160 protein-coding genes and 2 pseudogenes (1 of these 162 cut by a window edge) are annotated in these 230686 nt (G+C 46.5%); 41 read left to right on the top strand and 121 right to left on the bottom strand.

All coding sequences use genetic code 11. From position 1 onward, the window contains the following. The 10 genes from J2Z66_RS11735 to J2Z66_RS11690 form a co-directional block, all read right to left on the bottom strand. On the bottom strand, positions 1 to 1108 hold the 5' portion of the coding sequence (locus J2Z66_RS11735; RefSeq protein ID WP_209971585.1) for a family 10 glycosylhydrolase. The gene continues 113 nt to the left of window position 1, outside the view; only the first 1108 of its 1221 coding nucleotides appear in the window; it begins with the start codon at positions 1106 to 1108; its stop codon lies beyond the left edge, outside the window. Positions 1109 to 1194: 86 nt separating this feature from the next. Further along, entirely contained in the window at positions 1195 to 2955 is a 1761-nt protein-coding gene (locus tag J2Z66_RS11730; protein WP_209971584.1) for an extracellular solute-binding protein, read from the bottom strand. A gap of 73 nt (positions 2956 to 3028) precedes the next feature. Further along, positions 3029 to 3925, bottom strand: coding sequence for a carbohydrate ABC transporter permease (locus J2Z66_RS42585; protein ID WP_209971583.1), 897 nt, complete (start codon positions 3923 to 3925; stop codon positions 3029 to 3031). 18 nt (positions 3926 to 3943) lie between these two features. Continuing rightward, positions 3944 to 4894 (bottom strand): ABC transporter permease, encoded by a 951-nt coding sequence (locus J2Z66_RS11720; RefSeq protein ID WP_245375469.1) that lies wholly within the window; start codon positions 4892 to 4894, stop codon positions 3944 to 3946. A 247-nt stretch (positions 4895 to 5141) separates the two neighbouring features. Further along, entirely contained in the window at positions 5142 to 5324 is a 183-nt protein-coding gene (locus J2Z66_RS11715; protein ID WP_209971582.1) for a hypothetical protein, read from the bottom strand. Positions 5325 to 5537: 213 nt separating this feature from the next. Beyond that, positions 5538 to 6656 (bottom strand): sialidase family protein, encoded by a 1119-nt coding sequence (locus J2Z66_RS11710; RefSeq protein ID WP_209971581.1) that lies wholly within the window; start codon positions 6654 to 6656, stop codon positions 5538 to 5540. Positions 6657 to 6736: 80 nt separating this feature from the next. Then, positions 6737 to 7723, bottom strand: a complete 987-nt coding sequence (locus J2Z66_RS11705) for a Gfo/Idh/MocA family protein (protein WP_209971580.1) — start codon at positions 7721 to 7723, stop codon at positions 6737 to 6739. Next, positions 7720 to 8568: a sugar phosphate isomerase/epimerase family protein gene (locus J2Z66_RS11700; protein ID WP_209971579.1), complete on the bottom strand. Its 849-nt coding sequence runs from the start codon at positions 8566 to 8568 to the stop codon at positions 7720 to 7722. The genes J2Z66_RS11705 and J2Z66_RS11700 overlap by 4 nt, the downstream gene beginning before the upstream one ends. Positions 8569 to 8983: 415 nt before the next feature. Continuing rightward, positions 8984 to 9247, bottom strand: a complete 264-nt coding sequence (locus tag J2Z66_RS11695) for a hypothetical protein (protein ID WP_209971578.1) — start codon at positions 9245 to 9247, stop codon at positions 8984 to 8986. A gap of 481 nt (positions 9248 to 9728) precedes the next feature. After that, a complete protein-coding gene (locus J2Z66_RS11690) occupies positions 9729 to 10775 on the bottom strand; it encodes a peptidylprolyl isomerase (RefSeq protein WP_209971577.1) in 1047 nt (348 codons plus the stop codon). Positions 10776 to 11172: 397 nt separating this feature from the next. On the opposite strand from J2Z66_RS11690, the gene J2Z66_RS11685 reads away from it, so the two are divergent. The 5 genes from J2Z66_RS11685 (at position 11173) to J2Z66_RS43780 (ending at position 18875) form a co-directional block, all read left to right on the top strand. Next, a complete protein-coding gene (locus J2Z66_RS11685) occupies positions 11173 to 14037 on the top strand; it encodes a cohesin domain-containing protein (RefSeq protein WP_209971576.1) in 2865 nt (954 codons plus the stop codon). Positions 14038 to 14104: 67 nt separating this feature from the next. Next, complete coding sequence (locus J2Z66_RS11680; RefSeq protein WP_209971575.1) at positions 14105 to 15139, top strand: S-layer homology domain-containing protein; 1035 nt, start codon at positions 14105 to 14107, stop codon at positions 15137 to 15139. A gap of 74 nt (positions 15140 to 15213) precedes the next feature. After that, positions 15214 to 17526 (top strand): alpha-L-rhamnosidase-related protein, encoded by a 2313-nt coding sequence (locus J2Z66_RS11675; RefSeq protein ID WP_209971574.1) that lies wholly within the window; start codon positions 15214 to 15216, stop codon positions 17524 to 17526. Between the two features lie 161 nt (positions 17527 to 17687). Further along, entirely contained in the window at positions 17688 to 17990 is a 303-nt protein-coding gene (locus J2Z66_RS42580) for a Gfo/Idh/MocA family protein (RefSeq protein WP_245375468.1), read from the top strand. A 393-nt stretch (positions 17991 to 18383) separates the two neighbouring features. After that, positions 18384 to 18875, top strand: a complete 492-nt coding sequence (locus tag J2Z66_RS43780) for an IolE/MocC family protein (RefSeq protein ID WP_312894504.1) — start codon at positions 18384 to 18386, stop codon at positions 18873 to 18875. Here the strand turns inward: J2Z66_RS43780 and J2Z66_RS11665 are convergent, their stop codons facing one another. The 5 genes from J2Z66_RS11665 to J2Z66_RS11645 all read right to left on the bottom strand — a co-directional run bounded on the left by J2Z66_RS11665 (position 18876) and on the right by J2Z66_RS11645 (position 28059). After that, on the bottom strand, positions 18876 to 21653 hold the full coding sequence (locus J2Z66_RS11665; protein ID WP_209971573.1) for a sensor histidine kinase: 2778 nt from the start codon (positions 21651 to 21653) through the stop codon (positions 18876 to 18878). It abuts the gene before it with no gap. Between the two features lie 34 nt (positions 21654 to 21687). Continuing rightward, positions 21688 to 23289, bottom strand: coding sequence for a response regulator (locus J2Z66_RS11660; protein ID WP_209971572.1), 1602 nt, complete (start codon positions 23287 to 23289; stop codon positions 21688 to 21690). Positions 23290 to 23461: 172 nt separating this feature from the next. Continuing rightward, entirely contained in the window at positions 23462 to 24880 is a 1419-nt protein-coding gene (locus J2Z66_RS11655) for an L-fucose/L-arabinose isomerase family protein (protein WP_209971571.1), read from the bottom strand. A 225-nt stretch (positions 24881 to 25105) separates the two neighbouring features. Then, on the bottom strand, positions 25106 to 25954 hold the full coding sequence (locus J2Z66_RS11650; RefSeq protein WP_209971570.1) for a class I fructose-bisphosphate aldolase: 849 nt from the start codon (positions 25952 to 25954) through the stop codon (positions 25106 to 25108). Between the two features lie 941 nt (positions 25955 to 26895). Next, entirely contained in the window at positions 26896 to 28059 is a 1164-nt protein-coding gene (locus J2Z66_RS11645) for a citrate synthase/methylcitrate synthase (RefSeq protein ID WP_209971569.1), read from the bottom strand. Between the two features lie 339 nt (positions 28060 to 28398). Here J2Z66_RS11645 and J2Z66_RS11640 point away from each other — a divergent pair, with 339 nt between their 5' ends. From J2Z66_RS11640 to J2Z66_RS11625, 4 genes and pseudogenes are all read left to right on the top strand, one after another. Further along, positions 28399 to 29007, top strand: a complete 609-nt coding sequence (locus tag J2Z66_RS11640) for a TetR/AcrR family transcriptional regulator (protein WP_209971568.1) — start codon at positions 28399 to 28401, stop codon at positions 29005 to 29007. Between the two features lie 4 nt (positions 29008 to 29011). Then, entirely contained in the window at positions 29012 to 29293 is a 282-nt protein-coding gene (locus J2Z66_RS11635) for a hypothetical protein (RefSeq protein ID WP_209971567.1), read from the top strand. Continuing rightward, on the top strand, positions 29283 to 30671 hold the full coding sequence (locus tag J2Z66_RS11630) for an MATE family efflux transporter (protein WP_209971566.1): 1389 nt from the start codon (positions 29283 to 29285) through the stop codon (positions 30669 to 30671). The genes J2Z66_RS11635 and J2Z66_RS11630 overlap by 11 nt, the downstream gene beginning before the upstream one ends. A gap of 8 nt (positions 30672 to 30679) precedes the next feature. Beyond that, positions 30680 to 31738 (top strand): annotated as a pseudogene (locus tag J2Z66_RS11625) (ISL3 family transposase); the annotation flags it as partial. 97 nt (positions 31739 to 31835) lie between these two features. On the opposite strand, the gene J2Z66_RS11620 reads toward J2Z66_RS11625, so the two are convergent. Together J2Z66_RS11620 and J2Z66_RS11615 are read right to left on the bottom strand one after the other, a co-directional pair. Continuing rightward, a complete protein-coding gene (locus J2Z66_RS11620; RefSeq protein WP_209971564.1) occupies positions 31836 to 32780 on the bottom strand; it encodes a ring-cleaving dioxygenase in 945 nt (314 codons plus the stop codon). A gap of 56 nt (positions 32781 to 32836) precedes the next feature. Further along, entirely contained in the window at positions 32837 to 33280 is a 444-nt protein-coding gene (locus J2Z66_RS11615; RefSeq protein ID WP_209971563.1) for a MarR family winged helix-turn-helix transcriptional regulator, read from the bottom strand. A gap of 208 nt (positions 33281 to 33488) precedes the next feature. Between J2Z66_RS11615 and J2Z66_RS11610 the strand changes: the two genes are divergently transcribed. Together J2Z66_RS11610 and J2Z66_RS11605 are read left to right on the top strand one after the other, a co-directional pair. Further along, the gene (locus tag J2Z66_RS11610) at positions 33489 to 34700 is read left to right on the top strand and encodes a DegT/DnrJ/EryC1/StrS family aminotransferase (RefSeq protein ID WP_209971562.1); all 1212 of its coding nucleotides are present in this window, start codon (positions 33489 to 33491) and stop codon (positions 34698 to 34700) included. Between the two features lie 32 nt (positions 34701 to 34732). After that, positions 34733 to 36040: a neutral/alkaline non-lysosomal ceramidase N-terminal domain-containing protein gene (locus J2Z66_RS11605; protein WP_209971561.1), complete on the top strand. Its 1308-nt coding sequence runs from the start codon at positions 34733 to 34735 to the stop codon at positions 36038 to 36040. Here J2Z66_RS11605 and J2Z66_RS11600 read toward each other — a convergent pair. The 5 genes from J2Z66_RS11600 to J2Z66_RS11580 all read right to left on the bottom strand — a co-directional run bounded on the left by J2Z66_RS11600 (position 36020) and on the right by J2Z66_RS11580 (position 40923). Further along, positions 36020 to 36904: a helix-turn-helix transcriptional regulator gene (locus tag J2Z66_RS11600; protein WP_209971560.1), complete on the bottom strand. Its 885-nt coding sequence runs from the start codon at positions 36902 to 36904 to the stop codon at positions 36020 to 36022. The genes J2Z66_RS11605 and J2Z66_RS11600 overlap by 21 nt on opposite strands. A gap of 102 nt (positions 36905 to 37006) precedes the next feature. Continuing rightward, positions 37007 to 37468 (bottom strand): NanQ anomerase/TabA/YiaL family protein, encoded by a 462-nt coding sequence (locus J2Z66_RS11595; protein ID WP_209971559.1) that lies wholly within the window; start codon positions 37466 to 37468, stop codon positions 37007 to 37009. 164 nt (positions 37469 to 37632) lie between these two features. Next, positions 37633 to 38529 carry a hypothetical protein gene (locus tag J2Z66_RS11590; RefSeq protein ID WP_209971558.1) on the bottom strand — a complete coding sequence of 299 codons (897 nt, stop codon included), beginning with the start codon at positions 38527 to 38529 and terminating at the stop codon, positions 37633 to 37635. A 32-nt stretch (positions 38530 to 38561) separates the two neighbouring features. Further along, positions 38562 to 39860, bottom strand: a complete 1299-nt coding sequence (locus J2Z66_RS11585; RefSeq protein ID WP_209971557.1) for an aminotransferase class III-fold pyridoxal phosphate-dependent enzyme — start codon at positions 39858 to 39860, stop codon at positions 38562 to 38564. Between the two features lie 37 nt (positions 39861 to 39897). Further along, on the bottom strand, positions 39898 to 40923 hold the full coding sequence (locus J2Z66_RS11580; protein WP_209971556.1) for a Gfo/Idh/MocA family protein: 1026 nt from the start codon (positions 40921 to 40923) through the stop codon (positions 39898 to 39900). A 382-nt stretch (positions 40924 to 41305) separates the two neighbouring features. Between J2Z66_RS11580 and J2Z66_RS11575 the strand changes: the two genes are divergently transcribed. Together J2Z66_RS11575 and J2Z66_RS11570 are read left to right on the top strand one after the other, a co-directional pair. Further along, positions 41306 to 41980, top strand: a complete 675-nt coding sequence (locus J2Z66_RS11575; protein ID WP_209971555.1) for a FadR/GntR family transcriptional regulator — start codon at positions 41306 to 41308, stop codon at positions 41978 to 41980. A 690-nt stretch (positions 41981 to 42670) separates the two neighbouring features. Next, positions 42671 to 43423, top strand: coding sequence for a FadR/GntR family transcriptional regulator (locus tag J2Z66_RS11570; protein WP_209971554.1), 753 nt, complete (start codon positions 42671 to 42673; stop codon positions 43421 to 43423). A 26-nt stretch (positions 43424 to 43449) separates the two neighbouring features. Here the strand turns inward: J2Z66_RS11570 and larA are convergent, their stop codons facing one another. From larA to J2Z66_RS11520, 10 genes are all read right to left on the bottom strand, one after another. After that, complete coding sequence (gene larA / locus J2Z66_RS11565) at positions 43450 to 44712, bottom strand: nickel-dependent lactate racemase (RefSeq protein ID WP_209971553.1); 1263 nt, start codon at positions 44710 to 44712, stop codon at positions 43450 to 43452. 206 nt (positions 44713 to 44918) lie between these two features. Then, positions 44919 to 45839 carry an MBL fold metallo-hydrolase gene (locus tag J2Z66_RS11560; RefSeq protein WP_209971552.1) on the bottom strand — a complete coding sequence of 307 codons (921 nt, stop codon included), beginning with the start codon at positions 45837 to 45839 and terminating at the stop codon, positions 44919 to 44921. 14 nt (positions 45840 to 45853) lie between these two features. Beyond that, on the bottom strand, positions 45854 to 46279 hold the full coding sequence (locus J2Z66_RS11555; protein WP_209971551.1) for a hypothetical protein: 426 nt from the start codon (positions 46277 to 46279) through the stop codon (positions 45854 to 45856). Between the two features lie 24 nt (positions 46280 to 46303). Beyond that, on the bottom strand, positions 46304 to 46759 hold the full coding sequence (locus J2Z66_RS43410; protein WP_281068823.1) for an alpha-helical endospore appendage domain-containing protein: 456 nt from the start codon (positions 46757 to 46759) through the stop codon (positions 46304 to 46306). 75 nt (positions 46760 to 46834) lie between these two features. After that, the gene (locus J2Z66_RS11545; protein ID WP_209971550.1) at positions 46835 to 47155 is read right to left on the bottom strand and encodes an alpha-helical endospore appendage domain-containing protein; all 321 of its coding nucleotides are present in this window, start codon (positions 47153 to 47155) and stop codon (positions 46835 to 46837) included. Between the two features lie 24 nt (positions 47156 to 47179). Further along, on the bottom strand, positions 47180 to 47488 hold the full coding sequence (locus J2Z66_RS11540; protein WP_209971678.1) for an alpha-helical endospore appendage domain-containing protein: 309 nt from the start codon (positions 47486 to 47488) through the stop codon (positions 47180 to 47182). 62 nt (positions 47489 to 47550) lie between these two features. Then, positions 47551 to 48600, bottom strand: coding sequence for a glycosyltransferase family 2 protein (locus tag J2Z66_RS11535; RefSeq protein ID WP_245375465.1), 1050 nt, complete (start codon positions 48598 to 48600; stop codon positions 47551 to 47553). Between the two features lie 96 nt (positions 48601 to 48696). After that, positions 48697 to 50355 (bottom strand): ABC transporter ATP-binding protein, encoded by a 1659-nt coding sequence (locus tag J2Z66_RS11530; RefSeq protein WP_209971549.1) that lies wholly within the window; start codon positions 50353 to 50355, stop codon positions 48697 to 48699. Continuing rightward, positions 50345 to 52099 (bottom strand): ABC transporter ATP-binding protein, encoded by a 1755-nt coding sequence (locus J2Z66_RS11525; protein WP_209971548.1) that lies wholly within the window; start codon positions 52097 to 52099, stop codon positions 50345 to 50347. Before J2Z66_RS11525 ends, J2Z66_RS11530 begins: the two co-directional genes overlap by 11 nt. After that, positions 52092 to 52523, bottom strand: coding sequence for a hypothetical protein (locus J2Z66_RS11520; RefSeq protein WP_209971547.1), 432 nt, complete (start codon positions 52521 to 52523; stop codon positions 52092 to 52094). Before J2Z66_RS11520 ends, J2Z66_RS11525 begins: the two co-directional genes overlap by 8 nt. A 113-nt stretch (positions 52524 to 52636) precedes the next feature. Here J2Z66_RS11520 and J2Z66_RS11515 point away from each other — a divergent pair, with 113 nt between their 5' ends. Then, positions 52637 to 53536: a helix-turn-helix domain-containing protein gene (locus J2Z66_RS11515; protein ID WP_209971546.1), complete on the top strand. Its 900-nt coding sequence runs from the start codon at positions 52637 to 52639 to the stop codon at positions 53534 to 53536. Between the two features lie 90 nt (positions 53537 to 53626). Here the strand turns inward: J2Z66_RS11515 and J2Z66_RS11510 are convergent, their stop codons facing one another. The 4 genes from J2Z66_RS11510 to J2Z66_RS11495 are packed head-to-tail and all read right to left on the bottom strand — an operon-like array spanning position 53627 to position 56564. Further along, positions 53627 to 55279: a b(o/a)3-type cytochrome-c oxidase subunit 1 gene (locus J2Z66_RS11510; protein WP_209971545.1), complete on the bottom strand. Its 1653-nt coding sequence runs from the start codon at positions 55277 to 55279 to the stop codon at positions 53627 to 53629. A gap of 32 nt (positions 55280 to 55311) precedes the next feature. Continuing rightward, a complete protein-coding gene (locus J2Z66_RS11505) occupies positions 55312 to 55782 on the bottom strand; it encodes a cytochrome c oxidase subunit II (RefSeq protein ID WP_209971544.1) in 471 nt (156 codons plus the stop codon). 24 nt (positions 55783 to 55806) lie between these two features. Beyond that, positions 55807 to 56013 carry a cytochrome c oxidase subunit 2A gene (locus J2Z66_RS11500; protein ID WP_376774387.1) on the bottom strand — a complete coding sequence of 69 codons (207 nt, stop codon included), beginning with the start codon at positions 56011 to 56013 and terminating at the stop codon, positions 55807 to 55809. Further along, complete coding sequence (locus tag J2Z66_RS11495) at positions 56010 to 56564, bottom strand: DoxX family protein (RefSeq protein WP_209971543.1); 555 nt, start codon at positions 56562 to 56564, stop codon at positions 56010 to 56012. Before J2Z66_RS11495 ends, J2Z66_RS11500 begins: the two co-directional genes overlap by 4 nt. Positions 56565 to 57112: 548 nt before the next feature. Between J2Z66_RS11495 and J2Z66_RS11490 the strand changes: the two genes are divergently transcribed. From J2Z66_RS11490 to asd, 4 genes are all read left to right on the top strand, one after another. Next, positions 57113 to 57571 carry a GAF domain-containing protein gene (locus J2Z66_RS11490; RefSeq protein ID WP_209971542.1) on the top strand — a complete coding sequence of 153 codons (459 nt, stop codon included), beginning with the start codon at positions 57113 to 57115 and terminating at the stop codon, positions 57569 to 57571. A gap of 32 nt (positions 57572 to 57603) precedes the next feature. Next, complete coding sequence (locus J2Z66_RS11485) at positions 57604 to 58257, top strand: response regulator transcription factor (protein ID WP_245375464.1); 654 nt, start codon at positions 57604 to 57606, stop codon at positions 58255 to 58257. A gap of 49 nt (positions 58258 to 58306) precedes the next feature. Next, positions 58307 to 59473, top strand: a complete 1167-nt coding sequence (locus J2Z66_RS42570) for a PAS domain-containing sensor histidine kinase (RefSeq protein ID WP_281068824.1) — start codon at positions 58307 to 58309, stop codon at positions 59471 to 59473. A gap of 144 nt (positions 59474 to 59617) precedes the next feature. Then, positions 59618 to 60703: an aspartate-semialdehyde dehydrogenase gene (gene asd / locus J2Z66_RS11475; RefSeq protein WP_209971541.1), complete on the top strand. Its 1086-nt coding sequence runs from the start codon at positions 59618 to 59620 to the stop codon at positions 60701 to 60703. A 164-nt stretch (positions 60704 to 60867) separates the two neighbouring features. Here asd and J2Z66_RS11470 read toward each other — a convergent pair. The 3 genes and pseudogenes from J2Z66_RS11470 to J2Z66_RS11455 all read right to left on the bottom strand — a co-directional run bounded on the left by J2Z66_RS11470 (position 60868) and on the right by J2Z66_RS11455 (position 65509). After that, positions 60868 to 62036 (bottom strand): annotated as a pseudogene (locus J2Z66_RS11470) (IS3 family transposase). Between the two features lie 415 nt (positions 62037 to 62451). Continuing rightward, positions 62452 to 64179 carry a dihydroxy-acid dehydratase gene (locus tag J2Z66_RS11460; RefSeq protein ID WP_209971539.1) on the bottom strand — a complete coding sequence of 576 codons (1728 nt, stop codon included), beginning with the start codon at positions 64177 to 64179 and terminating at the stop codon, positions 62452 to 62454. A gap of 40 nt (positions 64180 to 64219) precedes the next feature. Continuing rightward, positions 64220 to 65509 carry an aspartate aminotransferase family protein gene (locus tag J2Z66_RS11455; protein ID WP_209971538.1) on the bottom strand — a complete coding sequence of 430 codons (1290 nt, stop codon included), beginning with the start codon at positions 65507 to 65509 and terminating at the stop codon, positions 64220 to 64222. A 300-nt stretch (positions 65510 to 65809) separates the two neighbouring features. On the opposite strand from J2Z66_RS11455, the gene J2Z66_RS11450 reads away from it, so the two are divergent. From J2Z66_RS11450 to J2Z66_RS11430, 5 genes are all read left to right on the top strand, one after another. Further along, a complete protein-coding gene (locus J2Z66_RS11450) occupies positions 65810 to 67042 on the top strand; it encodes a Gfo/Idh/MocA family oxidoreductase (protein WP_209971537.1) in 1233 nt (410 codons plus the stop codon). Between the two features lie 600 nt (positions 67043 to 67642). After that, positions 67643 to 68449, top strand: coding sequence for an SDR family NAD(P)-dependent oxidoreductase (locus J2Z66_RS11445; protein WP_209971536.1), 807 nt, complete (start codon positions 67643 to 67645; stop codon positions 68447 to 68449). A 37-nt stretch (positions 68450 to 68486) separates the two neighbouring features. After that, entirely contained in the window at positions 68487 to 69293 is an 807-nt protein-coding gene (locus tag J2Z66_RS11440; protein WP_209971535.1) for an IclR family transcriptional regulator, read from the top strand. A 120-nt stretch (positions 69294 to 69413) separates the two neighbouring features. Further along, the gene (locus tag J2Z66_RS11435) at positions 69414 to 70823 is read left to right on the top strand and encodes a neutral/alkaline non-lysosomal ceramidase N-terminal domain-containing protein (protein WP_209971534.1); all 1410 of its coding nucleotides are present in this window, start codon (positions 69414 to 69416) and stop codon (positions 70821 to 70823) included. 19 nt (positions 70824 to 70842) lie between these two features. Continuing rightward, complete coding sequence (locus tag J2Z66_RS11430; RefSeq protein ID WP_209971533.1) at positions 70843 to 72042, top strand: M20 metallopeptidase family protein; 1200 nt, start codon at positions 70843 to 70845, stop codon at positions 72040 to 72042. A 143-nt stretch (positions 72043 to 72185) separates the two neighbouring features. Here J2Z66_RS11430 and J2Z66_RS11425 read toward each other — a convergent pair whose 3' ends face one another. From J2Z66_RS11425 to J2Z66_RS11340, 18 genes are all read right to left on the bottom strand, one after another. Then, positions 72186 to 72680, bottom strand: a complete 495-nt coding sequence (locus tag J2Z66_RS11425; protein ID WP_209971532.1) for a DinB family protein — start codon at positions 72678 to 72680, stop codon at positions 72186 to 72188. Positions 72681 to 73610: 930 nt separating this feature from the next. Next, positions 73611 to 74576: a carbohydrate ABC transporter permease gene (locus tag J2Z66_RS11420; RefSeq protein WP_209971531.1), complete on the bottom strand. Its 966-nt coding sequence runs from the start codon at positions 74574 to 74576 to the stop codon at positions 73611 to 73613. A 550-nt stretch (positions 74577 to 75126) separates the two neighbouring features. Continuing rightward, on the bottom strand, positions 75127 to 75987 hold the full coding sequence (locus tag J2Z66_RS11415) for a carbohydrate ABC transporter permease (RefSeq protein ID WP_209971530.1): 861 nt from the start codon (positions 75985 to 75987) through the stop codon (positions 75127 to 75129). Continuing rightward, positions 75984 to 78266, bottom strand: coding sequence for a DUF5696 domain-containing protein (locus J2Z66_RS11410; RefSeq protein WP_209971529.1), 2283 nt, complete (start codon positions 78264 to 78266; stop codon positions 75984 to 75986). Before J2Z66_RS11410 ends, J2Z66_RS11415 begins: the two co-directional genes overlap by 4 nt. Then, positions 78263 to 80404, bottom strand: coding sequence for a YIP1 family protein (locus tag J2Z66_RS11405; protein ID WP_209971528.1), 2142 nt, complete (start codon positions 80402 to 80404; stop codon positions 78263 to 78265). Before J2Z66_RS11405 ends, J2Z66_RS11410 begins: the two co-directional genes overlap by 4 nt. A 61-nt stretch (positions 80405 to 80465) precedes the next feature. Further along, positions 80466 to 81383 carry a carbohydrate ABC transporter permease gene (locus J2Z66_RS11400; RefSeq protein WP_209971527.1) on the bottom strand — a complete coding sequence of 306 codons (918 nt, stop codon included), beginning with the start codon at positions 81381 to 81383 and terminating at the stop codon, positions 80466 to 80468. Next, a complete protein-coding gene (locus J2Z66_RS11395) occupies positions 81384 to 82409 on the bottom strand; it encodes a carbohydrate ABC transporter permease (RefSeq protein WP_209971526.1) in 1026 nt (341 codons plus the stop codon). It lies immediately after the preceding gene. Further along, entirely contained in the window at positions 82396 to 85551 is a 3156-nt protein-coding gene (locus J2Z66_RS11390; protein WP_209971525.1) for an extracellular solute-binding protein, read from the bottom strand. The genes J2Z66_RS11395 and J2Z66_RS11390 overlap by 14 nt, the downstream gene beginning before the upstream one ends. A gap of 28 nt (positions 85552 to 85579) precedes the next feature. Then, positions 85580 to 86701, bottom strand: a complete 1122-nt coding sequence (locus J2Z66_RS11385; protein WP_209971524.1) for an ABC transporter ATP-binding protein — start codon at positions 86699 to 86701, stop codon at positions 85580 to 85582. A gap of 88 nt (positions 86702 to 86789) precedes the next feature. Next, a complete protein-coding gene (locus tag J2Z66_RS11380; RefSeq protein ID WP_209971523.1) occupies positions 86790 to 87761 on the bottom strand; it encodes a Gfo/Idh/MocA family protein in 972 nt (323 codons plus the stop codon). A 34-nt stretch (positions 87762 to 87795) separates the two neighbouring features. Then, on the bottom strand, positions 87796 to 89175 hold the full coding sequence (locus J2Z66_RS11375) for an ABC transporter substrate-binding protein (RefSeq protein WP_209971522.1): 1380 nt from the start codon (positions 89173 to 89175) through the stop codon (positions 87796 to 87798). Positions 89176 to 89217: 42 nt separating this feature from the next. Further along, positions 89218 to 91185, bottom strand: a complete 1968-nt coding sequence (locus J2Z66_RS11370; protein ID WP_209971521.1) for a putative phage tail protein — start codon at positions 91183 to 91185, stop codon at positions 89218 to 89220. A gap of 655 nt (positions 91186 to 91840) precedes the next feature. Beyond that, positions 91841 to 93058, bottom strand: coding sequence for a glycosyl hydrolase family 28-related protein (locus tag J2Z66_RS11365; protein ID WP_209971520.1), 1218 nt, complete (start codon positions 93056 to 93058; stop codon positions 91841 to 91843). Positions 93059 to 93096: 38 nt separating this feature from the next. Then, a complete protein-coding gene (locus J2Z66_RS11360) occupies positions 93097 to 93978 on the bottom strand; it encodes a carbohydrate ABC transporter permease (RefSeq protein WP_209971519.1) in 882 nt (293 codons plus the stop codon). A gap of 18 nt (positions 93979 to 93996) precedes the next feature. Then, on the bottom strand, positions 93997 to 94893 hold the full coding sequence (locus J2Z66_RS11355) for an ABC transporter permease (protein WP_209971518.1): 897 nt from the start codon (positions 94891 to 94893) through the stop codon (positions 93997 to 93999). A gap of 82 nt (positions 94894 to 94975) precedes the next feature. Continuing rightward, positions 94976 to 96646, bottom strand: a complete 1671-nt coding sequence (locus tag J2Z66_RS11350; RefSeq protein WP_209971517.1) for an extracellular solute-binding protein — start codon at positions 96644 to 96646, stop codon at positions 94976 to 94978. A 116-nt stretch (positions 96647 to 96762) separates the two neighbouring features. After that, positions 96763 to 98400, bottom strand: a complete 1638-nt coding sequence (locus J2Z66_RS11345) for a response regulator (RefSeq protein WP_209971516.1) — start codon at positions 98398 to 98400, stop codon at positions 96763 to 96765. Further along, entirely contained in the window at positions 98393 to 100183 is a 1791-nt protein-coding gene (locus tag J2Z66_RS11340) for a sensor histidine kinase (RefSeq protein WP_209971515.1), read from the bottom strand. Before J2Z66_RS11340 ends, J2Z66_RS11345 begins: the two co-directional genes overlap by 8 nt. Positions 100184 to 100824: 641 nt before the next feature. On the opposite strand from J2Z66_RS11340, the gene J2Z66_RS11335 reads away from it, so the two are divergent. Beyond that, positions 100825 to 102336 (top strand): SGNH/GDSL hydrolase family protein, encoded by a 1512-nt coding sequence (locus J2Z66_RS11335; protein ID WP_209971514.1) that lies wholly within the window; start codon positions 100825 to 100827, stop codon positions 102334 to 102336. 597 nt (positions 102337 to 102933) lie between these two features. On the opposite strand, the gene J2Z66_RS11330 is transcribed toward J2Z66_RS11335, so the two are convergent. The 3 genes from J2Z66_RS11330 to J2Z66_RS11320 form a co-directional block, all read right to left on the bottom strand. Beyond that, complete coding sequence (locus tag J2Z66_RS11330) at positions 102934 to 103851, bottom strand: carbohydrate ABC transporter permease (protein ID WP_209971513.1); 918 nt, start codon at positions 103849 to 103851, stop codon at positions 102934 to 102936. Between the two features lie 13 nt (positions 103852 to 103864). Next, positions 103865 to 104776: an ABC transporter permease gene (locus J2Z66_RS11325; protein ID WP_376774390.1), complete on the bottom strand. Its 912-nt coding sequence runs from the start codon at positions 104774 to 104776 to the stop codon at positions 103865 to 103867. An 83-nt stretch (positions 104777 to 104859) separates the two neighbouring features. Beyond that, positions 104860 to 106512, bottom strand: a complete 1653-nt coding sequence (locus J2Z66_RS11320) for an extracellular solute-binding protein (protein ID WP_209971511.1) — start codon at positions 106510 to 106512, stop codon at positions 104860 to 104862. A 238-nt stretch (positions 106513 to 106750) separates the two neighbouring features. Here J2Z66_RS11320 and J2Z66_RS11315 point away from each other — a divergent pair, with 238 nt between their 5' ends. Continuing rightward, positions 106751 to 107941 (top strand): response regulator transcription factor, encoded by a 1191-nt coding sequence (locus J2Z66_RS11315; protein ID WP_209971510.1) that lies wholly within the window; start codon positions 106751 to 106753, stop codon positions 107939 to 107941. Beyond that, positions 107938 to 109770 carry a cache domain-containing sensor histidine kinase gene (locus tag J2Z66_RS11310; protein WP_209971509.1) on the top strand — a complete coding sequence of 611 codons (1833 nt, stop codon included), beginning with the start codon at positions 107938 to 107940 and terminating at the stop codon, positions 109768 to 109770. The genes J2Z66_RS11315 and J2Z66_RS11310 overlap by 4 nt, the downstream gene beginning before the upstream one ends. 877 nt (positions 109771 to 110647) lie before the next feature. Here J2Z66_RS11310 and J2Z66_RS11305 read toward each other — a convergent pair. From J2Z66_RS11305 to J2Z66_RS11295, 3 genes are all read right to left on the bottom strand, one after another. Continuing rightward, the gene (locus J2Z66_RS11305) at positions 110648 to 111460 is read right to left on the bottom strand and encodes a sugar phosphate isomerase/epimerase family protein (protein WP_209971508.1); all 813 of its coding nucleotides are present in this window, start codon (positions 111458 to 111460) and stop codon (positions 110648 to 110650) included. A 281-nt stretch (positions 111461 to 111741) separates the two neighbouring features. Further along, complete coding sequence (locus tag J2Z66_RS11300; RefSeq protein WP_209971507.1) at positions 111742 to 113034, bottom strand: hypothetical protein; 1293 nt, start codon at positions 113032 to 113034, stop codon at positions 111742 to 111744. 69 nt (positions 113035 to 113103) lie between these two features. Next, complete coding sequence (locus J2Z66_RS11295) at positions 113104 to 113460, bottom strand: cupin domain-containing protein (RefSeq protein WP_209971506.1); 357 nt, start codon at positions 113458 to 113460, stop codon at positions 113104 to 113106. A gap of 203 nt (positions 113461 to 113663) precedes the next feature. Here J2Z66_RS11295 and J2Z66_RS11290 point away from each other — a divergent pair, with 203 nt between their 5' ends. Continuing rightward, a complete protein-coding gene (locus J2Z66_RS11290) occupies positions 113664 to 114554 on the top strand; it encodes a helix-turn-helix transcriptional regulator (RefSeq protein ID WP_209971505.1) in 891 nt (296 codons plus the stop codon). A 109-nt stretch (positions 114555 to 114663) separates the two neighbouring features. Next, positions 114664 to 115842 (top strand): trans-sulfuration enzyme family protein, encoded by a 1179-nt coding sequence (locus tag J2Z66_RS11285; RefSeq protein WP_209971504.1) that lies wholly within the window; start codon positions 114664 to 114666, stop codon positions 115840 to 115842. 668 nt (positions 115843 to 116510) lie between these two features. Here the strand turns inward: J2Z66_RS11285 and J2Z66_RS11280 are convergent. The 5 genes from J2Z66_RS11280 to J2Z66_RS11260 form a co-directional block, all read right to left on the bottom strand. Next, the gene (locus J2Z66_RS11280) at positions 116511 to 118430 is read right to left on the bottom strand and encodes a hypothetical protein (protein ID WP_209971503.1); all 1920 of its coding nucleotides are present in this window, start codon (positions 118428 to 118430) and stop codon (positions 116511 to 116513) included. 107 nt (positions 118431 to 118537) lie between these two features. Further along, entirely contained in the window at positions 118538 to 119368 is an 831-nt protein-coding gene (locus J2Z66_RS11275) for a carbohydrate ABC transporter permease (protein WP_209971502.1), read from the bottom strand. Beyond that, positions 119365 to 120324 carry a carbohydrate ABC transporter permease gene (locus tag J2Z66_RS11270; protein WP_209971501.1) on the bottom strand — a complete coding sequence of 320 codons (960 nt, stop codon included), beginning with the start codon at positions 120322 to 120324 and terminating at the stop codon, positions 119365 to 119367. The genes J2Z66_RS11275 and J2Z66_RS11270 overlap by 4 nt, the downstream gene beginning before the upstream one ends. A gap of 138 nt (positions 120325 to 120462) precedes the next feature. After that, entirely contained in the window at positions 120463 to 121827 is a 1365-nt protein-coding gene (locus tag J2Z66_RS11265) for an ABC transporter substrate-binding protein (protein ID WP_245375462.1), read from the bottom strand. 150 nt (positions 121828 to 121977) lie between these two features. Continuing rightward, on the bottom strand, positions 121978 to 122706 hold the full coding sequence (locus J2Z66_RS11260; RefSeq protein ID WP_209971500.1) for a sugar isomerase domain-containing protein: 729 nt from the start codon (positions 122704 to 122706) through the stop codon (positions 121978 to 121980). A gap of 314 nt (positions 122707 to 123020) precedes the next feature. On the opposite strand from J2Z66_RS11260, the gene J2Z66_RS11255 reads away from it, so the two are divergent. Both J2Z66_RS11255 and J2Z66_RS11250 read left to right on the top strand, forming a co-directional pair. Beyond that, a complete protein-coding gene (locus J2Z66_RS11255) occupies positions 123021 to 123779 on the top strand; it encodes a DeoR/GlpR family DNA-binding transcription regulator (RefSeq protein WP_209971499.1) in 759 nt (252 codons plus the stop codon). 51 nt (positions 123780 to 123830) lie between these two features. Further along, positions 123831 to 124838 carry an N-acetylglucosamine kinase gene (locus tag J2Z66_RS11250; RefSeq protein ID WP_245375482.1) on the top strand — a complete coding sequence of 336 codons (1008 nt, stop codon included), beginning with the start codon at positions 123831 to 123833 and terminating at the stop codon, positions 124836 to 124838. Positions 124839 to 124918: 80 nt separating this feature from the next. Here J2Z66_RS11250 and J2Z66_RS11245 read toward each other — a convergent pair whose 3' ends face one another. From J2Z66_RS11245 to J2Z66_RS11215, 7 genes are all read right to left on the bottom strand, one after another. Next, positions 124919 to 126256 carry a nickel pincer cofactor-dependent isomerase, group 22 gene (locus tag J2Z66_RS11245; protein ID WP_209971497.1) on the bottom strand — a complete coding sequence of 446 codons (1338 nt, stop codon included), beginning with the start codon at positions 126254 to 126256 and terminating at the stop codon, positions 124919 to 124921. 689 nt (positions 126257 to 126945) lie between these two features. Beyond that, positions 126946 to 127413, bottom strand: a complete 468-nt coding sequence (locus tag J2Z66_RS11240; RefSeq protein WP_209971496.1) for a RidA family protein — start codon at positions 127411 to 127413, stop codon at positions 126946 to 126948. 186 nt (positions 127414 to 127599) lie between these two features. Continuing rightward, positions 127600 to 129252: an extracellular solute-binding protein gene (locus tag J2Z66_RS11235; protein ID WP_209971495.1), complete on the bottom strand. Its 1653-nt coding sequence runs from the start codon at positions 129250 to 129252 to the stop codon at positions 127600 to 127602. An 81-nt stretch (positions 129253 to 129333) separates the two neighbouring features. Then, entirely contained in the window at positions 129334 to 130209 is an 876-nt protein-coding gene (locus tag J2Z66_RS11230; protein ID WP_209971494.1) for a carbohydrate ABC transporter permease, read from the bottom strand. Between the two features lie 12 nt (positions 130210 to 130221). Then, positions 130222 to 131076, bottom strand: coding sequence for an ABC transporter permease (locus J2Z66_RS11225; RefSeq protein ID WP_245375481.1), 855 nt, complete (start codon positions 131074 to 131076; stop codon positions 130222 to 130224). Positions 131077 to 132027: 951 nt separating this feature from the next. Next, entirely contained in the window at positions 132028 to 134253 is a 2226-nt protein-coding gene (locus tag J2Z66_RS11220) for a helix-turn-helix domain-containing protein (RefSeq protein WP_209971492.1), read from the bottom strand. A 113-nt stretch (positions 134254 to 134366) separates the two neighbouring features. After that, positions 134367 to 135761: an extracellular solute-binding protein gene (locus J2Z66_RS11215; protein WP_209971491.1), complete on the bottom strand. Its 1395-nt coding sequence runs from the start codon at positions 135759 to 135761 to the stop codon at positions 134367 to 134369. Between the two features lie 268 nt (positions 135762 to 136029). Between J2Z66_RS11215 and J2Z66_RS11210 the strand changes: the two genes are divergently transcribed. Genes J2Z66_RS11210 through J2Z66_RS11200 form a run of 3 tightly spaced genes read left to right on the top strand, consistent with a single transcriptional unit; the run spans position 136030 to position 139303 of the window. Continuing rightward, positions 136030 to 137061 (top strand): Gfo/Idh/MocA family protein, encoded by a 1032-nt coding sequence (locus J2Z66_RS11210; protein WP_209971490.1) that lies wholly within the window; start codon positions 136030 to 136032, stop codon positions 137059 to 137061. Then, positions 137058 to 138359 carry an enolase C-terminal domain-like protein gene (locus J2Z66_RS11205; protein ID WP_209971489.1) on the top strand — a complete coding sequence of 434 codons (1302 nt, stop codon included), beginning with the start codon at positions 137058 to 137060 and terminating at the stop codon, positions 138357 to 138359. The genes J2Z66_RS11210 and J2Z66_RS11205 overlap by 4 nt, the downstream gene beginning before the upstream one ends. 2 nt (positions 138360 to 138361) lie before the next feature. Then, positions 138362 to 139303, top strand: a complete 942-nt coding sequence (locus tag J2Z66_RS11200) for a Gfo/Idh/MocA family protein (protein WP_209971488.1) — start codon at positions 138362 to 138364, stop codon at positions 139301 to 139303. Between the two features lie 999 nt (positions 139304 to 140302). Here the strand turns inward: J2Z66_RS11200 and J2Z66_RS11195 are convergent. The 10 genes from J2Z66_RS11195 to J2Z66_RS11150 form a co-directional block, all read right to left on the bottom strand. Then, positions 140303 to 141058, bottom strand: coding sequence for an SDR family NAD(P)-dependent oxidoreductase (locus J2Z66_RS11195; RefSeq protein ID WP_209971487.1), 756 nt, complete (start codon positions 141056 to 141058; stop codon positions 140303 to 140305). Continuing rightward, positions 141036 to 142247: a glycine C-acetyltransferase gene (locus tag J2Z66_RS11190; RefSeq protein ID WP_209971486.1), complete on the bottom strand. Its 1212-nt coding sequence runs from the start codon at positions 142245 to 142247 to the stop codon at positions 141036 to 141038. Before J2Z66_RS11190 ends, J2Z66_RS11195 begins: the two co-directional genes overlap by 23 nt. A gap of 54 nt (positions 142248 to 142301) precedes the next feature. Beyond that, complete coding sequence (locus J2Z66_RS11185) at positions 142302 to 143807, bottom strand: M81 family metallopeptidase (protein WP_245375461.1); 1506 nt, start codon at positions 143805 to 143807, stop codon at positions 142302 to 142304. Between the two features lie 141 nt (positions 143808 to 143948). After that, a complete protein-coding gene (locus J2Z66_RS11180) occupies positions 143949 to 144317 on the bottom strand; it encodes a RidA family protein (RefSeq protein WP_209971485.1) in 369 nt (122 codons plus the stop codon). Positions 144318 to 144342: 25 nt separating this feature from the next. Beyond that, the gene (locus tag J2Z66_RS11175) at positions 144343 to 145485 is read right to left on the bottom strand and encodes a hypothetical protein (RefSeq protein WP_209971484.1); all 1143 of its coding nucleotides are present in this window, start codon (positions 145483 to 145485) and stop codon (positions 144343 to 144345) included. Continuing rightward, positions 145482 to 146240 (bottom strand): SDR family NAD(P)-dependent oxidoreductase, encoded by a 759-nt coding sequence (locus tag J2Z66_RS11170; RefSeq protein WP_209971483.1) that lies wholly within the window; start codon positions 146238 to 146240, stop codon positions 145482 to 145484. Before J2Z66_RS11170 ends, J2Z66_RS11175 begins: the two co-directional genes overlap by 4 nt. 35 nt (positions 146241 to 146275) lie before the next feature. Further along, the gene (locus J2Z66_RS11165) at positions 146276 to 147115 is read right to left on the bottom strand and encodes a carbohydrate ABC transporter permease (protein ID WP_245375460.1); all 840 of its coding nucleotides are present in this window, start codon (positions 147113 to 147115) and stop codon (positions 146276 to 146278) included. Positions 147116 to 147154: 39 nt separating this feature from the next. Continuing rightward, complete coding sequence (locus J2Z66_RS11160) at positions 147155 to 148090, bottom strand: carbohydrate ABC transporter permease (RefSeq protein ID WP_209971482.1); 936 nt, start codon at positions 148088 to 148090, stop codon at positions 147155 to 147157. A gap of 119 nt (positions 148091 to 148209) precedes the next feature. Next, positions 148210 to 149670, bottom strand: a complete 1461-nt coding sequence (locus J2Z66_RS11155; RefSeq protein WP_209971481.1) for an ABC transporter substrate-binding protein — start codon at positions 149668 to 149670, stop codon at positions 148210 to 148212. Positions 149671 to 150160: 490 nt separating this feature from the next. Next, positions 150161 to 156403 carry a DUF4838 domain-containing protein gene (locus tag J2Z66_RS11150; RefSeq protein ID WP_209971480.1) on the bottom strand — a complete coding sequence of 2081 codons (6243 nt, stop codon included), beginning with the start codon at positions 156401 to 156403 and terminating at the stop codon, positions 150161 to 150163. 293 nt (positions 156404 to 156696) lie between these two features. Between J2Z66_RS11150 and J2Z66_RS11145 the strand changes: the two genes are divergently transcribed. Next, positions 156697 to 157620, top strand: a complete 924-nt coding sequence (locus J2Z66_RS11145; protein ID WP_209971479.1) for an AraC family transcriptional regulator — start codon at positions 156697 to 156699, stop codon at positions 157618 to 157620. An 846-nt stretch (positions 157621 to 158466) separates the two neighbouring features. On the opposite strand, the gene J2Z66_RS11140 is transcribed toward J2Z66_RS11145, so the two are convergent. After that, complete coding sequence (locus tag J2Z66_RS11140) at positions 158467 to 161703, bottom strand: glycosyl hydrolase family 2 protein (protein WP_209971478.1); 3237 nt, start codon at positions 161701 to 161703, stop codon at positions 158467 to 158469. Between the two features lie 158 nt (positions 161704 to 161861). On the opposite strand from J2Z66_RS11140, the gene J2Z66_RS11135 reads away from it, so the two are divergent. Beyond that, a complete protein-coding gene (locus tag J2Z66_RS11135) occupies positions 161862 to 162758 on the top strand; it encodes an AraC family transcriptional regulator (protein WP_209971477.1) in 897 nt (298 codons plus the stop codon). Between the two features lie 595 nt (positions 162759 to 163353). Here the strand turns inward: J2Z66_RS11135 and J2Z66_RS11130 are convergent. From J2Z66_RS11130 to J2Z66_RS11050, 17 genes are all read right to left on the bottom strand, one after another. Further along, complete coding sequence (locus tag J2Z66_RS11130; protein ID WP_209971476.1) at positions 163354 to 164436, bottom strand: carbohydrate ABC transporter permease; 1083 nt, start codon at positions 164434 to 164436, stop codon at positions 163354 to 163356. After that, the gene (locus tag J2Z66_RS11125; protein WP_209971475.1) at positions 164433 to 165350 is read right to left on the bottom strand and encodes a carbohydrate ABC transporter permease; all 918 of its coding nucleotides are present in this window, start codon (positions 165348 to 165350) and stop codon (positions 164433 to 164435) included. Before J2Z66_RS11125 ends, J2Z66_RS11130 begins: the two co-directional genes overlap by 4 nt. A 5-nt stretch (positions 165351 to 165355) precedes the next feature. Further along, positions 165356 to 167644, bottom strand: coding sequence for a DUF5696 domain-containing protein (locus J2Z66_RS11120; protein ID WP_209971474.1), 2289 nt, complete (start codon positions 167642 to 167644; stop codon positions 165356 to 165358). Continuing rightward, complete coding sequence (locus J2Z66_RS11115) at positions 167634 to 169805, bottom strand: YIP1 family protein (RefSeq protein WP_209971473.1); 2172 nt, start codon at positions 169803 to 169805, stop codon at positions 167634 to 167636. Before J2Z66_RS11115 ends, J2Z66_RS11120 begins: the two co-directional genes overlap by 11 nt. Positions 169806 to 169817: 12 nt before the next feature. Next, positions 169818 to 170756, bottom strand: coding sequence for a carbohydrate ABC transporter permease (locus tag J2Z66_RS11110; protein ID WP_312894496.1), 939 nt, complete (start codon positions 170754 to 170756; stop codon positions 169818 to 169820). A gap of 15 nt (positions 170757 to 170771) precedes the next feature. Further along, entirely contained in the window at positions 170772 to 171734 is a 963-nt protein-coding gene (locus J2Z66_RS11105; RefSeq protein WP_209971472.1) for a carbohydrate ABC transporter permease, read from the bottom strand. Next, complete coding sequence (locus tag J2Z66_RS11100; protein ID WP_209971471.1) at positions 171731 to 174790, bottom strand: extracellular solute-binding protein; 3060 nt, start codon at positions 174788 to 174790, stop codon at positions 171731 to 171733. The genes J2Z66_RS11105 and J2Z66_RS11100 overlap by 4 nt, the downstream gene beginning before the upstream one ends. Beyond that, positions 174784 to 175902, bottom strand: coding sequence for an ABC transporter ATP-binding protein (locus J2Z66_RS11095; RefSeq protein WP_209971470.1), 1119 nt, complete (start codon positions 175900 to 175902; stop codon positions 174784 to 174786). The genes J2Z66_RS11100 and J2Z66_RS11095 overlap by 7 nt, the downstream gene beginning before the upstream one ends. Before the next feature lie 219 nt (positions 175903 to 176121). Beyond that, entirely contained in the window at positions 176122 to 177498 is a 1377-nt protein-coding gene (locus tag J2Z66_RS11090) for an ABC transporter substrate-binding protein (protein ID WP_209971469.1), read from the bottom strand. A gap of 631 nt (positions 177499 to 178129) precedes the next feature. Beyond that, positions 178130 to 179743, bottom strand: coding sequence for a hypothetical protein (locus J2Z66_RS44055; protein ID WP_209971468.1), 1614 nt, complete (start codon positions 179741 to 179743; stop codon positions 178130 to 178132). Between the two features lie 201 nt (positions 179744 to 179944). Next, positions 179945 to 180208, bottom strand: a complete 264-nt coding sequence (locus J2Z66_RS11080; RefSeq protein ID WP_209971467.1) for a hypothetical protein — start codon at positions 180206 to 180208, stop codon at positions 179945 to 179947. A gap of 435 nt (positions 180209 to 180643) precedes the next feature. Further along, positions 180644 to 182815, bottom strand: a complete 2172-nt coding sequence (locus J2Z66_RS11075; protein WP_209971466.1) for a putative phage tail protein — start codon at positions 182813 to 182815, stop codon at positions 180644 to 180646. A 315-nt stretch (positions 182816 to 183130) separates the two neighbouring features. Then, entirely contained in the window at positions 183131 to 183970 is an 840-nt protein-coding gene (locus J2Z66_RS11070) for an alpha/beta hydrolase (RefSeq protein ID WP_376774385.1), read from the bottom strand. Positions 183971 to 184018: 48 nt separating this feature from the next. Then, the gene (locus J2Z66_RS11065) at positions 184019 to 187126 is read right to left on the bottom strand and encodes a glycosyl hydrolase (RefSeq protein ID WP_209971465.1); all 3108 of its coding nucleotides are present in this window, start codon (positions 187124 to 187126) and stop codon (positions 184019 to 184021) included. Positions 187127 to 187284: 158 nt separating this feature from the next. Continuing rightward, positions 187285 to 188241, bottom strand: a complete 957-nt coding sequence (locus J2Z66_RS11060) for a Gfo/Idh/MocA family protein (RefSeq protein ID WP_209971464.1) — start codon at positions 188239 to 188241, stop codon at positions 187285 to 187287. Positions 188242 to 188258: 17 nt separating this feature from the next. Further along, a complete protein-coding gene (locus J2Z66_RS11055) occupies positions 188259 to 189137 on the bottom strand; it encodes a sugar phosphate isomerase/epimerase family protein (RefSeq protein WP_209971463.1) in 879 nt (292 codons plus the stop codon). A 9-nt stretch (positions 189138 to 189146) separates the two neighbouring features. Then, positions 189147 to 191084, bottom strand: coding sequence for an ADP-ribosylglycohydrolase family protein (locus tag J2Z66_RS11050; protein WP_209971462.1), 1938 nt, complete (start codon positions 191082 to 191084; stop codon positions 189147 to 189149). 185 nt (positions 191085 to 191269) lie between these two features. On the opposite strand from J2Z66_RS11050, the gene J2Z66_RS11045 reads away from it, so the two are divergent. Continuing rightward, on the top strand, positions 191270 to 192181 hold the full coding sequence (locus J2Z66_RS11045; RefSeq protein WP_209971461.1) for an AraC family transcriptional regulator: 912 nt from the start codon (positions 191270 to 191272) through the stop codon (positions 192179 to 192181). 71 nt (positions 192182 to 192252) lie between these two features. Here J2Z66_RS11045 and J2Z66_RS11040 read toward each other — a convergent pair whose 3' ends face one another. Further along, positions 192253 to 194661 (bottom strand): hypothetical protein, encoded by a 2409-nt coding sequence (locus J2Z66_RS11040; protein ID WP_209971460.1) that lies wholly within the window; start codon positions 194659 to 194661, stop codon positions 192253 to 192255. A gap of 199 nt (positions 194662 to 194860) precedes the next feature. On the opposite strand from J2Z66_RS11040, the gene J2Z66_RS44050 reads away from it, so the two are divergent. Further along, the gene (locus tag J2Z66_RS44050) at positions 194861 to 195025 is read left to right on the top strand and encodes a helix-turn-helix domain-containing protein (protein WP_376774384.1); all 165 of its coding nucleotides are present in this window, start codon (positions 194861 to 194863) and stop codon (positions 195023 to 195025) included. Positions 195026 to 195162: 137 nt separating this feature from the next. Here the strand turns inward: J2Z66_RS44050 and J2Z66_RS11030 are convergent, their stop codons facing one another. The 4 genes from J2Z66_RS11030 to J2Z66_RS43405 all read right to left on the bottom strand — a co-directional run bounded on the left by J2Z66_RS11030 (position 195163) and on the right by J2Z66_RS43405 (position 199750). After that, a complete protein-coding gene (locus J2Z66_RS11030) occupies positions 195163 to 197295 on the bottom strand; it encodes a chemotaxis protein CheA (protein WP_209971458.1) in 2133 nt (710 codons plus the stop codon). 18 nt (positions 197296 to 197313) lie between these two features. Further along, complete coding sequence (locus tag J2Z66_RS11025; RefSeq protein WP_209971457.1) at positions 197314 to 197742, bottom strand: chemotaxis protein CheW; 429 nt, start codon at positions 197740 to 197742, stop codon at positions 197314 to 197316. Between the two features lie 22 nt (positions 197743 to 197764). Beyond that, entirely contained in the window at positions 197765 to 199354 is a 1590-nt protein-coding gene (locus J2Z66_RS11020) for a methyl-accepting chemotaxis protein (RefSeq protein WP_209971456.1), read from the bottom strand. Positions 199355 to 199627: 273 nt separating this feature from the next. Next, complete coding sequence (locus tag J2Z66_RS43405) at positions 199628 to 199750, bottom strand: hypothetical protein (RefSeq protein ID WP_281068822.1); 123 nt, start codon at positions 199748 to 199750, stop codon at positions 199628 to 199630. Between the two features lie 193 nt (positions 199751 to 199943). Between J2Z66_RS43405 and J2Z66_RS11015 the strand changes: the two genes are divergently transcribed. Beyond that, the gene (locus J2Z66_RS11015; RefSeq protein ID WP_376774383.1) at positions 199944 to 200603 is read left to right on the top strand and encodes an acetylglutamate kinase; all 660 of its coding nucleotides are present in this window, start codon (positions 199944 to 199946) and stop codon (positions 200601 to 200603) included. 770 nt (positions 200604 to 201373) lie between these two features. Here the strand turns inward: J2Z66_RS11015 and J2Z66_RS11010 are convergent. From J2Z66_RS11010 to J2Z66_RS10955, 12 genes are all read right to left on the bottom strand, one after another. Beyond that, positions 201374 to 201946 carry a YdeI/OmpD-associated family protein gene (locus J2Z66_RS11010; protein ID WP_209971455.1) on the bottom strand — a complete coding sequence of 191 codons (573 nt, stop codon included), beginning with the start codon at positions 201944 to 201946 and terminating at the stop codon, positions 201374 to 201376. 47 nt (positions 201947 to 201993) lie between these two features. Continuing rightward, positions 201994 to 202569 (bottom strand): beta-class carbonic anhydrase, encoded by a 576-nt coding sequence (locus J2Z66_RS11005; protein WP_209971454.1) that lies wholly within the window; start codon positions 202567 to 202569, stop codon positions 201994 to 201996. A gap of 396 nt (positions 202570 to 202965) precedes the next feature. Beyond that, complete coding sequence (locus J2Z66_RS11000; protein ID WP_209971453.1) at positions 202966 to 205713, bottom strand: FG-GAP repeat domain-containing protein; 2748 nt, start codon at positions 205711 to 205713, stop codon at positions 202966 to 202968. A 26-nt stretch (positions 205714 to 205739) separates the two neighbouring features. Continuing rightward, entirely contained in the window at positions 205740 to 206564 is an 825-nt protein-coding gene (locus J2Z66_RS10995) for a carbohydrate ABC transporter permease (RefSeq protein WP_245375459.1), read from the bottom strand. Positions 206565 to 206576: 12 nt separating this feature from the next. Then, positions 206577 to 207458 (bottom strand): carbohydrate ABC transporter permease, encoded by an 882-nt coding sequence (locus tag J2Z66_RS10990; RefSeq protein WP_209971452.1) that lies wholly within the window; start codon positions 207456 to 207458, stop codon positions 206577 to 206579. A 28-nt stretch (positions 207459 to 207486) separates the two neighbouring features. Continuing rightward, positions 207487 to 208917 carry an ABC transporter substrate-binding protein gene (locus J2Z66_RS10985; protein ID WP_209971451.1) on the bottom strand — a complete coding sequence of 477 codons (1431 nt, stop codon included), beginning with the start codon at positions 208915 to 208917 and terminating at the stop codon, positions 207487 to 207489. A 228-nt stretch (positions 208918 to 209145) separates the two neighbouring features. Then, positions 209146 to 211326 (bottom strand): helix-turn-helix domain-containing protein, encoded by a 2181-nt coding sequence (locus J2Z66_RS10980; RefSeq protein ID WP_209971450.1) that lies wholly within the window; start codon positions 211324 to 211326, stop codon positions 209146 to 209148. Positions 211327 to 212218: 892 nt separating this feature from the next. Beyond that, positions 212219 to 213571, bottom strand: coding sequence for a hypothetical protein (locus J2Z66_RS10975; RefSeq protein WP_209971449.1), 1353 nt, complete (start codon positions 213569 to 213571; stop codon positions 212219 to 212221). A 147-nt stretch (positions 213572 to 213718) separates the two neighbouring features. Then, positions 213719 to 214675: a carbon-nitrogen hydrolase family protein gene (locus J2Z66_RS10970; RefSeq protein ID WP_209971448.1), complete on the bottom strand. Its 957-nt coding sequence runs from the start codon at positions 214673 to 214675 to the stop codon at positions 213719 to 213721. 55 nt (positions 214676 to 214730) lie between these two features. Then, positions 214731 to 215615: a carbohydrate ABC transporter permease gene (locus tag J2Z66_RS10965; protein ID WP_209971447.1), complete on the bottom strand. Its 885-nt coding sequence runs from the start codon at positions 215613 to 215615 to the stop codon at positions 214731 to 214733. 86 nt (positions 215616 to 215701) lie between these two features. Further along, complete coding sequence (locus tag J2Z66_RS10960; protein WP_209971446.1) at positions 215702 to 216598, bottom strand: ABC transporter permease; 897 nt, start codon at positions 216596 to 216598, stop codon at positions 215702 to 215704. A gap of 244 nt (positions 216599 to 216842) precedes the next feature. Then, positions 216843 to 218534 (bottom strand): extracellular solute-binding protein, encoded by a 1692-nt coding sequence (locus J2Z66_RS10955; protein WP_209971445.1) that lies wholly within the window; start codon positions 218532 to 218534, stop codon positions 216843 to 216845. A 279-nt stretch (positions 218535 to 218813) separates the two neighbouring features. Here J2Z66_RS10955 and J2Z66_RS10950 point away from each other — a divergent pair, with 279 nt between their 5' ends. From J2Z66_RS10950 to J2Z66_RS10940, 3 genes are all read left to right on the top strand, one after another. Next, positions 218814 to 221105 carry an AraC family transcriptional regulator gene (locus tag J2Z66_RS10950; RefSeq protein WP_209971444.1) on the top strand — a complete coding sequence of 764 codons (2292 nt, stop codon included), beginning with the start codon at positions 218814 to 218816 and terminating at the stop codon, positions 221103 to 221105. A gap of 963 nt (positions 221106 to 222068) precedes the next feature. Beyond that, positions 222069 to 224645 carry a DUF4838 domain-containing protein gene (locus J2Z66_RS10945; protein WP_209971443.1) on the top strand — a complete coding sequence of 859 codons (2577 nt, stop codon included), beginning with the start codon at positions 222069 to 222071 and terminating at the stop codon, positions 224643 to 224645. A gap of 794 nt (positions 224646 to 225439) precedes the next feature. Then, the gene (locus tag J2Z66_RS10940; RefSeq protein WP_209971442.1) at positions 225440 to 229348 is read left to right on the top strand and encodes a DUF4838 domain-containing protein; all 3909 of its coding nucleotides are present in this window, start codon (positions 225440 to 225442) and stop codon (positions 229346 to 229348) included. Positions 229349 to 229747: 399 nt separating this feature from the next. Here J2Z66_RS10940 and J2Z66_RS10935 read toward each other — a convergent pair. Continuing rightward, positions 229748 to 230686: IS110 family RNA-guided transposase (locus tag J2Z66_RS10935; RefSeq protein ID WP_209971441.1), on the bottom strand; the 939-nt coding region annotated here is incomplete at its 5' end.

Here is a 230686-nt window from a genome sequence, read left to right as displayed (position 1 = left end):
CCAGCCTTTCAGCTAATTCTATATCTTCCGTAAAACTTTCGGGTGTGTTGGGTACCCAACCATACAGCCAGACAGGGACTAGTCCTTCCGTTTCTTCTTTAATATAATTATAGGCTTTTTCCGGGGTTCCTCCTCCTGTATAATACCCGGCGGCCACAACCTCATCAATCAATCCTTCTTTAGCCCAAGTCTTGATATCGCATAACAGGCCATTTAAGGAACCTTCAATGATGTTCCCGCCCATCTTCGCTATTTTCTCATCCACAATCATTCCCGGCAGTACACCGCGATAACTCCACAGATGTTGAACCATTATGGATATGGGGATCCGTTTAGCAGCTTGGCTAACCTCTTTGCGCACTTGTCTCATGAACTCCGTCACAGGCTCTGCTCTGCACTTTATCCATCTCTGATCTCCGTTTGTTATATCATAGGGAGATATCCCATATTCTTCTTGGAACTTTTCGATGTTTGGCTGCTCATATCCATAATCAACCACACCCTTATCATCGTTTTGCGGGTTATCCCTTATATCGCCTGTTCGTATCCAATCCAGAAAAACGCCATCAATATCATAATCCAATATTTCCTTCAACAACCCCAGCTTATATTCCCTCACTTCCGGAAAAGCGTAGCTTAGCTGAGAATGGAAGGACCGCCCGTCTCTTCTTATCCATCTGAATTCGGGATGGTCTTTGGTAAACTCACTTTGCCAACCGACCCCATGATCATCTTCATTGATGCTCAGCCAAGCGTGAATCTCTAAATTCAATTCATGTCCTATTGAGATCGCAGCTTTCAGACTATCAAAGCTTTGAAAATCGATTTGTTTGAATTTATCAAGCGTTTCTTGATCAGGCCAATCGAAATATCCAAGGGAATAATGGTTTTCTTCCCCCATCTCGTTAAAGCTGAAAGGTTTGGCCAGCTTACTGGAATAAGTAGCACACCCCGCTTCAAAAACACGCCAATAAATTTTCGTGAAGCCGAATTGCTTACACCTGGTAAGCATTGTCCGAATTCCCTCTATTCCAAAGTCAGGACCATTGGATTTAATTAACCAATCGGAAATTGTTAAAGGTGAAGATAGACAGATGTTTACGCCCATTTTTTATCCTCCTGAGATTTATCAAAAGCCGCATAGCCCGAATAAGACTATGCAGCTTTTGAATTAATATAGTCATTCTTATTTAATTATTTAGCTGCTTCGAACTTCTCTTTTGCTTCCTTAACCCCTCTTGTATACTCTGTGATATATGCCGACAAACCTGCATCCTGGTATTCTTTAACAAAAGCATCCCAGTTTTTATCAACATCCAATTCCCCGACAAAAAATTTATTAAAATATTTAGATTTGATCTCCTTCAGCTTAGCATCAATGGTTAAATATTCTGGGCTGAAATTGGCAAATCCATTGTAAAAATCAATTTCTTTGAAAGTTTCTTGTTTCCAGGTCTCCAGTATTCCATTATAATACTTCGACTGAGGCGTTTCTGGAATTCTTTCAATAATAGGGAATGTTTGCTTAACGTGAGCCTCAAACCAGCTGTTGTTTTCGTAATCCATCTTCCCACCCTGCGCATACATATAAGCCCAGAACATCCCGTGATTTCCGTCTATAGCCCATACGTCAGTAACCTTCTTCCATTCATCCACACTGATAAGTTCCGGTTTGCCTTCGGCATTCTTCTTATAGTGTACTCCCTCAATTCCATAAAACTTAGCCGTTTGACCTTCATTAGAAAGTGTCCACTCGATATATTCCAACGCTCTTTCCGGATTTTTATTACTTTTCGGAATGACTATGCCGTTAAGCACGTTAAAAGCTGGATTTCTAGAGATAGCTGTACCCCCAGGACCTGTTAAAGCATGAGGCAGCATCTGAACATCTTGATAGGTTGCTGTCGGATTCGCCTTAATAAATTCATCTACAGCCCATCTGTACAGACCGTCATTTGTATTCGGTACAGCGAAGGTGATTGCTGCGGTTTTCCCGGTGGCGAAATCATTCGTTCCGTGATAATAGGTGTCTTTCGTAAACATTTCCTTATCAAACAAACCTTCCTTGTACAGATCTTGCAATTGTTTCCATACGGTTTTATTCTTCGGATCGATTGCTGAATCATACCAGTTGCCATTAGCATCCTGAAGCTTAGACGCCGCTGTCGTTCCTTGCGTGTTGAAGAAAATCTGATCTAGATCGTCAAGTAAACATTCCCCTTTACAGTTACGAAGCCCAAGTGGTATTATTTTCGGATCAGATTTTTTAATTTCTCGCAGCACATGGATAAACTCATCAAGCGTCGTTGGCAGCTTGAGATTTAATTTATTTAATATTTGCATATTAAATATGGGACTTCCAAATGCACCCTTCATATAAGTTCCTATCCAAATCGCTTTATTACTATTAGGGTCATCAGAAAACATTGTATTAAAGTACCTATATTCCGGCTCTTTCATAAATTTAGCTATAAGAGGGTATTTGTCCTCATTCCCTGCCACCATTGCACCGATATCTACAAAAAGATCTTCTTTTAAGGATAATTTCAGAAAATCATTCGCGCCAGGTAACCACAAAGGCATGGAAATGATATCAGGCGACTGTCCTGTTGTCACCAAAAGCTTTATTTTCTCCAGATCCCCTGTCAACAACTTCAGATTGATCTTAAATTTATCTTCGACAAACTTTTTAACAGGATCGTTCTTAATTCCTTCTACATTATCCAGAGTAATACCGCCTGACCACAAGGACAGATCAACTACACTTCTCTCTTCATCCTTCACCACTATTGGCGATGCATCTGTACCTGTTGCCGTTTGTTTAGGCTCTTCGTTGTTTGGCTCTTTAGTATCCTTGGTACATGCGGAAACGATTAACATGAGAATTGCAATTGTGACAACCAGCACAAACTTGTGGCCCCATTTTTGCTGTAAACCTAGCTTTTTCTGATTCATACTTGGAAACCCTCCTCTTGATTTAGGTAATCTATTTTCACCGCTGCAGCGGTCAAAACCAACGTGATCTTTCCTAACCTTTCACTGCTCCAATCATCATGCCCTTAGTAAAATACTTTTGTAAAAAGGGATACAGCATGAGTATAGGGAGGATAGCTATCATAATCGTCGTCATTTTCAATCCGGTCGCTGTCAAATTTAATTTATAATTCAACATCGATCCTTGAGCTCCTAAATACTGATTAGGATTAATCAATAGTTTTTGCAGCACCACAATAAATGGCTGAAGCTCTACTCTATTCGCATAAATTAAATAGGTGTACCAATCGTTCCATATCCCTACTGCAGTAAATAGGAAGATGGTGGCAAATAACGGCATCGAAATGGGCACAATAATTTTGAAAAATAAAACAAGATCGTTTGTGCCGTCCACCACAGCTGCATCTTCAAGCTCAGAAGGGATAGCATAGGTGAAATAATTTCTCATAAGGATAAAGTAGAACACCTGCATTAAATGGAAAACAATGAGAACCATATAGGTGTCATACAGATGGAGCTTGTTAATCAGCAGGAAAGTAGGAATTAAGCCCCCGCCGAAGAACATGGTCAAGACCATAAATGTGTTGCTGAATTTCATGAATTTGACCTTTTTCTTAGAAACTCCATAGGCCATCATACCGGTCAAGACTACGCCGCCAAAAGCGCCTATAGCCGTAGTAGATATGGAAATGAGCATCGCCCTTTGAAACAACGGACCCTGCAGTATGGATATGTAGTATCCGAAATACGGGTCCAGCGGCAAAAGAATCTTAAATCCCAAGGCTGCAGTTGTTCCTGGTCTGCTAAGTGATCCTAAAAAAATGTACCATAACGGATAAATAGATATAAGACCGAAAATGATACAAAAAGTATTGACTACTAAATCATAAGCATAAGATGAGAATTTCTTTCGTCCTAATCGTTTAGCCACTTTGTCCATCTCCTCTCTCTAAAAAATACCGGTGACATCCATTTTACTAATGATCTTATTCATAATTAAAATCAGAATTAAACCAATGCAGCTGAAGATCAGCCCCAAAGCCGTCGCCAGCTCTAATTTCCCTTCAAGTAAGCCGCTCCTGTACAAATACGTTGATAATACATCCCCTGATTCCATTACCAGCGGGTTATACAAGTTAAATACCTGTTCGAAATTGGAACCAAATATACCTGCCACACTAAAAATCATCAGTACCGCAATGGTAGGCTTTATCCTCGGCAAGGTGATATGCCACATCATACGCAATCTATTTGCACCGTCTACCATAGCGCTTTCATACAATTCAGGATTAATCCCGGACATCGAAGCCAGATAAATAATGGTCCCAAACCCCGCTGTTTTGATGATGAGTGATACAACGAGCACTGTTCTAAACCAATCGTTATTAGTTAGAAAATAAATAGGTTCAATCCCCAATGAATCCATAATAGCACTGATAGGTCCCTCAGACGGTGATAGAAAGATGGAAACAAGACCGGCAAAAACAACCCAAGAGAGAAAGTTTGGAATATATACAAACGTCTGAATAACTCTTTTTAAAGCAACGATCCTAATTTCATTAAGCATTAAAGCTAAAATAATTACAAAAGTAAATCCAAATATAAAATTATAAAAATTAATTAATACCGTATTGAATACCACTTTATAAAAATATTCGTCCTGAAACAGCACTGAGAAATGCTTGAATCCCACCCACGGACTCCCCAAAATACCTTTGCTTATTTTAAAATCCTTGAAAGCAATCATGATTCCATAAATAGGAAAGTAATGGAATACTAAAGTATATAAGAACCCTGGTAAGACTAAAAAATAAATAAATAAATGTTTCTTCATATGGACAAGTGTCGAGCTCTTGTTCACTTTAGGAACTACACTTTGGTTCTTTATTTGAATTTCCATTGTAAACACTCCTCCTCATGTCTATATGGCCTCTCTGCAAGGATTCCTTGAAAACGGTTTCCATTCCCATCACCCCTAGTTCATTTTCATTAATTATAACAAATCATCCCTTCATCAACCCTGAAAAACCGGGAGACTACTTAATAAATTTAGTATAGCGTGTATTTCTTTACGAGATGTGTGTGATATTTCTGCTTAATGTGTACAATATTCTTCACCTCTGACCAAAAGTCTTTGGCGTAAACGGCTATATCCGGATGGCTTCCGAATTATTAGACTCAAACGAAGCATCCAAGGCGTACAATCTGCCTTCGCCCGGAGCAAAGCTATCGGATAATGCACCCGTTGCTGGGTTGTAATTGGTGCTCACCTCTTGCCCTGTCGTTTTGGAAACTTCCGGCAAAACTAAAACAAACGAATTTACTTGCAAATTTCCACCTCATCATAAACAACCTCCTAAAATTATAATAGCCGTAACCATACGTAAGCCTGATTTCGCTAGCATACAGAAACGCCATAGACAATATTGGTTATTTCCAACTCCACCTCCTTTCCAGCTGACAAAACTCAGAAAAATTTCGTATACTTTTTGACTGCAGCAGATTCTAATTCTTTATAAACAATCTTTAAGCTTTCCATGCTGCTATCCGGTAGTTGCGGCAGGCAACCCTTCTGCGAGTAAGTCTTTCAGTTCAATCCTGCGTATTTTGAGTCGAGTAAGGCACGTGCCGTCCTCCGGTTCACCTGCGATGTAAGCCAGCAGCAGGACATCCTCGGTAAAGTGGATCGCTGTATAGCTGCATCCGCCGCGATCTTCTTCGCGTTCCACTGCGAAAAACCTTTCCCACGTCTTCCCTTCGTCGCCGCTGAACGCTCCAACGAGCGGAGTGCGCCCCCAAGAATGATTCTCCAGCTTGCGGGTCTGATATTGAGGGATCGGATTCCATACTGCCAGCAGCTCCCCGTTATGCGGGATCCGCTTCATCGAGAGCGGAGCAATTGGAGATGTAAACGGAGATGCTGCCGGAGCGGACCACGTCTCTCCGCCATCCCACGAGAACATTTCGTATTGCCGCCCCATATCGGTTCTGCTCCAAGACCACAGCGTACCGTTCGCCAGCTCGACTACACCAGGCTCTTGCAGCCCGGTTGCCGATCTGGAATCGGGAATCGCTCCAGAAGTTGCGGCCTGTCGCCAGGTTGTCCCATCGTCATCAGACAAAAAGAAATACGCAGTTCCTTTCATATCTAACGAATCCCAATCATTTATTCCGTTACCTAACATCTTGTGGTAAGAGGCGGGATTTACCAGCCTGCCGGACGAGAGTCGGATGACGCGATCGTTGTGAGTATCGTAATTACCCATTCCCGGCACGCAGCAAATCGGCTCCCCCCAGGTTCGACCCTCGTCTGTCGAACGCCGCAAATGTAATCGTTGATCATGCCAGCCTCTGCGGATGAGATAAAATAACCCGATATCCCCATTTGTCATTCTGAGCAGGGACACACTCATGATATTGATCGCATCATGCTGCTCGGGCAAGGCGATAATTTCGTCGGTGTCAGTCCACGTATCTCCTCGATCAGACGAATATCGTGCTGCAATACCAGCATAAGCGTTATCATCTGGCGAATCCCCGATAAAACGGCTGTAAACAAATAACACCCGACCGTTTTTCATATCAAGAAACGCACCCTCGCTGTTGCGCGGATTTCCAGGTGTCGGTCGTAAGTCCAATACTACTTTTCCTTTTTGCTGCATAGATGTTCTCTCCTTTTTTAATGACTCGAAAAGTTAGTTTTTTTCTTTCTTTCAGCAGACAAAACTCAGATAAAGTTCGTTTACTTTTGGGCTGCTGCCGATTCCAATTCCTTATAAACAATCTTTAAACTTTCCATGCTGCTATCCGGTGTACAAATCGATGGATGTTTATTTTCATTCAAACAGTCCAAAAAGTAACGTATTTCATTGTAATAACCGTGAACCGCTTGAATGGCCTTCTTCTCCTCTAAAGTCTCACCCGGCGATTGTGTAACGTCTACGACTATCGGTTCTTTATTATGTTCATAAGTGGTCAATCTGTAGTTCTTATATTGTAAAGTTGCCTTTTCAAACACAGCGTTAAAAGACATAGTAAACGGAATCGAAGCAGCATAAAAGCCAGCCTCAGCTTGCACAAGCATTCCGTCATATTCATATTGAGTAGATAGATAATCCATGATTCCATCCGTTATACTTTCTATGCTTGTTACCGATTTCGGCTTACCCAGAAGATGCAAGATAAAGTCCGTATCATGAATGTGAAGGTCAAGTGGGCAACCGCCGCTTTTTTCTCGATTTAGCATCCAATTGTCCCAACTCCAATGGGGTGTTGGAGAGATCCGGGACATCTGAAGCTGCAATAACGTCCCATAAGTCTGCTCGTCGAAAACCTGTTTCAAATGTTGATATTCCGGCCAAAACCGAATAACCTGCGCAACCATGAATTGAACCTGATTACATTCTGCAACGCGATTCATTTCACTTGCTTCATCCACAGTAAGCGAGATAGGCTTCTCACAAATAACATGAATGCCTTGCTCCATTGCTTGAATTGCAAGTTCACAATGCAAATAAGTAGGTGCGCAAATATCGACCATATTTATTTTTATACAAGCTAGCAGCTCATCAAGACTTGCATAGATTGCTATAGAATCATCGTTTATTAAGCTTCTTACATTCTCAACGTCCGGATCGACTACAGCTACAACCTCAACATCTTTCATCAGCCTATACACTTCAAGATGCTGACGCCCCATACCTCCACCACCTACAATCGCCACTTTCATGCTCTATCATCCTTTCCAGCTGACAAAATCCATGTCTCAAGCTGTTTTTTGGCAAGGATGACTTCCTTAATGTGTTCCTCGCCTGCAATTTCGCATTCGATTGTCAAGGCTCCTTTATAGTTCAGACGAATTAACTTTTCGATAAACGCGGGATAGTTGACTTTTCCCTCTCCCAGACGTTTCTCTTGGCCGAGATTTTTCCCATCTATGGGGTACTCCCCATCTTTCGCATGAACACCTCGGATGAGATCACCCAACATATCTACAGCATCCAGCGGATTAGCTTTGCCATACATAATAAGATTTGCAGGATCCAGATTGACCCCCATATTCGGCAATCCGATATCTTCAATCGTTCTTTTTAAGGTGACGGGTGTTTCCTGTCCTGTTTCAAAAAGAAAATATTGACCATGACTCTGGCAATGCTTCACCAACTGCTTTAATGCTTGCACAACCCCGGAATATTCGGGATCATTGGGATTTTCAGGAATGAATCCGACATGTGTAATTAAATCTGCAATACCTAATTTCGCCGCAAAATCAGAACCTTTCTGCAGCACCTCTAATCTACATAAGCGGTATAAGGGAGGAACAAGACCAAGTGTAGCCTGGCCTTCGTAAAAGTTCCAAACTCGCGGACCCGGCCACCCACACCAAAAAGCAGTAATCTCCACGTCACATTGATCTGCTGCATTTTTCACAAGCTTTACCATATCGTCACTCAGCCACTCTTCGTCAAAGGTGTTAAGCTGGCAGGTTCGTATTCCCGCTTGCTGCAAATTTTTAAATATGGAGCCAATTTGGTCCGTCATATCGACAATTACACCGATTTCCATTGCTTTCATGTTCATACCTCCGTAATATAGTTTGTCATTGTACCGTTTAATTGCTTATTTATTCCATAAACTCCGATAGCTTTATTTTTCACATACGAAGCATTCGTAGACAGAAGCCTTCGTCGCCCGAGCGATGCGGGCAGCAACCGAGCACGCCTCTCCTCCCGATCTTGTAAATCTTGTTTGATTAGCCCATGGATGGATAGTTAGCTGACGTTCTGCCAGCTCATTGTAACCTCCGAAGGATTCAATGAGTTCATGCTACCCAGATAAAGCCGCCTTTTTACTGCACGGGTAACATCATCACTGATTTTGAAGATGATAAAAAGCTCTTCACTGTAACAGGTAATACTAATGTTGCCTTTAAGCTCATCCTTTTTACGAATGCCATGCATAATCGCATTTTCAATAATGGGCTGGAGGATTAGCTTAGGCGTATAATATTGTAGTAACGCTTGATCCACGCTCTAGGAGAACTTTCGAAATAATTCGAACAAATATTAGCGTCATCCAGGCTTTCAACAGCTCCGTATCGAGTCGCGTTGACATCAAGAATAACTACATCTATTCCTTCCTCTTCCAAAACCTTTATCATCATTTGACGCCCCGATTCACACAAATGACCCGGGAAAAACCCCCGATTCCCCACAATCACGCCCAATGTGCATTTTTTAGCTTGTTCTCCCATATTCATCCCCCTATGAAAATTGTCGTCAAAGTTACTCAGTCGCAGATCAAAAAGTCGACCTTGTGCTGCCTGCATTGTTCCTTTAGTTCATCGTCAGGAAGTTGGTCCGTAATGATTCGGTTGACTTTCTCCAGAGTTGCAAAGGATCCCAAAGATATCATCCTTGGTAAAATCATACCAATTTCCGTCTTTATCCACCTGCATGTCTTTTGAATTCGTTCCATAAGTTGAGAAAAAGATTTGCTCCAACTCGCCTGGAAAATTAGTGCCCTACTTTTCACCCATCGATCATTAGTGATAGACAAATACAAATTAGCATGTCTTTTTGCCTCCCTTTAATTTTGTTATCGCTTTCAGTAAGCTTACATTTATTATAAAACGATTTAATCTTTCATACGTGTGTGATTTTTCTATTTATTGTGTAGAATCCTACTATATAAAGAAGGCCTAACCCGGATAACATTCTCTTGATTACCACCGATCATCTTACAGTTATTTGTTCGTAGACGTCCCCATTGATCTCCACATGAGCCTCTACTGTCAGCTTGTCAATATAACGATCATACTTGGCATCCCTAAGGCTGCTGTAAATACGCTCTTTAACATCAGCTAATGATACGGATCTGGACTCGGCACCTTTAATACCCTGCAAGATATACAACCCTTCTCTCTCCTCTACAACCTCGCTAATTTGTCCAGGCAATATATGTTGAGCCTCCTGCGATAATTTCGTCCATCTCTTCATATTGCGTAGTAGGCTCCTCTTATCAAACGTCTCCTCGCGGTACTCTGCTTTCACATCGAACTTATCGCTTGCCATGGTTACCAATTGCTTCGGTTCGCTCCCATCCTCCCATTTTTGGCGGACATATTGAGCAGCTTTATGCATTTCAGTCGAGATGCCATCCTTCGCAATTGCAATGTAAATCATATTCACAACTGCAAATACCTCATCACTAAATTCAGTATCTTTATTCGCTTCATAATAAGTCAGTATGTCTGCATCTGTAACTTCCCACGCTGAATGCTTTCTTTTCTTTAATTGATTTGCGAGCTCACTAAAAGTTATATCAAAGAAAAGAGCTTCATTGTATTGTTTGGGACCATAAATAGGTTCTTTACTCTTGAGCGCTTCCTCCCTTCGTCTATTCTCCGCCTTCAAGCTGCTCTGAAAAAAATCATAGCTAATATCCTCAACAATACCTTCTTTCCTGGCTAACAACTGCTGAATTTTTATTCTGCTACTTTCCTCCAACGCTTTCTGCCTCAACAGCTTAATAGGTACTTCTCCTTCGATACTACTCTCCCAGAAATCAGGACCGTCATTCGTTCCATAGGTTTTGTTGAAGTAACTAACAATAAAAGCTTTGTTTCCCTGCAATGACATTTTGAATTCTCCGATTGCCAGAGGCTCACCTTCAACCCAAGCAACAACAGGATCCTGACCGCGATAACCAAGCGCTCTCCAAGTTGTGATGGATAGAAAGAAGAGGAACGCCACAAGCCCAATCAACAGCACTTTTCTCATAGATAATCTCCTTTCCAAGCAAACTCGTTCGTCCTCAAAGGCGCCGCCGTTTACCTTTGAATAAATATTGTCATCGCTTATATAAAGCTTAAACCCATTATAGAGTGGATGATTCACACAAGTGTGTACAATCTTTCTATTTAAAGTGTGTAATTTTACTCTTTATGTGGATTACTGAATACTTATTCTTGTCAGTAAGGTTAGTAAGATACTACACCATAAAAAGAAATATCGAACACATACGTCAAATTATGTTGAATTATAATCAGTCTAAGCTTGATGAAAGCGATAACAATATATATAAGGAGGCAATGCACATGAAATACATGTAAATACGGAGGAACTATCAAAGGCTGGGATTTCAGATGAAAACAACTTTAATTAGGAGGCAATTGAGATGAACAAGAAATTTGTTAAAATACTTACCCTGTTTCTCATTACATCTTTACTAATGGTAAATTTCACAGTCCAAACGACTGAAGCTGCAAACACATCGTATTATGTTGACTCCGCTAACGGCAATGATAGCAATACGGGCATGAGCGCGAGCACCCCATGGAAAACTTTACAGAAGGTCAACAGCAAGGTGTTTCAGCCCGGAGATCATATTTATTTGAAGTCAGGCAGCTCGTGGAATGAGGATTTGCTTCCAAAGGGGTCGGGAAGCAGCGGAAATCCGATTGTTATCGCTGCTTATGGAACAGGAAGCAAGCCTCTGATCAACGGCACGGGTGCGGAATACGCCCTATTCCTTCATAATCAGGAATATTGGACGATTAAAAATTTAGAAATCACAAATCGTGGTCAGGGTGAAGCTCAGCGTTCAGGTGTCGAAATTCAAGTCAGCGGGGCACAAGGAGTGCTTCATAACATTGAATTAATCGGTTTAGACATTCACGCTGTAGAGGGTATTTCCAGCCGGCGTTTCGATAATTATCCATTCTGGGAAACGGCCGGCATCGTAATAAGAATTGAGGATACAGATGATAGTGTGGCAAACAGCAGCAAACTTGACGGTCTCTTGATTGAAGATTGTCATATCTATGATGTATCGACCTCAGGTATTTCTTTTTACGGTACCGTATATACTGCTGCAAATTGGCACACGAACGTCATTGTCCGAAATAATGTAGTTGCGGATACAGGTGGTGATGGTATCGTTGGAGGCTTTTCTGTGGCACCATTGTTTGAATACAACACGATTTATGACGCTGGAGCTAGAGAGAAGGGTTATGGATATAACGCCGCATTATGGGAGAGTAATACGGTAAGCCCATTATTCCAATATAATGAAGTTGCCCGTACCCGCATGGATACAGGAGACGCAATGGCATTTGATGTCGATTGGGGAACAACGGGTACACCCGTCTTTCAGTATAATTATACCCATGATAACGAGGGCGGAATAATCATGGAAATGAATAACGCCAATTATACCGGGTACGAGAAGACTGTGTTCAGATACAATATTAGTCAGCATGATGCAGGAGGCCATGTCTATATATCGAAAAGAGGCAAAGTGCATTTCTACAACAATACGATTTTCAATGCGGGTGGTATGATTGATATTACCAGCTGGTATATGGATATTCCAGGTAATATATTTACTAATAATATTTTCGTTGCCCAGGAGGGTCACTATGGAGCGGGCTCGTATGATAACAATTTGTATTTCGGACATAGCGGGTCAGCCAGTGATGTGAATAAAGTGGTGGCAGATCCTAAATTTGTAGAGCCTAACGGAGCAGGAGATGGTAGAGATACGGCTGACGCCTACAAATTATTGGTAGGCTCCCCTGCCCTTAATGCTGGTAAACTCATCGCAGATAATGGAGGGAAAGATTACTGGGGCAATTCTGTATCCACAACGACCAAGCCTCACATAGGTGCTTACAATGGAACAGCCGTACCCGAGCCTACCTCGCTTAATCTAGTGCCGAATCCTGGATTTGAAAGCGGCAACTTAAGTGGATGGACTGGAACGGATATTGCTATCGCGGATTCGCCCGGGGATGTCCGATCTGGTTATTATGCTGGGAAAATCACCAGACGTTTCGGTGAATTATCAAGCCAGACACTGACCAACCTTCAACCCGACACCGATTACGTTTTTAGTGTTTATACGAAATCTGATTCTGGAAATCTGGAAATTTATTTGATGGATTTTAATCCCGCTATAGGCGATTACAGGTACGTGAATGTAGCAAATCGGGAATGGAAGAAAACCGCTCTTCCTTTCAGGACGGGAGCATCAGATACAACGGCTAAGATCAAAACTTACCGGATTTCTGGGGCTATTGGATCTGCCTATTTTGACAATTTCTCAATCGTTCCAGCAGATAGTGCCAATCACAAACCAATAACTAACAATATGGCACTAACCGCTAAAGGTAGTGCTACATCAGGCGCAGGCAACGTTTCGAAGACAGGGACGCTTAGCGCCAGCGATGCCGACGGGGATTCAATGTACTACGAAATTGTTACAAATGGGACCAAGGGCTATGCAAAAGTTATAAATGAAGAAACAGGCTATTTCGCCTACCTTCCCAATGCCGGAGAGTATGGCAGTGACAGCTTCACCTTTAGAGTGCATGATGGTCAGCACTATTCAGAGATTGCAACCGTGACGGTAGACATCATCTCATCTGAATCAACTGCACCTCGCACTTCATTAACTGGAGCAAGCTCCGTTCCGGCTGGTCAGGAGTTTAAAGTTAGCTATGGACTAAACAGCGTTACCCAAGCTGTTTACGCACAGGACATCAAGCTGGATTATGATCCTAACGTCATGGAATTTGTATCGGCAAGGTCCTTAATAGATGGGATTGCCATCGTGGAGACCGTCAAGGAACCCGCAGGTAAGCTTCGATTAATTGCTGCCAGTCAAGGCTCGGAACATGCATTCACTGGTAATGGGCAAATCGTAGAGCTTACCTTCAAAGCGAAGAATATTCCGCAAACAACAACAGGAATAATCTCGATTACGAGCGCTGCACTGGGAGATGTAGAAGGAAAAGAGCTTCAAGCAGCTACAGCCTCTATTAGTGTTCAGGTAACCACGGGAGGAAGCTCGGGCGGGATCAATGGCGACATCAATCAGGATGGCATTGTTTCCATTGGTGATTTGGCCATCATAGCCGCTCATTACGGCAAAGACAGCAGCAGCCCGGATTGGGAGCAAGCTAAGAAAGCGGATGTGAATGGAGATGGGAAAATCGATATCCTTGATCTCGCAGCTGTCGCCAAGAAAATTGTGGAATAACTAGAAGTTAAAGCAGGAAGGGGAGCTCTCCCCTCCTGTCTGTTTAAGAAAAGAAAGGATGATTGGCTTGAAACATAAGATGATCGCTTTCATACTCATTTCTCTACTCTGTCTGCCATCGTTGCTTCTTACAACCGCCTATGCGGAGACGGCTTCATCTTTTCTTTTAACTGCGAATAAACCTGTTGGCGGTAAAATCATCGTAACTATGAGTGGTAAGAATATTAAAGATCTATATGGCTATGAGGTGAGATTTACGTTTGATCCTGACCAATTAGAGCTGGTGGAAGCCAAATCCAGTCTGGACGGTTTTTCCGTATCGCCTATTATCAAGAAAAATGAGATCATTATAGCTCATACCAAAATCGGCAATGTCACAGGAGAAAGTGGGGATATCATCATCGGCACCCTAACTTTTAAAACCAAGAAGTCCGGTACTTCCTCTTTGAAGTGGGAATCCATAAAGGCGGTAGACCATAATTTGTCACATCAAACTTATTCCGTAGGACAAAGCATTTCCGTTTCCGTGGCTTCAGTGAAACAAGGTTTTATTGATCTGGAAGGGCACTGGGCTAAGGCAGATATAGAACTGCTCGCTTCGAAAGGCATTATTGAAGGTATGGATGAAGATCATTTTGTCCCGGAAGCCCATGTAACAAGAGCACAGTTCGCCGCGATGATTTCACGAGCGCTAAAACTTAAAGTGGCTACGAAGCAAAGTCCGTTCACCGATGTTGCGTCTGCTTCCTGGTATAAGGATGTCGTAAATAACGCCTATTCGGCAGGGATTATTCAAGGCATAACAGGTACCAGCTTTGTTCCAGAAAGAGATATTACAAGGGAAGAAATGGCTGTGATGATTGTGAGAGCGACTACCTATGCATCGGGTTCTTCAGTAGGGGAAAACAGTAACGTCGCTGTGGTAACTTTTGCAGATTCAGAGGCCATAAGTATATGGGCTAGAGATGGAATTCAAACAGCTGTTCGATTAGGCATCATAAATGGCAGAACAGAGGATAAGTTTGTTCCTCATGGCCAGGCAACGCGAGCGGAAGCAGCGACAGTGATTAAAAGGTTATTATCAGCGTTAAGCCTCCTCTAACAAACGGGTATTGGGCGTACTCAGAATATCAATATGAGCCTGGGGCAAAAGTATATAAATAAAGGAGCATACAAGTGAATTCACTTAATAAATCTTTGTGGATATGGAATCAAGGAACTCGAGATGAAGTCAATCAATATGTGGAATTTCGCCATGAATTTCTGTTGCAGGAAAGAGCGGAGCAGGCAAAGCTGTATCTCTCTGCTGATTCGGATTATGTTGTTTGGGTTAATGGAGTGTTGGTCGACTATGGTCAATATGATGATTTTCCGAATAATAAAGCTTATGATTGTTTGTCCATCGGTCATTTATTGCATGAGGGGACGAATGCATTATGTATACTGGCCTACTATCAGGGGGAAGGCAGCTTTCAATATAAGCAAGGTTACCCTGGTTTAATTTATACCATTGAAACGGGTGAAGAGGTCATCTCTAGCGACATTCATACGTATTGCCGTATATCCCCCTCATATGTCAGTGGGGTCGTTCCAAAAATAACCATGCAGTTAGGTTATTCCTTTGTCTATAACGCCAATAAGGAGGATCTTTGGCTAACGAATAGCTATAAGATGTCATCCGACTGGTTACCAACAAAGGCAAGCTTCGAGCTAAATAAGACTAGACCGAAGCTATATGAGCGACCCATCCGCAAGCTTGAGCTGAAGGAGCGAGGAATTGCCCGAATAAAGACACAAGGCTTGTTTGTTAGATCGACCGAGCAGCACGATTCGTCAGCGCAGTTTATGCAGAGCGACTATTTATCTTATAGGCAACCGGAGTATATTTTCGATAAGGCTGTCCCCTCTTTACCCAATCTCTCAGGTCTTCAGATTGCTTCTTCGACATTTACCGAGGCATCAGGTATTTATCTAGTACTTGACCTCGGGCATGAAGAATGTGGATTACTAGAATTGGAATTAGAGGGAGAGCACGGAACGATAATTGATATTGCTTGTGGCGAGCATCTAGATGATTTGCGGGTTCGCGCTGAAGTTGGAGGGAGAAATTTTGCTGTAACCTATAGCTGCAGAGAGGGTAGACAAACGTTTACCCATTTCTTCAAAAGATTAGCCGGCCGATATATTCAGCTTCACATCAGCGGTGTCAAAGCACGATTCGTGCTTTATTACGCAGGATTACGACCAGCGGAATATCCTGTGGCAGAAAAAGGAGAATTTTATTGCCCTGACAGGCTTCATCAGCAAATTGTTAAGACAGCCATCCGTACGCTGCATTTATGCATGCACGAACACTACGAGGACACGCCTTGGCGAGAGCAGGCGCTTTATGCGATGGATTCGAGAAACCAAGCTTTATGTGGCTACTACTGCTTTGGGGAGTATGATTTTCCACAAGCTTCTTTTGAGCTTTTAGGGGAAGGGGCAAGACAAGATGGCTACTTGGAGCTATGTGCCCCTATGGAGTATGAAATCACAATTCCCTCATTCAGCTTTTTATGGATAATCGAGCTTGCTGAACATTTGCTTTATAGTGGCAGAGTCGATTTCACGCTAAAAATGCTGCCTATTATTCAGAATATGATGGAGAAGCATATCGCTAGTATGGAGGGTGACCTCTTAAAAACACCGGATGAATCTGCATATTGGAACTTCTATGATTGGGAATCTGGTTTAGCAGGTGCTAAAGGAATTCATGAAACCAGATGGGATGCACCGCTTAATCTATTCTTTGTTATGGGCTTGGAATCTACGGCGTTTATGTTACAAGCTTGCGGCTTGATAGACTTGTCAGCTCATTATTCATCCATGGCAACGAGAGTAAAACATGCTATTCATCAACGTTTTTGGAATTCAGATAGAAATGCTTATCAAACCTATCAAGGGGAAGCTTATGCTGAGCATTATGCAGAGCTCACTCAAGCGTTAGCTTTATGCACAGATACATGTCCTGATCTGTTAGCAGGAAAATTACGTAATCGATTGGCTTCGGATGGCCAAGACTGGGTGCCAATTACACTAAGTCATTCTATTTTTAAATTCAAAGCACTGCTTGGCGAACCTGAAGCTTATGGGCAACTCGTTTTTGATTGTATAGGGGAAACCTGGGGAGATATATTGTTTAGTGGATCGACCAGCTTCTGGGAGACCAAGCATGGTGCTGATGATTTTGGTAGAGCAGGAAGCTTGTGTCACGGATGGTCAGCGGTTCCACTGTATTTCTATTACGCGTATTTGTTAGGTGTTCAACCGATAGAGCCGGGCTTTAAGGTGTTTAAGGTCAATCCGATTTCCAGCGGTTTTCATAAAGCAACAGGCACCGTGCCGACGCCCTATGGTCCTATTTCTGTAAAATGGGAGCAGAAAGCGGAAGGGCTAGAGATTAATGTAAACCATCCACAAGGGAGCATTCGACAGCAAGAGCTGTAATCAATTAGGTTAGTAAGAGTGGGATTTAGAATGAATCTAGGCGTCATTGGCTATGGAGATCGTATACGTTGGGTATTGGATGAAATGATTAAAGTGGATCCTGCCTGCAGCGTAACCAGCAGATTAAACAAGAGCTTGGGCAAGAAAAAAGTGATCAAATCTTGTTTTTCGACACGCCTGAAGCAATGATCGCTGCCGGCAAATTGGACGGCATCTTAATTGGTACAAGATGCTCTCTGCATACAGAGATGGCATTGAAAGTATTGCCCACGGGTATTCCATTATATTTAGAAAAACCTGTAGCAACTAGCTATGAAGATCTAATGCGTTTAAAAGAAGCGAACGATGCATACCAATCTGAAGTGGTAGTTTCTTTTCCGTTGCGTAATACACCCATGGTACAAATGGCCAAAGAAATTATTGACTCAGGCAAAATTGGTACAGTGAGCATGTGCAAGCGATGAATAATGTTGCTATTGGTGGAATTTTTTCCCATGTATGGTATAGGGATGAAAAGGAAACAGTGGGCTTTTTTCACAAAAATCTACGCATGATTTCGATTACATTACCTATTGCTTCAATCCAAACCAGTGCGAATTTGCGCGATGAATTCTAAGCAGATTTTCAAAGGAACTAAACCGGCAGGGTTGTAAGGATTGTGATGAGCAGCATACTAGTCTGGATAGCACTTTTCAAAGCACCTCGTTTGATGCTACATGGAGTATTGCTGCTTCGCCGAGGATACCGGAAATGAAGATTCAGGCAGTGCGATTATTCAGTATGATTCTGGCATGCATGTATCTTATACACAAAACTTTTTTGCGCGAAAAAAAGCCTGTGGTCGCGGTGCTAGACTAATGGGCTATAAAGGAACCATCGAATTTGATTGGTATACGAATCTGTTGAAGGTTTATATGCATCATACGAACCGAATCGAAACCTACGAGGTACTTCCGGATAATATCGGTGGAGAACATGTCGAGATCGTACCGGTCGGCTTCAACCTGACGGATAATCCGGTGTTAGTCGAAGCGATTCGCGAGAAGGCCGCGGAAGTCGGAATTGAGATTTCTAACTATGCGTTTGGCGCAGGTTTTGCCGGAAAGAACGAAACGGAATATGAAACGGAAATCGGGCGGGTGCTGAAGGAGGTTGATATTGCGGCCCGACTTGGCGTGAAATTGATGCGCCATGATGTCGCCTCTGTAACGGATATCTCCATGAAGCACTTTACTGAGGAACTGCCCCTTATTTGTTTCTATGGTGAACACAAAAAGGCTAACCCACGCATTCATGACTATGTGTGCGTGAGTCAGCCTTTTAATATTTTACACGTATTGAAAATATAATTAGATCTCATCTTTTGTTACTTTTGGAATCATAATTTTTACTATGGTCCCCATTTGGGACATGCTTTCTATAACGACACGTGATTCTCCGCCAAAGTACAATTTTATTCTTTTCCTTACATTATTTATTCCAATACCCAAATGGTCTGAATTCTCCTTATTCATGCTCTCCAACTGGCGTGTCTCTATTCCTATCCCATCATCACTGATTTTAAAAATGATAAAAAGCTCTTCACTATAACAGGTAATACTAATGTTGCCTTTAAGCTCATCCTTTTTACTAATACCATGCATAATCGCATTTTCAATAATCGGTTGGAGGATTAGCTTGGGGGTATAATATTGAAGTAACGATTGATCCACGCTCCAGGAGAACTTTACTTTATCCCCTAACCTTACCTTCTGAATATCAATATAGGCTCGGGCATAATCCAGTTCTTCCTCAATGGTTACTAATTTATTTTGTTGGCTTATCCCGATCCTGAATAAACTGCCAAGTGCTGTAATCATTTCGGCGGCCTTTTCTTTTTTATCCCCTTTAATCATCCATTTAATCGATTCCATGGTGTTCGATAAAAAGTGAGGGTTGATTTGCGCTTGCAGAGCAATAAGCTCCGCTTCTTTCTTTTCGTGCTCCAGCTCCTTTTCCTTTAAATTAGAAAGGTATACCGTTTCTATCAAATTTCTGATCCGCTGTGCCATGTTGTTAAAGGCCATTCCCAATTCCTGTATTTCACTAACCTTGGAGCTTGTACTGAAATCAGCATGGATATATCCATCTGAGAAGATTATCAGTTTCTTTTTTAACTTAATAATGGAGTTTGCCAAGCCTTTTGCAAATACATGCGAAAAAATCAGCACGATCAAGATCATAAATAATACGGTATACATATTGATCGTTAACATCTTTAAACTATCTTCTCTGAACACCTTCTCATCCAATTCTCCAACCAGGATCCAAGGAATTTTTGTGGGAAATACATAAATCAATAAGCTGTGATTTGGATCATTCGAGATATTTATTGTGCCGGATATGGGCATACTTCCTCGATCAAATGAATATTGTGACTTCTGTCCAATCCTGGATTTAGAATTATGCGATATTATGGTCCCGTTCTCATCAATGATAAATGTATTATTATTAGCAAATTGAACGTCCCTGTAGATAGACTCAATATTAGTTTCATAATAGGTCGTTTGCAGATAGCCTAACCCTTTCAAAAAAAGATCATCCGATTTAACGCCTCTTATCTTCCTTATCAATCTGATTACGTTTCTATTATATTTGTCCAAGTCATAGCTGAGCCATAAGGGGGTGCTTAAATTATACTCATCAATTTGTAGAGGTTCTTTATTTATAAAAAAAGACGTCGAGAACAATGGTTTTTTTTCTGTATTGTACAATGCAGTTTCAAATATATTTTCAGCAAGAGAAAGATTTTCCTCAATCGTTCCACCAATCTGTTCCATCTCATCACCAGGTTTGTAGTCTGCTCTCATGCTCCTGACAAGATAATTTTGAATGGCGGGATTAACCATAATATTCGTAGAAATCCTTTCGTTTATAGCGATAAAAGAATCAATATTATTAGCGGTTTGTTTGAAGGTCAGGAGGATGGATTCCTTCACTTTATTCTCGATAAGTGTAGAAGAGCTGTAATAAAATGTAATGCTATATATAATCATAGGAACAGTAGCAACCAGGGCAAAATAAATCATAAACACTTTCTTGATCCCCATGCTCTCTTTCACAGCAACCAAATGATTGCTATTATCCTGAGCATTATATTGAAGAGCTTTATTTCTCAAATAAAGAATGGGTCTAGCAATCCTGTTTGAAATATAAATACCGCAAACAATGGAGATAAAGGAACTAATTAATGCCGTGATAAGAACATTATTGCGAACTTTCTTGATCGTCTGATAGGTATTCTCCAAGCTTCTAAAAGTAAGGATCTGCCAATCCCCATATTTGTTCTTCATATAGAAAAACTGATAATCGTTATTACCCATTTTCCCTTTAAATTTACCCTGCTCATAAGCGGCTGTCTTCAATATAGGCGTATAGTCTAATTGAGGATTATTGCTTGATGACCAAATGACCTTCTGATTTAACTTACTGGAAATAATTACATTGTTTTCTTCAATGAACACCTGATCCATCCACTGAGGCTTCATAACAACAAATATATAGCCCAATTCCTTATCCCCCTGTAATATGAGGGAACCGAACACAAAACCGCCTAATTCCTTTTCGAAAATAGATCCTTGGAGATTAGGACCAAATATACTGACACTACGTTCCGAATTTTTTATTGTAGTGTAAATGGATGAATTCCTAATGCTTCCCGCATTTAAGGATGTGGGGAATCGATCAGAACGAATACCGACCAAATCCGTATAAACTTCTATTCTCAGTATATCTTCATAACCAACCTGCATTTTATTAAAAATATCCCAAACTTTTTTATCAATTTTATTTTTATCGTAGAAGCTTTTATTACCCTCTGCAGAATACTCTGTTAGCTTTTCTATAAGTGTTTGGTTTACAGAAAAGGTTCTGGTTAACTTTTCTATTTCACCCATAGAAAAATCAATCTTGTTATTGACCTGTCTTAGATTGCTTTGGTCCATAGATTCCGTGCGCTCTAAAATTGTAGAAACGGATGTGCGAAAAGAGACAATACACAACACAGATAAAGAAACCGCTACCAAGATAATCGATAGAAAAGAAAGGAAGGTTTTTAATCCATAGCTCTGATGAATCTTATGAAACAAGGTTCCAACCCCCTCCCCCCATAAACGACCTCGCTTAAACCTGAATACCGATATTCTTTTCTTTATAATACATTGGTGTGAGGCCAACCTCTTTTTTGAATACCTTGCTGAAATGTCTGAAATCATCATATCCGACAGCAACGGCGACTTCATATACTTTCATATCGGATTTCAATAGCAATTGTTTTGCTTTTGATATTCTAACAGCAGTTAGATATCCCATGAAGGTATAACCCGTTTTTAATTTAAATAAAGAACAAAAATAAGAGGGAGAAATGTACAGAAACTTACAAACCTCATCCAGTATGATTTTCCTGTCGAAATAGTCATTAATATATTTCTTGGCTTGAACAATGATCGGATTATTATCTTCTTCTTGGGAAATGATGCATTTCGATATCATGCTGCACATCTTATACATCCAATCCTTAAGGTCGCTTAACGTTTCTTTATCTATGATTCTACGGATTTTCTTATATACATCCTCATCCAAAACGCGGCTTAGTTCAATTTGATATTCATTTAATTTGATGGACAGCATGATTAATATTTCAACCGTATTCATAAATATGTTCTCTTCTTCGCCTACCTTAAATCCTTCCATATATTCAAAGTACTGGTCTATGGATGATTGCAACAAGTTCATTTGACATGAAACGGTATATTCAACAATACTTTTCATCAGAATAACGATTCCCCCACTATGGGGAGCTTGGAATTTTGATCTATCATTTCGTTTAGACTCCACATCATCGCAATGGTGTACCGAACCAAGTCCCTCATAAAATTTCTTCTTTAATGTTTGGGAAGCTTCATTAAATGATTTTCTTAGCTCGGTAAGATCTGCATATGTTTTTCCAATGCCCACACTTATGCGAAGAGCAGGCAAATTGATTTTTTGTTTTAACCTATCTCTTATTTCAGTGGCTATGCCAATACAGGTCGTTCTGGATATATCCCTCTTGACGGTTATCGCAAGATTTAATAAATCCTCATCCACCTGAATAATGTCACAGGATTCCAACTCCTCATATTTATCAAAAACTCTGTTGAATAGTGGAATTAGGACATTCTCCTTGGGCCAATGATGTTCATGAATTTGCAAAGTCATAGAAGCATAATAATGATTATTATTAATGGACAGGATGGGACTATGCCCGTCCATTCTTCCTTCAATGATATCTCTTATCCTGTTTCTATATTGCACTTGGATAATATTGTTGTTAGAGTTACTGTCTCCAATCGTAGATCTTTGTAAAGAGACGTCAAGCTCTTTCTTGGCTTTTAGGAAGACATTCTTGATCTCATTATCAACAGTTGGTTTGATAAGATAATTAAATGCTTTATATTCAATACATTGTCGCGCATACTCAAATTCACTGTACCCACTTAAGACAACAATCTTAATATGATTATATAATTCACTAACTTGCGCCAACAATTCTATTCCATTCATAACCGGCATCATAATATCGGTGAGAATCACATCTGGCCGTAGACTCGGAATCAAGTCAAGTGCGCACTTTCCATTCTCCGCTTCACCGACTACCTGAAACCCATAATCTGCCCAAGGAATGTGTTCCTTTAAACCCCATCGATTGACCTCTTCATCTTCGACGATCATTAATCTGTACACATGAGTCCCTCCCAGACTATGTTATCAACGACTGATGAATGCCCTTTCAATTTTACATTATAGCACAGACTTCCCAATGTCAAGGATGTTTTTGGTAAGTGGAAATTCCTTAATTTTACAAATGTTCCCCTATAATTTTCCTATATCCAGCCGGTGACCCTTCAAAAACAAATCATTGATGGTGATATACGTTCCAGTTTAAATATTTGCTGAAGGCTTCGCTGATAGCTGGGGCAATGGAAGACAGGTTGGCTGCAATATGGTGTTCAAACCCCTGTTCGCAGATATAGGTGAGTAGCTTCTGAAATTGAGGGATTTGGACAACACCGTAGCCACCAAAGGTAAGTAATGGATCTTTCGTAAAGCTTCCCTCTCCCACATAGGTACGGATTTCTCCAGTAAAATCGTCTGTCGAAACACGACAGTACGTAAACGGACTACTTTTAATGCGTCCAGATAGCGTGCCATATGTATTTTCCCTACCAACCGCCCCTGCTAGAATTTCATGATAGTCCATCTTTAGCTCTTCAAAAACATCTTTGGGCAAATTGCTGCAATGAAAGACCACACCTTTATCGGGATCATCACCGTAATTATTGTTCCAGTCCAGCAAGGCACTAGGACGACCTGATGCCTGCTGTAAGGCGTACATCCCCACAAGTCCGGGGATATCTACCTCACATGCGCTTGGAAGTAAGCTATTGCTCATCATACTCATGATCGTACAGGGCGCGATGCCAAAAAACTCCTCCATCGAAGTCCAACATTGTATTGCCGTGGCGGAGAGATCGTAATCCTTCATCCACTGCTCAATAGTGACACCGAGTCTAGCCATCTTAAGCAGTTTATCTTCCGGGAAACCGTTCGTATTCACGTAGCTTTTCATTTCTTCTAATTTGGTTTGCACGTTCCGATCCTGATCTTTCAATCGATTCGCCCTTCCAAAAACTTCGGAAAGATCTAAAGTCTCGATTGAAATACCTTGCCGTTCCAATAGCTTTTCACTATATCTCACGGTGTTGAACGCGGCAGGACGTGCGCCGATCGCACCGAGCCGGACACTTCGCAGTGATTTGACCACCCGACAGACTGCTGCAAACTGATTTAGATCGCTGCGAAAGCTTTCACTCTTCGGATCCACCGTATGCATGGAAGTTAAGGAGTATGTAATGCCATATTGTTTGAGATTATTGCATACTGATATTTTTCCGCAGAAGCTGTCCCTTCTATCTTTATTAGTCATCGAGTTTACTTCATCGTTGAAGGCGTGAATCAATACAGGCACATTAAGTGCCGAAACGCGGATTACATTGGCTACCGCCCGTTCATCCCCAAAGTTTGGGAGCGTAACCAACATGCCATCTATCACGTTTCGGTGTTCCTTGAAATAATTCGAACAAATATTAGCGTCATCCAGGCTTTCAACAGCTCCGTATCGAGTCGCATTGACATCAAGAATAACTACATCTATTCCTTCCTCTTCCAAAACCTTTATCATCATTTGACGCCCCGATTCACACAAATGACCCGGGAAAAACCCCCGATTCCCCACAATCACGCCCAATGTGCATTTTTTAGCTTGTTCTCCCATATTCATCCCCCTATGAAAATTTTCGCCAAAGCTACTCAGTCGCAGATCAAAAAGTCGACCTTGTGCTGCCTGCATTGTTCCTTTAGTTCGTCGTCAGGAAGTTGGTCCGATCGTATATTCTTTTTTTCCGTTCGAGGTTAGTGAGCTTTTTGTTACTTGGCCTTTCCTGTGGCGATGGAAACTCCATAATTCAATCCCCTTTCATTTTTAGCTTAAGGCGTAATTTCATCCCAAGTGACTCCTCTTATGGAGCATAGCCAACGCCTTATCGCTGTCAGCACCTTCATGAACAACAGCCATTAATGCCCGTGTGATGCCGGCTGGATTGTGGTGCTGAACGACATTGCGGCCATATACGATTCCCGATGCGCCTTGTTTCATTAATTCGCACGTTCTTATTAACACTTCTTCATCCGATGCCAAACCGCCGCCACGAACAAGAACAGGCTTACCAGAAGCCATTTCAATGACGCGATGATATTCCTCAACATGGTCACAAGGATCCGCTTTAATTAAATCCGCTCCTAATTCCACAGCCTGACGGACTAAAGGCAAAATTTTATTAATGTCACCATCTACCATATACCCACCTACTTTATCATTAGGTAGCATTGCCAGTGGTTCAATCATTAAAGGCATTCCGTATTTATCACATTGCGGCTTTAAGAATGTAATATTTCGGATGCATTGGTGAAGGAGCTCAGGCTGGTTTGGCAATAAAAAGAGATTTACCACTATACATGCAGCATCAAGTAAAACAGCTTGTTCAACAATCCCTTCAAAAAGCTGACTGTAAGTATAGCTAGGAAGCGTATTTCCGTAAATATTCGCCGTATCCGATCTTAGTACCAAAGAAGGCTTCTTCTTTCCCATCCTGTCTTGCAGAAAATGAGCTTGCCCTATACTAACTTGTATGGCATCGGGATCGGCGTCTACCACAGTTTCTATGGCTTTTTGCATATTTTCTATCCCTGCCAAGAACGCTAGTTCGTTGAAAAAACCATGGTCGATCGCAACATCGAAACATTTACCGTCCGATGCAAACAACCGATTCATTCTTGTTTTTTTGAACATAATGATCCACACCTTTTTTTTATTTTTTAACATTATAATTTATTTATTAACATTCAATGATCATATATCATATTATTTCGATTGTCTATATATTTCTTGCTTATAACTGGGTACCACCGATAATCTTACAGTCTTCATAATAAGCCAGTATCTCTGTATCTGTAACTTCCACGCTGTATACTTTCTTTTCTTTTATTAATTTGCGAGCTTTGCGAGCTCACTAAAGGTTATCAAAGAAGCGAGTTTCATTATATTGTTTCGGACCATAAATAGTTTTTTTTACTTTTGAGCGCTTCCTCCCTTCGTCTATCCTCCGCCTTCAAGATGCTCTGAAAAAAGTCATAGCTGATATCCTCAACAATGACTTCTTTCCAAGCAAACTCGCTCGTCCTCAAAGGTGCCGCCGTTTTCCTTTGAATGAATATTGTCATCGCTTATATGAGACTTAACCCCCATTATAGAGAGGATGATTCACACAAGTGTGTACAATCTTTCTATTTAAAGTGTGTAATTTTACTCTTTATGTGGATTATTGAATACTTATATTTGTCAGTAAGACAATTGAGATGAACAAGTTATTACGCTTGCACTATTCGTCATTACAACTTTGGTACTGGTGCGGAATATTCCCTCTTCCTTCATAATCAGGAATATTAGACGGTTAAAAATTTAGAAATCACAAATCGTGGGCAGGTGGGGGTGACGGATTATTAAGTGCATTAATGTGCTTAAAGGCCAAGGAATCCGCCGAAACTCATAGCTTTCAGACGATTGACTGGAGCTAGTAATTCGTGTGAAATAACGGGAAGAACAAATGGGAAGGGAAACAGGAACGGGGGAAACAGGAAGGGGAATCCTCCCTCCTGTCTTTTTAATAGCAAAGTCCATTCACTCCTGCTTCCTGATATATAGAAGTTAGCGCCTATTGGGCAGAGATAACGTTAATAACCTGCCGGCATTGGCCCCACATAAGTGGACTGCGGACGGAAAATCCGGTTGTTTTGCGATTGCTCCAGCACATGGGCGGTCCAGCCAACGATCCGTGCTGCTGTAAATGTTGGTGTGAAAAGCATGGATGGCATTTGCACAGCGCGCATAACTGCTGCGGCATAAAATTCAACATTGGTGAACAGCTTGCGGTCCGGTTTGTATTCAGCCAAAAGCCGGATAGCCGTTTGCTCGGCATGCTGGGCCAAGTCCAGCCATGGATCATCTCCTGCTAATGCGGTGGTTACTTCGCGCAGTGCCTCAGCTCTTGGATCCTGAGTTTTATATATCCGATGACCGAAGCCCATCAGTCTTTCTCCCTGGCCCAAAATTGCGCGCATACAAGGCTCCGCCTGCTCTTTGGAGCCGATATCCTCCAGCAGCTTGATTACACCGGACGGTGCTCCTCCATGCAGCGGACCTTTCATGGCGCCAATTGCAGCTGCCACAGCGGAATACAGGTCTGATTCGGTTGAGGAAACAACCCGTGCCGTAAAGGTAGAAGCATTAAGCCCATGCTCCATGGCTAAAATCATATAGGCATTCATGGCACGAATATGTGCTGGCGATGCTGGACGTCCGAAGAGCAGATGGAGATAATAGGCCACATGATCTAAATCTTCTGTTGGCTCCGACCAATCAGCATCATGTTTGGAATCCGGTGCATGCTCCCGATGTTCTGATTCTGCCGCTTGAGAAGAATGAGCCGAATGTGTTTGATGGTAGCGATACGCTATGATACTGGGAAGAATTCCTGTCATATGGATCGCTTGCTCGATTGTAGGAGGCCATGAAGGAGCTGAGCCCGAGGATGCGGCTATTACTGCCATCATAACGCTCATCATGGAAGCTTCCTTCGGCATTGCGTCAAGCAGCTGCTTAAGCTCTGGAGTCAGACGTCTGCTGCTGGCAAGCTTCTTTTTAAACTCCTTCAATTGCAGCTCATCAGGCAGCTCACCATGCCAAAGCAAAAATGCGACTTCTTCGAATGAATGATGGACAGCCAGCTCTTTGGCTGCGTATCCCCGGTATACGAGCTGACCGCTAACCCCGTTCACATATCCAATCTCCGTTTCAGCAGCAACGACGCCTTCCAATCCAGTAACTTTTAGTTTCATTTCTACAGCCTCCATTTTAGTTCAAGATGACCTATTTGTTTGAATACGAATTAGTTATTATCATACCAACTCTTTTCAATAAATAAAACATTAACTTTCATGTCATCTATATAAAATAAATTTATCGAAAATCATTTATTCCACTAGATCATAAACACAAATTTTGTAAAAAATCGACCCATTACACAAGAATACTATTACTGGGTTGTTTTATATTTTTCGCGTCTTCGGATTATATAGTGGAACAACTGAATTCAGTTGTAATGAAACACTCCAATCAGTATAATGACTTTATAGTCATAAAATGAATTTGGATTATTATTGGAGGCTGAGTGGATAATGACTACAAGAATTTCTTTGAAGGAAAAACAGCAAAAGGAGCGAGAACAGCTTATTCTGGAGTATGCGGAGAGAGTTCTACTAGAAAAAGGTTATCACGATATGAGTATGGATGAGATTGCGATCGGAGTGGGGGTTGCAAAAGGTACGCTATACCTTCATTTCCCTAAGAAAGAAGATCTTGTGTTCACCATAGTGGAGCCTAAAATGCAATCGTTTCTTGGTTCTGTTGAAGAAGCCATAGCCCTTCCTGTTAGTCCAAAGGAAAAGCTTGAGTTTCTTCTGAATCGCGAATTGTCCGGAGCTTTTTTTCAATTTTTGTTAACGAGCATTCCCGACATGACAACAATTTTCAAATCCCATGAAGCAGAAGTTAATGAAATCCTCCCAAAAATATTCAGTGGCATCCATGAAATGCTGAACGAAGGAAAACGAGAAGGTTTATTTGATCCGGACTTACCCGTCGAGTTTATGTCCTCCGCGTTTATTAATCTTTTCGAGCCTCATTTGTATAAAGAAATGGTCGAGGCAAGAAAGATGCCGGTGGAGGTATTCAATAGCCATGTTTCAAATGTCTTTTTTCGAGGCATTATGAAAATTAAGGAGTAGATAAATGAACTTCTATACTGAAATCATGAATCGAAAATTCAGTGATGTGATAACGCAGGAACAATTCGCTTGGCTTAATGAAATCGTCTTTCTTTCTGCATTGGAAGAAGTATGGGGTTCTATTGATTTGGCTCATCGCGTAGAAGGAGGAGGGCCTTATCCCGAACAATTCGATCTGTTGAATAAGATTTTCGGAATGAGTCATAAAGAATTTGATGAGCGGATAGAAGCGTTCGGTCAACATAGGAAAAAAAAGAAAGAGAGAAATTCGAAGGATGAAAAATAAAACAGCATTAACATCCGGACCGATTGGAAAAACGCTGTTCTTCTTTGCTATTCCTTTTTTAATGGGCAATGCTTTGCAGTCTCTAAACGGACTCGTGAATTCGATTTGGGTTGGACAGTTGTTAGGAGAACAGGCCCTGGCAGCTACTTTTAACGCAAATATTCTACTGTTCTTCTTGATTAGCTCCATCTTCGGGATCGCTATGGCAACCGTAATTATGATCGGCAAACACGTGGGTGCAGACAATATGGATGGGGCAAAAGAGGTTGTTGGCACAAGCGCCATGTTCTTTCTAGTTTTATCCCTGATTATTTCGGGAATAGGTTTTCTATTCACATTGCCAATTCTAAATATGCTGAATACCCCATCCGACATTATAAATTTAGCTGAATCCTATACACGAATTCTATTTATCTGTATCCCTTTTTCATTTTTGCATAATTATGCAATGGCTGTAATGAGGGGAGCCGGCGATTCCAAGACACCGTTGTATTTTTTGATGTTGTCGGTTGGACTGGATATTGGGCTTAATCCCGTACTTATTTTGGGAATGGGGCCTGTACCTGAGATGGGAATTTCGGGCTCTTCATTGGCTGCTGGGATCGCTCAGTTTCTGAGTCTTACGCTATTTATTGTCTATATGTACGCTAAAAAGTACTTTTTACGCATAACCAAAGATGATTTGCACTTTTTAAAAGTGAAGTGGGATATTATCAAGTTTTTAATGGCTAAAGGGCTTCCGATGGGGCTCCAGATGATGTTTTCTACTGCCAGTGTACTTGCACTATTTCACCTTATCAACTCATTCGGTTCCGACGCAGCGGCAGCTTTTGGCGCGGTAAACCAGCTTATTACCTATATCCAAATGCCAGGCATAGCGCTAGGTGGGGCTTTAACTGCGATGGCGGCACAAAATATCGGAGCTGAAAAGTGGGAACGGGTACATCTGGCTGCAGCGACGGGCATAGGGTTAAACCTCTTATTAACAGGTTTATTGGTATCATTATGTATCATTTTCAGAGATGAAATTCTGTTGCTTTTTCTTCCGGCCGCTGGGAATGCATTTGTAATTGGCAAACAAATTATTATGATTACATTTTGGTCATATATCCTGTTTGGGGTTACGCTTGTAATTGCAGGGGTAGTTAGAGCAACTGGAGCGGTGATCGTACCTCTGCTTATTACAATCCTTACATTGTGGGGAATCCAAATCCCACTTGCTTATTATTTAGGCAAACAGTATGGATTGGAAAATCTATGGTGGAGCTTCCCAATCGCGCTTATCTGTTCCGCTGTCCTTTTTACTGTTTACTATCTATCAGGAAAGTGGAAAAAGGTTTCGGAGAGGAAAGTAGCTAAAGGAACACCTACAAGATAATTATGCTTATGGACATCCTTAAACTTCCGTGTTTCCATATACTCGGTATTTATGAAAATGATCATGAATTTCAAATTCGGGTTCAGGCAGTCTCTGCACCTTCCGAATGCCCGCATTGCAAAACTAAAAAAAACCCATACAGGCACGGAAGTAGAGAACATGTTTGCATGGACTTGCCCATCCATGGCAAGCAAGTAGGGCTTCTCATTAAACGTCAGAGGTATCATTGTAGAGATTGCAATCAAACCTTCTGGGAGCGGTTAGATTGCACCATAGACGAGAAACGTAATTGCACAAAACGGCTACTATCGTATATCGAAAAACAAAGTATCCAACGCACATTCGTCAGCATATCCGAAGACATTGGGATAAACGAGAAGACAATACGCAATATTTTCCGTGATTACATCAATCGGCTGGAAGAAACCACGCAATTCGAAACTCCTAACTGGCTTGGAATAGATGAAATTCATATCATGAATAAGCCAAGATGCGTCTTTACTAACACCGAAGAACGTAAATTGATAGACCTCCTTCAAAATCGCAATAAGGAAACGGTTGTAGAATACCTTTCTCGTCTACGAAATAAGGATAGAATACAGTATGTCACGATGGATATGTGTCAACCTTACAAGGACGCTGTAAAAGCTGTATTGCCTAGAGCAATCATTATTGTCGATAAGTTTCACATTGTCCGTATGGCTAACCAAGCGTTGGAAACCATCCGCAAACAACTTAGAGAGGGCTGCCATAAAGAGCTTACAGAGATGAAGGAATCCTATTTCGATATTTGGGATTGTGACAACAGACAGAAAGCGTTTCTCAAATACAACGCTTGGAAAGCAAAAATACCAACCGAACTCCAATCCGCATTTGAACCTCTTATTAAAGCTATGAAAAACTGGGAAGAAGAGATATTCGCCTACTTTGACCATCACACTACAAACGCTTATACCGAGTCTTTGAGAAGCCTTATCAGGGCAATGAATCGTTTAGGCAGAGGATATTCTTTTGAGGTTCTACGGGCCAAAATGCTTTTCACAGAAGGTCTTCCGAAGGAACGTAGACCTTACGTTAAAGTCTGAGATTCCGACAATTTTCATCTTAACCCCTCCTTACTTCGTCGCAGTATGTTTTTTTTCGCGGGCATAATTTCTGTTGCAATCAGCTATCAATTGGAGCTAGGTTTGCTTCGATTTCTGCACGTCGTTCTTCTAGAAATGGTGGTAAATCTAATGCTTTACCCAGCTCTTCGACCGTTGAATCTGCAGTGAAGCCCGGACCATCTGTGGCAATTTCAAATAAAATCCCATTGGATTCGCGGAAATATAAGCTTTGAAAGTAAAAACGATCCACAATCCCTGTTGAGTGAAAGCCACGCTCTTTAACAACTTCTTCCCAATAACGCAGCTCGTCTTCATTTTTAACCCGGATGGCTAAATGATGAATGCTTCCTTTTCCGGGCTTCTCACTTGCTCCTTCTTCCTGCTTGATAACAATCTCTCCAAATGACTGACCGCCAACAGACTGATAAATGGCTTCAGTATCAGAGCGAGACGCTTCTACATAACCAAACATATCCTTTAATGTGTTCGCTAAGCTTTCTAAGTGCCGCACTGTGATTTCGACTGTGCCCATTCCTAGAATTTGATGCTTTTCCTCGACTGTGGAGTCTTTCCAGACTGACCAATTTTCAGGAACCACTTCGCCGTTATTGTTTAACAACATCATGCGCAATCCTTCTGAATCTTCAAAATGCAAAGCATCCCGGCCCGCATAACTTGTAATTTCACCATGTCTTACATCGAATGACTCAAAGCGTTTTTTCCAAAAAAGAAGACTTTCAAATGACGGAACGAGCAACCCGATTTGTGTGATTGCATTTGTGCCCCGAATAGTGCTTCCCGCCTTAGGCATTTCAAAAAATGACAGCTCTGTTCCCGCACTCCCTGTTAAATCTCCGTAAAAAAGGTGATACATAGTAGGGTTATCTTGATTCACTGTCTTTTTCACTCTGCGAAGTCCTAATACTTTTTGATAAAATTGATTATTCAATGGAGCGTTTTTTGTAAGCATCGAAATATGATGATGTCCAGAAATGGTATACATTGCAATTCCCCCTCATTTATCATTACTTGACTAGTCAACTGATAATGCAAAAAAAATTACTCCAGCGGTAATTCTTTTTTTTGGCTATGTTTGTGTACACGTGTCATCAGAGCATATAGGGTTTGTTGTTCTTCTTTATTTAATACATCATCAAAAAATGACGATTGAAAGGCAAGCTGTTCAGGCATTGCTTGTTCTAAAATAGATTCTGCCTTCTCAGTAAGGCTAATCGTTTTTGTTTTCCAGATATGCTTACGTACAATATAGCCTTCTTTTTCAAGGCGATCGAGCATCCGAGAAATACCACCTTGCGAAACTGTCACTTTATCAGCTAGCATCATTTGCGTGAGCGGCTGATAGGTGCGGATTTGCATGAGTGCATCAAATTGGGCAGTCGTTAAATCGAACCGTTTCAAAAAGTTATTCGACATCTGGTTACTTTGGTTCGTAAAACGCATTAAACGTAACCAGATTAACGAGCCTATCGTATTATTGCGCATTTTGTTTCCTCCTTACACTTATCACTTTACTACTCAATTGATAAAAAAGCAAGCCTGCTTTGAGACCCTTTAGTGAAAAATGGCTTACTTTCTATTCTTTTTGGCATACCTGCCCGCTGTCCTTCCTCTAACATAGGGGGTGTAGTCATTCGCTGCTTCCAATGCCGGGTGCACTGCAGCTTAAACTTAGAGATGGGTGGGATCGTATATGAGTAAACTGGCAGTGGATGGAGGAAGTCCTGTTCGAGTGGAGCCGTTTCCAGCTTGGCCGATTTATGGAGAGTTGGAGGAACGCTTGCTCCTTGAGGTCGTTCGCTCCGGCAAATGGGGTGGAGTAGGTGCTGTGCACTCGTCCGAATTCAAAGAAAAGCTGCTGCAGATGGAGCGGACATTCGCGGAGCTGCAGCAAGCTGATTATGCGGTTAGTGTAGTTAATGGCACTGTTGCAATAACGGTAGCGCTGCAAGCTGCGGGAGTGAAGCCAGGCGATGAGGTGATTGTGCCTCCTTACACTTTTATAGCTACTGCATCAGCTGCGTTGGCATTTGGCGCAATCCCCGTATTTGCCGATATTGAAGAAGATACGCTGCTTATCGATCCGGACAAAGTGGAAAAAGCGATTACGCCGAGGACTAAAGCTATCATCCCTGTACATCTTGCGGGGGCACCCGCTAATATGAGCCGAATTAAAGAAATAGCTGCCAAATATAAGCTCAAGGTCATTGAGGATTCCGCTCAGGCTGTTGGAGCCCAGTGGGAAGGCCGCGGCGTAGGGTCGATTGGCGATTTAGGGACCTTCAGCCTGCAAGCCAGCAAAAATCTCAATGCCGGAGAAGGCGGCGTGATTATTACGAATGACAAGGCTTTATGGGAGGAGGCTTGGTCCATCTGCAATGTGGGACGCGTTCCGAAGGGAGCTTGGTACCAGCATGAACGGATTGGACAGAACTATCGGATGACGGAGTTTCAGGCAGCCATTCTGCTTGCGCAAATGACTCGTCTTGAGGAACAGATGCAGTTAAGAGAAGCTAACGTGAAGCTGCTTGATGCATGGCTTGGCGAACGCGATGACATTCGCTTAATGAAGCAGGATTCCAGGATTACGCGCCATGCCAATCACCTCTATATGTTCCGGATCTCATCAGAGCGTTCTGAGCAGGTAGACAAGAATGATTTTATTACTAAGATGAATGCGGAAGGGATTCCTGTAAGCTACGGCTACCTCTCTTTAAATCGCAACGAGGCTATTATCAAGGCGACAAGAGCTTATACGAACGATGACCGCAGCTATTCCTGTCCCGTAAGCGAGCGGCTTTGTGATAAGGAGGTTATTTGGCTCAATCAATCTGTGCTCCTGGCAGATGAGAGTGCCATGAATGATATTGCTAATGCGATTGGTAAAGTGATGGCTTCTTATTAAAGGAGGATGAGGAAAATTGAAGGAGGAATGGCATGTTGAACACAAACTCACAGCTTCAATTAGGAACCGCAAAGGTGGATATTACCCCGCGGAAATCGATTCCTCTAGCCGGCTTTGCCGATAGAAGCAAGCTGGGCGGTTTCACCGGGATTGCTCAGCCTATTTATGCGAGGATTTTGTTTTTTCGCCATACGGACGCACGGGGACATGTGACCGCAAGTGTGATCATTTCAGCTGATTTGATCTGGTGGGGAAGCGAACGCATCCCGCTGCTGAAGCAGCAAATTCATGCAGGCTGGGGTGTTGAGCATGCAGCGATTCTTTTTCACGCTACACATTCCCATTCCGGGCCGCAAACGAGTACACGGTTTACCACCTTGCTAGGTGAAGCGGATGCTGAATATCTGGAGCAACTAGAGGCTGCAGTGCTGCTCGGCGTACAAGAGGCCGCGGATCAACTGGAGGTTGTCTCGGCTCAGCGCAGCAGCGGCGGGTGCAGCATTGGCATTAACCGCCGCCTTCCCATGGAGCAGACGCATCAGCTTCAGCCGAATCCGCATGGGCTTGTGGATCATGAGCTCACTGTTATCAAATTTCTCACAGAAAGCCAAGGAGCGACAAAAGCTGTTCTTGTGCATTACGCCTGTCACCCGGTTGTGCATCGGGATAATTTAGTTTCCGGAGATTTTACCGGAGCCGCTATGGAGAGCATTGAAGCAGCGCTTGGTGGCGGGGCAATGGCAGCCTTTTTGCAAGGTGCCTGCGGGGATATCAATCCGGGGCATGCACAAGCTTTCTACCAGGGGAAGGATCCTCTTGTCCGGGAGCTTGGACAGCTTGTAGCCGATGAAGTTATTAAAGTACTGTCCCTGCCAATGATGACACTGCAAACTTGCCCTATTGCTGCCCAGTCCGTTGTCGTCGAACTGCCACTGCAGCAGATGCCTGAACGAAGCAAGCTGGAGGCAATGGTTAATGAGCCTGGTATCATGGGGGAATGGAGCCGTAAGCTTCTGTCTGCATCGCGGCCGCAGTCAGCGTATCCTTTGGAAATGAGCTTCATTCAAATAGCCGAAGGCTTCTCCATGGTAGCTATGAACGCGGAAATCGTTACCGCCTATGGCCTGCTTGTGAAAAGCTTGACGGCTGGCCGGACGCTTGCACTGGGCTACTCGAATGGGATGTTTGGCTATGTACCTACAGCTGAGCAATTAAGAGAGGGCGGTTATGAACCAGTAGGTTCGACGTATTATTTTGCCATGCCGGCCCCCTTTGAACCCGTCATTGAGCGTCTGATTAGCGAGGCTCTTACCGATTTATTAGGAAAGTCGTTCCTGTGAGGATTGGCGGAATTCACTTGGTGTCATGCTCATGATTTCCTTGAAAACGCGGGAGAACGTGCGGAAGGATTCAAAGCCCACCTCAGCAGACACCTCCGAAACCGTCATACTGGTAGTGGATAGGAGTGTAGAAGCAGTGCGGATGCGAATGGTATGCAAATATTCAAGAAAGCTTTTGCCAACATGAGTTTTGAAGATTCGGCTGGCGCGGGGGATACTGACGTTAAATTGCTGAGCTAACAGGGATAAATTCAGATCGTCACCATAATGCATATGGACAAAATGAATCATGTCCCACTTGCTTTCTTTAGGGGTCAAAGCCGAGCTCTCTCGCCCCTGTGAAAGCTGAGCTAAAGCAGCACGGATGAAGAGAAATAAAGCTTCCACCAGCTTGCAGCGGATCAGGCTGTTCTTCCCTGGCTCTGAGCCTGTAAATTCAGCATACAGCTCATCCAGAATGTGCTTCATCTGCTCCGCCTGCAGCGGGTTCAAATCCACATAAGAAGGCAGGCCTTCGCCTACACGCAATAAATATCCGCCTAATTCATCATCAAGCGAGGAGCCTAAAAGCATCTGGATATCGAACATGCAGCAATATAAACGAACTGGTGAGCTCGGGAAACAGTTAAAATCGTGGATATGGTGCGGCAGCAGGAATGAGAGGGTCCCTGGCTTCAAGGTATGGGTTTGACCGTTAATGATTTCTGTCCCCAAACCGTCCAGCACAAAGGATAATTCCGCAAAGTCGTGGTGATGCAGGGGCAGCTCCTGACTAATCGTATTCTTTCTCATATAAAAAGGAACACACACCTTCTTAAAATCCACATGAGATAAAACATCCTGATATTCCGGAAAGGTTCCCATCTTTTAGCCCCCCACTGCTTTACTGCTTATGGGTATTAGTATAAACCAATTCAGGGCAGAAGGAAAAACCCTCCACCCCAAAAATACTATGGTCTAACCATTTTAAATCAAAATTTTAACAACAGCTTTCCTGACTACTGTAGACTGCTCCAGGGTACAGCTCGGGCGATGAAGATCTGCCGGGAAAAATACAACAAAAGTGCCTGCTTTCAAAATAAGCTCCATCTCATCCTGCAAATGGCCATACAGATAGGCATCACTGCTTTCCATCAGGTCATCGGTTATGATTTGCTCATCTGTTAATCGCGCCAAGCCTATTTTCTCTTCTCCGCTGATCACATATTGAACATCCATATAGGATTTATGGGATTCTGCTTTCAAATCCTCTTTGGGCTTGGTCGCTCCCTCATTGATCATAACGAACATGCGCTCGCCGTCAATCTCGTGCTTCCCATTTTCCAGCTTGGAAAAATCAGTGCTTTTAAGAAAATCTACAGCCTTGCAAATGTCGGGCGAGAAATAACTTTTCTCAGCTTCCCAGTGCTTCAAATCTCCCAGAATCATGAAAGCAACACTCCTTATTTTGGTATAGCGAATGCAACTCTTTCATTTTATCCAATCCCTTTTCATTTGGCAATATGCAGGCAGCGGAAACAGCCTTGGAACAGCATTAGAACAGCCTTGGAACGGCCTTGGAACGGCTTCGAAGCGGCCTATCCTACATCAGCTTATTTAACAAACCAGCGAATCGGATAATGTCCTTCTTTTCTTTCATATTGCAAGGTATACGGGTTCAGCAGCAGCATCGCTACATATCCATCCGTCCTTGGCATCAGCCATCCATAATCCCAGTTCTTGCTTTGATACATCAAAGGAATGGCGGGCTGCACTCTGACTATCGGATGGGTTTCTCCCAGGAACAATTTCTGTTCTGTATAGTTGTAAGTAAATCCTACCTGTGTAAACAATTCGTGCTCCATGCTGGCTTCTCCGTCATTCATCAGATCCTGACAAATGCCCCGTACCCCAACCTTGACTTCACGGCCTGAGTGAAAAGCGCCAACAAGCTGCTCATAAGAGCCTCCCACTACATGTCCATCCGCATCATGAGACAATACTTCCTCCCACTCATCATTGACCCAGTAACGGAATTTGCCGAAATCGTAAATAAAGTTGCTGCTCGGTGCATTCGTGCCTGCGTCCCAGCTATCAAGCTGATGATACTTGGGCATATCGTGATGATCGTCTAGTGGAGAGCTGCCCAGTTCACCGGTTACAGCGCCTCCATCCAAATAAGGACGGGCGATAGCCTGCTGGCCGTTCTGATTATACAAGAACAAGGATAACGAGGGACGGGCTACGAATCCAATTGGAATATTTACCGGTTGACGCAAAGTCATGCAGCCTGCGACCCAGCGGCCATCCAATACATAGGTCGTCCTAAACTCGGATACTTCGCCAACGAGCTCCTTGTTATCTGACTCGACATCAATATGCTCATTATGTTTGAAATTCGTCTCAATGCGCAGATCAGCCCCGGCGCTTATCGAATCACGCAGCGCTTCCTCGCTGCCCTCCACTCTGCCGCGATGTTCATTTAATTCCAGAACACATTTCCAAGCCATCTCATTTCCTCTTTTCTATAATTTGATTATTCTTATGCCATCCGAAATACCGGCGCTACAGGAATGCCTTCAATCCGTGCTTTAATATTGTCCTGCCTTCTTGCCTCGGATAGTTCCCCAAGACAATCGTCTAGCGCATCCAGCGTATATTGAATGTGATCCTGCTTATGCGCGTAAGAGATGTAATTGTAGCTTGTAAATAAAATGCCCCTCCGGATCATTTCCTGCTGCAGAAAGCTTTTGACCAGATTGGCTTCAGAACTGTCACTATATACAAACAAGGTTTTAGCATCCGGGCCTTTTATCTGGATTCGATCTGCCAAGCCATGCTTGGATATTAATGCGTTGCCGCTTTCCTTTAGCAACTTCCCCATCTCATTGACGTGTCCTATTGTGTTCCTCGCCTTCATTTGCTGGATCGTGGCCTTCGCCGCTGCAAGCGACAGCATTTCACCTCCGAATGTAAAAGAGAAAAATACGTGCTCCAGCGCAGCCATGATTTCCTTTCGTCCAACCAGCATGGAAAGCGGCATGCCATTGGCAACTGCCTTTCCGAATGTAGCCAAGTCCGGGGTAACGCCGAAATGTCCTTGAGCGCCATGAAGGGAAAGCCTGAAACCAGTAAGCACCTCATCAAAAATAAGCAATGCTCCGTTCTCATGCGTAATATCCCTCACATCTGCAAGGAAGCCAGCCTGTGGCATCGTAATACCCACTGGCTCCATAATGACAGCAGCCACTCTGCCTTTATAAGTTTCCATTAGTGCCTTCAAGCTATCGATATCATTGTAAGTAAACTTCTTAGTCAGCTCCTCCATAATGGGAGGGATGCCTGAGGTTCTTTCAGTCGTGATTACATACCAGTCATGCCAGCCGTGGTAGCCGCAGCAGAGTACAATGTCTTTGCCCGTGTAGGCTCTGGCCAAACGTATGGCTGCAGTTGTTACATCAGAGCCATTTTTGCCAAACCGGACGCTCTCGGCACAAGGAATCACTTCGCGCACCAGTTCCGAAACTTCTACCTCCAGAGGATGCATCAGTGTTAGCGTAATCGCATCCTTCAGCTGAGCAATGATTGCCTCATTAACTACTGGATCGTTATACCCGATCGACACAGCTCCAAGTCCCATGCCGTAGTCGATAAACTTGTTATCGTCAGCGTCTGTTACAAGGCAGCCATCGCCCTTAACCAAATACTTCGGAGCATATCCATACACGAATTGCGTCGGTCCCTTCGACAAGCACTGGGTACCACAAGGGATAAGCCCATCTGCCCGTTTCCAAAAATGATCCGACTGCTGTATCCCGTTCAGCATACCAAGTTGTTCCATGAATATCACGCCATCCTTTCAATCTTCTTGTCTCCGCTTAGTACTGATCGGGAAGAGTTGCCGGCAGAAATCCTGGGTCAACCAACTCTACACGTCCGGTAATTGCACTTTTCTCAGCAGCGGCCAGTGTACCCGTTACAATACTGCTCTTTCTGTAAGTGAAAGGCCAATCCGTTTTCTTGCGGACCGCCTCGATAAACATATTAATTTCATCCGCATACACGGATTCCAGAATGTCGGACATGGCTCCCAGATGAAGCATATCGTCAATACCCAACTTAGGCAGCTTGCGGGAAATCGTTCCCGCTGACAGATCAAACTCGATAAATCCGTTTGTACCGCCAGCGATACCTTTGCGCATCGTTTGCGGGCTTCCCATAAAGACGCTAAGCTGCCCGGTCGCTCCGCTCGCCAAAGTCATCTGCAAGCACCATGTATCCTCCGACTTCATCAGCAACTCGCCTCTTTGCCTGACTGTTCCTGCTGCAGCCTCCGGTTCACCAAACACATAATCCAGAGCGATCAGCTCAAAAGGAACCATTTCCCGGCCTGGTGCTGTACTGCGATGACGGGCGTAATATTCCTCTCCTTCCCCCGGATGCCAGCCTGGCGCATCTACAGATAAGCACATATAGTAGGCGTGCAGCCCTCCCAGCTGTTCCTCAACAATTTTTTTTAGTTCTCGAACAACTGGTAAAAAATATAGCGTACAAGAAGGAGCCGCGACGATATTTCGCTCCTTGCCGATCCTCTCGACTTCCAAATAGTTATAAGGCCATATCTCCGCTTCGCAAAAGAAATGCAAGCCATGCAGCAGCGCCATTTCCACATATTCCGCATGCATATGCGGAGGTGTGGAAATAACGACCGTATCAGGCCCCCATAATAGAGCGCTCTCCAACGAGCTAAAACAAGTAACACCAAACCTCTCTGCCGCCCGCTCTCTGCGGTCTTCACGCTCGTCGAACAAAGCAATTTCCACATCACCGCGTGCTGATAAATCCCTCATGCGCCTGGTTCCCATTGAACCTGAACCAATCTGTAGCACTTTGTTTTGTATCATTGAAGTCTCCTTATTGTTGTCTTATTTATATTATGGTCTGACCAGTTGATTTAGAAAAGGGAACTCATTTTCTCAAAATTCGCCTAATACCTGTTTCATCCTTCTATTTCAGCTTAATTTCAATTGTTCACCACCCTGTGTAAGCTGATATGTGCTTAACCTGTTAATGGAACTGTATAAAGCTTCAATAAGTGGTCCTACCATTATATTTGTATTCCATATATCGATCATAAACCACGTCTAATTTTTAGTCAATCCTTTTTATTACAGCGCTTTGTCTTAAGATTGCTTTTTTAATTCAGTGCGTGTACTATTTAAATTGTAGATGGTCAGACCATTTCTATATGATTTATGAACCTAAAGAAATTGAGTGTGAAACCCCATGCAAATTCCCAAAAAAAGAACGCTTTCCGATATAGTAACCGAACGGATTAAGTCTTACATTCTGAACAACCGGCTAGTAGCCGGCGATAAACTGCCTTCTGAGAAGGAGCTCATTGAACAACTGGGCGTAAGCCGGACGGTAGTTAGGGAAGCTCTTAAAATCCTGCAGATGGTTGGTGTGATTCGCATTAAATCTGGCGAGGGTATTTTTGTCGATGATCCTTCCTTGAAGAGCGTTGTCAGCCACTTTTCCTTTCAATGGCGGAATGATGCTACTAAAATGAACGAGTTACTGGAAACCCGCATCGTCCTTGAGCTTGGCGCCATAGATATGGCTATTAAGCATTATTCACCCGCACTTATTGAAGAAATGGAAATATGGAATGAAAAAATCAGGGTAAAAAAGAATGGCTTCGATCAAGAGGATCTCGGATTTCACCGCTCCTTGTTTCAGGCGACAGGCAATAGCGTCTATTTGCAGCTGAGCGAGATTTTGACTGATTTTTTCAATGCGGTCCATACAGATAACTTTCATTATGAGCAGGAGCTGCGGCAGTCCTTCGAGCAGCATGCCGAAATCATTTCCTGGATCAAGCGGAAAAATGCCAAGATGGCCAAGCAAATTATGATGCTGCATCTTGAGCCTCTCTATTTGAGCATGGAACAAACCTAGTTTTGAGAAGACGCCTTGTGGTGTCCTTTGATGAGCTTGTTCGTGACGTGGGAGAGTTACGGAGGGAAGGGATGTGGGCTCCAGCCGCTGTTAAAGATTTGTTCCCTTGAATGGAATGGATGAAGGGGCTTCGAACAAATCTTTAAAGGCGGACACTTCCGCTCTTTCGCCCACACCCCTTCCCTCTCTCTAGCTATAATCGCACGAACACCATGCTCAAACGGACAACCAGCAAGGTTTTTTCTCTTGGTTAGAGGAGATTCCTAGCGGGCGCAGGCGCTGGAGATGAAGAGCCCGCGCAGCTGAGGAGGAACTGCTACTTTAGCGATGTTTTTCATCGTTAAAAGTACAGGGGTCGTCTCCACAAACTTACTTTAACGATGAAAAACATCGTTAAACTCCCTTTTATCCACCCAAAGGGGCCATCTGACCTCTTTTAGTGATGAAAATCATCATTAAAGTGGCTCATTGACCGAAAGCACCTACTTTAACGATGAAAAACATCGTTAAGTGTAGCACACGCTCAATCCGGGGTGGCTGATTGCTACTACTTCTCTTGCTCCCCTTAAATTCCTCCTCTTTAGCTACAAATTGCTCAACAACAAGTTAAGCTAAAACGGACAGCCAGCAAGCGTCTGGATTTTGAGGCAAATAGGCATCTTACTCTAGCTCACAAAGGAGTCATTTCAAATGGAACCACTACAAAAAAATGAACGCTATACATTAAGCCAGACAGTTAGCGAGCAGCTAAAGCAATATATCGTCGACCACCGCTTGCTGCCTGGAGACAAGCTGCCATCGGAACGCGATATGGTCAAGCAAATGGGAGTTAGCAGATCTGTGATCCGGGAGGCGCTGCGCTATTTGGAGATTTCCGGCATCATCTCCATTCGTCATGGCGAAGGCGCATTTATTCAGGAGCAGGATTTGGCGCCACTCATGGAGCAGCTTGTTTTTCAATGGGGGCGTGATCTCTCGGCTCATGATGAACTGCTGGAGCTTCGAATGATGCTCGAGCTGAATGCTGTCGAGCTTGCAGTCAAAAACGGTACTGAAGAGGATTTCGGGGTACTGGAGAAATTGGCTCAGGACATGCTGTCCAGGTCGTCAGACATAGACGAGGACGCTGGCGAGAAGCTGGGCGATGAGGATACTGCTTTCCACCGCTGCTTGCTTCTCGCCACACATCATCAGCCTTTTATACAAATGACAGATCCTATTATCAGCCTTCACGCTCGCCTATCCAATGAACACTTATCTATTGCGCGCGCATCCAATGTCCACGTATCTATTGCCAGCGTATCCAATAAGCAACTGGAGGATCCGGAGGATCCGAAGACTGCACAGCAGGCTCCGGGGCCTTTATATGAACAGTTCGTAGAAGCTCTACGCCAACGCAACCTGTCAGAAGCTAAGGATTTATTGCGGCGGCTGCTTTCATAAAAATTTCATAAAACCACCAGACCCACTCAGAATTCCACATAAGGAATCGTCAAAGGACCAAGCGGCATAACCGCAATCCGGGCTTCAGGACCGTACTTCGCAAGCAGCATTCCCACGGTTTGCTCAATGCTGTCTGTCGGAGTAAACTTCGCCGCGGATACCTGCTCTTCGTTCAATGATGAATATAAATACACGTCGGCCCATACCTGCACCATCGCCTGCTTCTGTACCTGCCATTGATCGAACAGCTGGAAGGAAGGATCATTGATCATATCCAGAATCGCTTGCGGGGTTTCACGCATCTGCAGAATGGATGCATAATTGCCATGGCTCGGCAGCCCATCGATGCACTCCGCGGCGCAAATAATGGCGCCGCCTTGCTTGACGATTTTTTGTGCTGCGCTCATCCCTTTTACTGCTTGATATAAATTTTGATCCAGCGGATAGCCACTGTTCGTCGTAATGACAATATCAAACGCCTGCTCGCAGCGTATCATGGCGTGCTCCCGCACAAACGCGCACCCCTGCCGGTGGGCCTCGATCACATCGCCGGCAAAAATACGGGTAATCTCTTTGTCACCGTTTAACGTGACATTCAGCATGAAGTCGGGCTTGCACATTAATGTGATTTCCGTCGCCTCTTCCTGCACAGGGTTCCCTTCAATCAGCCCCCAGGTGCTGAGGGGATTGCCGATCAGCGGCGCGCTGTGGAAATGCTGAATCGTCTCAATACCTGCGATACCAGGCATAATTCCCTTTGGGCCGCCGCTGAAGCCGGCAAAGAAATGCGGCTCGATAAAGCCGGTTACGATTTTGAAGTCGCTCTCGACATATTCCTTATTCAAATACACTTCCGCTCCATACTTGCTTTTTCCAAGATAAGCCTGTGTGTCTTTTTCAAAGGCATTGTTGTTCACGACCCGCACGGTACGCATCACTTCCTCGCCCAGCATGGCGGTCAGCTCTTCTTCTGTGTTATCCCGGTGGCTGCCGGTGCCATTAATGATCACAAAGTTTTCTTTTGGCACATGGGAAAGATACTCCAGCAGCCAAGGCACCAGCTTATGGTTAGGTGTCGGACGCGTCATATCGCTGATCACAATCGCTACTTTATCGCTAGACCGCACCATGGTGCGGAGCGAAGGCGTGCCAATAGGCTGATCAAACGCTTTAAACGCCTCGGCTTTCTCTTCAGCCAAAGCTGGCAGATGATGCGGTTCCAATACATGGGCATGATCCGGCAGCGCGACGGAAAGCCCCTTCGTTCCATATGCTAATTCGATAATCATCGTAAATGCCTCCGATTCAATTCGATTACTGGTTATTGTTTACGTTTCTGTTACTACTGCTACTTACTTCTTTGAGTATACCTCATTTTATATTCTATCACCTAGTAAGATATCCTTCCCCCACTAAACGCAAAAAACCGCTATCCCTCCTCAGTGCTGCGGAAGAATAACGCTTTGATTCAATTCCTTTGCTGTCAGTATATAGCTTATGGTCTCCCACGAAAGATGAGCCTGCCCTTTTCAACATTTGTGGTGATTTGTTGCTGCTGCTCTAATTCTGTGATATAGGCACGAACTACCGTGTAAGTCAGTCCATACTGTTTTAAATTATCCTCCAGCTTAAATTTCTCCATTGCTCTTTGGGTCAACTCTTCCACAGTCAGTGGTCGTTCTCTTAACAGGTTGAGTATAAACCCGCAGGTTTCATCCATAATATGTAAATGTTTCTCTACTAAACGATCCATGTCCTCATAAGCCCCACCATGATAAAGAACATAAGATTTGGATTTGTCCTGCAGCTTCTGCAGCTGTTCCAAGGTTGCTCTGGCAGCTGAGATATCCGTATAAAATAGTAGCTCTTGTTTACGTAAGGTTTTTTCACCAAATAAAGCGTCTCCGCAGTATAATACTTGATCCCGGGTCCTGACTCCGATCATCCCTGGGAAATGTCCCGGCAAAGGAATGATTTGGAATTCCATGCCATGAATACGTAAAGTTTGCTCCCGTCCTTGTAATTTATCTGTCACCTGTAGAGGCTCAGTTATCTCTATTCCAGTCCATTCATCATTAGGCAGCACTCCGCAACCATAGCAAAATGCCTCCAAATACGGATTTTCAATAAATGGAGCAGCTGCATAGGCAGCAAATATGCGCAGATCAGGATACTTGCCCTTCAAATAAGAAGTACCTCCGAAATGATCGGCATGACCATGGGTATGGATGATGGCTGTGATCCGGCAGCCGTATTCTATTATTTTTCTATCTATTCTTTCCGCAGCTTCCGCATGTGCCCCGCTATCAATCAGCACAGCCAGTCCCTTGAGCCTATCCAGATAAACGCCGACAGCATGTGCACCGGAAGCCATATAGCTGTTTCCCCATATTTCTATCAGGTTAAGCTTGCGCATAATGGCCACCTCTTTTAGGGTGATTTTAGAAAATTTGGATATTCCAAAAGGTAAAAGGAACACAGCTCCTTCAAGCTTTTTTCTACACGGTCTGCATAGATTTGATTTAGAAAGGGCCATTCCTTCACTATTTTTGCGAAATGACGGATGGATTCTGCAATGTTTGCCTTATTTTTTATAGCTTCAACAGTTTCTGCAGCTTCATTGCCTGTACCATCTGCAAAACTATACAGCAAAAATTCATAGGAGCCTTGTTTGCGCTTTGCCTGAACATGCAGCTGCACTAATAAAAATAGCAAAGTGACAAGCTGGTACTCGAACATTTGCTTTTCTTTGTCCGTAGCTTTCTCCAGAGATATAAACCCATGGGCCAGATGCAGGACCGATAGTGACAACTGCCCAAGAGATTGGTTATGCTTGCGGCTAGGCTGCATGTCCATTCAAAGCCCCTTTTTCGGTATCCTTTAATAATCCAGTTCCGCTGCCTCCGCTCGATCCGCATCAACATATTTCTTATGCATGCCCACAGCCGGATTCATATCCGAAGCCATATCCATATCCATATCCATTTCCATTTCCATATCCATATCCATATCCGCATCCAAAGTGCTATCGGCATACGGCTCTTCGCGGGGAGCGATGTGGATCACTGCATCCATTTTTTTTAGCAGCATCCATTCTGCCATCAGGATTGTATCGAGCAGGCCTACGACAGATTGGTTAAACTGAATGATTTCAGCAGTCGTTGGGTTGGTTGGAAAATTCACTTTTTTGCCTACAAAAGCAGTCATATTATCCGCTTCGGAATTCATCAGCCTGGAGAGCGCTTCTTCTTCAAGGGCGATGGATTCGATCAAATGAGTGATCGCTTGATTGAACGTTGGCATTTGTTTAGAAGATATCTGATCCTTTAAACTCATCCTACGCGCCCCCTCACACACGAACTTTACCCGTTCTTTTGCTGATTATTTTGCTGGTTGTTTTGCTAGTTATAGCTATTCCTCTTCATATTCATCCTCTATGCGATCATCAAAGCGTTCCTCTAATTTTAAAATATCTTCTAACTTAAATTGCAAAAGCATCTGATTTTTAATTACATTACGCAGCATGCGTTCCACACTGTCATTCAGCCTTAGCGCATCATCCACGCTCAAATCATGATCATGAAGGACCTTCTGTATTTTTTCACCTTCCGCATTGATAATATGGGAAAGTCCAATTTCTTCAAGGGCGATGGAGGTCAGCAATAAATTAATAACCTCTGGACGTTTTAAAATAATTTGAGGTGTAATATCTGGAATGTTTGGCATGCTCATACAGGATCAACACCCTTTCAAACCCTAGTTCATACGCGGCAGACTGCTCAAAATTTGCTCCAGCTTACCCTGCAGCAGAATCTCCGTTCTAATCACATCATTCATCGTTTTTCTTACACTTTCGTCGATTTCAAGCAGGTTGGTGATCGTTGCCGGAGGAACCAGTCCATGTCCAAGAGTACCTACAACATATTGGATTTTCTCGGCTTCAGCGTTTAAAATGCTTGCTAGAGCAAGCTCCTCAAAGGCAATAGAAGCTAACAACAATGAAACGGACTGCCCCATTGTGATTGAAATGATTGGGGTAATATTGGGAATAGCCGGTTGAGAGATAGTATCACCTTCATTCATAAATTGTCAGTATCCTAATTATATGTATGTTGATGTGAATGACTCTATGCATAAAGGTTGTTCAAGTAAGCCCTACATCGTTCGATAAAAGACTCAGCACGGAAGCTTCCCGCCCCCCTAAGTGTAAGATATTGCAAATTGTCTTCCCCGAGCACCAGGCAATGCCTGAACACAGCTTCTGCTTCTTCATATCTCTTTTGGGCAAATAAGAGGATCCCTTTATAATAATGCAGGTCCACATAGTCGGGATAAAGAGTAATTGCCTTATCGATGCCGAGCCAAGCACCTTCAAAGCTTCCTAGAGCTAGCAGAGTGTCATATTTCATTTTGTAAATGAGCGAAGGGGGAAGCTGGCCTCTGCTGATAAACCCCTTGATAGCTGTATTCAAATGATCGAAAACTTGCTTATAAGCCCCAGTCCGATAATATTCGCTTGCCACATGGTAATCGATCCAGGGACTATGCTCCGGATTTTGTAATTCTTTTTCCAGCATAGCCATGTTTCGTTCATGCTTCTTTTTAACCCTTGCTACAGACTCCAAATACCCATAATGATGAATACGGGTAGGGAGCTTGTAAGACTCTGTTGCATCCTTATCCTGGAGCAGCTCCCAGACATTCAATTGCTCATGAATATCATTAACAAACCGTAGGCCTAAGCCATTGCGGAATAGCCTGTACTGAGCAAGCGAATAAGCCTTATTCCTATCAATGGGGAAATCCCCGTAGTAATTCACAATGGGCAGACTCCAAACGTGACAACTATTCCCGCATTGGCTTAGTGCTGTACGCCACAGCTCCGGGTCTTCGATTTCGAGAACCTCATCCGCATCAAGCCATAAAATCCATGCTCCCGACGCCTTCCCGATTCCATAGTTGCGAGCCTCCGCAAAGCTTCCAGTCCATTCAAAATCAAATACCCTGGCATTATATTGCAAGCCTATTTTTTTCGTCCGATCAGTGGAGCCCGTGTCCACAATAATGATTTCATCCACTGCGTGCTGTGCCTGCTTCAAGCAGTTCTCCAAAAATAATTCCTCGTCCTTTACAATCATACATAATGACAATGAATTAGTGGTATTAGTGGCAGTCATTTTCTGACCTCCTCTGATCGCTTCATAACAATTGTTTCTAATACATATATGCCTTGTGTTAAAAAGCAATGAACTTTATTCAGTAGAATATATGAATTACCCCAAATTTATCACCCTATCACACAAGGCAATGGAGGACTCGCGGTGGGACACTACGATAATTGTTTTATCCCTTCCGATAGCACAGATCGCATCATGAATAATATTCTCCGAATATTGATCAAGTGCGCTAGTCGCTTCATCAAATATAATCATACTAACATCTCTTAAAAATAATCTGGCTAGTACAATTCGTTGACGTTGACCACCTGACAGCTTGATGCCTTTCTCTCCAATTACAGTTTCATAACCATCCGGTTGAGAATAAATAAACTGATCGATACCTGCTTTTCTGCATGCTTCATCCAACATCTTCGTATCCGCACCAGGTGAAGCAAGTCTTAGATTCTCTCGAATTGTTAGGTTAAATAGGAAGTTGTCCTGCATAATGAAACCGATTCTCTCAAATATAAAACGATGGTTTATTTCATGGATATCCATGTCAGACAACCATATTTGTCCGGAACTTGGTTTTAACATGCCCATAATCAGCTTTAAAATGGTGGACTTTCCTGAGCCACTGCGCCCAATTAGAGCCACACGCTCACCCTGTTTGATGGTAAAACTAAGATTATCAACAACAAGAGGTAAATGGAATGCATAAGAAAACCGAATGTTTTTTACATGGATATCGCTTTTCATGCCTTGAGGTATACTCGGTTTAGGTTTTATAGGATGAGTCGTATATAGTTCTTGAATAACCCTATCATAATAAGGTGTGTTACTTTGCAGCTCCGCATCAGCAAATGATAGGGCACGGATGCTTCCACTTAATAAGGCATAGTACATGGCAAAAACAAGCAGCGAACCAATTGTAATTTCCTCTCGCATGATTAGAATTCCCCCAAAGAAATAAAGTGCAAATTTCATCAGAAATTCGTCTTTAATTTTAGGTATGACCAGTACTCTTGCTACCCAATAATGAATCCATCGACCAGAAAACTCAGCAAAATTATGTGAAAATCTCACAAAAATTTTTGTTTGGTGCTTCTGCAAATTTAGTGCCTTGATTTCTTTCCATCCCTGTATGGAACTATGCAGCCAACTATTCCACCTTTGATCATTTTCACGATTTATATGCTGTAAATCTCTTTCCTTAAGACTTATTCTATGATCCGTGTAAAAAGTAAGCGGTACAATAATAATTGAAAATAGTGCAAGCCGCCATTCAATCGAAAAGATTAATATTGCAGCAATGATGGCGGTAATAATAGACTTGAGATAATCCACGGTTTGCAGCCCTGTAAAATCAGCAAGTTTTGCCACATCATCATCAATACGCATTTTCAGATCACCAGTACTACGTTTTTCATAATCCGCAAATGGAATTTGAAAATAATTGGCCAAGATCCTATGTTTAATTCGAAAAACAGTTCGGTTTAAAAGTCTGTTATTGGAATAGTTACGGATAAATGATAATGCTGTATCCAGTAAAAAAAGACCCACATATCCAGCAATAACAACTTTAAATACCGTCAAATTCCTGCCAATAATAACCTGATCAATAAACATCTTGTAGAAGGTCGGGAGCATAAGTGATATTGCCCCGCTTACTCCGCTGATTAATGCGATAAGCACAAAATGCTTTTTCATTCCAAAAGCAAAAGGACTCAACCTCTTTACTAAGACTACCCGGTATTTAAGTTTAACCAGCACTTTCTGCCCCTTCCCTGACAGCAAACAGCTCTCGAAAACCAGAATGGTTCTGCAAAAGCTCAGTGGGTTTGCCTGTCACCCTTACTTTCCCGTCTTCTATCCATACAGCATTGTCGCACATCATCACTGAGCTTTGCCGATGGGCTATAATGATTGCAGTTCTTCCCTCCAGCAATTCCCCCCACGATTCATGCACTATCTTTTCAGTTTCACTATCAAGCGCGCTTGTAGCTTCATCGAATATGATTATCGCTGGATTCTTCAGATAAATACGTGCAATGGCAAGCCTTTGCCTCTGTCCGCCCGATAGTCCAATCCCTTCCTTGCCTAACAGAGCGTTAAGCTTTTCAGGCAGAAGCTCAATATAATCTGCGATACCGGCTTTACGGCATGCAAGCCATATATGTTCATCGCTTGCTTTGGGGTTTCCAAGTAGTAGATTGTCGCGAATGGTCGCATCAAATAATAAAACATCCTGCTGCACAATGCCTATATGCTGCCGTATGGTCTTAAGACTGCAGTTCGTTAAATCTTGTCCATCAATGAGAATCGCACCAGCATCTAACTCGTACAAGCCAATAAGAAGAGAGGAGATTGTCGTTTTGCCGCATCCGCTTTTACCCACAATCGCGACATGGCTGCCGCATGGAATCAATAAGTTCATATCTTTAAGCACTGGTTTTCCTTGCTCATATGCAAAGTGAATACGACTAAACTCAATCTCACCTGCACCTACTATAAGATCACACTTCCCCTTCCAGGAATGCTCGTCATCCTCCGACAAAAAGCGTTCAATTCGGCCTATACGGGTAAGTCTCGATTGAGCATCCATATAGCTGCGAACCAGTAAAAAAATAGTTTCGTCCTTTAATGTGAAAACAAAAGCAACTAAAACGATCACATTGCCAATAGTAATTTCACCTCGAGATGCCAGATATGCGCATACGCCATAAACAGAAAGCTGCAATAACAAAGTAATCCATTCTATTATTTTGTCCGAGGTTAATTTAGATACAGAGATCTCCACGTTTTTAGCAAATAGTTTGCGTTGATGCCCAGTAAAATCCTTACGAATGGTTCTCTCACCACTCAGCAATCGGATATCGGTGATCCCCTTCAGAATTTCTAGTAACCAAGATACATAATGACCATAAAATTCACGCTGATTATCGCTATGATCCCTGATTTTCTTACTCATTTTAAACGTGGTGTATACGGCAAGCGGCAGGAATAAAGTAACAACAAGACCCGCTTCAATGCTAATAATATATATGTAAGTTAAATAAAACACACCCTTAAGAATCCCGTTGATACTATGAATGATATTGCGTATTACGAAATGCATGCATTCAGAAGTATCATCAAGCAGCATGGTGATCATGTTTCCAGTTTTGGCATCTGACATATAGGAAGCTTTCTTTGATTGCATTTTTTTAAAAATATCCAGTTTAATGTCGAACGTATACATACTCATTAAGTAATGATGCAGCGTGTAAATAAAGAAATATAGTATACATGAAAACACCGACATAACCACAAAAACAAAACTTACTTGCAAAAAAACATCCATATTTTTGTAATATACGATCTGATCAATCATAATAGCGAAGAGGATCGGAGTGATTACAGTGAGCATACAGTCTACAAGCCAACCGGTATAAAAGAGTACAAAATTACGTTTGTGCTTCCTTATATATTTGGAAAGAATTCTAACTCCATCGAATACATTTAATTTTTCATTCACGACTTTTACCTCCCCTCACAAAAATACGATACAAAAGACTTTCCTTGCCTTGCGGTATGTCTATAAATAGCTTTTTTGATGATAAGGCGTGGATCATTTCCTGGTCTTCTTTGTCAACATGTAATGTCGTATAATCAGTTGATTGATCCGCATTGTCTATCCTGACAGGATAGACAACTTCTTGTTTGTTGGCGTACAGGTACGCTCGCCCGGCAGGAACACTACCAGCCTGAATGGAAAGTGTGATATGACCTCTTACAGGAATAAGCTCAACTGCATAAGTCTTAATGACATCAATTTGAGTCATAAACATTAGAGATAAAATCAACCCCATGCCTAACATCACAAATGAAATAAATACAACTGGAGAACTGCTGATATAACGTGTATATTTCCTTCCAAATTCACTCTTTTTATAAAGCATAGTTCACCACCCATCGAAAAATAGTATAATTAATTTTAATAAGTACCCTCTGTTAATACAATGATATTTTTACATCTTTTTACTATACTATTTGCAGCACGGAGGTAGGTAAATTGCCACAGAACGACAGACATCGCACAAGAGTTGTTCCAATCGAATATAAGGAAGATGAACAGTTAGAATTGCTGCCGCTTACTGAAAGGGTCACACTCGTTCTGGTTAACAGCGGCAGTGCAGCTATCCTGATAAATGAAAAAATGCATCATATCTCTGCCCCTTGCGTGTTATGTATTTCACCATACATTCGAATTAAAATAATGAATAAACATCATTGGTCAGCACAAGCCTTTAGCTTCAATCCCACTTTTTTAAACAGCAAGTTAACTTTTGAGGCCTTATCTATCAACAAATTTGATAACTTGGAAGACGCGCATGACAGAAATTTGCTGACGATGTTTTTAAACCATACGGATCACTTTTCAGGGGTCCTACAAATTCCGTCATCCATGTATCTGCGAATACTTGAGTGGGTTTCTACAATCGGTACAGAAACTTTTGCACAAAGTGATGGCATGTGGACTTGCCGCATACGTCGTTATTTGTTGCAATGCCTTTTTTTAATAGAGGATCTTTATGTGGAGATGTCTAAAAATAACTTTCAAGACCCACCCAACTATCATAAAGAACCTGTTCAAATAGCCCTGGAGTTTATACATGTCAATTATCAAAACGAAATTTATCTTAACGACCTGTGCCAAATAGTGAAGCTGAATCGAACCTCCCTTAATCGTCAGTTCAAACAGCAAACGGGTCTGACTGCTATGGATTACTTGAATGACCATCGAATAAAAATTGCATGTGAAACTTTAGTCCATACTAATTTAAAAATAAGCGAGCTTGCTGAAGCATGTGGTTTTCAATACGAAACCTATTTTATAAAAAAATTCAAAAAAAAGATGGAAGTTTCACCTTCTGAGTACAGAAAGAATGAATGGAACCGCTTGGGAGGATAACTATGTAGGGGAGAATGACAAAAAACGATAAGAAAGCAGCCATATAGCTGTCTTATCGTTTTCTAAAATCCAAAAACATTAGTGACTTAATCACCAAGTCTTATAACCAGGAGAATCATAATGCATAGGACCCATCATTTCCATCACGGGAATCGTGTAGGCAATTAAAATCAGCACAACCGACAGGCCAATCCACATGCCCCATTTCTCCAAATAAGCAGGAGCTGGTTCGGCATTCTCTTCCGCTTCTCCAATCGGATATTCCGTGACCCCTTTTGGCGAACGCATCAGCTTAATGACGATATAAATCATAAGCACTACAGCAATGAAGAGGATCGAGCCGCCAATCGACATCGTCACATAATAAGGCAACCAGGAGGCCGCTTCGGCGTTTTCGCCATAGGTCGTAAAGGCTGTCCGTCTCGGAGATCCCAGCAAACCAACCCAGTGCATAGCTCCAGACATAAAGAACATACCCACACACCAGAGAATCGTTTGGATGATGCCCAGCCTATTCATGCGCGCAGTCAACGTTCGTCCTGTAACGACAGGAATCAGCCAATAGGCAATTCCGAAAAAGGTTAGCGCCACACTAGTTGCCACAGTCAGATGAAAGTGCCCCGTAACCCACAGCGTATTATGCACGACTGCGTTCATCTGATTGCTGGCATTAATAATGCCTCCCGCTCCCGCAGGAATAAATACGAGCATGCCCATAAAAGGTGCAAAGAAACGAACGTCCTTCCAAGGCAGCACTTTTACCCAGCCGAACATGCCCTTTGCCCCCTTGCTTCTCCCGTGCATTTCAAATGTAGCAAACAAGGAGAAAGCAGTCATCAATGAAGGAATTACGACCATGAAGGTTAATCCGACCTGGATAAATTTCCAAAGCTGGTTAATGCCCGGCTCCATCAATTGATGGTGAAAGCCAACAGGAATCGAGAACAAGAGCAGCAGCACAAACGAAAGGCGGGCCATGGCATCACTGTATATTTTGGCTCCAATAACCTTTGGAATGACCACGTACCAGCAAATATAGGTCGGCAGCAGCCAGAAATAAACGAGCGGATGACCGAAATACCAGAACAGCGTGCGGCTGAGCATAACGTTAATCGTCTCCACCCACCCGAACGACCAGGGAATTAGCTGAACAATGACCTCAACCGCAACGCCAATGGTCGCAACCTGCCACATAATCATCGTAATGACAGCCATAAAGGAAAATAGCGGTGAATTTTTGCCCCGATTCATTTTTTTCCAATATTTAAGCTGATAAAAAATACCGAATCCACTAATCCAGCTGCCAACAACAATAAGCGCAAGTCCTACATAAAAATAAGGCGAAGCCTTAAGAGGAGCGTAAAAAGTATACAGCACGCTAGCCTTGTTTAACAAAATAAGCACAACATCCAGCAGCGTACCAGCGCTCATCAAACCAAATCCAACCCATCCCATCCGGTTCACAATAGGCAGCAGTTGGCCTCCCAAGGTTTGCGAAATGCCTGAATACAGGAATCCGATGATGAAATATGTAGTAAAAATAAGAGCCATCAATACGCCATGCGCGGTCAAAAGCTGATAATATCCAATCCCGAAAGGCAGCTCAATCGTGCCGCTGCGCACCATGCTCTGCAGCAATCCGGCAACTCCGCCGATAAAGAGGGCCCCAAATGCGAATAAAATATGCGCTAGCACGAGAGCCCCATCCTTGGAATGGAACACTTGCGGTTTCGTGAGGTTCATGGTTCTAACTTCCCTTCGTTCTATATGACTTTCTATGTGACTATAATTTTGGCCTGCATGTATTCGTGGCCGCCGCCGCAGTACTCATTGCACAGAATCAAATACGTGCCTGGCTTCGTAAACTTGTAGGACAGCTGGCTAACCTCGCCAGGAACAATCATCAGGTTCACATTCGTTCCGGGAATGGCCAGACCATGCACCACATCAGAGCTCGTTACCGTAAAATGAACCGTAGACCCCGCCGGCACCTCCATCGTCTCCGCATCATAACCGAATGCATAAGCGATCATTACAGCCTCATATTCCTTATCCGCTACCTGCTTCATTCCAGGCTTGTCAAAAGGAGCCGTTTCGTTCACCTTGGCCGGATCAATCATATGATGATGTCCACTCGGCGGCGAAATCCCCATAGCAAATGCCGAAACGCCCAATATGCCTAAAAATAACAAAAGTGCCCCCATACCTAAAGCCAGCCATATTTTTTCCAATCGATGAATATGCATGTCTGTTCCTTCCTTTCAAGCGTCTTATTGTCTGGACAAAAAAAGAATAAAAACAGCAAACCAGGTCACCGCCAAAAAGGCGCCGAGCAGCAAAACACTGGCAAAGGTCCCCCTAAGGGGAGGATCCTGCGTTTTTGCTTCTTTTTCTTCTACAGTTTTTAATTCTTTTTCTATTTCAGTTTTTAATTCTTTTTCTACCTGCGTGTTCTTAGGATCGAGCTGCGTATTCATTGAAGTCCCCCCTTTAGTAAAATATCTTTGGGATACGCCTGAGGACCCTTCGGTGTTTTGCCTTTTGTAAACCACTTGCCTACATAAGGGAGGATGTAATGATCCAGGCCAATTTTGCCTGCGTTGGCTCCAGCGGCAAGAATGAAGAAGCTAAGCAGCAGCAGCCATGGATTCGTTGAAACCGTACCGGCAAACATATAAACGAAATTCATCACAACCCCGAAGAACACAGCTGCCGTTGTAAAAGCACCAAGTATTAGGCCGATACCAACCAGCAGCTCCCCCCAAGGAACAAGGAAATTGAACAACTTGATGTTTGGCAGCGCGAAATGACTCAGGAAAGCTGTAAAATTAGGATAAATGCTCTCCTGGGTTGCACTGTCCAGAACAGGCTTGGCGATAGCCCCCTTAATATATCCGCTCGCATCGAAAGCTTTGTCTCCAGTAATTTTGTGCCACCCTGCTACCATCCATTCCCAGCCCAGATACAAACGAACTACCATTAATAAGACAGCCGCATATTTATTTCCCCTTAACCAGCCTATGATCATAGAAGCCAACTCCTCTGTTCTATTTGTTGTTTTCATCATACCTGCTGCTGCAATGGATTGTTATCGGGAGAAACACTGAACCTGCGGGGGAAATTCCCTGATCTTCTGATGAGGATGAATTCAGATTCTGAACATGCTGCTCACGCGCTGAGTAACCTTAAACCATTGAAACCATTTAAACCATTTAAACCATTTAAACAATCGAGGCTCCAGTCCAACCCGATAGGAACGGGCAAAAAAACTGCGATTATACATCTTTTTTGGAGCCCATGTAGACAAATAAAAGAAATTGCTGCGAAAGTACAAGAATTTTCCGTTTCCTAGCCCGTTTCGGGAGTCGAAGTCCTAATTTCCTGCACAATTGCAGGAATTCTTGGCTTTAACCCGATTTTGAGCGAAAATTCCTGCACTTTTGCATTTTTTCAGGTTTAGAAGCATTCCAGACCCTGAAAACAGGTTCAGGGAATCCCCCGAGTTACAGAAAGCACAGGAAGAGCTACAATAATAGTAATAGCTACCTGGAGCGTCAGAGAAAGGAATGGTTTACTATGACAAGCGTGAAAGCAGAAATAGAACAAGAACTGGATCATTTGCGTGCTTTGACATCGAGTGATTTCTCGGCCATTGCCTGGAGAGACGATCATGATAACCGTATCCGCTGGAAGTATGTCTCAGGTAATCAAAATGAACGCTACCACAGCATTGCTTTGAAGCCAGGCCGCGGCTTGGCCGGATTAGTCATACGGCTGGGGCGAACCATCGTTGTCGATGAAGCCTCTGTTCATCTGGATCGGCTGCGGCAGGAATATTCGATTATGCTTGTGGAGCAGCTGCAAATGGCTGTGGCTTTTCCAATGATGATCAACAATGAGACTAGCGGCGTACTCCTTATCGGCAACCGGTCGAAGGGCCTCTATCCGCAGCAGGATGCTGCTCTGATCGAGAAATCCATCAACCTGCTGAATCCGCTGATCCATTTAGTTAAATTTTCTGATGTGCTAAAATAGATGTATGAACAATCCGGGAGGAACCGAACCCTATGATCACCATTCTGATTGTCGACGACCATGCCCTAGTCCGGTCAGGACTACTAACTTTGCTCAGCGATAAAGAACATATGGAAGTAGTAGGAGAAGCTGCTGAGGGAGACGAGGCCATCGCCAAGGCTATGGCGTTAAAACCAGATGTTGTGCTAATGGACCTCAGCATGCCCCACGGCAAAGATGGGCTTACAGCGACATCCGAATTGAAAAAGCTTCTGCCGGACACTTCCATTCTAATCCTGACTATGCATGACGACGACGAATACTTATTCCGCGCTATCCACTCAGGCGCATCGGGCTATGTGCTGAAGAATGCCCCGCATGAGGAGCTCATCACCGCGATCCAGACCATCGCAGATGGCAATGCCTATTTGTATCCAACTGCCACCAAGCGACTGATGAATGAATACTTGGAGAAGCTGAAGCATGGGGAAAATGCAAGCACGTATGACTCTTTATCCGATCGTGAAAAGGAAGTTCTCGCCTGGATCGCCAAAGGATATGGCAACAAAGAAATTGCCGAGCTGCTGGTCATCAGCGTTAAAACCGTCGAGACACACAAAAGCAATCTAATGGAAAAATTGGGCTTGAAAACGAGACCCGAGCTGGTGAAATTCGCTTTAAAGAAAGGACTGCTTCATTTTGAATAACGATCCCTTGAAGAAGGTTCCCGAACTCATTGGTCAAAATGTAGTGTCACTGCTTGCCGAGATCGAACGAAATGTCGAAGATAAGCAGCTACGCAGTGATTTGTCCTCCTCGCTCAAGCAGCTGGCCGATCTTAAATTCGCCCTCGATGAATCCTCCATTGTTGCCATGACCGATCGAAGAGGAAAGATTCAATATGTAAATGATAAATTTTGCGATATTTCCAAGTATTCCAGAGATGAGCTGCTTGGCCAGGATCACCGCATTATCAATTCCGGCTATCATGGCAAACCCTTTATGCAGGAATTATGGAAGACGATTTCCAGTGGTCAAATCTGGCGCGGCGATATAAGGAACCGGGCAAAGGACGGCACTTATTATTGGGTTAATACGACCATTGTCCCTTTCGTAGATCATGATGGAGCACCTTATCAATATTTAGCGATCCGCAACGAAGTGACAGAGTTAAAAAGAGTGCAGGAAGAGCTGCAGCTGATGATGAATCAGGTCATGCGGATTCAAGAAGAGGAGCGGAAGAAATTTTCCCGCGAGCTGCATGATGGAATCGGGCAGAGCATGTTCTCCTTGCTGATACAGCTTGATCAGATTATTGCGAAGCAAGGAAATCATGTGAAGCAAGACAACCAGGCGAAACAAGACATTCAAGCAAAGCAAGGAAATCATCTGAAGCGAGAAAATCCTGAAAATCAAAGCATTCAAGTGCAGCAAGACTCTCCTGGAAAAATGGAGCTAGAAAAGCTGCGCCGTGGAGTCGCCAGCATCATGGAGGAAGTTCGGGGTCTTGCTTGGGAGATGCGGCCTTCCGTGCTTGACGACCTAGGTGTAGTTCCGGCAATTCGCACCTATATTGAGAATTATTCCCAGCATTTTGGCATTCACGTGAGCTTTGAATCCAATTTACGAAGAAGACCCGATGTGCAAACGGAGACTACCATTTACCGGATTATCCAAGAAGCGCTTATCAATATTAGTAAATATGCGGATGTATCTGCCGCGGGTGTAAGCATGAATGAGGCAGAGGATCAGATAGAGGTTCGAATATCCGATCAGGGCAGAGGGTTTCTCCGCAGCCAGGAGCGCAAAGGCGTCGGCTTGTTCAGCATGGAAGAGCGGGCCAGAGGCATCGGCGGCCAGCTTTACATTCAATCGGAGCCCGGACATGGCACCACAGTCATCCTGAGTATTCCACAAAAGTAAAAAAAAGCATGCTTTCGCCCGACTAACCTAAATTTTTTTGATTATTTTGCAATTAATACTCGCAAAATGTGGATGCGCCGTATATCATTAATTATCGGCCTATATACGGATAGGCAAGTTAATTAAAAGGAAGTGTGTTTTCTCATGTCAACAAAGCTCAAAGCAGGCATAGTGGGTGGCACAGGAATGGTAGGCCAGCGATTTATTGCCTTGCTGGACAATCATCCATGGTTTGAAGTAACCGCCATTGCCGCTAGCGCCCATTCTGCTGGAAAAACGTATGAAGAATCGGTACAGGGCAGATGGAAGCTGTCTACGCCTATGCCTGAAAATGTGAAGCATATCAGAGTTCAGGATGCCTCCAAAGTGAATGAAGTAGCTGAGGGAGTGGATTTGATTTTTTGCGCAGTAGATATGAAGAAAGATGAGATCAAGGCGCTTGAAGAAGCTTATGCCCGCACCGGCACACCGGTGATTTCCAATAACTCGGCTCATCGCTGGACACCGGACGTGCCGATGGTAATTCCAGAGATTAATCCCGAACATCTTGAGGTCATCGCACAGCAAAGAAAACGACTGGGTACTTCAACCGGCTTCATTGCAGTTAAACCAAACTGCTCCATTCAGAGCTATATACCTGCACTTCATGCGCTTCAAGCTTTCAAGCCCTCCAAAGTAGTGGTAACCACGTATCAGGCGATTTCCGGTGCCGGCAAGACCTTTACCGATTGGCCTGAAATGATTGACAACGTGATTCCTTTTATCGGCGGTGAGGAAGAGAAGAGTGAGCAGGAGCCGCTGCGTATTTGGGGAAGCGTTACAGATGCAGGGATTGTAAAGAGCGAGCTGCCGATCATCACAACACAATGTATTCGTGTACCTGTTGCTGACGGACATCTGGCGGCAGTTTTCGCCTCTTTCGAGCAGAAGCCTTCCAAAGAAGAAATTCTGAACCTCTGGAAAAACTTCAAGGGGCGCCCACAAGAGCTGGGCTTACCTAGCGCGCCGAAACAGTTCATCACTTATTTTGAAGAAGAGAACCGTCCTCAGACTAAGCTCGATCGTGATATAGAGAACGGCATGGGGGTTTCAGCGGGCCGCCTGCGTGAAGATACCCTGTACGATTACAAGTTCGTAAGCCTGTCCCATAACACCCTTCGCGGTGCGGCAGGCGGCGCAGTATTAATCGCTGAACTGTTAAAAGCGGAAGGTTATATCCAGCCTAAATAGACAGCAGTACAAACAACCCCCTAAAGATCTATTGATCTTCGGCGGGTTGTTTTCATTTTTTTCCAAATCAAGCCTCGCATGCGAAAATATTGCACTTTTAACGGCTTTTAACGATGAAAATGGATCTATGTCAATAGAGTGGACGGTCTGAAAAAAGCTTGTTTTTATAAAGCGTTGCTATAGTACATGGCTTCGAAGCGATCAGGTGACATGTAATTCAGATAGCTATGTGTCCGTTTTCGATTATAGAAAAATTCAATATATCTAAAAATCCGTTCCCGAGCTTCTTTTTTGGTTTTAAATCTGTAACGGTAGATAAGTTCTTTTTTAATCAAGCTATGAAAAGATTCGATGCAAGCATTATCGTAGCAGTTGCCTTTTCGGCTCATACTTGCAATCATATTGTATTCAAGGAGCTTGTCACGGTAGTCTGAAGACGTATACTGGGAACCACGATCAGAGTGATGGATAAGTCCTACGGAGGGAGCCTTAGTCTTATTGGCATGTGCCAGGGCTTCTAAGACAAGTTCATTGGTCATGCGATCCATGAGCTGCCAGCCTACGATTTTACGCGTGAAAAGGTCCATAACGCACGCTAAATACAATTTCCCTTCTCGGCAGGGAACATAAGTAATGTCAGTTACCCAGACTTGATTAGGCGCTGTTGTTGAGCTGAAGTCCTGATCCAGTAGGTTCGGTGCAATAGGGTTATCATGGTTGGAATCTGTCGTTTGTACCTTAAACTTCTTCACCGTACACGAACGTAGTCCATGTTCTCTCATAATCTGTCCAACAGTGCGCTCTGATACTTTCCAGCCTTCTTTCCACAATTCATTTGTAATCTTTGGGCTCCCGTAGATCTCGTCTGTGTCGACAAAGTGCCAGTGAACCCGCTCTACCAGCTTCTCTTTATGCAACTTCCGTTCACTTTTGGGTGCAGTACGCCACTTGAAATAGCCGCTCTTAGAAACTTCCATCACTTTGCACATCTTCGCTAACCGAAACTCAGAGCGATGATCTTCGATGAACTGGAACCTCAGTTCCTTTCTTTGCTGAAGATGTGCATGGCCTTTTTTAAGATGGCGATCTCTTCCTTGAGGTCAGCAATTTCCTGATCCTTTTCTTTGTTTAATTGATCTTGAGATCGAAGATGTCCGCTTCCTACAAAGGGTTCATCTGGGAATTTTCGGTATTTCCCCATCCACTGCCGCAACGTTCCTATTGGTATATTCATTTCTTCTGCAATCTCAGGCAATGATTTCACCTGTTCTTGAATATATTTCACTGCATTTTCTTTAAACTCTTGGCTATAACTCTTTCTTTGTTCCTTCATCCGTGGTCACCTCTTATTTTGGTTATGCCTATTTTCCCACACTCCTTTCAAGTGGTCCACTCTATATACTAAATAAAAAATCATCGTTAAAAGTGCCAATCTCTCGGAGTTTCTCCACTTAACGATGAAAAACATCGCTAAAGTGCCCGATCAAACCTGGCATGCGGAAAAATTACGCTTTTAATGATGAAAATCATCGTTAAAGTACCTGCTCTCTCGGAATTTCATCACTTAACGATGAAAATCATCGTTAAATCATTAAAACGCCAAAACGCTGCCAGCCGCAAAGGCCCCAGCCCAGCAGCAGCTAATCTCACGCTCCCATGCTTCCACTTTTGTATTAGTGGCCACATATCGACCAAATGAAACTAAAAAGCTCCCCGCAGTAAACCACGGGGAGCTAAACTATACAAGATTATCCGCGGCCGACGATCGGCGGGATAAAGACGGCCTCTTTCTTGCTGTCAGGGCGCAGAAAGTCAAAGTCACAGCCCTGATCCGCCTGCAGAATGTGATCGGCGGTCAGCCTCATGTAGCCGCGGGCGCCATGTGTGCCAGCGCGCAGCGGTTCTTTGCGGCGTTCCTCCAGAATCGATTCTTCCACATGCAGCGTCAGCATACCTTTTTCTACATCGACTTCGATCATGTCTCCGTTTCTTACAAGTCCAATCGGACCTCCTGCCGCAGCTTCGGGAGATGTGTGCAAAATCACGGTGCCATAGCTTGTACCGCTCATTCGCGCATCACTGATCCGCACCATGTCGCGGACGCCTTGCTGCATCAGCCGTTTCGGGATCGGGATTTCTCCCCACTCCGGCATGCCGATTGCCTTGGGACCGCAGTAACGAAGCAGCAGCACCGAATTCTCCTCCACAGGGAAGTCCAGATCATCGAGCTGGTCCAGCATAGCCTCATAATCCTCAAATACAATTGCTGGTCCACAGTGCTTGTGAAGCTCTGCTTTTGAAGCGGATACCTTAAGGATAGCACCATTCGGAGCCAAATTGCCTTTCAAAACAGCGATGCCGGATTTCTCGGCAATAGGCTGCTCAAGCTCAGAGATTACATCCGTTTTGTAGATCGGCACGCCATCTCCGTACACTTCCGTTAATGTGCGGCCAAGCGCCGTCAAACAATTGCCATCGAGCAGCGGTAAAATTTGACCAATAACCGCCTGAATGCCCCCAGCTTCAAAGAAATCGTCCATACTTCCTACACCAGACGGCTGCAAATTAACAAGCAAAGGAACATCCTTGGAAAGCTCTGCGAATCTGTCCAGCTCAATCTGCAGACCCAGCCTTCCCGCTATTGCGGTCAGATGAATAACTGCATTCGTTGAACCACCTAACGCAGCGAGCAGACGAATCGCATTGTCAAAGGCTTCCTGTGTTAAAAGCTTGGAAATCGTCAGGTTGCTGTTCACCATCTCCACGATTCTCTTGCCAGTTGCTTCAGCAGCTTCTTGGCGCCACGAGTGGCCCGCAGGAATGGAGGAAGTTCCGGGCAGCATAACGCCCAGCATTTCCGATACACTCTTCATGGTGGAAGCCGTGCCCATTACCGGACAGCCTCCTCTGGAGCAGGTCATGCATTTCTCAAGCTCGCTCCAGTCTTCCTCACTGATTTTGCCAGCTGTTCTTTCCTCTGAATACTTCCATAAATCAGTTCCGTAGTTGACTTTCTTTCCTTTAAAGGTCGTAGAAGCACGGTGTCCGGCTGCAAGTTGCAGCGTTGGAAGATCGCAGCTTGCAGCTCCCATCAGCTGTGCAGGGACCGTTTTGTCACATTCACCCAGCAGCACTACGCCATCTATAGGCAAAGCGCGAATCTGCTCTTCAATGTCCATCGCCATCAGGTTCCGGTAGGGCAGATCTGAAGGCTTCATGAAATCGGACGGTGTCGTGATGGTGTGCAGCTCCATCGGATAACCACCGGCCATGTAGACGCCCCGCTTTACATATTCCACCAGCTCCTTGTGGGGAAAGTTGCAGCTGTTGAAATCGTTCCAGGAATTAAATATACCGATGATCGGCTTACCGGCGAATGATTCGGGAACATGACCGCCTGCCCGCATAGCGGCGCGATGCTGCAGCCGAGTTTCGTCCGATTTATGTGCAAACCACTGATCGCTTCGTAGTGCCATCGTTATGCAGCCCACTTCCTCATTAATGTACGTTCTTTGATTATTTTTGCAAAAGTTCCTTAAGAACTGCTTCCGTAATCGTTAAAGTTGTATCGATATCCTCATCTGTATGGCTGTAGCTGACATGATTACGCTTGATGTTCATTGGCATTTTGAAGATGCCCTTCTCGATCAATTTGCGGCGGTAGGCCACGTACAGCTCTGCATTGTTTTGCTTCAGATCTGTATAGTTTTTCGGCATAAAATTCATGAAATAAGTAGTCCATACAGAACCAAAACCAGCCACAACTGCCTCTACGCCCAGACGGTCGTGAATATCGCGAAGGCCACTGCGCATTTTTTCGCCAAGACGGAAAATATGCTCATGTACAGGCTCGTTCTCCATCATTTCAAGTGTAGCAATCGAAGCTGCGGTGCCAACGGCATGACCATTGTAGGTACCTGCAAACCAAACGTCTCCACCCTTCTCTGTGTTGAAACGCTTCATATATTCTCTCTTACCAGCTACTGCAGCTATTGGGAAACCATTTGCCATCGCTTTACCCATTGTAGTCAGATCCGGTGTCACACCCGCAACCTTTTGGAAACCGCCAATATGATGTCTAAAGCCAGTAATAACTTCGTCAAAAATCAATAAAGCGCCATACTGGGTGCAAAGGTCACGCAAGCCTTGAAGAAATCCTGGCTCTGGTAAAATACAGCCAATATTGTGCGGAATCGGCTCTACGATAAGCGCGGCTACCTGCTCCTTGTTCTCACGCAGCGTTCTCTCTACATCTTCAAGATCGTTGAACGTACATACTAATGTATTATCGATCGCCTCTTCCATCATACCAGCAGATCCAGGATCGCGCTTGCCAATCATATCCCAATCACTTAACATGTTGCGGGCTACATAGTCATGCCATCCGTGGTAGCAGCCTTGGAACTTGATCAGCTTGTTGCGTCCTGTCACTGCACGTGAAAGACGAATCGCATGGTAGGTCGCTTCCGATCCTGAATTACAGAATAACACTTGCTCCGAAGAAGGAACATGGGTACAAATTTTACGGGCAAGTTCTACTTCCAGATCCGTACAGCCCACGCCATACAAATCAGTACGTCCAATCGCTTCGATCACCTTGTTATTTACATAAGGATAGTTGTGGCCGAGAATGAAAGGCCCGAAAGCTGCCTGATAGTCAATATATTTCTTGCCGTCCGCATCATAAACATAGGCGCCTTCTCCTTTAGTAAATACCAGAAATGGATCTACGTTACGAATGGAAGTATGCACGCCACCTGGTGTATATTTTTTAGATTCTTCGTGAATTTGCAAGCTTTTAGACATGTTATGCCTCCTGTAGGATGTAGTTTTTTAATAAAGCTGATTCATAAACAGTTTGACTTTGGAAACCGGGCTTGTGTCCTAGAGAGTTCAATATGCCGAACTGCAAAATTCAATATATTGAACGATAATCAAAAATTAATTTATACTATAATTATATGAATCACAACGTAATCCGTCAACAATAAAAAAGATTAAAAAAGAAATTGACAGCAGAAGGAATTAAATTGTAAATTAAGATCATTACGAAATCATTCCATATATTGAATATCAATTAACAAAACTAAAATTGGGAGTGAAACCATGACTACAAATCAAAACAACACTCAAAATCCTATCCGTTTAGCCGTTGTCGGAGGAAGACGCGGAGGAGCATTCAAGCAAGCGCTTTCTGCTCTGCAGGAGACGGTAATTTTAACCTCTGTTTGCGACCTAAGTGAAACTGTGCTCACAGAATGGAAGGAAAACTATCCCGGTGTTAACACGTACACGGATTACGATAAGCTGCTGGAAGACCCGAATCTCGACGCTGTCCTACTGGCAACTCCATTAGTTATTCATGCCAAGCAAGCTGTTAAAGCACTCCGTGCTGGCAAGCATGTACTGAGTGAGGTTATTGCCTGCCATACTCTTGAAGATGCTTGGGAGCTGGTGGAAGCTGTTGAACAAACAGGTTTAACTTATATGATGGCAGAAAATTACTGTTATATGCGTCCTAATAAAATGGTTGAGAACATGGTTCATCAAGGGGTTTTTGGTAAAGTATCCTTTGTAGAAGGCGCTTATTTGCATGATTGCCGCTCATTGACCAATTACCCGGATGGATCGTTAACATGGCGCGGAGAGCTGAATCGGGATCATAATGCCATGAACTATCCCACTCATTCTCTCGGACCCTTGGCACAATGGCTCGGGATCAACCGCACGGATGAATTGGATTATATGAGCACATACTCTACCCGCGGAGGCTCAATGGCTAAATACTTCCATGAGCAGTATGGCGACAGTCACCCCGGTTCCAAGCCTGCCTATTGGCAGCAAGGAGATGCAACGGTGAGCACGATCCGCACCAAGAGCGGCATCGTCATCTCCCTTCGTCTCGACTGGGCATCCAGCCGTCCCCACAATATGGTGCATTACGGGCTTCAAGGCACCGAGGGCGCCTACCTGGCACCGCGTCACGACAAGGAAGATCCGCTCGTCTGGATTGAAGGGCGCTCACCTGGCTACTCCGTAGGTCTTCCAGGTCAAGAGCATGCGGAATGGGAATCTCTATGGAACTATGCAGATGAATTCGAGCATCCGCTGTGGAAGCGTTCGATGAAAGAGGCTGAGCAGGCTGGCCATGGCGGCGGAGATTTCTTCGTCATTGATGAGTTTGTCTCCTCTATTCGCGAAAACCGTCTGCCAGCCGTCGATGTATATGACGCAGTAACCTGGAGCTCGGTATTCCCGTTATCCGCTCAATCTATTGCGAACAACGGTCAAACAGTCGCTTTTCCGGATTTCATGAAAAACCGTAAAGCAAAGAAATAGGTTGAAAAGACGTCTTGCGGCTTCCTTTGATGAGCATGTTCATGACGTGGGTGCTTGGGTGAGGGAATGAGTGTGGGCTCCAGCCGCTATTAAAGATGTGTTCCCTTGATTTTGGATCAGGGGGTAGGAACACATCTTTAATGCGGACGCTGGCTCTCTTTCACCCACACCCATTTCCTCTTCCAGCTGTAGATTTGGGTATACTTTTGGACGTAAGGTTACGGACATGAGTTCCGCTATTTTACCATTTATCTCTTTTTTGCGAGCGTTACGGACATAGGTTCCGCTATTTGCCCTAAATTCATGCTATTGGCGCTGTTTCAGGATCAATAACGGCTTTCATGTCCGTAAGGCCGCAAAAAAACCTTGATTTGCTAAAATAACGGATCTGAGGTCCGCAAGAGTCGCAAAAGTCCGCTATGGTTAGTACCGTTTAATTAAGGGCTTGCGGCAAGTCAATACAGCAAATCTCCGCCGTTGATAGGTGGTCAGTCCATCTTGATGGAGCCGGGCTTTTACTTCAAAGTTAATTCAGCTACTTGGCGGGATCCTTTGAGGTGGTTCATAAAATAAAAAACCATGTAATGGAGGCGTAAAGCGATGAGATTAAGTGGCAAAAGAGTACTTATTACAGGCGGTGCCCGAGGAATCGGGCAGGGTATTGCCAGCCGTTTTATACAGGAAGGCGCAAGCGTGTTTCTAATAGATATGCGCGAAGAGCAGCTTGCTGAGTCAGTCGAACTATTGAAGCAGCAGGCACAGCAGATCCAACAGGCACAAGCTGTCCTCGGAACGTCCGTACCTGCCCAGGTTGAATCCGCCGTTTGCGATTTATCCGTTCCTGAACAGATTGAAGCAGCCGCGGCGCAAGCATGGAGCCGGCTTGGTGGTCTGGACATTCTTATTAACAACGCAGGCATTGCCGTTCGTGAAACGTTCACAGACATTCCTTACCAGCGGTGGTTGAACATTATTAATGTTAATCTTAATGCGACTTTTCTGCTCAGCCAATGGGTTAGCAAGCAAATGATCGCAAATGAGATTCAAGGTTCCATTGTCAATATGGCCTCCAAAAACGGGCTGTCTGGCAGCTCAATGCTCGCTCATTACAATGCCTCCAAAGGCGGTGTTGTTCTGTTGACCCAGTCGATGGCGGTCGATTTGGCCAAGCACGGCATTCGTGTGAACGCTGTAGCTCCAGGCTTCATCGATACCCCACTGGACAGGGAGCTGAAAAAAGAAGAAAACACGCTGCAATTATCCCATAGAACTCCGATGGGCCGGTTAGGTACAATTGAAGAGACAGCAAATGCTTTTCTATTTCTTGCTTCCGATGAAGCCTCCTATATTACCGGCACCACATTAGTCGTAGATGGCGGCCACTTGGCAAATGCCGGTGAAGTGTAATATAACTGTAGTATGAAATGAAATTGGAGGTTTCGAAATGGCACAAGGAACAAAGGATTATACGGTGCCCGCATTGGAGAAAGCGATCCTGATTCTCAATGCGCTTTCCGACGAGGAATTATCGATCGGGGATTTGCACACGCAACTCAAGCTGCCAAAAACGACCACATTCGTCATACTCAATACCCTGGAACAGTATGAAATTATCCGCAAGACACCCAGCGGCAAATATCAGCTCGGGTCGGGTGTGCTTCGTTGGGGCAACCGGTACTTGAGCTCTATGGATATGGTGCAGACAGCCCGCCCCCATTTGCAAAATTTTGTAGAGGGAACTCCCTACACGGCTCATTTGGCAGTATTAATCGGTGATAAACCAGTATATTGCGATAAAGTTGAAGGCAGCGGCTTCGTAAGGTTCGCCACATCGATTGGACAAGGGCAGCCTTTGTACCGTTCAAGCGTAGGCAAAGCTCTGGCTCTTGGCATGACCCCTGAGGAAATCAAAAGGGCGCTGCCCAAAGAGATGAACGATACGCCATCCAAGGGAGCCCGCTCCCTCGAAAAATTTCTGGAGGATATCGAGTTCGTGCGTGAGCACGGCTTCTCCATTGAAGATGAGGAATTCGAGGAGGGCATCCGCTGCATCGGAGCGCCAATCCGCAATTCGTCTGGCAATGTCGTCGCTTCAATGAGCATTACGGCACTCAGCAAGGATTTGCCTGCAGTCAAATTCATGAAAATCGGCGAACAAATTAAAGAAACCGCTGCGCTGATCTCCCGTGATCTGGGCTATATGGATGATCGGCTCGAAACAGACCGCTCTTTACAGGCTGATGCTACATGATAGGCATATAATGCGATTATGTAAACCAGCATTTATCGGGCATTTATCGGGCTTTTATCCGGCATGTACACGAGTATGTGCACGGACTGGTAATCGTTTTTTATAAGGGAGGGGAATTTCTTGTTAAACATTGGAGTTGCCAAAAAGCAAATCAACCCCAAGCTTTCCGTACCTCACGCAGGATGGGGGGCACAAACGCATGTGTTTGCGACCGGTATCGAAGCTGATTTTTATACGACTGCTATGATCATTAACGCTGGTCCTGAAGATACGAATGGAATTGCAGATTCAGAAGCGGTGCTTATAGATGTAGATGCAGGGTTATTCGTCATTGAACAATCCAATCTCGTTCGTGAGGCAGTGGCTGCGGCGCTTGGTCTCTCCTTCGGGCAGATTCGTTTATCCGTAACGCATACGCATGCTGGTCCTTGCTTCTGGAGTGATTATTATGAGGAAGGAAAAGCAGCTAACAAGGAATATTTTCAATTCCTCTTGGAGCAGACGGTTAACGCCGCTTTAGAGGCTAAGCAAAATATGAAGAGTGTCACGATGGGAGCAGGTGTAGGAGCCTGTTCGATTGGCAAAAATCGCAGACAGCTCTTGGATAACGGTAAAACCATTACCGGATATAATGAGAACGGCATTGCTGATCCTGATGTTGGCGTCCTCCGATTTGAAGATGAGGCGGGCGAGGTAGTGGCCACCATAGTCCACTATTCATGCCATCCGACAACACTCGGCTACCCTTACAAGCTGCATAGTCCTGACTATCCAGGAATAATGAAAAAAGCAGTTGAGCAAGCTACCGGAGGCATCTGCCTCTTCCTGCAAGGAAGTGCTGGTAACATTGGACCTGGACCGGAGGGCTTCCTCGCGAATTTGACCGCTACTAGACGCATGGGAGCAGCTCTGGGTGCAGTGGCCATGAAGGTTTCTCTGGACATCGAAGCAGCCTCTTTCGAGCATCGCTTCGAAGGTGTCGTTGAATCCGGAGCCTCATTAGGCATTTGGCATACTTCCAAGAAACAGACCCAGTCCTCTTTTCATATGATAACTAAAAAAATCACACTTCCCCTGAAAAAAATGCTACCATTAGAAGAGGCACAGGCTACTTATCAAGCCTTGGAGCAGGAACTGGGCAGGTTGCAATCAAACCACGCTGACGAGGAAGAAATCCGCAAGATCGCATTCCAAATGAAGAGAGCTTTCCTCGCTTGGGATACTTCCAATAAATACAACGGAATGAGCCACAGTGATATTGAGGTGCAGTTGATGTCCATAGGCGATGCTGCATTGATTGGCGTTCCTTTGGAGCCTTTTGTGGAAATCGGATTAAGTCTGAAAGCAAAGTCGCCGTTCCGGGTTACCCTCTTCAGCGGTTATGCAAATGGGCATCTGGGCTATCTGCCAATCGCCGAAGCTTACCCCCAAGGTGGATACGAAGTAGAAACCTCGCCTTTCTTACAAGGTGCGGCTGAACTATTCATAGAAGAGGTGGCAGCAGCACTGGTTGAATTACACAATCTGTGAACAATCAGGGGGAATTCCCATGCTACAAACTGATTTCCGTATTCAAATGAAAGAGGAAGCGAACGAACTTGCAGAAAAACTGATCGCTTTCAGGCGGGATTTACACCGCTTTCCGGAATTAAGCCTGCAGGAAACCGTGACCGCTTCCAAAATTGCCGCCTGGCTTTCCGAGCTGGGCTTGGACGTTACTACCCGTGTCGGCGGTTATGGCATTGTTGCTGATTTGACCGGAGGCCTTCCAGGCCCAACGCTTGCCATGCGTGCCGACATTGATGCCCTTCCGATTTTGGAGGAAACTGGCCTGCCGTTCTCCTCGGAGAATCCGGGTGTGATGCATGCTTGCGGTCATGACGTACATACGAGTATTTTATTGGGCGCCGCTGAGCTGCTTGCGCGTCATCGCGAGCAATTGGCGGGCAAGGTTCGCTTTATTTTTCAACCGGCGGAGGAAGTGCTGGCCGGGGCGAGCATGATGATTGAGGATGGCGCACTGGACGGCGTAGATGAAATTTACGGGCTGCACAATTTCCCAACTCTGCCTGCCGGTAAGGTAGCGACCAAGCCAGGCCAGATTATGGCCGCGATCGACAGGATTGAAATTCGTGTAGAAGGACAAGGCGGCCACGGCTCCATGCCGGACCAGTGTATAGATCCTATCGTTGCTGCATCTGCGATCATTATGGGCTTGCAGACGGCGGTCAGCAGGGAGATCTCTCCGCTTGAACCTGCTGTTATCAGCATTGGCACTATCCAGGCGGGTACAGCCAATAACATCATTCCGCAATTTTTGGATATGACCGGAACTGTAAGATCCTTTTCCTCTAAAGTGAGAGATGGCATGCCGGACCGCATCAGCAGGCTCGCGGAACAAATAGCCGCGGCATATCGCTGCAAAGCTTCCGTCACTTACATTTCGCAAGTACCGTCAGTAGACAACGATCCGGCTTGTGAAGGCTATCTGCGTCAAGCGATCCAGCCGCTAATCGGTGATGATAATTTGATCGAAGCACTGCCATCCACCGGAGGCGAGGATTTCGCGCTCTTTTTGCAGAAGGTACCGGGAAGCTTCTTTTTCCTTGGCTCGGGACCTCAGGAAGGCGCCGAGAAAGCTGCAGGCCTGCATAGTCCTCATTTTATCGTGGACGAAGCCTGTATTCCTTTGGGTTCGGCTATTTTTGCAACTCTTGCTTTGGAGCGTCTTGGAAATAAGACTGTGTAGCGAGAAGACTGCCTTTAAGACCTTTAAGTAGCTTTAGCCCCCACTTCGTTTGAGGTGGGGGCCTTTTGACGCTTACATGATCTCATGGCTATGCGGGTGCCCTGCGACTGTTTGTCGCGTAACGGATCGAGAAACTTAGTTCTTTAGGCTTGCTCGTCGGCCGAGGGACCGTAGAAGCCCGGCACCGGAATATCGAGAAGCCGGAAGTATACCCCGAGCTGCGCCCGGTGGTGGACCATGTGGCTTAATCCGAAAGTGCGGAGCGCGATCGCCCGCGGCTCGCTGAGGATGATATGGCTGCCGTGGCGCAGTGTCCATTCCTCGCCGAGCGTTTGCTCGTCGCATTCGGCGAGCAGCTTTTCAAACTTGCCGACGTTCGCATCGAACTCCTCCAGAACGTCAGCGCGGTTTACCAAAGGCTCCCGCCGCTGCGGCACGGTCGAAAGATCGAACTCCGGGTACTGAAGAATCGCGATTTTCCAGTTCAGCAGGTTGACCAGGTGCGTGGCCAGCCCGCCAAGCGTCATCGATTTCTCGTGCGGCTTCCACGACATATGCTCTTCTGGCAAGCGTTCCAGAATGCGGCGCGTAGAGGCCATTTCTTTCATTGCGTCGCCTACGATCAGTTGTTTAACCATAAATCCCTCTCCTCTCTTATAGTTTTAGCATACTATAAATTACTGTCGAGTGGAAAGTTCTAGTCCCGGTCGTTTGACATTCAGTCGTTCGGAATGGTCCGCCGACTGTAAGGATGCAGAGCAAACGTACGACCTCCATTTCACCCGGGATCAGCCGCCCCCGTAAACATCCGCTGACTCCTGCGGCGGTGTGAGCAACAAATACCCCCACCTATTGGCGGGAGCAGGCTTGAAGTATACTGCTACACACCAACGCCTGAGTTAACGATGTTTTTCATCGCTATGGAGCCCAATTTACTGTAAACCTCTCACTTAATGATGAAAAACATCGTTAAAAGTTCAAAACCTAGCAAAAAAGCAAACAAATGGCTTCAATAACGATGAAAAACATCGCTAAAGAGCCAATTTGACGGCATGATCCTCCATTTAGTGATGAAAAACATCACTAAATGGAGGATCGTAACTTTGAGTTTCGTGCTTGTGGTGTTCGGTGTGGTTTTTGTGTAGTTGATGCGCGGTTTTCGTGTTCAGTTTAATGCTTTATAGCTCTGTAGTCTTATAAATTTATTGATTTAAAGCTTTAAATCGATATAGTAAAATCATCTAAAACACGCTCATCAAAATGACGCCCGAAAGGACTGTTGACAAATTACCTTATTGACGAAAATTGACGTTTGAGAACCCGCATAAACACTGGGTATCTAAAAGTCATTTTTCGTAGTATTGGCTTTTGTCAACAGTCCCCGAAGGCGCCATTTTAAGGTAGATGATTTTCTAAGCCAGCATAAGTGTAGAAGTTTTCTCTCAACATTTGGTTTTGTGAGGAGATACCTGCAATTTTACGATTTTACGATTTTACAACAAATTTGATACTTGGCCTGCACGGAACGTTTAAGCGGAAACATCGAACATCCATTACCCCGATTACCGCTATTCTACTATCCCTGTCCTCTCCACACTTTCGACAAACCAACGCTGGGCAAAGCCATATAGTAGCAGCGGAGGCAGAATGATAAGGAATGACGTGGCCATTTTCAGTGGTTCATCGAAGATGGACGGGCCGACTTCAGCTGCTTTCTGATTCAATTGCAAAGCGATTTGCGAGATGCCCATAGATAGTGGAACGTCCTGGGATCCGATTAAGTACATGCTGGGCAAATAATAATCATTCCATGTCCAAACGAACGAAAACAGGAAGACAACAAGTATGGCCGGTTTGGCAAGCGGCAGCATCACTTTGAAAAAAATACGGAATACGCTGGCCCCATCTATCTTCGCTGCTTCTTCCAGCTCTTTGGGCTGCGTAGAGAAAAATTGACGATAAATAATGACGAACAATGCTCCCTTAAGTCCATGTCCAAACAGGGCTGGCAGTATAATCGGAAGATAAGACGGAATCAGCTTCAACTGGCTGGCTACCAATAAATTGGGCAAAATGAGCACCTGCACCGGCACGATGAATGAGAGGAGCAGGCAGAACATCCAAAACCTTTTAAACGGAAACTCCAGCCTTGCAAAGGCGTAACCCGCCACCGCGCAAGAAATTGTCTGCAGCAGGGCAACACTCAATGACAAGCCAGTACTCAGCATGAGCGCCTTTGGATACTGGAGCATCTCCCAAGCTTCCTGAAGCACCCCTGTATAAATAACCCGCGGCACCCAATAAACCGCCGGATCGATAAGATCTGTGGCGTTTTTGACCATGCTCGCGATCATATAAAAGATTGGATTCAAATATATATAGGCGGTATCTATCAAAATCAGGTAGATGAATACCCGGAAAATGAGCCCTTTGTCAGCTTCTTTCCCCAAAATGAAGTAACGGGTGCTGCGCAGTCCTTTTCGCCAAGTCAAATCGTTATATCCCTTTTTTCCCCACCCATTCAAAGGTTCCATCTGCTTCCCTCCCTAGAGTTCTGCACGAGCAAAACTTTCTTCCTAAATTAGAATGGCTCAACCTAATCATCAGTGCTTGACAGTCAAGCTAACATTAGGGTGGCAGTTAAATACTACGAAAATGCCAGCTTTATACCGGCCCGGTACTCGTCATAGCTATATTCGGCGAGGATAACACTAGAGCTAGCGGTCACCGCAGTCCGTTAGAAGCGGACATGCAGCGAAATGAGATTATAACAGCCACTTTTGTCCCTTACAGGCTGAAAAGGGCGCGATTGTGGGGAAAACCACCTTCTAGTGGTCGCGGATGTCCCTTAGAATCGTGAATATGTAAAAATCAGCCTCTAAAGGTCAGCGGTGACCATTAGAGACAGCTCCTTTCCATTTCTGAGGATATCTACCGTCGTTGTGAACTACGGATTCTGCATGGGTCGTCTTTCCTCTTTTGTTGTTGGATAGGACATTCAACCATACAGGATTAGCAGATGTTTTCCATTTGTATCTTCTGTTTTCTTCGTCAAGCACTGATTTCTGTTTTGAGCCATTAGAATTAAGCCCGTGAAGTCCTTGTAATCCTGCTGAACAGCCAGAACACAGTGCCCAGGAATATGAAAATGATCCCAAAATAAATCCAGGCGATTGCGCTGGAAAGCCCGCTATTGCTCATGGTCATCTGCATCAGGATTGGATTCGTCGGAAACGTGAACAAATCGACTGTCGTGTAAATCAGGTTGAGCAGCACGAAGGGCATCATGCCGGGCAGCGTTATTTTCCAAAAGGTATCCCACGGGCTGGCGCCATCGATGCGCGCTGCTTCATACACTGAATTCGAAATCGTCTGCCGGCCGGCCAGGAAGATCAGAATTTGCACGCCAGAATACCACAATACGAGCACAAATGATTCCATGATGCTGATGATCGGCGACGCCCATACGGGATTCAAATTTTGCGTAATTACGTCCGAGATGTTGTATCTGGTCAAAAAACCGAGATCGCCTTTCCCCTGCGAAATAAATTCCTGCACCACTTGCCCGGTCGTGAAAATAACAGGTAGAAAGAAAATGGAGCGGAACAGCATCCGGCCTCTGAAATTCTGATTCAGCATGACAGCCACAAGAAGGGCGAAAACGACGATGACCGGCAGCATCAGCAAGGCTTGGCGCAAGAAAGGGAAGAGCAGATTGTAGAGCAAGTACCCGTTCTCGAACAAAATATACTTGTAGTGGTTTAGCCCCTGATACTCGACTTTGATACCTGTAGCTACGATTCGGACATTGTTAAAGCTCATATAGAACGAGTAACCAAGCGGGTATGCCATGAACGCAAGAAAGCCGATGATCCATGGGGCAATGAACAGGGAGCCTTCGATTTTACGGAGCATTCCAGCTTTCATTCTTCTTTTGCCGCTCATTTTGTGCCTCCTCCCCGGATGACTATATAGCTCTGCCCTTCTACGCGAATGCCACCGCTAGTATCGCTACTGTTTTCGCCACTGGTATCGCCACTGACATAAGGCTCCGGATTGTAATTGACAATAACACGCGTGCCATCCTCATAGGTCGTTTCTTTTACTTTGTCGGCGAGTGTCCGGTGAGCTGCAATAAACTGTCCCTGGACGCTGCCCAGCACTTCATTGAAAATCCGGTACTCCTCTACGGCTGCTTGCTCCCATACGGCATAATTGGAACTAAAGAGATGCAGCCCTTTTGTATATTTGCTTTTTTCCTCGTTTGAATAGGTGAAAATAAATGACGGGTTGACGCCATATTCCAGATCACGCAAAAAATCATTGCGATACTGCTGCCGCTCGTTGATATACTCCGATGTATACGAGATGAGTCCGTGCAGGGCAATTTGTGCAAAAGGAACGGAGCTGTCCGAGAATAGATCGTACGAGTAATCATTGGGCAGACGGCTGATGCTGTTCACATATGGCAAGGTATAGAAATTGGCAGCAGTACCTTGCACTTGGCCTACACCTTCCTTGAATTTGTCGAAAATATTTCCCTGCAACTGCAGGCTTTCGTGCCTTGACGCTGCGTATTTTGAATTGAAATCGCTATTGAGGTAGCGCCCGAGTCCGGTCAACCGCAAACCGTCAATGCCTAAGCTTTGATAAGCTTCCATATCCTTGTCAATCACTTTGTCCAGAAATTTTAAGCTCACCAAATCACGAATGGGCGATCCTCCCATGTCACGTAATCCATGGTTCCTCTTCCTGAACCCGTCCCTGCCTGAGTTATTACTCGAATAATCAGCATCCAGATAAACCGGAATGTCCAGCGAATGCGCGAATTCCACGAGCTGCTTCATCCCTTCGTTGCCACCAATCCGCGAATCGACCGGAAGCAGTCCTCCGGATGAGCTGTATCCGCCATTTTGCCAGCCTTTGTAATGGACTGTCATGTTTTTGATGCCGAGCTCGTGCAGCTCACTCACAATTTGCTTCGCTTGGGCTGTCGTTGTCTGCTTCAAATACTTGTCCTTCACAAATCCTGTTTCCGTATCGGCTCCAAGTAGCGTAATTTCCAGCGGAATGTTAGAGCTCTTCGGCTCAAGCTTCTTAAGTCCGTGTTTCTCCATCAAATACTGCCGGTAACGGGCTGCCATGCCCACATAATCGGCATCCGCTTTATCAAGCAGCATATAACGCACAACCCGGTCGCTGCCGAAACGCTCTTCCTTGTTGTATGTGATGAAGGAGCGGTTTTTCTTCGCATTCGTAACCTGCTTGAACGTCGACCGGTAATTCATTTGCGCCGTATTCCAGTTATACCGGCCAAATACACCGGCAGGCGAAGCCGTAATATCTGCATATTCCGCCCCATCCTCCACAACCGAAATGAAGCCCTGCGCTCCGGATTTAATCCCGAATACCGGCATCATAGCGGGGCTGCGCGTCCCGTCCAAATTACTCACTTTAAAAGACAGGTCTTGGCCGTAAACCGGCTCGCGGTAAAGCTTGTTCACGTTCATATGGTTATCCCGGAACTTCATCAGCGCACCGGAGCCATCAGGAATAAACATATATCCATCCGGGTCTGCTGATTGCTGGGCACCGAAAAACGGGTACAGCCGAATCCAAATTAAGCTCAGGCTGCCTTCACTTAAGCCTTCATCCAATATACGCGTAACGACAGAATCATCTTCCAGCTTCACCTCAACCGGTACGGCAATTTGCTTGGAGGGCATGTCGAACGTCAGTTTAAAACCGTCAGGCAGCATCTGCAAATCCTTGATCGTTCCGTTTTCGCTGATCATATTGGCATCCTTCGGCGAGCTTTTATGATCGGAAAAATCCATATATTGAAACATGACAGGAGAGCGCAGATGATAGCGCCACAGGCTGCCTTCTTTAATGAGATCCTCTTTTTCCCATTGCTCCGGGTTTGGATAAGAATGCCAGACGCTGCCACTTCGCTTGTCCTCCACCTTGAAATGGCCGGTCTTCGGGTCCATCAGCAGCCTCAGTTTGTCATTTTGTGCAGCCAGTTGAAAATCCGCAGGGTTCGGCAGCTCATCCAACCCCGGCTCAACTTGCGGCACCGTACTTGCCGGAAATTGCAGCGCTTCCCCTTTTCCCTCATCCAATGCAGTCAGGTCAAGATGAAAAGCAGCGAATACAATCAACGCCGCTGCGAGCAGCAAAAGCATCGTATTCTTTTTGCTGATAGGTAGTTTCCATATCATCGCAGCCGCACCTCCTGGAACACTTCATAAATGAAATCGAATAAATCGTTAGTCAGCCCGAGCATGATGATAGCAAGAATGACCAGAATGATAAAAGTAAACATGCTGAGCGCGATGTTCATCAGCGTCTCGCCAACCGAGTAATTATGAATCGCTTGAATACTCCAGAAAAACAACAATGCTGCCCATACCATCATTCCATGATCAAGAAATTGATAGATGGATAATTCCGAATAGGTCAAGATATTGGAAATGGCGGCTAGTGGAATCCCAACTAGGGCCAAAGGCATCAGCGCATAGGCGCTGCCTACGCATACATCCTTGAAACGCCCTTCCCCGCGGTAAATGGAGCTGACTAAATAATTTGAAACGACCCATCCGATCCAAATAAGCAGAAATTGCCCCAACAAACCCAGCAGATTGACTTTATGCATAGGAACCGGGTTGAAAGGAAAGCTGGTATACAGACGGCTGAAGGCATGCCCTAAATAAGCTAAAAGCAGAACGATAAAGCCGCTTATATACCCTCCTCTCGCTTCATGACGAATGGCGGTAAAGCCGTCGATCGGATGTTTTAAAATGTAAAATACATGCTTTAGCTGAACCACAGCAGGGTGAGCAGAGCGCTGGCGATTTCTTAGGCTTTGACGCCATGACCTATTTCTCGTCACTAAGTTAGACAGCCATAACAGCAGCGTTATTATAACGACAGCAGAAGCTAACATTGAAAAATGGCGCTGAAACCATTGCAGCCGAATTTGCCAAAATGCATCCGAGTAGCCCTGCCGCTTACCGCTCTGCTGGAAATAATCGAGCGCCTGCTCATAGTCTCCCCGCTTGTAGGCTGCTTTGGCTAAGCCACCCATCGCCGGACTGAAGGCTGCATGAAGCCGGAGCACCTCTTTCCAGGGTCCCTCACTTTCCTCATAAAACCCTTGCAGCGTTAACCGGTTCGCTTCATTCACCTTTTTCCCAAACTCTGTGAGCCGGAATATTTGTACAACACCCTCTTGCTCGTCTAGAATAAACAAATCATTATTGGAATTTGCATCGATCGCTACCGGGTTCTTGATCAGACCAAGCTGCGTCGTATCGCTGGACGTCGGACCTGCCCAGAAAAAAAGCAGATTACCAGCCGAATCGAACTGGCTGATGTATTTGAAGGTTGCATCAATCATAGTTATATTGCCGTTCTCATCAATGCACAGATCCGTCAGCTGTGGCACAGCTCCGGGCATATTTTTGAGGTCTGACGGCCGTGTAACTCCGTAATTGTCGGGAGTTACAGTACTTCCCGGATCCTGATGCAGGATATTTTTGCCGCGAGTGTTCAATTTCTTGATTTGCCCCATTGTGACATTGAAACCTGATGTCGTTGTGTAAACAAAGCCGTCATTGTCAACTGCGATGCTGCTGATCGAGCCAGGCAGCTTGCTCGTTTCATTGGCGTACATCTGCTTCGTATACAGCATGCGCTTCAAAGCGTCCAAAGCCGAGAACGGAGTTGCATTAGCACCGTAAAAGCTTTGAAACTCCCCTTCTGTATCCAGCTGAAGCAGCCCTTGGTAGCTGCCAAGCGTCGCAATGTAAAGAAATCCGCGCTTGTCGACAATAAGCTTGACCGGGTCGTATTTATAAGCTTCCGGAATATACTTTGAAACCGGGCGGCCGAATTCCTTGAGCAGCTTGCCTTCCTTATCGAGGCGTACAACCCGTTTATTCCCGGTATCAGCAATATAGATGTCGAAGCTATCGCTGACAAAAATGCCCTCCGGCTTATTTAACGGACTTTCCGGTAAAGTAATATAACGGAGCCACTTCCCTGTCTCGCTGAATTCGATAACCCGGCTGTTCCCCGTATCAGCAACATAAATATGATTGCGGCTGTCGATAAACACATCCTTCGGATTGCGCATGGGTGACGGGACGTTGACATCCGGCTGGTCCTTATCCGGAACAACCAGGTCCAGACCTATCATTCCCGAAGGATAATAAGCTGGCTGTGTACGCAGCAAATATCCTTCGCTGTCCTTCGTATTCGTTTCATATACAACCTCGGCCGCTGCAGCCATTGGCATGACGACGGCTGCAAGGATCAAAGAGACCAGTAGATACCATCTGCCTGTTAGCCTTTTCATAGTAAATCCCCCAATACTTCCCCCTAGTGATTAGCCTTGATTAGCCTTACCGCACATAAAGTCACTTGATGCCGGAATGCGCCATCGTAGCAATCATCTTACGCTGGAAAAACAGAAAGATGATCAGGTTGGGCAGGAATAAGATGACCGCCGCTGCCGCTGCCGCTCCTTGCTGAGCCACACTGTTCACCAGTCCGCCCGTCATCGTGGAAAGGAAAAACGCGAAGGTTTTCATACTTTCGTCCTGCATGTACAGAGCTGACGTTTCCGTGCTGTTCCACGTTCCCTGGAAAGTCAGAATAGCAACTGTGGCAATAGCTGGCATCACGACTGGAATGACAATCCGCAGGAAGATCATAAATTCCCCGGCACCATCCATTTTGGCCGCCTCCAGCAGCTCATTCGGCACTTGATCGACAAACTGCTTGATAAGAAACACACTGACTGGAGCCGCCAAATGCGGCAGCAAATGCCCCCAGTAGCTGTTCATAATGCCCATCTGACCGGCAACCAGGTAGCGCGTAATACTCACTGCCTCAGGCACGAACATCAGCGTCAGCAAAATGGTAGCGAACAATAGCTTGCTCCCCGGAAAACGGTGTTTGGACAGCGGATACGCACACATAGCACTAATGATAGTCACAAGAACAACGGTTAGCAGTGTGACCAGAATACTATTGAACATATAGCGAGTTACCGGCACAACCGAGGAACCTGTAAGAAGAAATAAATCCGTAAAATTCTGCAGGGTAGGCTCCCTTACAAAGACATTCGGAGGATATACAAATAACTCATGGTAAGGCTTCAAAGCATGGTTGAAAATGTAAACGAGCGGCATCAGCATAAATACACTGAGCAGCGTCAACAGTACGTACAGAAACTTCTCAAAGGGTTCAGCCCTACCCAGTCTGCTTATTCGTTTCGGCCAAATCCTGGTACGCAATCTTGACAGCGAGAAGCCTTTAGTCCCCACAGCCATTTACTCATCTCCTTTGGAGCCGAACAGCTTATTGCCCAGCTTATTGGACATCACCATCATCACCAGTAAAAAAATAGAAATGGCCGAAGCATAGCCGAGCTCGAAGCGAATTTCTCCATAATCGCCGATGTGATTCATCAATAAATGTCCGGCATATTGCGGCGTTGGATTTTGCCCGGATAAATCGGTGCCAATAGCCCCCGCCTTGAATGTACCGACAATCGCCATTACAGCGCTAAACAGCATTTGCGGCTTCATGGAAGGAATCGTAATGTACCATATTTCCTGCAGCCTGCTTTTGATTCCGTCCAAGCGTCCAGCCTCATACAGCTCCGGATTGACGTTCATAATGCCCGCGAGCAGGGCAAGAAAGCCAATCCCCATACTCGACCACAGTGTCACGCCAATCATCGAGCCCATTAAATATGCCTTGTCGCTCACCCATAGAATCGGTTTCTCGATGATGCCGATCTTGAGCAGGAAGCTGTTCAAATAACCGATCCGGTCACCCGAAAGCAGCGGTACCCAAATCACACCCATGGCGATCCCTGAGGTGAGTGACGGCGTATAGATCGCGAGCGCATACCAGGTTCTCGCATACTTAGGCAGCTGCGAAATAAGCCAAGCCAGCAGGAAGGCGGCAGCGTACCCGCACGGCCCGACAATCAAGGCAAATTTGATCGTATTGGGCAGCGCATACTTCAGGAATATCAAGTCCTGCGACAGCAAATACTGAAAGTTTTGCCAGCCAATAAATCTCGGCGGTTCCAGCGCGTTGTAGTAAGTAAAGCTGAGAAATACTGCAATCACGACCGGGATAAAAATAAATGCGGTAAACGAAAACACAAATGGAGCAATGAACACATAAGACAGCCGGTGCTTCCAAATCTCTCTCAAGAGGTGGACCCATCTCAACCGGCCCGTCGGCTTGTTTGTCGGACTGTTCGATGGATTGTTTGATGGATTATTTAATGGCTTATGCGTTTGAGGCAGCCCAACTTCCGCTCCTGCCTTATTGGTCAGCATATTTATCCACTCCTTCCCACGGTTGTTTCACCTGTGGCCAATGGAGCGTATCTACGATGCTGCCGTCCTTGTTAACAAATCCAAACTCCTGCTCTTTGCGCAGCATCTCGCGGTTAATGTCAACGACAGCCTGCTCTAACGATTCGCGGTAATTCATCCCGTCTACGACAGTCCGGTTCCATGCGTTGGTCAGCTCGCGGCCCACATAATAGGCACCCGGCAAACTGGGCATTTCCTTATACCATTTCCACTGCTCCAGAATGACGCTCTGGTCTTCCTTCGGCCAGGGCAAGCGGGTAAACGCATCGATATTAGCAGAATTCCAACGGAATTCTATGCCGTTGAATGCCTCCAGATCAGCCCCGTAACGCTCCTGCACATCTGCAGACAGCAGCCACTTCACGAACGTCCACGCTTCCTCTTTACGCGTCGTGTTTTTGTAAATAAACGCGGAGGTCTGGCCTCCGGCTGCCCATCGGGCTACCGTTCCGTCAGCCTGCTTAACGCCTGGAAGCGGCGCAATGCCCCACCAGCCCGTCAGCTCCGGAGCCGCGACCGACATCATGACATACATGTTATAGTCTGCAATCCCGATCGGCATATCGCCTTTGCGAAAATGCTGATAAAAGTTCGAGACTGCCGGATCCATATCATAAATGTTAAACACGTCGGTCCACTGCTTGAATCCCTTGAAAGCCTCCGGCGTATCGAGTGCCGTCTTCATCCCGTCCTCAGTGAACACGTCCGCTCCGTTCTGATTGAAAAAATGGAGGTAATCCCCTGAAGGCATATAGAAATTAAAACCGTTCTGCTGCAGCGTCGGAATCATCCCATATACATCCTCCCACGTTTCCGGGAGGCTCAGATTCAATCGGCTAAGTATATCCTTGCGGTAGAAAAGTACGCGGAACGATTGCGTCTCCGGCAGAGCATAGTACCCCTTATTATAGTAATAAGGCAGCAGCGCTCCCGGGGCGAACTGGCTCGCCACCTCCGGAAAATCGGCAAATTGGCTCAAGTCCAGCAGCGCATTGCGCATCGCGAAATCTACCGGTTTGTCTTGCGGCTGACCAAGCGCTACGTCTGGCATCAATCCGGCTGCATTAGCCAAAATAAGCAGGTTTTCACTCGGCAGCAGGTTGATCTTCACCTTCGTCCCAAACTCCGGCGTATACATTTCGTCCGCCAGCTCCTGCAGCAGATTCACATAATCACGTCCGCGAAATACCCACACGTTTAAGGCATCTTCCTCCAGATTGCTGAGATCGTCCTTCTTCAGAAACGAGTGGAAAAAGTTTTTTATCATCGCACCCGCTTTTTGCGTGAACGTTGCGACCATCTTTGGAAACTCGCCCTCCGCCGGAACGATATAAAGCTGATCCAGCAGCAGAGGAGCCTTGATCAGCGCTTCGCGGATCGCGCCCATCTTCTCCTGCATAGCAGCAATTTCATTCACATAGTAAGGAATTTCGTTCGGGTATTGGAGATATTGCTCCATATCCTTCATAGCAGTTCCCAGCGATTGCAGCGTGTTGTCACGCTTGCCGTTCGCTTGCAGCAGTTCCCCGGCCATTTGCTGCATCATCTCATAAGTCTGCTGCAGCTTGCCAGGCAGCTCAGGATACTCCGTTTCCATTTTCCAAGTCCGGTTTTTGTCCACCTGCCCGCCCGTTACGGCCTTCAGCTCCTGAGCGATCTCCCGCAGCAGTCTATTGATTTCATCCGTCTTGGCAATAACCGGTTGAAACGGGGCAATCGTGACTTCCATCGTCAGCACATGCTCGCCCTTTTCCAAATAGAACACAAACGGGTTCCCATCGTCCTTTTGCAATATCGTCCCGCTCCATTTGCTTGAATACGGAAACCTGTACGCCAGCAGCTCCTTAAACGGCACTTTATCGTCGATATAAATCGTCCGGTAGTTGGCCTTGTTGGAGCTGTAGCCCTGGAAAGCACGCATGGCCATTTTGTAGCGGCCGCTTTCCGGCACGGTGAAGGTCCATGATATTTTTTGCCCGCCGCCTGCCCATCTCTCCGCTCCGACAGCATTAAACCGAATTTGTCCACCCGCATCGGGATAAGTCTTCGAATCGTTGTTCGACTGTATTTGGATGGAGACATCGTTTTTGGCAGCCATTTCTTCCATCTGAACAATAATTGGCTCCTGGGACTGCACAACACCTCCTGCCGGATAGCTGGCAGCTGTCTGCTCGTAGCTTTCCAGCTGCTTCGTAGGCTTGAGGCGCAGCGCTTCGATGACAACAGGCTCGCTGCCTGTGAGGCGAATCTTATGTACACCTGAACCGAGATACCATTTCAGCGGCTCTGTATACATGCCTCCTGAATCGCGGAATGGCTCTTTGATCCATTTCTTGATTTCAACCGGCCTTGGGCGGATGTCATCCCCATTTGCGTCCCGCTTAACCGGAAGCTCATCCTTAAACAATCGGCGAAAAGAGACAGCCCGTGCTTCCCGGAACGAGTACGCACTGTCGACCTCAATGGACAGCGTTACAGGCCGGCGGTTCACCCCTGTTGATGATGAGGAGCTTGAGGAGCTTGCATCATAAGGATGATAGGATAGCTCCAGTTCATACAAGCCGGATTCAGCCACTTCAATCTGGTATTCGATCCAGTTATCCCGGTTGCTTTTCCAGATCAATACCTGATCCTTGCCCTCGTAAGCCCCTACCTCCGCCAGCTTATAGTCAGATTGCGAGCTAATCTCCCGCCCGTTCACCATGATTTCATCCTTGGCATCCGCATAACCCTGCTTTTGCCAAGCAGCCAGCACCTCCGAGTAATACGGCTCGAACTGATCGATCTGGACGTTCATCCTGCTGTCGGGGTCAGGCTGAGCAGCTTGCTTCGGGGAGCGGTCCGTTTGATCTGTTTGTTCAGATGGTTTGGATGGCTCTGTTTGATCTGTTTGCTCAGATGGCTTGGATGGCTCTGTTTGTCCGGATTGTTCGGCTGCATAGGAAGCTCGTTCGGCCTTCGGCGTGATGCCGGGGGAGCAGGCCAGGACGAGTGCCGCCAGCAGTACAGCGGAAATACGAAATGATTTCTTCCTGCGAATGAGCACACGAGGTCCCCCTTGCTTGATTCTATGGTTCTTTACTCCCATGGTTTTATGATTCATGTTTCTTTACTTCCATGGTTCTAAGTTTCTACGGTTCAATGAGCCTTACACCAGACTGCCGATCAAAAAACAGTGCCTTGTGCATATCCACTGCCACAGTGAGCTTCTCGTCCTCGTCCCAGCAGTTTCGCGGATTTGTGCGTACGATGAGCTGTGCTCCGCTTGCAATATCAAGATAAAGGAAACGGTCAGCCCCCATCAATTCACTTAGCTTGTAGATACCAGGAATAACACTGTTAGGGAATGCCTCGAACGTGATGGTATCAACATTTAAATTTTCTGGACGAATGCCCAGAGTTACGGGTCTGCCGACCATATTGACCTTGCGAAGATCATGTGCCTTGCCATCGGGAATTTCAAGAGAAAAGCGGTTCGTATGAAACTCCAGCCGTGGCCCATTCTCCAGCACTTTGCCATCGATGAAATTCATCGGAGGCGAACCGATAAAGCTGGCAACGAAGGTGTTGGCAGGATTGTTGTATATGCCTTCGGGCGTATCCACCTGCTGAATGAGGCCGTCCTTCATAATGACAATACGATTGCCCATCGTCATCGCTTCCGTCTGGTCATGCGTGACGTAGATGGTCGTAACGCCGAGTTGCTTATGCAGCCGGATCAGCTCCGTGCGCATCTGCACGCGCAGCTTCGCATCGAGATTAGATAGCGGTTCATCCATTAAGAACACCTGAGGATTTCTAACGATCGCCCGTCCCAGCGCCACCCGCTGACGCTGGCCGCCAGACAGCTGCTTCGGCTTGCGTTCCAGAAAGGGCTCAATCTCAAGAACACGCGCCGCCCGCTTCACACTCAAATCGATTTCATGCTTCGGCAGCTTGCGCAGCCGCAATCCAAATGCGATGTTTTCGTAAACAGACATGTTCGGGTAGAGGGCATAATTCTGGAATACCATAGCAATGTCGCGATCTTTGGGAGGCAAATCATTAATCAGCACTTGATCAATATAAATTTCTCCCCGGCTAATATCCTCCAGTCCGGCCACCATCCGCAGCGTCGTCGATTTCCCGCATCCCGATGGACCGACAAAAACCATAAACTCCTTGTCAGCGATTTCGAGATTGAAATCTTTGACTACCTGCTGGCTGTCCTTTTCGTACTGCTTGCATACTTGATTGAACAATATACGCGCCATATATGAGTACCCCCGTAACCTTCAAAATCATAACAGGGAGACAAAAAAATAATTTTGTCTCCCGTACGAACAGCATTAAGGATCCACTTTACAACACAATTTTCTTCTGCTCTTCTTCAGATTGATTGGCTGCAAGAGATACCGCCAACGTTTTCACACCTTCAGCAAAGCTGCACAAAATTTGATCCTGCACCCCGGAAGCTACTGCGTTTACGAATGTCTTGTTTTGTTCTTGATAAAAATCGATCTCTGACGTTTCTGTTATTTTCTGCTCTTCATCCATAATCGATAGAGTGGTACCATTGTTGCTTAAATGGACGAAGAAATCGCGGCCGAATATTTTCACTTCAGCGTCAGCATGATAAGGCGAAATGCAGGATTCGGTTATGCTGCCCACAGCCCCGGAATCCATGGAGAAGGATATCGAGCCAGCATCGTAAATCGTCGCATCAGGATATTGAAACTGAATGTTCGTGCGTCCGAATTTGGCGTATACTTCCCGGAATTCGCCTGCCACGAAGCGGATCATATCCACTTGATGGGTGACGGCGTCGACCAAGTGGCCGCCGGACTGCTCCAGTGTTCTCCACCATTTGGCTGGATGATTCGTACCATAACGATTCGCTTGAACCATATGAATTGACCGTCCCTGCAAATACGCTTTGGCTTTGCGAACCGTATCCAGGTAACGCAAGCAATAACCGCTCGCATTGATGACACCTGAATCATGGATGATCTGCGCTTTTTTTTGCACGATATTCATGTCCAAACCCAGCGGCTTCTCGACGAACATGTGAATGCCCCGGCGGGCAGCCGTTTCTTCAAGCTCACCTCTGGCAAACTGCGGCGTACAAATAAACACAGCATCAATGGCAGCACTGTCCAAGAGCTCGTCTGCACTGTCCTTAACAGAAGCTCCAACCGATTCGGCAGCCTGAACAGCTGCTTCCAGATTCACATCGTAGACGCTTACAATGTTTGCGTTTTCAATCCCCTTTAAAGTTTGTATATGATACTTGGCCATGCCGCCAACTCCAATAAATCCAATACGTACACTCATCGATAATCGTATTCCTTCCTCGTATCCGGTCTAGTTAATTGCCGGTTTTTGGCTTCTCCGCCATTGTTTTTTCAGCAAACTCCTGCGCTTCACGAAGTGCGGTGTTCACGTCTAGATTGCCATTCATGACTTCCGGTACTTTGGATAACAAAATATTTTGAAAATCTGTCCAATATTTAGGAATAGGCGCTAGTGGAGCAATTTTGTTGTAGGTTAATGCTCCCCAGTTTTTATCAGGGAATTGGGTGTCCTTGCCTAATACGGCTTTCACTTCTTCGTCATTCAGTACACTAATGGAGCCGCTTCTCGACACTTCCATTTGATATTCTTTGGATACGAGATAGCTCAGCACTTCCATGGACTCTTCAACGTGCTGGGTTGTGCTGGTGAGACCGAAAACGGTACTCATAGCCTGAGATCCCACATTAGGCAAATCAGCAAAGGTTGGCAGTGCAGCAAAATCCCAATCTACACCTTTCATTTGATCTGGAATTTCTTTGGACACATCAGAGAAAAATACGAGCATAGCCAAATTCTTCTTGGCGGTAAAGAAATCAAACCCTAACCAGCCATCCCCAAAGCCGCCTGCGTCCTTGACCGCTTTCTGGTAGCCCTGATCCTGCCCCGGACGAACCACATAGGTGTCGAGAATCTTTTTCCAATCATCACTGAGAAAGGTTGGCTTCAGATCTGCATCGGCAAAAGGCAGCGATAATTGGTTCATACTCAGGAAATGACCCATATGGGCAAGAAGTCCAAGGTATTGGGTGCCTCCGTCTTCTCGGGTCAGCTTGCGTGCGATATCCAGAATTTCATCCCAGGTCATCCCGTCTTTCGGAAACGGAACACCGAATTTCTTAAAGATTTCTTTGTTGTAGTGCAGAACTTCAACATAACTGAAGGCAGGCAATCCGTAGATTTTGCCTCCTCCTGAAGCTTTAAGACCTTGGATAAGGCCAGGATCAAAAGCATTCAAATCGATGTTGTGCTTGGCAAGTAAATCTGTCATGTCAAATTGCAAATCATATTTTTCCAGCATATCAAAGTACCATCTGTCCGCGTGATACACGATATCAATTTTTTTATTAAGTGCCAGCAGCTCATCAAAGCTTTGCGTTGGATTGGAAATATAAGTGATCTTGTATTGCGGAAATTTCTTGCGCAGAACGTTTCCAACAGCATTATCGAAAGCTTCAACCGGAGCGCCTGTAGTTGATGAAATAATCAATTCTACAGGCTCTTTAGGCGCATCCGTCGGTGCGGCAGTCTGCCCTTCTTTGTTCCCCTCTGTTTGCGTGTTTTCACTATTAGCCGGAGTTGGAGTACTCTCCTTACCGCCATTTCCTGAGCATGCCGCTAAAACGGCAATCATCAGAATGCCTAACATAAAGTGTTGTATCCCTTTTTTCCACATATTTGGATCCCCCTTAGATTGGTAGCGATTACATATTCAGTACTAGACCGCCTGCCAATGCATTTCGCCAGCCCAGCCAGTCGTATAATAGATTCGCACAACAGCAGATTGCGGGGTAACGCTGTGCAGCTCTGATTTGCTAAGGTTTCCATAATACGCACTTGCCGGACAAAGCGAGTATGTAAATGAAGGTGTGGTAGAAAACCCGGCTCCGAAAGTTATTGTAACATCGGTGTAGCCGCTGCTGGTTAGAGGCACTTCCTTGATTCCACGCTTGATTTCAGCTCCTCCGCAAACAATACTTTCCACTGGAGATGCGGATACAGCATAATAAGGAAGTGGTGCACCTTTGTAGGCAGAAATATAGACACTGCCCAGGTACGCAGTAAAGGTGGAGGAGCTGCCAGTCGTATAAAGTAAGCGAATGATCCCTGCAGGACCGGTCATCTTTCCTGAAATACGCAGTAGATAAAAGCCGCCGCCATAGTTATAAAAGTTGGTGTCCCTGTAGCTTTCTGCATTATTGGCCTTGTCGACAACTACAATAGCTACCGGCAAATCGGCAGTAGGACTGTAAAGCCAAATCGTGGAGGAAAACTCCTTCGTGCTGACCTCAAAGTTGATATCCATGAACTGCCATGCACCAGTGGCCGTGCCTCCATATGCAGCTTTGTAGCCGTAAGGGCTGCTGGACAATGCCGTTGTAGCAGAAGGGAAGGACGCTGAGAAAGCTGGCGGCTTGTCGTTAGAGTCCCGGACAGACCAATCTCCGCCAATTGCCGAGTTGCTGAGCGCAAGCGAAAGCATATCCCCCCGGGTTGCCGCGTTCTGCTGTGTCATGCCGATAACGTGACATAACGGGGATACCGCCGGTGGCGAGTTGCCGTCCATCGTCATACCTAATATCAGGAAGTTTCCGTTGACAAGCGCTCCCCGCTCCAGGTAGCAGTTCGTCAATATATTCTGCTGCGGAGCAGGCGTTGCATTATGCACTCCGAGTGAAACAGAGAAATCACAGCCGATAAAGTTGTTGCCGTGTGCCTCGGACGTTGCCGGTCCAGGCGCTCCACGGTCCGTGATAAGCAGCCCGTATACGGATTCAGCATTGCCGTTGCACTTCAGAAATTCATTGGCGTTGACAGCTTGTGCCTGACAGTCCAGCACAATTTGTCCGGACCGGATATTCTCGAATTTATTCCAGAACGAGCCCCAATCTCCATCATAGCCGTCGACAGTGAACGTATCGCATTGGATGGAACGGATATTGGCATGCCAGACAGCTTGCGCTAATAGCTCACTGCAGGTAAAGTTGCAGATATCCGCATATTTGGTCATCCTGACGATCAAGCGCCCGCCCGTGTACTGGGCTCCAGCTCCGTCAAACATCTTCGGCAGCAGCACATCTCCAGTCAGGCTTCCTGAGACGCCGCCAAACATCCGCACAGACAATGCCGTGGCTGTTTCGCTCGCCGCCTGCATAGGCGCTGTAATATTCTGCCCTGCAGCAGCTCCAAAATCCGCAGATGAAATGGAGTCATCGACCATTCGCAGCCAGCAGCCTGTACCCGCTGGCTGTGTCTCACCGGTGCCGGCCAAATAGGTAGCCAAGGTGCTGTACTGCCCGTTCCACGGAACGGTTGGACTGATGATCGTGCCGCCATTATGCTGACTTTTCGCGCGCGTGGCGTCCCAATAGAACAGTCCGCCGCCGAGCTCACTTCCAGTGTGATACGCCGCAACACTAACATGGTAATAATCGCTGGTCGTGGCGCTCTGTAAATACGTGATCGACGACGCCGATTCAACCTTACTCTGAAGAGCGACGTGCGGTGATTTGGCCGAAGCCGTTCCCACAAATCCGTTTAACCCCATCCCGGCAGCTGCAGCTGCCGCCCCGGCCAACCCCATAGCACTTAATAATTTCCTTCGGCTCACCATCGATGAATTTGCAGGTACAGCACCAGCATCCTTGTCTGCCAACTCTTCCTCCGTAGATTCATTTGGTTTCACAGTCATTAACCTCCTTCAAATTTTTCACCCAAAATTTTTTTCCAGGTAACAACTTTTATTATAGATTTAACCAATATGAACAACAATCAGACTCTCTTTACTTTTCAGTCTTTCATTTACCATATTGGTGAATGTATGGATAAATGTATGGGTGGATTCATTGATAAATTTAGGCTTAACACCCCAATAAGTGCTTGACAAATGAATGGATAGCTAAAACTGGAAAAACATCTGCCAATCCTGTACGGTTGAATGTCCTACCCAACAACAAAAGAGGAATAGACCGATGCAGAATCCGTATATCACAACGACGGAAGATATCTTCCATTCTTCCAGATACGGAAAGGACCTATCTCTAACGGTCACCGCTGGCCTTTAGAGACTGATTTTTACATATTCACAATTCTAATGGACATCCGCGACCATTAGAAGGCGGTTTTCCCCACAATCGCCCCCTTTTCAGCCTGTAAGGGGCATCCGTGACCGTTACAATCTCATTTCGCTGCATTTCCGCTTCTTACGGACTGCGGTGACCATTAGCGCCCGTATTACCCTCGCCGATACGCTGGCACTTTCGTAGCATTTAACCGCCATCGAATGTTAGCTTGACTGTCAAGCACTGATTATTAGGTTGAGCCTTAATTCATTGATAAATTTATTGATGAATCATACAGGAGTCCATTAACAACATGCCCACCCTGGACCCGGCTGTATCGATCAGTTGACGGCTTCCCGCAAGTTCCGGATTGTTGTAAAGCTTGCAATGACGGACGGTCGCATTCCTCACTTTGGATCCGGCTTCAAGCCTGATAGCTCCATACTCCGAATGAAGGCCATCGCCATAGGTGATGACATCTTCAATCAACAGGTCTTGAATGTCAGCCCTGCTCTGCACCCGAACGGTTGCCCTGCCATCCTCATCCCGGCGATGAACATTGCGGACCGTCACGTTGCGGACATGATCATTAATCGTAATATAGCCACCATATTCATTCATGAAATTACAATGTGCACCACTGGCATCGACCTTGACATCTTCAATCAGAATGTCCTGAAATTGCCCGCCTGTACCCAGCTGATAATTGCTAAGCGCGACAACATTGTCTGTCACCTCGCCTCTTAACCCCGATACAGTGACTTTGCGCAGAGAGTGCTTGGCACATAGCAGACGAATGCCATTTAGCGATTTACGAAAAGTAATATTACGAATTTGAATATGACTCTGATCTCCGACTGTTGCATAAGGTCCGCTTGGTACGTCGTCGCAGTTAAACGCCACTGCATCATCAAAGGTGTACGCATAAATATCTTCTACAATTGCGTGGTTTCCAGGGCCTTGGAAATGGATGCCATCCTGATTGTTAAGATTCGTCTGATTGATGTCCACATTAGAAATCTTTACATCTTCCCAATTGCAAATAAAAATCCCATAAAGTACAGTCGCATTTACAGTAACATCCCGTATCAACAAATGGCGGACTCCAAAAAAGGCAAAGCCTGCATTCAGGTTTCCATCCGCAGCAATCCGTTCATTACGTGATCCGTTCCCGTCCCAAACACCGCCGATCACAGAAATATGATGATCCGTTATCGCTAACTGATCCGGGCTCGTTCTGTACTTATTGCTCAGCATTGGACAGTTACTGCCATCCTGCAAGTAAATAACAGCTCCATTGTCTAGATAAAGTGTAATGTTAGCTTCCACAAAGAGCGTTGATGAGATTGGATATGCGCTGGTGGAGGCGGGAACATACACCGTCCCCCCTCCTTGGGCTGCTGCGGTGTCGATCGCTTTTTGCAAAGCCATCGTATCATCAGTAGTTCCATCACCCATCGCTCCGAAATTCTTTACGTTTATCGTATATGTGTTCATTTAATCCCTGGCCTCCTCAAATTGGATAATGTTCAGCTTTACCCTTTGACACTGCCTAATACCAAGCCTTTGACAAAATATTTTTGTAAAAAAGGATAAATCATCAGCACCGGCAGCGCTCCGACGAATATTTGTGCCGCTTTGGCTGTCCTGTCAGATACCTCTGCGAGGGTCTTCACGTCCTGCCCCGTTACTTTTAATAAATCAACGCCTTTAAGTACGGATTGCAAATAAGTCGCCAGTGGCTGCTTATCCGGTGAATTCATATAAATGTATCCGTCAAACCAGGCATTCCAGTGTCCGACAATCGTAAACAGTCCTACTGTCGCAAGCGCTGGCAGAGACAATGGCAAATAAATTTTCCACAATACGGACCAATATCCCGCTCCATCTATAAATGCCGACTCTTCCAACTCCTTGGGCAAGCCCCGGAAAAAATTCAAGAGCAGGATCACATTAAATACAGGTACGGCCCCAGGAATGACGAGTGCCCAAATGGAATCAAGCAGCCCTGTATATTTAATGACCATAAAGGTCGGAATAAGCCCGCCTCCAAACAGCATAGTGAATACGAAAAACCAGGCATAGCCCATTCTGAACTTTAAATCTTTCTTGTCCTTGGATAAGGGATAAGCAATAATTAGCGTGAACAACATATTGAGCAACGTGCCTAGAAAGACACGTTCAATAGAAATCCAGATCGAGCGCATAAATTCCGGTTTGGATAAAATAAACTTGTATGATTTCAATGTGAACTCAACCGGCCATAGTGTCACAAGGCCTGCCCCGGCAGCACTGCTGGAGCTAAGTGAAATGGCAATCACATGAATCATCGGAAATAGACACAGAAAAGAAAGAATCGTCAGAAAGACGTAATTTGCAATTTGAAATACGAATCTGGCTTTGGAGCGATCCACCATCACCTCTACATCCCTTTCTTAAAAAATCCTGTAGTTAGCAAGCTTATAAGCTAAACCATAAGAAACTCCGATAAATAACAAAGACACAAGCGATTTGAACGTACCGATTGCCGTAGCCAGACCGTACTGAAAATCGACAAGCCCCATCCGGTATACCATGGTGTCCAGAATATCTCCGCTCTCATAAACAATCGGGCTGTACAAATTGAAGATTTGATCAAACCCGGCGTTTAACACGTTACCCAAGCTTAATGTAGCGACCAATACTACGATGGGCAGCATGCCTGGCAGTGTAACATGCCAAGTTTGTTTCCAGCGGTTAGCCCCATCGATAACTGCTGCCTCATACAGCGATGGATTGATGGCAGTTATAGCCGCCAAGTAAATGATCGTACCAAAGCCAAACTCTTTCCATACGTCCGATATCACAATAACAAAGGGAAACCAGTCGTTGCTGCCCAGAAAAAAAACCGGCTCAATGCCAAAAATACCAAGAAATTGGTTAACTAGCCCTCCTGAAGGCGTCAACAGATCAACCAGAATGCCCCCAAGGATAACCCATGATAGAAAATGCGGCAAATAGACCAATGTTTGAAAGCTCTTTTTCACCCATCGCACACTAATTTCATTTAATAAAATGGCGATTACGATTGGCGCGAACAAGCCGGCTGTAATTTTCATAAAAGCAATGAAAACCGTATTCTTCAGCACCAGATAAAAATCAGGCATCGTAAACACATAACGAAAGTTTTCAAAGCCAATCCATTCGGAGCGGAATAAGCCGTTCGAAGGAACAAATTGCTGGAAGGCAATCACAACACCAGCCATAGGCACATAACTGTAGATAAGCACGATAATAATGCCGGGGAGCAGCATCATATGCAGCGGAAGCTGTTTCATCAACTTTTTGTCCATCTTTTCCACCATCTTCCATCAAAAAAGTCAAAGAAAAGAGAGGGACAAGGTCAATTGCCCTCCCTTAACTACTTTACCTCTATTATTGCTGTTGCTGCTCAGCCCATTCATTAACTTCCTTCGTAATTTCATCGCCGCCAAGATTTTTCCAATTTTTTACGAATGTATCAAAATCATCGAGCGGAACTTCGCCCATAATAATTTTGGTAAAGGTTTCAGTCATCATTTTCGCCAACACTGCGCCTTTTTGACCCATCGTCTTCGTTGGCGTTCCATAAAACTCTTCATATTGAATCGCGTTCTGGTCGAGCTTTTCCTTCACACTGGGCCAGGCGCTAATATTGCCATACATGCCCTCTTGGTACCAATTTTTATTATCTCCGCCACGGTAAGCCATGATCTTGTCATAGTACCCTTTTTCCTCCGAGTTTAAAGTAGAAGGATCCTTCGCTTCCAGCGCTTTGGTCAAATTCAAGTGAATCTTCAAATTCCCGTTAACGGGAGCCACATATAGCAATGGATAATTATTATATAAAAAGCCATCATTCGCGATAAAAAAGTTCTCTATGTCTGCTGTTTCCGAAAAAGCGTGATCCACCATCAGATTCAACATTTTAATAGCGGCCTCGGGATTTTTTGCCCCTTTTTTCACAACGTAATACTCTCCTGTCGGAAAATCAAGCTGAAGCTTGGCCGTGTCGGAATCAATGGACGGTAACCCATAGGATTTCCAATCCGCATCCGGATCCTGGTCTTTGTTCATTTGCAGTGGCCATGTCGGATTCCACCAAGCTCCATACTGCATGCCAATCTTGCCCGAGGTAAGCAGCTCGATCGCTTTGTTCGGATCCTTAACCGCGAATTCCCGGTCAATCCATTTATTCTTATACATTTCCTGCAGCTTGCCGAGCGCCTGCTTGACCTCCGGCTGAATGCTTCCGTAGACCAGCTTGCCAGTCTCGTCCTTAATCCAGGCGTAAGGGTATGCGTGATAACCGTTGTAGAAGCCTTTCAGTGTTGCAAGACCGGAAGTCATACCCAAACCGTACGTATCCGCTTTGTTATTGCCATCCGGATCCTGGGTAACGAAAGCCTCAGCAATACGGAACACATCGTCCATCGTTTTTGGCTCCGGCAAATTCAGCTTCTTCAGCCAATCCGCACGGATCCACAGCACTTCCGAGAAGTCGGAAGGTGATCCAACATGAGGAATACCCATCAGCTTGCCGTTATATTTCGCCGAATTCAATTGGCGCGGATCTTCGTTTATTATCTTTTTGGTTAGGGGAGACGCATATTTCTCAAAAATCTCTGTCAGATCCTCCAACTGATTCGTTTCTACGAGCTGCTTCAGTTGAACGTTTCTGACGCCGAATATATCTGCGAGCTCACCGGATGCGATCGACACGTTCAGCTTCTGAATATAGTCGCCATTGGTCGTCCATAAATACTTGACCTTAATCCCAAGCTTTTCTTCATATTCCCGGCTCCATACATTATTACTGATCGATTCACCCGGGCGGAATTGTGTAGAAGCGGATACGTCCCGAACAGACGTCACCTCGATTGGCGGGTCGAATTTACCCAGCGGATCGATGGCTTCCACAGGCTGCCCGGTTGCCGATGTTGGAGTAGTTGGTGCAGGAGATGCGGTGTTTGCCGCTTCTTTCTCGTTCTTACTGCAAGCCGTCGAAGCGATAAGCATACAAGCTATGGACAGAATCAGCAATGGCCGGTATTTCTTTCTTTGCATAGGTGTTTGACCCCTTTTCAATCATTTTTGATGTAAGCTTACAACTCTATTATAGGGGGAGGCCATTCCTGCAACAATCGGATTCTCTCTACTTGGATCGACTTACGTTTACTTTTTTACTCCCGGCGGATGAAAGTTTCCCGATATTCGGTCGGGGTCATGTTCGTAAGCTTGCGGAAAAAACGTCCAAAGTAAGTGGCCGAATCAAACCCCAGCGCTTCGCTGATGTCCTGAACCTTGGGATGCTGCTGCTGCAGCAGCTCCTTGGCTTTGGCAAGTCGAACCTCGACAATATACTCCGATAGTCCTTCTCCGGTCAGCTGCTTGTACAGCCTCGAAAGATAGGACGGGTTGAAGCCTACGACTTCCCCGATACGGGTTAGGGAGAGATCGCCCGACATATTTTTCTCAATATACATCTTAATGATATTAACGATTTCCTGCTCCCGTTCAGCCAATTGATCCTGCTTCTGATCGAATAAAAAGCCCGCTATGCTGAGCAAGCTCTCCATCGCTTCATCCCAGCTGCGGTAGTCCTCCAGTCTGGTCAGACGGGCGGAGTCAAAGCGGGTAGCAAACTCGGCCAGCGATTCCAAGCGGTTTAATCTGGAGAAATAGATGGCTATGACCATGTAATAGAACTGCATTCTCACTCCAGCCGATTCATCCCCAGCCGCCGGCACGAGCTTCAGCAGCTGCGAGAACAGGCTGTGAAATTGCTCCTTTTGCCCCGTTTCCAGGTATGTCTCTAATAGCGAAAGCTTATTTAATGTTAAGCGTCCTGTTACGTTCGCTATCTGCTGCTGGCTTTTTGGCCCCAATGCACCCTCCCGTAAGAGCAGTTCATGCCTCATCCCGTAATCCATATAAAATAAGGATTGGAGTGTCTGGAATTTCTCCGCGCATTGCTGCCAGGGAACAGGACTTTGTGCGACCAGCAGCGAGACGGTCAGCTTCAGAAAGCTGCGGCATGCCATCTGAATTTTCTCCATCATGCCGGTTACATAGCGCACAGTCCTTTCCCAATCCGCATCTCCAGATGGTTGTATAAGCCAAGCGAGACGCGAACGGTCATAGGTTACGCATATCAGTCGGGATGCCGGGGACAAATACTCATTGGAGATATTCTGCACGGCATATAAGAGGAGGGATTGATCTGCACGCTGGTTCCGTTTATCCCAATCATCGATACGCCCAAGCAGCAGCAGCACCGGAAGCCCCGCATCGACTGGAAGCTGCAGCTCGTATATGTGCTGGGCCAATGCCGGCTCGCGGACTTCCCCTTGCAGCAAGTCTATCAGAAACTCCTTTTGCAACAAGGGCATGGCCGTTTGCCGCTGGCTGCGTGCCTCTTGAAGCAAGCGCTCCATTTCAAACTGGCTCTCCAGACTCAGCACGGCTTTCTTCACAGCTTGAACAATCGTTTCATTTTCCTCCGTTTTCAGAATATAATCCACGCTGGCTTGTCTAAGCGCTGTCTGGACATATTGAAAATCATTAAATCCCGTCAGGAAGATGACTTTGCAAAGCGGCCACAACTGCATAATTTGCTGCTGCAGCTCAAAGCCCGACATCCCAGGCATGCGAATATCGCTAAGCACAATATCAATCTGGGTCCGCCTCAGCCACTCCAGCGCTTCATCCGCAGAATAAGCTGTATAAATCTCAAGCTCCAGACCCTCATACTCGGTGAAAAAATTCGCCAGGCCATCCACAATAAAAGCCTCATCATCAACAATTAATAATCTATACATTTGCTTCCTCCTTAGAATTGGGCGGCCGGAGCGGAATTGTGATATGAACACCCAAGCCCCCGATAGCTGCGCGATAAAGCGTCAAGCCGTATGGCTTCCCAAACTTCAGCAGCAATCTGCGATGCACGTTCAGCATGCCTGTCGTTTCATTGATTCCATCCGTCTGCTCTAATTGCCGCTTGAGCGCTTGAATGTCTTCATCCGTTATCTTATCTCCATTATCCTCAATCACAATTGTAATATGCTCAGGCTGCTGCAGGACAATCTCTATTTGCACGAGTCCCCCGCTTTTTTTATCCCTTAGCGCATGTTCATAGGTGTTCTCAATGATTGGCTGTATAATCAACTTCGGAACGTAAATCTCTTCGCAAACCGCCGGAATCTCTCCATAATGAGTGCTCATTCTTTTGCCAAAGCGCAGCATCTGAATTTCCACAAAAGCATAAGTATGCCTTAGCTCCATCGAAAGCGGGACATCATCAATGGCACTGCGTGTGATATAACGAAAATATTCGCCCAAATGCTTAGTCAGGTTAATCACATTGTCGATATCACGAAGCTGGGCCATCTGGTATAGAACAAAATAACTGTTATACAGAAAATGCGGGTTGATTTGCGATTGCAGCTGCTTCAGTTCAGCCCGCTGGGTGCGGATCGTTTGCTCATACACTTCATGAATCAGTACCTGCAGTCTGCTGACCATCGCGTTAAACTGCATATACATATACCCGAATTCGTCTTCCTGCTTATGATTGATCGTAATGCCAAGATCTCCTTTCTCCACCCTCCGGAAAGCCATAACCATTCGGCGGATAGGCTGATGAATAAGACGATAAATCCAGTAAGAAAAAACAACTACGACTACAATGGAAGTGGCCGAAACAATCCAGAGCCATGTTCGGCTCTTTTTGATGGCCCCTATAATTTCCTCCTCTGGCACATACACAAGCAGTGTGGTGTTCAAGGTGGAGAAGCGCTCGAAAATGACAAGAAACTTTTTCCCCTCGTATTTGACCGTCCTGCTTCCCTGAAGAATTGTTTCCGTATTCATACTGCCAGGCTGTGGCACGACCTCACTGAAAGCTTGCAGCTCCGCAGCAAATGCGCTTTCATCTTTACTCGAAATCGACCAACTGCCGCCATTATCAAGCAGGATGACCCCGCCCTTCAAACTATCATTAATTTCAATCAGAGATTGCTGTATTTTCTCGCGGGACAACTGCACCTTCATTAAATAAATCGCTTCAGCACTGCTCATCGTAGGCAGAGGATACACGCCGCCAATGAAATACTGCTCTTCCCGGTTCAGAATGGACGTATCCAAGGTGCCGCTCGATTGTTGCAAAAGATCCAATTCCTGCTCCGGTATATTGTCCACGAAACCAGTAGTCGATATAGTCTTGTGTAAAGAAGGGATATGAACCTCCACATTCTGTACATACAGACTCGATACCTTCAACAAGCGGAGCTTCTCTCTGATCCGGCTCACACTCTGAGAAAACTGAAAATCAGTCATCGCTGGAGCTATGACGCTAATTTCCTGCAAATCGCTGTCAAAAACATACTCATTGCGCATTTGAATAATCCGTTTGAACTCAGCATCAAATGAGCTTAAATAAAAATGAACCCGCGAAACAAGCGATCGTTCGACCTCATCCTTCACTCCCTGCGCCCCTGACTCATTAGCAGCCAAACTAACTAAATAAAGCGGAACGACAACCAACAGAAAAGTCACAACTAATTTAGGAAAAATAGTAACTGAATGGATACGAAAAAGCTTCATAGCTTTCCTCCTTCGAACACTAGAACGTCTGATCGCCGATACTGCTTATATTCTAATTGACAAGATAACATTTGTCGATGTAAAAAGGACTCGTGAACGACCTTGGGTGAGAGAGCTCCAAAGCCATTTCACTTAAGGATTTGAGGAGATTTCCCCGCAGGCCAAGCCGCTGGGACTGAAGAACGCGTGCAGCTGAGAAGGGCCTGCCACTTTAACGATGATTTTCATCGTTAAAAGCATCAGGTCCGCTCCACATCCTTACTTAGCGATGAAAAACATCGTCCCTTTTATCCCCCCTGAGAGGCCATCCATCCTCTTTTAACGATGAAAATCATCGTTAACGTGACGGAATGACCTGGAACGCTTGCTTTAACGATGAAAAACATCGTTAAGTGGGGCACACGCTCATTTCGGCAGAGAGCGGGTTGCTTCGGAACCCTTCTTTAACGCTTAATCACTATAAAGCACTTAAACTTCTTTTAAAAACCCGGACACCAGGCTCCGTGATAAGCCAGTAGTCAGTTTTTATTGTCAACAATCATTTGTATACTTTTTATTGTTGATTTCTAGCCATTTCTCCCCTATACTAAATCCATCATTATAATAAATGGAATATACAAAAAATGAAGGAGGCATTATTCATGCCCATACATGATGGAAATGACCCTGTAAGTATGCTTTCATTTTTACATACATATGCTGCTCATTTACAAACCTCCAGCTTCCCGGTGGTAACGGAAAACCGCAGGAAGAAGAAAACCGTAGAACGCGAAATCGTGCTTCTCGGGGATAGCCACAGCTGGGGTCAAGGCAGCACCGATAGCGATACTTCACGCTATTATTCCTCCCATATGGCCTATCCTTACAGCAAGGGGTATTACGCCAGTTTAGCTGCTCACGTCCGCCATAACCTTGAAATGTATCCATCGCCACTAGTACCCTTTTTGTCCAAGCAAGTATCTCCGATCAGCGGTCTATTTAAAACTGCCCAAATAGATTTGACTAAGCCCATCAGCGCGAAAGGGTTTTATGCTGCGACCGCTCTGGGGGATGAGCAAGCCGTTACCGATTTGGGATATTTGGCGGAGGCGTCTAAATTTGATGCTTCTGTATGTGTAATGGCTCCCGGAGATGCAGGTAGTGAAAAGCTGACTGATGCCGTATGCCGGATCGAAATGGAGGCGCATGCACGAGAGCTATTTATCGCAGTGTTGGCTGGCCCACATGGCGCCAAGCTTGAAGTTGCCTTGCAAACACAGCCTTATTACGACAGTCCTCCTGACTACCCAAAAGTATTTAGGGTAATTTCCGGAAACAAGCTCGAGCTGGGAGAACAAGAAGGTGGCAAGGTTCAGGATGTAGATGTAGTTGGGAATGGGGACGAGAATGGGAATGGTCAAGCTGGAACCCATGCAGTGAAAAGCATCTGGATCGATACTTATGCCGCTGACGGGTTGGAGGAAACCGTGTATTGCATCGATTATGGGGTGAAGCAGAAGGGAACATTAACGTTCAGCTATGCAGGTGCTAGTGAGAAGGCCGAGCGATTGTGCATAGACGAAGTCCAGTTGGGTACCCCAGCTTTGCTCATTCGCGGGGTCGTCTTTGATGGCAACCAAATTCGCAATTTTTCGATGGGCGGACATACTGTCGGTCAATGGCTCGGTGACAACACCCACAGCTACAACGACGGCCCTCATCCCCATGTCGATCATTTGCTGAATTACGTGCCCTTTACTCCGACCCTCGTTATCATTCAAGCGCCCATCGTGAACGAATATTTGCGCCAGACGGAGCTTGCCCAATTTACGAGTCATTTAACGGAGCTTATCCAAAAATTGAACGGACATCTGAACGAAACGGGCGAACGTAAAATGGATGTACTGATGTTCACCACGTTAGGGGATCAAAACATCCAATTCAAAGGAGCCCCCTCCCTGCCTATTTCGTATGATCAGTATTATGATGCGGTCAAACAATATTGCAGCGAGCACAGCTATGGAATCATCGATTTCCGTCAGTTTTTTGTCGATAAGGTCGAAGCAGGCCAATTGGATGACGATTTACTATTTGATGATGCGATTCATCCAAGCCCTTTTGCAAATGCGTTTATTGCTAAAGGTTTGACTGGTGTTTGGGATTTGCTTTGGTAGTTTGGAAACGATCCTTGCGGGGCGTCCTTTGAGGTGCGTGTTCGGGACGATAGTGCATGGAGGGAGGGAATGGCTGTGGGCTCCAGCCGCTGTTAAAGATTTGTTCCCTTGAATGGGTAAGATGAGGAGGTAGGAACAAATCTTTAAAGGCGGACGTTACCACTCTTCCACCCACAGCCATTCCCTCTTCTCAGATACAATCGCACGAACACCAAGCTCAAACGACCAGCCAGCAAGGAATGTTTTCTCAATCATCCGGCATTAAACGGGGCAGAGCAGAGCAAATCAAAAGCAGCTTGCGGACATGAGGTACGTTATTTGTGAGTTTCAAGGTCTTTTTTGGATCTTACGGACATGAGGTACGTTATTAGCCTTGCATGACGTTAAATGAGCTTCTTTTTATCCAAATAAGGGATCTGATGTCCGTAAGCTTTCCTGAATTAGGGGAATTACAGCAAATAAGGTCTCTGGTGTCCATAACAATGATTGGTGCGCCCCCTTGCCCCCAAGTCTTATATGTAAAAAACAAGAGTCCCCCAGAAACCAATTACATTGGAGGCACTCTTGTTCTTATTTGCATTGTTATACCACTGGTAATTACTCTTTCAGCGATCCAATCATAACGCCCTTAACAAAGTATTTTTGCAGGAAGGGGTATATGAACAAAATCGGTAAAATCGTCACGATAATCATCGAATATTTCAACTGGACAGAGATCAGGGCCCGATCATATTGATTCATCATGCCTTCCATCATCGACTGCTGATCCTGAACCAACACTTTGACCAAGTAGAGAGATACGGGCTGAAGCTTGACATCCGGCAAATAAATCATCGCCGTGAAATAGCTGTTCCAATGGCCTACTGCATAGAATAATGCGAGCACAGCCAGAATTGGTTGAGATAACGGTAAAATAATGCGCATCAAAATGCCGATATCATTGGCGCCATCGATTCTTGCCGACTCCTGTAAGCTTTCCGGAATGCTTTGGAAGAACGTACGGGTAATAATGATATAGAAGGCACTGGTCAACCCCGGCAGCAAAATAGCCCATCTCGTATTGTACAAGCCAAGTTCCTTGATCAGCAGGAAATTCGGAATGAGCCCACCGCCAAAAAACATCGTAATTGTAACCAGTATGATGATCGGCGTACGAAGGGAAAAAGTTCTACGCGACAGCGGATAAGCGGCAAGTACCGTAAACAAAATATTCAGCAGAGTGCCAACCCCCGCATAGAAAAGCGTGTTGCCATAGGCAGTCCATATATCGGGATTATCGAATACCCGGGCATACGACTCTAGTGAAAATCCTTTTGGGAACAGCCAGATGACATCCTCCACCACATATTGCGGATCGCTGATGGACATACTCAGGACATATATAAAAGGATATAAAGTAAGCACGATAACGAACCACATCACTGCAACAATCAGCCCGTCCGAAATGATATGACTTAGGGGACGCTTGCCTCCCTTGAACCGTGACCGTGTGGCAAAAGGTTTGACTGCCGTCATAGAAATCCTCCTCTCACCATAACGAAGTCTCTGTCATTTTTTTACTAATTCTGTTAACGCTAAGCAGCAAAATCATATTGATAATATTGTTGAATAGTCCAATTGCCGCCGAGTAGCTGTAATCCGCTTTTTCAATACCTTGGCGATACACGAAGGTGGAAATGACATCCGCTGTTTCGTAGGTAGTGGGATTATAGAGCAGAATAATCTTCTCATAGCCGACTTCCATCAAGCTCCCCGCGTTTAATATAAGCAAAATAACGATCGTAGGAACCAGACAAGGCAATGTAATATGCCACATCTTCCGCCAACGGCTCGCTCCATCGATTTCTGCCGCTTCATAAAGCTGCTGATCGATACCGCTAATCGCTGCCAAATAAATGATCGATCCCCAACCAAATCCCTGCCAGATCGAAGACGATACAAAGATCGTACGGAACCACCCAGGCTCACTCAGAAAGCTGATCGGCTGCACCCCAAACCAGGCAAGCATCTGATTAATAACCCCACTCTGAATCGAGGTGAAATTAACGATCATCCCGACAACAACGACAATGGAGATGAAATGCGGCAGATAGCTGATTGTTTGGACCGATTTTTTGAACAAGCCTTCACGCAGCTCATTCAGCAGCAGAGCAAAAAGGATCGGTACCGGAAATCCCCACAGCAGCGAGTATAGACTAAGCAAAATCGTGTTTTTCATCAAACGCCAGAAATAGATCGAGTTAAAAAATTGTTCGAAATTTCCAAAGCCAATCCACGGACTGCCCAAAATCCCTTTGATCGGATGAAAATCCTTGAAAGCAATCACAACACCATACATCGGAATGTAGTGAAAAATAATAAAATAAGCAATAACTGGAAAAATAAGAAGGAACAGGTATTTGTCCCGGGCGATTGTTTTTGTGAGCTGCTGGATGGAAATCCCCTCCCGGTATGCGGATAAATCCGGTGGTAGGTTCGTGCAAACGAACTGTCTTCCCGAACCTACCTCCGAACTAGTGCTGTTTATTCCTTAATGAATCGGTCATACTGCTGCTGTTTAATCTCGATCAACTTGTCAATTCCCAAATCCTTTAACTTCCCAGTGAATTTGCCCCAATCGATTGGTTCACGTCCAACAATGAATTTAACAATCGCTTCCTCCAGATAAGTCGGAATATCTGTCCCTATTCTGGAAATATCGTTCACTTCCTCTGCGGAAGGTAAAATAAACTCTAAAGGAACCGCGTCAATTAAATAGGGTTTCAATTTTTCAGCCATTTCTACCTGTTTAGGGTTCAGTTGCAGCAAAGCATTGGAAGATTCTGCATATACTCCTTTGTCAGTACGAATCCATGGAGTTACAGGATAAGCGCCAATAGATCTCAATGCACTTGAAGGATCCAATCCATCCGGATTGTTAGTAATAAATTCCGTGAATTTCGGCTTGCCACCTTCCATCGTGTAACTTTTCCCTTCTATACCCATTGCAACCAGTCGTGCTCCTTCTTCGCTTGCATAAATATAGTCCAGCCATTTGATCGCAATTTCCGGATTTTTGCTGTCCTTGCTGATTGCAGTATGCCCACTTATGGGACCATATTTTTCGTAAAAACCTTTTTGGCCCGCTTCAGCTGGCGGTACCACATTGATCCATTCAGCTTTTCCGGAAGTAACAGAGCTGTTATATTTCTCAGTAGCGTTCAGAAAACCAACCGTTGAGCCAATTAGCTCTCTGGAGACGTCTGCCAATATTTTATCGTCTTTCTTCGTCATGAACTCGGGATCAAGCAAGCCTTCGCTGTACAATTTATTCAACCAAACGATCATTTCCTCAGCCTTTGGATTCAGCCAATCATATTGAACTTTACCATTATCGTCAATTGAATATCCCAAACTGTAGAAGGACAAGTGAAGTCCTAGCGCATTGCCAAATATGGAAGACCCAAGCCAGGAATACGGTGGTGATAATGGTATCTCATCAGGCTTGCCATTTTCATTTGGATCGCCTTCTTTAATAGCCTTCAATACGGTATACCATTCATCCAGCGTTGTTGGCTCCTTCAGATTAAGCTTATCCAGCCAATCCTTGCGTATGAGCAAGCTGAGAGGATCCGTATATGCCGCTCCTGAAGTCACAGAGGACAGAGAATAAATATGTCCATCCGGTGCTTTAGCCATTTTATAAATATCCGGATTGTCAGCATAAAACTTCTTGATGTTCGGTGCATACTTGTCGATCAATTCGTCCAAGGGAATAATAACACCATCATGACTTAATTTCACAGGGTTACTAGGCAAATTAATAATGTCAGGCAGATCACTGGCAGCTGCCAAACGGATGTTCATGGCACTTGAGTATTGAGCATTAGGAGAAACATCCCATTTGATTTTCACACCCGTGTTCTTTTCGATTTCCTGCCAGACAGGCAGATTTTGTGCATAGCTTTTCGGGGCGTAATGATTATCATAGGTGGCAAAGCTAAGTGTTACCGAGCCAGGCTCAACAAGTGGCAGCGCATACGCTGAAGGTTCCGTTGATTCAGCTGTTGCGGTTTCAGATGGACTTACCGCTTGTTCCTTGTCCTTAACATCTTTCTTTTCCCCACAGCCTGCTATAACTAAAGATAGTATCAAAGTTCCAATCAATAACCATGTAAACCTTTTCTTATTTCCCATTGCTAATAGACCCTCCTTTTTTGTAATAAACAGCATTGCTGCTCTCTCTTGATTATACGGATAGAGCCAGGCAAGTGAAATGGCACAAATCCGCGATTTAGTCTCCCATTCTGTCCACTTTGTCTTCAGGACAGTCTGGTCATCTCTTATTGACAACTTGCCCATGGCTGGGTATACAATATAGGGAATCGTTTCCCAGAGCACTTTTTCCTGAACACATCATCCAAGGAGGGGTTGTATGGCATACAGGCTTATTATTGCGGATGACGAGGAGCATATTCGTGAAGGATTAAACGATCTGGTCGATTGGGCCAAGCTTGGTTTTCAGGTAGTAGCAAAGCTTGAAGATGGCAGAGATATTATAAACTGGATCCAGCTGCAGCCTGCCGATGTTATTTTAACTGACATTAAAATGTCCTCAGTATCCGGCCTGGAGGTTGCTTGTCATGTATATGAGCGCCGGCTTCCAACCAAAATTGTGCTGATTAGCGGATATCAGGAATTCGAGCTGGCCAAGCAGGCCGTAAGCTACAATGTGGTTGATTATTTGCTTAAACCAACGAAGCTCGACGAAATTTCCCGTGTTTTCACGGAAGTGAAACGTAAGCTTGACGAAGAGCACGCTGCGAATGAGCATCTGGCCCGTTTACAGAAGCTGCAAGCTGAAGCTGCCTCTATTGCCGTTTCAGTTTCCGTTTCCGCTGCAAAAAGCCTGTCCGAGGAAGCGCCTGCATTCCCGAGCGAAAGAAGCCGACTGCTCTGGACCGAGAAGCAAAGAAAGTTCCTCTCCTATGTAAACGCTGACAACTACGAAATCCTCACTGCTCAATATGAGGCATTGTTGGAAGAGGCCGTACAGGAAGATATTCCATTAAGAGCGATGCATAGTATGCTCATTGAGCTTTTTTCATTGTTATGGCGCAAGCTGAATGAACGGGAGATCCGGATTGAGAGTATGACTGGGGGGTCTTTTAACTACGATATGATACTAGGTCTTGATAGTCTGACTGCTTGTAAAAGCTGGGGAAGCCAGCAGCTGCTGCACATTGCGGGACAAGTGGAGAACTCTCTCTCATCAGGACCGTCCGCGTTGATCCACAAAGCCAAGGAATATGCCGCCCTTCACTTCGATAAAGATATTTCCTTAAAAGCCGCTGCTGACTATGTCTATTTGAGTCCCGATTACTTCAGCCGCCTGTTCAAGCAGTATACCGGCATCAACTTTACCGACTACATCATAGAGCTGCGCATGAATAAAGCGATGGAATATTTAAAAAATCCGCAATTCAAAGTTTATGAAATTGGAGCTATCATTGGCTACAGAAACACGAAATATTTCTTCAAGCTTTTCAAAAAACAGACGGGGTATACGCCTTCGGAATACAGACGCAAGCTGGGTCCGGGCAAAAGCCCTGAGGAATCACTATGAAAAAACCACTTTCCCTGTGGTCCGTGATCCGCAATTACAAATTCCAGAGTGTATTTTTTAAAAACTTTATTATGTTTCTGCTGCTTATTCAACTGCCGATCGTCGGCCTGAGCATAGGTATTTACAAGCTTTACAGCAAAACGGTAACAGAGGAAATCAGCACCGTTCATTTGACCTCGCTCTCCCGTGTGCGCGATATGGTGGACATGATCCTCCGGGATGTGGATGCCTTCTCTCTGCGCATCGCCTCCGACCAGCTGCTAACGGATATGCTTGAGAAGGACATGACCTATCCGCCTGACTATACCTCTTCAGTTGATATGGAGCTGCTATTCAGAAAACTGAAGCTTACCGAAATTTCCCGAAATTTTGTTCATTCAGTCTATTTGTATTCAGAGCGTAATCAACTGCTCGTGTCCTCCTCAACCGGACTGTGGCCGATGTATCAATTCGCCGATCATGGCTGGCTGGAAACGTTCAACGAGAAAAAAACGGCCTACAAGGAATGGCCTTTTCCCAGAAAAATAAAGCTATATCCTACCGATGAACAAGGACTGCAGCTGCTAACCCTGATTCGTACTGCTCCTCTGCTTTATTCCAGCAAAACAGGCGGGATCATTATTAATATCGACACGGAGCGCTTTGGCCGTACGATCAATAACGTCAGCAATCATTACATTGATAATATTTTCATCCTGGATGCCAGCGGAACCGTTTTATATAACAATAACTTCAATCTGATCAATCAGCCGATCTCAGCTATTTTGCCCGATGCCAATATAGTTTCCTCACAGCCTAATGAGCCCACCTTTATTTATAATAATCAATTAAAAGAATCGGTATCCTTCGTCAATTCCCAGTATAACAATTGGAAATTTATTTCTGTGGTGCCACTGCGGCTATATGAAGAAAAAGCAAGCTATATTCGTCATTTTCTGCTGATCTCTTCCTTATGCAGTATTGTAGTTTCTCTACTTCTGGCATTATTCCTTTCCTGGAAAATGTTCAGACCCATCAAACAAATTATGGCTGTAGTGACACAGCCCGAGGATTGGCAGGAATCATCTCCAGGTCACAAAAAAGTGCAATTGGATGAAATCAAGTATATTACTGCGAACGTGCTTAGTGCCTACGGGGAAAAACAGGAGCTGCAAAAGGAGCTTACAGACCGCTTGACGCTTTTGAATAAAGCCTATGCTGTTGCCTTACAATCCCAGATTAATCCCCACTTTATGTACAACACTCTGGAATCTCTCAATTGGCAGGCTTTGCGTCTGACAGGCGGGGAAAATCAGGTTTCCGAGATGATCGTATCGCTATCCAAGCTGCTGCGCTTCTCCCTGGAAGGCGAAGACAACTTAGTGCCACTCCGTGCCGAAATCGAGAACTGCAAACATTATATTGACATTCAAATGTTTAGGTATCCGCGCAAATTTGAAGTTGAATGGCAAATTGACAACCAGATTGACGCCTGCAAAATCCCCCGCCTCACCCTGCAGCCGCTGCTCGAAAACGCCATTTATCACGGCATCAAACCCCAGCAGGGCCCAGGCAAAATTTCTATAACGGGAAGCTTGGAGGGTGAAACAGTCAGTCTGCAGGTAGTTGACGACGGCATGGGCATCGACGCTGAACAGGTGACCAAGATCAACAAGGAGCTGAAGGAAAAATACAACCTGGTCAGCCAGCACATCGGCATCAAAAATGTGAACCAGCGCATCAAGCTGATCTTCGGCGAGCAATATGGCCTACATGTAGCCAGCTCACAGGGCGAGGGCACCGAAATTAGCATTACGCTTCCTGCTCATACCAAGATCCAAAGTGAATAGGAAAGATAGGAAAGACGCCCTTTTTGGGCGTCCTTTGATATACGTATTCGGGGCGATGGTGCATGGACGGAGGGAATGGCTGTGGGCTCCAGCCGCTGTTAAAGATTTGTTCCCTTCAATGAAATGAATGGGGGAGGTTGGAACAAATCTTTAAAGGCGGATGTTACCACTCTTCCTCCCACAGCCATCCCCTCTCTCAGCTACAATCGCACGAATCGCACGAATCACAAGGATCACAAGAACCATAAGAACACCAAGTTCAAACGGCAAGCCAGCAACGTTTTTTCTTCGCTGGAGAGATTTCCCCGCGGGCGAAGGCGCTGGGGATGAGCATCGCCCTCCGCCGACGCGCGCCAGCGCGCAGCTGAGAAGGACCTGGTGCTTTTAACGATGTTTTTCATCGTTAAAAGCACCAGGTCCGCTCACATCCTTACTTTAACGATGAAAATCATCGTTAAAATCCCATTTTAACCGCGAGAGAGGCCATCCGACCTCTTTTAACGATGAAAAACATCATTAACGAGGCTGAGTGACCTGGTAACACTTACTTTAACGATGAAAAACATCGTTAAGTGGAGTATGCGCTCAAATGGGCTGCCAATAAAGGTTGCTTTCTGAGGGAAGGGGGTAGTGACGACAGGGAAATCTGTGCTTCCTTTCTGATCCCCTGAGTGAATGAGCAGTCTCACCGAACACTTCACCACTCTAAAGCTGCACCATGTGACTATTTCCTTTCACTCCAGTCATCCCCAAAAAACTTGTACTTTCTAATAAATTTCATAAAATAAGACTGAGCAGATTATCCTCCGCTCAGCCCTAGCTTTAAATACATCAGGAAAAATTCATTCCACTTACTACCACAAATTACTGTAATTTATTAAATCAACGCTTCCAGCAGCTTCTTGGACTCTAAAATATCCGCAATTTGCTGATCTCCACTAATCTCCCGCTCAATCGTAATCGCACCTTCATAACCAAAATCCTTCAAACGTGAAATAAGTGCCGGGAAATTGACTTTTCCATGACCAATTTGTACTTCGTGACCAAGAAACTTCGGATTCGTTGGGTATAAACCATCTTTAGCATGCACGCCGCGGACGTATTTACCGAAGACATCCATCGCATCCACTGGGTTTCCTTTTCCGTATAGAACAAGGTTTGCCGGATCCAGATTAATTCCCACGTTTTCACCGCCGAGATCTTCAATCATGCGCAATAAAGCAACTGGCGTTTCTTGTCCCGTCTCGAACAGGAAATGAATCGAACGCTCCTTACACTTTTGCACAAGATACTGCAGGCAATTAAGCACGCCATTGTATTCCCGATCGTTCGGATCCTCTGGAATAAAGCCCACATGTGTGATGATGTCGGAAACTCCCAACTTATGTGTAAACTCAATGCCCTTAACAAGAGTCTGCATTCTGCTGTCCCGGTAAGCCGTTGGAACCAAGCCCAGCGTTGAAGGTCCGCTCTGGAAATCCCACACCATAGGACCTGCCCATCCGCACCAAAAGTGACTGATCCGTACCGAAAACTCCTCGCTGGCTTCTTTAATCAGAACTACCATTTCATCTGTAAAAAAGGAATCGTCAAAGCAGCACAACTGGCAGGTATTCAAGCCAAGATCTCTAACCTTCTTCATTTCGTTGCGAACATCGTGGTTTAAAGCAACTAATACGCCTAATTCCATGGTTATAAGTCCTCTTTTCACATTGGTTTATATTGGGTATATCGTTCTTTGTAAAATGTACCTACCTTCAAGATACACTCATTACGCTAAGTCGTATATGCGGTTATTTGTCTGCTTTGTATCCAAATTTGTCACATTGATAAGTTGGACCAAAGGTTACCCCGTTTTAACGTAACAAAGAACAGACCTCTGAACAACATTCGCTCAAAGGTCCGCTCTTTTTAAGGTCAACAATTACTTCTGGAAAAAGCTCGTGTCACACTTTCAGTGCCCTGGGCAACCTACGCTTCCCCCGCTAGCCGCAGCTCCTCAAAAGCCTGTTTGTAAGCCTGCGCCATTACTTCGTCAGTTCCCTGCTTGATGCTCCCTTTCAGTCCATACTCTAAAGCTGATCCGTCCGCCTCGTAACCGCCCTCAGCTATAATTGAATCGTCAGGTATGTAGGCCGTGGAATCGGCATAACCGAAGAAAAGCAGTGTTACCCCGGGAAACAATTGTTCCAGCTTGAGCTTTACTTCATAGCACGGTTCCCCGCCCATATAAGCTATATACAAGCTCTCGCTCAGCCTCGCCATGCCTCCAGGCAAGGAGATTTGCGCTTTCATATCCTCATAATTGTGCAGTACCCTTGCAGCCACCTGCCGCAGACCTGGAAAGCCATTAGCATCGCTGGCGGCTTCGGCTACACGAGGTTTAGGAAAAGGATCAAGTTCGAGCTTGACGGCAAATTGAAGTGCGGCTAAATCCAATTGTACCGGCACAAGAGCCCCAGAAGTACGGCACAGCCGTTTGATGCCCAATGTGATCGCAGCAGCCATCTCATCGACCTCATCGTAGGTGCAGGTGATGAACTCCCCTCCCTTGGTAGTTACCTTAGGACGCGAATTGCCGCCTGAGCCTTGGAAGAATATCCCCATAGCGCCAAAGTATTCAGCCTCCAGCAAATGGCATACCCGCCCCGGGAAATCCCCGGACAAGTAAGGCGTATCGCGCACGGTAACAGGATGGCAGGCGTAATTGAACAGAATCACCCGCGCTTTGCCGCTCTGATCATTCACACGCAGTACATGGAGCCGATCATCCTTCAATCCCTGCGGATTGGGCATATTCTCTACAGCGCCGTCAACAAAAAGCCGTCTGTTGATATTCCAATCACCGCTCACACTGCCGTATTCCAGGCTGCCCTCAAAACAATTGACCATCACCCGGTCGATACAGCTAAAAATTCTGCTTAATAGAAATTCCTCATATTCAGGGGAATGCTGGCTTACATCATCATAGCCCTCCACAGCGGGACCTCCATGAGTATGACTATAAGCCAGAAACAGATGGTCCGCACTCAGCTCGTATCGACTTTTGGCATATTCCTGTACCTTCCGCGTCAGCTTAAAATCATGGAACAACAGATCGACGGAAATAAACAACAGCGGAGCCTTACCGTCATCCATTAGCAGTGCCCTAACAAACAAATCGTCATGAATTCCCACAAACGGATTATTAAAAAAGGAGGCATACCCTCCCATAAAAGTTTTACGGTCCGGTGTTATTAAGTCTTTGGCTGCCCCAAAGCGCATTGTAGTCCCTCCTTACGTCCTCATTCCCCAAACATTATCCCCATACCAAAACCTGCTTTGGCTTCAGGATCATTCTGAGTGAAGCGGCAGCTTCGGAAGTCTGTCCGGCCAATTAGCAACGCAAATGTATTCAAAATCCTCTTCGGAGATACAGGTAGCCTGATGCTCAACATCGCGTGGAATGTAGACCACATCGCCCACTCCAACTTCACTGAACGCTGCATCCAGCTGCAGACGGGCTCTACCGCCAATAATGATATATACTTCCTCTTCATCATCATGATTGCCCACCGGTGTAGACAAGCCTTTTTTCAGCCGTACATAATTACTGGAAATCGTCTCTGCTTCCTGCTCATCCAGAAATGTTACCCCTTCTTCATTATATCCAGGCAGTGTGGTCAGGTTTTTGACAAATGCTTTTATCATCGCTTATTCCTCCATTTTGTATAGGTTTTCTGAAGTACAGCCTTATTATAGCTGCGGCTCCTAACGGATTATAGAAGCTTTGCGGACATGATTCGGGCAATCGTGTCTTATTTTCCCATGTCTGTTGTCACAGACTTACGACTCTGGCTATAATGAAGGGGAACCCGACATTTCCAGCAGCAGCATAGAAGGTGAGCGTGAGCATGATGAAGCATGATTCGCCAGAAAATTATAATATCAAAACCCGGATCGGCCCCCTCTTGTTTGACATTGTGCTGGACGATACGTTCCGCCTGGCGAACGCTCCCAGCCTGTTCAACCGCCATAACCATTCCGTCTATGAAATCCATTTCGTTATTGAGGGCAAGGGCAAGCTCGTCATGGACCGGCTGGAAGTGGAGCTGCAGCCCCACTACTGCTATGTAATTCCGCCCGGCATTTATCATGCCGTCATTCCTGACAAGGGCAGCCAGCTGCGCAAATTTACGATTCGTTTTACTTATACCGAACTTAATGAGCATGAACTTTTTTTCCCTGCCAATGAAGTGGAAGCCCTAAAGTCTGCTCTGGCAGAAGTCTCTTATTTTTGCATGGAGGACACTGGAGAAAACTATCGGCTCTTGACCGATATCAATCAGGAGCTGGAGAATCGTCCAATAGGCTACTATACGAAGCTTCAATCCTGCTTTAATCAGCTTTTTGTCAATTTGATCCGCGCTGCCGCTCCCGGCACTCAATCTGCTTACACCATTCCGCGACGAATTGCTTATGATAAGCGTGGGATGATCATCGATGCTTTTTTCGATCAATACCGGTCGGGTCTGACCATCGAGGATCTGGCATCCGAGCTGCGCCTTAGCCCCCGCCAAACGAACCGTATCCTGCAAAAAATGTACAATACCACCTTCCGCCAAAAACTGACCGACATCCGTATGGAAGAGGGCAAAGACCGCCTGAAAAACTCAACAGATTCCGTAACGAGCATTGCTGCCCAGCTTGGTTTCGCTTCTTACTCACTTTTTAGCAGCACTTTTAAAGAGCAGACAGGCCTTACGCCCCAAGCTTATCGGAAGCAGAAGCGGAGTGAATTCTGACATTCTAGCTATCATTTGACAGCAATTATCCCAATTTCAGCTTCTAGTATTTCATTCCCGAGGGTGTATAATAGAGTAATCATAATGCACTTTCAGGGAGAGATGCTGGTTGAACAAACAAACTTATGTAGTACATGACCACCACGATGAGCGCCATCAAGGGGCTGTGACGTTTCCCATTTATCAGAATAGTTTGTTTACATTTGCCAACTATGATGATTTCGATGCGGCATCAGACCATTTCTTTGACCATTTTGTATATTCCCGGGGAAATAATCCGACGGTGCGGGAGCTGGAGAAACGGCTTGCGGGGCTCGAAGGCGGAGAAGAAGCACGATGTTTCGCCTCAGGCATGGCAGCGATATCAGCTGCAGTCATGTCTGTCGTCAAGCAGGGCGATCACATTGTGTGTGTCGATCAGGCTTATGGTCCGGCACAAGCCATGATGGGTTCGTATTTGCAAAAATTTGGCGTTACCTGCTCATTTGTTGACGGGACGTCAATCGATGCCATTGCAGCGGCCATACTTCCGAATACGACGCTGCTGTATTTGGAAAGTCCGACATCGTTGTTTTTCAGCCTGCAGGATCTGGAAGCCTGTGTCCAATTAGCCAAAAAATCGGGCGCAGCCACTATTATTGATAATACATGGGCGACTCCATGCTTTCAGAATCCGCTCCGGTTCGGGGTCGATCTGGTCGTGCACTCAATTTCCAAATATATTGGCGGACATAGTGATGTAACTGGGGGCGCCGTCATTGGATCCCACGAAAGACTGGAAAGGCTGAACCAGAATGAGTTTATGCTGATCGGTGGTTTGATGACTCCCCATACGGCGACTCTGGTAACACGCGGAATGCGGACGCTGCCGCTGCGACTGGAGCAGCAGCAGAAGTATGGATTGCAGATTGCCGATTTTTTGCAGACGCTTCCATATGTGCGCAAAGTGCATCACCCAGGTCTGACCTCCCATCCCCAGCATGAACTGGCCGTCCGTCAGATGGAAGGTTTCAGCAGCCTGTTGTCTTTTGAAACAGACATTCCACTGCAGGACATGCGTAAATGGACAGGCTTGCTGAAATATTTCCGCATCGGTGTTAGTTGGGGCGGCTATGAAAGCCTGGTAACGATATTTCCGTTACCACTGGGTGCGGGTGTGAATTCGAATTCAGCCTCTGCACCCTGTACCATCCTCGTTCGACTATACATCGGACTCGAACATCCGGACGATTTGATCCGCGACATTCGCTCCGCTTTCGAACAGATCGGTTTATCGGAAGGGGATTAATACGAAGTACGCTTTGCGGCGTCCTTTGAGGTACGTGTTCGAAATTAGGGAGCGTCACGAGAGGGAATGGCTGTGGGCTCCAGCCGCTGTTAAAGATTTGTTCACTGAATGGAATCGATGAGGTGGTAGGAACAAATCTTTAAAGGCGGACGCTACCGCTCTTCCGCCCACAGCCATTCCCTTCTCAGCTACAATCGCACGAATCACACGGTTCACACGAACATCAAGCTCAAACGGACTACCAGCGAGGTTTTTTCTAGTGAAGATTAGATTTCCCAGCGGGAGCAGGCGTTGGGGATGAAGGGAGCGAGCAGCCGAGAAGGATTTGCTACTTTAACGATGTTCATCGTTAAGTGGAGTACACCCTCATTTCAGCGAGGGTGGGCTGCTACTTTGCTGCTACTAACGCTCATTCTCCCCAAACTTGTTTTCGCTTCATCCATGTTTTTTAGCGCCTCGCTCTTCCTGCACTCTTCCTGTACCCTTCCTGCACCCTCTTTTTGATTGTAAGCCATCCAAAGTAAGATAATAGTGCCAGCTGATGCCAATTGAATACTTTAACACTTCAACTCTTAAACACTTTAAATCACTTAAACTTAATAATATGTTTAGTTCACAAAAACGAGCAGACGAATCTTAGTATTCGACCTGCCCGTTTCTTTTTTTAATTACTTGCCAAAGAAAGACGACAAACGTTCATCCAGCAGCCCCATCATAAGCCCCGAAGAAATTTCCGCGACCGTCCAACCGGACTCAATCGCCCAAGGTCCCCAGCTGTTGTCGGCCGGCGAACCAAACACTTCCTTCTTCTCCGGATCGAACGCTCTTGCCCAGCCGCCGTTGATTTTTGCATATTTGCTGTGCAGTTGGGCAGAGACGAGAAACTTCGCGGTATCATTCCACTGCTCCAGGAAAAATGGATCCTTCGTCACCCAATAAGCCTGCATCCAGGCGAAGGGCAGCCAGTTGTTCGTATACAGCAGATCGGCAACGCAATCACCATTCACAGCGAGCAACGAGTTCTCGTCCTCCCCGATTTTTCTGCGCATCATCGCCGTGTAACCCTCATCCCATTCCAGATAAGCGCCCGATGGATGCTTGAACTGTTGCAAGTCATTGGAAACCCGGTACAACCAATCCCGATGCTCATCATCGCCGGTAATCCAATACAGCCAGCTGAGCGGGTAAATGAGTCTGCTGTATTCCTGCGTCTGGCTAAGTACACGGAACGTCACGGGATAGGCTGACATTATTGTAGTCAAACCACGAACTGCCACTTCACGATACTCCGTTTTCCCGGTAAGTTTATAGGCAAGCAGCAGCGCAGCATGATAGTACGCATTGAAATGCGCGCTAGGCATATCGCCTGGCGTGCCGTTCAGCCTGGCGATTTCCTTAGGGCTAAGCAGGCTGTTGTAGGTGCAATAGAAACGAGTCCCGTCGGTACCGGTTGTCCGGATAAGAAAGTCCAGCGCGTGCATGCATTCCTGTAAGTAGTCGCTGTGGCCGACGAAAACGTGCTTCAGCAATTCAGGAACGATTGCTCTAGCCACATCATCTTGGTAGCAAACGTTCCATTGCTCATCCGTCCAGCGGATCATGCCGTGTAAATCGCCCTCGTCCTTACATTGCATCGAATTGAAAATGACGCCGGCAAGCGAATTGGAAATGTCCAGGCTTTCCCGTTTGCCGGTGAGCAAGTAATCCATGGTGTACGACATCGCCACTTCCCCGATGCAGTCGCTGCGAATCCATTGGAACATCCGCTGCTCTCCGTTATGGTAAATCTCCGAAGCAATCCCTTCCTCCACGCCGCCTTTACCATCGTCAAGCAAAATCCCGGCATCACGAAACCACTGCATCGCCAGCAAGGCGCTTCGCTGCACTTGCGGAGCAAGTGGCTCGTCCGGATTATAATGGCCTGTCTCGTAAGCATGGGGCAATTCACCAAGCTTCACTTGTTCGCCAAGCAGCCAGCCAACGATATATTCGATAACTGCTTGCACCCGTCCCTGCGGCGAAAACCGTGCGCGCAAGAAATTGGCCAGCCGGAATGAGCAGACAAGCACATTGTCAGGCTGTTCAAACCAAAGTGCGCGCTCCGCGATTTCGGACCGAATCTCGTCCGTCACTTCAACACGGTCGTGAGCATGCTGCTTCACATACTGCAGGATCGGCACTCCTGACGCGCATGTAGCGGCGTGCGGCTTCATGCGTAAGCCGCTCTGGTCATCGAGCAGATCACCTATGGCGACTCCTTCAATTGCCGTATCTAAGGAAACGAACGCGATCCGCTCATAGCGTGTGCTCTCAGGCGCAGAAGCAAACATGCTCCCTATGCTCGTACAAAACTCGGCTAATATTCTCGTTCCTTTGCGCACATGTTGTTCGACAATTACCCTTTCGCCCGGCCTGAATTGGATCGGCTGACTGGTCGCTCCTCCCAATATGGCAATTGCATCGCAACCTTGCAGCGCTCCGGACGTAATCTCTCCCGGCTTCAGCACGGCAAGTGACGGGACAAGCCCGCGCAGGATGCCAAGCAAATCCGATTCAGCTTCCGTGATGACCACTAATCTTACTGTCATGATAGTTCCTCCATCTGTTGAATTTAGCGTAAGTTCTGTTATCGCTAAATCTCTTATCTTTATCTCTTATCTCTTATCTCTTATCTCTTATCTCTTATCTCTCATCCCTATCCCTTAATCCCCGAAACAGCAGCTCCTTCAATGAAGTACCGCTGGAAGAAGAAAAAGATGAGCAAGCACGGCAGCATTACGATGATTGAAGCGGCCATTAGTAAATTCCATTCTGTGGCATGCGTGCCCTGGAATACGTAAAGCCCAAGGCTGAGTGTCTTCATATTGTCCGATTGCAAATAAATGAGCGGACCGAGAAAATCGTTCCATATGCCCATAAACGTAAAAATCGTAATCGTGGCCAGCACCGGCTTCACCAAAGGCAGCATAATCCTGTAAAAAATACGGAACGGACCGCAGCCATCGATCGTCGCCGCATCGTCGAGCTCCCGTGGAATCGTCATGAAAAATTGCCGCATCAAAAAAATGTAAAAAGCCGTCCCAAAGAAAGCAGGTACGATGAGCGGATAAAACGTGTCGATCCAGCCGACCCAACGCATCATGATGTACATCGGAATCATCGTAATTTGCCCGGGTATGATCATCGTGACGATGAGCACGAGAAACCAGAAGTTCCGTCCCGCAAACTGCAGACGTGCAAACCCGTAGGCGACGAGCGAACATGAGATCAGCGTTCCGATGATGACCGACACTGTATGAATCAGCGTATTGCGCAGCAGCAGGAGAAAATCCATTTTTTCAATAGCCGTCATAAAATTGCTCCAATGTGCCTTGACTGGAATGATTTCAGGCGGAATCGACAAAACCGTGGCCGAATCTTTGAGCGCCGTTGTCAGCATGACCATAAAGGGAACGAGCAGCACGATGGAAATCAGCGCAAGCAGCGAATAGTTGATGAGGGCCATAGTCCATTTTTGCTGCTTCATACGGTTTCCCCACCCTTCCCGCGGCGTCCGGCCGCTTGTTTGGAACGTTTAGGCTTCTTCCCCGCATCAGGTGTATCTCCACCGTAATAAACCCATCTTCCCGACGTATGAAAAAGCACCAGCACAAGAATCATAATGATGATAAAAAGCACCCACCCCAAAGCGGAAGCATACCCCATCTTAAAAAACTGGAATGCATTCTGGTACAAATACAGCACGTAGAACAAGGTTGAATTGCCCGGGCCGCCCTTCGTCATAACGAGAGCTTGGGTGAACACCTGGAACGAATTAATAATCCCCATGATCAGGTTGAAAAAGATCGTTGGCGTCAGCATCGGAATCGTAATGTTCCAAAACTTGCGCACCGTCGTCGCACCATCCACATCCGCCGCCTCGTAAAGCTCACGGGAAATGCCCTGCAGACCAGCCAAATAAATGACCATAGCACCCCCGATGCTCCACAAGCTCATGAGGATGAGCGATCCAAGCGCCGTCTTTGTATCCGACAACCATTGCGGGCCTGTGATGCCAAACCAGGACAGGAATGTATTGATGATTCCGTAATTGGGATCGAACACCCACAGCCACAGCATGGATACAGCAACACCTGATACGACAGCCGGCAAGTAGAAAATCGTCCTGAACAGGCGGATACCCGGCAGCTTCTGGTTCAACAAAATGGCCAGTAGAACGCCGAAGATGATCCCCAGAGGGACGCTTACAGCCGAATATATAAAGGTGACTCTGATTGCCGCCCAGAAATTCTCGTCATGCGCCATCTTGTCGTAATTGCTGAATCCAACGAAATTGGCTTTCTCCAGGATGTTCCAATCGGTAAACGAAAGCACAAACGAATACACCAGTGGAAACAAGGTGAATACAAGCAACCCGATCAGCCACGGCGATATGAACAAGTATCCCGTAAGATGCTTCGATCTGGCCCATTTTCCAGTCATAACGACTCTCCTTTCCATGTACCCGCTCCGCAAACATGACACCCGACAACTGCCCCGCACCGGAGGGATCCGTAAGGATCCCGTTGGATATGTCAGGCGGAAGCTGTCGGGTCATATATGCTTACATGCGAATCGGGCTTATTTCCCCTCTAGAATCGCGCTGATTTTTTCATCTACTTTCTTCAGCGTCGTACCAATATCTTGATTATTCAACCAATACAGCTCCAACTGCTTCGCCATTTCGCTGGAAATTTCCGCCCAATAAGGCGATTTCGGAGCCGTTACAGCTACTTTAATCGATTCTCCGAGCTCTGACAGGTGGATCGTTGAGTCGTATGGATTCTCAAAGCCTTTCGTTGATACCGGAGAATCTACAAGCGACTTGACGGTCGGACTTCCGGCAAAGCCGCCTTCGAACTTCATTTGCTGGGCCTCTTCACCGCTGAACCAGGAAAGGAATTCGCTCGCTTCATCCGGATGCTTCGTATTGCCGGCTACGGCAAAACCGCCCAAGCCGAGCACATTGCCTTTGTTTTTGTACATAGGAGGTCTGACGACATCCCACTTCAGGTTTTCTTGCCGGAATGCGGTCGATGCATTCCAGGACCCGCCAAAATACATGGCGGCTTTACCGTTTTGGAACAGCTGGTAGCCAGGCGTCGATTTCAGAGCGGACATCGTCGGCGCTACCTGTTCCTTCACCATCAGGTTGCGTAAGAATTCGAACGCTTCAGTATTTTCCGGCGAATTGACAACCGATTTGGTTCCCGTTTCGTCGAGAATGCTGCCACCTGCCATCGATAGGAACGGCTGCCAGTAAAACCAGTCGATATCCATTGCGTATCCGTATTGCGATACTTTATCCCCTTCTTTGATCGTCAATTGCTTGGCGAGCTCCTGCAATTCCGTCCAGGAAATATCCGCTTTCGGATACGGTAATTTCGCTTTGTCGAACAATTCCTTATTGTAGAAAAGCACGTTGCCGGCAGAATCTCCAGGTAGTCCATATATTTTGTCTTTGTACGTATACGCGTCCAGTGCGTTATCCATAAAATCTTCCTTCTTGAAATACTTGCCGTCATAAGGGTTTAATTCGAGCAGTGCGCTTCTTCCCGCATAGGAGATGATATTCTCATTGCTGATCCAGAAAATGTCTGGCGCATTCCCGCCGGCAATTCGCGTCAAGATCGCCGTACTGTAATCCTGGGCAATGACCTGTGTGTCGATTTTCACGTTAGGATGCTTGTCTTCATAAGCTTTGATCATTTTTTTGTACAGTTCGTAAGTCGGACCTTCTCCACTCATTGCGAAAAGCAGCTTTACTTGCTCCCCTGACGTTTTGCCTTCGTCTGTCGGTTTATTCTCCTGCGTTGGCTGCTCCGAAGCACCTGTTGTTTCCTCTTTATTACCGCCATCCGACTTGCTGCTGCATGCAGAACTTAACATCAATATGAGTGCTATTGCCAACATAAGAAAAATTTTCATTCGGCTAGCTTTTGCCAATTGAACCGCTCCCTTTTTTTATTAAGTTTTAAGCTTGTCCCTTACCTTGCTCGGCCCTGCCGCCTCCTTCCCTGGATTATTCGGATTTTCGGGTTACTCCGCATATCATGAACGTTAGTTATACGGGGACAACAATCTGCAAAAACTCGCTCAGTACCCTGTTTCCTCATATCGCCGGAACTCAGTGTCGTTGTACTCCAGGCCGCCGGGATAATTGACCGATTTCAGAATCGTCGGCTTAATACCCTTGTTTAAGAGCAGCTCTACCGTCTTGGCTTCGATCGCCCACATAATGACTGCTGCGGCAATACCGGAGGCGGGGCACATCGAAACCTCCATCTGGGAAAGCTCAATCATGCCGTCCTGTGAAGGAGCGCAGTTGTCGATAACCAAATCAGCAACTTCGAACAAGCGTTTGCCGCTGGAATGCTCACTTTGGACAATGGAAGAATAAGCCACACTCGTTATCACTATGACAGTCACCCCAAGCTCTCTGGCATGGATGGCCAAGTCGACGGGAAGTACTGATTTACCGGAAACGCTTCCAATAAAGAGGACATCTCCCGGGTGGACATTGCTTGCGTTCAAGGCATAACGGACAACTCCTTCGAGGTTCCGGTTTTTATCCATATCTTTCGTTCTCTTTCGCACATCATTATCCACGGTAAGTGCAAATGCCAGCCGCTTGAAGCAGTTCAGTCCGCCTGCCCGATGGATGAGTTCGCTGTCCAACATATGTCCAGTGTCGTAAATATGAATGCAGTCGCCTTTAGCAACCGCATTAGAAATCAATTCCGCCGCGCGGTCGATGCTCTCCCCCTGTTCGGATTCAATTCTTCCCAGCAAATCGCCAAGTTTGCGAAAATACAATTGTTTCATTGATACGCTCTCCTTATCCTGCATAATCCACACAACCTTTCGTTATACAACGTTTCGAAGTTTCTTATAACTTTTTTGTAATAATCCGTAACGTTTTATAACGTTTTCTTTTGTTTTGTTTCGATGTTTATGATCGTATCACCGAAAATGATAAGTGTCAATCATAAAAATGATCATAAAATCCGAATATTATTGAATATGTAGGCGATTTCATGTAGGATACTATTGAGAAGGCCAATAAGAGGGCAAAAACCTTGCATTTGATTTCAATTTCGAAAGGAACCTTTCGATTAAAGGAGAGATCCATACATTCCATGTACGCCTCACAACGACGCAAAGAAATTATAAAAATGACTAGAGAGCGCAGCTACATTTCTGTCGCCGAATTGCGCAAATTTTTCGATGTATCGGAAGTCACGATCCGTTCCGACCTGCGCATGCTTGAAGCCGAAGGGAAAATCGAGCGGAATTACGGAGGAGCGACGATCAAGGACATTGCAATTCCGCCATTTTCGGAAGTTACAATGCTTCTGAATGACGCCAAAAAATCAATCGCCCGAACTGCCGCGGAGCTCATTCACCAAGGGGACAGCCTGTTTCTGGATGCTAGCACTACGACCCTTCTCCTGTCGGAATATGTGGCGGAAATGGACAACGTTACGGTTATCAGCAATTCGATCCCTATTTTCGATCAGCTTAAGGAGTACAGCAGAGGTACCTTGATAAGCATACCCGGAGCGTTAAATCCAATCACTCAGTCGTTTGTCGGCCCGCTTGCCGAACAAATGATTGACAACTTACGCGTCAGCAAAGCTTTTATCGCCCCAAAGGGTATTCTGCCTGAGGGCTTGCGTGATCATATCATGCTGGAAGCGGCCATTCGCAAAAAAATGATCGAATCCGCTGACGAAGTGATTGTACTCGCGGATCACAGCAAATTTACAACTCAGCAAACGATATTCAGCATTGCCAGCTTCGATGTCGTAAGCACGGTCGTGACGGATCGTAATCCTGACCCGGTATTTCAGGAATTGTTTCAAGCGAAAGGCATCAAGCTGCTCGTTGCGGAATGATATTCGGATGCAGCAAGCGCATAGACAATGGGGGAACTCATAGTGAAACACATGAACTATGTTATGTCGTTAGACGGAGGCGGCTCCAAGCTCGCCTGCTTGATCGCGGATGAAGCTGGAAATATCGTGGGTAAAAGCAAACAAGGACCGTTCAATTCCAACTATGATTCGCAACCTGCAATTATAGCCAACATGCAATCGACGATGGCCGCAGCATTGGCTGACGGACATCTGGCCGGAGATCAAATATCTATCGTCTATGCAGCGATGCCGGCTGCTTTATCCGATCTGGACGACTTTATCCGTAATTTTCTGGGCGGCGGCTCCTCAGTAAGTCTTGTCACAGAGTTCACAATGTCGCTCTATGGTGCCATTCAGGAACAGTACGGGGGACTCGTACAAGCTGGAACCGGTTCGTTCGCGGAGGTCCGCACGGAGACAGGTTCTTATCGTGTCGGCGGTTGGGGTGCCTGGATCGGGGACGAAGGCTCAGGAACTTATATAGGCAAGCAGGCATTGACGGCATGTGTGCACATGGCGGACGGCAGAGGGGCGCACACCTTGCTGAAGCAGCAAATCTTTAACGCATGGGGGATTGAAAACAACGATCTGGAGCAGCTTATGGATCAACTGCACAGGGGAAGCCCTGCCAATCAGCGCGCCCTCATTTCCTCATTATGTCCGCTTGTCGGGCACTGTGCCGCTGAAGGAGATCATATAGCACGCGATATCATCGTGAACGCAGGCATTCAGCTCGCGAAGCAGATGGCCTCAGCATTACGGCGCTGCGGTGAAAGCAGTGCAGTTACCGTAACTGCAGCCGGGGGAGTATGGAAGTCGCACCCACTGGTGTATCAATCTTACCTCGCTACGCTGCAAGCCGAATTCCCGGACATTCGAATTGCCCCTCCGCTTTTCGAGCCGGCAGCTGGCGGCCTGCTGCTCGGTCTTTCTAAGCTGGGCATCCCTGTAAAGGAGCGCCTTAACATCTACCGTGAAACAATGGCCGACTTCCGGCTTGATGACAAAGGCTACTTTACACCACCCCATAGCGAGTGAATAGATTTTGGGATGAATCACGAAGAAAAGACCGCCTTAAAAAGGCAGCCCTACTTCTATCTCTTCTATCATTGATCATTCTAATTCATTACGCCTGTCATTAAACGACCATCCTGATCAAAAAGAATCTGCCCGGAAGAAGACAGCGCTTCCCATAAACCTTCTGGCTCCATATCCTTCCACAAAGGCTCGGATACCCATATGTCCGTGAGGCAGTTCGTATTACGGATCATAGCCATGCGGATTTGAGCGGGCTCTACATTCAAACAGGTCTGTGCCGCTGCCATGATCGCATCCTGGTCATCCTGCATAATAAGCGGCAGCCTTGCACCGTTGGTTACCAGCGCGGTTATGACATTCATATACGTTTTGGCAAAATTAATTTTGGACACGGTGGCTGCCGTCGTTATATCCGCCAAGCCAATTCCGCATGCATTACCCTCTGTATGTTCTGACAGATCAAGCACAACTACCTTCTGAACGACAGATTCACCTGTTAAACCGGGAACACCGAATCTACCCGTTACGTTTGGGTCCATGCCATCCCCATTGATGTCTTTGCCAATTTCCCCAACAACAAGCACATCCAATAAAGCTGAGGGCAGCTTCGCTTGTTTTTGCTTCGCCAGCTGCAGCAGTTGCGGCTCCCTTGATAGGATATCCTTTGGAGCGAGCAATTCAACATGGCAGATCTGGTGGTGCGCATCTTCGATCAAGGCAATTCCACAATAGACCGGGGCATGCTCCAGCACATACTGGCCAACCTCCGGAATCAGCCTGGAAAAATGCTCCGTCCCCATGCGATGGAGCGAATTCGCCCCTTTTTGCTTGCCCAGCCCGATCGAGAGCATTTTCATAATGCCGCTTTCCAAGGGGCCGCGATAATCGGTGTGGAGCTTCACCCGGTTAATGGGAATAATAGCATCTGCTTCAACCGCATGGCGATCGGTATAAACGGGAACACCTGAAGGTGACGTGCCAAGACAAACTACCTCCATGGATGAGATGACCGGCACGCCGCAGATGCTCTCGGAAATGCCCAGATGCTCCAGCACTTCGCGCTGTCCTTCTGCTGTAGCACCACCATGACTCCCCATCGCCGGAACAATAAATGGATGCAAATGATGCGCCTTCAGCAGCCCGGCAACTTTTGTCACAATTTCCGAAATACCGCTAATACCGCGGCTTCCAGCCGCAATAGCGACCCGGCCTCCAGACGGCAGCGGGTTGCTTTTCAACCAGCTCGCCAGCTCGCTGAGCAGCACTTCAGCAGCATCATAGGGATTCGGCTCAAGCTTCTGCCTTACCCGTCTCACCTTAGGCAGTTGAACAGCCGCAGGCTTGTAATTCAAATTGATCTCCATCAGCTTATAGTCTCCATCCGCCGCCACCAGCAACTGAACCTGAAGTCTAATCAAAATCAGACGGCTTTTCTTCCTATTATATCAACTGCCGCCAGTAAATTTAAGGCTCTGCACCAAATAAAATGCATCTCCTATAGAAAGAAAAGTAATGAGAAAATTTCTGTAAAATAAGCAGCTCTTTTAGTGTCTTGTGTCTTATGTGATATGTGGAAAGTGTTGTCTGATGCGTGATACGTGGTGTGTTTATTGTGCTGACTGATTAACTTCCGCCTTTGCATGCAAAAGCGGACTGTACCAAGCCGACGGGCAGTTCCGTTCTGTCGAGTTATATCTATTCAAGTCTTTTAACGATGTTTTTCATCACTAAGTGAGGAAGTTTCCATGAGTTTGGCACTTTAATGATGTTTTTCATCGCTAAATAGCTTGAAATTTCACTAGCTGAGCTTGATTATGCTCTTTAACGATGTTTTTCATCACTAAGAGAGAAAACTTCCAGAAATCCGGCCATTTAACGATGTTTTTCATCACTAAAGAGCCTTGTCCCCACTAGCTGGACTTAATTCCGACCTGTGCTGCAGCTGCCAAGCTATACCATTTGAAATTGAGCTAGTAGGTGAAGGGATGATAATGCCATCTTATAAAACAATAAAACTGACATCCAAAATGTCGCCAGTTCGAATGTCAGTTTTATTGTTTTATGTGTTGTCCCTCATCGGGAACTAAACTCAGCTCTTAACTAAGTATTATGATTTAAGCTGTACAATCAGTTCAACTTCAGTTGATGCTCCAAGTGGAAGCGTATGAATACCTAGCGCAGCACGGGCATGACGGCCATCATCGCCGAACACACCAAACAGTACGTCACTGGCTGCATTCATAATCGACGGATGCTCAGTTACATCCTCGGCACAGCTCAAATATCCAGTTACTTTAAGAATAGTATCGATATTGTCCAAACCAACAACGCTGTCTAAGGAATCCAGACAGTTAATTACGGACAAAGCAGCTGACTTTTTGCCATCCTCAATGGAGACATCGGCTCCGATGCGTCCTTTATACTGCAGTTCGCCGCTGGAAAATGCAACATGCCCCGATACGTAAGCAATGTTACCACTAACCTTAACACTCACCATAGGACCTGGCGCCTTCGTTCCCGGCGCTGGCTTAAAGCCTAATTCTTCTTTAAATTTCTCGTATACTTCACGATTCAATTTGATTTCCTCCGCTCTACTGCTGTTTTTGAAGCTTGTTTCACTTCATCTTTTTCATTATACTACAAGCTTGTGACCTTCGTCACGGAACAGAGCATTTATGCTTGCGGGATGGCACTTCCACTCACACTTCCACTAACACCAGCTATCCATAGAATAAGCTTCTATGGATAGCACGGCCTGTTACTATTTTTTATCGTAATAATCTTTAGTCAGCAAAATATTCTCTTTATTCTTGGCATACCACTCGGCGGTAGCTTCATCTACCTGAATGCCGCCACCTTTTTCCCAGACCGCTTTGGCGTCTGTCAAGGCCTTATCGATCGGATACGCGGCTCCGCCGACAATCGATTTAGCGAATATATCCTGAGCCGCTTTAAGAGCTGTTTCTTTATTCAGCGTCAGATCCTGCGGCAATTCGGGCGAGGTACTCAAATCGATATCCTGTTGAATCGGGCGTTCCGGTGATAAATATACCTCTCTCGCCTGCTTGACGATTTCTATATACGCCTTCTCGAGAGGCTTCTCGGGATTTAGCTGGGTTGCCGCATAGTCCAGGCAGTCTCCTTCCGAGATGGGCTGTGCCAGCATGGATAAATCAAAATTCCAGCTCAGCTCCTTGCTGTTCTTCTCCACATCGATAGGCGCAGGACATCCATTCGCATCCGCTTTCCAATGTACGTCTTCCAGACCGTACTTTAAAGTTCTCTGGGTCGAATCCTGCAGCAGAAAATCGATATATTTCATTACAGCTTCCGGATTTTTGGCCTGTTTGTTAACAACAGCAGATATAGAGTAAGGCGGCGACACTTCAGGACTGAACTGGCCGAACTCGCTTTTCGGCAAAGGAATTGCAATTATTTCCGCATTCGGATTGTTGTTCTTCAAGGTTTCGAATATCTGGAAGCCTCTGGGCTGCGCCACTCCAAGCACACCGTATACGCCCAAACGGCCGTTTACGAAATCCTGCTGCGCCTTTTCCCCATTCTGGTCGGTGAGGAAATCCTTGTCGACCAGACCCGCATCATACATACGTTTCTTATAGGCAGCAGCTGCTGCAGTCCGGTCCCAGTCATGGATATAGGCTCCATTGTTGAGGTACCAGCCGACAGCGTTGTCCGCGCCAAACATATTCTCAATAATCTTGCCGCCAACGAAGCTCAAATGAGCCCCATACGTATCCTTTTTATTGTTGCCATCGGGGTCCTGCTCTGCAAATGCCTTCATGACGGCAAACAACTCCTCCGTAGTAGCCGGCACTTCCAGGTTCAGCTTCTTTAACCAGTCTGCACGAATCCACATGGCTAAAGATGGCTCCATTTTGGCAACGCCGCCCAACTGATACAGCTTTCCGTCGTCTCTTGTCCCCAGCGTTTTCATAGCCGGATATTGCTCCAGCACTTTCTTATATGCCGGGCTGTGTTTCTCGATCCATTCATCCAAAGGCAATAACATATTTTGTCCATACAGCCTGCTGCGCAGCTTGGGAGACCAGTTCATAATTAAATCCGGAACGTTGCCGGAAGCCAGCAGCGTATTGTATTTCTGGTCCTCCTCCCAGCGCGGAATTGCCACAAAATTTACTTTTACCGGGGCGTTTTCATTGATCCAGTCGGTCCAGCGGTTTTTGACTGGTGTCCCCTCCTCCGCCGGTATGTTGCCGCGATCGTAGATGGATACCGTAATTTCTTCTTTCTTTTCAGCTCCAGCATCCTTCTTTTCCCCATTAGGCTCCTGGCTCCCGCCATCGCTTTTACCGCAGCCTGCCAGCACGATACTAAGCAGCAGAACAAGCGCCACAGCCAATGCTAACCCTCTTCTCATTTCTTTTCGCATCATTTGTAATCCCTCCAGCATCATTTATTTGAACATGCCACCGAACATCAATCTGCCCGGATACATGCTTCAAACCTTTCAACCTCAGCCTTTAATAGCACCTATCATAATTCCCTTGATAAAATATTTCTGCAAAAACGGGTACACCAGCAGCATCGGAATCACCATAACCATAATTCCCGCCGACCTTATCCCCTCAGGCGTAGTCGCCATCTGATCTTCCGGCCTAAGATTATTCATTTCCTGAAGCACGGATTGACTTTGCAGCATCTGCTGTACAAGCACCGCCAAATTGTATTTCTCCGTATCCTGGATATAAATCAGAACCACGAAAAACGAGTTCCAATACAAAATCGCATAAAATAAGGTGACCATGGCGATTACAGGCAGTGAGACACGCAGCAAAATTTGGGTCAAAAAGCGCCATTCTCCGCACCCATCGATTTTTGCGGCCTCCTCCATCTCTTCCGGAATCTGCTCAAAATAATTTTTCATGATTAGCATATTAAAAGCACTGACAAGTGAAGGAAACCAGATCGCCCCATAGGAATCGAGCAGCCCCAATGCTTTCACAACCAGAAAGGTCGGAATCATTCCACCATTGAAAATCATCGTAAACACAATAATCAGCGTAAACGTTCTGCGGGCATACATGGTCTTGCGGGATAACGGGTAAGCGGCAAAAATGGTAAACACCATGCTCAGCAAAATACCGCCAAAGGTAATCACGAGACTGTTGGCAAAGGCCGGCAGAATGCGTGTACCGTGAAATAACATGCGGTAGGATTCCATCGACCACCCCTGGGGCCAGAAAGCAACCCTTCCCGAAACAACAGACTGCTGATCGCTTAAGCTTAAAGAAATAATGTGCAGCATAGGGAGCAAGCAGCTTAATGCTGTCGCTGCCAGAAGCAGGTACGCGATACCTCGAAACCATTTTTCATCTAATGCATCCTTCATGATTAGCTCCTCCTACCATAGTCCCTGGTCAAATTTCCGGGCGATCCCATTGGCTGTCAGAACTAAAATAAAAGCAACTACGGATTCGAACAAGCCCATTGCCGTTGTCAGACTAAACTGCCCGCCTTGCATACCCACCCGGTAAATATAGGTGCTGATCACTTCGGATACATCCGACACGATACTATTCTGCAGGACATACACCTTGTCAAAGCTGACCTCCATCACAGAGCCTGTGGAAATAATAAGCATCAATACGATGGTTGAACGAATGCCAGGCAAGGTGACGTGCCAAATTTGTCTCCATTTATTCGCTCCATCGATGCAAGCGGCTTCATATCGGCTGGGATCAATCGTCGTGAGCGCAGCCATATAAATAATGGCGTTAAACCCCGTTTCCTTCCAAATTCCCGAGCCTAAGAAAATCGAGATCCAAGACAGAGGCTTGTAAAGAAAAGGATAGATCTCTCCTCCCGTCTGACGGATGAAGTGATTGATAAATCCTGAGTCCTGGGAAAACAAAGTGAGAACAATTCCGCCGACGATAACCCATGAGAAGAAATATGGCATGTAGACCAAGGTCTGGACAGTTTTCTTAAACCACATTTTCCTGACTTCATTCAACAATATCGCGAGGATAACCGGAAACGGGAAGCCCACAAAAATCGTAAGAGCCCCTAGCATTAAGGTGTTGCGGATAATCTGTAAGGTCTGATGCTGATCGAACAATTGAACAAAATATTTCATTCCAGCCCAAGGACTATGAAAAATACCGTCTACAAAGTTGTAGTCTTTAAAAGCAATAACAGTTCCAAGCATAGGAATATACTTAAAAATAATAAAAAATAAAAGAACCGGTATAAACATAGTGAATAAAATCCTGTTTTGCTTAAACCTCCGAGTGTTCAGCCTTGCGTACCCTTTCTTTGTGTGCAATAGCGATATGCCTCCTATTCTGTCTTTTCTCCGGCCGGCCTTTCTATACGGAAGGCAACCCTTGCAACGACTATAGAATAGAACAGCCTGAGCGGCAATATACATGATTCCAGCCATCTACCAAAATCGTGCACATAAGAAAAACGCCCTTCTTGGGCGTCTTTTGAGGAGCGTACTCGTCATGTTGGTGGTTCGTGGAGGGAATGACTGTGGGCTCCAGCCACTGTTAAAGATTTGTTCCCCTTGAATGGAATGGATGAGGAGGTAGGAACAAATCTTTAAAGGCGGACGCTTCCGTTCTTCCGACCACGCCATTCCCTCTTCTCAGCTGCAATCGTACAAATCGTAAGAACACCACGAACACCAAGCTCAAACGGACAACCAGCAAGGGTTTTTCTCTGGGTTAGAGGAGATTTCCCCGCGGCCCGCGGACCAAGCCGCTGGGACTGAAGAACAGTCCCGCCAGCGCCCACAACCGAGAGGATCTGCTACTTTAACGATGTTTTTCATCATTAAAAGCCAAGGTCCGGTCCACATCCTTACTTTAACGATGAAAATCATCGTTAAAATCCCTTTCAACCACCCAAAGAGGCCACTCCTCCTCTTTTAACGATGAAAAACATCATTAACGTAACGGACTGACCCGGAACACTTGATTTAACGATGAAAAACATCATTAAATCAAGCACACGCTCGTTTCGGCGGAGGGCCGAGGGCGGACTGCTTCGGGATATGCTCTTCCCTCTTCTATGCTTTATCACTGTAAAGCACTTAAACTTTTTTATCTTAAAAAACGCCTTGCGGGACTATTGACAAATTACCTTGACCCCTGAGGAGCATGTTTTTCCCGCTAGACATGCAGCTCGTATACCTTTTTCTCAATTAACACATTTCTCTGCGGAAATCTCCAGGCGTTAGGCCTTCCAGCTTTTTGAAAACACGGATAAATGACATCGAGTGGTTATATCCCACGCTCTGGGCAATCTCCTGAACCGGCTTGTCCGGATATTCGGCTAACAGCAGCTTGGCCTGCTCCATTCGGATCGTTGTCAGGTAATCGACGAAATTTTCGCCGAACTCTTCTTTAAAGATCCGGCTGAGGTTTTTCGATTGAATCAGAAATTTATCGCTTAAATGGGTTAGAGACAAGTCTTGATTCGTATAATTTTCCCGGATATACTGCCTAACCTCATGAATCAAGGTATGATTGTCTCTTTTTTCCCGCAGTGCATGTATACTCGTGGCAGCTTGATCCAAGATTTCATAAAACTGAACTTCAAGCTCATCCAGCACGTCAAACCTGCTCAACGCCTGGTTTAATGTCTGCAGCGCCTGCTGCTCCCATTTGGAGTTCATCTCTACTGGCAGCAAAGACATTTCTTTCTGCATCGTATAAATAACATAGCTCATTAAGCTTATAATCTCATCACGCGGTGAAATGACCGTCTTTAAACCATGCAGCAGCTCATTGTAGTAATGCTTCCATTCCTCTTCACCCAAACGGTAATACTGGGCCATCAAGCGGATACTCGGCAAATGGTGATAAATCTGTCCCTGCGGCAGCCGGTTGATTTCCCAAAATCCAATCGTGCGGTTCATGCCCAAGACCGGCTTATATTGCAAAGCCTCCAGGCCGTTATGGTACGATTGGGAAGCTTCCAAAATGGAACTTACAAGACCCCCTACGCCAAAAGATACCGTAAATTTAAGATTGTCCCCGATCCAGCAGCGGACAGTTTCACAGAATGTATAGACAGCCAGCTGCTTGTCTTCATGCTCTTTGGTTAAAGTGAACAAGATACCCATTTGATAATGGCTGACCCATTCATTCCAAATATAAAGGGAGTGATTGGGGGCCATTTCCTTCATAACGCTTCCGACTGCGAATTTCAACAGTTGTTGGTCGCTATGTGAATAATGTGTGGAGAAATCCGGATACCGGTCAATTTCCAGCACAGAAATAGCCAGCTGATCGAACCCTTCAGAAAGCCCCAATCTCCCCATTTCCTGCTGCCACTGCTCTAAATCGACCGGACTTTCCCCATCAATCAATGCGTCAAACAACCATCTTTTGCGAAAAATCAAATTCTCTTTATATTGTCGCTCATAGCTATTTGAAGTTTCGATTAAGTTTTCAATGGAGTGGCTAATAAAGTGAAATTCGTCATCGATCCCTTTGTTTCCAAGCAAGCTGTTTGTCTGTGATGCGTAAAGCTGAACGCGATTCTTAATCGCTTCTATAGGCCTGTAGTTGCGGCGAACGATGTAGACCATCCAGAAAGTGCCCGACAGCACCGTAAATAAACCAAATTTAAACCATATATTAGAAAATAGCACAAAAAGGCTATACGCTTGTTTATTTTTCAATCCAGATTTAATCACCCATCCAGTATAGGCAGATTTCACCTCAGATAACTGCCTGGCAGCAGGAAGAGGCTCTCCGAACAACAAAGTTTCATTGGCATCGGACAATTGAACGTACACATCTTTCATTTCGGACAAATTAGGAAACATATCGCGAATTGAACTGGTCAGCATATTAACGACAAGCAGCCCCTGGCTGCCAGAACCAAGAGGAACCTGCTTCGATAAGGTTATGACGTTCATCTTATATTGGATTCTATCAAACTCCAGATATATCCGGCTTGGTGTCCAGGCATAAGGCAGCCCTCCCTCCCGGACAGCAGCCTCCACAAAAGCGCGGTCACCAAACTGGGCAAGCGGTACCATCGTATTGGTCGTCAAGACGGTCTGATCCGAAGTCCTGTATAAGTAAATCGATTTGATCGGCGGGAAGGCCGTCGTAATATCTTTAATTCTTTGCGATATTTCGTAATAATCAAAAGGGCTTAACTGCTGCCTGGTATCATAAAAAAGCCTTAGCTTTTCGTCCGTAATCAGCTCTTTGACGATCATCTGATCCGTATATTCCAGCGAAGCATCAATCGTCTGCATCATATGCCCGGCAAAAACTTCATTGGCCATAACCGTCTGTTTTCTCGAATAGCTGCTCATCGCCAGGAAAAAAATCAGGATAAGCACTGCAATAATAATAAAAAAAATGGGGAGGTACGCCAGCAGCCAGCGGTGATAGCCTTGCCTCTTCATGGTCTCCCCCCCTTAATCATTAGCCTTAAAAAAATACTAAATCAATCAGGGCTTCCTTTCATGCCAATTATTCATCTCATTGTCTCATCATTTATACTACCCGGCTGGCCCCCTCATTCTCTGTTAAGCATTTCCTTGGTCAGCTCGCACAAAACGACTTCGTCAATAAAGCCGAACCAGTACTGCTTGAGCAGTTGCCTCAAGGCATTGAATGCTTCTGGTGATAGATTCAGCTCGCGGTGGAGACGGTACGAGGCCATAATTTCCCGAAACAGAAAGTAACGCGAAGGGCGGTTCATGCCATCCGGCTCCTCCACTGGTGATTCCGCTATTACTTTGCGTGAGGGCAGGCTCAATGTCTTGGCCCGGATGATTTGCTGCGCGCGGGGAGAAGCGAAATAATCGGCCAGCAGCTTCGCTGCCTCCTTCTCCTTCGAGCTTCGGCTGACAGCGACCCCGATAACGTTCAGCAGAGATCGGGGCTCATACAAATGGGGCAGCGGGGAAATATCGTAGTCCAAATCTGTATGTTTAAAATCATTGATGGTCATATAGTTGGTCATGATCATGGACACTTTGCCCTGACGGAACAGCTCATTGACATCATCACTATTCTCGGATAAATAATTTGGGAAAATGTTGCGGTTATCGATGAGCTGCTTGCTGAGCCGGATGCTCTCCAGCATCCTGCTGCCCGCCAGTTCATAACCGCCCCCGCTATCCGCTTCGAAGCGCATTCCGCTTAGCAGCAGAAAAGCCGGCCAGCGGTTGTCAGACAACAAGTAGAAATAAAACCCATGTCTCTTGCCGGGCACAGTCAGGGCAGACGCATGCTGGATCATATCGCTCCAATTCCAGCTTCCATCCGGCTCAGGAACGCCTGCTTCGCGGAAGTGACTGCGGTTATAAGCGATCACAATAGGAGAAAAAAGCACAGGTCTTGCAAACAGAGCTTCTTCGGAAACGAACGCATCTTGGGCAAAACGATACTGCTCCTTATCCCAGTCCAATGGTTCCAAAATGTCCCTGCAGCTGTTGTCGCAGCTGTGCTGAAAATCAAGGTTATTCAGTGTAAATATGTCCAGAATTCCGTTCTCCATATATTCTTTGACCGTACTCATATAGTCGGATGTGGACTTGATCGGCATCGCTTTCACCCGAATGGACGGGTGCAGGCTGCGAAAATCCTCCAGCAGCGATGACAGCGAGAAATCACGTTCAATCGTTGTACTATAGCCAAAGGAAAGAGACACTCCTTCGGGTGTCCCTTCGCTGACGCGGCTCCCCACACGATCAACTTTATGAATGAAGCCATGGCTGATAAGCGTTTCCAGACCTATACGTACAGACTTGTTGCTTAACCGGAACTGCTCGGCGAGCTTTCTTTCGGATGGCAGCAGCTCTCCCGGAGCATAGGTACCGTTCAAAATATCCGCACGCAGGCTGTCGACCATATGGCGGAGACGGGAGTGGAATGATTTGCGGCTCGTTTTAGCAGTAGAATCCATCTGTACTCCAACCTTTACTTTTTTAAGCCTATCATACAGCAATACATCTTATTTGTACATCAGTTTTCTTTTTTCAATAAATTCAAGCTACATATAAAGCAGTATAAAAAAGTGTTGACACTCAGGCCAAAATGCGGTTTAGTTTAGGAAAGAGATACACATCAATATATACATCAGATGGTTGAATTACAACCAAAACGTTTTCAGATGTACATCAGTTTTTGTAATAATTTTTGCAATAATTAAAACCCGGAGGGAGAAATCAATCATGAAAACGATTAAAATTGGCATTATCGGCTGTGGAAATTTAGGAAAGACACACGCAAAATGCATTGCAGAGCTGGAAGGAATGGAGGTCTCCGCTTTCTGCGACGTATTTGAGCAAAGTGCCCAGGCATTACTAGAGGAGTTCGGCGGGGAATATGCAACAAGTGATGTAGATCGTTTTTTTAACGATCCTTCTCTCGACGCCATTTATATCACTACCGTACATGATACGCATGCTGACTATTGTATCCGCGCCTTGGAAGCCGGGAAGCATGTGCTCGTGGAGAAACCGCTGGCTATGTCAGTAGAAGATTGCGTACGTATCGGGGAAGCTGTGGAGCGCACTGGCAAAAAGCTGTTTACTGCATTCAAGATGCGTTACTTCGAACTGCTGTGGAAAGCCAAAGAATTGATCCCTCAGCCTCTTATGGTAACGATGCAAATGATGGATGACAGATGGGGGAACGGCATATGGCCGAACGACCCGGTTAAGGGCGGAGGCAATGTAATCAGCCAAGGCTGCCATTCCACCGATATTTTGCGCTTCGTGGCAGGTGCGGAGCCAGTTGAGGTATACGCGGCAGGAGGAAATTATTATCAACCGACAGGTGTGATCGACAATCTGGTTGCTGTATACCGCTTCGACAACGGCGCGGCAGGAAGCTTGGTACAGGGAGACTGCGGATGCCCGCCGCTTACCAGCAAATTCTTCATGCAGCTGTTTGCTGAGAATAAATCGATAACTATTTCCGACAGGCTTACGACGCTGACTTATACAGAGGCTGGCAAAGCACCACAGGTGTTTAAAGGAACGGAATCCGGCTTCATCGAGGAAAACAGAGCGTTTCTCCGCTGTCTGCAGGAGGATACGGAAGCACCAATCAACCACATAGACGGATTGTATGCAACACTGATGATCCTGCAGGCGATCACCTCGCTCAAGAGCGGAAAGCCTGAACCTATCGCCTCAATCGTAGAGCAGGCCGTTTCATCTAAGGCTGCTGAGACAACTACAGAGGTATCTTCCTCATGATCCGGGTCATAGAAACAAATCACGCCATTCAGAAGGAGCCCCTGCTTTCCCCTTTTGGATTCAAAGGCGCTTACCTATCGGAATTATGGCAGTCGGCTGTCGGCCTTCGCGGAGCTGATGGAGCTTACGGAATCGGAGTAGGTGTTCAAAGTGTATTGTGGTCGGATTCAAAAGTTTTCGAGCAGCATGGCGAGGCTGCCGGAAACCAGCTTATGTCCGATATTACGCAATTTGCCTTGAATGCCGTTGAGCGCACCAGCTTCGATACGCCTATCGACCTGCTAGATAGTATCTTGCCAGAGGTATCTGCTTTTGCACGAACCAAGAGCGGTATCGACAACCTGTATGAAACCTTCGTGCTGAATGCACTGGTTCCTGTCGACCAGGCAGCCTGGGCCTTATACAGCAGAGGAAAAAATCAAAGCTTCGCTGAGCTGGTGCCGGAAACCTACCGCGGCGCATTGGGACAGCGCCAGCCTCAGCTGGCCAGCATTCCCTTAATTCCTTACGGGATGTCGGCAGCAGATATTGAGCAAATGCTTAATGAGGGCTATTTTCTGCTAAAAATCAAGCTAGGTGCTGATCCCGATCAAGATAACGATCAGGAGAAAATGCTCGAGTGGGATAAGCGCAGATTGACGCAGATCCACGAGATCGCAGAGCGTTACGAGACCGCTTATACTCACAGCGGCAAAATTGCCTATTACCTGGATGCCAACGGAAGGTATGACGGCAAAGAGCGTTTGCTCCGCTTGCTGGAGCACGCCGGACAGATCGGAGCCCTGGAACGGATTGTCCTGTTCGAGGAGCCTTTTCCGCAGTCGCTTGAGGTGAATGTGGCCGACTTGCCAGTTCGTTTGGCAGCTGATGAAAGTGTACACGACGAGCACGATGCCCTGGCGCGAATCGAAATGGGCTATGGAGCTTTTGCTTTAAAGCCTGTTGCCAAGACCATGAGCCTAAGCCTGAAGGTGGCGAAGCTGGCTTTCAAACATAATGTTCCCTGCTTCTGTGCTGACCTTACCGCTAACCCGCTGCTTGCGGATTGGAACAAAAACCTGGCCTCCCTGCTCGCTCCTTTGCCGGAGCTGAAAATTGGCGTGATCGAAACGAATGGTCATCAGAATTACCGCAGCTGGGAGCAGATGAAAAGCTACCATCCGCTCGCAAACGCTGAGTGGATCGAAGCTGTAAATGGCATCTACCAGTTAAGCGATAGCTTCTATGCGGCTAATGGCGGGGCGCTGGAAATAAGCCCTTATTATGAAGCAGTGCTTCAAAACAAAGGAGAATCATAAAAATGACAAGCCAAGCAAGCAAGCCTTTACGCATAGGTCATGTAGATTTGGATACTTCCCATCCCGGCAGCTTTGTACCGATCCTGAGGGAATTAGGGCATGAAGTTACCGCGGTGTTTGACGGAGGAGCTGTGTATCCCCCCGGATATGCAGCCGAATTTGCGCTGGAGCATGGAATTCCCCATGCCTGCGAATCTTTGGAGGAGATGGTCGGCCTCGTTGATGCTGTACTGATTCACAGCTGCAATTGGGATGTGCATGTTCAGCGTGCACGACCTTTTGTGGAGGCTGGCAAAGCTGTTTTTATCGACAAGCCGCTGGCCGGCAATGTTCGTGATTTGCAGCAAATGCTGGAGTGGAGCAAGCAAGGAGCCGTTATTACCGGCGGCTCGGCGCTGCGGTATTGCAGCGAAGTGCGGGAGCAGGTCAGTCAGCTGCTTCCGGAGGAATGGGTGTATGGATTAGCCGGATGTGCCGTGGATGAATTTAACTATGGCATTCATGGATACAGCATGCTGCACGGCCTTCTGGGCCCCGGCATTGTGCAAGCACAGCACCTGGGCACAACTGTACAGCGCCAGGTCGAGCTGACCTGGGCGGACGGTCGCCGCGGTATTGTCAGCATCGGGGGAACGGCTGGCTACTTGCCTTTCTACGCGACTCTAGTCACGCAGAAGCAGGTGAAGTACATTCAAGCAGACAACAACAAACTGTATCAATCATTGTTGGAAGGCGTGCTTCCATATCTGGCAGGAGAAGCTCCACCGCTGCTGCCGTTCGAATCATTAATTGAAGCCGAACTGGCAGCGATCGCAGCCAAGCTGTCTGCCGAGCAAGACGGTCGCCCTGTCCTGCTTCGCGATATTCCGCAAGACTATGCCGGATACGACGGGGCAGCCTTTGCGGCCTATTATAAGGAATTGAAATTTCCTTCGCAGAAATAAATGGAAACGCATTGCGGTGTTCTTTGAGGAGTGTGTTCGTGACGTGGGAGCGTATTGGGAGGGAATGGCTGTGGGCCAATGTTGCCAGGTTAAGCTGGCCAAATATGTGCGGTTTTTCACCTACATTTAACCGCTTCGACCCCTCGTAAGCACATTGTGGTCGGTTTTTCGCCTACATTTGGCCGCTTCGGCTCCGAGTAAGCACATTGTGGTTGGTTTTTCGCCTACAATTGGCCGCTTCGGCTCCGAGTAAGCACATTGTGGTTGGTTTTTCGCCTACATTTGGCCGCTTCTGCTCCGAGTAAGCACATTGTGGTTGGTTTTTCGCCTACATTCGGCCGCTTCGGATTGGGCCTGCCTTCTAATTGGGGAAAGCTAAACCTCAACTTGCATGTTAACTTGACAACATTGGGGCTGTGGGCTCCAGCCGCTGATAAAGATTTGTTCCTTGATTGGAATGTGGAGTTGGAACAATTTTTAAACGCGACGTAAAATTTCTTACGGTGTAGGTGTGACGCTATCGCCCTTCCTCCCACACTCCTTACCTCTCTTTAGCTACAATCGCACGAACACCAAACTCAAACGGACAGCCAGCAAGGTTTTTCTCTTACTGGAGAAGATTTCCTAGCGGGCAAAGGTTCTGAGGATGACGACCTGCTACTTTAACGATGTTTTTCATCGCTAAAAGCACCAGGTCGTCTCCACAACCTTCCTTTAACAATGAAAAACATCGTTAAATTCCCTTTTTACCACCCATAGAGGGTAGCCATCCTCTTTTAGCGTTGAAAATCATCATTAACGTAACTGATTGACCTGGAAACACATCCTTTAACGATCAAAAACATCATTAAGTGAAGCACATGCACCATTCGGGGTAGATCGCTGAGCTTCAAAATCATCATACAAAAGTTGCTTACCCGCTTGGCTGGTAGGCAGCTTTTTTAGCTTTTTTAGCTTTTTTAGCTTTTGTAGTTTTTTTGTTGCAAAACAACAACCTGACTATATCATTAAATCTCCGCCATTAATATCTATCGATGCGCCCGTTATATAAGAGGAGTCATCGCTTGCCAAAAATAATACCAAATCGGCAACCTCGCGGGTAGTGCCCAGTCTTTGGATCGGAAAGCTGCTTTCATAAGCTGCGATTTGCTCCGGCGGACACGTTTTTCTGACCATTTCCGTATCAATTAGTCCCGGGCATACCGCATTGACCCTTATATTGCGGGACGCCAACTCTTTAGCCAAATGACGGGTCAGACCGAGAACAGCCGCTTTTGAAGTCGTGTAGTGCGCGCCTCCGAGTGTGCTGACACTTCTTCCTGCTGAGGAAGACATATTGATGATTTTGCCTCCCCCACCGGCTATCATGAACGGCACAACAGCCTTCGTGCTCAGGTACACGCTTTTCAAATTGACCTCCATCACCAGGTCCCACTCTTCATCTTCCACATCTACAAAAGGAGTTGAACGCAGCAAGCCGGCATTATTCACTAAAATATCAATCGTGGAATAAGCCTCCGTCGCTTGATCAATCATCGAGGCTACTTCCTCGCGTTTGCTGACATCAGCTTTCACCCAGATGACCTCTCCTCCATCTCTCCTGATGTCTTCCGCGGCTGCTTGCAGCGCCTCGCCGTTGAGATCATTCATTACGATTTTCGCACCCTGCCGGGCCAAAAGCCTGGCAATGTCCTTGCCCATTCCCTGGGCAGCTCCTGTGATCAAGGCGACTTTACCGTGGAGCTTTTGTTCCATAAAAGGCATCCCCCATTTCCATTTTCACCTCACGAAACGCCTGTATGGCCGCATCCAAATCCGCTATCGACTGTGCCGCTGATATCTGGATGCGAATTCTGGCCGCTCCCTGGGGAACGACAGGATAGAAAAAGCCAATGACATAGACGCCCTTCTCCAGCAGCCGTCCCGCCATTTCCTGGGCAACCGCGGCTTCTCCTACCATGATGGGCACGATTGGATGAATGCCATCCCGGATCGGGAACCCGGCTTTCACCATGCCCTCCCTGAAATACATCGTATTGCTGTGCAGCTTGTCTCTGTAGTCTGTAGATCCTGAAAGAAGCTCCAGCACTTTCAAGGACGTCGCGGCAATCGTCGGCGCCAGCGTATTCGAAAAAAGATACGGCCTCGAACGCTGCCTTAACAGCGCAATGATTTCCTTCCTGCCGCTAGTGTAGCCACCGCTTGCCCCGCCTAATGCTTTTCCCAGCGTTCCCGTGAGGATGTCCACTCTTCCAGACACACCGCAGTATTCCGGAGTTCCGCGGCCGCGGCTGCCGATAAAGCCAACCGCATGACTGTCATCCACCATTACCATCGCTTTGTAGGTATCGGCAAGATCGCAGATGTCTTTCAAGTTGGCCAGCGTGCCTTCCATAGAAAATACGCCGTCGGTCACAATCAGCCTGAACCGCGCATGCTGTGCCTCCTTCAGCTTCTCCTCTAAATCCTTCATATCATTGTTCTTGTAGCGGTAACGACTCGCCTTGCACAGCCGTATGCCATCAATAATGCTTGCATGGTTAAGCTCATCACTGATCACAGCATCCTTCTCGGAAAGCAGCGTTTCAAAGAGGCCACCGTTGGCATCAAAGCAGGAACTGTACAGAAGGGTGTCCTCGGTTTCCAGAAATTCAGATAAGGCATGCTCGAGCTGCGTGTGAATCTGCTGGGTACCACATATGAAGCGGACGGACGAAAGCCCGTAGCCCCACTCTGCCATGCTGGCCTTCGCCGCTGCGATAACCTCCGGATGATTCGAGAGTCCCAGGTAGTTGTTAGCACACATATTGAGTACGCCCTCATGCCCCTCCACGTTAATCCGCACATCCTGTGGCCCTGTAATCACCCTTTCTTCCTTCCACAAACCCTGTTTCTTCATACTATCAAGCTCGGACTGGTAATATTCCTTCTCTCTATCAAACATCGTTTCTTCCATCTCCTAATAAGGATATCAAGGCTATTAAGACTATTAAGTCTATTAAGGCGATATTGGCTGGTTTACATACTGATAGTCAAAATGAAGCAGATTCGCACTGCTGCAGCCAGGTGTATCCACATGAATAACCTGTTTGGCAAAAGCACCAAAGGCAGCCTGCCAAGCCACTGCAGATTTCACAACAATCACCTTGAAGTCCTCCGGCCATAGCCCGACGCAGCGCACATGTCCCAAATCAAATGGCGGCACCCGCTTGGTCGTCAGCATCAGCGTCAGGTTCCCGCACTGAATAACTGCGGTTTTTCCCATGTCCACCTGCTGTCCGGTGCGATAAGCGCCTACGTTTTGAAAAATCCCATCATATAAATGACGGACCTTCCCCTGAATCAGCACTGGTTTTCCATGAAGCTTATCAGTCTTTCCGCCCACATATCCGCTAAACTCCCCGCCAACGCCAACCGCTTCGGCAGCCTGAACCGCTTCAGCGTCGCAGATCACCATCAAAGTACTCTCCGGGATATCTACCAGGTGCTCAAGGATATGCGTAGCATCTGCCGGCCCGCCTCCACCTACGTTATCTGAGCCTTCAGCCAAAATAACCGGACCTTCGGGTTGTGCCAAAGCCTGTTCAATCGCCGCTTTCGGGGAGCAATACGACACATTGAAGCTTTCCCTTTGTTCGATGGCGAATGCCTTCAGCTCATTGACATAGCGCTCCGCCAGTTCAGCATCCCCATCCGTTGTGACCACGAATGACATACCAGCCTCCTTTACATCGCTGTAGGGAAAGCCGCCAGCCACTGTAACATTCAGCACCTTGTCGTCCAACTCCATGTCAAATGCCCGGTTCATCAGTACCTTCATGCTGCCTTCTTCCGTCATCATTCCTTGGGGGACGACCAGCATCTGGGTGTGCGCATGTGCTTGACAAGGAGCCATCTCCGCGCGAAGCAGGCGGATCACCAACTCAACGGCTTCAATGCCGCATTCATACATATCCACATGCGGATACGTATTATAACCGATGATCACATCCGACAACTGAACCATCTGCCCGGAGATATTGGCATGCAGATCAAGCGTCAGAATTATGGGAAAATGCCCCTTATCTCCGAACCGTTCACGAACCCGGCGAAGACACTCGCCTTCGAAGTCACGGTAATTCTCGGAAACCATCGCCCCGTGCAGGAGCAGAACTAGTCCGTCTGCAGAGGCATCGATCGAGCCGACCATGGCATCCAGCAGCACATCAGCCGTCTGAGCAGAAATAATGCCGCCGGGCGGGGCTTCCGTATACAAGCCTGCTGCAAGGTCCACGCCTTGTGCTTTTGCTGCATCGATCACCCCACCCATCGTAGTCGTGGTCCCTTTGTAAAAATCGAAAACAAGCTCATTGCCGCTTAACCAATGCTCACGAAATGACTCTTCCGACGTCGGAGCTGGAACAAACGTATTCGTTTCATGAAAAAGACCGGCAACAGCAATTTTCAAGCCCGTGCCCGTGCCCGTGCCCGTGCCCGCTCCATTGTCCTCACCTTTACCCTTCATTTCTCCCCCTCCTCCATTCTTATTTTCCTCCATATAACTGCCATACCTCCTTACCACCCGTTGTACTGTTTGCCTTATTTCGGGCTGCTTTTGGCCTGCCTTTGACCTGCTCCTACACTTCATTATTTCAGCGAAGCTTCGTTATTTCGGCCTGCGCACAGCAATCGCATCAATTTCAACGAGCAAATCATAATTCAAATCACAATAAATGGTCGTACGTGCAGGATATGGCGCATTGAAGAATCGTCTGTATGCTTCATTAAATGATTGATACAAAGCCCGATCCGATAAGTAGACATTCACTTTAACAATGGAATCCAGATCCAGCTCGATCGCCGCTAAAATAGCCCGGATGTTCTCCATCGTGGCCACCGTTTGTGATTCGACATCTGGACCCACAATCTGACCTGTGACCGTATTCAGACCTCCTTGGCCTGACACATAAATGCAGCTTTCCGTTTCGAATGCACCAGATACCGGCAGCTCCGCAAAATTTGTTTGTATTTTCATTTGATCTTACCTCCGCGTATCCTTTTTATTTATCAAACTGAAGCTCCGGTGTTTCCAATCTTTGATCTTGGTGCAAAGCTTCCATGATATAGTTGGTCAGTCCACTCGACAAAAGGATTCGTTTGGTAGGAAACGGCTGGATCCCAGTAATAATAAATTCCTCAACCATTCTCGTTAATGTTTCAAAATGGCGGTACGGGCGCTCCAGATCCCCTACACTCATGGCACTGACGATTTCGCCTGACTCAGGACGAAACGCGAATCCCCACTGGTTGATCCAATTCTCCTGCTGAAGCACATATCCCTTTGTTCCATTGACATATTCGACCATAAACAGTACCGCCGTATCCTCTGTATGCTTCGGGTAGGCAGTGCCTGTATGAAAGTGGGCATATGCCTGGACCAGCAGATCCTCAGGCCACTCTCCGCGATCCAGTGCTTCCCAGATTTGTGCTCCCCTTAGCGCCTTAACAGCACGTACGCCTTGTTCCCAGCCCGCACGTTTCTCAGCCAGTGACTGCAGCAGCTCTAGCGCGTGGTATCCATAGATTTCAATAGCCCCTGAAAAGCTGACTACAAATATTTCCCCCGCTTCTTCCAGCAGCTTGGGGTCAAACGCGGGAACTTGCGGTGTATGCGGAATCGATGAACCTCCCATGAACGGAAGCTCCCGTTTCTGAAGCTGCTCATACATCCATACTGTATCTTCGATGTTGTAGGATAAGTGCTTATCGGAGAATACCGGTACCTGTAAGTCTAAATCATCCAACACACTCAGAACTTCTTCCAGAAACCTGCGGCGAGGGTACCATTTCCGTCCCAGCTCATCCACCGGATAATCGCCATGCTCCCCAATAATGATAACCCCATCAAGCCCGCCATCCGCATAAGGAGCTTTAATCGCTTCTTCAATCGTGGCATAGATCGGGACTTCACAGCGTGCAGCTTCTTCCCGGCTCATGTCGTTGTCCGGCACCTGATCCGTGTAAAGCGAAACGACTTCTACCTTGGGCTTATAATCAAGATCTCCGAGCAATCTGCCTACAATGACATGGGCATGAGAATCCTGCCAATACTGGGTCACGATAGCAGCTACCCGCTTGGCATTTCCTTTTGGGATGGGGTATTTAGCGAACACAGGGATTTCATTCTTAAGGTTTTCATTCATATCCATAATCCTCCCGTCACCGGATACACAGAGCCCGTCACATACGAAGCCGCATCGGATAACAAGAAAGCAGCTACCTCGTTAATCTCATTGGGCGTTCCGTTTCTTCCAATTAAAGTTGTCGTTTTCATCGCCTCGAAAAATTCGGCTGACATCGTCTTCAGCAGCTCTTCACCCTTGAAGTCACCCGGAACGATTGCATTCGCACGGATGCCGTATGGGGCAAATTCAACAGCCGCATAGCGGGTGAGCTGCTCCATTCCCGCTTTCCCCGCACCATAACTGGCATTATTGTATCTGGGCACGGTGCCTAGTATCGAGGATGTGTTCACGATCGAGCCGCCTCCGGAAGCGATCATTAGCTGAGCGGCATATTTACACACGAGAAATGCGCTTGTTAATGTACCCTCCATCGAGCGGTTCCAATCCTGTGCCGACATCTCAGCGATGCTCAGGCTAGGATTTATATAAACGTTGTGGTAGGAGCCGTCCAATCGGCCGAAGTGCTGCTTGATTCGCTCAAAAACATCCCTGACCTGATCCTCATCGGTAAAGTCGGCCTTCACGTAGAGCATACGGTTATTTCCATAGCGCTGAAGTAATGTCTCCCATTCCGGGTACGTCTCTATCGCCTTAATGTCACTTGCAGCTATACGCGCACCTTTTTTCAGAAACAAGGTAATGGCCTCACGACCGGCATCACCAAGTGCCCCTGTAATCACAATCACTTTATCTTGCAAGTTAGAAATGTTCATAGATTTATCCCTTTGCTTTCTTTAAGTTAGTATGTTTACCCTTTAACCCCGCCAAGCGTAGCGCCTTCGGAAATTTGTCTTTGGAACACAATATAAATGATGATCGTTGGAATCATAGCAATCGTAACCCCTGCAAATAACGTCACCCAGTCCGCTTTATACTGCATAAGCTGATTGGCATGATACATCGCTACTCCGATCGTGTACTTCTTGGCATCGCTCAAATAAATAAAGGGGCCCAGGAAAGAATTGTACAGACCCAGGAACTTAAAGATCGCAACAGTCACGATACCTGGAGTCGATAGAGGCAGAATGATGCGAATAAACACTTGAAAGAGCGAAGCTCCATCAATAAATGCACTTTCTTCCATTTCTTTAGGCAGGGATTGCATAAATCCTCCGAGCAGCATCAGGAAAAACACACTTTCACCAAAGCTGTCCAAAATAACGAGTCCAGTCAGACTGTTCGTTAAGCCCAAATCCCTCATCAATACATATTGAGGAACAAGCGCATTAATACCTGGCAAAAACAACGAAATCATAATGGTTCCCCAAATAAATTTACGTCCGGTAAATTCAACTCTCGTTAGCGTGTAGGCGCTCAGTGTGGCTAAGAACGTACCCAGCGCGAGGCTCACCCCAACATAATAGAGTGTATTTAACATCGTGGATCCCAAGTGATACATTTCCCAGGCATTTTTGTAGTTTTCCCACCTGAACTGCGAGGGCAGTGCCCATACATTTGCAAAAAATTCCTTATTCGTTTTGAGTGATTCAAGTATGATCCATAGCAGAGGAAAAATGACGGTTAACGCGCATATAAACATGATAAGCCGCCATATGACATCAATAAAAGTGCGTTTATTCGTATCCAAGGGAGTCCTCCTTCCTGTTGTCTAGAAATCTCGGCAGTTCTAAAATTCAATCTGATCCTTAGGGCTAAGCCTGTCAATCAGCAGCTTCAAGATGATCAAAATAACAAACAAAAACATGCCAATCGCTGACGCATATCCGTAGCTATGAGAATCTTTGCCGAACGCCATATTGAACATATACAATCCGATCACTTCCGTCGAGCCTGCAGGTCCACCATTGGTCATGATCAGCATAATTTCAAATCCTTTAAATACACCAAGTACGAGGAACAAGGTACTGATACGGACAATGGGGTTAATCAGTGGAATCGTAATTTTCCACAGTCTTGTCATATGAGAGGCCCCATCCAGTATCGCCGATTCATATAAAGATGAAGGGATCGATTTCATAGCGTTCATGAAGATAATGACATAAAATCCGACTCCACCCCAGATAAGCGGCGGCAAAAGAGCCCAAATGGCTGTTCGCTTGTCACCTAACCAGTAAAACTCATTGTTATCAATGCCAAAAAGCTTCAAAATGGCGTTCAACAATCCATTGCTCCCGTCATAAATGAACGACCATAACAAGGCAATTACGATAATAGCCAATACGTTTGGCAGAAAATAAATGACTTTATAGAGTGCCGACTCGCGGTACCCTTTGACATTCAGCAGATACGCAAGAAGAATGGAAGGGATAATCGTCAAGATAGGAACAGTAATCATTAATAAGAGGTTATGCCCAAGATCTCTCCATACATAATGATCCTTGAATAAATAGATGTAATTATCAAGCCCGACAAACTTAGCTGCGGTGATCCCGTTCCACTCGAGCAAGGAGTAGTAAGCCGACAATATATTTGGATATAGCGTGAATAGTAAATAACCTAGATAACTTGGGCTTAACGCCAAAATAACAAAGACCCACTTTTGCACTTTCTTTTTGCTTAAACTCGTTGTTTTCACGGCATTCGCATAGTGTGCTTTGGCCATCTGCTTGCCTCCTTTCATAAAAGAAGAGAGGGACCGGAATCCCTCCCCCTTGTGTTCAACAGTTCATGACACTGCATTCATGTCACTGCATTCATGTCATTTCCAAAATCAGCCCGCACTTATTTTTTCCCTTCCAAAACCTTCTTCATCAGCTTATCAGCTTCTTCAAGAACAGGAAGTGGATCTTTTTTACCAGCTGTCACTTCCACGATCATTTCTGTGACCAGCTTGGTTGCTTTAGCAGCATCTGGCTCAGAGAAGGTTACGTCACGAACACCGGAACCAAATCGGCCATTGTTATTTTTTACGTATTCCAGTACAGCTTGTGGTGCTTTTTGCAGCTTAGTCAAATTCTCTGCATTGTCCGCAAAGTCCTTACGGATAGGAGCAATGCCGCTCGCCCCGTTAACCGCTTGAATATCGTTGGTCATCAGGAACAAAGCAAACTCTTTGGCCCATGATTTCATCAGTTCCGGTTTGTTTTTCCAGATCATCAAGCTTCCGGAACCAATTACGTTCTCAACCCAAATCTCTTCCCCGGCTTTCTCACTAAAAGGAATCGCCATGAAGCCCCACTCAAAGCCATCTGGAATGGAATCCAACATCTCGTTTTCTACCCAGTCTCCCGTTGCGGCCAAGGCTGCTTTATGCTGAAGCAGCTGCATTTGTGACTGTGTATGATTGAGGGCTGCTGCGCCTTCAGGGAAGTATCCCTTTTTACCCATGTCATATAAGCGGGTCCACATTTCTTTTACTTCCGGCGCTGAGTACATATTGACTCCCGCTCTGAAGTCTTTCGTGAATGCCTCCAGATTACCTTGCTGCTGGGCAAGCTCGAAAGGCTTCATAGTCAAAGCAAAGTGAACATAAGTGGGATAAACTCCCGGATAGGTAATGGGAATAATGCCATCGGCTTTAATGTCTTCCAGCAAAGCCAAGAACTCGCTATACGTTTTGGGTGCTTCATTCCAGCCATGCTCTTTGAAAAATGCTTTGTCATAAAACAATCCTAACGTTCCAGCACCCATCGGAATCTGATAAAACTTACCGTCCACCTTGGCTGAATACTCAACCGTGTTGTCCAGCACGACATCCTTCAGCTTCTTGCCCGGAGCATCCGGAACTTCACGTTCCCACAGATCCGTCAATTCCTCAAACATACCTGCCTGCTGAGCGATCGTCCCTTCATCTCCGTTAAAGCTTGGTGAGACGATATCGAACATATCCTCATCATTTTTGGCAGCTATTTTCGTGCCAATCAGGTCACGGATAACCGGAGAAGCAGTAATCTCAAAGCTCACATTCGGATATTTCTCAGTGAACTTCGCAACGGCGTTATCCGCCCAGGCGCGTCCGTACCCATTTTCCCAATAGCCCCATCTGATTTTCACTTTTTCCGTTTTCGAAAGTCCATTCTCGTAAACATCACCCGCTGCATCAGAAGGTGCAGGTGTTCCTGAATTGTCTGACGGCGCCGGAGTCGTCGTATCTTTGCCTCCAGAGCTGCATCCGACTACCATTGCAAACGCTAACATTACGATGAAAATTTTTGCCATCCAATTTCTTGATGAAACTCGCATTCTCTTTTCCCCCTCGATTATCAGATCATTACAATCACATAAAACATAAAAAAATATGTTATATTGCACAAAAAATGTTTTATGTTACATAAATGGTATCCCACTACACTTAAATAGTCAACATTTATTTTTATAGATAAAAAAAATTCACATATATAAATTTACGATATATTGTCCCCCTCTCTCCAACCCACTTTTAATCTCATTTTGATGCCTTTCAGGTCATAGCTAACCCGAACCGCCTGTCCCTCGCTGCTCAAACAGGCGGTCACTTTCCCATGAAGAATAAATCCATGCATCATTTCATTTTACATTCGTTTAATTTCGTTTCACTTACGAATCATACTCTATATCATTTTCATTTACTTGTCAAAATTTTTTTAATTGTTTTATCCGTCTATATAATCATCATAATCTGCGACCCATCTCCCAACAACGGTAAATACTTTGAAATGACCGACCTGATTATAGATGATAAGGGATAGAGTGATTATTCTTTCTCAATAAGTTGAATCGGATTAAAGCTCTGTGCCCTCCAGGGCGCGCCACCTTTCCAACCCAAGAAAGCGGTTTGACCGTGATAATTCCTTAAGAAATATCCCATTAATGTCTTGGACACATTCGGGTCCACATCAATTTGCGAGAATGGAATTACTTGAACCGTGTTCCACCTGTCACTCCCAATTTGGGCATTCACTTCCCATTCCGTAGACGTGTCCACAGTCAGAGTACTTCCTGGAATTCCTTTGTAGATGAACTTGATGTTATTTGGATTGGAGAAATATCCTTTCAACATCCCTTTAGGATTAAGCGTTATATAGGTTTCAACGGAGTCATCGCCCCCACTGTTCCACCATCCATCCGCCGTTATACCTTCACTGAGCGTCATCTGCTGCAAGTTTTTATCCTTATTTTCATACCCGACATAAAAATTTTCGTCATCCCATAACAGGTACACCTTCGTCTCTTCCTGTCCTGCAGTCATTTTATCCATAACCAAAAAGTCGTTGAACGGCTCCGCATCCACCCACGGCCCCGTACTGAAGTCCAGCGTTTGCAATATTTCAGCTTTGCTTGCTTGTGTCCTGACAGCTTTTGCTGAGAGCTCGGCTCTTCCTCCATATACGTTAGCATCATCGGTATAAACAATTTCTCCCGTTTGAAATCCTTCCTGCTCGATAACCAACAGAATTGATGTTACGGAAGAGCGCAGGTTCTCTGGTATAACGTGGAACAGCTGTACAGGCGCCCATTTCCCTTCTGAGGCTGACACCTGTTTCCAATCTCCGGTAGCTCGATGGATTACCCCGCTTGCCCCATAGAAATTCAGAGATATCTTCACCTTCCCGTTGCTTCCGGTACCTGGAGCTGTATAGAAGTAGGCTGTGACTCCTATATTGTCCAGAGGCGCCTCAGGGATCACTTCCTCCATCATGATGCCCTGCGAAATCCCTTTGGCAGCAATGCTGTAGGTACCTGTTCGGGCATATGCATCCGTGCGGTACGCGACTTCTTCCTCTGTGCGGTCATCATTATAATACCCGTAGTTCCAATTGACGGAATGGATAGAGCTAGGGCCATCATAAGCGTCATATTCCTCAAAGGATGGATTGAGATTGATAGCCGATCCAGGAAATAGGCGAAATTCCTCCGTTTGAACAGGAGCACCATTCAAATATTGGACCCGGTACACTACCTTATCTGCTCCGGCAGATGCCAATAATGGATCAAAGTGGACAATCGCTATTTGGCTGGCTTCATCCCAGCTGACTGTACTCAGCACAACCGGCTCTTGCGGGCCTCCGTTGATGCTTTTGAATACCCTAAAATCTTCGACAGTTGGAGCAGCCGTAGGCGGCTCGCTTAAGGTAACGGCAATACTTTCCTCATTCCCTACCGGATTTGACAACAGAATGCTGCTTTCCCCGTTCATATTCACTTCAAACACGCCCACATCATCGGTATAAACGATTTCGCCAGGTTGGAAGCCCTCCTGCTCGACAATCAATAGAATCGATGTTACGGAAGAGCGCAGGTTCTCTGGTATGACGTGGAACAACTGTACAGGCGCCCATTTCCCTTCTGAGGCTGACACCTGTTTCCAATCTCCGGCAGCCCGGTGGATTACCCCGCTTGCCCCATAGAAATTCAGAGATATCTTCACCTTCCCGTTGCTTCCAGTACCTAGAGCCGTATAGTAGTAGGCTGTGACTCCCACACTATCCAGAGGCTCCTCAGGGATCACTTCCTCCATCATAATGCCCTGCGAAATCCCTTTGGCAGCAATGCTGTAGGTACCTGTTCGGGCATATGCATCCGTACGGTACGCGACTTCTTCCTCTGTCCGGTCATCATTATAATACCCGTAGTTCCAATTGACGGAATGGATAGAGCTAGGGCCATCATAAGCGTCATATTCCTCAAAGGATGGATTGAGATTGATAGCCGATCCAGGAAATAGGCGAAATTCATCCGTTTGAACAGGAGCACCATTCAAATATTGAACCCGGTAAACTACCTTATCTCCCCCGACAGCCGCCAATAATGGATCAAAGTGGACAATCGCTATTTGGCTGGCTTCATCCCAGCTGACTGTACTCAGCACAACCGGCTCTTGCGGGCCTCCGTTGATGCTTTTGAATACCCTAAAATCTTCGACAGTTGGAGCAGCCGCAGGCGGCTCGCTTAAGGTAACGGCAATACTTTCCTCATTCCCCACCGGATTTGACAAAAGAATGCCGCTTCCATTGATATTCACTTCAAACATGCCCACATCATCGATATACACGATTTCGCCAGGCTGGAAGCCCTCTTGCTCGACAATCAACAAAATCCACCTTACGGATGGCTGCAGATACTCCGGGATGGTGTGGAACAACTGCACCGGAGCCCATTGTCCTTCTGTAGCGGATACCGTCTTCCAGGCTGAAGTAGCCGTATGAATGACTCCGCTATCGCCATAGAAATTCAGGGATATCTTCACTTTCCCGCTGCTTCCGGTACCTGGTGCCGTGTAGTAGTAGCCTTTGACTTCAAGCGTTTGCGGTGGGGCAGAAAGATCCACACCCTCCATCATAATCCCCTTAGAAATCCCTTTAGCGGCAATGCTGAAGGTTCCTGTCCGGGCATAGGCATTCGTGCGGTACGCTACTTCTTCCTCTGTCCGGTTATCGTTATAATACCCGTAGTTCCAATTGGCTGAATGGATCGAGCTGGGACCATCATAAGCGTCATATTCCTCAAAAGAGGGATTAAGATTCAACAGCGTTTTGGAAACATGTTGGGCTTGATCCAATAAGTACGCGGCATACTCACCGACTTCCGAACCCTCTTCAACCTCTGCAACTTGCTGAAGATGCTGCCAGACCGCTCCTTCTTCCGGCTGTCCGTTTAACCATACTAAAAGCAGCGGCGTATAAGAGATGCTTTGCCAAACCATCCCTACATCCTGCGGTCTTGAAGGGAGCGCTAGAACAGGGTCCGTTTCATACTCATCCACAAGACTCAGGCGCTTTGCGTACATAGCTATGGGATCCCGAACTTGACGAGCCATAAGATCATCCAATAATTCAATCGCTTCAGTCGTATTATCCGGAAACTCATTGACATCCGAAATAATCGGATAACTTAAAGCAGAAGCCTCATAATATTCAAAGTTGTGCAAAAGCATCTCTGCGCGTTTTTTTTGCTGAGCGGTGCTCGCCTTCTCTACAACAGCCTCCAAGAGACGGCGGCTTTCCACAATTTCCTCAGCCTTAACAGCCTTTAAATAACTGGCATCGTAAAAAGGCATATAGTTCGCCCTGGGGTTGCTTTGATACCAAGTTTCATACCAGCTCGTTTCAAAAATACGAGTGCTCCAGAATTCCTCCCAATGCTCGTAATATGCAGCCAAATCAGCAGCCGCTTCAGCACCCACAGCTCTTTCGTACCATTCCTGCAGCAGCACAGCTTCATCTTGTTCAGGATTCCACTGCAGCTTCAGGGACAGCCAAGGCTTAGGCCCCTCTCCCCAATTCGGATACAATTCCGAGAAGGTTCCCACGACACCTTTTTCCAGACCATAACGGTAGTTATCTGCCATTCTTTCGTTATATACCTTCGGCAGCGTATAGGTTCCTCCATACAAATATTCATACCAGCCTATGGAGGTTGCAGCCTGGTTCCACCGCTCTGTAAACGATTTTCCTATGGCCTCTACCCGTTCATCCCCCCAGGTGAAACGCTCATCCGTAATATATGGAATGACATGCGGATTCAAAGAAAAATCACTTGGCGGATCATAGACCTCAGCATAGGCCAGAAGACCAAAATATTTATCGGGGTATTCCAATAGTACGCCTTCAGCCACCTGATTCACCCAATCATAATAAACATCCGACATGTTCGCTCTACCAATGGAGTTCTTCTCTCCGGAATAGCTTTCACAAAAACCCTCATAATCGGACAACAAGTCATTAATGCCGAGTGAATAAGAAGTGGCCTCCGGATGCTGGGCGAAATAGGCTTTGATATTTTTGATGGCCTCATCGATAGTTGCCGGGTTGGAAAAACAAGGCTGCCAGCCATAACCTTTATCCAAATGCTGATTTCCTTGCGGATAGAAGTCTGGATGGGTTTCTAAATATACAGAAGGCGGGAATAAATTATACAAATTATGATGAGATTCAATTGTTTGCAGGTTGCGGTTTCTTTTTCCCCATTTGTCATACACATCCGAATTCGTCGGATTGGGTCTGGAATGCTCGTCAAATAAACCGACCAGCCTGCGTGACATAAATGCCGGCTTCTCACGGACAACAGCAGGAGCTATCTCAAGTGTTTGATGTAGAGGCACATCTTCGCCATCCGGTCCAGGCAGGAGCCAGCGCACGCCTACATATCGCTCCAGAAAATCGTATACGCCATATTCCGTCCCCCAGGCTGCAGGTCCCAGAATTGAAATTCTGTTTTCTTTGGGTACAATTACGAAGCTGTCATTGGTCAATCCAGTTAATAAAGTGTTAATTTCCTGCTGATCCTGCGGGGCACTCATGCCGACATAAATGCGGATTGCAGATGCTTCAGGCATTTCCGATCCGGTAGTTTGTACAGGCAGCTCGACCCCAGTAGATTTGTAGATATACTCTGCCAAGGTTTCAGCAGCATCCTGTACTTGCTCACCCGCATTCGGAGCGACTAGAATAACGGCATGCCCCTGGCCATTTTCGACCGGTTTGACAGGCAGAAGCGGGTTATTCCCGTTATTATTCCCACCATTTTCACCGTTGTTTTCGTTACCGCTGTTTCCGCCGCCACTCCCAGTTGATGCTCCAAGGTTTTGGGCACCTGCTCCAGAAAGCTGCAGCGGCCGCTTCTCGAACGTTGTTCCTTTGGCCTGCCCGCTAACATCCGCCTTCTCAATGGTTCCTTGTCCCAGCACCTTTACGATAGCTTTCAGAACCAGAAGAATGATTTTGGCGTCTTTGTCTACCTTCAGTTCTGTTCCCTTGGCCTGCTCCTGGACGGTCAGCTGATCAATGATACCCTGCAACTGCTCGACGATAATTTGCGAAGCTTCCACATCGATGGTTGCGAAGTGACCCTTGAAGCTCACCTTGCTCCCTGCCGGCATTTCAGCAGCAAGCTTGACGCTTGTATAGCCTCCCTGCAAAGATGATTGTTCTTCCTCTAAGATCACTGAAGAACGAACGGTAACAACGCCAGTCCTGCTGCTGCCTTCCAGCACGATGCGTACGGTACCCGTCTTTTTGTCAACGATAACCTCGCCCAGCACGGAGTCGCGAATATGAATACTCTGCGCCCCGCCTCCGCGAATCGTTGTAACTCCCTTGACAGTCACATGGTCGAGCAGGACGTCTCCTTCGCCAATGCCTTCAGTCAGCAATAAATCGCCGTTGATCGTCATATTGCGCAGCGTAACTCCCTTGGCCGTTATCTGCACGCTGCCGGATATGATCTGTGCCTTCTCAGCAGAGCCGTATTCACCCGCTTGATCAAAGCTTGTGCCTGTGCTCCCTTGCCCGTTCTTCTCTGCTTCCAGCCATGCCAGCACCCGATCCAGCAGCGTAACCGCTTCAGCACGCGTTAATGAACCAAGCGGTTTAAAGCTTCCATCTGTATAGCCGGACAGTATCTTGCGGGCTGCCAGCTGCTGTACCGCTGCTTGACTCCATGCCGCAATCGATGCGCTATCCGTAAAGGCTGGTGCTGTGCCTGGCACAGTACCTGTCGCAGAGCCCGGCGCAGGCTCCAGCACATACGGCTGCAGTATGCGCTCCAGCATAACCGCCGCTTCCTGCCTACTGATCTCCTTATTTACGCGGACAGTGCTATCTTCGTAGCCGCTGAGATAGCCTTCTTTGACGGCAATAGAGATATCGTTATATTGCCAGTCCGCAGCCGATAGATCCCCAAAGGCAATTTCCGCTTTTTCCGTAAATCCGAAGGAACGGTTGATCAAAGCGGCCAGCTCTCCTCTGGCAATTCGCTGGTCGGGCGCTACCCCGCCATCTGCGTAACCTTGAAGTAATCCGGCTTCGACCCATCTTTGCAGCTGCGTTTCGGCCCAGTGTCCTTTTATATCGGGCACGGACTGTCCAGGCATAGGCTTATTCTGCTCTGCCTGCTCTGCTGCATAAGCCGGATTTACTGAGAGGCTCAATGAGCCAAATATCAAACTGATTATCAATGTAAGCGTTAGCATTTTAGCCTGTAATGTTGCTTTTTTCATATGCACATCCCCTTCCAATCACAGTTTAAACACATTCTAAATGCTTCAAGTTAGAACATTTAACGAATCCGGCAGCCATACCTCCTGTCCTGTTCTTCATTTTCACCTCCGTTCCAGCTTGCCTTAGACTTGTTTCCGGCTTCCCCATAACTATATAATAAAAACTCGTTTCATTTAGGTGGTGTTCATGATATTTATATAGGCTATTCCAGACATTTCCTTTATACTGAATGCGTAAGCTGTGCTTCTGCACCGGAACTGTTCAGACCTAAGAAGGAGGATCAGCCTATCTTATGAGCGTAACCAAAGTTGTTCTTGAAGCCAAAGGAGAGACGTATTTCAATTCGGCGCTTCCTATTCATGTAAATAGAGCCAAGGAAACCCTCCAGCTTGCCGAGCACACTCATGACTTTGTGGAAATTTGTTATGTATGTGAAGGAAAGGGCTTTCATGTAGTCAATGACCAGATCATCCCTGTAACGAAAGGGGACTTATTCGTTATTCCTATTGGGACATCTCATGTGTTCCGGCCCGATTCAGCCAAAAAAAATCAACAACTGATTGTTTATAACTGTCTGTTCCAAATGGAGCCTATCCTTGAGTTCAGCCAGGCTATCCCGATCGATGACGACCCGGACTATTCGATAACAGACCTGCTGCAGGAAAACTCAGCCTCCTACCTTCATTGCAGAGAGCAGGGCAGCGAGCTTGCCGAGCTGTTCAATAAGCTGCACCAGGAGTTCGGACAGCGCACCATTGGTTATCCGCTCATGCGGTTTACTCTGCTTATTCAGCTGCTGGTCCAAATTTCCAGGTACCGGAACAAGGGCGATCCGTCAATCCCGCTTACCAGCTTATCCTCCAGCATCAATCAAGCTTTAGACTATATGAAGCTTCGTTTCAACCAGCCTCTTACACTTGAGCTGATTGCCCAAATGACCGGGCTGAGCAGCAGGCAGTTTTACCGCTTGTTCAAGCAGCAAACCGGACAAACCTTTGTCCAATATTTGCAAAATATCCGCATAACCAAAAGCTGTGAGCTGCTGCGCAGCACCGACAACAAAATCAATGAAATCGCCTATTTGGTCGGCTATCACGATCTTAAATTTTTCCATGCCATGTTTAAGCAAAGGCTTGGTCTTACTCCCCGGCAATACCGGATGAAAGAAAGGGAGCAGGGAGCTGTCGCAGACGGCAGCCAAGTAATCGTTGAATGAGAAAAACGTCTTGCTCCTTTGATGTGCGTGTTCGTGACTTGGGTGCCGGGTGCATTGCGGAGGGAATGGCTGTGGGCTCCAGCCGCTGTTAAAGATTTGTTCCATTTGTTCCCTTAAGTGAAATCGATGAGGAGGTAGGAACAAATCTTTTAAGGCGGACGCTAACGCTCTTCCACCCACAGCCATTCCCTCTCTTTAGCTACAATCGCACGAATCACACGAACACCAAGCTCAAACGAACAGCCAGCAAGGGTTTTTATCTTGATTGGAGGAGATTTCCTAGCGGGCGCAGCGCTAGGAATGAAGAGCACGCTGCTGAGAAGGCTCTGCTAATTTAACCACCTCTCTTACCTGCTTGTAAAACAATTGTGTATGAAAAATCATACAAATTTTCTGGTTCACCAACAAAATGGCTACTTCTATATGAAATATCATATACAAATCGTCATTTGGCGTTTTATTCTGCGATTGAATATGAAAAATCATACAGATTTAACCGGCATGATAGGTGAAGACGGTGGGTTACAACTATTGATATGCATCCTAAGTGATACTTCACATTTCCGCAGCCCTTACATTTGCTTACTTCTTTGATGACTATCGCCCGTATGTTATTTCTGTGCTTCCCCATAAAGGCTCCCCAGAGCCTATGCTCATCAAAAAATATCATGGAGAATATTCGTTTTCATGCTTCTACCTTTATCAAGTTTTTGTTCATTTGCCTATTCTTTCGCTTTCCAAAACTTATACTTTCAATAATTATAAAAAAAGCCGTCCCTCAGCATTTTTTCAGCTTTGGGACAGCTTTGGGACAGCCTTGATTGCATATATGGTTTTGTTCCAAGCTTACAAGCGCTCCTTAATCACGAGCACAGGAGCTTCCAGTAAACCTGTGGGCACAAGCGCATAATCCTCCCGGTAGAAGTCGCCCTCCGAAATAAATTGCTCCGGTCCGTACCAATCCGGGTATAGCGGATGATGATGCAGCGGGCCAAAGGTATTGCGCCGGGTCAAGGTGAGCTCCAGGCTAAGCGTTTCTCCCCGCCGCAGCTCATCCGTAATATCCGCTTCATTTGGCTGCCAGGCCATGAGTTGTGGAACTGCGCCCTCCGGATTCACCTTGATGCACGCACCGCCATAGCGTCCTGCCTTCACAAAGCAGCGCGTATGATCCGGACTTCCAGGCAAACTGATTTCAGCTAGACCTGTTTCCGCAGTTCCTTCAAGCCTATAGGTAATTTTACCAGAATAAAATGGCAGTCCCTGAGACGTGAGGTCTTGAGCCGCAAGTCGCTCAGGAAGCCGGACTATCGTTCTGTGCGTCCCTTCCAGCTTGACCCCGAAACCGCCCAATACATAAATAGCTTCGAGGTCGACTCCCTCGTGGAACTGCGCTGTAAGAGCAATCTCGTTGCGCCCTTCTTGGATCAGCCCGATCGGCAAACGAACGCGCTTGAAGCATACATCGATCCAGAACTGCGAATCGCCGGTATTGAGCTCTACGCCGTTAACCTTAACGGTAAACAGCTCGGGATTTTCCGCGACAAGCTCCAGATCCTGCTGCGGCAGCACCTCTACGTCAAATTCGTATACAAGCGTGATGCAGGCCTCCTCGCTCAACTTGCTGTCCACGCGACTGAAGTTACTGCCCCTGCCGCCGATGCTACCGTCACCCCCACTGCCACCGCTTCCGATCGCTTCGGCTTGCTTTTGCTCCAGCAGCTCTCTGAACCACGGCTGCACCATTTCGCCGCCCCTCAGCGGAAGCTGCAGACGGCGTCTGATCTCCTGGTCGGCCTTCAGCACATCCGTCTCCGGCATCCACTCGCCCTGTACCTGATAGCGAACCCGATCAAGCACAAGCACGTTCGGCTCGTTCAAAGCATACGCATAGGACTCTGCCAAAGCTATCGTCTTGGTGTCCCTAAACACCTGTTGTTCAGTCAGCTCCGGGTCCTGCTGCTTCATCATGACAAACAGTCTCTCGCCCCCAGGATAAAAGCGCGTGCCGAACTCGATTCCCTGCGCTTCGCGTTCACCGCTAACCGGCACACTTGTGATCGCGGAGCGAGTTCCATCTTGGCAATGCCACTCCTGCACAAATCCGTCGCTTCCTTCTACGGTAACCAGCACCTGCTCGTATTCCCGCGTCCCGTTCATATTGACGGCGAGCACGAATAGCGCGTCATCAAGCTCTTTCACCTGCACATAAATATCTGTGATGGCTTGCCCTGTTAGCTTGTCGCACAGCTTCACCCTCCGGCCGATGCCCTGCTCGCAGGCCGCTGTAACCGCCTGCTGCTCAAAAGTGACGCGCAGCCCCTGCCCGCTTAGCATTTCAGCCTGCTCCGACCGGCGCGCATCGACATAAGCGGGAGCGTCCCCGGCAAAAATAACTTTGCCTCCCTGCTCCATAAATGCAGATAACAGCTGCAAGGTGGTGGAGCGAATGGTCGTCATGCCTGCTATTACAACCTGCTTATACCGGGCCTCTCCTAGCTGCAGATAAGGAAGACCTGCTTCATCGCGGCCTACATGGCCCAGACGGGAAAGCATCTCTTCGTCCCCGTAATCAAAGTCAATCTGAGCCCCTGACAGCCAGTGGAACATCTGCTCATAGCGGGTTTCCAACTGCTGAATGCTGGCTGACAACGGTTTAAAGTCACGCGTCCAGCCCGGGTGTACTTGTCCCCAGACGCTTTCCACCGGATTCATCACAAGGGTATCGCAGCACGCGGTACCTTCGCTCATGGCCGCCCCTATGCGGGCGAAATAACTTTCCACATAAGCATAGTCTTCCCACCAGGCGGATTGATGAAAAATACTGCCCGGATAATCCCGCTTCGCTTCTCCCTTCATCGTATACCAGCTCAAATGATGGGAACGCACATTGATGCCGAACAATGCCTGCCAATCGCCTACCCGCTTATGGCTTTCGAAGGACATCTGCCAGCCTGTACAGCCGTACAGCTCGGATAGCAGCCAATGTTTCCCGAGCTGCCGGGCAGCGGAGGTCAGCTGCTTGACGATCCAGTAATTGCGGTTGTTTTCCGTCAAGACGTCGACTCCCGGAATGTCCATATATTCGTAATAACGCATGACCGAGCCGCAGGGAATCGTCTGGGCGGTTAAAGAATCCTCATGCCAAACATGCCCCGTGAGCAAAAGCTTGTTTTCCCGGCACCAGTCATACAGCGGCTTGGCGAAATTGTTCAGAAACAGCTGCTGAATCAGCTCCATATAATGCCATTTCACTTCGGACATTTCCTCATCGCCATATAACAGAAACACCTCCGGCAAGCGGAGCCTCAAATCATACTGAAAGCGCTCCTGAAACTCGTGGAACAGCGCCTCCGTCCAAGGTATGCCCCATTCCGGATTGGAATTGTCCCGGCACACATTCGACATCACTTCCCCGCGATAGGGCTCATCTGTGAAAATAGCCTGTATGGACTTGCCGAAGCGCTCTCCCATCCTTTGCTTGTACTTCTCATGCGTGGACTCAATGAATTTTTCCGCAGCTTCCTTTTTCATCGTATCCAAATAACAATTGCCGTTAAAAAAGCTGGACGCCCGCATACTCTCTACCCGGAATACAAGCACCGTGCTGTCCGGTGAAGGCGAATCCCCCTTATTCAAGGCCTCATATCGCTGCAAACGCACCCCATCAAGGTCTGCCTCAAAGGCCGCGACAGTGTCCGTCGTCCACTCAAAAGAAGCTGCAGGCACAACATCCAGCATCAAATACTTCATCCGGTATTGTTCATCCTCAGTCACCATCCCCCCGGCAGAGCCGCTGGGCCAACGGTCCTCGTCATACAGCCAGGCTTCCAGTCCCAAGCGTTCTCCTTCTGCGGCGCAAGCCTCGATCAGTTCAAACCATTCTTCACTCAAATATTCCGTTGCCAGCCCTGTGCGGGAATGCATCGTAAACCCGCCAAGCCCCATTTGCTGCATCACGCCAATTTGCCGCAGCAGTTCCTCCTTCTCCAGCTTGCCATTCCAGGACCAGAACGGCTTGCCGCGAAACTTGGAGGATGGATGTTGAAATTCTTGAAATACTTGCTCTACTCGCCTTGTCAAGTCAGTCACCCCTTTACATATCTACCTGCTTTCTACTATAAGCTGTGCACTGCCAAATTATCAGGGGCTTTCGGGAAATTTCTATAGGCTATTCAGGACATTTCGCGTATGATAGAAGCAAGGAAACCGAATTCGACCTTGTTGGGGAGCGTGAAGTCATGACGATCTCAAAAGTGATTATTGAGTCAAAAGGCGAGGAATTTTTTCACACCGTTCCGATTTATGTCAACAAGCAAAATGAAGCATTCGATATTATCCAGCATACGCATGACTTTGTGGAGATTTGCTATGTCAGCGAGGGCAAAGGCTTTCATTACTTCAACGATGATATTATCCCCATCTCCAAAGGGGACCTGTTCATTATTCCCATAGGCGCTTCACATGTTTTTCGGCCCTATTCAGCCGATCAACGACAGCCACTTATCGTCTACAATTGCTTGTTTCAGTTGGAGCCCATTATCAAATTCAGCGAAGCGTATCCGATCGACGACTTTCTGGAGCAAGCCGTTCAGTATGTTCTGCAGCCTGCACCGGAGACCTGCCTCCATTTCAGGGAGCAGGGCAGTGAACTCTCCAGCCTGTTCAATAAACTGTATCAGGAATTTTACCACCGCGAAAGCGGCTTTCCTTTAATGCGCTTTACGTTACTGCTGCAGTTGCTTGTCCAGCTGGACAGGTATCGGCATGCGGCTCAAGCGGCCAAAGCCTATCCGTTTCCTGAGCTTGATCAGGCTATCCGTTATATCGACGAGCATTTTCACACCTCTCTGACCCTGGAGCAAATTTCCGCATTATGCGGAAGAAGCAGCCGACAATTCACCCGCTTGTTTAAGGAGCAAACCGGGCAAACCTTTGTCGAATATGTCCAGAACCTTCGTATGAACAAAAGCTGTGAGCTGCTGCGCACTACCAACAAGAAAATCAATGAAATCGCCTACCTTGTCGGCTATCACGATCTTAAGTTTTTTCATTCCATGTTCAAGAAGAAGATTGGTCTTACCCCCAGACAATACCGGATTAAAGATAAAAAAGAAGCACCTTGCAGCATCCTTTGAGGAACATGTTCGTGATGTGGGAGCGTTGCGGAGGGAAGGGATGTAGGCTCCAGCCGATGTTAAAAATTTGTTCCCTTGAATGGAATGGATGAGGGGGATGGAACAAATCTTTAAAGGCGGACGCTTCCGCTCTTCCGCCCACAGCCATTCCCTCTCTTTAGCTACAATCGCACGAATGGCACGAACACCAGGCTCAAACTGACTGCCTGCAAGGGTTATTCTCTGGATTGAAGGAGATTTCCCCTCGGGCCAAGCCGCTGGGACTGAAGATCGGCCCCGCCAGCAGGCACAACCGAGAGGATCTGCTACTTTGACGAACTTTAACGATGATTTTCATCGTTAAAAGCATCAGGTCCTCTCTATATCCTTACTTTAACGATGTTTTTCATCGTTAAATCCCTGTTTTTCACCCTGAGAGAGGGCCATCCGACCTCTTTTAACGATGAAAAACATCGTTAAGTGAAGAAGCACATGCCCATTTCGCCGGAAAAGGGCTTCCAACATCCTCTCTGATTCCCTTGGAGATTGGGAGGATGCAAGGTCATATCGTCATAAAAAGAACTGCCCTCCGGCTAACCGGATAGGCAGTTCTGCATCACTCCACTATACCCGTACGCTCAATGCCCTCAACAAAATATCTTTGGGCGAACATATACACAAGCAGCGGCGGCGCAATAATCAGGAAGGCTGCAGCCATCGTAATGGACTCGTTCAGTGTAAAGGAGGCTCCGCCCATGGCAGATCCGGTGGCAACAGATGCATTTAAATTGCCTTGTAAAAACTGCATGCTTTGCGCTAGTAAAGTAAAATCTCCGTTTTTTAAATATAAGGCTGGCTCGTAAAAGTCGTTCCAATGCCAGACGAAGGAAAACAAGAAGACAATCAGCAGCGCTGGTCTGGCCAAGGGCAGCATAATGCGCCAGAAGGTCTTCAGTGATCCGGCTCCATCCATGCGGGCAGACTCTTCCAGCTCCTTCGGCAAGGTGGCAAAAAACTGGCGAAAAATAATAATAAACAAGGCTCCCTTCAACCCTTGTGCAAACAGGGCTGGCACCAGCAAAGGCAGCGGTGTATTCAGCCAGCCGAGCTTGGAGTAGAGCACATGAAGCGGAATCGACAACGTTTGTGGCGGGATCAGAAACGTTAGCAATACAATGAAGAAGAGCAAAGACTTCCCTGGAATCCGCATTCTGGCAAAGGCGTATCCGGTAATGGCGCACGACACCATTTGGAGAAAGGAAGCAGCGGTCGAGATCCATGCGGTGTGCATAAGCGACTTCCAGTATTTAAGTCCAATGATGGCACTCGCATAATTGGACCATTCCAGCTTGCTCGGCAGCCACTGAATCGTTGGATCAACAAGATCAGCCGCTTGCTTTAAAGATGTCGTCAGCATATAGACGATCGGATTCAGATACAATAACGCAGCGGCGGAGAGAATGATATAGATCGCCAGCTTAAATATCCAGCCATCATTGAAATGACGTCCCAAAATAAGCATGCGGGTTTTCTGTACCCCCGCGCTTGCCCTCAGCTTCTCTCGCCAAGGCCCACTTCCCAGGTTCCCCGCATTTCCCACAGTTTCCGTACTTCCCTTGCTTCCCTTACTTCCCATTCCCCAGCGTAACAAGCCGCTGCTCTTTCGTTTGTCGCCAGTCGGCAGCTCTGGAACCTTCATTGCGCTTCCTCCTTTTTCCGGCTCTGAACCCTCGCGATGTAAACAAGAATTCCAATAGGAATCATAATAAATGCAAAATAGATCCAACCTAGCGCACTGGCGTAGCCATAGCCTGTTTTTACATCACTCGTGTTTTGTAAAATATGCTTTAAGACAGGGTTAAACGGGTTGGAGGACTGCTCAATGAGTGTGTAGATCAGGTTCAAAATAATAAATGGCGTGACCGCTGGAAATGTAATTTTCCAGAACGACTCCCACGGCGTTGCCCCGTCAATTTGCGCTGCTTCGTAAGTCGATCTGGAGATCGTCTGGAAAGCGGCCAGAAACAAAATGATTTGCACACCGGAAAACCAGAGGATAATGACGAATTTACCCAACAGGTCCATAACCGTATCCGCCGCCGTAACCGGAAGCACATCGTAGATAATATCTGCCACATTGTATTGCTCCACAAAGGGCAAGGAGCCTTGCCCTTGATTGAACAATTCGAGCAGCACCTGTCCCGATGCAAAAATAACAGGCAGAAAAAACACGGCCCGAAAGAGCATCCTGCCCTTGAACTTCTGGTTCAGCATAATCGAAATAAGGAGGGCGAAAATAACGGTAATTGGCACGACCAGCAGCACTTCCCGCATAAAGAGAAGCATCTCGACCGGAAAGACATTGTCAAACACAAAGGCATACTTATAGTTGGTCATGCCGACAAAATCATATTTCAGCCCAGAGCCATCCTGCTTGACGCCAACCTTGTGAAAACTGATATAAAATGAATATAGCAGCGGGTAGGCAACGAATGTGGCAATCCCGATCAGCCAAGGCAGCAGAAACATATAGCCGCGCCGGGCTTCTCTGAAGGACTGCCTTCTTTTTTGCCGGACATGTTCTTCTCTGCTCATTTCCATATGCGTCTTCATCCGGCTCATCGCCCCCCTTTCTCTGAAACCTGATAGTACAAAGGCTTAATCTCAAACCCATCCCCGCGATAAGGCTGGTCCTTATAATTGACCCGGACGCGCTGCCCGCTCTCATACTCGGTCTCGTACACACCATCAGCCAGCTTCCGATGCCCGGTAATAAAGCTGTTTCTAACCCCAGTCGCCAACTGCGCCTCGTATTCAGCCAAAATCTGCTCTTCGAGTACATCAAATTGGGAACTGAACAAGTTGCTATAAGACGTTTTTTTCAAAATCCGCGGATCTGCATGCGTTAAAGTAAATAGGGGAACAGCCCCATACTCAATATCCCGTAAAAACTGCATCGACTGATCCTCACGCAAATTAGCGGGAGCCGACGAATAGGCTACAAGACCATGTACGGCAATCGGATAAAATGGCACCTGCTCATCAATAATCAGATCAAAATTATATTCCAGCGGAAAATTGAACATATGGTCCACGTGACCGAGTAAATAGTCAAATCCTCCGGATACCTTTACGTTCCCAAGTGCTCCGCGCACCGTATCCGCCATTTGCCCGACGACAGACATGGAATCCTGACGGGTCAACGTGTGCTGCGGATGAAAATCGCTGTACAGCTTGTTTCCCAGATCAACCAAATGAGCACCTTCAATGCCGAGCTTCTTCCATTCGCTCACGAGCTTAGGCATATACTTCTGTAGATTTATTATCGGACTAATTAGAGAAAAAGTGTTTCCTGCAGGATTCGTAAATGTGGTCGGGATGCCTGTAATGGCACGAATGCCGTCCTTGGAAGGGGAAAACCCGCTCTTCCTCGAATCGGAAGCGATATCAATCCGATCGCTTAGGCTGACCTTAACGCCCTGCAATTGCAGCTTAGCAATCAGCTGCCGCAGCCCCGCCTCGCCTCCAGCATCCGCTTCAACCGGAAAGCGCTTTGGTAATTGTCCCGGATCACCGCCGTTCTGCCAGCCATTCAGCCCAACCTCGATCCCGGTAACACCCCGCTCAGCAAGCCTTTGAACGATCTCCTCCACTTGGGCAAACGTGGTAGCCATCCTGAGCTTCTCACCTAACGGTGAGGCTTCGCTTGAACCTATCACGAACTGGAGCTGCATCGGAGAACGCTCCAGCCCCGAATCAAGCCGCACTATGCTGCGATGTTCCATTAAATAGCCACGGTATGCTTCTGCCATTCCCACGTAATCTGCATTCGCTTGCTCCAGAAAGATGTAGCGGACCGAGATCGCTTCTTGTGGAAGCTTCTTGTCATAGCCTAACTTACTGGTCGTCAAGCCCGACGGCTGATTGTAGTATCTGCGGAGCACAAACTTGGCATGCGCTTCATTGAATGGGGTCACGATGCCAGCCGGGGTCGCTACTACATTCGCCCTTGCAGCCCCTTCCTCAATGATAGCCACGTAGCCGCCATCACCCGCGTTAATACCGAATACCGGGTAAGAGATTGGTGTCCTTCTTGTAAAAAAAGTGTTGCTGGGAACAGCCCAATCAAGACCATATACAGGGGCACTGTAGGAATTGATCAGTTCAAGCCCTTCCTTATTGAATCGAATCAAGCCGCCCGGACCGTCAGGCACCAGCAAATAGCCATCAGATTTGTTCGGTGCAGCTCCCATAAACGGCAGCAGATCTAATTCTGTTAAAAGATGCGTTTTCGTTTCCACGATCCCTAATTGGGGAATATGAGCGGTCAATTGCCCCTTATCCAGGCGGTATTCCACATAAATCTGGAAGCCAAGATCATCGATCTTGTAACAGAGGGCTACCCCCTGATCAATTTTTGCCCATTCTACTGTAGTCGGATGTTCCTGTGTGTTGGAATTTAACAAATTCTTTTTCTTATCGTCAAAATAATTGAAGATAAAAGGAGACTCCAAATTAGAGCGCCATATGCCAACCGTACTTTCCTGAGCCAGCACCTCCGGGCCCGGATTACTTGACCAGAGCTTCCCGCTGCGTCTGTCCTCAACGGCAATTTGCCCTTTCTTCGGATCAAACCACAAGATCATGGATTGCTCTTCGTGCGCTTTGAACCATTGTGTGCCTTCGGAATAACGAGACTCTTCTTCGGGCACTGCCGCTGTAACGTTCAGACTGGAGATGAATTCCAGTGCGCTGGAAGTGGCGTGATTGCCTGCATTCGTCACGACTGATGCTGGGCGGTTAAGCAACCAGACCAACGTGGCCGCCAACAGGATGCATACAGCTATCCACAGCGTTATTTTTCTCCAACTCCATCGTTTGAAGCCATTTACCGCTTTATCGAACACGCTCCCACACCTCCCTCCCAAATCCCGTTACGAAGTCGGTCGCCTGGTAGAGCAATCCGATAAGCACAAAACCAAATACCCACAGGCAAACGAGTGTAACCACGGACACGGACATCATCCCGATCGCCTCTTTTAAATTATAATTATGCACAGTCTGGCTGCCGATAAAGATCAGAATAAACACCCAGATGCCAATCCCATACATCGCCGCATGGTAGAATATCCCTTCCTGCAGCGTCAGCACATTCGATAACCATTGAACAGGAAGCAGAAAAAGTACATAAGGGGCTATCGCATAGCTGTTCACGACTACGACCTTGCCAAACGTCCCTTCCCCCCGCATAACCGATCCTGTCAAATAATTAGCAATCACCCAGGACAACCACGGCAGGAAAAATGTCATGGCCTCCATCGTTATATCCAGCGAGCCGAACCGCTGCGAGGCAAACAGAAGACTCACGACCGCCTTACCAGCGATGACGACGACAAACCCAAGCACCACAAACATAAGTGCAAACCGCCATCTGACCTCTCTGGATTCAGCGATATCGTACATTCCATTCATCGGATGGCGCAGCATGGCGAACATCTGTCTCCAGGGCTCTGTCCATGCCCGCCATACTTCCCCTCCCGCTGCCGATCCCGATGCTTCCTTAGATGCTTCCCTAGATGCTTCCTCCCCTGGCTCCGGGCGAATAGACACTTTCTCCTCCGGCATGCCGTCAGCCAGTAAACGTGACTTGTAGCTCCGCCTTATTTTACGATAAATAATCAGGCCAATAATAAGGAGCACCAGGACCGTCATCCCTGTTCCAAAGTAGCGCAGCAACAAGTTCATGCGCACCTGCCAGAACGATTCGGAATACCCCTCTTTATCCTCCGCCTGATCAAAATACGCCATCGCTTGCTGATACTCACCTTCCTTGTACATCGCCTTTGCCATGCCCAGGTAGGCGCGATCGTACATCCCGTTCATCCGGTGAATCTCTTCCCACAGCGGCCGTGACTCCTCATATTTGCCTTGGTTGTCCATGTACGCAGCCTGATGAACGAGTTCACCGAAACGGGTAGGCTTCATAATCTGAATCCGGTTCAGCTCGCCATCGGCTATGTAAATATTGCCTTGCGAGTCTGCGGCAATGCTCGTCATTCGTTTGAACATTCCAAGCCGCTGCTCCGAATTCACCACATTGGTCCCGAAAATAAACAGCAGCTGGCCGTATTTATCATATTGGTAGATCTTGCCCTCGGAAGTTTCAGCTACCGTCATAACACCATGCGCATCCACGTGAACATCTTGAAAAGAAAAGCGCTCCAAGGGCTTTAACCAAGGTGCAAAATTATGATCCTTCAGCAGATCTACACTGCCAAAATTAAGCCGTTTTAACTGCCCGCTTTTCAAATCCTTATTTACAGTGTACATAAAGCCTTTGGCATCGACAGCCACATTCGTGACCGCTCCCGGCAAACGCTTCTGCTCTTCCTTCAATTGTTCCTCGGTATAAAATCTCCGCTTGAAGCTTTCCATCCAACTGGTCGGAACTTTATTGGCACCGAAGAAGCCTGCGAAGGTGCCATCCGGAGCGAGCTGCAGCAGTCCCTGATAGCCGCCTTTCGTCACAATATACATATACCCCCGCTGATCGACAACCACTTTCAATGGCGCATATACGAATGTTTTCGGAATCAGCTCCGAATCCGGTGCCAGCACTTCTCTAACATACCGCCCCTCCGGGTCGAACACTACGACTCTGCGGCTGCCGGTATCGGCGACCACAATCTCGCCTGCTTCCGTTACGAATACGCCTTCCGGGCTGCGAAGCTTTGCTTTGGGCTCTGTGCTGTCCGGCTCGGGTATCGTGCGCACAATTTGACCTGCAAGATTAAACTGCACGATGCGGTCGTTTCCCGTATCCGCCACATATAGCTCATCCTTCGCTGTTATAAACAGATCCTCCGGGTTTTTCAGCCCGCCCCATACAGCCTTGGGAACAAACGCATTGGGTGTTCTTATCCAATTATTATTAACGTCGCCCGAATAAGTCGTGTAAGGTAGTTCGGCATAAACAGCCCGCTCCGCTCCTCCAAGCAGAACAACTGCCAGGAGAACAGCCAGCAGCATTCTCATTATTTTCCGGCGCGCCTTGCTACTTGTAGGCATCGTCCCACTCCTTTATTTAATTCCCGAATGAGCCATCGTATTGAGGACTCTGCGTTGAAACAGCAGAAAAACAACCAGGTTCGGAAGAAACATAATCAATCCTGCAGCTGCGGCAATCCCCTGGCCGACCACATTATTCGCCAGTCCGTTCGTTAACGTCATCGTGTAGTAGGGCAGCGTTTTCATCGATTCCGTATGGGTAAATAGGGACGACGTTTCCGTCTGAGCCCATGACCCTTGAAAGGCAAGTATGCCGATCGTCGCCACCGCAGGCATGCACACGGGCAGCACAATCCGAAAAAACACCATAAACTCCTGCGCCCCGTCTATTTTCGCAGCTTCAATCAGCTCATTCGGAATTTGATCAATAAACTGCTTCATCAGGAACACCCCTACCGGGGCAGCAAGCAGCGGCAGCACATGGACCAGATAGGTATCCATAATCCCCAGATTGGCAATGACCAAAAACCGGGGAATTGCCACCGTTTCCGGAGCAAACATCAGCGCGACAATCGTGAAGGAAAACAGCAATCCACTGCCCATAAAGCGCTGCTTGGAGAAGGCATAGGCTGCCATCGAGCTAATAAAGATGACCCCGGCCACTGTAACTCCTGTCGTAAGCACACTATTAAACAAATAACGGGAAAACGGGATTACCGTCGTCTGCGATTTTAATATAAGCTGCTGAAAATTGAACCATGTCGGCTGACTCGACCAGAACCTGGGTGGATACAGGAATAATTCACTGATCGGCTTAAAGGCATGATTGATAATGAAGACGATCGGCAGCAGCATGAACAGCGCCAGCAGAGAGAGTCCGATCATAGTAAACGTCTGAAAAGGATCAAGCTTGCCTATGCGCAGGCGAAAACGAATGCGAAAACGCCGGTCTGCCGGCCTAGCACCATCAACCTGTGGATTGTGTGCGGGCCCTGGCTCCATTTTGCTCATCCCCCTATCCATCTCCTACTCATCTCCCTTCGTAGCAAACAAACGAAATGCCAGCTTAGAGCTCGCATAAACGATAAGCAGTAAAACCACCGATAATGCTGACGAGTAGCCAAGCTCGTACCGGATAAAAGCGAAATCGTCAATATGGTTTGTGATCAAATGACCCGAATACTGCGGTGTAATAGGCGATCCCGCCAGCATCGTACCGATGGCACCTGCCTTCAGCGTCCCGACTACGGACATCACAGCTCCAAACAACATTTGCGGCTTGATCGACGGAATCGTAATATAGTAAATTTCCTGCAGCCGGTTGGAGATGCCATCGATGGACCCAGCCTCATACAGTTCAGAATTGACTGTCTGTAGACCCGCCAGCATAGCCAGAAAGCCTACGCCCATACTCGCCCACAATGAAACAACAATCATAATATTCATAAAATATTGCGGATCCTGCAACCACAACTGCGGCTCACTCACAATGCCAAGGGATAGCAAAATATTGTTCAAATATCCGACCCGGTCTCCGTTGAAAATGACCAGCCAAACGACCGACATGGCAATACCCGCCGATAAGGAAGGTGTGTAGATGGCAATAGTGAAAATATCACGGATTCGCTTGGGCAGCTGATGAATCAGCCACGCCAGAAAAAAGGATAGCGCATATCCCAACGGTCCGACGATAATGGCAAATTTGAATGTGTTTGGAATGGCGTTTTGCAAAAAGATCCGGTCCTGCGTCAAAATCGCCAGAAAATTGTCCCAGCCGATAAAGGTCGGCATCGAAATCGCATTAAATGAAAAGAAAGCGAGTGCATTTGCTACCACAATCGGAATCACGATAAACAGCGTAAAACAGATCATAAAAGGAGCGATAAACAGATAGGAAATCCGCTGCTTCCAGAGCGTTGCCAGGATGCCCTGCCATCCGTGCTTTTTCAATGTGCCAGTACGCATGGTACTTCTCATGGTGTTCCTCATGGGGCTCCTCCCTTCCAGGGCTGATTGATCTGCGGCACATCAAGGGGGTGAAGGATATCGCCCTCTCTATTCCTCAGTCCAAACTCAACCTGCTTACGCTCCAATTCGCGGTTAATGTCATTGACGGCCTGCTCCATCGCAACGCGCGGATTTTTCCGCTCCAGCACGACTTTGTTCCAGGCAATTTCCAGATGCCGGCCTGTGAAGTAACCACCAGGCAGCTGTGGAATTTCCTTGAACCATTCACGCTGATCGCTGATCGTCTGAATGTCCTCCATTGGCCATGGCAGCTGGGTAAAGGCTTCTACATTCGCGGTGTTCCAGCGGTATTCCGGTCCGTACAACGCTTCAATGTCATTGCCAAAGCGCCGCTGCATGTCCGTTGAAGTCCACCATTTTAAGAACTCCCAGGCGTCCTCCTGTTTCTTGCTTTGCTTAAAAATAACGCCCGCCTGCATAGCCCCGCCGGACCAACGGGCAATCGTCCCATCAGCCTGCTTCGTTCCGGGGATCGGAGCAATTTTCCAGCGTCCGGCAAGCTCAGGAGCGGCAAACTGCACTTGTAGATAAGTATTGAAGTCAACTACGCCAATCGGGATATCACCAAGCCGAAAGTGACTGTAAAAGCTGGGGACTTCCTTCGGCATCTGATACAAGGCAAACATATCAGTCCACTGCTCAAAGCCTTGCAGCGCCTCTTCGCTGTCAAGCGCAGAACGCATGCCGTCAGCCGAGTAGAAGGATGCACCCTGCTGATAAATAAACGGCAATCCGTCCTTTGGCGGGATGTAGAAATCGAACCCGTTCTGCTGCAGCGTTGGCAGCATCTTCAGGACATCGTCCCATGTATCCGGCGGGCTCAGCTCCAGTCTTTCCATAATATCTGTACGGTAGAGCAGTACATTGAAGCCCTGGATTTCGGGCAATGCATAATCTTTCTTGTCATAATGAAAGACCGACAATGCGCCTGGATGGAACAGCTTGGCTGCTTCCTCGTAGTCAGGAAATTGAGATAAATCGACCAGCGCTCCGCGGGTTGCGAAGTCAATCGGCATCGCTGTATCAACACCCAAAGCCACATCAGGCTGCTTGCCGGAAATATTGCCCAAAATAAAGAGCTGCGGGTCCGGCACAATATTGATATTAACAGCAATGCCTGTCTGGGCCGTAAATTGCTCATCCGCTAATTGTTGAATCACATTCACATAATCCCGATTTCGGTTCACCCATACATCTATTGCGTCGGAACGCTTGCGCACAAAGTCATAATCATTCGTAAAAGAACGAAAGAAGCCCAGCAGAAAATGTCCTGTTTTTTCTAACCAGTTCGGTTTGACGCGGGGCAGCTCCGCACCTGGCTCCGCAATCCAGAGATAGTCAAGCAGCAGCGGTTGATCAAGCAAGCGGTATGTCCATGTCCCCAAATTGTTCTGCATCGTCTCGAACAGGTTCAAGCGATTAGGAATCGTGCGCGGATGATCCCGCAGATCGGTTAAATCATTCGCTGCAGCACGAAATGCATTCTCAATATCCGAACGCCCGGTCGTGATTCCGGCAAGATGGTTCGACATCGCGAGCAAGTCATCGATAATGCCTGTCATCTGCTCATGAAGCCCGGGAATGTATTTCTCCAGCTCCCAATCCCGGTTGAAGTCCGTATTTCCAGCAGACGTATACGATTTCTCGAAGTTTCCGGTAATCTTGCGAATGGTCTGCTCCAGCTTGCCAATGCTCCGCAGGTTCCGCAGCAGCCCTTCATACACCGGCATGACCGGAGCGGCATTCGCAGTCATGCGGATCGTATGCTTTCCTTGCTCCAGCTGCAGCTGCAGCGGTTGATTATCAGCATCACTCAGCGTCAAGCTATCCCAATCCCAAGACGAATTGTAAGGAAATCCGACCTCAAGCAGCTCCTTGAATGGGGACTTGCCATCAATCGTAATCGTGCGGTAGGCATAAGCATTGTTGGCATAAGCCTGTAAATATTTGAATCCGATATGATAAATGCCGTCTTTGGGCACGTTGAATTCCCATTCAATCCATTCTCCGCTTCTCCGGAATTGATCGCCGCCGATCGTGTTATAGCGAATATGGCCTTTTGCCGCCGGAGATATCAAGGCACTCTCATTCGATTGCAGTTGGATCGATACATTCGATTTCTGCGTGAATTGTTCGGCTTCTATCTTCTGCAGCCAATTGCCTGAAGCTAAATTTGAAGCTTTAGCAAGGTCTGGATCTTGTGGCTCTTTATCTTGGTCTGGATTTTGCGGAACTTGTGTTGCTTCCGATGCTTGCGGTGATAACACATACAATCCCTGCAGCTTCATTGCCTCCCGGCCAGATATGAGCCGGATCGTGTGGGTCCCTTTCGTAAACAACCACTTTAATGGCTTCGAATCAACCGCGTAATCGGTTAACAGCACATTCTTCCAGCCTTTGATCTCTATAGATTTAGGCCTTTTGTCGTTATCGAACTCATCCCGTTCAGGTGGAAACACGTTGTCTGCATAATGGCGCTTAAGCACAATCCGCTCCGCTTCCGCATAGGGCAGCGCGCCGTCAATCTGAATTCCCCTTACCAAATCGGTCATATGATCGTCCGCACTATCGTAAATAACACCCAAATTGTAATAGCCAGCCTCAGGCAGCTCCACCTGCCATTCGATCCAGCCTTCACCCTGCTTCCAGACAACCCCCTCGCCATCCTTCAATTGTTCAAAATGAACCTCATCTGACACCCCCGAACTGTCATGTGCAGGCAGCATCAGAGGCTCCCTCAGCGCAGCTGTATCCTTTGCTCCCTCTGTCGTCGAAGCCAGCCATTGCAAATACGTTGGAATGTCACTGGCCCGATCATTTGCTGATTCATTGGCTGATTCAACAGTTGGCCCAATAGCTGACTCATCCACAGACACATTACTAACCTCTTTGGGCTGGGAACTCGCCTCCTGAGAACTTTCCCCATTAACGGGAAGCGCGGATGAAGAGAATGTCATTGAGAACAAAAGCATAAAGGACAGCAGCAGCGTTCCGAAGTATTGCCAGCGCTTCAGCATAGTAAAACCTCCGACACTTTATCAAAAAAATGCGCCCGTTGCATGTCAATAGCAACACGGATCGACTGTCCTTCTTCAAATGCAGTATGCGGATCTACGCGTACGACGATCCTCTGCTCCTTATTGTTGGTATACAAATAAGTATCAGAGCCCAGCAGCTCCTTGATTTCCACAACAGCTTCAAATTGGTTCGGCAGCAGCTCCGGGCGCGCTAAATCTTCATCCCGATATAGCAGGTTTTCCGCGCGAATACCCAAAATAACCGTTTTACCGATGCAGCCGTTATCACGTAAAATCGTACTTTTCTCTTCCGGGATAAGCAGCGTGTGCTTGCGTGTTTCAAACAAACATTGCCCCTCGCGAAGCCGAAGCTTTCCCTCTACGAAATTCATCGGCGGCGATCCGATAAAGCCGGCCACAAACAGATTCGCAGGCCGTTTATAGATCTCCTCCGGCTTCGCAACCTGCTGAATAATGCCATCCTTCATAACAACGATGCGCGTTCCCATCGTCAAGGCCTCCACTTGATCATGTGTCACATACACGGTCGTTGTGCGCAGCCTGCGGTACAGCTTACCGATCTCTTCACGCATCTGCACGCGCAGCTTGGCATCCAGATTGGATAGCGGTTCATCCATCAGGAACACTTCCGGTTCACGGACAATGGCCCGCCCCAGTGCAACGCGCTGCCTTTGACCACCTGACATTTGCTTCGGCAGCTTTGGCAGCTGTGATTCAATCTCCAATATTTTGGCAGCCCGGCTCACGCGCTCGTGTATTTCCGCTTTTGGCAATTTCCGCAGCCTTAAACCGAAGGCAATGTTCTCGTAAACGGTCATGTGCGGGTAGAGCGCATAGTTTTGGAACACCATGGCGATGTTGCGGTCTTTGGACGAAATATAATTGACGATCCTGTCACCAATATAAATATTGCCTTCGGTAATATCCTCTAATCCGGCCAGCATGCGGAGCAGTGTGGATTTGCCGCAGCCTGAAGGCCCGACAAGCACTAGAAACTCGCCATCCTCCACCTCAAGGTGAAAATCGTTTACGGCTGCCCGCTTCTCCCCGGCATATCGCTTATAAATATGATGAAACAACACCTTCGACACGGTTGCTACCCCCTCATAATTCGCCAAGCTCCGGAGCTACCCGAAGCTTGACGGTCATACCCACCGCTCTATTCTTCTCCCTTGCTTGCTTTCTTGCTTGCTTTCTTGCTTGCTTACTTGCTTACTTGCTTGCTTGCTTGCTTGCTTGCTTGCTTACTTGCTTACTTGCTTGCTTGCTTGCTTGCTTGCTTGCTTGCTTGCTTGCTTGCTTACTTACACTTACTTGGCCAGATTTTGTTGAATCATCTCATTGAGCTTCTGCGCTCTAGACGGGAAATATTCATGTGAGCTGATCTCTTCTTCATAAGCGATTCCGCCGAATTCCATAAACATCTTATTCAGCTCATTGCCAGCCGGAATAAATCTGGATGGATCAAAGCGGGTGATTCCCGGCGTGTACTGGAGAACCTCTTTATCGAAGCCTTCATATACCTTGGCATTCGTGAAAGCCTCCACCAATTCCGGATCATCCGAGTTCGGGAATGATCCACCGAATTGGAATAGTACCTTCTGTCCTTCCTTGGTCGCATCCCAGAATTTAAGCAGCTCCCACGCAGCTTCTTTATGCTTGCTCGCCTTCGAGATCGACATCGGGCTTAACCAGCCGAAGTTGACCTGCTGCGCTGTTCCTTTCGGCATGGCGGCAATATCCCAATCGAAGGGGAACGCTTCCTTAAAGCCGGGAAGTACGGGTCCGATCGCCGTAAAGAATAAGGATTTTCCATCATGGAACGAGTTGAGTGCAATCTTGGCATCTGCCGCACGCTTGGCATTCAACAGCGCACCATCTTTGATCATTATGTCGGTAAAGAAATTCAAATCATCCAGCACTTCCGGAACTGAGCCATCCGCAAGATTTTTGGTGAAATCCTCATTCATAGCTCCGACGTTCGGTGCATGCCCATTAGCCATTGGCAAAATCATCGAAACAAAGTCATGCCACCACACGCTGTTTGCCAGGCCGTAATGACTGGCTGCCGGATTAGTAGCCGCTTTAGCCATCGTTTTAAACTGTTCCCATGTCCAATCGAGCTTCGGTTTTTCCAGCCCATACTGCTTCAACAAGTCTTTATTGTATAAAATAAAAAATCCGTCATTTCCCCGGGAAAGTGAATACAACTTGCCATCCCTTTTGAAGTTATCCAAATATCCGGCCCGATAAGGGTAGCTTTTAAATTCCTCGTCCTTCTCGGCATAAGGCGTTAAATCTTCGATAAGCCCTTCCTCTATCGCCCGGTCTAACGAGGTGTTCCATATAATATCAAGCGGCTGTCCTGACGCAATACTCTTGATCAGCTCATCTTCCCCATTTTCCGCATAGACGCCCTCTACCGTTATCCACGGAAATTTCTTCGTAAAGGCTTCGAACATTTTGGGCCAATCCTGATTTTCTGGTGGAATAACCCATCCTACTTTTAATGTAATCGGCTCATGATCCTCTGGCTTCACTACTGTACTGGTACTGGTTGGCTCCGGCTGCTTCACTGGCTCCGTACTATTCGGCTCCCCGCCCTTGCTGCTGCATGACATCATGAAAACTAACAGTAAACAAACCGTAAGCGTTGTCACAATTTTTATCAAACCATACTTTTTCATAGACACCCATCCCTCTTAATATTAATGACAACAGTACCAAAAATAGCGTTATCATTTAATTTCATTATATTTCTTTTCCATCTAGAACTACATTGCTTGGGTTAATATTTACTAGTCATTAAAAGTGTAGGGGCACTGCTTGGATGGATAGACAAGTCGGACGTGACAACTATATGCCTAACAGCGGATAGCAGCTGGTAATAGTGCCGGATGAGAAGTATTGTGACTGAGTTTTATATAGTGCCGGCTTTTTCCGACTGTAATTCTTGTCCTATTCGCCACTAGAGTTAGTAAGGTGTGGGTGTAATTTAATCTCACTGCTTAAGATTTGTCATACCTAGCCCTAACAAATTATAGGAGTCCAAGCACCCGCACCTTCCGTATTAGCATCATACCAGTAAGTAATTACTTTTTCTACTCAATTTCTCCTAAATTCTTCATATAAAGTCACTATTCTTGACAGCTATCACTAGAGTGATCACAAAAAAAAACCCGAAGCAGCGAGGCCGCTGAAAAACCTGTAGGTTGGACATAGGGCTGCAGGGACATAAAAAAAGACGACCCACGGTCCCGGTATTTGAGATTTTGGGTCGTCTTATTTGCTTTTTTTGTCAGGCTATTACGGCTGAATTTACACAGCAGTGGAAATATAGACTGAATAAACCGCACTTTGTGTGACATTCATGTCCAAGAATAAAGAAATTGCATCATTTCTTGTAACAGGGTTACCAGCTATGTTACTGGTCCAGGTTACTGTTGCATTAGGCGTAACTGCATACGCAGCACCATTTGATACACGTACGGGTTGAGCACCTACATCTGTAGGTCTAATTGAGAAAACTATGGTTCCAGTAATGAGAGCTGTAGTGGTAAGAGTAATCGTTGATATTACATTCGCAGCTAATGGTGCTGCAGCATTATTAATAACATCAAAGCACACTTGGTACATATAAGTTCCGATTGGTAAGTTGTTGATACTAATTGCTCCTGATAGTCCAACTACGCTTCCATCTGCCGCATCAACGTAGGGAACAGCATTGGATAGTGCTCCTGGTGATCCTGCTATCCGTTGAAATCCTTGATTATTTCCACCAAAATTAATAACTTTTGTAAATTCTGTAGGCGTTGCTCCGGTGGCTCCCGTGGCTCCCGTAGCTCCTGCGGATCCCGTGGCTCCCGTGGCTCCGGTGGCTCCCGTGGCTCCCGTGGCTCCAGTAGGCCCCGTGGCTCCCGTGGATCCTGTTGCTCCCGTGGCTCCCGTGGATCCCGTAGGCCCCGTGGCTCCCGTGGCTCCTGTTGCTCCCGTGGCTCCCGTGGCTCCGGTGGCTCCCGTGGCTCCCGTGGCTCCAGTAGGCCCCGTGGCTCCCGTGGCTCCTGTTGCTCCCGTGGATCCTGTGGCTCCCGTGGATCCCGTGGCTCCCGTGGCTCCTGTTGCTCCCGTGGCTCCCGTGGCTCCCGTAGGCCCCGTGGCTCCCGTGGATCCCGTAGGCCCCGTGGCTCCCGTGGCTCCCGTGGCTCCCGTGGATCCTGTTGCTCCCGTGGCTCCCGTGGCTCCCGTGGATCCCGTAGGCCCCGTGGCTCCCGTGGCTCCTGTTGCTCCTGTTGCTCCCGTGGATCCTGTGGCTCCCGTTTCTCCCGTAGGCCCCGTGGCTCCCGTTTCTCCCGTGGATCCTGTTGCTCCCGTGAATCCCGTTGCTCCGGTGGATCCCGTGGCTCCCGTTGCTCCCGTGGATCCCGTGGCTCCCGTGGCTCCCGTTGCTCCCGTTGCTCCCGTGGATCCCGTTGCTCCCGTGGATCCCGTGGATCCCGTGGCTCCCGTTGCTCCCGTGGATCCCGTGGCTCCCGTAGGCCCCGTGGCTCCCGTGAATCCGGTGGCTCCCGTGGCTCCCGTAGCTCCCGTGGCTCCCGTGGATCCCGTTGCTCCCGTTGATCCCGTGGATCCTGTGGATCCTGTGGATCCAGCAGCGCCTACGGCTCCTGGCGAGCCAGTTGCTCCAGCAGGGCCAGCAGCTCCTGGCGAGCCAGTTGCTCCAGCAGGCCCGGCAGCTCCTGGCGAGCCGGTTGCGCCTAATTCACCTTGCTGTCCTCTTTTACCACGAGGACCTCGCGGACCTCTCGGACCACGTGGACCACGTGGACATTTAGCATTTGATGTAGGGGAAGGACAAGTTACATGTATGATTTCCTGTTTACATTCCTTTTTTTTGTTACAATTTTGGTTAGATTTTTTTTTGGGGCATTTCATGAATTGACACCTCCTTGTAATGTTTCTATCTTATGAAATTTTCATACTATTGATTGGACTAGCACCCTAGTTAACTAGACTTTAAGTTAATTAACTTAATGAAATTGTGGACGACTATCAAGAGAAACCTTACAGATCTAGATACTAAAAAAAAAACGTCTTGCGACGTCCTTTGAAGCAAGAGTTCGTGACGTGGGTGCGTTACGGGAGGGAAGGGCTGTGGGCTCCAGCCGCTGTTAAAGATTTGTTCCCTGAATGGAATCGATGAGGCGGTAGGAACAAATCTTTAAAGGCGGACGCTTCCGCTCTTCCTCCCACAGCCATTCCCTCTTTAGCTACAATCGCACGAATCACACGAACACCAAGATCAAACGGACTGCCAGCAAGGGTTTTCTCTTGATTGGAGGGGATTCCCCCGCGGGCCAAGCCGCTGGGACTGAAGAATGGCCCCGCCAGCACGCACAACCGAGAAGATCTGCTACTTTAACGATGTTTTTCATCGTTAAAAGCATGAGGTCACTCCACTTCCCTTACTTTAACGATGAAAATCATCGTTAAAACCCCTTTTTGACCACCTAGAGAGGCCATCTATCCCCTTTTAACGATGAAAATCATCATTAACGTGACGGATTGACTTGGAACACTTACTTTAACGATGAAACATCGTTAAATGAAGCACACACTCATTTCGACGGAGGGCGGGGTGCTTCGGGTTCCCTCTTTTATGCTTTATCACTGTAAAGCACTTAAATTTTCTTATCTTATAAAAAAAACGATATTCGATTCAGAGAGCTGAATCGAATATCGTCTGTTTTTGGATATATCTTTAAAATCGCAAGTTTTTCAGTTTGCAGGGGATTGGCTTTCATTATCGCTTCTATGTAAAGCTTTTTTCACCCATCAAACTTCAATCGTTCCGAACTTTTTCCACGTGCCGGGAGTACCCAGTTGTGTGCATATGAATCCGGAGTAGCCGCCAGCAACAACATTTTTGATTAGAACCCGATCGCCGATAGTCCATTTCCCGTCAGTAGGTGCAGTGTCTGAGCCTTGATCAACGGTCAGGTTTTCGGGATAGTAGGTGCCTTTGATTTTATTAATATTTACACCTATGAACTTCATCCCTGCGCCATTCGAAATGCCGACGATGTAAGGGTTATTAACAAGCCCTGCAAAGACATAGGAACCTTCTGCCGGGTCGCCAATAATCGTATCCTTAACGATCAGCTGCGCGATCTGATTCGTTAAATTCCCCACCTGGAAGAAATAAGCTGTGTTATAGTTGCGAATCAGATTGCCGGAAAAATAGCAAAGTCCGTTCTTACCGGTCTCGATAGCTATCGCAACGCCGTTAATATTATTGTCTTCAATGTGCAGCTCCTCTAGCTTAGAAGTCATAATGGCGGTACCTTTTTTCAATGGAGAATAGATCGTGTTGTTCGTTATATACAGTCTGCTTGTGTCCAGATCCTGGTTTAGTGTTTTCGAATATCGGATGGCTGTTGAAAGAACCTTGGAACGAATTTGATTGTTAGCAATATGGATGAACGTATTGGCTGCCATGTCTGCTTTGTTAGAAGAATCCTTCAAAATGATCATTTCGGATACCGGCTGCTGACCTGTAGGATTCCGGTTGTTAACGAGCACGTTATTCTCAACCTTCATGGAATAGGGGGCGACATACATATTGGTATCCCATTCCAAAGAGATCAATTGATTGTTAGGCTCATGGAGCTCGGTCAATTGTTGATTGTTCTGGTTCAAATAATCCAGCGCAAATGAAAAACGATTGTTCGCAATTGATACTTCCGAACCATTTAGAATTTTAACACCATTCATGAAAATCTCTTCAAATACGTTGTCTGCTAGATGAACTTGCTCACAATTAAAATTCGATAAGAAGCCATAGTAGGTTGGCAGTGACTGCTGTCCGCCGACAGTGGATATCCCCCGGTCTCTCCTGCCGTCGATGATATTGCCTACAACCGTGATTCCTTTGCCATTAAATGCAATTGCCGCATACGCAGCTGCCCGAACCGTATTGCCAACTACCGCAATATTGGAATTTCTGACCACAACATCATCCAGATCAAAGGCAATTGCTCTACCGCCCATATCACTGACCACATTATTGGCCACGGTCACGTTCTCCACATGCGTACCGCCCGGCGTATCATTCTCGCCATACCAGTTATCGAAGCAGATGCCATTCATCGACTTCTCTACATAATTATTGGTCACCACCACATCCTTGCATTTGGATACATATATATTTCCCGAGCCATCGCCGTTATACGTAAAATAACAATTGGTTATGACCACGTTCCTACATCCGTAGACAGCCAGTGTAACACCTTGTCCTTCCATAACACCTTTAACCGGAAAAGGATTTCCTACACCATAAACGCCTTCAATCCACAGGTTATCAATCGTAACATTCACTTTATCCTTCGCCGAAATTAAATTCACACCATCAGGATTGGTCGTCATAAAAATTTTGGATGCCCGCGTACCTTCGATTCTGGAATTATCCTGCAAAAACACGTAGTCCGTAATTCTGTAGGAAGAAGCGGAAAAGTAAATGTGCGAAAAAGAATTAATGGCCAGCTGAATCGCTGCCGTATCATCCGTCGTGCCATCACCTTTGGCACCAAACCATTTCACATGCGCAGGGCCGCTAAATATACGTCTAAACCTGGCGCCGGAGCTGGAGACAAGGATAATTCCGGTGTTGTCCGCTGAAGTCGTATCCGTATTATCATAATAGAAGGACCCTTCCTGATCACGATCCTTAACAAAATAAATGCGGTCGATTTCCGGTGATGATAGCGCTCTCAATTGTGCGATAGTGACCATCTTGCAGCACTCTTCATATTCAATACTTTTTTTCATACCACTGCCATTGGCAACAGGCAGCTTGCCGCCCATTGTTCCCAGAAGCCATGCCCCAGCCGTTACCGCTCCAGCAGCCCCTATTCCGCCAAGCAGTTTCCTTCTGCTTACCCTAACATCACTCTTACCTTCGTATCCCTCCTGTTCAACTTGTTGCTGATGCTGATTGTTTTCCGTCATACTGTCATCCTCCCATTTCACGATTGTTGTTTTACATGTTTTACATGCCTTTTCCGTTCTTGTTACCGTCAAGTTGATCGTGCAGTTGCATTTATTATAACAATGATCCGAACAGGCACCAATTGCTCACATTAAGATTTATCAGGGTCTGAAACACTAATTATGCCCGCTTATTCATCAAATCCTTTCTCTCTTCCAGCTATGTATAATGGATAAGAAGCCTTGTATCTAATAAGGATCAGCAGTAAAGCTGATCCTCTTCCTGGTTCATATAGGCATGTAATAATTTCATGTATGCCTCCAATATTTGTTTCGTTAATATCCCCGTTTTTTCAACCATGTCCCGCATAACGATGTCCATGTCCGCACACTGTCCGCATTGACTGCATTGGCTGCATTGACCTCATTGTCCTTATTTTCTGCCAGCCCCATACCATGTGGTCCACTCTCGTAAATATGCAATTCAAAGGGAACCTTATGCCTGCTTAATGCCTGTGCGAACAGAAGACTGTGCTCTACTGGAACAGCCTCGTCATCTGCCGTATGCCATAGGAAGGCAGCAGGTGTATCTGCAGAGACCTGCAGTTCATTGGATAAATGCTGGCGCTGAACATCAGCAGGAAATTCCCCCAGCAAATTGACCATCGATTCATAATGTCCGATTTCCCCTAGACTAATAACCGGATAACAGGCAATCATGACATCTGGCCGGCTGCTTTGCCGCTCAACTGGGTCTGGATCTTCAAGCTGGCCTTTGTCAAAATGTGTGCCCACTGTGGAGGCCAGATGCCCGCCTGCGGAAAATCCCATAATGCCGATGCGGCTGGCATCGATATTCCAGGTTTTGAAGTGATACCGTAAAAAGCGGATCGCGCGCTGGGCGTCAAGCATGGGAATCGGGTGCTTATAAGGCGCCACCCGGTAATTCAGCACGAAAGCAGAAATGCCAATCCGGTTTAACCACAGAGCAATCGGCTCACCCTCATGCTCTGCCAGCATGCCGTATGCCCCTCCCGGGCAAATGATAATAGCTCCAGTGGGCCTAATGCTATTTACGATATAGGGCTTCAAAACGGGCCCGATCATCCCCATTTGCTTTTCTCCTGTATGCATCCGCAGTTCCTCTTGCGGCCAAATCAATATCGGTGCTGACAAATGCTTAACCCCCTATTTTTCACCCGGATCGCCTGCCTGCATAGTTGTTCAACTAGACAATACATGCACCATTGGCGCCTTGCCCGTTCCGAAGGGAATGCACTGGTAAGCGTCGCTCCAGGTTACATCGGGCGGATTGTAGGCAAAAATACGATCCTCCCATCCGCTCTTCCCTTTATAGCTGCTTGGTCCGACAAAAGAAGGGTTCCCGTCCTTATGATGATGGGGTCCCAGCAAATTGCGCAGGCCGCTCGTAAGCCGCAGCGTCACGGTATTATCTCCTTTCTGGAGAAAAGGCGTAAGCCTATACTCATAAGGTCCCCAAGCACGCGATCCTACCTGTTGACCGTTCACTTCCAATCCAGTCACAACAGCCTGGGGTGATAACAGCTCAATAAAAACTTCGGATTCACCTGTATCGTGGAATGGAAGTTTCCCCTTCAGCTCTACCGTCCCGGCATAAAACCAGAAGCCCTGTAAGGTCAAGTCTTCAGGTCTGACTTTGTCAGGCTGAGGGACAATAACGAAATCCTGTGTTTGGCATGCATGCACATGATTCACAAGCTGGTAAGAGCTGCTGTCAGGAACAACGGCGAATTCCCCTGTTATATATAAACATTCCAGCTCGGTCGCTTGGAAAAAACGGTTTTTCTCCGTCTCAAAAACATCTTCATCCTCTGAATAGCTGGAATCGGCTTCGCCTGATCGGAAGATACGTTGAACGATCAGTTCATTCCTTCCATGCTTCACCCCGAGTGAAAGCTGAATCGACTGCATAGCCGGGTCAAGCCAGGCACAGGCATTATCAGCACATACCTCGTTACCGTTCAAAAACAACGCGCTCTCCCCGGCATCTTCCAGAACAATTCGCAGCGAATGGTGCAAGTCGAAATCATCCCGGATGAGGAACTCATACCGAAGCTGCACATCCACTTGTTGACGAAGACCGGTCAAGTACTCCTGAAGCCGGAGATGATGCATCCGTTCACTCCATTCTTCCGAATCGCTTAAGCGATACTGACAATAGTCGAGCATCAGCACATTATCCAGCGGCTTGACCAGCTCCCAGGTATCCGAAAGCAAATACGTCTTTTTGCTGGCATAATGATCATATGAGGAGAGAGCTGCTGCTGCTGCAGTTTGTGCTGTTTCAGGATGTTGATCTAACAGAACAGTCGCCTTCTCTGCTTCTTCATGAATAGGAACAGCGGCCAACAAAGCAGAACCTCCGCTTTCCAGATGAAGATGTACAATAGACTGATTGTCAGCATAAGTAACAGCAAGCTCGGAAGCCGTACCGTTTCCAGTATCCATGAGGCTCACCCGGACCGCACCCTTCCATTGTAAAAGGCCAGACCAAGGCTGATACTTCTCCCGATTATACAAGAAATAAACCGTTGTCCCGCCATCCTGCCTTTCATTCACATATAACGTGTCGTCCAGTACTCCTCCGGGACCATAAATGTTCAACGGTCTGAGATCAACAGGGAGCACCGCTTCAAGCGCCTTGCGGATCGGCATCACCTGCTGGACATGCTGCCTGCACCACTGCTCCAGCTCAGGAGCTGGCGCTCCAGCGATCCGGGCAGGGCTTTCCCCGGCACTGATGATCAATCCGCCTTGCTGCTGAAACTGCTTGAGCATTGAGAAGGTCGCTGGCTCCATGGACAGCAATGAGGGCATAACTACCGCTTGGTAGCTCATCTCTCCGATTCGCAGCACACCCCCGGCCACCTCACCGTATTTCTCAAGCAAATGCTCATCGCCATAATCAAATTGAACCTTCATCGAGGCCAGAAGCTCAGTCAATTCTCCAAAACGCCGGTCAAGCTCCCAAACCGCTCTCGGATTATGAGCATCATGCACACACCATGCACTGGTCAAAGGGTGCAGAACAAGTACATTGGATCGCGCTTTTCCCCGTGTAATCCAATCACTCGCTTCAGCCGCATAATCCGTAAATAGCGAATAATCCTTCCACCACGGCTGGTGATAAGACAGAGACGGCGGATAATCCCGCTTTCTTCTCCCCCTCAATGAATACGCAGCCAAGTGCTGGCACTGCACATTGACCCCCATACTGTAATGCCAATCGGCTATATGCTTCAAGTCGCTGAAGCTTACCCCCCAACCGCTGCAGCCGAACATTTCCGACAGCACCTGCTTCTTGCCGAGCTGATTAGCCACACTGGCGGCCTGCTTCAGAATAACCGGCCTTGTCACCCGATTGCCCAAATGATCAATGCCCGGCATATGCATCCACTCATACTTGCGCATGACGTCTCCAACCGCCGTCATCTGGAATTTAAGCGTATCCTCACAGGCAAAGTGCCCGGTAAAACAAAGATGATTCGCTTCACACCACAATCCTACTTGCTCAGCATATGACTTCGTGAATAGACTGGATACCGACTGCCAGTAATCATGCTTAACAGACATCGGATCCTTACAGCCGGTCAATAGGTCAGGCAATTTAGACAATACGCTATACCCGTGCAATTGAGCAAAATAAGGAATGAGCGCAGGCGACCATGGGTGCTTTGCAGCAGCGTACTGCGGCTCATCCGTGAATACACCGCGGATTGTTTTGCCGAATTCAGCGGCAAAATGCTGCTTGTATACCTCATGCGTGCTGTCGATGAAAAGGCGCACCGTTTGCGGATTAAGCAAATCACTGTAATAGGGATTTACATTATAATACACATGAAGCAGCTCTTCACCAGCCGGCATTGATTCCGGATGGTTTGTCAGCGTCCAGCGGTTTCCTTCCTGCTTGTAATACCAGGCTATGGTCCGGTGACTGCTCACTGCAGATTCCGCAGCCACATATTCGTATTCCAGCCACTTCTGCTGATGCTGCTCACCTGACTGAGGCACCTTCCCCCCGCAAAAACCACTCGGCCAGGCGTCCTCATCATAAAGCCATATCTCCATGCCATACTGGCGCGCATAATTAATACAAGCTCTGACGGCAGCGATCCAGCTTTCTCCCAAATATTCGGTAAGCAGCCCTCCCCGGGCATGTAAAAATACACCATGCATACCTGCCGCGCGAAATTGTTCCAGCTGCCCGACAAGTGCTTCCGGTTCCAGCTTATCATTCCAGGACCAGAACGATAAGCAGCCTTTAGTCCAAATCCGATTGTTGCTCAGCATTTATGCAAGACCTCCCACCAGCTGCCTATTCTTCAAACTTCAACTTCCTATTCTTCAAACTCCTATTCTGTCTGTATTCTATAATATAATTCCCCATAATTGCCCATTAACCTGCATCGTTTTATGGAGGACCGGATCAATAATTCGCTCTCCCTCTGCTAAATGGCAGATTGATTAGCTGCCAGCGTAACCTCCAATGTCCGAAGCGCATCTGTATAGCTGCATAAAATCGATGCCTGTGATCCCGATCTGATAGCCTCTATAAGAGTTCTGCACTGCTCATAGCCGGGATCGAGTTTATTCGTTTCCACTATGTGCTGTTCATTGTCTATGATGGTCAAGTTGCTTCCGTTGCCGCTTAAATGGACAAAAAAATCATGCCCGAAAAATTTGATGTCCGAGCCGGAGTAAAATGGCGACACGCAGGATTCCGTAAGCGAACCAATAGTCCCGCTGTTCATCGAAAAAGAGATGGCTCCTGCGTCATATATCGTACTTTCCGGATCTGTCTGATCAAAAGAAACGCGTCCAAACTGAGCCCTTACTTCACGAAATTCACCGGCAAGATAGCGGATCATATCCACCTGATGAGTGACGGTGTCCACCAGATGTCCCCCTGACATATCCAGCTGCCTCCACCACTTGGAGGGATGCGAGGTTCCAAGCCTGAAGCCCTGAATCAAGTGGGCTGGTCTTCCCTGCAAATATCGCTTTGCCGTCTGTACCGTATCCATATAACGCAGCACATAGCCTACTGCATGGACAATTCCCGTTTCACGGATGATTTGCTCTTTTTTCCTGACAACTTCCATATCTATACCCACTGGTTTTTCCACAAAAAAAGGAATTCCCCTGCGGGCTGCGGTAACTTCCAGATCTCCTCTGGCAAATTGCGGTGTGCAAATAAATACAAGATCGATCCGTTGTTTATCCAGTACTTGATTTGCGCTTTCCATTACCTCGGCTCCAGTAGCTTCAGCTGCCTTTTGGGCCTGTTCCTTATTGAGATCAAATACACTTACAATTTCCGTGTTCTCTATTTGCTTTAATACCCTAATGTGATCTTGGGCAATTCCGCCGACACCGATAAATCCAATTCTCATGTTCATGCTCATTGATTCGTTTCATCCCTTTACTGCGTAATAGGCAATACTTCCGACCAAATTCTCCGCAAATTATCCAGTCCAATTCTTGTGCCCGTCAGACAATCCTCCATACCTTCAAACTCCAGGGAGAGGTAGCTGTCATAGCCGGATAATTGAACTAAACGCAGTACCTCCCTGATATTTATATCTCCATTGCCGAAAATAGCGCCTCTGAGATAACTCCCATTCCCCATCTCCCACCATCCTTCTCCAGGATTGAAGCCCGATGGACGCACGTAAAAATCTTTCGCATGGATCATCGAAGCATAAGGGATGTTGCGCTTGCAGGCATCGACAGGGTCCTCACCGACACACAAAAAATTGGCTATATCCAGTGTCGTTTTGAAATTGGGCCGATTGACGCTTTGGATAAGACGCTCGACCCGCTCGCTTGCCTGAATGTAGGTGCCATGATTTTCTACACTTGTTGTAATGCCATAATTAGCAGCGTAGTCGGCAATCCGGCCGCAAGCAGCCGACATTCTGGGCAAATCGCTTATGAAGAAAGCTTCAGAAGTTTCATCAGGCTCCCGGAAGGCCACGTCATGGCGCATAAGCTTTACACCCAGACGATTGGCAATGTCCACATGCTTCATAACACGCTGAATCTCATCTTCACAAGCCTGCTCGTCTCCAGAAACAAAGTTGGCCGTGATCGCATAATTGGATATGTCCAATTTCAAATCGTCTGCCTTTTGCTTAATAGCATCAACAAGCTTCTCATCATTCTCCAGTTCAAATCCTGCTGGAACGATCTCCACATGCTCTGCACCTTGATCGGATATCCACTGAATGACGTCCAGGACATTCATCTGCCTGGCATACATTTTCTGGCATAAGCAATAAGTACTGATTCCAAATTTCATAACATGCCTCTACTCCTTACTAGCATCCTTATTGGCATCCTTATTAACATCCTTATTGGCGGGTCCAAATAAAATATCGGTAAAATAGAAGTTGCCACCCGGTGTCTTCGTCTGAGTGAATGCGACTGGGAGAACATACAGCTCCAACAGTTCATCCCCTTTTTCCACTTGAATGTCGAGTACATGCGATCCCTTGTCCAGCTCCACTTCGAACAATCTTTTTATGTAGCTGCGATGATAGCCTGGTACAAATTCGCTCATCTCCCGGTCTTCCAGCAGCACTTCGTCATTTAAGCAGGCTTTCACGGGTGAGCGGGTACCGACAATGAGCCTGACATTACGCTTACGCGGATTGATCAAGGTTGTCTGTGCCGCATATGTGCCAGACGCTTCCGTTCCAAGCAGCTCAGGGAAAGAAATCCGGTTCCCTGGAATCATCATTTCGACAGACTCTGTGCTGTCTGGTCCCCAAAGCTTCCAATAATTTGTTGGAAGTAATGTAAAGCGTACGTTATGACTGTTCCACAGAGAATCGTCATGCCACCGGTCGATCTGGAAGGAAAGCTCATAGAACGGCAGCTGTTCACTTCCCGATTCCACAAACGTTTCCCACACCAGCTTTTCTTCCGGCTGCAGCTGGTAGTATCGGCCCTCTTCCTTGTTCCACAAGGACGGTACTTCTAGCCCAAACTTTCCTTCCCAAAGCTCTTCTGTTTGATTTAACAAAGTTATAGTCAGCGTTTTTCGTTCTGCTACACCAATTGTTGGACCGCCTTGCCCATAGTCTATCGTAACCTCCAGCCCCCGGTTTAAAGCAGCACCGCCAGGAAGCAAATAGCGGTTGGTCAGCGCGCTTTGCCCCACAAGCCAGCGTGGATCATAGTCGCCGTTCCAGTTCCCCGGTATACGTATGTTATCCTCGACAACTTGGGTTGGAGCTACAGGGTCTATAACAACCGGGATATTCCAAATGGCCATTACTTCTTTACTGACTGCAAGCGTTCGCCTTGTAAGGTCTTCCAGATCAGATGGAGGCTGAAAGCCTTTGATCTGCGGACTCACCACAACACTATGCCCAATGGGCTGCACCCATCGTTCCGGAATACAATCAGCCCCGCCAATAATACCGAGAATCGCCCCGAGTGTTGCTCCCGTGCAATCTGTATCATAACCACAGTTTACTGCCTTCAGCAGGCTATCCTCGAAGTCTGTTCCGTAAAGCCAGCCTAGTATCGTAAAGGCTATATTCTGAGGAGCATCTGTAAAATTGTAACGTCCGTATTCACCAACGATCAATTCGCGAGCTTCAATCCATGTTTTTCCCGATTGAAACCATTGAATTACATCTTTGACCGCGCGAGCAGTCCGACATTGCTCCGGAATAAAAGCCAAGCCGATTTCAATTAACCGGTCGCGGTCTGATTCGAGAAATGCTGCGCTTTCGATTGCCGCAAAGAACATTTCTCCATATACCCCTTCGCCCCCCGCATGATCTACAATGGCGTCCTGATAAGCATAATAGGCTGCCACACCGGGCGCTCCAGGCGCAACCATGGCCCAGATTTCCGAGCGAATCGGCGATCCCATGCAATCTTTAAACGGATTGTTGAACGATCCGCTCACAGGTGCTTGCAAACCGCACCGCAAGTTCGTAAGCGTATAGCCGTATTCATCAAACGGGAAAAAAATATGCTCGACCCATTCCTGGCCTAATTCCTTCGAGGTGATTCTCGCACCATACTGCTCCAAAGCATGCAGCCAGACAAGCTGCAGATCAAGATCGTCGTTAGCCAGCGGCTTATCAGGAACCTCAGGGTAAAAGGTCATGTCCATAAGTTCCGTTCTTCCTTCAACAAAGCCACCCAGGGTGCCTCCAATATTTTTACCAAGCCATCCCCCAAATACTTTGCGATAATAATCTTGTTCATTTAATATGCTTTTATCCAAAATCACTTACCTCCCCTTATCCCAAAAACTTCAACCATTGCCTCCAACACCACCTATTCATTGACTTGAATGGTGATTCTTAGGTACAATTGTAAGTGGTTTCATTATATTTCTTTTCCTGCAGGAACAACATTGCTTGGGTTAATATTTACAAGTCATCAGAAGTGTAGGGGGGAGCTATTCCGATGAACTACTTTGCAATTAACGGGCTATCCAGGCTGGATGTTAAGTGGTCCAGATTATACAACGTCGAACCCGGCTTCTTGTCGCCTCGTGCCAATCCAAACTATGAATTGATCATGATTACTGACGGTCCTGTATTTATCCAAGTAGGACAAGAGAAATATACACTAAACAGTGGTGAGTGCCTGTTAATGCTGCCTTGGGAAGAGCATTTCGCCTGGAAATCCGGTGGTGGCGGCTTTTTTTGGGTTCAATTCTCATCGGATCCACCGCTGGAATTTATCGAGGCTGGCAATAATTTAACTTCGCTGCTTAAGATTTGTCATACCAGCTCCAATTTTTTGCGGACCTCCACGCAGGATCAGGCCGGGCAATTGATTATTCCGCGCCGCTTCGCTCCCTTGCGCCGCTTTGAATGCTTGCATACTTTTGAACAAATGGTCGCTGAATTCAACAAGCCTAAGGGATATTATCATTTCCGTTTAAATCGCTACCTGGCCAAGCTGATCGAGATTTCAGCTGAAGATCTATTGGAGAAGGTCATGTCCGATACCAATCTGCCTACATCCATCATCACATACCAGCGGCTTGTCGAAACATTGAACGAAAGCTACAATCTGGAATGCACGGCCGCATCTATTGAAGCCATGCTGGACCGGAAATACGAATATCTTTGCAATATATTCAAGAAGTATTCAGGTATAACTATTAACGTATATCTCCATCAACTGCGCATTCAAAGGGCCAAGCATCTGCTCCGCGAAACCGAGAAATCTGTGCAGGATATCGCCTATGAATTAAGCTTCGAAAATCCGCTATACTTCAGCAAAACCTTTAAAAAGCTGGAAGGCATATCTCCCTCGCATTATCGTGCTCAATACAACTTAACCGTAAGCGCGGTTGAGCAAGCTTAAGAAATGGAAAAAGCACCACCTCTCTGCTTAGCTGCAGAAGGTGATGCTTTTTATTTGGTGCTTCTGTCCAATTATGCAATCCCTGCAGTCCCTGCAATTCCAATATGAAGGCATACTGGCTGCAGCGGATTCGATAAGGTAATACGATCAGAGTCAAAGGATACGTTCAAACTTAGCGGGTTTCCGAGTACATCGGTTACACTCACCTTATCGATGCTCCCGGCAATAGCAGGTACGTTTACATGAAGGGTTGTAATTTCCGCAGCAGCCTCAACCTCAACTTTCAATTCACTGGCCGCTGTTCTTACGATGCTGAAGCTCACTTCTCCATACATCGTTTGCGCTCCGGCCACACGAATTTCCTTCCCTATTCCCAGCCAATCACCCGGCACACAAGGAAGCAGCTCCAGGTGTCCTCGTCCTTGCTCTTCTTGCCCTTGCTCCAACTGCTCTTTCCCTTCACGTACCACAAATAAAGAATCCGCGATCATATCAAACAAACGGCCGCTTCCGCTCCCGTTCGGCTGCCAAGGTGAGAGCCAGGGAAGCTGAGGGCTGAAACGTTCATGGCAGTGCCCGGTGTCCAGAGTTGTGGAGAAGGCCATGGTACTCCAGAAATATCGCAGCGCCTTTTCCCGTTCCCCTTGCTCTATCCAGATCCTGTGCCAAGTACGCTCAGAATTATTCACATAGTACAAATCAATTTCCCCATGGGCGAAGCCTTCCTGCAGAATCCCCAGCAGCGGGTCCTCCATACCAGGTAGTTTACATGAGAACAAATCATTCATGATCCCCTCGTTGCGCAAATATTGCTCAAGTTCTTTTAAAAAAGGATGATCAGCTTCCCACAGCCCTGCTTCTACTAAAGAAATGGGACCATCAATCGAATATACGCCAACACGTTCATCTGGTTTCGCATAAACTTCGTTAGATATCCAATGAATATCTTGATCCTCAAGAAGATAAGTGGCATGCTCCACTGCCTGCAGAATACAAGCTTTATAATCATCCGCTTCATCAATGAACTGCTGCGCCTGCGGATGCCCGATTTGCTTAAGCACCTGCGCCATAGCCTGCAACCCTTTCCAAGTATTCACATCTGAGAAATAAAAGTAGCCCTTCACCGGCCAATCATGTGGTCTTCCAGCAGGCAGCAGGCCATAATGCTTCACCTTCGTTCCATCCGCAAACGTTTGCTTCGTCTCAGCCCGTTCGCTGGCAATCCATCCGCACGCACGCAGCGCCCTTTCAATGACACCATGGATCCATTTCCTGTCACGTGTCAGCATATAATGGTCAGCTAAAATATTCAAAACGACTCCTGTTTCACACATCCAATGAATGTGCGGGCGGAAGGAGCCCTCGGCAGACTTAATATCTCCATCAGGCCCGATGCTGTCATCCTGAGTGCTCATAAAATAATTGAGGATGCGCTCGACAATACTGCTATAGCCCAGCCGGTCCAGCGTGCGGATATAGAAGGCGACTTCCCATGAATACACCATGGCAAAATCATTGTACCCGCCTTGGCCGGGAATAATAGAATCCCCACGTTCATTAGATGCCATAAGCTGAAAAAGATTTATCGTAATCGTATCCAGCACACGCTGTACCTGCGAATCAGGCACCTCAAGGATCATCCCGTCGGCCAAAACATCAGCCCACAGCTTCTGGCAGGCTGCCAGTGCAGCTTCTCTGCCGGTTACATGACTGCTGCCCATACCTTCTGCAGTGGACGCAGTGGACGTAGTGGACTGTGCCGGAGTGCCTAAGCCGAACGGATAAGGCACCTCCAGCTCGATATACGCACTTTCACCCGGCTCCAGCTCAGCCGTCAGCTTTAATGCGTTAACAAACTTTTCGCCCTTCTTGCTCAATCCAATCCCGGCAAAGCCTTTCGTCTGATAATGCGCGAGCACGTCACCAGATGAAGCCAGCAAACGTCCCGAGCTTGGACTCCCCTGTTCGTGAACAGCAGCCATTCCAGCGAGCCAAGGTCCATCCTCCGAACGAAATGGAATATAATCTTCATTCGTATGTACGTAAAATTGGTCATGCTGCCTTTCCGTACTTAGGAAGTAGCAGTGCCCGGTTCTTTTCCTGGTAGCGTGAACATTCTTTACTTCCATAAAAAGATGGATGCGCCCCTGCCCATGAACATCACTGCTCGTCAAAAACGTACAGCGGTGTTCAAAATCACCTTCCCGGATCAAAGAGCTAACTACCGGAGCCTTCCTGAAAAGAAAAGCTTGCTCGACCTTCTTATAATCCAAAAATTGCGGTTTCTCGCTGGAAGCAGCAAAGGCAAACCCATATCCACGGCGCAGGCTCCCCTTTCTTCCGAAAGCGTCCTTGATCAGCACGGTTAAATCAGGTCTGACTTCAACCAATGTTTCGTCCAACGGACGATGAATATAAATACGCTTACTTCTAGTACGCGGATACAAGCCTGATATGGAATTGAAGTTTGCTTCTGTCATTACATGGTTGCCTCCCTTTATTCTAATCGATTCAATATTGCCACTATACTTTAGGCACATTTATGAATGATTCCATTATATCCCTTTTCAATCCGAAACAACATTGCATGATTTAATATGTTCTTGTCAACAGAAGTGAAATTTGACCTCACTGATTAACACAATTATTTATTAAAAAAATAAAATATTTACCAATTATTTGAACACAAAACGATTTGAGAAGGCCATGAAGCTCCTTACCGGTACAGCCTTGGAGGTAAACGAAATAGCCGAAAAGGTCGGCTATTTGAATCAAAGCTATTTCAATTCTATATTCAAAAAAATAACCGGTGTATATCCGACGAGGTATCGGCTCCAGGCTTAGGATGCGGCAGCGCTGCAGTTATAGTCATAGTTACAGTTACAGTCAGTCATTGTTGCAACACTGTCTGAAATCATAATTGCAGACAGTGTTGTAACCCATAACTTTGCACACTCAACGCTGCCATCCTTGCATATATATTAAAAGCGAAATGTCCGTGAGGCTTGAACCAGAGCCGTTACTTCCAAAATAAGCGCAACGCGCCCATTGCCAAGAATGGTTGCTCCGGTTATGTAATCCATTTTGCCTAAATATCCGCCGAGCGATTTAATCACAATTTCCTGATTGCCGCGAAGCTCGTCAACGGCTAATGCCACTCTCTTCTCCGCTGAGCCTACGACTACAATCTGCAGAAACTTATGGCTCCGCTCTGCTCTCTCATACCGCAGCACATCGTGCAGCCATAACAGCGGGATCACCTGGTTGCGTATCATCACCACGGTGTCCCCTTGGATGGTCTGAATCTCTTCTACGGGCAGCCTGACGATTTCCAGCACATTATTCATCGGTATTGCAAAATCCCGCTCTCCCACTTTGACCATAAGACCTGTAATGATAGCCAGCGTTAACGGGAGTTTTACGGAGAAGCAGGTGCCCTGATCGGGCTTCGTTTGAATATCGATCAGGCCATTCAAGCGTGTTATTTGGCTGCGGACAATATCCATGCCTACCCCTCGCCCAGATACCTCGCTCACCGAAGCAGCGGTTGAAAACCCTGGACGAAAGATCAGGTTAATCGCATCTTGCTCCGACAACCGCAGCGCTTCCTCCTCGGTAATAATGCCCTTGTGCAGGGCGGAAGCTTTGACCTTCTCCGCTGAAATGCCCGCTCCATCGTCCTGGATCGTAATGACAACCTGATTATTCTCATGAAATGAGTTTAATCTGATGCGGCCTTTGGCAGGCTTTCCTTTGCTTGTGCGCACATCCGGCATCTCCACTCCGTGATCGACGCTATTACGCAGCAGATGAATGAGCGGATCGCCAATCTCCTCAATCACGGTCCTGTCCAGCTCCGTCTCCATGCCTTCCAGGACCAGCTCGATTTCCTTGCCCAGCTTCTGCGAAAGATCGCGAACCATCCGTGGAAAACGGTTAAACAAATGTTCAATAGGCAGCATCCGCGCTTTCATCACACTTTCCTGAAGCTCCCCCACGATTCGGGTCATCCGGTCAGACACGGCGCCAAGCCTGTCTGCGAACTCTTCACCAGGAAAACGCTGTGCCGCTGTTTGCTTCAGCTCCGCCAAGGAAGTCTGGTCGATTAACAGCTCCCCGACTAGATTCATTAACTGCTCCAGCCGTTCGACATGAACGCGAATCGTTTGCGGCCCCTGCTTTTGTTTCTCTTCTGGCTGGGTTCCTTTGAATTCTGCCGCAGCGTTCCTGGATGAACTCATCGAAGTGTCCGTATTTCCAGGATTACCTGTAATGCTCGGTGCACTTGGAGTGCTGTGGATGCTTTGTATATTTATTGATCCCTGCATCCCGTAATGACTTGAAGCGTCAGAGTTATCATAAGCACCTGCGTTTGAAGCCAAGGGACTATAGATACAGACATCCGCCTCTTCCACATCGGAATAACTCAGCAGTTCGTCCTCAATCTCCTTGGCTGCGTTCCCGCTGGCAAGCACAAACAGACTGTTGGTAAACCACTCGTCGTCCTGTTCCGAATCCATGAAGGAAGCTGCAGAAGGGTTCGAAATAATAAGATCCCCGAACTCCTCCGCAAGCCGCTGAGCCACAAGATGGAACCTGGCTCCCTTCATCAGGCAATCCGCAGACAGCCGCAGACGGATCGTCCATACCTGGAGTCCGGATTCTCTGCACTCCTCCACTTTCAGTGCCTGCTCAAGTGTCAATTCTGGCAACTCCGGTACATGCTGCTGCTTCTTCGGCTCTTGCGAGAAGCTCCGAATATCCGCCAACAGGGCGGAATGATCCGAGAAAGGGCCTCCTTTCATATACTCATCACGAAGCTGCTTCAAAAAGTCGAGTGATTGAAACAACAGATTCATAAGAATCTGGTCCACCTGCAATTTATCACTTCGTACCCGATCAAGCACATACTCGATTTCATGGGTCAAATGCTTCATTTCCTCAAACTCCATCGCCGCGGAAGAGCCCTTGATTGTATGCACCGCCCTAAACAACGATTGAACCCGCTCAATTGAATAACACTGCTCAAGTGCCAGGAAATCCTGATCCATCCGTTCCAGTTGATCGACCAGTTCCTCTATAAATACTTCCCGATAGACCGATAAATCTTCCATTCGCGAACAACTCCTTTCTTAGTCGCGAATAAGCACGTCATCCAGCTTTAGAATCCCTACAAGACTGCCTTCGCATAAACCGATGCCTTGGAAATAAGCACTGCTCCCAACGCTTACTCTTTCCGGAGGCGGACCGATTTCCGGATAAGTAGTAACCTTATTCACCTGATCGACAATAATACCGATCGATTCTTCCTGATGCCGGACCACAACAATACGGGTATTTTTTGTAAATGCTTCATCTGGCAGGGAAAACAAACTGCGCAGGCTGACTACTGGAACGACCTTCCCCCGCAAATTAATCACCCCTTTGACATAGTGCTTGCTTTGGGGAATATCAGTAATCGCTTGCATTTTAATAATTTCATGAATCTCTTCAATTCTTATAGCATAGCTTTCTTTACCGACCGTCATCTCAATATATTGATCCTGCTGAACCGTTGTCATAGCATCACATCCGCATCATTTTTTAGGTAAGCTTGAAAATAGCGACGGAAGTATTAAGTTCATCTGCCAAATGGGCCAATGACTGACAAGTAGCCGCTGTTTCCTCGGATGCTGCTGCCGCCTCTTGACTAGTCGCTGCAATAGATTCCACTGATTGCATCACTTCCGACGCCTGTGCTGCTTCTTCTTCACAAGCTGCGGCGATTTCGCTAACTTTATGCGATGAATTGTTAACCATATCAATAATTTCATGGAAGGCTTCTCCGGTTTGTGTGGATTGGGCTACACTGTCCATAACAGCCGACACACTTTTCTTCGTATTTTCCTGCATAACTTTAATAATTGCTGTTATTTCTTTAGCTGCCCCGCTGCTGCGCTCGGCCAGCTTTCTAACCTCGTCAGCTACTACAGCGAAACCTCTGCCCTGATCTCCTGCTCTTGCTGCTTCAATAGCTGCATTCAGTGCAAGCAGATTTGTTTGATCAGCAATATCGTCGATTACCTCGATAATATCGCCAATTTTCAAGGAATCTTCTTCCAGCTTGTTCATCGTCTGATTGACCTGCTGCATCCCGGCTACTGAGGTTTCGACAACCTTGCCACCCTCTCTGGCTGTCCGGACCGTTGCATCAGATAATTCTGCAGCCTGTTCCGCGCTAACAGCTACTGAGTTGATCGCCGTCGAGAGCTCCTTGAAAAGAGCCGTTATAGAAATCGCTGACTGAGCTTGATGCGTGCTGCTGCTGGCAATTTCTTGTGTACTTGCCGATATTTGCTCCGATGCTGCGGCCACACTTTGCGAGGATTGAATAATACCGCCGATCAAGCCGCGTAAATTATGCAGCATATGATTGACGGATGCTGACAATTGCCCAACCTCATCTTTACTCGTAACAACAGCATTATCGCTCAAATCACCATCTGCAACTCTTGCTACTAACGAAACCATCCTATGCAGCGGGCGGGCAATAGACTGGGAAATGATATATCCGATCAGAATGCTGAAAATGAAAGCAATCACAATGACAGCAATCGTTATGGAACGTGCGGAAGAATAAGCCTCTGCAGACTCTGTATTCTTATCCTCAGCCAGCTGTACATTCATTGCAATGAGCTTGTCCATGCTTTCTCTTACTTTACCGGAAGCCACATCCAGAACCTCTTGTTTAAATTTCGAAAATTCGCTCAGATCTTCCCTGTACCCCAGCTGCTGTGCTGTATTAAGAGCCTCATTGTACTTAGACATAGCTTCATAGAAAATCTTCAATTCTTCTTTTTCAATGTCGTTAAGCGAAGTTTTACCGTAGATATCCATCGTTTTTTCAATTTCTTTTTGTGCTAAAGGAATCTCCGCTGCGTATTTATCTTTATCCGCTTTGGTTGCAGCCGTACTTAAATCACGAATGGATATTCGGACATTTTGGTAATTAACTTGAGCGGCAGACAGGTTGCGGATAGAAATCAAATTATTTCCGTACATTTCGTTGATATCCGTATTTATTGCTTTCAAATTTTGAAGACTGTAGACCCCTACCCCTGCTAAAATAAGAGCAATTACCATAAAAGCCGAAATCAATTTAGCCGCTGTTTTTAAATTTAAGAACCATTTCATCTTATTCACCCCTATATCGTATTTTCCAAGCCTTCCACTTTCTAATTACATACAACACCAACATGAAAACATGTAGTAAAAAGTACCTATTATGCACCCCCATTACTTCATAAAATAATTCATTGAATCATACCCTACTATACTCATAGGTATTTACTCATAATTATTCGTTCCATTTCGACATTATCCTTCATTTTTCGACACAAGAAAAAAGACTATTCCTTGTAAGCAGGAACAGCCTTTTTTCTTCATTTTCACAATTTTATACTATCTTCAATAAGGAATATGGCTCAGCTTCCAAATACCTTCTTGAAGGTCATTAGTACCTACTTTCGTTGCCGTCACTGTAATACTTTTGCCCCGCTCGGCAGGTAACCCATTGTCCGGCTCACCCATATAATACTCATACAACCAGAGCTGAAACTCGTTCTAATTCTTTCCTTTCCTTGCCATTTTTATGAATTGGACGCGCTTCTGCAGCAAACTGTTCACTCCGTTGAAAAGAAACTTATTTATCCGGCAATGAACCTAATAGGCTAAGCGGCATACTTTGAAGTATGTACTTTATATTGGGAGGAAAGTAATTACTATGAATAGTTATTCATTTAGAGGATATCCTTATCCTCCTCATTCACTGGGCCTGCCTTATGCGGTCACATATCCTGTACCTGCTTTTGCTTTTCAATCAGCTCGGGCAAAGCATTGCATCAGTAATGCTGAGATGGATTTCAGAAATAATATGCGTCTACTTTGGGAACAGCATGTTGCGTGGACACGGATGACTATCCTCAGTATCGTGAATAATCTACCTGATGCAGATCCGGTTACCGCACGTCTTCTCCAAAATGCATCTGATATGGGCGCTATACTCAAACCCTTCTATGGTGAAAAAAATGCAGCCATATACAGCAAACTGATAAAAGACCATTTAGTCATAGCCGCTGATCTGGTCAAAGCAGCTAAAGCTGGGGATCAAAAAGCCGCGGCAGCCGCAGAGAAAAGATGGTACTCCAATGCAGACGAGATTGTTGAATTTCTAAGCCGCATAAATCCATATATCCCCAAAGAAGAATTCAGAAAAATGTTCTATGAACATTTGGCCTTAACTAAAGCTGAGGCAGTAGCCATATTAAGCAAGGATTACAAGGAAAGCATTAAGCTGTATGACAGCATTGAGAAGCAAGCATTAGAAATGTCGGATATCCTTGCTCATGCAATCATTAAGCAATTTCCCCAGATGTTTTATTAAAAAGGACGCCCTTCTTGGACGTCCTTTGATGAGCGTGTACATTACATGTGTGCGTATGGAGGGAATGGCTGTGGACTCCAGCCGCTGTTAAAGATTTGTTCCCTTGAATGGTATAGATGAGGTGGTAGGAACAAATCTTTAAAGGCGGACGCTACCGCTCTTCCGCCCACAGCCATTCCCTCTCTTTAGCTACAATCGCACGAATCACACGAACACAAAGCACAAACGGACTGCAATCAGGTTTTTTCTCTTGATTAGAGGGAATTTCCTAGCGGGTGCAGGCGCTGGGATGAAGAGCGCGAGATGAACTGCACTTTAGCGATGATTTTCATCGCTAAAGGCACGGGGGCATGTCCACATACGTGTTTAACGATGAAAATCATCGTTAACGTGACGGATTGACTGGGAATCCTTCCTTTAACGATGTTTTTCATCGTTAAGTCAAGCACACGCTCCATTTCGGGGGCGGGGGGCTGCTACATTTGCTACATTTGCTACATTTGCTACATTTGCTACGACCTGCTACGGGACTTCTCTCCTGTCTAACGCCCGACTCATCGTCCAACTCTGGCCCATCTTGCATCACACTGTGCCGCTGTTTCCCCTGTGTCGCCTTGGCCCTCCCTTTACCGCGCCCTTTCCCGCCCCCGTGTCCCTCACAGTTCCACCCTGTATCACACCGTGCCTCCCCATTTCATCGTCTGTTAACTCAGAAATATAAAAAAAACCTTTCAACATCATTCTCTCGTTGAAAGGTCTCGTCTATTTGGTTAAACTCTTCGCCCCTGCCCTGATTCTTCGATAAGCTTGGCTAACCGGTTCAGTCGGGTCTCTTCTCTTTTCCCGCTCATAACCCAATGAGTGGCTTGCTTCCGATACCATACCGCCTGAGATTGAAAAAAATCCCAAGCTTTTGTATGTGCGCGAAACTGCTGCTCAGATGCTTCATTGAAAACAGCTGCATCCTTTTGCTCGTATGAATATATAGCTGTTTTTTGTTCAGAACGCTGTTCAAATGATTGAAGACCGGCTGGCTCCATAAGTCCCGCTGCTTCTAACTCCTTGACACGCTTGATGTTTACAGCGCTCCAGATACTGTTTGGATTCCGTGGAGTAAATCTTATGGTGTAGCTTACTTCATCTATTCCTTTACGTATACCATCAATCCAGCCATAGCAGAGCGCTTCATCTACAGACTCCGGCCAAGTCATACTCGGCTTGCCAGAATCTTTCTTATAGAAACCAACCCATACTTCACGGGATTTATCATAATTCTCCTCAAGCCATCGGCGGAATTCGGAGGGTACAGCGAAAAAAAAGGGGGTAAGGGAGTTGTCAGTCAACGTCAAGATCCTTCCTATCTCTAAAATGATCGGCTGCTATACAACATTTAAGACGGGACATCTCCTCCATACCCTTCACTGATCAGATCCAGCCTGCCTGTCTCCGAATCCATAATAAAGCCATGTGTTGGAACGTCAGTTGGCATCAAGGGATGATTGCGTATAATGCCTACGCTGTGAGCGACCCCTTCTTCAGCGCTGGTGAAGCCCCTCAGAAAACGTTCCATGCGAATCCCGGAATTTTCCAAAGTCGACAATACAGTATCAGAAATACCTCTGGATTTGAATTTGTCGACAAGCGCACCTGTGTCCAGATTGCTCATTCCGCAGCCATGATGCCCGATTACCAGCACCTCCTGCGCCCCCATTTCATAGACAGCAACCAGAATACTCCGCATCGCGCTGCCAAAAGGCTGGGTCAGGATTGCACCTGCGTTCTTAATGATTTTGGCGTCACCATTGCGCAAATTCAGCGCTTTAGGCAGAAGCTCGACAAGACGGGTATCCATGCAGGTTAAAATCACCATTTTTTTATCAGGAAATTTGTCCGTTAGATACGCTTGATATTGTTTTTGCTCGACGAACTGCTGGTTAAATTTCAATAACTCCGAAACTACAGACATTGTCATTCCTCCCTAAATATTACAACATTCACTTTCACCAATAGACTACAGGGACCATTCAGAAAACTAGCTATTGAATATATTATACTTATTTTAGGGTTGGTGCAAAATAAAATTTTTTCCTGCTTGTTGCTTGTAAGAACTTTAAAAGCAATTCTGATATGAAAACCAGGATAAATCAACGTTTTGGCGCTCTCACATCTTTTTAAGAGGAGAGGTTTCGATATATAGACAATTTCTCACTTCTGTGAATGAGAAAAACCGTCAGGATAGCCCTGACGGCTCTTTAATGTGGATCCATCATAGTATCCATAGATTAACTAGATTCCCCTTCGTAGAAGTCTTCTCCATGAATATATTAATCCCGTCAGGCTTCCACCTAACGGGAAATATTAATTACATATACGCCACACGCACTTCCGTAACCCGAGGGCTGTTGCCGCCATTGACAGCACCGAGCGCAAGCCTGTATTGGATCCAAGACCCCGCATGATGAAGCTTCTCCGCCTCCTGACCATTACTGAACCAGGCTTCAGCGCTTCCATCAGGTCCTTGCCAGCCAGCCTGCTCTAATGCATCCTCGGTGCTGGCCGTGCGAATCTGCGCCTTGACCCATGTTTTTGGTTGAATTTCCGCTTCCCACTCAATCCGGGTAACCTTGGAACCTGCAGCAAGCTCACAAGGACTTGAAATATAATATTCCTCTGGGCCACGGTCCCTGATATTACCCGGATCAACGGACATCATCCCGTGCGGGCCATGTGTGGGCAGCTTCGTCACCTTTTGCTCGGAAAATCCTTCAGGTCCGTTCCAGAATACAAAGGAATACCCGTTATGGTCACCATTGGTTTTATGGTTTGCAACTGCCAGATCAACCCAGCCGTCCTCATTAAAATCAATAGCCATCGCGCCGCAAGACGAATGCGTGAAAAGCCGGGTGCAATATTCAGCCGAGTAATGGCCCCCAGGCTGTCCCCAGTACAAATAAGCATCCAAATCCCGCTCTCTGCCCGAATTATACGAAGTAACAAAAATATCAAGCAGACCATTACGATTGAAATCAGCAATCGTCAGTGAATTGGCTGTATGTGCCGGAAGCTGCGTACGCCTGTCCTCACGGAAGCCATCGGGCCCACCCCAGTAAATGTAGACATAAGATTCATAACGCGACTTCTTGCCTGGCACCATATGCCCGCCAACAATAAGGTCGAGCCAGCCATTGCCTGTCAGGTCGGCAGCCTGTGCGCAAATGCCTCCATCGCAATTGAGGCGCGTCGAGCGTTCCATGCTGTAGCCTTCAGGACCACCCCAAAGAATATAGCTAAACCCAAAAATTTGTGATACAAAAAGATCCAGCCAGCCGTTGTTATTGAAGTCAGCTGCTAGCATCCACCTGGGTTCACGGTATGAGATTCCATGCAGGTCTTCATAAGGATGCAGCGCTTTGACAGGAATGTATGCATCCAGCTCCGGATCCATTATAATTCTTTGCGGATGTTCCACATCAAGCCCGTCTGGGCCGCCCCGGAAAATCATCAACTCTGGATTACTGGCTCCGGCAACAGCGACATCCAGATATCCTGTGCGTCGAAAATCTCCTACTGCTGTCCCGTGTGCCCGGAGTGTCGGAAGCACCAGCTTGTTATCCGGGTGGAATCCGTCTGGACCACCCCAATACAAGAACGAGCCCGGGTCCAAGTGCGGGGCATTTTCGGCACAATTGGCAATAAGCACATCTCCCCAGCCATTATCATTAAAGTCGCAGCAGATCGAATCCACGGCTGCCCAGCCTGGAAATTCGATCCGCCGATCCTCGGTGAACCCGTCAGGTCCCCCTAGATAAGCGTAGGCAGATACATCTCCCCGCACACGGCCTGTCACATGGTTGATAAAAATCAATTGTGGCTGGGCTGTATCCGAAGTTCGGGCGATAAGCGCTGTTGATGCGTCATGGGATTCGAGCCGCACAGGCTCGGGATGAATCGTCCCTTCGGAAGAAGCACGAAATATAAGTGACTCGGTCGTATTCATGATATCAGTCCGGCCTTGGCATATCGTGATTTCTTGCAGACCGTCGCCATCCAGGTCGCCAAGGCATACATCCCGTGCACTTATCGTGTCCAGTGCAGTCCGGCGGATTGCATCAAAACCACCCGCTCCTCCCCAATAAATCCAGGATTGCTCGGTCATATCCCGGCTGCTGCAAACCGCGAGGACAATATCCTCGAAGCCGCTTGCCGTGATATCACCCGCAGCCGCAGAGACAACATTGGCGCAAGGGATGACCAGAGGCTCTCCCCATTCACGACTGCTGCCAACTGGATAGAAATACGCTTGCTCCTGCTCCTGCCGGAATAGATGCACACGCCCGCCTAGCATGACAATTTTCGGCTTCCATCCCTCAACAAAAGTCATCCAACCGGCTGTAGTGCTCGCTAGTTCAACCGCTTCATCATCTGCGCCGCCTACCTGCTTGCCATCCACCAGACTAAGTCCCTCGCTTCCGCCCCACAACACAAGCGGAGTTCCATCCTTGACCCGCACATACAGATCAGCGCAGCCGTCACCGTCAATATCGCCAGCAGCTATATGCGTCGCTTCTACATCAAGAATGATACTGTCCATATGGCGGAAGCCTTCATCCGTCTGATAATAAATGACAATCTTGCCCTCACTGCAGAAAGCAATATCCTGGTATCCATCGCCATTAAAGTCACCGATAGCAACCCCTCTGCAATTCGGCACTGGAAGCTCAATCCTGTGTCGCTCGCTGAGTCCCTCCGCAGAGCCATAGTAAATATAGGCGGTAACATCGGCATGAGTTCCGTTATGCTGATTAGCTATAACGAGATCGTCATAGCCGTCACCATTTAAATTACCTACAGCACCGTAATAGGAGCCCGCTGTCGGCAGTTCAATTCTCTCTGAGGTATGCAGTGGATTAGTGTATACATACACAGGCGGACGTTCCCCCATATCCTGGCTGTTCACAAATAATATATCCGCATAGCCATCCCGGGTCAGGTCAAAACGGAAAATACGCTGCAGCACTCCGCTACGCGAAACATAAAGATTTTGCCCCCCATTGCCAAATATGCCATCGGCAAAATCCTCATACCCCTGTTCCTTCCAAACTTTAGTCATGACTGCTCTCTCCAATCTGCCTTAGTTTAACCCTTCACAGCACCGACCGTCAGACCCTTCACAAAGTATCTCTGAAAGGCTAAGAAAACAATGAGCACAGGCAGCGATGCCAACACGGAGCCTGCCATAATAAGACCCCAATCGACCGATTCCACGTTGATCAAGGTAGCCACTCCTAGCGGAAGCGTCATCATGCTTGTATCCTTAATGATTAGAAGCTGCCAAATATAATCGTTCCAGCTGGCAACGAAGGTAAAGATCGCAATTGCGCCAAGTCCCGGCTTGGACAAGGGCAGCATGATCCGAAAAAAAATACCTGCCTCTCCGCAGCCGTCAATCCGCGCTGATTCCAGCAATTCACGGGGAATTGTCATCATAAACTGCCGTAGCAGAAAAATCATATAGGGTGAAGCCAGAGCATGAATGATCAATCCGGCATAAGTGTTAACTAAACTCAGGCTTACCGCAATTTTGAACTGCGGGATCAGGAGTACGGTTGTCGGGATGGTCATTGCTCCAACCAGCAGTGAGAAGATCGCTTTGCTCCCCCGAAAAGGAATTTTTGCCAGTGCATATGCGGCCATTGATGAGATGACCAGCACAGCTAAGGTTGTGACAACACTAATGCCTACACTGTTCAGCATCCAACGCGCAGCTTCTGTTTCCAGTAATTTCATGTAATTCCCTATGGTCGGATGGACAGGGAAAAATTCTGGCGGAATCTGATAAGCAACTGACATTTCTTTGAACGATGACGAAAGCATCCAATAAAACGGAAACAAGAAAAACAAGGCGATGATGACGAGCAGCAGCTTCAAACTACCGGTTGCCAGCCTTTCCTTCTGCATCATACACGCATCTCCTCAATACTCAATATCGGTTTTCATAAATTTGAACTGCAGCCAGGCGATCGTTACAATAATGAGGCTTAAAATGACCGCCATTGCACTTCCTCTGCCATAATCCCCGTTGACAAAAGCTTCTTGGTAAAGAAGCAGCAAAATCGTCGAAGTTGCATAATGCGGCCCTCCCGCTGTAAACAGCAGGATGATCGCAAACAACTGGAAGGCAGCAATAGTCCCCGTAACTACAACATAAAGGATTGAAGGCTTCAACATGGGTAAAGTAATGCTCACATGTTTTCTCCAGAAAGAAGCCCCGTCCAGTTCCGCCGCCTCATAATAACTCGCTGGAATTCCCCCCAAGGCAGCGGTCAGAATAACAATCGGTGCCCCGAGACCTAGCATCAGCACGATTCCGGTAGTTGTGAACAACGCCAAATCGTAGCTGAGAAGGTTCAGAGGTCCAATCCCAAACAAGCTTAATACATAATTCAATAGTCCAAAGTCATAATTAATCATGTATTGCCACATGAAGGTGATACTTACGATTGATGTGACTGCGGGAATGTAGAACACCGCTTTAAACAAACTCTGCATTTTCTCTTTAAAAAGGGAAACGATAATCGCAGTGAGAAGGCTGATTATCAAAGAGGCCGGAACGAGCATGAGCACGATAAGCAGCGTATTTTTCACTGATTTCAAAAACACATCATCCTGCAGGAGAGACTGGTAATTATCCAGTCCGGCCCATCCTGAGGAATAATACGTATACGAATAAAAGCTTGTTCTCACAGCATCAACGATCGGGTACAGATAAAATAGTGTAAAAAAAAGCAATGCGGGCGCAACAAATAAATAACCGTATCTTTCTTTGTACAATAGAGCGAATTCCTTTTTCAGCATCCTATTCTCCACTCCATTTCCACAGACATCATTTCTTAGAAGCGGAGGCATCCTTTATGATTTTATTCGCTTTCTTTACAAAATCATCCATGGCTTGCTGAGGCGTTTTCGTCCCAATAAATACCGCTTGCATTTCAGGGAAAAATACTGCCCTCGTCTGCGAATAACCATCAATATCGTAGGACAAGTCTACACCTGAAATTTGCTCCGAGTTGGTAACCACCTTGGAAAACCAAAGTTGTTCCGCATCAGGGTTTGAACCCCACACGTCTCTTCCATAAACGTCGAGGGCATTCATGGCCAGTATAAATTCAGGGTCCTCTGTCACGGCAAACTGGACGAATTTCTTTGCATATTCAATCTTCAGTTCATCCTTATTATTAAATACGACGAACGCTCCCCCGCCAGGAACAATAACTCCCTTGTCTTTCTCTTTGCTCGGAAACGGAACCAGCATGGTTTCGAACTCTTTTTCAATAACACCGTCTTCTTTCGCCTTTTTCACAACATCTCTAACATTCAAACCTCCCATAATAACAGCCGTTTTCCCCTGAACAAAGTAATCTTGGCTCATCGTTGCAGCCCTTGTCTCCGGGTTAGGATAAACCAGTTTCTTATCCACTAGGGATTTGATCCACTCGACCGCTTTCACATTTTCTGCTGAATTCATCACGCTTGTCATTCGGTCTTCAGAAAACTTGCTGCCCCCGAAACCTGCCATAAAAGTGTGATACAGCATATCGCCCTGCTCGTTCAAACCAAACAATAGCAGCGGATACTCTTCCTTTTTTTGATAATCCTTTACCTTTTGCAGCAGTTGCTCGAATTCATCAAATGTCCATGTGCGCATTTCTCCCTTGGGTAGAAGATCCGCTGCACCTGCTTGTTCTACTAACGTTTTATTAATAACAAACATCGTACCGCCAAGTCCCTGCGGGTAACTGAAAATAGTGCCATCCTGCAGGGATACCAGATCCAGTATATTTTTGGGTATTTGTTTTAACTGCTCAGGTGTAATTAAATCATTTAATGGCACCGTATAACCACGCTTTGCATAGCCGGTTGTACGTCCCGGATAATCATTGAAGATATCAGGAGCCGTATTGGAAGCGAGTGCCACATTCACCTTCTGATCTCCGCCGTCATAAGGTATGATTTCCAGCTTCACCTTAACATTCGGATATTTCTTTTCAAATTTGGCAACCAGATTGGCGTTATATTCCCCAGCCTTTTGACCCGGCAGATTCAGGACGGGATACGTCCAGAACACAAGTTCCACGGGTGTATCCCCGCTTCCTTTTGTTGTTCCGCTCCCCTCATCCTTTCCCGCAGAAGGTGAAACGGATGGTGCAGGAGAACTGCCCTCATTCGTGTCTTTCGTACTGCCGCAGCCACTCATAAGCGCTACAGCAAGCAGAAGAACCAGAATTGCCAACACACTTACTTGCTTTTTCTTCATTGCTAACCCCTCCTAATATAGTTGATACTACTAGCGCTTGACGCCACTCAAAAGTATAAATATATCCTAAAGTAACTGTCGTCCTGCTGGTGTCGATCAAGCGCTTACAATCTAAGATTAGCTGAGGGCCGGCAGCAAGCCTATAGAGAAATCTGGGCGAAACCACGATTATTCTGGACTTTCCTACACGAAAAAAGTGGTGGATAGTTTTTTTAGGGTCCTCACTGCTCAGCTTTGTTCCCGGTATTTGCCTGGCGCAAGCCCGTATACACCTTTAAAGCATTGGCTGAAGTAGTTGGCATCATTGTAACCTACACGACTGGCAATTTCGCTAATTTTCAAATCCGATTGCTGAAGCAGCTCTTTGGCTTTCTCCAGACGGATGGTGGTCAAATATTGGGAAAAGGTAGTTCCCGTTTCGTTTTTGAACAGCTTAGAGAAGTAATTTTCACTGACAAACAGCTCCTTTGTCATACTGACTACGGATAGCTCACTATCGGCATAACGATTTTGAATGATTTGAACTGCTTTAGCGATGGTTTCGTTCATCCGTTTCTCACGAGTCTCTCCAATGATCCGTGCAGCCGTCCGCAGGACAGCCATAAACTCCCGTTTCAACTGATCCGGATGATCCATTCTATAGAGTGTTTCCATCGCTTTGAGCTCTGCAGCCTGAGCACTGTCGCCAAACAACTGAATGCCGCTGGCACTCATCAGCTTTAACAATTTCAGGTACATGTTGGCAAAGCAACGATTCACGATTTCCTTAGTGACGAATTGTTCCTTAAATGCGGCAAAAAGTTTGTCTGTACATACAGCCAACTGATCCTCCTGCATATATTTAACCGCATGAATGATTTCATCTTCCATAATGTCAAACTGCTCGTAGCTGTAGTCCCGCACCTGGATCTCGTCCGTCTGAATAATACCGCTGCCTCCGAACAAATGCTTATAATTTAGCGCCTCTATCGCCTCATTGTAAGATTCGTGAATTTTCCCGAAGCCAGGAAACGGACGGCTGACTCCAATGTTGGCTTGAAAGTCCCACTTCTCAAACAGAGCAGTGCGCACTTTTGCCAATAAATCGATTTCGGTTTCCTGCAAAATTACAGCAACACGCTTAGTGTCGAGGGCTTGCAGCAAGACTTGTGAATGCAAGGCGGCGAATTCTTCCTGCAGAAGCAGCTCGGCTCCGTCATTCGGTTCACCTGCCAATTCAATTACAGCCACACAATTAGGTGCTTCATTGGTAGGGAGCCCCAGCTCAACCGCCTGAGACTGATAGTCGACATCCGTTGCTCTACCCAGCAGCATTTGACTAATAAGCCTTTCTCTGCGCAGGGGAATGCTATTTTTAAGCGTTTCTATCATCTGATTAAAATTATCAGCGAGAATCCCAATTTCATTATTCGGCGGAAGATCCATTTTCAAATTCAAATTGCCTTGCCTGACCTGATTCATTAAACCGACCAGCTCTTTAATCGGCTTAACCAAAAATTTGGAGAGAAAGAAAGCTATCGTGATTACCGAGCACAAAATAAACAGGATCAGGTAGAAAGTGACCTTCTGAATATAGGCTACATCTTTATACATAAGATTCACAGGAATGCTATTTACTAGTGAGTATTGAAACTTGTTATTTTTTAGTAAAGTAATGAAATGATTTTCCCCACCCAGCTCAGCTTGAAAAGAATGCCCAGGACTTCCCAACGCCTCATCCATCAGACGAATTTCACTTTTCGTCCCCTGCAGACCCTTGTCCTTGTCGACAGCAATCATATGCGCAGAATCGATCAGACTTGTACGCTGCAAACCAGCGTCCTGATACAGAAGCGCTTCAACTGCTGTTTTCTTAATATTCATTACGATCACACCCAGAGATTCGCTGCCGCGCAGCTCGTTGATGCTTCTAAACAACGTGATGTAATCACGATCACCGGTATAGGTTCCTGAGTAATCAATAAATACTCCGCCGTTAAGACTCAGTACCTTCTCATCCAGCGGAGAAAGCAAATAGTTGTTCATCAGCTGATCCGAGCTGTAATTTCCATTGTTTATAAAATATTTCTTTTCACTACGGTCCATAATATAAATCGAACCAATTTCTGTATTCGTGATGTTGACTTCGTTCATCTTGGTGAACAGCTCGTTAGTCAGCGATACCCGCTCTTGTCCGGTAAGCGTTTTCAAATCTTTTAGCAGCTTCTGCGCGGTTGCGTCATAAGCAAGAGAGATCATCAGTTCGCTGTATTTGTCGAGTTTGAGAACAATCCGGTCATCGACGTTGCGCAGCGAATTCAGCACTGCAATATTTTCCTTTTCCGTAATAATTCTTTCCGTAATCCGGCTCGTTATCCCAGAAAACGTAAAAATGATTAGAGCCGAGAGAAGAATGTATGTGTAGATCAAGATGCTTCTCAGCGAAAGAAATTTTTGGGGAGGAATCCTTGTGGGGGGAGTTTTCGTGGGGACATTGCTAGTCATTTCCATCACCTTCCCTGAATCGGTCTAATAGCCATCCTTTTCACACGCAAGTGGCCGTCGTTCGTACTTTCCATAGTATTACAAAGACCGCGAAAAAGGAAGGCAGATCCACAAAACGCCTTGTGGCGTCCTTTGATGTGCGTGTTCGTGACTTGGGTGCGTTGCGGAGGAAATGGCTGTGGGTTCCAGCCGCTGTTAAAGATTTGTTCCCTGAATGGAATCGATGAGGTGGTAGGAACAAATCTTTAAAGGCGGACGCTACCGCTCTTCCTCCCACAGCCATTCCCTCTTCTCAGCTACAATCGCACGAATCGCAGAAACACCAAGCTCAAACGGACAGCCAGCAAGGGTTTTCTCTTGGTTAGAGGAGATTCCCTAGCGGGTGCCGGCGCTAGGGATGAAGAGAGCGCGCAGCGGAGAAGGATCTGCTACTTTTAACCCCCTGAAAGGCCATCCGGCCTCTTTTAACGATGAAAATCATCATTAACGTGACCGATTGACCTGTAACACTTGCTTTAACGATGAAAAACATCGTTAAGTGGAGCAGTATACGCTCATTTCGGCGGAGGGTGGGCTGCTTCTAGGCTGCTGCCACTATCACTCATCCTCTCCACATCCCTTCCCTCTTTTTCCTGAAGGAAAGGGAAGAGATGACAATGAACATTTGGATCTTTCAGATTTCACTATTCAAATCGCTCTAGCTTCCTTCAAAAACTTATATTTTCCAGTAACTTCTAAAAAAAAAAAAAAAAAAACCGTCTCACCAGCAGCAAAAGCCGCTTTTGAGACAGTCCTGTCCTATCCATTGTTCGTTCAATTAGTTCTTTTCATCGCCCTTATTGCTTGTGCTTGTGTTCATGTTCATGTTCGCGTTCGTATTCGTGCTCATGCTTGTGTTCGTGCTCGCGATCCCGCTCCCGTAAAGCTCCTTATACAATTCCCTCGCCTGCAGCATGTGCTCATCCGTTACCGCTTCCCATCTCAGTCCTATATCCGGCACCGGATTGCCCATACCGAGATAACCGTCTAGCTCCAATTCGACGCTGAAATCATAAAAATCACGGATATCTCTGATTTTTGCAGCCGGATCGAAGCCGTTTCTGCCCATCGTTACATCGCCAATATAACAGACTTTATGTCCATCCTTTTTCCATTTTGTCATAAGCTCCTTGGAAATGGCCTTCTTCTGCTCGGTTTCCATGGAGTAATCCTCGAACACCCAGTAATTCCAGGGCACCAGCCACCAGCTTGGATCCGGCAAAATTTCCGGATAAATAAACGCTTCGTAGCCATAAGCATGATATACAATGCCTACATCACCTTGATATCCAACTTCCTCAAGCACCTCATGTACCGCACGCAGGTTAAGATCATAGTAATAACTCAGCATTTCGCTGATTTCATCGGACCAGATCAGACTTTGCTTCTGACCGATTCGCCGGCAATGCTCTGCCTTATGCGCTGCATAGTGCAGCTGCCGGTCTTCACTGCCACTGCCACTCCCACTTCCAACCTCGCCACTGACGCGGTCTCTCTCCCTAACCCACTTGTCGTAGATCACCTGTAAAGCTTCACTTTTGACACCTTCAAACTCCAGAAACAAATAATCGATGCCAGGAAATTCGGACAATTGCTCCTTGATCAATTCCTTGATTCTTGTCCGAAAAAGAGGAGAGGTGAAGTCCGCGATGCTAACTGGAAGATCCGTTTCCGCAAACCCACTGACATCCCACACATCAATCGTTAAATCCGGCTCCCACATGTGCTGTTCATAGGTTAGAAATTGAATCATTGCACCGACCGTAATCTCCTTATCATGAAGGTGCTTGATCATTTTTCTGCCCCATTCATTTTGCGTCTTCATATTAGATGCTTCCGGATGGTTATATAAATAGGGCAGCCGGGAGTAAACGCCATTGGTGTACCATTTCGTATAAAAAGTAAAATTATTAAAATCCATGTCCCTTTTCAGATCATCAATGATCTGAGCACAAGTTTCAAAATCCTGCTTCCAAAACTTGCTGATAGGATCCCGTGTTGGAACCCAATGATCCATCAATCCTTTAAGCATGCTAACTACACCACCCATTTTGTTATTTTGTATAAAGTTATACACCTGACTCGATCTGGCGTCAAGTAAATGATTGGAGATGTAAATAAGAGTATACACCCTCCAGCTCCTTATACGGCGTGATCTGGGAATGGTATGCAAAAAGACGCCTTGCGGCGTCCTTTGAGTCTGTATGCCTTGTATGCCTGATGCTGGTATGAGGAAGACAGGCTAATCAACCAGCTACAGGTTTAACTGTTCGTTCTACTACCCATTCAACGTCCCAACATGCTCAGGAATCGTCTGAAATTCTAATGACCGCTGAAAATAATCACGGGCAAGCTCCAGCTCGAATTCCTGGACAATGGTTTGTATAGTAAATTCATCGCTCTCACTTGATATTTGCACAGTACCCAAATTGCCTGGCTCGAAAATACGGATTTTACTGCCGTACTTCTTTTTTATTGCCTCCAGCTTCTCCCAATGTCCGTCGAGATGACAAACCACACAATCCAGGTTAACTGTTTCTGTAAAGCTGTCAAAATAATTCGTATTGGTGCGCAGAACGTGACCGAGTGGGGATATGATCTGGCTCGGATACGAATTGCTTATGGCGCTTACGAAATGCGCTGTACAGGAGTAGGCCCAATATTGCTGCATAATACCGCCGTGATACATAGATACAAAAACAAGCAAATCCGGTCTTGATTGTTCATACTGCAGCCGCAGCTGCTCAAAATTTAAATCAAAGCAGATTGCCATCCCCACTGTGCCAAAATCACACTGCAGGATTGGCGCTTCATTTCCAGACAATACTTGAAAATCGCTAATTTCGCCGCAGGTCGGATGGTTTTTGTTGTAAGCCCCTATAATCTCACCGTTACGGCCTATCAACTCTACCGAATTGCGCCATGTTCCGTCCGCCAGTTTGCGCATCCGGGGATACGCAATGTGGCAGCTGTGTTCACGGGCAATCTCGCTAAACATAGTCAATATCGAATCCCCACGAGCCTCGTAAAAATCAAACAATCTCTCACGCGGATAATTAGGCGGAGCATCGCAAACCTCAGGCAGCACGATCAGATCCGGCCGATCCGGCAGCACCTCCTGTACTTTCCTGCGCAAATGCTCTTTCATAGTCTGCACAGCTTCATTCAGATCAAGATCAATACCCAGAACCAGATTACGGCTTCCGATCGTACTGATTTTCACATATCTTGCCATAGCTGCAGGCCTCACTTTTTTCGTCAGATTTAAACTGAGCACATCATTACTCCGTTTATTCCTTCACACTTCCAACAACGATACCTTTAATAAAAAACTTTTGCAAAAACGGGTAAACCATTAAAATCGGCAATGCACCAAGGAAAATTTGTGCTGCATTGATGGTACGATTGGACAGGATCTTCATCAGCTCCGCCTCAGCAGCGCTGGCTGCCGTGAGCGTTTTATCAATCAGAACTGTTCGTAAATAGCTCTGCAGTGGATAATGCTCGGGCAAGTTCATGTAGATAATGCCGTCAAACCACGAATTCCAATGTCCTACCATCGAAAACAAGGTTAATGTCGCAATGGCCGGAGCGGATAATGGAATGTAAATGCTCCATAAGGTGCGGAAGGGACCGGCTCCATCGATATAAGCAGACTCTTCAAGCTCCTTAGGCAGCCCGCGAAAAAAATTCAACATCAGAATGACACTCGTTACTGGAACAATACCGGGAAGGATCAGCGCCCAGATCGAATCGATTAGCCCTGTCATTTTCACCGTCATATAGGCAGGAATCAAGCCCCCGCTGAACAAAATGGTAACAAGGAAATACCAGGCGTAAAAGGTGCGCCATTTGAATATAGCGGCCTCCTTCGATAAAGGATACGCGGTAATTAAGACCATCAGCATATTCAGCACGGTGCCGAGCAGCACCCGCTTGACCGATACGCCAAATGATAGCAAGAAAGCTTCTTTGTTCAAGACAAATTTATACGCTGATAAATTCCAGCCGACCGGCCATAGCGTAACCTTTCCTGCTGATGCAGCTACACTTGAGCTTAACGAAACCGCCAGCACATGAATAAGCGGAAACAGGCAAAGGAAAGCCAGAATTGCCAGAAAAATATGATTGGCAAGCAGGAATGATCGTCTCCCGATCGATTTACTTTCAATCAATGTGGTTCCCTCCCACTAAGATAACCCCAAAAAGTGGAGCCTTTGCTTTGAATTTTTTTCAGATACTTTTTGGGGACACAGGAATATTAAAAAATACGGTATCTTGCAAAGCGGTATGCCAAGTAGTAGGATCCGGAAATAAATATGCAGGAAATAATCGATTTCAACATTCCGACTGCTGTAGCGTTGCTGTATTGGGCGCTGAGAATACCCATCCGGTATACATAGGTATCGATAATATCTCCGCTTTGATATACCAGCGGATTGTATAAATTGAATACCTGCTCAAAGCCCGCATTCAATATTCCACTCATGCTTAGCGTAGCCAGAAGTACGATGATCGGCCTCATGCCTGGAAGCGTAATGTGCCAGGTTTGCCGCAGACGACCAGCTCCATCCATAACCGCAGCCTCGTACAGCGCCGGATTGATGGAGGTAAGGGCAGCCAAATAAATAATGGTGCTGAAGCCGAATTCCTTCCATTCGTTAGTGACAACAAGCAGATAAGGGAATAAATCGTTGTTTCCCAGAAAAAAAATCGGTTTAAAGCCCAGCCATTGAATCAGCTGATTCACAATGCCCTCAGATGGCGATAAGATATCGATCAGAATTCCGCTTAGAATCGTCCATGACAAGAAATGGGGTAAATAGATGATCGTCTGAACCCCTCTTTTGAAGAAACGCTGGGTCACCTCGTTCAGCAAAAGCGCGGTACAGATTGGCGCAATAAGACCGACCACAATTTTCATTAAGGCGATGAACACAGTGTTCCAGAACACCCGCATCGTTCCCGGCAAACTGAAGGTATAAATAAAATTATCAAGCCCGACCCATTCGGAACCAAAAAATCCTTTTGCCGGAATATAATTCTGAAAAGCCATGACCATACCGAACATCGGGATGTATTGGTACACAAATACAAGCAGAAATGCCGGCATAATCATCAGGTGCAAATACCTGTGCTTGACTAGTCCCTTCTTCATGAAAGCTTCCCTCCGCTGTAAGGTATGAGCGGGATGAAGGCTGGACTACTTGCCGCATTGCCCTCTAAATAGAGAGTGTGTGCGGTTTCCATATGCCCAAGCCCTCCATCCACTCAAGAACTCTACACTTGATTACTCTACTGATAATGCTGCTGACACTAGCAATGTTGATACTGATAATGCTGGCACTGGCACTGTCGATACTGGTACAGTTGGTACTACTAGTGCGGCTGATCCTACATTGCTATTGCTTGGCGTACCAGTCATTCACTTCTTTCGTCATCTCGTCGCCACCTAATTTTTTCCAGGAAGAAACAAAGTTATCGAATTCATCCAGTGAAGCTGTGCCCATAATGATTTTTGTAAAGGTTTCCATCATAATCGCCTGCAGGTTAGCCTGCTTGCTGATCATGGCAGGGGTTGGTGTCGTCGTGAACTGGTTCGGCATAAACTGGTCATTTTTCAAATATTGCTCGATGATCCGGCCTGAGCCTTCCGGTCCATTTTGCGCATATTCCCACCATAACGATTGATCGCCGCCTTTATAGCCGTTGATTCTATCAAGAACGCCACGATTTTGCGGAGTAAGCTCGCTTGCATCCTTCTCACCCTTCAGTACAGCGTTAACCTGACGGAAGCTTTCCAGATTGTTCAGCGGTCTGTACATTTTGGCAGGTGCCAGAAACCAGACTGGATTGGAATCGCCCGGAGGAGCGATAAACTTTTTATAATCCTCATCCGAGGTCGTGAAATAAAATTTTTCAGTGAAAGCTTCAAGCACCTTCAGCACTGCTTCTGGATGTTTGCTTCCTTTTTTCACAACCCAGTAATTACCGAAAATGTTCAAGTCATGCTGCAGCTTCGCCGGCTGGTCATCAATCGATGGAACGGGATAAGAATTCCACTCCACATTCGGCAGGCTCGTGTTGGCCGGGTAGTTGGCCCCCCCCCTGTCGGAGAAGAACATGCCCACTTTATTGGCACCGATCGTTTCGAACGCTTTCGTCATATCTTTAACCGCAAACTCCGCGTCAAGCTGGCCGCCTTTAAACATTTCCTGCAGCTTGCCAAGTGCCGCCTTCATTTCTGGTTGAATATTACTGTACACCAATTTGCCGGAGGCATCCTTCAGCCAAATATTGTTGTACGCATGAAATCCGTTCAGAAATCCCTTTGCAGCGTTAAGATCTTTGTCGATCATAAAGCCAAGTGTATCTTTTTTCTGATTACCGTCTGGGTCCTGATTGGCGAAGGCATCAGCAATTTTCAGGATATCATCCATCGTTTGCGGCGCTGATAAATTCAGCTTTTTCATCCAGTCGCTGCGGATCCAAACCACTGGCACGCTTTCCCGCTCAAGTCCCGTCCACGGAATCGCCATCAGCTTGCCGTCGATGGTAGCCGACTGCAGCACTTCCGGACCTGCTTCTTCCATTAACTGCTTAACATGGGGCGGTGCGTACTTCTCGTAAGCTTCCGTTAAATCCTCGATCAAACCAGCTTCACTAAGCTGTTTGAACTGCTGAGGCTCAGCCGCAAAAAAATCAGGAATGTCGCCAGAGGCAATCATCAGATTGGTTTTTTGCTGCAATTCCTCGCCAGAAGTTGTTGCCCACTTTCTTGTTACCTTAATGCCATAGGTGTCCAGCATGTAGCGTGTCCACATATTGTTGTTAATGTCGTCCCCGCTATCGAATTTCACCAGTGAGGTATAATTGGATACAGTCGTCAATTCGATCGGCGGATCATATTTGCCGTCCTTCATCCCCGCTTCGCCCGCCGTATCTCCCGGTGCAGCCGTTGCCTTCGTGTCACTGGTGGCCGCCGGTTTCGTCGTTTCTTTGTCCCCCTTGGATGAGCAGCCTGCCAGCAAGCCGGCAAAAACGAAAATAACCGCCATCAGAATAGCTACCCTTCGAGCCCCTTTACGCTTCATTTCCTTACACTCCCTTATTCGATTAGATTAGCGCCTGCATCGATTACCCATCATCTTTTATAAGCCTGAGGCCTTGAATGGTCTGGCACTGAATCTAATGTAACGGTTCTATCCCTTTGAGCATAGGCTCCATTTTATATATTATAGCAAATTTCAACTTACATAAAAAAATGAATACAACATGAAATTTTATAGATGTTAAGTTACCAGCAGACCTGTTAATATGTATGGATAGAGACAGCAAGAGCCTAGAAGAGACCAAAGGGGGGCAGTAAGCTGATGTGGAGAATTTCCCTCTCACACCTGAAACCATATTTACAAAATCATTCCTTGTTGAGCCGTTTGATTATGAGCTTCCTGCTTGTCATTATGATGATTACCGCATTTCATTTCTTCTCCTTTTCTTTTTTGAAAAATAGAATCCAGCAGGAAATTATTAAATATAACAGTCTGAATCTTAAATATACGGCTGAAAGCTATGAGAAGCATTTGCAGCTTATTGAGAATACAATGGTCAACCTCTTTTTTGATGAAAAAATGAATGTGATCAAGAGCAATCCTACGGTCGATAACTTCAAACTGTTAAATCTCTTCAGCTCTCAGCTGCAGCGCCTGGCTTCCAACGAGCAGCTGTACCTGGCTGATATTATTATTTACTTTGGTGACTCCGGGCTTACGATCGGCAAAGAAGGCGTTCGCAGTGCCAATGATTTGTTCCAAACGGATTTAATCAATGAAACGTACAGTTATTTTTTCTGGCAGGATCAAATTTCCAAGCCCTATCATTACAAAGTGTTCCCAACTGCTGAATTTAAACGGGTAGTATCCGCGAAGCAGATTTCCTCCAGAGGTATGCTGGTTCCGGTTGTTTTCAAAAACAGACTTAATCCGAACATGTACTTCATTACTTTGATCGAAGCCAACGAAGCTTACAAAGCTTTTTTTCGCGGCATTGACGACAACTTTTATATTTCGGATGACAGCGGACAGGTTTTATTCAGCTCCAATCCCGCTAACCAGCCGCTCCAAAGTGAGCTGCAGACGTTTGCGAGCAGTGGTGAGGGCAGCGCTAGTCAAGGAAACAATTTTTATTTTTACAAAAAAGAACGAAGCTCCGGCTTGACCTACGTTCATGTCGTTCCCAACAATACGATTTCTTCGCAAATACAGCGTTTGAATATGATTTTGCTAATTATTCTCAGCCTAGTTATTGTGATCAGCATCCTAATCTCGATTTATCTCAGCTCAAGGTTCAGCAGCCCAGTACGGCAAATTATTGAAGCGATACAGAAACCAAATCAAGCGCTGGCCATGGGCACCAGCATTCATGAGTTTAACCTCATTAGCGAAAAAATCGGAACTATGATGGTAAGAAACGAAGAGATCAGCAGCGATTTACACCATAAAAATTCAATCATCAAAAAATACGGCTACATCAACAAGCTGAAAAGCATCTATTCAAGCTACAACAAGGTGGAAGAGGATTTGCTCGAATCCGGCAGCCCCTTTTATCTGGTGATCTTTTCCGTGGCATTCACCCGTGAATTTCACAAGCTGTTTGCTGCCGAGCCAACGCGGGCTTCCTACTATATAAATGAACTGATTCAACTGAATTTATCCGAAGCGTTTCCTAAGTCCGTCACGATTCAGGTGGAAAAGGATCAGATCTTCTCCCTGATTTTCGTCAATGAGCAGGATCCGCAGGATCAAAGTGGCAAATTATTAGAAAAGCTGCGCTGGCTGGGTCAAATATTTGACCGGGATCAGGATTACTATTTGCTGACGATGGCAGTCAATCCGGTCCTGCGCTCCTCCACCGAATTTACAGAGGCGTATGAGGAGACACTGGAAATGCTGCAGCTGCGCAAAATGATGCCGGGAACCCAGATGATTATTGAGCCCATACCCGAGAGCTTTCATTTGCTGCTTGCCCCCTCTCTGGATCAGGAATTTTTCAATCATTTGCAGGCTGGCAATGATGCAGTCGTGCAAATCGTGCAGCGAATGCTGCAGCAGCTTCACAAAAAAGATGCGAACCTTTACCAATATACCCATCTGTCCAGGGAAATTGTCGGCCGGGTCATCAAAACGCTAACGGCTGCCAATATCGATACGAATGCCACACTCGGCACCGAGTCTCCCTATAAGAAGCTGCAAACCTGTATGACCGTAGATGATTACTCTCTCTTCTTCGAAGATTTTCTATATCAATCCTTGAGCATGATCCGTGAGAAAAAGATGGGACAGGAGCCTCTAAAGGATGCAATCCTGAGCTATATGCACCGTCATTATCAGGAGGACATTTCCCTGGAATCGGTAGCGGAAAAATTCAATTTATCCAGCGGCTATTTATCGATCTTTTTCAAGGAAAAAACACAAACCAACTTTCTCTACTATTTAAATGAGCTGCGGATCAACAAAGCCAAGGAGCTGCTGCTTGGCACGAACATGAAGATCCATGATGTAGGGGAGCAAGTCGGCTTTCAAAATGCAAATTCCTTTATCCGCTTGTTTAAAAAGTTTACAGGCATTCCTCCTGGCGAATACCGCCGGATGAACCATATTAGTTAGACTGACGCTTGACGTGGCGTCCTTTGAGGAGCGTATTCGTGACGTTGGTGCATGGAGGGAGGGAATGGCTGTGGGCTCCAGCCGCTGTTAAAGATTTGTTCCCTTGAATGGAATGGATGAGGGGGTTGGAACAAATCTTTAAAGGCGGACGCTTCCGCTCTTCCTCCCACACCCATTCCCTCTCTCTAGCTACAATCGCGCGAACACCAAGCTCAAACGGACAGCCAGCAAGGGTTTTTCTCTTGGTTTGAAGAGACTTCCTAGCGGGCGCAGCGCTAGGAATGTAGAGCACGCAGCTGAGAAGGATCTGCTACTTTAACGATGATTTTCATCTTTAAAAGCATAAGATCCACTCCACATCCTTGCTTTAACGATGAAAAACATCGTTAAGTGAATCACACGCGCTCAAAAGGACTGCCAATAGAGGATGCTTTCTGAGGAATGGGGATAGTGGCAATAGGGTTTATCAGCTACAAATTGCAGAACAAGCCACGCTCAAACGGACAGCCCGTTGGTGTCTGTTTCTGAGCGTAAGGGATCGCTGGTGGCTAGTTTACGAGGGGACATACTTATGGACATAAGGTTACGGACATGAGTTCCGCTATTTTACTATTTATCGCTTTTTCGCGAGAGTTGCGGACATACGTTCCGTTATTTTCCTTAATTTCATGATTTCGGCAAGGTATCTAAGCGCCGCAAAAACCTTTGTATTTCTAAAAATAACGGATCTGATGTCCACAAAGGGAAGCATCATTAAAAGGCTGATTCACCTGGAAATTCCTGCTCCAACGATCTAAACCATCGCTACGTGATAGCAATCTTTCCAATTAGAGGATGGGAATTTTCAAAAGTGAAGTATGTGGAGTATTTTCCAGATCACATAAATATTTCAAAAAAAAAAAAAAAAGTGAGGCCAAGCTATGAAAAAAGCATTGTTGCAAGCAGGCAAGGGGGAGCTTTGATATGAAACAAATGAATGGATTCACGCTCGTAGACAACGGCATTGGCAGAGCAGCTATAGTAGCTATGGGAGCAGGGAGAGCTCTGGAAGCTATCGAAGCTATGAAAGCTGGTGAACCTGGGGAAGCGGGGGGTGCCGGGGGTGCAAGGAGCGCCGTTAACGCTGCTGCGCTTGCAAACGAACATGTTCGCAGCTCAGCCGAGCTGCTTGTGTACTACATCCAACTAGCCACAGGTGCAGAGCTTCCTATTTTGGCTGAAGGAGACATACCAAATGCACGCGCAGAGTATGATGCAATCATTTTTGTAGGCTTGGGATCACTGCTTTTTGATGGAGTACAGGATAGCTTAAACAGCATGAACGATGAAGGCTTTGTCATCCAAACACAGGACAAGGCTATCCTCATAGCTGGTAATTCTTCATGGGGAACAATGCACGGTGTCTGCGAATTTCTTGAGCAATATGTCGGCGTCCGCTGGCTGATGCCAGGTCCGGACGGAGAAGATGTTCCCGCGAGCCCTACCTTATGGATTCCCCATATAGAGCTGCGCCAGCAGCCGGCATTTATGTCCCGGACGTTCAGTCCGCTCAAGTTTGCCGACAATATGAACGGCCCTCTGCATTATGAGTGGGCGCTGCGCAATAGGCTGCCTTATCGCTTCAATGCCCATCACAACATGTCTGTCCTCTTCTCACCGGAGAAATATGGGGAAACACATCCCGAGTTTTACCCGATGCGTGAAGGCAAACGGTATATTCCACCTGTGGAAATCAATTACGAATGGCAGCCCGATTTCTCAAATCCAGCTACTGTACAGGCGGCGATTGAAACAATTGTGCAGTATTTTGATGGAAATCCGCAGCAGTCCTGCTACTCGCTTGGCATTAACGATTCAAGCGGCTACTGTGAAGAGGATCCTGATCATCCCCATTATACGAGCAAGCTGAATTCCAAAGGGTTTGTCGATATGTCGGACATTTATTACAAGTGGGTCAATCAGGTTGCCGAAGGTGTGTTGCAAGTTCACCCTGATAAATGGTTCGGTTTGCTCGCATACGAGAATGTCATTGATCCTCCTTCCTTTCCGCTCCATCCACGTGTAGTTCCGGTCATTACAAAGGATCGAATGACTTGGATCGATCCCGATGTAGCTGCGGGCGATCAGCTGCGGCTGCAGGAATGGCAGAAGACTGCCGCTTCAACCGGGTGGTACGACTACATTTACGGGTCTCCGTATATGGTTCCACGTATGTACCTCCATCAGATGGCGGATAATTACCGTTATGCCCAGCAAAACAAAGTTTCGGTGCAGTATGCTGAGCTGTATCCGAACTGGGGCGAAGGCCCGAAGCCCTGGGTAACCGCCAAGCTGCTCTGGGATCCAAATGCAGATGTGGATGCTCTGGTCAGCGAATGGCTTGAGCGTGCAGTCGGTGTTCAAGCAGCCCCTTACTTAGCCGCGTATTATAGCCATTGGGAACACTTTTGGACAAAGCGTATTCAAGATTCTACGTGGTTTCAGGAAGGCAAAAACCTGATTTACTTACTCTTCCCCGATGCTAAGTACCTTGAGCTTATTAGTGAAGAAGAGATGACGGAAAGCAAAGAGCTGTTGGAAGCAGCCCTCGCCCATGCGGGTACGCATAAACAACAAATACGTGCGCAAATGCTGTTGAACGCCTTCGAATACTATGAATCGTGCGTTTTGAGCTATCCGAAAACAATTGCCCCTATAACCGATGCTTCTACTGCGCTTTCGCTGCTGCAGCACGGAGCAATCACCAGAAAGGTCGAGTTAGCCCAAAAAAGGCTGCAGCTGGCCGAAGCACTTGACAATGACCCTATTTTGAAACATCCATTGTCTATCCAGCGTTTTGCGTCTTATGGATTTATCTGGAGCGGATGGAACCCTTCGCTGTTTTGGCGGCTTAAGGATTACATATCCGAGAATGAACATCATCAAGCTGGGGAACAAAGCGGAGGCCTGGTCTTTGAAAAAGTGAAAGAGCTGGCCAGGGCGGCCGACACCAATACATTGGCTAATAAATCGGCTGATAAAATGGTTGAATTCTCGCAGGTGCTCTTAAACGCAGTAGCAAAATCCGCTCCTCTATGGCAGTATGATGCCAATTCACAAGGACATATAACGATTGCTTCTAACGTGCCTTCCATCAATCCTGCTGCTTTTTTTGTAAATAATGAGAATCATCCGGGAGAGGGCCATTGTCTGGTTATCCACCCTGTGTCCTTGCAAACAGGACTTTTAGCGGGCAGAGCCGCCTATTATTCTCCTCCGGGGACATCAAAAGGAACAGCAGAAATGGCATTGCACGGCTTGAATGCTGAAGGTGAGGCTGTGTTCAAAACACGTTCAGCGAAAAAACAGCTGGCAGCAACAGCCGGAGACTGGTCTTCGCTTGAGCTCTTTGAAGATGTTTCAGCTTTAGCCAGTTTAACCAGCTTACCCAACTTAGCGAGCGTCACGCAAATTCAGGTTTTGATCAAAGTAAGCAGCCTTGCAGAAGACACAGTGCTCTCACTTGGAGACATCGGCTTGTATCAGGCAGCTTTACAATAGCTATGGGGAAAGACCCCTTGCGGCGCCCTTTGAGGAGTGCGTTCGTGACGTTGGTGCTTGGGAGGTGTGTGTTTTCCGCCTACATTTGGCCGCTTCGGATTGGGGAGAGTTAAACATCAACTTATATGTTAACCTGACAACATTGGGGGTGTGGGCTCCAGCCGCGCTGTTAAAAACACATTTTAAATTGCGGACGCTATCGTCTTCCCCCCACACCCCTTGCCTCTCTTAGCTGCAATCAATCGCACATCACACGAACACCAAGCTCAAACGGACTGCCAGCAGGGGTTTTTCTTTTGGTTGTTGGAGATTTCCTGGCGGGCAAAGCCGCTGGAACTTAAACTGAAATGATCTGGCGCTTTTAACGATGTTTTTCATCGTTAAAAGCGCCAGTCGTCTCCACAACCTTATTTTAACAATGAAAAACATCGTTAAAATCCCTCTTATCCACCCGCAGAGTCCATCTGACCTCTTTTAGCGATGAAAATCATCATTAAAGTGGCTGGTTGCCTGGAAACCTCGGCTTTAACGATGAAAAACATCGTTAAGTCAGGCACACGCGCCTTTCGGGGGGAGGCGGGCTGCTATAAACGCTATTTCATATCGTATTCCTTTTTTCATATCCTGCAAAAATGTACGAAATGTACAAAATGGCATCTGGCTTTAGGTATCTCCGGTTTTTATAATAAGCTCAATCCGTCCGATAGTATGGCCTGCAGATTGCTATCTTCAACCAGCAGCCTAAAGCCAGCTATTGAACGGGTTGGGCAACTATTATGGAGGTGAAATCGAAAGTGGGTAAAAAGTCAAAACGTGCACTATCCTGGACACTCTCGTTCTTGCTGCTGTTTAGCATATGGAACGGGGCATATGCAGAATCAGCTGATCCTGCGAATGTTGAAAATTCTGCAGAAGCCGCAGCACCAGAAAGTCCCCAACAAAATGTAAGCGTTTCTAATGGGATTTCGGGACACTGGGCAGAGAAAGAATTGCTTCAAGCTTTGGACAAGGGTTGGATTCAAGGGTATGCGGATGGTTCGGTTCAACCGGATCGGAGCATTACGAGAGGTGAATTTATCGCCCTGATCAACCGTTCCTTCGGGTTCTCCGAAGAAGCTGCTATTGATTTCAAGGATTTGCCGAAAGAAGACTGGCAGTATAAAGAAGTGGCGCGTGCCGTAAAGGCAGCCTATATCCAGGGTTATGCCGATGGTACAATCGGTGTGAAAAGCGTGATTAGCCGTGAGGAGGCAGCCGTCATCCTTGCCCGAATCCTGCAGCCAGCCGCTCAGTTCGGCGATGGGGGGGCTGAGCGCTTCACGGATGCTGCTAGTATTGCGGCTTGGAGCTTCGGCGCCGTTGACGCTATCGTTGCAGCGAAATATATGAATGGCTACGGGGACAACAGCTACCGGCCGAAGGCCCCTATCACCCGCGCAGAAATCCTCGTTACTTTATTGCGCGCTCACGACACATTCGGAACGGTCGTTTACGACACACCTGGTGTGCAAGGTGCAGCAGCGGGCTCTCAAATTGTCAATAAGAACGTCGTAGTCAAAGCAGCAGGCGTAACGTTGCAGAATATGCATATTAACGGCGACTTACTGCTGGATGAAGCTATAGGCGAGGGAGATGTGACCCTAAATAACGTTACCGTAAAGGGAAAAACCCTCATTAAGGGTGGCGGGGCTAATAGCATTCATGTAGAAAATTCCCTGCTGTTCACTGTGGTCGTCAATAAAAAAACGGGTACAGTTCGGATAAAAACTGGTGGATCAAGCACAGTATCCTCCATCCTGCTGCAATCTCCTGCAATTCTGGAAGGCAGCGGATTTACCGAAGTACGGGTAAGCGAGGAGCTTCCAGCCGGATCACAAGTGACACTGCTGGGTTCCTTCCAAAACATCAACGTGTATGCGCTTGATATCGCAATTGAAATACCTGAAGGCAAAATTAACGAATTGCACGTTTTTGCCCAGGCAACAGGCCTCAAAATCAATACCGGACAAAAAGCGGCTATCACCCGACTCGTGCTCGAAGCTGCTGTTAAAGCGACTGGCCTGGGATCGATCGCACTTGCTGTAATCGATGCTAATGCGAAGCAGTCCTCCTTTGAGAAGCAGCCCGGCAAAAAGGAAGGATCAGGCGTTGCGCCTACCAGCTCAGGATCATATGGCTCCTATAGCTCTGGCCCTTCATCTACAACGACACCTACTCCCACGCCTACACCACCGGTGCCCTCTTCTTATACACTGGTTGATAATGGTGTCGGTAATGCAGTTGTCGTGTACGCAGCCAACATAGACCAGAGAGTTAAGCAGGCAGCCTCAAAAATCGCCAAATATGTAGAGCAGTCTACTGGCGCGAAGCTCACAGTAATGAGTGAATTTGATTTGAACAGCACTAATTTAGGCCAAAAAGTGCCTATTTATATCGGACTAGACGCTCAGTTAAGTCCAGAGCTGCGCAGCTCGCTGCCTGGAATGGATGACGAAGGATTTATTATAGAAGCCAACAATGGACATATTGCGATTGCCGGAAAAACGTGGCTCGGCACAGAGCATGGCATCTATGAATTTCTTGAACGCTATGTTGGTGTACGCTGGCTGCTCCCCGGAACTGACGGAGAGGATGTTCCGACAGCTTCAAGTCTTATTGTGCCTCACGAAACTGTGAAGCAGGAACCTGCTTTCATGTCACGCATCCTAAGCCCGATGACTATGCCTACTAACCAGACGGGTGCTGTCCAGTTCGAATGGGCCAAGTTCAACCGTCTGCCTTGGAACTTCAATGCTTTTCATAGCATGTATTACATTTTTCCCGGAGAGAAGTTTGGTTCAACGAATCCGGAGTTTTACCCGACACGTAATGGGCAGCCGTATATTCCACCCAAAGGCGATATCTCGGCATGGCAGCCGTGCTTCTCCGAAGCTGGAACCGTACAAATCGCTGTTTATGCGGCTATTCAATATTTTGCCGACAATCCGGATCAGACCTCCTTCTCGCTTGGTGTAAACGATTCAGGCGGATTCTGTGAGGCGAACCCCAGCCATCCGAATTATCCGAACAAAATCAATTCCAAAGGTTTAGTGGATATGTCGGATATTTATTATAACTGGGTCAATCAAGTTGCCGAGCAAGTACTGCAGGTTTACCCAAATAAATGGTTCGGCGTACTCGCTTATGAAAATGTCCTGGATCCGCCGTCTTTCCAGCTGAATCCACGCATTGTGCCAATGCTGACCAAAGACCGTATGGCCTGGATCGATCCTGCGGTGAAAGCTGCTGACGAACAGTTGATGGACGATTGGAAGCAAGTTGCAGCGACTACCGGATGGTACGACTACATCTACGGAACGCCTTATCTTGTACCGCGCATGTATCCGCATCTAATGGCGGACAACTTTTTAAAGGCACAGGAATTAGATGTATCCGTACAATATGCGGAAATTTATCCGAACTGGGGAGAAGGTCCCAAGGGTTGGGTTACCGCCAAGCTGATGTGGGATCCGACTCTGAACGTAGATGACCTGCTGCAGGAATGGTACGAACGGGCTGTAGGCGAGGAAGCTGCGACCGATTTGGCCGCTTATTATGAGCTTTGGGAAGATTTCTGGACAGTCAGGGTTCAGCAATCAGAATGGTTTCAACAGAGCAAGGACAGGATCTACATGGATTTCACGAATCCTTCATACTTGAAGCTTGTCACTATGGGCGATATCTCGCAAAGCAGGCTGCTGCTGGAATCAGCCTTGGCTAAAGCCGTGACAGTTAAGCAAAAAGCCCGTGCAGCGCTGCTGCTGCGTGCCTTCGAATATTATGAAGCTTCAGCTATAAGCTACTTAAATTCGTTATCGGAAGTGGATCCGAACGGAAATGTTCAGGATGCGCTGGAAAGCTTGTTCAGTGAAGATACCAACGGAGTTTGGATTGACAAGCGCAATCAGCTCCTGGAAGAGTTCAAGAACGATCCTGTTCTGCTGCATCCCATTGATCCGAGCACATTCGGACTTATTTGGAGCTCACGCAACCAGTCCGCGCTGTTTTGGAGTATCTTGAACTACTTAAAGCAGCATGAGCCTGCCGGTGGACCTGTTAGCGATTCACTTCATGCTTATACCTTAAATCAGGATCCGAAAATATCCGAAATCGCCAAAACCATGGAGCGAGTCCTCGCAGCTCCTCCTTCTTTAGTCGAGAACGGCTCCTTTGAGTCCGCTACAACCAACGGTGAAGGTACGCTTGTCCCTGGCAATTGGGTCGGATATAACTCCGCACTGCGCCAGCATATCGACGTCAATGACCCGAAAGCTGCGCACAGCGGCCAAGCCAGTGCAGCTATTAAAAGCCATGGCGATTTAGGCGGACCTTTCCAAAATATTTCCGTTAAATCCGGTCCTTTCGCCGCAAGAACATACTTCCGGGTGCCTGATTCAGCCGTCATAGGCAATGGAACCATCGAATTGGCTTTCCATTACATTCTCAAGAATGGCTCCGTCGCCTTCTTCGCTCTTCGTTCCGATGCCAAGAAGCTTGCCGATTATACGGCCGGAGACTGGGTTGCTATTGAACTGTTCGATCAAATCCCTGCCAGCGTGAACGGCTCTGAGGTGGATCAGGTGCAGCTCGCCGTCTACCTGCAAAACGTGCCAAACGGAACTGAAATTCTCGTTGATGACGTAACTGTGTATCAGAGTCCTTGATAATTCAGCAAGGGATTTCTAACTTTATCGCTGTAAGCACTTAAATGACAAAGGCGCCCTTCTTGGGCGTCTTTTTTGGTGCATGCTCATTATGTGAGTGCAATACGGAGGGAATGGAACGGCAAGAAATGAAAACCAATCGCAAAAACACCATGCTCAAACGGACAGCCAGCAAGCTTTTCTCCTGATTGGAGGAGATCTCCTAACGGGCAATGACACTGGGGGGGCTGGGGGGCTGGGGTGCTGGGGATGCTGGAGATGCTGGGGAAGAAGAGTTTGCGAGGAACTGCTACTTTAACGATGTTTATACGAAAATAAAACTGAACTCCTTGGCTAAAATGATGTTAGAAGGCAAAAAAAGGCCTTGTGCTTTTAAAAGTAGTTAATGCCCTTAATGAATTAAACTACTTCGTTTTGTGGAGTGACTTGGATGTTGAAACCCAAATCCTGTATTTGTTTCATGAAGTAATTGAGCGATTTATCTTTCAATTTATCCGTTTTGTCTTCTTCTTCCTTGTAGTTCGTTTTGTCTCGCAAGAGCGCATAAACTATTCGTAGGATCATATGGGCCGCCGCGACACTTGCTTTTTTCTCACCTCGTCGTTTACGGATCTTGCGGAAGAAATGTCCGATTCGATTTTTGGACTTTCCATTTGCCCATGAGGCCTGACAAAGCGCTGCCTTTACATGTTTGTTTCCTTGAGGGCATTTGGAATTCTTTTTCTTACCCGCACTTTCGTTGTTTCCAGGACAGATTCCTACCCACGATGCTAATTGAGCGTCAGTAGGAAACGTGGTGGATGCTTCAGGACCGATCTCAGCAAAAATCGCTGCCGCCGTATGTAGATCAATTCCTGGTATCGAATCCAGCCAACCAATTTCTTCCTTGTAGGCTTGCAAGTATTCATCAATATCCGCTTCTATTTGCTTGACTTCGGCTTCCATAAAGGTGAGGTGTCTCCAGTGTTTATTCATCATCTTTCGATGATGCAAAGTCACCTTGCCATTTAATGCGTCAAGCAGATGGGGAACCTTTTTCTTGAGCTGGGTCTTGACTAGAGCCCTGACTTCCGGCTCATCTAAAACTTCGCCATCGATCAGCTTTTCCAACATCGCTCTTCCTGACACACCGAAGAGATCGGACATAAAGCTGGTCAACTTGATGTTGGCATCTTGAAGGATTTTGTGAATACGATTCTTTTCTGCTGTGATTCCTTGCACCATTTTACGCCGATAGCGTGTTTGGTCACGCAAATCTCGAATATCCTGGGAGGGAACCATACTGCCTTCAATGAGACCACAACGATGGAGCTGAGCAATCCACTGGGCATCTTTGAT

It is taken from the genome of Paenibacillus eucommiae, assembly GCF_017874215.1.
In the GTDB taxonomy this organism is placed as follows: Bacteria; Bacillota; Bacilli; order Paenibacillales; family NBRC-103111; genus Paenibacillus_AI; species Paenibacillus_AI eucommiae.
This window is presented reverse-complemented; position numbering and strand designations above follow the sequence as displayed.

What these genes read in the sequence shown, in the direction of transcription:
- J2Z66_RS11170 (WP_209971483.1), bottom strand. Translation starts at nt 146,240, where the DNA reads ATGAACATTTCTAACTTGCAAGATAAAGTGATTGTGATTACAGGGGCA.
- J2Z66_RS11110 (WP_312894496.1), bottom strand. Translation starts at nt 170,756, where the DNA reads ATGAGCAAAATGGAGCCAGGGCCCGCACACAATCCACAGGTTGATGGT.
- J2Z66_RS11340 (WP_209971515.1), bottom strand. Translation starts at nt 100,183, where the DNA reads ATGAAGCTTTTTCGTATCCATTCAGTTACTATTTTTCCTAAATTAGTT.
- J2Z66_RS11730 (WP_209971584.1), bottom strand. Translation starts at nt 2,955, where the DNA reads ATGAATCAGAAAAAGCTAGGTTTACAGCAAAAATGGGGCCACAAGTTT.
- J2Z66_RS11555 (WP_209971551.1), bottom strand. Translation starts at nt 46,279, where the DNA reads ATGGACATGCAGCCTAGCCGCAAGCATAACCAATCTCTTGGGCAGTTG.
- J2Z66_RS11430 (WP_209971533.1), top strand. Translation starts at nt 70,843, where the DNA reads ATGCTACAAACTGATTTCCGTATTCAAATGAAAGAGGAAGCGAACGAA.
- J2Z66_RS11115 (WP_209971473.1), bottom strand. Translation starts at nt 169,805, where the DNA reads ATGCCTACAAGTAGCAAGGCGCGCCGGAAAATAATGAGAATGCTGCTG.
- J2Z66_RS11260 (WP_209971500.1), bottom strand. Translation starts at nt 122,706, where the DNA reads ATGAAACAATTGTATTTTCGCAAACTTGGCGATTTGCTGGGAAGAATT.
- J2Z66_RS11290 (WP_209971505.1), top strand. Translation starts at nt 113,664, where the DNA reads ATGATGAAGCATGATTCGCCAGAAAATTATAATATCAAAACCCGGATC.
- J2Z66_RS11060 (WP_209971464.1), bottom strand. Translation starts at nt 188,241, where the DNA reads ATGAGCATGAACATGAGAATTGGATTTATCGGTGTCGGCGGAATTGCC.
- J2Z66_RS11645 (WP_209971569.1), bottom strand. Translation starts at nt 28,059, where the DNA reads ATGAAACTAAAAGTTACTGGATTGGAAGGCGTCGTTGCTGCTGAAACG.
- J2Z66_RS11485 (WP_245375464.1), top strand. Translation starts at nt 57,604, where the DNA reads ATGATCACCATTCTGATTGTCGACGACCATGCCCTAGTCCGGTCAGGA.
- J2Z66_RS11620 (WP_209971564.1), bottom strand. Translation starts at nt 32,780, where the DNA reads ATGTATACCATTTCTGGACATCATCATATTTCGATGCTTACAAAAAAC.
- J2Z66_RS11445 (WP_209971536.1), top strand. Translation starts at nt 67,643, where the DNA reads ATGAGATTAAGTGGCAAAAGAGTACTTATTACAGGCGGTGCCCGAGGA.
- J2Z66_RS11425 (WP_209971532.1), bottom strand. Translation starts at nt 72,680, where the DNA reads ATGGTTAAACAACTGATCGTAGGCGACGCAATGAAAGAAATGGCCTCT.
- J2Z66_RS11560 (WP_209971552.1), bottom strand. Translation starts at nt 45,839, where the DNA reads ATGCGCAAGCTTAACCTGATAGAAATATGGGGAAACAGCTATATGGCT.
- J2Z66_RS11355 (WP_209971518.1), bottom strand. Translation starts at nt 94,893, where the DNA reads ATGGACAAAAAGTTGATGAAACAGCTTCCGCTGCATATGATGCTGCTC.
- J2Z66_RS43780 (WP_312894504.1), top strand. Translation starts at nt 18,384, where the DNA reads ATGGGCTATAAAGGAACCATCGAATTTGATTGGTATACGAATCTGTTG.
- J2Z66_RS11195 (WP_209971487.1), bottom strand. Translation starts at nt 141,058, where the DNA reads ATGGAACAAAAGCTCCACGGTAAAGTCGCCTTGATCACAGGAGCTGCC.
- J2Z66_RS11250 (WP_245375482.1), top strand. Translation starts at nt 123,831, where the DNA reads ATGAACTATGTTATGTCGTTAGACGGAGGCGGCTCCAAGCTCGCCTGC.
- J2Z66_RS11575 (WP_209971555.1), top strand. Translation starts at nt 41,306, where the DNA reads ATGCAAATTCCCAAAAAAAGAACGCTTTCCGATATAGTAACCGAACGG.
- J2Z66_RS10955 (WP_209971445.1), bottom strand. Translation starts at nt 218,534, where the DNA reads ATGAAGCGTAAAGGGGCTCGAAGGGTAGCTATTCTGATGGCGGTTATT.
- J2Z66_RS11690 (WP_209971577.1), bottom strand. Translation starts at nt 10,775, where the DNA reads ATGAGAAAAGTGCTGTTGATTGGGCTTGTGGCGTTCCTCTTCTTTCTA.
- J2Z66_RS11495 (WP_209971543.1), bottom strand. Translation starts at nt 56,564, where the DNA reads ATGATCATAGGCTGGTTAAGGGGAAATAAATATGCGGCTGTCTTATTA.
- J2Z66_RS11145 (WP_209971479.1), top strand. Translation starts at nt 156,697, where the DNA reads ATGAGCGTAACCAAAGTTGTTCTTGAAGCCAAAGGAGAGACGTATTTC.
- J2Z66_RS10950 (WP_209971444.1), top strand. Translation starts at nt 218,814, where the DNA reads ATGTGGAGAATTTCCCTCTCACACCTGAAACCATATTTACAAAATCAT.
- J2Z66_RS11695 (WP_209971578.1), bottom strand. Translation starts at nt 9,247, where the DNA reads ATGGGAGAACAAGCTAAAAAATGCACATTGGGCGTGATTGTGGGGAAT.
- J2Z66_RS11175 (WP_209971484.1), bottom strand. Translation starts at nt 145,485, where the DNA reads ATGAATGAAAACCTTAAGAATGAAATCCCTGTGTTCGCTAAATACCCC.
- J2Z66_RS10985 (WP_209971451.1), bottom strand. Translation starts at nt 208,917, where the DNA reads ATGAAGAAAAAGCAAGTAAGTGTGTTGGCAATTCTGGTTCTTCTGCTT.
- J2Z66_RS11100 (WP_209971471.1), bottom strand. Translation starts at nt 174,790, where the DNA reads ATGCTGAAGCGCTGGCAATACTTCGGAACGCTGCTGCTGTCCTTTATG.
- J2Z66_RS11685 (WP_209971576.1), top strand. Translation starts at nt 11,173, where the DNA reads ATGAACAAGAAATTTGTTAAAATACTTACCCTGTTTCTCATTACATCT.
- J2Z66_RS11385 (WP_209971524.1), bottom strand. Translation starts at nt 86,701, where the DNA reads ATGGCGCGTATATTGTTCAATCAAGTATGCAAGCAGTACGAAAAGGAC.
- J2Z66_RS11000 (WP_209971453.1), bottom strand. Translation starts at nt 205,713, where the DNA reads ATGACTAAAGTTTGGAAGGAACAGGGGTATGAGGATTTTGCCGATGGC.
- J2Z66_RS11160 (WP_209971482.1), bottom strand. Translation starts at nt 148,090, where the DNA reads ATGGCCAAAGCACACTATGCGAATGCCGTGAAAACAACGAGTTTAAGC.
- J2Z66_RS11030 (WP_209971458.1), bottom strand. Translation starts at nt 197,295, where the DNA reads ATGGAAGATTTATCGGTCTATCGGGAAGTATTTATAGAGGAACTGGTC.
- J2Z66_RS11045 (WP_209971461.1), top strand. Translation starts at nt 191,270, where the DNA reads ATGAACTACTTTGCAATTAACGGGCTATCCAGGCTGGATGTTAAGTGG.
- J2Z66_RS11025 (WP_209971457.1), bottom strand. Translation starts at nt 197,742, where the DNA reads ATGACAACGGTTCAGCAGGATCAATATATTGAGATGACGGTCGGTAAA.
- asd (WP_209971541.1), top strand. Translation starts at nt 59,618, where the DNA reads ATGTCAACAAAGCTCAAAGCAGGCATAGTGGGTGGCACAGGAATGGTA.
- J2Z66_RS11605 (WP_209971561.1), top strand. Translation starts at nt 34,733, where the DNA reads ATGTTGAACACAAACTCACAGCTTCAATTAGGAACCGCAAAGGTGGAT.
- J2Z66_RS11580 (WP_209971556.1), bottom strand. Translation starts at nt 40,923, where the DNA reads ATGATACAAAACAAAGTGCTACAGATTGGTTCAGGTTCAATGGGAACC.
- J2Z66_RS11635 (WP_209971567.1), top strand. Translation starts at nt 29,012, where the DNA reads ATGAACTTCTATACTGAAATCATGAATCGAAAATTCAGTGATGTGATA.
- J2Z66_RS11205 (WP_209971489.1), top strand. Translation starts at nt 137,058, where the DNA reads ATGATCCGGGTCATAGAAACAAATCACGCCATTCAGAAGGAGCCCCTG.
- J2Z66_RS11005 (WP_209971454.1), bottom strand. Translation starts at nt 202,569, where the DNA reads ATGTCTGTAGTTTCGGAGTTATTGAAATTTAACCAGCAGTTCGTCGAG.
- J2Z66_RS11630 (WP_209971566.1), top strand. Translation starts at nt 29,283, where the DNA reads ATGAAAAATAAAACAGCATTAACATCCGGACCGATTGGAAAAACGCTG.
- J2Z66_RS11220 (WP_209971492.1), bottom strand. Translation starts at nt 134,253, where the DNA reads ATGAAGAGGCAAGGCTATCACCGCTGGCTGCTGGCGTACCTCCCCATT.
- J2Z66_RS11105 (WP_209971472.1), bottom strand. Translation starts at nt 171,734, where the DNA reads ATGAGGAACACCATGAGAAGTACCATGCGTACTGGCACATTGAAAAAG.
- J2Z66_RS11135 (WP_209971477.1), top strand. Translation starts at nt 161,862, where the DNA reads ATGACGATCTCAAAAGTGATTATTGAGTCAAAAGGCGAGGAATTTTTT.
- J2Z66_RS11615 (WP_209971563.1), bottom strand. Translation starts at nt 33,280, where the DNA reads ATGCGCAATAATACGATAGGCTCGTTAATCTGGTTACGTTTAATGCGT.
- J2Z66_RS11415 (WP_209971530.1), bottom strand. Translation starts at nt 75,987, where the DNA reads ATGAGCGGCAAAAGAAGAATGAAAGCTGGAATGCTCCGTAAAATCGAA.
- J2Z66_RS11405 (WP_209971528.1), bottom strand. Translation starts at nt 80,404, where the DNA reads ATGAAAAGGCTAACAGGCAGATGGTATCTACTGGTCTCTTTGATCCTT.
- J2Z66_RS11295 (WP_209971506.1), bottom strand. Translation starts at nt 113,460, where the DNA reads ATGATAAAAGCATTTGTCAAAAACCTGACCACACTGCCTGGATATAAT.
- J2Z66_RS11360 (WP_209971519.1), bottom strand. Translation starts at nt 93,978, where the DNA reads ATGGTGGATCGCTCCAAAGCCAGATTCGTATTTCAAATTGCAAATTAC.
- J2Z66_RS11210 (WP_209971490.1), top strand. Translation starts at nt 136,030, where the DNA reads ATGAAAACGATTAAAATTGGCATTATCGGCTGTGGAAATTTAGGAAAG.
- J2Z66_RS11570 (WP_209971554.1), top strand. Translation starts at nt 42,671, where the DNA reads ATGGAACCACTACAAAAAAATGAACGCTATACATTAAGCCAGACAGTT.
- J2Z66_RS11280 (WP_209971503.1), bottom strand. Translation starts at nt 118,430, where the DNA reads ATGACAGTAAGATTAGTGGTCATCACGGAAGCTGAATCGGATTTGCTT.
- J2Z66_RS11365 (WP_209971520.1), bottom strand. Translation starts at nt 93,058, where the DNA reads ATGAACACATATACGATAAACGTAAAGAATTTCGGAGCGATGGGTGAT.
- J2Z66_RS11390 (WP_209971525.1), bottom strand. Translation starts at nt 85,551, where the DNA reads ATGAATCATAAAACCATGGGAGTAAAGAACCATAGAATCAAGCAAGGG.
- J2Z66_RS10945 (WP_209971443.1), top strand. Translation starts at nt 222,069, where the DNA reads ATGAAACAAATGAATGGATTCACGCTCGTAGACAACGGCATTGGCAGA.
- J2Z66_RS44055 (WP_209971468.1), bottom strand. Translation starts at nt 179,743, where the DNA reads ATGAAATGCCCCAAAAAAAAATCTAACCAAAATTGTAACAAAAAAAAG.
- J2Z66_RS11230 (WP_209971494.1), bottom strand. Translation starts at nt 130,209, where the DNA reads ATGAAGGATGCATTAGATGAAAAATGGTTTCGAGGTATCGCGTACCTG.
- J2Z66_RS11500 (WP_376774387.1), bottom strand. Translation starts at nt 56,013, where the DNA reads ATGAATACGCAGCTCGATCCTAAGAACACGCAGGTAGAAAAAGAATTA.
- J2Z66_RS11300 (WP_209971507.1), bottom strand. Translation starts at nt 113,034, where the DNA reads ATGCGCTTTGGGGCAGCCAAAGACTTAATAACACCGGACCGTAAAACT.
- J2Z66_RS11705 (WP_209971580.1), bottom strand. Translation starts at nt 7,723, where the DNA reads ATGAAAGTGGCGATTGTAGGTGGTGGAGGTATGGGGCGTCAGCATCTT.
- J2Z66_RS11490 (WP_209971542.1), top strand. Translation starts at nt 57,113, where the DNA reads ATGACAAGCGTGAAAGCAGAAATAGAACAAGAACTGGATCATTTGCGT.
- J2Z66_RS11255 (WP_209971499.1), top strand. Translation starts at nt 123,021, where the DNA reads ATGTACGCCTCACAACGACGCAAAGAAATTATAAAAATGACTAGAGAG.
- J2Z66_RS11075 (WP_209971466.1), bottom strand. Translation starts at nt 182,815, where the DNA reads ATGACGGAAAACAATCAGCATCAGCAACAAGTTGAACAGGAGGGATAC.
- J2Z66_RS11225 (WP_245375481.1), bottom strand. Translation starts at nt 131,076, where the DNA reads ATGTTTATACCGGTTCTTTTATTTTTTATTATTTTTAAGTATATTCCT.
- J2Z66_RS11505 (WP_209971544.1), bottom strand. Translation starts at nt 55,782, where the DNA reads ATGCATATTCATCGATTGGAAAAAATATGGCTGGCTTTAGGTATGGGG.
- J2Z66_RS11650 (WP_209971570.1), bottom strand. Translation starts at nt 25,954, where the DNA reads ATGTTCAAAAAAACAAGAATGAATCGGTTGTTTGCATCGGACGGTAAA.
- J2Z66_RS11275 (WP_209971502.1), bottom strand. Translation starts at nt 119,368, where the DNA reads ATGAAGCAGCAAAAATGGACTATGGCCCTCATCAACTATTCGCTGCTT.
- J2Z66_RS11350 (WP_209971517.1), bottom strand. Translation starts at nt 96,646, where the DNA reads ATGCAAAGAAAGAAATACCGGCCATTGCTGATTCTGTCCATAGCTTGT.
- J2Z66_RS11150 (WP_209971480.1), bottom strand. Translation starts at nt 156,403, where the DNA reads ATGAAAAAAGCAACATTACAGGCTAAAATGCTAACGCTTACATTGATA.
- J2Z66_RS11440 (WP_209971535.1), top strand. Translation starts at nt 68,487, where the DNA reads ATGGCACAAGGAACAAAGGATTATACGGTGCCCGCATTGGAGAAAGCG.
- J2Z66_RS11270 (WP_209971501.1), bottom strand. Translation starts at nt 120,324, where the DNA reads ATGACTGGAAAATGGGCCAGATCGAAGCATCTTACGGGATACTTGTTC.
- J2Z66_RS11510 (WP_209971545.1), bottom strand. Translation starts at nt 55,279, where the DNA reads ATGAACCTCACGAAACCGCAAGTGTTCCATTCCAAGGATGGGGCTCTC.
- J2Z66_RS11125 (WP_209971475.1), bottom strand. Translation starts at nt 165,350, where the DNA reads ATGAAGACGCATATGGAAATGAGCAGAGAAGAACATGTCCGGCAAAAA.
- J2Z66_RS11200 (WP_209971488.1), top strand. Translation starts at nt 138,362, where the DNA reads ATGACAAGCCAAGCAAGCAAGCCTTTACGCATAGGTCATGTAGATTTG.
- J2Z66_RS11610 (WP_209971562.1), top strand. Translation starts at nt 33,489, where the DNA reads ATGAGTAAACTGGCAGTGGATGGAGGAAGTCCTGTTCGAGTGGAGCCG.
- J2Z66_RS11585 (WP_209971557.1), bottom strand. Translation starts at nt 39,860, where the DNA reads ATGGAACAACTTGGTATGCTGAACGGGATACAGCAGTCGGATCATTTT.
- J2Z66_RS11215 (WP_209971491.1), bottom strand. Translation starts at nt 135,761, where the DNA reads ATGGATTCTACTGCTAAAACGAGCCGCAAATCATTCCACTCCCGTCTC.
- J2Z66_RS11400 (WP_209971527.1), bottom strand. Translation starts at nt 81,383, where the DNA reads ATGGCTGTGGGGACTAAAGGCTTCTCGCTGTCAAGATTGCGTACCAGG.
- J2Z66_RS11395 (WP_209971526.1), bottom strand. Translation starts at nt 82,409, where the DNA reads ATGCTGACCAATAAGGCAGGAGCGGAAGTTGGGCTGCCTCAAACGCAT.
- J2Z66_RS11335 (WP_209971514.1), top strand. Translation starts at nt 100,825, where the DNA reads ATGCCCATACATGATGGAAATGACCCTGTAAGTATGCTTTCATTTTTA.
- J2Z66_RS43410 (WP_281068823.1), bottom strand. Translation starts at nt 46,759, where the DNA reads ATGAGTTTAAAGGATCAGATATCTTCTAAACAAATGCCAACGTTCAAT.
- J2Z66_RS11380 (WP_209971523.1), bottom strand. Translation starts at nt 87,761, where the DNA reads ATGAGTGTACGTATTGGATTTATTGGAGTTGGCGGCATGGCCAAGTAT.
- J2Z66_RS11600 (WP_209971560.1), bottom strand. Translation starts at nt 36,904, where the DNA reads ATGGGAACCTTTCCGGAATATCAGGATGTTTTATCTCATGTGGATTTT.
- J2Z66_RS11065 (WP_209971465.1), bottom strand. Translation starts at nt 187,126, where the DNA reads ATGCTGAGCAACAATCGGATTTGGACTAAAGGCTGCTTATCGTTCTGG.
- J2Z66_RS11130 (WP_209971476.1), bottom strand. Translation starts at nt 164,436, where the DNA reads ATGAAGGTTCCAGAGCTGCCGACTGGCGACAAACGAAAGAGCAGCGGC.
- J2Z66_RS11420 (WP_209971531.1), bottom strand. Translation starts at nt 74,576, where the DNA reads ATGGAACCTTTGAATGGGTGGGGAAAAAAGGGATATAACGATTTGACT.
- J2Z66_RS11535 (WP_245375465.1), bottom strand. Translation starts at nt 48,600, where the DNA reads ATGACTGCCACTAATACCACTAATTCATTGTCATTATGTATGATTGTA.
- J2Z66_RS10970 (WP_209971448.1), bottom strand. Translation starts at nt 214,675, where the DNA reads ATGGCAAGATATGTGAAAATCAGTACGATCGGAAGCCGTAATCTGGTT.
- J2Z66_RS11305 (WP_209971508.1), bottom strand. Translation starts at nt 111,460, where the DNA reads ATGGAATTAGGCGTATTAGTTGCTTTAAACCACGATGTTCGCAACGAA.
- J2Z66_RS11375 (WP_209971522.1), bottom strand. Translation starts at nt 89,175, where the DNA reads ATGTGGAAAAAAGGGATACAACACTTTATGTTAGGCATTCTGATGATT.
- larA (WP_209971553.1), bottom strand. Translation starts at nt 44,712, where the DNA reads ATGATTATCGAATTAGCATATGGAACGAAGGGGCTTTCCGTCGCGCTG.
- J2Z66_RS11450 (WP_209971537.1), top strand. Translation starts at nt 65,810, where the DNA reads ATGACTACAAATCAAAACAACACTCAAAATCCTATCCGTTTAGCCGTT.
- J2Z66_RS11055 (WP_209971463.1), bottom strand. Translation starts at nt 189,137, where the DNA reads ATGAAATTTGGAATCAGTACTTATTGCTTATGCCAGAAAATGTATGCC.
- J2Z66_RS11020 (WP_209971456.1), bottom strand. Translation starts at nt 199,354, where the DNA reads ATGAAATGGTTCTTAAATTTAAAAACAGCGGCTAAATTGATTTCGGCT.
- J2Z66_RS10995 (WP_245375459.1), bottom strand. Translation starts at nt 206,564, where the DNA reads ATGATGCAGAAGGAAAGGCTGGCAACCGGTAGTTTGAAGCTGCTGCTC.
- J2Z66_RS11655 (WP_209971571.1), bottom strand. Translation starts at nt 24,880, where the DNA reads ATGGGAGAACAAGCTAAAAAATGCACATTGGGCGTGATTGTGGGGAAT.
- J2Z66_RS11155 (WP_209971481.1), bottom strand. Translation starts at nt 149,670, where the DNA reads ATGCGAGTTTCATCAAGAAATTGGATGGCAAAAATTTTCATCGTAATG.
- J2Z66_RS11320 (WP_209971511.1), bottom strand. Translation starts at nt 106,512, where the DNA reads ATGGGAAATAAGAAAAGGTTTACATGGTTATTGATTGGAACTTTGATA.
- J2Z66_RS11410 (WP_209971529.1), bottom strand. Translation starts at nt 78,266, where the DNA reads ATGATATGGAAACTACCTATCAGCAAAAAGAATACGATGCTTTTGCTG.
- J2Z66_RS11040 (WP_209971460.1), bottom strand. Translation starts at nt 194,661, where the DNA reads ATGACAGAAGCAAACTTCAATTCCATATCAGGCTTGTATCCGCGTACT.
- J2Z66_RS11545 (WP_209971550.1), bottom strand. Translation starts at nt 47,155, where the DNA reads ATGAGCATGCCAAACATTCCAGATATTACACCTCAAATTATTTTAAAA.
- J2Z66_RS10990 (WP_209971452.1), bottom strand. Translation starts at nt 207,458, where the DNA reads ATGCTGAAAAAGGAATTCGCTCTATTGTACAAAGAAAGATACGGTTAT.
- J2Z66_RS11720 (WP_245375469.1), bottom strand. Translation starts at nt 4,894, where the DNA reads ATGGAAATTCAAATAAAGAACCAAAGTGTAGTTCCTAAAGTGAACAAG.
- J2Z66_RS11595 (WP_209971559.1), bottom strand. Translation starts at nt 37,468, where the DNA reads ATGATTCTGGGAGATTTGAAGCACTGGGAAGCTGAGAAAAGTTATTTC.
- J2Z66_RS11455 (WP_209971538.1), bottom strand. Translation starts at nt 65,509, where the DNA reads ATGTCTAAAAGCTTGCAAATTCACGAAGAATCTAAAAAATATACACCA.
- J2Z66_RS11590 (WP_209971558.1), bottom strand. Translation starts at nt 38,529, where the DNA reads ATGGCTTGGAAATGTGTTCTGGAATTAAATGAACATCGCGGCAGAGTG.
- J2Z66_RS11520 (WP_209971547.1), bottom strand. Translation starts at nt 52,523, where the DNA reads ATGCTTTATAAAAAGAGTGAATTTGGAAGGAAATATACACGTTATATC.
- J2Z66_RS11190 (WP_209971486.1), bottom strand. Translation starts at nt 142,247, where the DNA reads ATGTTTGATAGAGAGAAGGAATATTACCAGTCCGAGCTTGATAGTATG.
- J2Z66_RS11640 (WP_209971568.1), top strand. Translation starts at nt 28,399, where the DNA reads ATGACTACAAGAATTTCTTTGAAGGAAAAACAGCAAAAGGAGCGAGAA.
- J2Z66_RS11700 (WP_209971579.1), bottom strand. Translation starts at nt 8,568, where the DNA reads ATGAAAGCAATGGAAATCGGTGTAATTGTCGATATGACGGACCAAATT.
- J2Z66_RS11310 (WP_209971509.1), top strand. Translation starts at nt 107,938, where the DNA reads ATGAAAAAACCACTTTCCCTGTGGTCCGTGATCCGCAATTACAAATTC.
- J2Z66_RS10960 (WP_209971446.1), bottom strand. Translation starts at nt 216,598, where the DNA reads ATGAAGAAGGGACTAGTCAAGCACAGGTATTTGCACCTGATGATTATG.
- J2Z66_RS11180 (WP_209971485.1), bottom strand. Translation starts at nt 144,317, where the DNA reads ATGAAAATACAAACAAATTTTGCGGAGCTGCCGGTATCTGGTGCATTC.
- J2Z66_RS11015 (WP_376774383.1), top strand. Translation starts at nt 199,944, where the DNA reads ATGAATAGTTATTCATTTAGAGGATATCCTTATCCTCCTCATTCACTG.
- J2Z66_RS43405 (WP_281068822.1), bottom strand. Translation starts at nt 199,750, where the DNA reads ATGGGTGAGCCGGACAATGGGTTACCTGCCGAGCGGGGCAAAAGTATT.
- J2Z66_RS11235 (WP_209971495.1), bottom strand. Translation starts at nt 129,252, where the DNA reads ATGATGCGAAAAGAAATGAGAAGAGGGTTAGCATTGGCTGTGGCGCTT.
- J2Z66_RS11185 (WP_245375461.1), bottom strand. Translation starts at nt 143,807, where the DNA reads ATGAAGGGTAAAGGTGAGGACAATGGAGCGGGCACGGGCACGGGCACG.
- J2Z66_RS11090 (WP_209971469.1), bottom strand. Translation starts at nt 177,498, where the DNA reads ATGAAAAAGTATGGTTTGATAAAAATTGTGACAACGCTTACGGTTTGT.
- J2Z66_RS11345 (WP_209971516.1), bottom strand. Translation starts at nt 98,400, where the DNA reads ATGTATAGATTATTAATTGTTGATGATGAGGCTTTTATTGTGGATGGC.
- J2Z66_RS11330 (WP_209971513.1), bottom strand. Translation starts at nt 103,851, where the DNA reads ATGACGGCAGTCAAACCTTTTGCCACACGGTCACGGTTCAAGGGAGGC.
- J2Z66_RS11710 (WP_209971581.1), bottom strand. Translation starts at nt 6,656, where the DNA reads ATGCAGCAAAAAGGAAAAGTAGTATTGGACTTACGACCGACACCTGGA.
- J2Z66_RS11315 (WP_209971510.1), top strand. Translation starts at nt 106,751, where the DNA reads ATGGCATACAGGCTTATTATTGCGGATGACGAGGAGCATATTCGTGAA.
- J2Z66_RS11460 (WP_209971539.1), bottom strand. Translation starts at nt 64,179, where the DNA reads ATGGCACTACGAAGCGATCAGTGGTTTGCACATAAATCGGACGAAACT.